We start from the raw sequence: 227,780 nt of genomic DNA, 5'->3' as shown, positions 1-227,780 counted from the left end.
CGCGGGGCGGGGTGCCCAGGGCTCCTCGCCCGCGCCTTCGGCGCGGGATGACGCTCCGGAGCGGGATGCCGGAGCCGTCGCCGCCCTCGCGTTTCCCGAGCGGGTGGCCCGGGCGGTTGGTGGCGGGACGTATCTGATGGCCAATGGGACGCGCGCCGAGCTGCGGCCGGGCTCCGCGTTGACGGGGGCCGAGTGGATCGCCGTGGCCGTGGCGGACCGTCCCGTGGGCGCCGGGCACGCGCGCGTACTGCTGGGCGCGCAGATCGACGAGGACATCGCGCGGAGCGCCGCCGCGCCGCTGCACGTGGAGCGCGACGAAGTGGCGTGGTCCGGTGGCGATCTGGTGGCGAGGCACGTCGAGAGTCTCGGGGCCGTGGAGTTGGTGGTGCGCCCTTTGAAGGACGCCGATCCCGTCCTCGTACGAGAAGGGCTGCTCACCGGGTTGCGTGAGGAAGGTACCGGGTTGCTGAAGTGGTCCCGGGGCGCGCGGGAGCTGCGCGAGCGGCTGGCGTTTCTGCACCGGCACCTGGGGGCGCCCTGGCCCGACGTATCGGAGGACGCCCTCCACGCGCGCGTGGACGAATGGCTGGAGCCGGAGCTGTCCAGGGCGCGGCGCCGGTCCGACCTGGGCCGCGTCGACGCGGGGCAGGCGCTCGCGCGGCTTCTGCCGTGGGCCACCGGCGAGGCCGTCCGCCTCGACGGGCTGGCCCCGGAACGGCTGGAGGTGCCGAGCGGGTCCAAGGTGCGGGTCGACTACTCCGATCCCGAGCAGCCCGTCCTCGCGGTGAAGCTCCAGGAGATGTTCGGCCTCGCCGAGACACCGCGGATCGCGGCCGGCGGCGTGCCCGTACTCGTCCACCTGCTGTCCCCCGCCGGACGCCCCGCCGCCGTCACCGCCGACCTCGCCTCCTTCTGGCGCGAGGGGTACCGCGCGGTGCGGGCGGAACTGCGCGGCCGCTACCCGAGGCATCCGTGGCCGGAGGACCCCGCGACCGCCGAACCGACCCGGTACACCAAGGCCCGCCCGGCGCGCCGGGACGCGGACGCCTAGACCACGGGCTAGGCGTCGACCGGTTCCGGTTCGGGGTCGTTCGTGGCCTTCGGCTCGCACTCCCCGGGCCTGCGCCCGCGGGCCTCCAGCCACAAGGAGAGGGCGAGCAGGAGCAGGCCGAGGGCGAGGAAGCCCCAGGGGAGGTAGGAGGTCAGCAGGAGCACCAGGAGCCTCTGGGACTTGACGAGGTCGACCGTGCTCTCGATGTAGTCCTCGCGCATCTTCACGTGCCCGGCGAAGACCGTGACCTTGTCGCGTCCGCCGAGGAGCGTGCCGCCGCGCAGTTCGTTCTTCTGGATCTCCTCGCCGTAGACGGGCGCTCCGGTGGTCGGCTCGACCCAGAACTTGCGGACCGTGGTGTACCAGCGGGTGGTGCCGGTCTCGGCGAGGGACTTGGGTGTGATGCCCTTGACCGGCATCGTCTTGGGGAAGGGGACCTTCGTCCAGGGGATGGTCTGCTCGAAGTAGTAGACCCGCACTCCGCGGAACGTCCGTGTGCCCTTGTAGTGGATGGGCTTGGTGACGCGGGCCTGCGCGTCGAAGTACTCGTAGTCCCGCTTCTCCGTCAGGAAGGGCCACTTGAACTCGATGCCCTCGCGCTTGACCGGGTCCCCGTCGACCGACTCGCCGGTGGCGTGCACCGGTTCCTGGCTGTGCGCGTCGAAGATGTAGCGCTCGGGGACCTTGGAGACCATCTTGCCCTCGGAGTCCTGGACGTAGGAGAGCGCGTCCCAGACGACGACGTCACGGGAAGAGTCCCCGTCGGCCTTCTCGATCTTCTCCGAGGCCTCCACGTTGCCCTTGAGGGTCTGCACGATGGTGACCTTGTCGACTTTCTCGGCCTTCATCGAGCCGTAGTCGATGAGGGTGGGGTTCTTCGCCTCCAGGACCGCTTCCTGGTACTGGCTCGGCGGGATCTTCGCGAGGCGCGGGAAGGCGTACCAGCGCATGAGCGGGGACATGGCCGTGAAGAACACGGCGAAGGCGAGCAGGACGAGGCTGGCCTTGCGGCGCATCGCGGCGACCCTCCCTACGTCTACGGGTGCTTGGGGACAGTGGTGAGCAGCGGCTTGGGAGACGTCTCGCCGGGTGGGGCGCCGATCGCCGTGACCGTCAGGACCAGGGCGAGCGCGACGGCGAGACCGGCGGCGGCGGCGATGAGGGCGCGCATGCGGGGCCTTTCGGGTCGGCTTGCGGCCGGAGCTGATAGGGCGTCAGGGCGGGCACCGTAGCAACGCGGGAGCGAGATGAGAACACGTCGCACAACACAGGACCGCCCCCGCGCCGTGGGTGGCGTGAGGGCGGTCCGGTGAGCTTTGGAGGGCAGGTCGGCCGGGCGGTCAGGCCGCCGGGGTGGTGGGGGCCGCCGGGGTGGCCGGGGCAGTGGTGGCGGGGGCGGTGGTGCCCGGGGTGGTGGTGGCCGGGGCGGTCACCTTCAGCTCGACGGTGAGGGTGGCGCCGCCGGTCGTGACGACGCGCAGCAGATACGTGCCCGCCGCGTCGTCCGCGTACAGCCGCGGCAGCTTCAACAGGCCGTTCGCGCCGGTCTTCAGGCCCTTGAGGACGCGGACCGCCTTGCCGTTCGCGTCCTTGAAGTAGGGGCCCTTGTCGTTGGCCGTGCTGTCCGCCACCGACTTGACCAGGGTGGCGGTGGCCGCGACGCCGTCGGCCGCCTCGCCCTTGTATGTCGCCTTGACCTCGACCCGGTCGGCGAACTCCTTGCCCGCTTCGCAGGTCAGCGGCTTGTCGCTGGTCCGGGCGAGGGCGTCCGCCTGGCGCTCGGCGACCTTGGCGGTGTAGTCCAGGCCCGTCAGCTTGCGGCCCACGACCGTGGCGCGCACGGTGAACGAGCCCGTCCTCTCGCCCGCCTTGAGCACCGGAGCGGTGGCCCTGCCCAAGGCGTTCGTGGTGACGACAGCGCTCCTCGCGCCGCCGTCGAAGCGGGCGTCCGTGTCACCGACGACCCTGAACTTCACCTTGACCTTGGCGACGGCCGCGCCCGACTTGGACTCCGTACGCACCTGAACGCGCCCGGCGAAGGCGTCCCCGGCCGTCGCGGCCAGCGGGCCGGTGCCGGCGTCCGCCAGGCGGGCGACCCGCTCGGCGGGCGTGGGAGGCGTGGGGTCGGGCGTATCGTCGCCGCCGTTGCCCGGCGGCCTGGTGGGCCCGGTGCCGCCGCCGTTGCCGGGATTGCCGTTGCTTCCGGGCGGCGTGTAGGTGCCGGTCATGTCGGTGTTGCCGGGCTTCTTCGAGGGCGAATCGGAGCCGCCCGGCGTCAGGCTGGGGCTCCGGAAGCGGTCGTCGCTGCGGTCGCCCGGCAGGACGCCCTTGCCGTCGGGAACCTCGTGGGTGCCCTTGCGGTAGTACTCCAGCCACGACAGGACCGTGTTCAGGTACTCCGTCGAGCGGTTGTAGCTGAGGATCGCCTTGTGCAGGTCGGCCTCGACCGACAGGTCACGGTCGTTGGCGCAGAGGTAGTGGCCCGCGGCGAGCGCCGCGTCGTAGATGTTGTTCGGGTCCTTGCGGCCGTCGTTGTTGCCGTCCTGGCCCGAGCCCGCCCACGTCGACGGGATGAACTGCATGGGCCCGACCGCGCGATCGTGCGTCGTGTCGCCGTCGTGCGCGCCCTTGTCGGTGTCGGTGATCTTCGCGAAGCCGTCGCCGTTCAGGACCGGGCCGAGGATCGGCTTGATCGTCGTGCCGTTCGCGTCGACGCGGCCGCCGCGGGCGTGGCCCGACTCGACCTTGCCGATGGCGGCCAACAGCTGCCAGGGGAGGTTGCAGCCGGGCTTGGCGTCGGCGAGAGCGGTCTCGGCCTTCTTGTACGCGTCCAGGACGGTGGCCGGCACGCCCGCCTCGGCCTCTCTGTCTCCGCCGTTGGGCGCGGTCGGCGGGACAGGGCTGTGGAGGGGCGGCAGGTCGGTGTAGTAGGGCGAGTCGCCGGTCGCGGAGTCACCCGCCGACGGGGTGTCCGCCGCTCCCGCCGTCCACTCGTCGCGTGGGACGTCCGTCACGCCCGGGGCCTGCGAAGCGGCGAGCGCCGCCACCGCCGCCGCGGCCACCGCGCTGGTCACCGCTCCCCTGCGCAGCCGCCTGCCGAATACCGGCGCCATGACCGAGCCACCCCTCCCCTTTGAAGACTGTTGTGCGCCGGCCCCGCTTCCGTACACGCCTGACTTCGTACGTGCGTGCTCCCCGGGGGGACGGCTCTGGCGACACTACGACAACTTGCCGCGCCCAGGCACCCGTTCGTGCCCGGTTCTTACCGGTTGGCCTGGACCCCGCGACAGACCTGTTACGCCACGGGGAATCCGGCCCGCTTCTGCCGCCGGTGGGCTCGCGCCCCCGAAGGGGCGCGGGGAACTGCGCGCCCAGCCACAACGAGCCCGCGCGGACACAGAGACCGGCAAGCCCCCGCACCCCACCGCCCCCCGGCCCGGGAGGGTTAGTGCGCCGCGGATTCCCAGTCCGCCCCCACCCCGACCGACACATCCAGCGGCGCGCGCAGGGACACCGCACCCGCCATCTCCCTGCGGACCAGCTCCTCCACCTTCGCCCGCTCGCCCGGAGCGATCTCCAGGACGATTTCGTCGTGGACCTGGAGCAGCATGCGGGAGTCGAGCCTCGCCTCGGTGAGCGCCCGGTGAACATTGAGCATGGCGATCTTCACGATGTCCGCGGCCGTGCCCTGGATCGGGGCGTTCAGCGCCATCCGCTCGGCCATCTCGCGGCGCTGGCGGTTGTCGCTGTTGAGGTCGGGGAGGTAGCGGCGGCGGCCCAGCATCGTCTCCGTGTAGCCCGTCGCGCGGGCCTCGTCGACCGCGCGGCGCAGATAGTCGCGCACGCCGCCGAACCGCTCGAAGTAGGTGTCCATCAGGGCTCGCGCCTCGCCCGCCTCGATGTTCAGCTGCTGGGAGAGGCCGAACGCCGACAGGCCGTACGCCAAGCCGTACGACATGGCCTTGATCTTGCGCCGCATCTCCGCGTCGACGTGCGAACGCTCCACGGAGAACACCTGCGAGGCCACGGTGGTGTGCAGGTCCTCGCCCGACATGAACGCCTCCAGGAGGCCCTCGTCCTCGGAGAGGTGCGCCATCACGCGCAGCTCGATCTGGCTGTAGTCCGCGGTCATCAGCGATTCGAAGCCTTCGCCGACGACGAAGCCGCGGCGGATCGCCCTGCCCTCGTCCGTGCGGACCGGGATGTTCTGGAGGTTCGGGTCGGTCGAGGAGAGACGGCCCGTGGCGGCCACCGTCTGGTTGAACGTGGTGTGGATGCGGCCGTCCGCGGCGATCGACTTGATCAGGCCCTCGACCGTGACGCGGAGCTTCGCCTGCTCGCGGTGGCGGAGCATGATGACCGGCAGCTCGTTCTCCGTCTGGGCGGCGAGCCAGGCCAGCGCGTCGGCGTCCGTGGTGTAACCGGTCTTCGTCTTCTTCGTCTTGGGGAGGTTCAGCTCACCGAAGAGGACTTCCTGGAGCTGCTTGGGCGAGCCGAGGTTGAACTCGTGGCCCGCCGCGGCGTGCGCCTCCTTCACGGCCTGCTGCACGGCGCCCGCGAACTGCTGCTCCATCGCCTCCAGATGGGCGCGGTCGGCCGCGATGCCGTGCCGCTCCAGGCGCGCGAGGAGCGTGGACGTCGGCAGTTCGACATCCTGCAGCAGGTCGCTCGCGCGGACCTCGCGCAGCTTCTCGCCGAAGGCCGTCCCCAGGTCCAGGACGGTGCGGGCCTGCGACATCAAATGGTCGGCCCCGGCCCGGTCGTCCTCCTCCGTACCGAAGGCGAGCTGTCCGTCGGCGGCGGAGGCGGGCGCCAGCTCACGGCCCAGATACTCCAGGGACAGGGCGTCCAGGGCGAAGGAGCGGCGGCCCGGCTTGACCAGGTAGGCGGCCAGGGCGGTGTCCATGGTGACGCCGTCCACGGCCCAGCCGTGCTCGGGGAAGACCCGCATCACGGCCTTGGCGTTATGCATCACCTTCGGCTTCTTCGGGTCGGCGATCCACGCCGCGAACGCGTTCTCGTCGGCCTCGTCGACGGCGGCCGGGTCGAACCAGGCGGCCGCTCCCCCAGCCGCGGCGAGCGCGACCTCCGTGACGGTGCCCGAGCCGAGCTGCCAGGTGTCGACCGTGGCGACGCCGAGGACCGCCTTGCCGTGCTCGGCCAGCCACGGGGCGAGCTCGCCCGCACCCAGGACCGCGCCGTCCAGCTCGACGCCCGGCGCGGCCGGGGTCTGCTCGGCCTCCTCGGCGCCCGGGTCGACGGCCAGGAGACGCTCGCGCAGCGAGGGGTTACGGATCTCCAGGGTGTCCAGGACCATGGCGAGCGCCGTCCGGTCGTACGGAGCGCGCTCCAGGTCGGCGACCGTCTTGGGCAGCTCCACGTCGCGCACCATCTCGGTGAGGCGGCGGTTGAGCTTGACCGCGTCCAGGTGGTCGCGGAAATTCTGCCCGGCCTTGCCCTTGACCTCCTCGGCACGCTCGACGAGGTCGGCGAACGAACCGAACTGGTTGATCCACTTCGCGGCGGTCTTCTCGCCGACACCGGGAATGCCGGGGAGGTTGTCCGACGGGTCGCCGCGCAGCGCCGCGAAGTCGGGGTACTGGCTGGGCGTCAGGCCGTACTTCTCCACGACCTTCTCCGGCGTGAAGCGCGTCAGCTCCGAGACGCCCTTCGTCGGATAGAGCACCGTCACATGGTCGGTGATCAGCTGGAAGGAGTCGCGGTCCCCCGTGACGATCAGCACGTCAAAACCGGCCGCCTCCGCCTGCGTGGCCAGCGTCGCGATGACGTCGTCCGCCTCGAAGCCGTCGACGGCGAAACGCACCGCGTGCATCGCGTCGAGCATCTCGCCGATCAGCTCGACCTGACCCTTGAACTCGTCCGGGGTCTTGGAGCGATTCGCCTTGTACTCCGCGAACTCCTGGGAGCGCCACGTCTTGCGCGACACGTCGAACGCCACCGCGAAGTGCGTCGGCGCCTCGTCACGCAGGGTGTTCGCCAGCATCGACGCGAAGCCGTAGATCGCGTTCGTCGGCTGCCCCGTCGCGGTCGTGAAATTCTCCGCGGGCAGCGCGAAGAACGCCCGGTACGCCAGGGAGTGCCCGTCCATGAGGAGCAGGCGCGGGCGCTGCTCGCCACCCGCCCCGCCGGCCTTGGTCGCCGCGGTCTCGGACTTCTTCTTCGCTGCTGTTTCTGCCACGTCCCCGATCCTGCCACGCCCCACTGACAGTCCCGTCCCGTCCCGCCCCTGCGCCCGGCACTGTCACCGCCGCGTGGGAGGATCGGAGACGTAGCTCACACACGTGCTCGAAGGGGAGCCGACCATGGCAAGCAAGCCGCCCAAGGGCGATCCGGTCCAGGACGCGCCGCAGGTCGACCAGGTGCAGCACGCGGCGGCGGGGCTGCCCGCCATCGGCCACACCCTGAAGATCGCACAGCGGCAGATGGGCGTGCGCCGCACCGCGCTGACCCTGCTGCGCGTCAATCAGAAGGACGGCTTCGACTGCCCCGGCTGCGCCTGGCCCGAGCCGGAGCACCGCCACAAGGCGGAGTTCTGCGAGAACGGCGCGAAGGCGGTCGCCGAAGAGGCCACGCTCCGGCGCGTCACCCCCGACTTCTTCGCCGCCCACCCCGTCGCCGACCTCGCCACCCGCAGCGGGTACTGGCTGGGCCAGCAGGGCCGCCTCACCCACCCCATGTACCTGGCGGAGGACGCCGAGCGCTACGAACGCGTCTCCTGGGAGCACGCCTTCGACATCGTCGCCGAAGAGCTCGCCGCCCTGGACTCCCCGGACGAGTCCGTCTTCTACACCTCGGGACGCACCAGCAACGAAGCGGCGTTCCTCTACCAGCTGTTCGCCCGCGAGCTGGGCACGAACAACCTCCCCGACTGCTCGAACATGTGCCATGAGTCGTCCGGCTCCGCGCTGACCGAGACCATCGGCATCGGCAAGGGCAGCGTCCTGCTCGACGACCTCTACCAGTCCGACCTGATCATCGTCGCCGGACAGAACCCCGGCACGAACCACCCGCGCATGCTCTCCGCCCTGGAGAAGGCCAAGAACAACGGCGCGAAGATCATCACGGTCAATCCGCTGCCCGAAGCGGGCATGGAGCGCTTCAAGAACCCGCAGACCCCGCAGGGCATGCTCAAGGGCACCGCCCTCACCGACCTCTTCCTCCAGATCCGCCTCGGCGGCGACCAGGCCCTCTTCCGCCTCCTCAACAAGCTCATCCTCCAGACGGACGGCGCGGTCGACGAGACGTTCGTACGCGAACACACCCACGGGTACGAGGAGTTCGCCACCGCCGCGCGGGACGCCGACTGGGACGAGACCCTGAAGGCCACGGGCCTCGACCGCGCCCGCATCGAGGAGGCGCTGCGCATGGTGCTCGCCTCCAAGCGCACCGTCGTGTGCTGGGCGATGGGCCTCACCCAGCACAAGCACTCGGTGCCGACGATCCGCGAGGTCGTCAACTTCCTGCTGCTGCGCGGCAACATCGGCCGCCCCGGCGCGGGCGTCTGCCCCGTGCGCGGCCACTCGAACGTGCAGGGTGACCGCACGATGGGCATCTTCGAGCGGCCCGCGCCCGCCTTCCTCGACGCCCTGGAGAAGGAGTTCGGCTTCGCGCCGCCCCGCCACCACGGCCTGGACGTCGTGCGCGCCATCCGCGCCCTGCGCGACGGCGAGGCGAAGGTGTTCTTCGCCATGGGCGGCAACTTCGTGGCGGCCTCCCCCGACACCGAGGTGACCGAGGCGGCGATGCGCAAGGCGCGCCTGACCGTGCACGTCTCCACGAAGCTGAACCGCTCGCACACCGTCACGGGCGCACGCGCCCTGATCCTGCCCACCCTCGGGCGCACCGAACGCGACCTCCAGGGCGGCGGTGAGCAGTTCGTGACCGTCGAGGACTCCATGGGCATGGTGCACGCCTCCCGCGGACGCCTGGAGCCCGCGAGCGACCAGCTGCTCTCCGAGCCCGCCATCGTGTGCCGCCTCGCGCGCCGCGTCCTGGGCGGCGCCTCCCGCACACCCTGGGAGGAGTTCGAGAAGGACTACGCCACCGTGCGCGACCGCATCGCGCGCGTCGTCCCCGGCTTCGAGGACTTCAACACGCGCGTGGCGCACCCCGGCGGCTTCGCCCTGCCGCACGCCCCGCGCGACGAGCGCCGCTTCCCCACCGCCACCGGCAAGGCCAACTTCACGGCCGCCCCCGTCGAGTACCCGGCCGTCCCGAAGGGACGGCTGCTGCTGCAGACCCTGCGCTCCCACGACCAGTACAACACCACCATCTACGGCCTCGACGACCGCTACCGCGGCATCAAGAACGGCCGCCGCGTCGTCCTGGTCAACCCGGACGACGCCCGCGAGCTGGGCCTGGCCGACGGGACGTACGCCGACCTGGTCAGCGAGTGGCGGGACGGCGTGGAGCGCCGCGCGCCCGGCTTCCGCGTCGTGCACTACCCGACGGCCCGGGGCTGCGCGGCCGCGTACTACCCCGAGACCAACGTCCTGGTGCCCCTGGACGCCACCGCGGACACCAGCAACACCCCTGCCAGCAAGTCCGTCGTCGTACGCCTGGAACAATCAGCGACCGACTGAGCGTTTGCTCAGCGACAGGCAGCGACAGGTGTCGACGTCGAACGAACGGAGCCGGACCCCATGGGCGAGCAGCACAGCGTGAAGTTCCCGCAAGAGGTCATCGACGAGTACGCCTCGCTCGGTGTCGATCTGCCCTCCCTCTTCTCGGCGGGCCACCTCGGCACCCGCATGGGCGTACAGATCGTGGAGGCCTCGGCGGAGCGCGTCGTCGGCACCATGCCGGTCGAGGGCAACACCCAGCCCTACGGCCTGCTGCACGGCGGCGCCTCCGCGGTGCTCGCCGAGACCCTCGGCTCCGTCGGCGCGATGCTGCACGGCGGCATCGACAAGCTGGCCGTCGGCGTCGACCTGAACTGCACGCACCACCGCGGCGCCCGCTCCGGCCTGGTCACCGGCGTGGCGACGCCCGTGCACCGGGGCCGCTCCACGGCGACGTACGAGATCGTGATCAGCGACGAGCAGGGCAAGCGGGTGTGCAGTGCGCGCCTGACGTGCATGCTGCGGGACGCCCCCACGGACGGCGCGACCGGCTGATCCCCCCGCGGGGGCGGGCGCACGCGCATTGTCGGGGCGTGCGGCTCCGGTCTAGCGTCGGCACATGAGGCACCGGATACGGCTCTGTGCGCTCGCCCTCACCCTCACCCTTCCGCCGGCCCTCGGCACGGGCTGCGGCGACCCCGCCCCGGACCCCAAGAGCGCCACCGGCACCACCACGAGCACCACCCCCTCCCCCACCACCACCTCCCCCGCCGACCTCTGCACCGCGATCATCACCAAGTGGGCGCGGCAGATCTACGAGTCGGCAGGCTCGGGAGACCCAGGCGGCTCAGGCGGCTCAGGCGGCTCAGGCGGCTCGGCCTACGGCGACTACCAGTCGATGGGCCTGTCGAACGGGCAGTACCTGATCCTGCGCGACATCCTGGACGCCGCACGCGCCGAGCGCAGACGCGAAACGGCCGCCGCCGGGCGTGAGTTGATCATGCGTCAGGCACGCGAGCGGTGCGCCGAGCGCTACCGCGACGGCGGGCCGAGCGGCGGGCCGTGGGTGTGAACGCCATCGGCCCGATCGAGCCGGGCGAGGACACCTACGACCACGAGAGCGCCACCCGCGAGCCGGTACGGCCGCCCACCCCGCGCCGGCTCCGCCACCGCCGTACGGCGATCGCCGCGGCCACGGCGGCGGTGCTGGGCGCGGCCGGTGTGACCCTCTACCTGACCCGCCCGGAGCCGCCGCCCGAGCCGCCCCCGCCCTGGCCGTCGCAGAGCGTGTCGGTGACGTACACGGGCGAGATGTCCCGCCCGCGGGCCGGGGAGCGGACGTTCACTTTCGCTGTCAGGTTCGCCCAGGAGTCGGGGCCCCCGGTGACCGTCCACCGGGTCTCCCAGCCCTCGGCGGCGCTTTCGGTGGGCACCTCCCCTGGCACCCCATTCACGTTGAAATCGGGAACACCCCGGAAGTTGATCATCATGATGCACATTCGCGAATGCGGAGAAGTGCCACGGAATGCCCGACTCCCTTTCCTCGAAGTAACACTGCGTAATGCGCGCGCAAAGGCGAGACAGAGTTACATCCTCGGTCCGGAATACGCGAATGATCTTTCCGGGGCACTGACCGCCGCATGCCCACGAACACGCGTGTCATGAGCCAAACACCATTACACTCCTGCCACTTGTCCTGGAGATTCTCAGCATGCGGATACGCCGAGACCCACCGAACAAGGTCAGATTCAGCCTCAACCGCCCCCTGCGTTCCAGCCCGGAATACTCCGTGGCATAACAAGAGCGTCACAGCCTTGGTCCGACCACTCCACCAGGCACAAAGGCGCCCTTAGAGTCACGGCCAGTCACCGCGCCCACCGGATTCCCCTCAGTTCGGTTCCGCGCTCGACTCGGCATCCCAACAAGGGACAGCCGTGCCAGGGGAAAGGACTGATCGTGCGTCAACGTTCGCTCATAGCCATCACCGCCGCACTCACCGCCGGGGCTCTCACCCTCACCGCCTGTGGCTCACGCGACGACAACAAGAAGGAAGACCCCGGCGGCGGCACCACCGTGGTCATCGGCGTCGACGCGCCACTGACCGGTGACCTCTCCGCGCTCGGCCTCGGCATCCGCAACTCCGTCGAGCTCGCCGTCAAACAGGCCAACGCCAAGAAGTACGTCGACGGCATCACCTTCAAGATGCAGTCGGCCGACGACCAGGGCCAGCCCTCCTCCGGCCAGACGAACGCCACCAAGTTCGTCGCCAACAAGGAGCTCCTCGGCGCCGTCGGCCCCCTGAACTCCTCCGTCGGCGAATCCATGCAGAAGGTCTTCGACGACGCCAAACTCGTCCAGGTCTCCCCCGCCAACACCAACCCGGCCATGACCCAGGGCCCGGACTGGAACGGCGGCAAGAAGGTCCGCCCCTACAAGGCCTACTTCCGCACCGCCACCACGGACGCCATCCAGGGCCCCTTCGCCGCGCAGTACCTGTACAACACGGCCAAGAAGAAGAAGGTCTTCGTCATCGACGACAAGAAGACCTACGGCGCCGGCCTCGCCGCCACCTTCAAGGACGAGTTCACCAAACTCGGCGGAAAAGTCGCGGGCACCGAACACGTCAACCCCGACACCAAGGACTTCGGCGCCGTCGCCACCAAGATCCGCAACTCCGACGCCGACGTCGTCTACTACGGCGGCGAATACCCCGCCGCCGGCCCCCTCAGCAAGCAGATGAAGAAGGCCGGAGCCAAGATCCCGCTCGTCGGCGGCGACGGCATCTACAGCGCCGACTACATCAAACTCGCCGGCAAGGACGGCAAAGGCGACTACGCCACCTCCGTCGGCCAGCCCGTAGAAAAGCTGCCCTCCGCCAAGGAGTTCATCGCCAACTACGAGAAAGCCGGCTACAAGGACGCCTACGAAGCCTACGGCGGCTACTCCTACGACTCCGCCTGGGCCATCATCGAAGCCGTCAAAAAGGTCGTCGACGACAACGACGGAGAACTGCCCTCCGACGCCCGCGCCAAGATCGTCGACGCCATGCAGGACGTCTCCTTCGACGGCGTGACCGGCAAGGTCTCCTTCGACGAATACGGCGACGCCACCAACAAGCAGCTCACGGTCTACCAGGTCAAGGACACCACCAACCCCGCCAAGGGCTGGAAGCCCGTCAAGTCCGGCACCTACACCGGCTGACCCACCACCCGCAGCACGACACCGCCGCGCGGGGCGCTGCCCGACAGCGCCCCGCGCGGCGTCGCATCCGACGCAGCGACGGCCCGACCGCCGCAGCGGTGCCGAATCCGTCGCTTTCGAAAGACTCGGAGGACCTGCGGTGCACGAACTGCCGCAACAGCTGGTCAACGGCCTGCTACTGGGATCCATGTACGGCCTGATCGCCATCGGCTACACAATGGTCTACGGCATCGTCCAGCTCATCAACTTCGCCCACGGCGAGATCTTCATGGTCGGCGGCTTCGGCGCCCTCACCGTCTGGCTCTGGCTCCCCGGCTCCACCACCATGTGGGTGGCCATCCCCCTCATGCTCATCGGCGCCGTCATCGTCTCCACCACCATCGCCATCGGAGCAGAACGCTTCGCCTACCGCCCCCTGCGCGGCGCCCCACGGCTCGCACCACTCATCACCGCCATCGGCCTCTCCCTCGCCCTCCAGCAAGCCGTCTGGGCCTGGTACCCCAGCGCCAAGTCGTCCCGCACCTTCCCCGAGATCCCCGGCGACTCCATCCACATCGGCAGCGTCACCATCCAACCCGGCGACCTCTTCCTCGTCGCCGCCGCACCGATCTGCATGTTCGCCCTCGGCTGGTTCGTGATGAAGACCCGCGTCGGCCGCGGCATGCAAGCCACCGCCCAAGACCCCGACACCGCCAAACTCATGGGCGTCAACACCGACCGCGTCATCGTCGTCGCCTTCGCCCTCGGCGCCGCCTTCGCCGGCATCGCCGCCGTCGCCTACGGCTTCCGCTACGGCGAAGTCAACTTCCGCATGGGCTTCCTCTGGGGCCTCAAAGCCTTCACCGCCGCCGTACTCGGCGGCATCGGCAACATCTACGGAGCCATGATCGGCGGACTCGTCCTCGGCGTCGCCGAAGCCATGGCCACCGCCTACATGAACGACATCCCCGGCATGGACAAACTCGGCGGCCAGTCCTGGGCCGATGTCTGGGCGTTCGTACTCCTCATCGTCGTCCTCCTCGTCAGGCCACAAGGCCTCCTCGGCGAGCGCGTCGCGGACAGGGCGTGACCACCATGACCACACACACCACAGCGGCCGACAACACCCGCCCGCACAAGGAAAACGCCCCCCAAGGCCTCCTCCCCATCCCCACCGGCCCCGCCCGCGCCATGGCCACCGGCGGCGGCGCACTCACCACCATCTCCGCCTTCCTCGCCTGGACCTGGACCGCCGCCTTCCCCGGCGACCTCACCGTCTACGGCTACCCCGGCGGCCTCCAATGGCTCGTCCTCATCACCGGCGCCCTCACCACACTCCTCGGCCTCGCCTCCTACGGCACCAAGGGCATACGAGCCATCGCACCCGGCAACGCCGACGCCGCCCTCAAATACGCGGCCCTCGCCGCCTTCGCCACCGCCTGGTACACAATCCTCGCGATCAGCACCAAACTCGGCGGACTCGCCAACCTCGAACCAGGCGGCTGGATCGCAGCCCTCGCCACCCTCACCGCCCTCACCGGCGCCCTCGCCCTACCCTTCCAACGGCCCCAGACCTACCCGGTCGACCCCGACGACACCGGCTGGGAACAGTACAAACACCGCCAACGCAACGCCCTCACCATCCTCAGAGGCGCCTTCACCGCCGAAGCACCCCCCACACCCCGCAAACTCCCCGACTACGCCGAAATCCTCGTCATCGTCGCCGCCCTCGCCACCGGCCTCCTCGTCTTCACCTACGGCATCGGCACCGAATACGACGAACTCTTCATCGGCTTCCTCATCTCCGTCGCCCTCGGCTTCGCCGCACTCTCCAAAGCCGGCCTCGTCGCCCAGATCTCCGTCTACACCGCACGCCACCGCAACATCACCCTCACCGGCGCCTTCCTCGCCGCAGCCGCCTTCCCCTTCACCCAGAACGACGACCAATACGCCACCATCGGCGTCTACATCCTCATCTTCGCCACCGTCGCCCTCGGCCTGAACATCGTCGTAGGACTCGCAGGACTCCTCGACCTCGGATACGTCGCCTTCCTCGGCGTCGGCGCCTACGCCGCATCCATGGTCTCCGGATCCCCCTCCTCACCCTTCGACATCCACCTCCCCTTCTGGGCCGCCATCCTCGTCGGCGCCGGAGCCTCCCTCATCTTCGGCGTCATCATCGGCGCCCCCACCCTGCGCCTGCGCGGCGACTACCTCGCCATCGTCACCCTCGGCTTCGGCGAAATCTTCCGCCTCGTCGCCATGAACAGCGACGGCGCCTCCGGACCCGACATCACCAACGGATCCAACGGCATCTCCTCCATCCCGAACCTGAAAATCTTCGGCTTCGACTTCGGGCTCGAACACAGCATCCTCGGCTTCACCATCGGCCGCTTCGCCAACTACTTCTTCCTCATGCTGCTCATCACCCTCGTCGTCGTCCTCGTCTTCCGACGCAGCGGCGACTCCCGCATCGGCCGCGCCTGGGTCGCCATCCGCGAAGACGAGACAGCAGCACTCGCCATGGGCATCAACGGCTTCCGCGTCAAACTCATCGCCTTCGCCCTCGGCGCCGCCCTCGCCGGACTCGCCGGCACCGTCCAAGCACACGTCACCTACACCGTGACACCCGAGCAGTACCAGTTCGCCAACACCGTCCCACCCAACTCCGCGTTCCTCCTCGCCGCCGTCGTCCTCGGCGGCATGGGCACCATCAGCGGACCCCTCGTCGGCGCCGCACTCCTCTACCTCATCCCCAACAAACTCGCCTTCCTCGGCGACTACCAGCTCTTCGCCTTCGGCCTCGCCCTCGTACTCCTCATGCGCTTCCGCCCCGAAGGCCTCATCCCCAACCGCCGCCGCCAACTCGAATTCCACGAAGCCGAACTCGACCCCGGCGAGACACCACCACCCACAGTCCTCAGCAAGACAGGGGCCTGACCCATGACCACCGACACCAACACAACCGGCCACGCCCCAGCCGCCCCCACAGGACAGACCGTCCTCGACGCCCGCGGCGTCACCATGCGCTTCGGCGGCCTCACCGCCGTACGATCCGTCGACCTCACCGTCAACAGCGGCGAAATCGTCGGCCTCATCGGCCCCAACGGCGCCGGCAAAACCACCTTCTTCAACTGCCTCACCGGCCTCTACAACCCCACAGAGGGCGAAGTCCGGTACAAAGGCACCATCCTGCCCGCCAAATCCTTCAAGGTCACCGCGGCCGGCATCGCCCGCACCTTCCAGAACATCCGCCTCTTCGCCAACATGACCGTCCTGGAAAACGTCCTCGTCGGCCGCCACACACGCACCAAGGAAGGCCTCTGGTCAGCCCTCCTCCGAGGCCCCGGCTTCCACAGGGCCGAAGCAGCGTCCAAAGCACGCGCCATGGAACTCCTGGAATTCGTCGGCCTCGCCGACAAAGCCGAACACCTCTCGCGGAACCTGCCCTACGGCGAACAACGCAAGCTGGAGATCGCACGCGCCCTCGCCAGCGAACCAGGACTGCTCCTCCTCGACGAACCCACCGCGGGCATGAACCCCCAAGAAACCCGCGCCACCGAAGAACTCGTCCTCGCCATCCGCGCCATGGGCATCGCCGTCCTCGTCATCGAGCACGACATGCGCTTCATCTTCAACCTCTGCGACCGCGTCGCCGTCCTCGTCCAGGGCGAGAAACTCGTCGAAGGATCCAGCGAAACGGTCCAGCAGGACGACCGCGTCATCGCCGCCTACCTCGGCGAACCCTTCGAGGAGAACAACTGATGACCGCACTCCTTGAGGTCGAGGACCTCCGCGTCGCCTACGGCAAGATCGAAGCCGTCAAAGGCATCTCCTTCACCGTCGAGGCCGGCAAAGTCGTCACCCTCATCGGCACCAACGGCGCAGGAAAAACCACCACACTCCGCACCCTGTCCGGACTGCTCAAACCAGTCGGCGGCACAATCAAATTCAACGGCAAAACCCTCCGGAAATACCGCGCCGACCAGATCGTGGCACTCGGCCTCGCCCACTCCCCCGAAGGCCGCCACATCTTCCCCCGCATGACCATCGAGAACAACCTCCGCCTCGGCGCCTACCTCCGCTCCGACAAAGCAGGCATCGAAAAAGACATCACCCGCGCCTACGAACTCTTCCCCATCCTCGGAGAACGCCGAAAGCAAGCCGCGGGCACCCTCTCCGGCGGCGAACAACAAATGCTCGCCATGGGCCGCGCCCTCATGTCCCAGCCCAAACTCCTCATGCTCGACGAACCCTCCATGGGCCTCTCACCGATCATGATGCAGAAAATCATGGCCACCATCGCCGAACTCAAAGCCGGCGGCACGACCATCCTCCTCGTCGAACAGAACGCCCAGGCCGCGCTCTCCCTCGCCGACGAAGGCCACGTCATGGAGGTCGGCAAGATCGTCCTCTCCGGCACGGGGGGTGACCTCCTCCACGACGAATCCGTGCGGAAGGCATACCTGGGCGAGGACTGACCCCGCCCTACGCGGAAGAGGCCCGCACCCCTGATCTCCGGGTGCGGGCCTCTCTGCGTACGCGTATCCGGGCTAGCCCTTCGCCGCCTTCTTCTCCTCGGCATCCTCGATGACCGCCTCCGCCACCTGCTGCATCGACAGCCGACGGTCCATCGACGTCTTCTGAATCCACCGGAACGCGGCGGGCTCCGTCAACCCGTACTCCGTCTGCAGGATCGACTTCGCGCGGTCCACCAGCTTCCGCGTCTCCAGACGCTGCGAGAGGTCCGCGACCTCCTTCTCCAGCGTCTTCAGCTCCGTGAACCGCGAGACGGCCATCTCGATCGCCGGGACGACGTCACTCTTGCTGAACGGCTTCACCAAGTACGCCATCGCGCCCGCGTCCCTCGCCCGCTCGACGAGGTCGCGCTGCGAGAACGCGGTCAGCATCAGCACCGGGGCGATGGACTCCTCGGCGATCTTCTCCGCCGCGGAGATGCCGTCCAGGACGGGCATCTTCACGTCCAGGATCACCAGGTCGGGCCGGTGCTCGCGGGCCAGCTCGACGGCCTTCTCACCGTCACCGGCCTCGCCTACGACGCTGTACCCCTCTTCTTCGAGCATCTCTTTGAGGTCGAGCCGGATCAGGGCCTCGTCCTCGGCGATGACGACGCGGGTCGTCAGCGGAGGCACGTGCGACTTGTCGTCGTCGGACACGTGGTCTGCGGGCTGGGGCGACTCGGGGGCGGTCACGGGGGCTCCTCGATCAGGGCAGGGGTACAGCTCCCAAGAGCCTACCCAGCTGCGGTATGGTGGTTGGGCAGCGGGTCGGGGGAAACCTTTGATTCGTCGGGCCCCGGTAGTCCAATTGGCAGCAGACGAAGGTCTCAAACACCTTACAGTGTGGGTTCGAGTCCCACCCGGGGCACTTTTCTTTCGATCCCAAGGTCACCGTTAGCAAGCGGATGTTCCCGTTCCCGTGAACATCCGCTTTTTGCTGCATACCGAGGCCCATTGCCCCGCAAAGTGGGGCGCATGTACGACATGGGCACGCGCAAGCGGGCACTGAACCTCATCAGCCAGGGCCGCAGCCTCAACTCCGTAAGCAAAGAAATCGGTGTCTCCAGGGCCGCCATTCGTTCCTGGAAAACCCGCATCGAACCACTCGGCTACGACCGTGCTCGTCCGTGCCCAAGGTGCCGTGACACTCCAAGCGAGCCTGACGATCCGGCCGCCTATTCGTACTTGCTGGGCCTCTATCTCGGCGACGGCTGTGTCAGCCTCCTGCGGCGGGGCGTCTACTCCCTCCGGATCGCGTGCGCCGACGACTGGCCCGGACTTATCGATGCCTGCGCCGACGCCATTCGGGCCGTACGCCCGGACAACAAGGTCTGCCGCGTCCAAAGTGTGGGCTGCCAGTACGTCACCTGCTGCAGCAAGCACTGGTCCTGCCTCTTCCCCCAGCATGGCCCTGGCAAAAAACACAACCGCAAGATCGCCCTGGACCCCTGGCAGCAAGAGATCGTCGACGCCCACCCCTGGGACTTCATCCGAGGGCTGATCCACTCCGACGGCTGCCGCGTCACCAACTGGACCACCCGCATGGTCGGCGGTGAACGCAAGCGCTACGAATACCCGAGGTACTTCTTCACCAACGTGTCCGACGACATCCGTCAGCTCTTCACCGACACCCTAGACCGGCTCGGCATCGACTGGAGGCACTGCACCCGCCACGGCAACCCCTACAACATCTCCGTCGCCCGCAAAGCCTCCGTCGCCCTCATGGACACCCACGTCGGCCCCAAGTACTGACCCCGCCCGCGCCCACGCAATAGGACGCGTCACTGCCCTCGGCCGCCCCCGCTGGGAGTCGCCCCAAATCGCGGGCGATTCATTGACCGCCCCGTACCCCGCTGCGATGTTCGGCCACGTCAGCCCACTTCATCGTCCGAAGAGGTACGTATGACTCCCCTGAACCGGCGCGGCTTCGTCGCCGCGGCCGCAGGTGCCGCCGCCGCGGCCGTCGCTCTCAGCCCCGAGACCGCTTCCGCCCTCTCCGGGGATGAGGGGAGGAACGAGGACAGGGGGGACTTCGAGAGCGCGGACCGGGGGTTCATCGCGGCGCTCGTGCCGGGTGTCGTGAGGAATGCCAAGGGGCAGGTCGTCTGGGACGCCGACGCGTACGGGTTCCTGGAGGGGGACGCTCCGAAGAGCGCCGACAAGAGCCTGTGGCGGCAGTCGCAGCTCGTGTCGAAGCAGGGGTTGTACAAGGTCGCCGACCGTATCTATCAGGTGCGCGGGCTCGATCTGTCGAACATGACCCTGGTCGAGGGCGATACCGGGGTCATCGTCATCGATCCGCTGATCTCCGCGGAGACCGCCGCTGCCGCGCTCAAGTTGTACCGCAAGCACCGGGGTCAGAGGAAAGTCACCGGGCTCGTCTATACACATCCGCACGTCGATCATTTCGGCGGTTGTCGCGGTGTTCTGCCGGATGGTGCCGGTGAGGTGCCGGTCCTGGCGCCGGACGGGTTCATGGAGCATGCCGTCTCGGAGAACGTGTACGCGGGTACGGCGATGCAGCGGCGTTCCGGGTACATGTATGGGGCGCAGTTGCCGAAGTCGCCGGTGGGGCAGATCGGTTGTGGGTTGGGGCAGACCGTGTCGTTGGGGTCGATCGGGTTGATTCCGCCGAGTCGGGACATCTCCAGGACGGGGCAGCGGGAGACGGTCGATGGTGTGGTGTTCGAGTTTCAGATGACGCCGGGGACCGAGGCGCCGGCGGAGATGAATTTTCTGCTGCCGGGTCTGCGGGCGGTCTGTATGGCGGAGAACGCGACGCACACGATGCACAACATCATTACGTTGCGTGGGGCGCAGGTGCGTGATGCGCGGCGGTGGGCGCGGTATTTGGATGAGTCGGTGGTGCTTTTCGATGGGAGGGTGGATGTGGCGTTCGCGTCGCATCATTGGCCGACGTGGGGTGGGGAGGCGATTGTCGAGTTGTTGGAGCAGCAGCGGGATCTGTATGCGTATATGCATGATCAGACGTTGCGGTTGATCAATGTGGGGTTGACGGGGCGGGAGATCGCGGAGGAGTTGGTGTTGCCGCCGGCGTTGGCGGGGGTGTGGGCGAATCGTGGGTATTACGGGTCGCTGAGCCATAATGTGAAGGGGATTTATCAGCGTTATATGGGATGGTTCGACGGGAATCCTGCGCATTTGTGGGAGCATCCGCCGGTGGCGGAGGCGAAGCGGTATGTGCGGGCGATGGGGGGCCGTTCGGCGACGATCGCGAAGGCGAAAGGCTTTGCGCGTGATGGTGATCTGCGGTTCGCGGCGACGTTGTTGAATCATGTCGTGTTCGCGGATCCGAAGTGCCGGGTCGCCAAGGCGGAGTTGGCGAGGGTTTATACGAGGTTGGGGCAGGGTTCGGAGAACGCGGTGTGGCGGAATTTCTATCTCACGGGTGCGATGGAGTTGCGTGAGGGTGTCGTCGATGCGCCGACGGCGGTGACGAGTGCGGACATGTTGGGGGCGTTGTCCGTGGATCAGTTGATTGATTCTGTGGCGGTTCGTATTGATGGGCCGAAGGCGTGGGATCTTGAGCTGCGGATGGATTGGAGTCTTCCGTCGCTCGGCAAGGTGTGGCATTTGACCGTGCGGCACGGGGTGCTGACGTATCGCAGTGACGAGAAGTCGGACCCGCGGGCTCGTCTCACGCTGACGATGACCAAGCCTCAGTTGCTGGCGATGCTGGGGGGTAAGGGGCTTGGTGGTATCGGGGTCGAGGGGGACGTGTCGCTGCTGTCGAGGCTTCTTGCTGTGGTGGGGAAGCCGGATCCGGACTTCCCCATCGTGACTCCGTAGGGCAGGAAAGCCCTGGCGTTATTGCGGGTCGTCGTCCTCGCCGATGTGGTGGATGCGTACGAGGTTGGTGGAGCCGGGGACTCCGGGGGGTGAGCCGGCGGTGATGACGACGATGTCGCCTTTTTGGCAGCGGCCGATTTTGAGGAGGAGTTCGTCGACCTGGTCGACCATGGCGTCGGTGGATTCGACGTGGGGGCCGAGGAGGGTTTCGACTCCCCAGGTGAGGTTGAGTTGTGAGCGGGTGGCGGTGTCGGGGGTGAAGGCGAGGAGGGGGATGGGTGAGCGGTAGCGGGAGAGGCGCCGTACGGTGTCGCCGGACTGGGTGAAGGCGACGAGGAATTTGGCGCCGAGGAAGTCGCCCATTTCGGCGGCGGCGCGGGCGACGGCGCCGCCTTGGGTGCGGGGTTTGCTGCGTTCGGTGAGGGGTGGGAGTCCCTTGGCGAGGATGTCTTCTTCTGCTGCTTCGACGATGCGGCCCATGGTGCGGACTGTTTCGATGGGGTATTTGCCGACGCTGGTTTCGCCGGAGAGCATGACGGCGTCGGTGCCGTCGATGACGGCGTTGGCGACGTCGGATGCTTCGGCGCGGGTGGGCCGGGAGTTGTCGATCATCGAGTCGAGCATTTGGGTGGCGACGATGACGGGTTTGGCGTTGCGTTTGGCGAGTTTGATGGCGCGCTTTTGGACGATGGGGACTTGTTCGAGGGGCATTTCGACGCCGAGGTCGCCGCGGGCGACCATGATGCCGTCGAAGGCGGCGACGATGTCTTCGATGTTGTCGACGGCTTGTGGTTTTTCGACTTTGGCGATGACGGGGAGGCGGTGGCCTTCTTCGTCCATGATGCGGTGGACGTCTTCGATGTCGCGTCCGCTGCGGACGAAGGACAGGGCGATGATGTCGCAGCCTGTGCGCAGGGCCCAGCGGAGGTCTTCTTCGTCCTTGTCGGAGAGGGCGGGGACGGAGACGGCGACGCCGGGGAGGTTGAGGCCTTTGTGGTCGGAGACCATGCCGCCTTCGACGACGGTGGTGGTGACGCGGGGGCCGTCGACGTCGGTGACTTCGAGGGTGACTTTGCCGTCGTCGACGAGGATGTGTTCGCCGGTGGTGACGTCTTGGGCGAGGCCGCTGTAGGTGGTGCCGCAGAGTTGGCGGTCGCCTTGGATGCCTTCTTCGACGGTGATGGTGAAGGTGTCGCCGCGTTCAAGGAGTACGGGGCCTTCGCTGAAGCGGCCGAGGCGGATCTTCGGGCCTTGAAGGTCGGCGAGGATGCCGACGCTGCGGCCGGTTTCTTCGGAGGCCTTGCGCACGCGCTGGTAGCGCTCCTCGTGGTCGGCGTGGGTGCCGTGGCTGAGGTTGAAGCGGGCTACGTCCATTCCGGCTTGGACCAGTGCCTTGATCTGGTCGTACGAGTCGGTGGCGGGTCCCAGGGTGCAGACGATTTTGGCTCGGCGCATGTTTCGACCCTAGGGCTTACCGGTCAGTAGAGAATTGGTCGGGCGTGACTACTCAACAACCTTTGCGTGAAGGGGGGTTGACAAGTGTTGAAGTGTGCGGGGCGCTGCTCCGATGAGCGGTTTCCGGGCCCGTCAGGTGTTCAATTCCGGGGGCACCATGGTGAATCGGGCGTTGACCTGGGCGTAGACGTGCTGGCGTTGTGGTTCGAGGTCGAGGGGGGCCGCTTCGGTGGCCATGTCGGCTGTTCCTCCGTAGGCGGCGGAGCGCATGGCGCCCGCGGGTGCGCTGTCGTAGCCGTAGGCGGGGCTGTTGTCCGCGCCGATGTCGGCGAGTTCGATGAGGGCGGCGAGGTGGGTGCCGAGTGCTTCGGCGTATTCGCGGGCGCGCTGTACGGCTTCGCGGACGGCGTGCCGGCGGGCCTGGCTGTGGGTGGGTGAGTCGGGGCGCAGGGCCCACCAGGGTCCTTCGACGCGGGTGAGGTCGTGGTCGGCGAGGCAGGTGGTGAGTTCGCCGAGTGCGGTGAAGTCGGTGAGTTCGGCGGTGACGTGGACGCGGCCGTGGTAGGCGCGGACGCGTTCGCCGCGGCCGTGTTTGGTGAGTTCGGGGCTGATGGAGAAGGTGCCGGTCTCCAGTTTCTCGACGGCGTCGCCGTAGGTCTTGATGAGGTCGAGGATGGTGGTGTTGCGGCGGGTGAGGTCGTTGAGGGCGTCGCGTCGGTCGGTGCCGCGGGCGGTGATGGTGATGCCGATGCGGGCGATCTCGGGGTCGACTTCGAGGTGTGCTTCGCCGCGGACGGCGACGCGGGGGGCGTCGGGGGTTCCGTGGGGGCTGTGCGGGGTGGGGGTGGTGTCCATGGGGCCACTCTGGCAGCAGGCGGGGGCGGCTGACAGTCATCGGATCGAAACCTGTGGGGTCTGTTGCGGGTGTGGTGTCGGGGGTCAGAATCTACGCGCGTTACTACGGTCGACCGAGGAGTACAGAAATGCCGCTGAACCGCAGGAAGTTCCTGGGCACGTCCGCCGCCACCGGCGTCGGCGTGGCCCTCACGGGTGGGGCTGTGGCGCCGGCCGCGGCCGAGGCGAAGGGCAGGCCCGGCCGGCGGGAGAAGCGGTACTCGTTCACCGTCCTCGGCACGACGGACCTGCACGGCAATGTCTTCAACTGGGACTACTTCACGGACAAGGAGTTCGACGACAAGGACCACAACGACGTGGGCCTGGCGAAGATCTCCACGCTGGTGAACGAGGTCCGTGAGGAGAAGGGCCGCCGGAACACGCTGCTCATCGACGCGGGCGACACCATTCAGGGCACGCAGCTGTCGTACTACTACGCCAAGGTGGACCCGATCACCGCCGAGCGCGGTCCGGTGCATCCGATGGCGCAGGCGATGAACGCGATCGGGTACGACGCGGCGGCGCTCGGCAATCACGAGTTCAATTACGGCATTCCGGTGCTGCGGAAGTTCGAGGAGCAGTGTGACTTCCCGCTTCTGGGGGCCAATGCGCTGGACGCGAAGACGCAGCGGCCGGCCTTTCCTCCGTACTTCATGAAGCGTCTGCGCACTCCGCACGGCCGGGATGTGAAGGTGGCGGTGCTGGGACTGACCAATCCGGGCATCGCGATATGGGACAAGGCGAATGTTCAGGGCAGGATGACGTTTCCGGGTCTTGAGGAGCAGGCCGCGAAGTGGGTGCCGAAGCTGCGTTCGATGGGTGCGGATGTCGTCATCGTGTCGGCGCACTCCGGTTCCAGTGGCACGTCGTCGTACGGTGATCAGCTGCCGTACGTGGAGAACGCGGCGGGTCTGGTGGCCGAGCAGGTGCCGGGGATCGACGCGATCCTGGTGGGGCACGCGCACACGGAGATTCCCGAGTACTTCGTGGAGAACAAGGCGACCGGCAAGAAGGTCGTGCTGTCGGAGCCGCTGAAGTGGGGGCAGCGTCTGACTCTGTTCGACTTCGACCTGGTGTGGGTGAAGGGCCGCTGGTCGGTGGAGAAGGTCGGCGCGAAGGTCCTGAACTCCAATACGGCGGTCGAGGACAAGTTGGTCACGAGGCTGCTGGCCGACGAGCACGAGAAGGTCGTCGCTTACGTCAATCAGGTCATCGGTACGTCGAAGGCGGCGATGAGCACGGCCGAAGGCCCGTACAAGGATGTCGCGATCATCGACCTGATCAACCAGGTGCAGAAGGAGACGGTGGCCGAGGCTCTGAAGGGTGGCGCGTACGCGGCGCTGCCGGTGCTGTCGCAGGCGTCGTGTTTCTCGCGGACGGCGCAGATCCCGGCGGGCGATGTGACGATCAGGGACGCGGCGGGCCTCTATCCGTTCGAGAACACGCTGGAGGCGCGGCTGCTCACGGGCGCGCAGCTGAAGGAGTACCTGGAGTTCTCGGCGCGCTACTACGTGCGGACGCCGGCGGGTGCTCCGGTGGACCCGGCGAAGCTGACGAACGCCGAGAAGATCCCGGATTACAACTACGACGCCGTGTACGGGGTGACGTACGAGATCGATATCGCGAAGCCCGTGGGGTCGCGTGTCGTGAAGCTGTCCTTCGGGGGCGCGGAGATCGATCCGAAGGCCGAGTTCGTGCTCGCGGTGAACAATTACCGGGCGAGCGGTGGCGGCAATTTCCCGCATATCGCGGGTGCCAAGCAGCTGTGGGCGAATTCGGAGGAGATCCGGAACACGATCATCGGCTGGGTGAAGGCGAAGGGGACGATCGACCCGGGTCAGTTCGCGTCGGTGGACTGGAGGCTGACCCGGGACGGTACGCCGGTGTTCTAGCTCCGGACACGGCCTACAGCTTCAGGCTCGCGAGGTCGACGGTGTCGGCGAGGGCCTGGGCGCCGGCGTCGTTGACGTGCAGGCCGTCGCCGCTGTCGTAGTCGTCGCGGATCCGGTCGGGGTCGGCGGGGTCCGCGACGGCGGCGGCGAAGTCGGCGTAGGCGTCGAAGGGGCTGTCGGTGCCGCGGATCCAGTCGTTGACCTCGCGGGCGACGGCGATGCCTTCGGGGGTGGCGTAGCCCTCGAAGACGGTGTCCTTGTAGGGGCCGACGGTGGTGCTGATCGCGGTGAGGCCCGCGGCGTGGATGCGGTCGGCGAGTGCGGTGAGGCCGGCGATGAGGTCGGCGGCGGTGGGGATGGGTGCGGGGTCGGGGTAGGCCTCCTGGCCGGGGATGCCGAGGTCGTTGAGGCCGAAGTGGATCAGTACGTGGGTGACGCCGGGTATGTCGAGGGCTTCGCGGTCCAGGCGGGCGAGGGCGTGTTCGCCGACCTCGTCGGTGAGGAGGCGGTTGGCGGACAGTCCTTGGTTGACGACCCAGCCGTTGCTGCCGGCGTCGCGCAGGCGCTGGTTGAGCAGGTCGGGGAAGCGGCGGTCGGTGTCGGTCGTGGTGCCGGTGCCCTCGAACCAGGAGTCTCCGAAGGCGACGGCGATGCGGGTGCCCGCGGGGGTGAGGACGTCGGCGCCGCTGATGAAGTGGCGGGTGGCGAGTTCCTCCAGCGCTTCGGCTCCGTCGAGGGTGGGTGCGGTGAGGGCGTTGCCGGGGACGGCGTAGCCGGTGCGCAGGGGGACGGCGGAGTAGGTGGCGAGGCCGGTGTCGTCGGGGAGCCAGAGGGTGAGGGCGAGTTCGTCGCCGGCGGCCACGGCGCGTTCGACGGGGTCGCTGATGATCTCCTCGCCGACGGGGATGGTGAAGTCTTCGGCGCCGTCGAAGCGGAGCGGGGTGTCGCTGCCGGCTTCGATGCTGCTTCCTTCGGTGCGTCTGGCGAGGCGGGCGCCGCCGATGTGGAGGGGTTCCTTGCCGTAGCGGTTGGTGAGGCGGATGCGGAGGGCGCTGCCGCCGCCGTCGAGGCGGATGATCTGGCGGAGGGTCTGGGCGGAGAAGGAGCGGAGTTCGAAGAGGTCGATGCTCTCGTGGGGGCTGACGAGGGCGGAGCGGAAGGCTGCGGTCCAGGAGGCCGTGGTTTCGGTGGTCATGATCGTCTGAACAGGGCGGGCGGGGCCGGTATTTCGTCGGGCGGCGATTTTCGGGCGGGAATATTCGGCGGCGCGGCCGCGCTTGGCGGCGGACAATTCCGTTCATGAATACCGAACTTGCCGCCGTGTTCGACCCGGTGCTCCGTGATCTGTTGGCCACGTGTGCGGTGCGCCCCGTTGTCCGGGAGGAGCGGGATGACCAGGTCGGGGAGCTGGTCATGCTGTACGGGCCGGATGGTTCGGGTGCGGGGCTCGTCGCGCGTGTCGGTGCGGGTGTGGCCGAGCGGATGGCGGACTTCGCGGATCAGGCTCAGGACTGGGCGGTCGAGGCGCTGTGTGCGGAGTCGCGGCCCGCCGTGTGGCCGGAGTGTCCCGCGCACCCCGACTCGCATCCGTTGGCGGCCGGGGTGGTGGAGGGGGTGAAGGGCGTGGAGGGGCTCGCGGTGTGGTCGTGTCCGCGGTCCGGGCGTGTGGTGGCGCCGGTCGGTGAGCTGGGCGGGCCGGTCAGTTCTTGAGGCGTACGAGGTTTGCGCGCTGTTCGCCGATGAGGCCGGTGGTGCTGGTGTGCCGTTCGGAGGTCTGGAGGCCGAAGCTGGTGAACGCGGTGCGCTGGGGCAGGACGTAAGGGGTTCTGCCGGTGAGGGAGTTGAGGATGGTGGCGCTGCGCCAGGCGGCGAGGCCGAGGTCGGGGGCGCCGACGCCGTGGGTGTGGCGTTCCGCGTTCTGTACGTAGACGTTGCTGTCGGTGGCGGCGATGGAGGGGTCGAGGACGAGGCGGTACTGCTCGTCGACGCGGGGCCGGGCGGAGGAGTCCTTGCGGATGTAGGGGTCGAGGCCGGCGAGGAGGTGGTCGACGGGCCGTTCGCGGTAGCCGGTGGCGAGGACGACGGCGTCGGTGACGAGGCGGGAGCGGGTGCCTTGCTGGAGGTGTTCGAGGTGCAGTTCGACGCGGGTGGTGGCGACGCGTCCCGCGGTGCGTACGCAGACGCCGGGGGTGAGGATGGCGTCGGGCCAGCCGCCGTGCAGGGAGCGCTGGTAGAGCTCGTCGTGGATGGCGGAGATGGTGTCGGCGTCGATGCCCTTGTGGAGCTGCCACTGCTGCGGGACGAGGCCGTCGCGGACGGCTTCGGGCAGGGCGTGGAAGTAGCGGGTGTAGTCGGGGGTGAAGTGTTCGAGGCCCAGCTTGGAGTACTCCATGGGGGCGAACGCCTCGGTGCGGGCGAGCCAGTGGATCCTCTCGTGTCCGGCGGGGCGGGCGCGCAGCAGGTCGAGGAAGATCTCGGCGCCGGACTGTCCTGAGCCGATGACGGTGATGTGTTCGGCGGTGAGCAGCGCTTCGCGGTGGTCGAGGTAGTCCGCGGAGTGGATGACGGGGACGGTGGGGGCTTCGGCGAGGGGCCTGAGGGGTCCGGGGACGTAGGGGGCGGTGCCGACGCCGAGGGCGATGTTCTTGGTGTAGGTGCGGCCGAGGGCTTCGGCTTCGCCGTCGGTGTCGAGGTGGGTGTAGTCGACTTCGAAGAGGTCGCGTTCGGGGTTCCAGCGCACGGCGTCGACCTGGTGGCCGAAGTGGAGTCCGGTGAGGTTCTCGCTGACCCAGCGGCAGTAGGCGTCGTACTCGGCGCGCTGGATGTGGAAGCGCTCGGCGAAGTAGAAGGGGAAGAGGCGCTCGCGGGCCTTGAGGTAGCTGAGGAAGGACCAGGGGCTCGCGGGGTCGGCGAGGGTGACGAGGTCGGCGAGGAAGGGCACTTGGAGGGTGGTGCCGTCGATGAGGAGGCCGGGGTGCCATTGGAACTCGCGGCGCTGTTCGAAGAAGACGGTGTCGAGTTCGCCGAGGGGCTGGGCGAGGGCGGCGAGGGAGAGGTTGAACGGGCCGATGCCGATGCCGACGAGGTCGCGGGGGTCTTCGGGGGTGGTGAGCGGCTGGGGGTGGGGGGTTGGGTGGTGGCCGGGTGTGTCGGGCATGCGGGGGTGGTCCTTCCTGGGGGTGGTGAGGGGGGCGTCCGTCGTGTCGGGGAGTCACGACGGACGTATGACGGACTTCTCCGCGATGAGTCCGAGGAGCGCGGTGAGGTCGTCGGGCCGGGTGTGCGGGTTGAGGAGGGTGACCTTGAGCCATCTGCGGCCGTCGAGGTCGGCGCGGCCGAGTACGGCGGTGCCTTCGGTGAGCAGTCGCCGTCGTACGTGGGCGATGTGGGTGTCGTCGGCGTCGGCGGGCCGGAACAGGACGGTGCTGATGGTGGGCGCGTCGTAGAGCTCGAAGCGGGGGTCGGCTTCGACCAGGCCTGCGAACCGTCCCGCCGTCTCGCAGACTTGGTCGACCAGCGCGCCGAGTCCTTGTCGGCCGAGGGCTTTGAGGGTGACGGCGATCTTGAGTACGTCGGGGCGTCGCGTGGTGCGCAGGGAGCGGCCGAGGAGGTCGGGCAGGCCGGCGTCGGTGTCGTCGTCGGCGTTGAGGTAGTCGGCGCGGTGGGTGAGGGCGGCGAGGTCGTGGGGGTCGCGGACGGCGAGGAGGCCGGCCGCGGCGGGCTGCCAGCCGAGTTTGTGCAGGTCGAGGGTGACGGTGTCGGCGCGGTCGATGCCGCGCAGGAGTTTCCTGCGTACGTCGCTGAAGAGGAGCCCCGCGCCGTATGCGGCGTCGATGTGGAGTCGGGCGCCGTGGGTGGCGCAGAGGGCGGCGATGTCGTCGAGGGGGTCGATGAGTCCGGCGTCGGTGGTTCCCGCTGTGGCGGCGACGAGCAGTGCGCCTTGGGGGCCTTGCGGGCCGCCGAGTTCGGTGAGGGCCTTGTCGAGGGCCGGGGGGTCGAGGGTGCCGGTGGGGGTGGGCACGGTGACCGGGGCGGGCAGGCCGAGGAGCCAGGCGGCGCGGGCCAGGGAGTGGTGGGCGTTCGCGCCGACGACGAGGCGGACGGGGCCTTGGGTGGTGGGGGTCTCGCGGGCGAGGAGCAGGGCGAGCTGGTTGGACTCGGTGCCGCCGGTGGTGATGAGGGCGTCCGCGTCGGCGTGGATCTCGGCGGCGATCGCGCGGGTGACGAGGGTTTCGAGCGCGGAGGCGGCGGGTGCCTGGTCCCAGGAGTCCATGGAGGGGTTGAGCGCGGAGGCGGCCAGGTCGGCGGCGGCCGCGACGGCGAGCGGCGGGCAGTGCAGATGGGCGGCGCACAGCGGGTCTGCGGGGTCGGCGGCGCCTTCGGTGAGGGTGTGGACGAGGGTGCGCAGAGCCGCTTCGGGGCCCGCGCCGCGCTCGGGCAGGACGGGCTCGGCGGCGGTGCGGACCCGGTCGGTGACGGCTTGGGGGCCGCCGGCGGGGAGGGGGCCGCCGCGGGCGGCGGCCCCCGTGCTCAGGGCGTCGAGCGTGGCCGCGAGCAACGGCCGCAGGGCGTCGGGGCCGTGGGTGCCTCCGGCGAGGGGCGGCGGGGTGCTCATGGGGTGTCCTTCGGGTGTGCGTGTACAGGGACACCAGCCTGTACGCCACATGAGCGGCGTGCCCGAATACTTCGGCGATCCGAACCCGAAAGTGGTACTGCCGTGCGGTGAAAACGTGTCGGTGCGGCGCGGGGTGCTAGGCGCCGCGTGGGCCCTGCGGTTCAGGGGCGGAAGTCGTCCTTGTGGTCGTGTGCCCACTGCGCGAACGTGCGGGCCGGTTCGCCGGTGACGTCCTGGACGGTGGTGGTGATCTCCGGTTCGACGCCGACGGCTTCGGCGAATGAGGCGAGGATGGCGGGGAGCATCTGCGGCGGGACGTGCGGGAAGAGTTCGGGGCCGACTTCCTCGGGCGGTACGTCGATGAAGCGCAGCGTGCGGCCGAGGGCGGCGCCGATGGCGTGTATCTGCTCCTCGGTGGTGGCGGCTTCGGGCCCGGTGAGGCGGTGGACGGCGCCGTCGTGTCCGTCGTCGAGGAGGGTGCGGGCGGCGACGGCGGCGATGTCGGCCTCGTGGATGGGGGCGGTGACGGCTCCGGGGAAGGGGCCGCGGACGGTGTCGCCGACGCGGATCTGGGGTGCCCACTGGAGGGAGTTGGTGGCGAAGGCGTTGGGGCGCAGGAAGGTCCGGCCGAGGCCGCTCTCCGTCACACGTGCTTCGAGCTCGGCGTGTGCGATGTGGATGGGATGGCTGGTGTCGGCGCCGTCCTCGATGATGCCGGACGAGAGGACGGTGACGTGGCGGACGCCGCCGGCGCGGGCGGCTTCGAGCAGCGCGGTGGTGTGTGCGCCGGCGGCCTGGAGGTGCAGGAAGAGACCTGTGGCGCCGTCGAACAGCGGGGTGAGGTCGGTGGGTTCGGGCCGGTCGCCGGAGAGGTCGAGGCGGGCGACCTGGGCGGTGGCGGGGAGGCCGGCTCGCTCCGGGGCGCGGGTGAGGGCGCGTACGGGGGCTTGTTCGGCGGTGAGCTGGGCGACGAGGGCGCGGCCCACGTTTCCGGTGGCTCCGGTCACGACGATCACGGGGGGCTCCTTCTGGTCCTGGTGGCGGCCGTACCGGCGGGCCCGGCCGGGCTGTTGTTCGAGCCTAGGCCGGTCGCGCCGGGTGCCGGATCGTCGTTTGGGACCAGGGGGCGTAGGCCTGGGGACCTACGCCCGCAGACCTGCGTCAGCCCTTGTCCGCTCCTTGGCGGACGCGCAAGGCCCGTGCGAGGTCGTCGAGTTGGTCGGTGAACCTGCGGCGCAGGGCGGGGATCGGGTCGGCGTCGCGCAGGCAGCGTTCGCCGAGCCGGAGCGTGTCGGCGTCGACGAAGGGGGCGGGGAAGGCCCATTGGCCCACGACGTCGGCGATGGCGGGGCCGCGTCGGGCGGCGACGGCGACGGCGTCTTCGTAGTAGCGGGGGATGTACTCCTGGACGAGGTCGGCCTGTTCGGGCTGCCAGAAGCCTTGCGCGGTGGCCTTGAGGAGGTAGTTGGACAGCTCGTCGGAGGTGAACATCGCCTCCCAGGCGCTCCTCTTGGCGGCGGCGTCGGGCAGCGCGGCCCGGCAGCGGGCGGCGCCTTCCTGGCCGGCGGCGCTGGGGTCCCTGGCCAGTTCGGCGGCGATGGTGGCTTCGTCGGTCGCGTCGAGGACGGCGAGCCGGGCGAGGACGCGCCAGCGCAGTTCCGGGTCGAGTTCGGGGCCGCCGGGCACGGTGCCTTCGGTGAGCCAGGCCTGGAGGGGCGCGGCCTGGGTGGCGACGTCGATGGCGCTGCGGACGGCGGTGAGGCGTAGGCCGGGGTGGGAGCCGTCCTCGGTGCGCCGGATCAGGTCGCGGCAGAGTTCGCCGAGGGTGGCGAGGGCGGCGGGCCGTTCCCCTGGGCCGGTGAAGCGGCCTGCGATGTGGGCGGTGGCGAAGGTGAGGACGCCTTGGACGATGGCGAGGTCGGGCTCCTCGGGGAGGTGGGCGAGGGCCGTGGCGAGGTAGGAGCCGGTGTCGAGTTCGCCGTCGCGGACCATGTCGCGCAGACTGTTCCACAGGACGGCGCGGGTCAGCGCGTCGGGGACGCCGGAGATGGCGCGCAGCGCGGTCTCCTGGGAGATGTCGTCGAGGCGGATCTTGGCGTAGGTGAGGTCCTGGTCGTTGGGGACGATCAGGGCGGGGCGGCCGCCGTCGCGTGGCGTGACGGGTTCGGGTGCGGGTGCGGGTTCGGTGGAGGGGATGTCGGTTTCGTAGCGCTCGCGCAGGACGAGGCCGCGGCCGCCGGAGGGGTCGCGGTCGTAGACGCCGACGGCGACGCGGTGGGGGCGGCCGTCTCCGTGGGTGTCCGTGTCGCGGTCGAGGGTGAGGGTCCACTCGCGTCCGGCGTGGACGACCTTCGAGGTGAGGGTGTCGACGCCGGTGGTGCGCAGCCAGGCCTCGGCCCAGGCGTGGACGTCGCGGTCGGTGGCGTGGGCGAGGGAGTCGATGAAGTCGGCGAGGGTGGCGTTGGCGAACTTGTGCCGTGCGAAGTGGGTGTTGATGCCGGCGAGGAAGTCCTTCTCGCCGAGCCAGGCGACGAGCTGGCGCAGGGCGCTGGCTCCCTTGGCGTAGGAGATGCCGTCGAAGTTGAGCATCGCGGACGCGGTGTCGGGCACGGCGTCGGGGGCGGGGGCGACGGGGTGGGTGGAGGGGCGTTGGTCGGCGTCGTATCCCCAGGATTTGCGGGCGACGGCGAAGTCGGTCCACGGGTCCTTGAAGCGGGTGGCTTCGGCGGTGGTCTGGAAGCCCATGTACTCGGCGAACGACTCGTTGAGCCAGATGTCGTCCCACCAGGTGAGGGTGACGAGGTCGCCGAACCACATGTGGGCCATCTCGTGGGCGATGACCATGGCGCGGGTCTGGCGTTCGGTGTCGGTGACGGCGGAGCGGTAGATGAACTCGTCGCGGAAGGTGACGAGGCCGGGGTTCTCCATGGCGCCCGCGTTGAACTCGGGGACGAACGCCTGGTCGTAGGAGTCGAAGGGGTAGGGCTCCTCGAACTTCTCGTGGTAGCGGTCGAAGCAGGCACGTGTGATGTCGAGGATCTCGTCGGCGTCGGCGTCCATGAAGGGCGCGAGCGAGCGGCGGCAGTGGATGCCGAAGGGCAGTCCGCGGTGTTCGGTCCGTACGGAGTGGTAGGGGCCGGCGGCGACGGCGACGAGGTAGGTGGGGATGAGCGGGGTGGCGGCGGCCCGCCAGGTGCCGCCGCCGAGGTGTTCGGTGACGCCGTTGGCGAGGACGGTCCAGGCTTTGGGGGCGGTGACGGTCAGCTCGAAGACGGCCTTGAGGTCGGGCTGGTCGAAGGCGGCGAAGACGCGCTGGACGTCTTCCATGAACAGCTGCGTGTACGTGTACGTCTCGCCGTCGCCGGGGTCGGTGAAGCGGTGCATGCCCTCGCCCGTGCGGGAGTAGCGCATCGCGGCGTCGACGCGCAGTTCGTGCTCGCCCGCGGTGAGCCCGTGGAGCGCGAGCCGGTTGTCGAGGAGGCCCGCGGGGTCGAGGGGCTGTCCGTCGAGGGTGGCGGAGCGCAGTTCGGCGGGCTTGAGCTCGACGAAGGTGGCGCCGTCGGTGCGGGCGCTGAACCGGATGACGGTACGCGAGTCGAAGGTCTCGCCGGCGGGATCGGCCGCCTGGGTCAGGTCGAGCTCGACGGTGTACCGGTGGACATCGATGAGCTGGGCTCGGGTCTGCGCTTCGTCGCGCGTCAGTACGGGCATGGGCCCATGCTGCCCGATGGCGCGGGCCGCGGTGTAGGACGCGGGTCTCCGCGCCACGTGCGCCGCCTTTCCCGGGGGGCGGCGCTAGGAGGACTTGGCGATCGTCTCGTGGTGGCGGATGACCTCGGCGATGATGAAGTTGAGCAGCTTCTCGGCGAAGGCGGGGTCGAGTTTCGCGTTCTCGGCGAGTTCGCGCAGGCGGGCGATCTGGCGGGACTCGCGGGCCGGGTCGGCGGGTGGCAGGTGGTGGTTGGCCTTGAGGTGGCCGACCTGCTGGGTGCACTTGAAGCGTTCGGCGAGCATGTGGACCACGGCGGCGTCGATGTTGTCGATGCTGTCGCGCAGACGGGACAGCTCGGCGCGCACGGCCTCGTCCGCGCCGCCGGGGGTGGGCGCGCTGTTCGCGTCACTGGTGTGGCTGGTGTTCATGGGCCACGAGCCTACGTTGCCGGTCGGGTCACGTTGCCGGACCGGTGCCGCCCGTGGTGGAGGAGCGCAGCATCGGCGGGTGGTCGGGGTCCGGTATCTGCTGTGACCAGCCGCCGGGGACGGCGCGGCCCTGCTGTTCGCGGAAGCGGACGGGGGCCGTGCCGACGCGGCGGGTGAAGAGGCGAGAGAAGTACGCCGGGTCGTCGTAGCCGACCCGGCGGGCGACGGCGGCGACGGGCAGTTCGGTGGCGGCGAGGAGTTCCTTGGCGCGGCCGAGGCGGATGCCGAGGAGGTAGTCCTTGGGGCTGCAGCCGGCGCCGCGTCGTACGGCGGTGCGCAGTTCGGCGGGTGTCATGCCGTGGCGGGCGGCGTGTTCGGCGACGGACAGGGGCTGGAAGGCGTCGCGGGCGAGGGCCTGGAGGACGGGGTCGCCGTCGGGGGCGATGTCGGCGCGGGCGCGGCGCAGGGCGACGAGGAGTTCGTGGACGGCGGCGCCGGTCTCGACTTCGAGGAGGGGGTTGCCGCGGCGGGCGGCGCGGGCGATGCGGCCGACGGCGGCGCGGGCGCCCGCCGCGTCGGAGAGCGGTACGACGGGGCGGGTGGGTTCGATGTAGCCGAGTTCGGTGTACGTGGTGGTGGCGGGGCCGGTGAAGTCGACGAAGCATTCGTCCCAGCCGGTGTCGGGGTCGGGCCCGTAGTGGTGGCGTACGCCGGGGGTGAGCCAGATCAGGGCGGGCGCGGTCACTGTCGTACGCCGTCCGTCGGGGCCACGGAACCAGCCGCCGCCCGCGCTGATGACGACGGCGACGTGGTGGTCGAGGGTGCGGGGGCCGACGGTCGGCAGGAGGCCGTGCTGGAGGCCGACGCCGAGGCAGGCCAGGCCGAGCCGGTGGTGGGCCGGGCTGGGAGTGAAATACCGCATCCACGTGTGGTACATCCGCGTGCCCCTTCCGGTGCGGGTTCCCGTGCGGGCCGGGTTCAGGACCGCTCGCTGCGTCCAACGGGACCCGATCTTTGTCCATGGACCCCGCTGCCCGCCAGAGGTGATCGTGGGCGATCGGCAGGTGAGCGGGAGGACACGATGGACGGGTTCAGGGTCGGCGAGGACGATTTCGAGGTGGGCGGGCGGCCGGTGCGGCTGCTGTCGGGCGCGCTGCACTACTTCCGGGTGCACGAGGAGCAGTGGGGGCACCGTCTGGCGATGCTGCGGGCGATGGGGCTCAACTGTGTGGAGACGTACGTCCCGTGGAATGTGCACGAGCCGCGTCCGGGTGTGTTCCGTGACGTGTCGGCGCTCGGCCGTTTCCTGGACGCGGCGCGGGAGGCGGGCCTGTGGGCGATCGTCCGCCCCGGCCCCTACATCTGTGCGGAGTGGGAGAACGGCGGGCTGCCGCACTGGCTGACGGGTGCGCTGGGGGCGCGTGTGCGGACGCGTGACGGGGAGTATCTGGCGCATGTGGAGCGCTGGTTCCGCCGTCTGCTGCGGGAGGTCGTGCCGCGCCAGCACGTTGGCGCGGACGGCGGTCCGGACAGTGGTCCGGGCGGCGGCCCGGTGATCATGGTGCAGGTCGAGAACGAGTACGGCAGTTACGGCTCGGACCAGGTGTATCTGCGCCGCCTCGCCGACCTGCTGCGCGCCGAAGGCGTACGGGTGCCGCTGTTCACGTCGGACGGGCCCGAGGACCACATGCTGACCGGCGGTTCGATCCCCGGTGTCCTGGCGACGGCGAACTTCGGCTCGGGGGCGCGGTCCGGCTTCGGGACGTTGCGCGCGCACCGGCCGAAGGGGCCGCTGATGTGCATGGAGTTCTGGTGCGGCTGGTTCGACCACTGGGGCGCGGACCATGTCGTACGGGATGCCGACGACGCCGCGGCGGCGCTCCGCGAGATCCTGGAGTGCGGGGCTTCGGTGAACGTCTACATGGCGCACGGTGGCACGAACTTCGCGGGCTGGGCGGGTGCCAACCGGGGTGGTGGCGCGCTGCACGACGGTCCGCTGGAGCCGGACGTCACGTCGTACGACTACGACGCTCCGATCGACGAGTCCGGCCGCCCCACGGCGAAGTTCTGGCGCTTCCGGGAGGTCCTGGCGGAGTACGCGTCGGGGCCCCTGCCCGAGCCGCCCCCGCCCCTCCCGGTCCTCGGCGCCCCCGCGTCGGCGTCCCTCATGGACTGGTCGCCGCTGGACACGGTCCTGGAGCACCTCGGCACCCCGGAAGCGGAACATGCCGTACCGCCCACCTTCGAAGAACTCGACGTGGACCGGGGCCTGGTGCGCTACACCGTCACGGTGCCGGGCCCGCGCGAGCCGTACCCGCTGGGCGTGCGGGGTCTGCGCGATCTGGCGGTCGTGTACGTGGACGGGGAGCGGGCCGGTGTCCTGACCGAGGAGGAACCCGTCCTGGAGACGCCCGTGGCCGGGCACGCGCGCGTGGAGCTGTGGGTGGAGTCGCTGGGCCGGGTCAACTACGGGCCGCGCACGGGCGAGCCCAAGGGGATCACGGGAGGGATCCTGCATGAGCGGCAGTACCTGCACGGGGTGCGGGCGCGGGCCCTGCGGCTCGACGCGTTCGACGCGGCGGACGCGGTGCGCGGCGTCCCCGCCGCCGGTGCGGGGCGGGGACGCCCGGGTCTGTACCGCGGCGCGCTGTACGTCCAGGGGGCGGGCGACGCCCGTCTGGAGCTGCCCGGCTGGACGCGCGGGTTCGTGTGGGTGAACGGCTTCAACCTGGGCCGCTACTGGTCGGTGGGCCCGCAGACGTCGCTGTACGTTCCCGGCCCCGTCCTGCGGGAGGGCGCGAACGAGGTGTGGGTGCTGGAGCTGGAGGGGGCGGAGAGGGCAAAGGTCGCACTGTCCTGAGGCCGCCCCCCGCCACCTCGGGGGCCGCTCAGATCTCGGTCACCTCGAACGCGTCGAGGACGAACTCCGCCGTGCCGTCGCCGCCGGTCTTGCGCAGACCGACCCAGGCCTCCCCCTCGGCGGGCGCCGTGAACTCGTAGGTGAGAGTGGTGGGCTCCGTGGCCACGGGGAGGTCCTTGCGGTCCGTCTCGCGGGGCCCGGGGGCGTCGACGGCGGTGATCCAGGCGTACTGGCCGGCCTTCTCGTTCTCGTAGCGGAAGGAGACGCGGTAGCGCCCGCCCGCGGTGAAGCGGACGGTGTGCGGCACGGTGCGGTAGACGAGGCCGGTGTTCTCGCCGCGCGACTTCAGGGAGTTGGTGCCGTCGATGACGTCGTCGACCGCCTTGCCGTTCCAGCCGCGCTGCGTGTACGGGGCGTGGCGCTGGGCGATGTGGGTGCGCGGGTCGGTGGCCCCGCCCGCGTCGCCCTTCACGAAGGGGCCCCAGCCCTGCGGGACGTGCTCGAAGTCCTCGTGGACGAGGGTGGAGCGGGGCCGCTTCACCGTCACGGGGTGGGCGGCGACGACGCGTACGTTGTCGAAGCGCACGCGCGCGTGGCCCGCTTCGGCACGCAGGGTCAGCTCGGCGGTGCCGCCGCCCTCGGGGACGGTGAAGTAGGTGAACATGCGCTGGAAGCGGGTGCCGTGCTTGCGGTCGGCGGCGACGTGGTTGACCGCGGTGGATGTCTCGGTGAAGTTGGCCGCGGTGACCCCGTCGGCGGTCCGCACCTCCAGGGAGGCCCTGCGCCGCTCCCCCGCCTTCTCGCCGACCTCGACCTGCACGGACGCGGCGTACGTACCGGCCTTGAGGCGGGCGAGCCGCTGCCCGACGGATGCCGCGCCGCCCGCGGCGATGACCAGCTCCGGGTCGCCGAGAGCGCTGAGCTTCACAGTGGCGGGCCCGCTGGCCTTCCACCCCTTGAGGGTGCCGGAGTGGAAGCCGGGGTCGTGCAGCGGAGTGCCCTGCCCCCACTTCGGGTCGGGGAGGGCGGCGGCACGCTCGCGGTAGAGGACGTAGGGCTGCTTCGGCTCGGCCTCGATGGTGACTTCTCCGCCCGCTACGGAGACGTACGACTCGAAGACGCGCCCCTGGTCGGTGAGCCGGTACAGGGCGACACGGGAGCGCCGCGCCCACGCGCGTGGGAGCCGCCAACTGCTGCTGCCGCCGGACGGGTTGTAGTGGTACAGCTTGGCGGGATCGGTGGCCTTGCGGGGCTCCCAGGGGAGCAGGTAGCGGCCGTCTTCGTAGACGACGTGTCCGTCGGTGGTGATGCGCCGCTTGCCTCCGGAGGCGTCGGAGACGGCCGTCCTCGTGGGGCCGAAGAAGGTGATCTCGTGCTCGTCCCACGTCTTGACGGGGTACGCCTGGAGGTACTTGGCGGGCAGCGAGTGCGTCCAGATCAGTTCGTAGAAGGCGTGCCAGTCCGTCTTGCCGACCCAGCCCTCGAAGTTGCCCATGCGGGCGATGCCGAGGAGCGTGGGCCACTTGTCGGCGAAGACGTCCTTCTGGTGGTTGCGGACGAAGCGGATCAGGCGCGAGTTGATGCCCCGCGAGGTGTCGCCGCCGTAGTCGGGCTCGGTGGCCCAGTGCGACCAGACGGCGGAGCGTTCGAAGCCGTGGCCCCACTCGGTGGTGACGGTCCAGCCCTGTTCGCGCAGCGCCCGCTGGAGGCGGTCGGAGGTCCAGCCGGACTCGCGGAACACGTCGATGTAGAGGGCGTTCAGGCCGGGGTCGGTCTGGGCGCGCAGATCGGCGAAGCGCTTGACGATGTCCCCGGAGACCAGGTCGCGGCGCTGGTCGATGCGGTAGCTCTGGTCGAGCCAGTCCCACTGCTCGTTGGTCTTGTCGACGAGCTTCTCGGAGAAGGCGTTGGCGACGGGGTAGGACTCGGTGGCGTTGACGTGCACGCTGAAGTCGCTGTTCCACTTCTTGCCCTCGTGGACGAGGGTGTTGAGGTCCGTCAGGCCGCCCGCGCGGGTGTTGTAGTTGTCCGCGTAGTCGGGGTGGGCGGAGTCGTGGCCCTCGGACTGGTAGCCCTTGAGGAGCGTGTACTGGCGCAGTCCGTCGGTGGCCAGGTGGATTCGCTTGACGTTGTCGAGGGTGGCCAGGAACGGGTTGGTGGCCTGCGAGGCGAAGTTGAACGGGATGTGCGGGACGACCCGCAGATGCTGCTCGTCGGCGCCGAGCGGGTCGACCATGATGTCGCGCAGCGCGATGGCGGCGTCCTGCCAGTCGACCTTGCCGTCACCGTTGCGGTCGCCGGTGATGACGACGGTGGCGTACGGGAGGGGCTCGGTGGCGCCGACGGGCGCGGTCGCGGCGCGGTGGGTCCACTGCCCGGGAGTCAACCGGGCCTCTACGTAGTCGGCGTTCTCGGTGGGTCGCACCGTCTCGCGCCACAGGCGGCCGTTCTCCCAGGTGGTGCCGGCGGCGGAGGTGGGCTTGTCGTAGACGGTGTTCGTCTCGATCGCCCCGCCGAGCCTGTCGTGCGCGACGACGGCGTACGCGCATCCGACGGGCGCCTCGGCGGGTGTGTCCTTGCCCGGCCGGACCAGGGTGTCGCCGCTCTTGGCCTTGTCGAGCTGCACCTTGGCGGCGAGGAGGGCGGCGCCGGGCTGGTCGTCGCGCACGGACAGCAGGGCGAGGCCGGGAATCCGCAGGGTGCCGACCCGCAGCGCGTCGGTGTCCGCGATCTTCGTGACGCGCCAGTGGACCTGGTGTCCCTCGACGGTGATCTCGACATCGATGCGGGTGCCGCCGTGGAAGGCGAGTACGTACGAGATGCGGGACCGGCCCGCCGACGCGGTGACCGTCGGTGTGTGCTCGGCCTCGTCGATGAGGACGGTGGTGACGGCGTCCGAGCGGCCGTGCAGGACGGCGCCGCTCGCGCGGTCGGTGTACGAGACGACGCGCGGGAAGTCGCCGGCGACGCGTACGTCCAGGTGGCGCGAGCGCAGGACCACCTCGGTGGGCGGCGGCTCGGCGGGGCCTGCCTCGGCGTACGCGCCGGAGCCCTGGGCGTACGCGCTGGAGCCCATTCCGAGGGCGGCGCCCACCCCGGCGATCGCACCGGTGGCGATGACGGCTCTGCGGCTCGGCCCGGACGTGTCTGACGGCAGCATGCGGCACCCCTCCATGGGGACGGAATTGGTGCCGATCACGATGCGCCGGGCGGGACGGACGCGCCTATGGACAAAGGAGGGACAGGTCTTGGACTTACCTGCGGAAGCGGAGCCGCAGTGGCTGCGGAAGCGGAGCCGGATGCGGGGCGCCCGCGGTGACCGCGGGCGCCCCTCACCGATGCGGCGGGGGACGTCAGAGTCCCGCCGCCGCCCTCTCTATGTCCGCGGCGAACGTCGACACCTCGGTGTAGACGCCGGGGAACTTCGGCCGCGCGCAGCCGTTGCCCCAGCTGACGATGCCGACCTGGATGTACGCGCCCGCCTCGTCCTTACGGAACATGGGGCCGCCCGAGTCGCCCTGGCAGGTGTCGATGCCGCCCTGGGCGAGGTTGCCGGCGCAGATCTCCTCGCCGGGCGTGAGGTCGCCGCCGTACGCGGCCTTGCAGTCGGCGTCGCTGACGAACGGGACGGTCGCCTTGAGGAGGTAGCGCTGCTGGGCGCCGCCTTCCCTGTTGGCGCCCCAGCCCGCGACGGTGAAGTCGCCCTTGTTGTACTTGGTGTCCTTGGCGATCTTCAGCGTGGGCAGGTCGATCGGCTTCGCCAGTTTGATGAGCGCCCAGTCCTTGCCCTTGCCGTTGTAGCCGGGGGCCTGGAGGACCTTGGTGGACTTCACCTTGATCGCGGAGGGGCTCCTCAGGTCCACGACGCCGGCGGTGGCGGTGATGCTCGTGTTGTTGCCGGAGCCGTCCACACAGTGGGCGGCGGTCAGCACGATGTCCTTGGCGTACAGAGCGCCGCCGCAGCCCATCGACAGACGGACCATGAACGGGAACTCGCCCTGCTTGGCGGGCGTGCCGCCGACGACACGCTCGCTGGGCTCCGGGCCCGGGTGAGGTGCCGCGGACGCGGCGACGGGCTGAAGGCTGATGGTGGCGAGCGCGATCGCACCGAGGGTGGCGGCTCTCTTCACTCCACGCGGCTTGGTCTTCAACTGACTTCCCTTCGCGGGGTGTTTGTGGGGGGTGGTACGACGCCCGGATGGCATGAGCCCGCCAAAGCGTTGCTGCGGATTATGGAGATCGGTGTCCGCTCAGGACAAGGGGCGGTTTCCGGCCAAGGCGTGTCGCGCGGTCCACTGCCCGCCGCCGCCAACGCCCGTACAGTGGGGTTGAGTCGGGCGTCTCGGTGGGTCTTGATGCGGCTTGCTTGGGCCTGCTTGGGCTTGCTCGGCTTGCTGGTCTCGCGGTGGGTGACGTCAGGGGGTGTGGGCGTGACGGTCGGCGGCGGTCCTGTCGTGCACGGCTACCCCCATCTGGAGACCGTGCGCGCCGCCGTCACCGCGCTCTACAAGCGCCTTTCGTACGACACGGTCCACACCTTCGACACCAGCGTCGCCCCCGTCGACGTGGCCTTCGGCGACCAGGACGACCTGTACCTCGGCGTGCAGCGGGTGGCCCGCGAAATGGTGCGGCACCTGCGTCTGCCCGACGCCCGCGTGATCGTCAGCTTCCGCGAGATGGACCACGCCGCGTACGTCGAACTCGCCGCGGGGCCCGAGTACTTCATCGAACTCAACGACCGTTTCCGCACGCACCGGCGGGACATCGGCGCGGCGCTCGCCCACGAGGTCATGCACGTGTATCTGCACCGGCTCGACCTGTCCTTCCCCGGCACCCGGGACAACGAGATCCTCACCGACACCGCCGCCGCGTACCTGGGCGCGGGCTGGCTGCTCCTGGACGCCTACCGCGAGGACGGCGCCTCCTCGCAGAAGCTCGGCTACCTCACGCCGGAGGAGTTCGGATACGTCCTCGCCAAGCGGGCGCTGGCGTTCGGCGAGGCGCCGGAGACGTGGTTCACCAGCGCGCAGGCGTACACGGCGTACACCAAGGGGCTCGCCCAGGCCCGCCGCGACGAGCAGCAGCCGCCGCTGGCGGCGGCCGGGTGGGCGGGGAAGCGGCGGTACGCGAAGGACCGGCGGTACGCGAAGGAGCGGCAGTACGCCCGGGAGCGCGGGGCGGGGCTCCCGGGCGGGGCGTACTCGTTCTCGTCCGACGGGCTCGGCGCGCTGCGGGTGACGTTCGCCTGCCCTACGTGCTTCCAGCGGATCCGCGTGCCGGCGCGGGGGCGGGTGCGGGCGCGGTGCACGCTGTGCTGGACGGTGCTGGAGTGTGACGCCTAGCGCTCTCGGGTGTCCGACCAGTGCCCGGGGCGGATGAGGGAGTCGGACAGCCGGGTGCCGTCGTCGCCCCTGGCCGCGTTCACCTGCGACTGCGTGAGGAAGAGCGCGCCGGTGAGGTCGGCGCCCCGCAGGTCCGCGTCGCGCAGGTCCGCGCCGATCAGATCGGCCGTCCGCAGGTCCGCGTCGCGCAGGTCGGCGCCTATGAGATAGGCGCCCCGCAGATTGGCTCCCTTCAGGTCGGCGCCCTTGAGCCGTGCGCCGATGAGGTCCGCCCCTCGGCGGTCCTTCTTCTTGCCGCCGCCCTTGCGTACGAGTTCACTGGTGCGCAGGAGGAGGGTGTTGACGTCCTGGCGGTGGGCGGCCACGTCGGTGTCCTTGACCGCCTCGGGGCTGCCCTGCGCGAACTGTTCGGTCTTGGCGAGGGCCTTGCGGAGGTCGGCGCGGATCGGCTTGGTCTGCGGAAGTGTGAGCGCCTCCGTCAGGTACCAGAGCAGCTCGTGGAGTTGCCGCATGATCGGGAACACCTCGAACATCTGCCGCGCGGCGGCCGGGTCCTCGCGCCAGTCGCGGCCGCGGAAGGTGTCCTGGGAGACGTGCTGGCCCGCGCCGAAGCAGTCGTACACGGTGCAGCCACGGAAGCCGTTGTCGCGCAGGTCGCGGTGGATGCCGCAGCGGAAGTCCGCCTGGAGGTTGGTGCAGGGCTTCCCGGCGTCCTTGTCGACGGCGAAGTCCGAGGACGCGGAGAAGGCGAGGGCCACGCAGCAGAGCCCGAAGCAGCTGCCGCAGTCGGCGCGCAGGGCGGCGTGGCCGTCTTCGAGCAGGTTCAACACGACGGGTTCACGCTCCGACATTGGGCGGGCTCTCCTTCTTGGTCGCGACGGGGCGGGCATCGCCCCTGGCCTCGGCTGACGCTACGCGCTCGCCGTTGTGGGGGCGGGGCGGGCGTTGCCCCTTGGCCCCGGCTGACGCTGTGCCCGGCCGTTGTGGGCACGGGGCGGGCGTCACCCCTTGGCCCCGGCTGGCGCCACGCGCCCGCCGTTGTGGGCACGGGGCGGGCATCGCCCCTTGGCTCGGCCCGTGCTGCGCCTCGCCGTTTCGGGCGCGGGGCGGGTATTGCCCCTTGGCCCCGGCTCGTGCTGCGCCTCGCCGTTGTGGGGCGGGGCCGCGGCGGTATGTCCGTCCTCGCCATCTTGGCGTGGGCGCCTTGCTGCTGGCACCGGAGCGTTACCACTGTGCTCCGGGCGGACATACCGCCACGTCCCCTCGGGTCGCGACGGCGGCTGCGGCCCGTCGCCGGTTGCGCCCCCCCCGGCTCCTACCCACACATGTCCGATGCGGGGCAAACGGGTGGGTGGGAGACCCCCCGCCGCGGAGCGGCGGGAGAGGCCCCACGGCGGGGGGCCGGGACAGATGCTCAGGCACAGCGCCCAGCGTTACGCTGCGCGGCGGCCGCCCTGCGCTCCGTTACCGGGACGTCCCCGGCGCCCGCGTGCGCCGCCGGCCGCGGGCTGGCCGCCGGCCTGGCCCTGGCGAGGGGCCCTGCGCTGGCCCTGGCCGGAACCGGAACCGGTACCGGCGCCGGAGGCGGAGGCGGAGGCGCCGCCACGGGGGCGGCGACGCCGCTGGGAAGAGGCCTGCGCGGGCTGCTGCGGCACAGGCGTCTCGATGACCACCGGCACCCCCGAGGGCTCCCGCGCCCCGGTGATCCGGACGAGCTCCTCGTCGGAGGAGGTGATCCGCGCCGTACGCGGGCTGATCTCCGCGTCGGACATCAGCCGCGTCATGTCCCGCTTCTCCTCGGGCAGTACGAGCGTGACGACGCTGCCCGACTCACCGGCCCGCGCGGTACGCCCGCCGCGGTGGAGGTAGTCCTTGTGGTCGGCGGGCGGGTCGATGTTCACGACGAGGTCGAGGTCGTCGACGTGGATGCCGCGCGCCGCCACGTTGGTGGCGACCAGCGCGGTGACCTGCCCGGTCTTGAACTGGTCGAGCGTACGGTTGCGCTGCGGCTGCGAGCGGCCGCCGTGCAGGCCGGAGGCCCGTACACCGTTGGCCAGGAGCCGCTTGGTGAAGCGGTCCACGGCACGCTTGGTGTCCAGGAACATGATCACGCGGCCCTCGCGGGCGGCGATCCGCATGGCGACGGCCTTCTTGTCCGTCTCGTCGGCGACGTAGAGGACGTGGTGCTCCATCGTGGTGACCGCGCCCGCGGACGGGTCGACGGAGTGCACGACGGGGTCGGTGAGGAACATCCGGACGAGCCGGTCGATGTTCTTGTCCAGCGTCGCCGAGAACAGCATGGTCTGGCCACCCTGCTCGACCTGCTTGAGCAGCGCCGTGACCTGCGGCATGAAGCCCATGTCGGCCATCTGGTCGGCCTCGTCGAGGACGGTCGTACGCACCCGCGAGAGGTCGCAGTCGCCGCGCTCGATCAGGTCCTTGAGGCGGCCGGGGGTCGCGACCAGGACCTCGGCGCCGCGGCGGAGCGTGCCGGACTGCTTGGTGATCGACATGCCGCCGACGACCGTGGCCATGCGGAGGTTCACCGACGTCGCGTAGGGCGTGAGGGCGTCCGTCACCTGCTGGGCCAGCTCGCGCGTGGGGACGAGGACCATGGCGAGCGGGGACTTCGACTCGGCGCGCTGTCCGGCCGTGCGGGCCAGCAGGGCGAGGCCGAAGGCGAGGGTCTTGCCGGAGCCGGTGCGTCCGCGGCCGAGGATGTCGCGGCCCGCGAGGGAGTTGGGAAGGGTGGCGGCCTGGATCGGGAAGGGCTCGGTGACGCCCTGGGCGGCCAGCGTCTTCAGGAGGGCCTCGGGCATGTCCAGGTCGCCGAAGGCCTCGACGGCGGGCAGCGCGGGCGTGACGCTCTCGGGCAGGGCGAACTCCCCGCCCTGCGCCGGCTTCGGCTTACGGCTTCCGGGCTTCTTCGCGGAGTTCGCGGAGCCCTTCGCCTGGCCGATCGGCCTGCCCTTTCCGGCTGCGTTCGCGGGCCGCTTGCGGGCGGGTCGTGCCGGTCGTTCGGAGCGGTTCATGCAGTAATGCCTTCCTGGTCGCTGGACTTTCCGGACCTCTGAGCCTCTGTGCGGCTCTGGGCCCGGTAGGGCCCGATGACAGCGCAAGCCGAGGCCCGCACCTTCCGGTGCGGGCCTCGGCTGTGAGGTTCGCGCGCTGCGACGATCAGGCAGGAACGATGTTCTCGGCCTGCAGGCCCTTCTGGCCCTGGGTCACGTCGAAGGAAACCTTCTGGCCCTCGAGGAGCTCACGGAAGCCCGAGGACGCGATGTTCGAGTAGTGGGCGAAGACGTCGGGGCCGCCGCCGTCCTGCTCGATGAAGCCGAAGCCCTTTTCTGCGTTGAACCACTTAACGGTGCCGGTTGCCATGTCAATCTCCTCAACAGGGGCAGAGTATGGAAAGCCACGGAATTGTGGTTCTCCAGCGCCGCAATGACCCCATCCGGAGAGAACCGGAAAAACAATAATGCGCCCTCGGAGCACTCCCGTCAGGCGCGCATAAAGTTCATGGGTACCAAAACTGCAACACATAACTTTAACACGGCTGGCGGAGTGGATGTTCCCCGGGCCGGGAGACCTGCACCACCTGGCCCAGGAGACGTACGCCCCCGTGCCCCTTCCTCCCTCGCGGGGACCTCGCTACCTTCTCCCGAACAATCGCTTGGTTGGTTCTGGTACCGCTCCGCTACCGATCGGAAGGCGGCCCCCCGATGCGCGTCTCACGCACCCGTACGGCAGCCGGACTCGCGATCTCCTCCCTCGTGATCGGCGCGCTGCCCGCGTGGGCGGCCCACGCCGAACCCGTCGCGCCCGGCGTCCCCCGGCACGCCTCGCACCAGTCGGCGGCGTACGGCACCGGCCGCCACATCCCGCTCCAGGGCGCCGTGAACGTACGGGACGTCGGCGGCCACCGCACCTACGACGGGGAGCGGGTCCGCCGCGGCCAGGTCTTCCGCGCCGACGCCCTCAGCAAGCTCACCGACGCCGACCTGGCCACGCTCTCCGGGCTCGGCCTGAAGAAGGCCGTCGACTTCAGGGTGCCCGCCGAGGTCCAGTACGACGGCCCTGACCGGCTGCCCGCCGGGGTCACCCCGGTCTCGCGGCCCGTCACCGACAACGGCCTGTTCACGCGGCTCATCACCGCGATCGGCTCCAGGGACCCGGTCAAGCAGGAGGAGATGCTCGGCGACGGCAGGGCGGCCGCCTTCATGCGGGACGTCTACCGCACCTTCGTCACCGACGCCGCCAACCGCGCGCAGTTCGCGACCACCCTGCGTGACATCGCGGACAGCGGCTCGCCACTCCTCTACCACTGCACCGCGGGCAAGGACCGCACCGGCTGGACGACGTATCTGCTGCTGCGGCTGCTCGGCGTACCGGACAGGACGGCCGTCGACGACTATCTGGCCTCCAACACCTACCGCTCGGCCCACGACGCGAAGCTCCGCGAGGCACTCAAGCAGAGCGGCATGATGCAGAACCCGGACCTGATCATTCCGCTTCAGGAGGTACGGACCGACTATCTCGGCACGGCCCTGGACGAGGCGACCGAGCGGTACGGCGGCCTGGGGGGCTATCTGACCGAGGGGCTCGGCCTGGACGCGCGTACCCTCCTGAAACTGCGCCACCGCATGGTCGGCTGAGCGGCGTACGCGCCTTGCGCGGGGGTGCCTCGGGGCGCTCGGCCCGTGGCACGGCCCGCCCCGGCAGCCGCCCTTGCGTCGCGGCGAGCACGGCGCCCGCCAGCAGGACCGACGCGCCCACCGCCTGCACGGCGCCGAAGGACTCCCCGAGGAACAGCGTGCCGCACACGGTGTTGACGACCGGCACCGCGAACATCATCAGGGACGCCGACGCGGGCCCCACGGCGGCCACCCCGCGGTAGTAGAGGAGGTTGGCGACGGCGGCCGCGCCCAGCGCCAGGTAGCCGACGTTCAGCCAGAGGTCCGGCGGGAGTTCGCCCCAGCGCACCTCACCGAGGTCGGGCACGGCGACCACGCCGAGGAGCAGGGCGCCCGCGCAGGTCGCGTACGTCGTGGCGCGCAGCGGGTCGACTCCCGCGAGCACCCGTGGCCCGGCCAGCGTGTAGGCGGCCCAGCACACCGCGCTGAGCAGGAACAGGGCGTCGCCCGCGAGCCGTGAGGCACCGCTTCCGGCGCTGCCGCCCGCCCCCAGGAAGAAGATCACCGCCCCTGCGAGGCCGAGTCCGAGTCCGGCGATGCGCGCGCCCGACGCCCGTTCGCGGCCCGTGACCACCAGGAAGAAGCTGGTGAGGACCGGGGTCATGACGGGTATGAGGATGCCCGCGTCGAGGGAGGGCGCGAGGGAGAGCCCCCAGAAGAACGCGCCGTTGTAGGCGAAGACGCCGAGGACACCGGCCAGAGCGGCGCGTCCCACCGCGCGCGGCGCCGGCCCGGTCCGGCGGTCGCCGAGGAGCGCCACGGCCACCAGCAGCACCAGCGCGGCGCCGCCGAAGCGGAGCAGCGCGGCCACCGTATGCGGCAGGTGCGCCACCACCGACTTGGAGCTGGAGAAGGCGCTTCCCCACAGCACCATCGTGATCGTGAGCAGGAGGTACGGGCTGCTCAGGCCCTTGTGCGTCGACATGGCGGCGACTCTGCCGTCCCTGCGGCGGCGCGTCTTGAACGCTGGTGCGGGCCATACTTGGCCTCATGGCAACGTCCGACAGCTGGGTGCGCTATTGGCGGGACGGTGACCGTCCGTTGGAGGCCATGCACGCGCGCTTCCTGGACCATGTGTATCCGCCGCACAGCCACGACACGTACTCCTTCGGCATCACCGACGCGGGCGCCCAGCGTTTCCGCTGCCGTGGCGCGAGCCACACCAGCGGTGCCGGGATGGTGATGGCCCTCAACCCCGACGAGGTCCACGACGGGCGGGCAGCCGCCGATCTGGGCTATCACTACCGCATCGTGCACATCGGCCCGGCGGTGGTGCGCGAGGTCGTCGCCGACGCGACGGACGGGCGCTCCGCGGCGCTGCCGCTGTTCGCCCGGCCCGTCCTGACCGACCCGGTGCTCGCCCGCACGCTCGCCCGGCTGCACGCCGCCCTGGCCGGTGGCGCGGATCCGCTGGTGCGCGACGAGCGCCTGACGGCCGCCGTCACCGCGATGACGCGGCGCGGCGCGACGTCCGCTCCCCCGGCGGCGGGCCGTGCGCCGACGGTGCGGGCCCTTGGTCAGGCCGCGCGCCGGGCGAGGGAGGTGCTGGACGAGGCGTATCTGGAGCCGGTGTCCGCGGAGCGCCTGGCGCTGGCCGCGGGATGCAGCCGGTTCGCCCTGTACCGGGCCTTTCGCGCCGAGTACGGTCTGGCGCCCAGCGAGTACCAGCGTCAGCTCAAGCTGAACCGGGCCCGTTCGCTGCTGCGGTCCGGCAGTTCGCCCGCCGAGGCCGCGGCCGCCGCGGGCTTCGCCGACCAGGCCCATTTCGGCCGCTGGTTCCAGCGTGTCTACGGTGTGACGCCGGGCGCTTTCCGGCGTGCCTGAGCCCTTCTGACTTGTGCGCGTGACTGCTAGACATATGCCTCTTGGTCATATGTCTCTTGGTCACCTGGACGGAGATGTGGCATGGGCTCGCGGGGCATCTCGTACGGCCTGGACGGCAGGACGGTGCTGGTCACCGGTGCGGGCCGGGGGCAGGGCGCGGCGGAGGCCCGGCTGTTCGCCGAGGCGGGGGCGCGGGTCGTGGTCACGGACGTACGGGAGGAGGAGGGCCGGGAGGTCGCCCGTTCGCTGGGGGACCAGGGGTTGTTCGTACGCCATGACGTCACCGACGCGGAGAGCTGGGCGTCGGCCGTGGCGGGGGCTCTCGGTGCCTTCGGGCGGCTCGACGCCCTGGTGAACAACGCCGCGCTGTGGCGCACGGCCTCCGTGGAGGAGGAGACGTACGAGAACTTCGAGACGCTGATCCGCGTCAATCTCCTGGGCCCTTTTCTCGGCATCCAGGCGGTGCTGCCCGCGTTGAAGGAGGCGGGTGGCGGCTCGGTGGTGAACGTGTCGTCGACGGCGGGGCTCGTCGGCATCCCGGGTCACGCGGCGTACGGCTCGACGAAGTTCGGGCTGCGGGGTCTGACGCGGTCCTCGGCGCTGGACCTGGCGAAGTACGGGGTGCGGGTGAACTCGGTGCATCCGGGGGTGATCGACACCCCGATGATCGCCGCGGCCTCCGCCGGGCGGGAGTGGTCCCATCTGCCGCTCGGCAGGATGGGCCGCCCGGAGGAGGTCGGTGAGCTGGTGCTGTTCCTGGCGTCGGACGCGTCGTCGTACATCACGGGGACGGAGTTCGCCGTGGACGGCGGGTCGACGGCAGGGTGAAGGCGTGCGTCTGTCAGTGGCGGCCCGTCAGGAACACTGAGCGCAGCTTGAGCCGGTCCGTGGTGGGGTTGCCGTGCGGGCGCAGCGTCCAGGAGTCGCCTGCGCAGTCGGGCTCGGTGAAGACCATGGCCCATTCATCGGTGTTGTTGTGCGGGGCGAAGGCGGGCTCGGACGCGCCCGGGTCCGCGACCTCGGCGAGCGTGATGCAGGCGGGGCTCGGCGGGTGGTGGAGGGTGGCCGACCGCGGCGAGCCGTCAGGGCCGACGAACTTGTACGAGAAGTCGCCGGTGGCGGCGCTCGCGGGCGCCGACTGGGTGACGACGAGGGTGAGGGCGCCGAGGGCGGCGGCGACTGCGTGGCGAAGGCGCATGGATTCCCTTTTCGTTCCGGGGACTGCCGGATCCGCCGGGAAGCGGCGGGGCCGCCTGCGCCTACCCCGATCGGCCCCCTCGGGACGCTCACTGTCACCCGTACGAGGGCCGCCGTATCGATTCTTCGTAGGCCATGTGGGTTACCGTCCGGCCTATGACCCGTCCCCGTCCTGCCCCCGGAACGCGGGGAGTTCAAAGATCCGCGTCTTGGCCGCGTCGTCCATCAACTCGACCAGCGGCATGACCAGTTCCCACAGATCCCGCTTGTCGACCTCCAGGGCGAGCGCGTCCAGGTCGGGCGCGGGCAGCGCCCCCGCGGCGTCGGCGACGAGCTTGCGTGAGTCGTCCGGCAGCGCGCCCACGAGCGGCAGGAACTCCGCCCACAGGCCGGTGGCCACCACCGCGCGCACGACCGCGCCGAGGACTTCGGCGCCCCGCAGCGAGGGCAGTGCCGCGACCCTCCCGCGCTCCTCCTCGCCCAGCTGCGCGACCAGCGGCAGCAGGGATTCCCACAGGTCCTGCTCCGCCACCGTCGCGACCAGCGAGTCGAGCCGGTCCGGTGGCTGGGCGGCGGTGAGCGAGGCGATGCGGCCGCGCTGCTCCCCCGTCACCATGCCGGCGACGGCCAGCGCCTCGGGCCACAGACCGGCGTCCGAGGCGGAGCCGATGACCGAGGCGAGGCGGTCCGCCCCCATCAGGTCGATGATGTGGCCGAGCCGTTCGGTCTCCTCGATCGCGAAGCCCGTCCTCAGGACGGCGGCGTCGTCGACGTGCGGCAGGATGCGGCGCAGCGCGGAGTCGGGCAGGTGGCCGACGAAGCGGCCCATCGTCAGGTGGTCGCCGCGCTCGGCGAGCGCCACCGCTATGCGTACGACGAGGTTCTCGTCGAGCCGGTCGACGATGCCCTGGATCCGGCGGGGGTCGAGGTGTCCGCACGCCTGGGTGGTGAAGGACACCGGCAGCTTCTCGATGATGTCGGCGGCGCGGGCGGGTTCGAGCCGTCCGGCGACGGCGGCGGCCAGGCGCGGCCCGAGGGCCTTCTGGGAGATGGCGGCGGCGATCCCGGTCGGCACCAGTTTGGTCGCGGACGCGATCCGGTCGAGCATGTCGGGCGCCCGGTCGAAGAGCGCCGCGACGCAACTGGCGCGGAAGCGGCGTACGTCTTCGGCGGGCAGCGCCTGGAGGAACGCGAGCGTGTCCGGTTCGACGTCCAGGAGGCGGGCGGTCTTGAGGCTCTCGGCCCTGCCGCGCAGCTTGTCCATGCTGACTCCTCGCTCGCCTCGGTTATCGGAAGAGGACCCGGCGGACGGGGCCGCGCGCCATCGCGGGCACCAGCTTCAGTGCCTCCTCGGCGGCCTCGTTGAGTCCGGCGGCCCGGCTCTCGCGCTCTCGCTCCAGGGCGTCGGCCAGCACCGCGAGCTGGTCGGCGGACAGCTGGTCGAACGATCGCGGTGGTTCGTCGCGCAGCTCGGCGCTCAGCCGCTCGCGCTGCTCCGGCTGCTCCCGCTGCTCCGGCGTTTCGGTGCTCACTCGACCTCCCGGGCTGGGTTCGGGAGGTCGAGAGTGACGCCGAATTGACTTTTAGTCAATAGAATCGACCGGGTCCTTGACCGCCCCGCGCCCCAGCCCTTGGCCGCCTCAGCCCTGGACTGCCTCAGCCCTTGACCGCGCCCGCCGCCAGGCCCGAGCCCAGCTTCCGGTGCACGATCACGAAGAAGAGCATCACCGGCACCGTGACCAGCGTGGAGCTGGCCATGACCGGGCCCCAGGACGTCGAGTTCTCGCCGAAGAACTGGTAGATGCCCACGGCCGCCGTGTACTTGTCGCTGCCCTTCATGAAGGTGTACGCGAAGACGAACTCGTTCCACGCCGTGATGAAGGCGAAGATCGAGGTCGCGACGAGCCCCGGCGCGACCAGCGGCAGCAGCACGGACCAGAACATCCGCGGCCAGGACGCCCCGTCGATGTACGCCGCCTCCTCGACCTCCTTGGGGACGGTGGCGACGAAGCCGCGCAGCGTCCAGATGGCGAAGGGGAGCGAGAGGGCGATGTAGACGACGCTCAGCCCCAGCAGGGAGTTGAGCATGTCGTAGTCCCTCATCTGGATGAAGAGCGGGATGACCAGCGCCTCCAGCGGCACCATCTGCACGATCAGGATCATGATCAGTACGGAGGTGCGGAAGCGGAACTTGAACCGGGCCACCGCGATGGCCGCGAAGAGCGAGAGCAGCCCGGCCGCGACGATCGTGGCGAGGCCGACGAGCGCCGAGTTCAGCAGATACGTACCGAAGTTGCCCTTGTCGAAGACGAAGTCGAAGTGTTCGAGGCTGATGCCGCTGGGCAGCACGTCCGAGCCGCGCGTGATCGCCTTCGGGTCGAGCGCGGTGGAGATCATCCAGTAGACGGGGAAGAGCGTGAAGACGAGGAGTGCGGCGACCGCGACCGGAAGGCCGACGCGACTCGCGAGAGTGGTGCGGTGGCGGGCCGTCACAGGTCCTCCTCCCCCTGTCGGAACAGCGTACGGATGTAGATGATCGTGATGGCGAGGAGCAGCACGGTCAGCAGGACCGCGGCCGCGGCGCCCGCGCCGTAGTCGTTCTTGGCGAACGCCTCGATGTACGAGTAGACGCCGAGGTTGTAGACCTCCGGGTTGGAGCCGTCGCCGCCCGGCATCAGATAGATCTGCGTGAAGACCTTGAAGTCCCAGATGGTGGAGAGGATGGTCACCACGAGGAAGACGGGCTTGATCGTCGGCACGGTGATGTTCCAGAACCGCTGCCAGGCGCCTGCGCCGTCCAGCTCCCCCGCCTCGTACAGCTCCTTGGGGATCGTCATGAGTCCCGCGAGGACGGTGATGGCGACGAAGGGGAAGCCGTGGTGGATGACGTTCAGGGTGGCGATGGCGTAGAACGGGCCGCGTTCGGTGAACCAGTTGGTGGTCTCCGGGTCGATCAGGCCCATCGAGCCCGCGATCTGGCTGACCATGCCGTCCTGCGGCTGGAAGAGCCAGATCCATACGTACGTTCCCGTCACCGCGGGCATGGCCCAGGCGGCGAGGATCGCGATCGAGCAGATCAGCCGCCAGGTGGGTCCGAGGCGGTTGAGGAGCAGCGCCACGAGCGTGCCGAGCGCGACGGTCAGGCCGACGCAGGCGACGGCGAAGAAGACGGTGTTGGGCAGGACGGTCTTCCACAGCAGCTCGCTGCTCAGCAGGGAGCTGTAGTGGTCGAGTCCGGTGAACGTCCCTACTCCGCCGCCGAATTTGACCTCGTAGTCCTGGAGGGAGAGCTTGCCGACCTGGATCAGCGGCCAGAGCAGCAGGCCCGCGAGGACCACGAGGGAGGGGGCGAGGAGGATCCAGGGGCGGGTGAGGGTGGTGAGTCTCTTGCGGCGGCGGGCGGCCTCGGCGCCGCCGTCGGGTCGCGGGGGGTCGCGGCGGACCGGGGACTCCGGTCCGCCGCCGACGAGCGTGTCCTTCACGACAGTCGCGTCCTTCACAGTGCCGAACTAGCCCTCGTTCTCAGTTGTCCTTGGCGAAGATCGCGTCCATGTCCTTGGCGGCCTTGTCCGCGGCTTCCTGGACGGACGCCTTGCCGGTGAGGATCGACTGGACCATGCCGGGGATGACCTTGGACGCCTGGATCTCGCCGTACGCCTTGGTCTTGGGCACGGTGGCGCCCGCCTCCAGCATCTGCGTGGCGAAGGGCTCGACCAGCGGGTCCTTCTTCGCGGCGATCTTCTTCAGCTCGGAGTTCTGGCCGGGGAAGTAGTTGGTCTGCTCGGCCCACTTGGCGGCGAACTCGCCGGTGGTCAGCAGCTTCACGAACTCCCAGGCGAGGTCCTTCTTGTCCGTGTTGAACGTGGACAGGTAGGAGCCGCCGAGGAAGGACTTGCTCATGCCGCCGTTCTCGCCGGGGATCGGCACGGCGCCGAGCTTGCCCTTGAGGTCCGGGTTGGCGTCGACGATCGCCTTCGGGGTCCAGTTGCCGCCGATGGCCATGGCGATCTGGCTCTTGTTCCAGGCGTCGCCGACCTCCTTCTCCGTCCAGGTGTTCACCTTGGCCGGGGAGACCTTGTCCTTGGTGGCGAGGCCGGTGTAGAACTCGATGCCCTTGACGGCCTCGGGCGAGTTGATGCCGGACTTCCACTTGCCGCCGGACTCGGTGGCGAGTTCACCGCCGGCGCCCCAGATGAAGGGGGCCGCGAACATCTCCGCGCCGCCCGCCACCGGGAAGGAGACCAGGTTCGGCTCCTTCGCCTTGAGCGTCTTGGCGGCCGCCCGCAGCTCCTTCCACGTGGTCGGGGGCTTCAGGTCGTGCTTCGCGAAGAGGTCCTTGCGGTAGACGATGGAGCGGACGCCGGCGTACCAGGGCATGCCGTACTGCTTGCCGTCGAGCGTCCCGGCGTCCTTCAGGCCCTCCACCAGGTCATCACCGAGACCCGACTTCTTCACCTCGTCGGTGACGTCGATGAGCGCGTCCGTCTCGGCGAACTGCGGCACCCAGGTGGTGCCGACCTCGGCGACGTCCGGCACCTGGTCCTCGCCGCCCTCGATGGCGGTCGTGAACTTCTTCTGGGCGGTGGCCCACTGCTGGTACTCGACCTTGATCTTGGCGCCGGTCTTCTTCTCGAAGGCCTTCTCGGCTTCCTTGAAGAAGGGCCGCGCGTCGGGGTTGGTCCCCTCCATGATCCATACGGTGAGGGTCTTGCCCTTGCCGTCGGTGGCCTTGTCGCCGCTGTCGCCCCCGTCATCGCCGCCGCACGCCGTGGCGGTCAGTCCGAGACTCATGGCGACAGCAACAGCCGCGATGACACGTCGCTTCATGCCGGCCCCCTCCAGGTTCCGATTGGTGGGAGCGATTGTGGTCACACAGGGCAGAGGCGGTCTAGACCCATTGGGATAAGCGGCCGAACCGTAATGACGGTTGCGGGTGACGCAACATACGCTCATATCATTGCGCCCCACGCAACGCAGAGGTACCGGTGCGGGGCGACGACGCGGTTCGCGTCATCGCGGCAAAGCCGCGTGGGACGCGCTGCGTTGCCGGGATTCTGCTCCGCTCAGCGGGGCTTCGCGGGCGGTGTCGACGGGGTGGTCGACGGGATCGGGCGCGACGCCCGGCGACTTCACCTCCGCCCACACGGTTTTGCCGGCCCCGCCCGCACCCGGGTCCTTGACCTCGGGCCGGCCCGCCCCGGCGTCGGTCACCTCGATGTGCAGCATGCCTTCCGCTTCGGAGCGGGCGATGCGTACGTGCACCTCTCGGTCGCCCTGTGCTTGCGCCCGCGCCCGCAGGGCGTTGGTGACCAGCTCGGAGTGGATCAACTCGGCCGTATCGAGGGTTTCTTGCTCGATGCCTCGGCCGCCGAGGACGGCTTGGAGTGCGGCGCGTGCTCGGGGGACGCTGCTGAGGTGGCGTGGCAGCCGGAAGGTGATCTCGTACGGGACGGAGTGCTGCTTTGCCGTGGCGCCCCGCACTCTCGTGGCGGCGGCGTCTCAACAGCCGTAAGCAGTGCGGCACTTGTTGAGCCGCTACCGACCCCCAGGGTCCGCGCAACGTCGCATGGCTCGTCCTTGGTCGCCAGCTCAGGGAAGAGCTCCGCAGAGCCCGTGAAATGGCGGGGGTGTCCATGGCGGAAGCCGCCGAGGCGCTCGACTGCACCATGCGTTCCTCGCGCACCTCGGCTGAGCAAGGCACGCCCAAGGCCCCCGCCCAGCACACGCCACGGCGCCCGCCCAGGTCCGGTCGGGGACGAGGCGGGCGCCGCTCAGTTCCGTACGCCGTTGTACGGGACGTGTGGAGGGGGTGGGGCTAGACCGTCAGGGAGCGGTCCGTGGGGCGGATCGGGGCCGGGAGGTCGCTCGCGCCGGTGAGGAAGCGGTCCACTCCGCGCGCCGCCGAGCGGCCCTCCGCGATCGCCCAGACGATGAGCGACTGGCCGCGGCCCGCGTCGCCGGCGACGAAGACGCCGGGGACGTTGGTCTGGAAGTCGGCGTCGCGGGCCACGTTGCCGCGCTCGTCGAGGTCCAGGGCGAACTGGTCGACCAGGCCGTTCCCGCGGTCCGTGCCCGTGAAGCCCATCGCGAGGGTGACCAGCTGCGCGGGGATCCTGCGCTCGGTGCCCGGCTTCTGGGTCAGCTTGCCGTCGATGAACTCGACCTCGACGAGGTGCAGGAACTGGACGTTGCCGTCCTCGTCGCCCTCGAAGTGCGTGGTCGAGACGGAGTAGACCCGCTCGCCGCCCTCCTCGTGCGCGGAGGTCACCTTGTACAGCATGGGGAACGTCGGCCACGGCTGGTGCGGCGCGCGGTCCTCGCCCGGCTTCGGCATGATCTCCAGCTGGGTGACCGAGGCCGCGCCCTGGCGGTGGGCCGTGCCCACGCAGTCCGCGCCCGTGTCGCCGCCGCCGATGACGACGACGTGCTTGCCCTCGGCGGTGATGGGGGGCGCCACGAAGTCGCCCTCCTGCACCTTGTTGGCGAGCGGCAGGTACTCCATCGCGAAGTGGATGCCGTTCAGGTCGCGGCCCGGGACGGGCAGGTCGCGGGAGATGGTGGCGCCGGCGGCGATGACCACGGCGTCGTACCGCTTGCGCAGCTTCATCGCGTCGATGTCCCGACCGATCTCCACGCCCGTACGGAACTTCGTGCCTTCCGCCCGCATCTGCTCGATACGGCGGTTGATGTGCCGCTTCTCCATCTTGAACTCGGGGATGCCGTAGCGCAGCAGGCCGCCGATGCGGTCGGCGCGCTCGTAGACGGCGACCGTGTGACCGGCGCGCGTCAGCTGCTGGGCGGCGGCCAGGCCCGCCGGGCCGGAGCCGATGACCGCGACCGTCTTGCCGGAGAGCCGCTCCGGGGCCTGGGGCGCGACATCGCCGCGGTCCCACGCCTGGTCGATGATCGAGACCTCGACGTTCTTGATGGTGACGGCGGGCTGGTTGATGCCGAGCACGCACGCCGACTCGCACGGGGCCGGGCACAGGCGGCCCGTGAACTCCGGGAAGTTGTTCGTGGCGTGCAGCCGCTCCTGCGCGGCCGACCAGTCCTCGCGGTACGCGTAGTCGTTCCACTCCGGGATGAGGTTCCCGAGCGGACAGCCGTTGTGGCAGAACGGGATGCCGCAGTCCATGCAGCGCGAGGCCTGCTTGGAGATGATCGGGAGGAGCGAACCGGGAACGTAGACCTCGTTCCAGTCGCGGACGCGCTCGCCGACCGGGCGGGTCTGCGCGACCTCGCGGCCGTGGTTGAGAAAGCCCTTGGGATCAGCCATTGGTCGCCGCCTCCATCATCTTCTCGGTGATCTCGGTCTCGGAGAGACCGGCTCGCTCGGCGGCGTCCTTGGCGGCGAGCACTGCCTTGTACGTGGTGGGGATGATCTTGCTGAAGCGGTCCACCGACACCGGCCACTCGGCGAGGAGCTTCTCGGCGACCGTCGAGCCTGTCTCCTCCGCGTGGCGGCGCACGACGTCGTGCAGCCACTGCTTGTCGGAGTCGGACAGCTCCTCGATCGCGCCCTGGTTGCCCGCGTTCACGTTGTCGCGGTCCAGGTCGATGACGTACGCGACGCCGCCCGACATGCCTGCCGCGAAGTTGCGCCCGGTCTCGCCGAGGATCACCGCGTGGCCGCCGGTCATGTACTCGCAGCCGTGGTCGCCCACGCCCTCGGAGACGACGGTCGCGCCGGAGTTGCGGACGCAGAAGCGCTCGCCGGTGCGGCCGCGCAGGAACAGCTCGCCGCCGGTCGCGCCGTACGCGATGGTGTTGCCCGCGATCGTCGAGTACTCGGCGAGGTGGTCGGCGCCCCGGTCCGGACGTACGACGATACGGCCGCCGGACAGGCCCTTGCCGACGTAGTCGTTGGCGTCGCCTTCGAGGCGCAGCGTGACACCGCGCGGCACGAACGCGCCGAACGACTGGCCCGCGGAGCCGGTGAAGGTGATGTCGATGGTGTCGTCGGGCAGCCCCGCCCCGCCGAACTTCTTCGTCACCTCGTGGCCGAGCATGGTGCCGACCGTGCGGTTGATGTTGCGGATGGCGACCTGCGCGCGGACCGGGTGGGCGTCCGTCGCGCTGGGCGCGGCGAGCGCGTCGGCGGCGAGCTTGATCAGCTCGTTGTCGAGCGCCTTCTCCAGGCCGTGGTCCTGCGTGGTGATCTGGTGGCGCACGGCGCCGGACGGCAGCGCGGGCACGTGGAAGAGCGGCTCCAGGTCGAGGCCCTGCGCCTTCCAGTGCTTGACGGCCTTCTCCGTGTCGAGCAGCTCGGCGTGGCCGACGGCCTCCTCGATGGAGCGGAAGCCCAGCTCGGCGAGGATCTCGCGGACCTCCTCGGCGATGAACTCGAAGAAGTTCACGACGTACTCGGCCTTGCCGGAGAAGCGCTCGCGCAGCGCCGGGTTCTGCGTGGCGATGCCCACCGGGCAGGTGTCCAGGTGGCAGACGCGCATCATGACGCAGCCGGAGACGACGAGCGGCGCGGTCGCGAAACCGAACTCCTCGGCGCCGAGCAGCGCGGCGATGATCACGTCGCGGCCGGTCTTCAGCTGGCCGTCGGTCTGGACGACGATGCGGTCGCGCAGGCCGTTGAGCAGCAGCGTCTGCTGGGTCTCGGCGAGGCCCAGCTCCCAGGGGCCGCCCGCGTGCTTGAGCGAGGTCAGCGGGGAGGCGCCGGTGCCGCCGTCGTGGCCGGAGATGAGGACGACGTCCGCGTGGGCCTTGGAGACGCCCGCGGCGACCGTGCCGACGCCGACCTCGGAGACCAGCTTCACGTGGATGCGGGCCGTCGGGTTGGCGTTCTTGAGGTCGTGGATGAGCTGGGCGAGGTCTTCGATGGAGTAGATGTCGTGGTGCGGCGGCGGCGAGATGAGGCCGACGCCGGGCGTCGAGTGACGCGTCCTGGCGACCCACGGGTAGACCTTGTGGCCGGGCAGCTGGCCGCCCTCGCCGGGCTTGGCGCCCTGCGCCATCTTGATCTGGATGTCGTCGGCGTTGACCAGGTACTCGGAGGTCACGCCGAAGCGGCCGGAGGCGACCTGCTTGATGGCGGAGCGGCGGGCCGGGTCGTAGAGGCGGTCCGGGTCCTCGCCGCCCTCACCGGTGTTGGACTTGCCGCCCAGCTGGTTCATGGCGATGGCGAGGGTCTCGTGCGCCTCGCGGGAGATCGAGCCGTACGACATGGCGCCGGTGGAGAAGCGCTTGACGATCTCGGAGGCGGGCTCGACCTCGTCGATGGAGATCGCTTGCCGCCCGCTCTTGAAGCCGAACAGGCCGCGCAGCGTCATGAGCCGCTCGGACTGCTCGTTCACGCGGCCCGTGTACTGCTTGAAGATGTCGTAGCGGCGGCTGCGCGTGGAGTGCTGGAGGCGGAAGACCGTGTCGGGGTCGAACAGGTGCGGCTCGCCCTCGCGGCGCCACTGGTACTCGCCGCCGATGTCGAGGGCGCGGTGCGCGGAGGGGACGCCGGAGGCCGGGTAGGCCTTGGCGTGCCGGGCGGCGACCTCCTGGGCGATGACGTCGAGACCGGCGCCGCCGATCTTCGTCGTCGTACCGCTGAAGTACCGCTCGACGAAGGCCGCGTCGAGACCGATGGCCTCGAAGACCTGGGCGCCCCGGTAGGAGGCGACGGTCGAGATGCCCATCTTGGACATGACCTTCAGTACGCCCTTGCCCAGCGCGTAGATCAGGTTGCGGATGGCCTGCTCGGCTTCGATGCCGGGCAGGAAGGTGCCCGCGCGGACGAGGTCCTCGACGGACTCCATCGCCAGGTACGGGTTGACGGCCGCGGCGCCGTAGCCGATGAGGAGGGCCACGTGGTGGACCTCGCGGACGTCGCCCGCCTCGACGAGCAGGCCCACCTGGGTGCGCTGCTTGGTGCGGATGAGGTGATGGTGGACGGCCGAGGTGAGCAGCAGCGAGGGAATCGGCGCGTGCTCGGCGTCGGAGTGCCGGTCGGAGAGCACGATCAGACGCGCGCCGGCCTCGATGGCGGCGTCGGCCTCGGCGCAGATCTCGTCGATGCGGGCTGCGAGCGCGTCGCCGCCGTCGCTGACGCGGTAGAGGCCGGAGAGGGTCGCGGCCTTCATGCCGGGCATGTCGCCGTCGGCGTTGATGTGGATGAGCTTGGCCAGCTCGTCGTTGTCGATCACCGGGAAGGGCAGGGTGACACTGCGGCAGGACGCGGCGGTCGGCTCAAGGAGGTTGCCCTGGGGGCCCAGGCTGCTGCGCAGCGAGGTGACCAGCTCTTCGCGGATGGCGTCCAGCGGCGGGTTGGTGACCTGCGCGAACAGCTGCGTGAAGTAGTCGAAGATGAGGCGCGGGCGCTCGGACAGGGCCGCGATCGGCGTGTCCGTGCCCATGGAGCCGAGCGGCTCGCCGCCGGTCTTGGCCATCGGCGCGAGGATGATCCGCAGCTCTTCCTCGGTGTAGCCGAAGGTCTGCTGGCGGCGCGTGACGGAGGCGTGCGTGTGCACGATGTGCTCGCGCTCGGGCAGGTCGGAGAGCTCGATCTCGCCGGTCTCCAGCCACTCCTGGTACGGGGCCTCGGCGGCGAGGGCGGCCTTGATCTCGTCGTCCTCGACGATGCGGTGCTCGGCGGTGTCGACGAGGAACATCCTGCCGGGCTGGAGGCGGCCCTTGCGGACGACCTTCGCCGGGTCGATGTCGAGGACTCCGACCTCGGAGCCGAGGACGACGAGGCCGTCGTCGGTGACCCAGTAGCGGCCCGGGCGCAGACCGTTGCGGTCGAGGACCGCGCCCACCTGCGTGCCGTCGGTGAAGGTGACGCAGGCCGGGCCGTCCCAGGGCTCCATCTGCGTGGAGTGGTACTGGTAGAAGGCGCGCCGGGCCGGGTCCATGGAGGCGTGGTTCTCCCAGGCCTCCGGGATCATCATCAGCACGGAGTGCGGCAGGGAGCGTCCGCCGAGGTGGAGGAGTTCGAGGACCTCGTCGAAGGACGCGGAGTCGGAGGCGTCGGGCGTACAGATCGGGAAGATCCGGTCCAGCTTCTCCGCTCCGAAGAGGTGGGAGGCGAGCTGGGACTCACGGGCGCGCATCCAGTTGCGGTTGCCCTTGACCGTGTTGATCTCGCCGTTGTGCGCGACGAAGCGGTAGGGGTGCGCGAGCGGCCAGCTCGGGAAGGTGTTCGTCGAGAAGCGGGAGTGGACGAGCGCGACGGCCGTGGCGAAGCGGCGGTCGGACAGGTCGGGGAAGAACGGCTCCAGCTGGCCGGTGGTCAGCATGCCCTTGTAGACGATGGTGCGGGCGGAGAGCGAGGGGAAGTACGTCGCGGCCTCACGCTCGGCGCGCTTGCGCAGCAGGAACGCCTTGCGGTCCAGCTCAAGGCCGGTGTGCTCGCCGTCGGCGACGAAGATCTGCCGGAAGACCGGCATCGTCGAGCGCGCGGTGGCGCCGAGCAGCTCGGGGGCGACGGGGACGTCGCGCCAGCCGAGGACGGTCAGGCCCTCCTCGGAGGCGATCGTCTCGATCTGTGAGACGGCCGCGTCGGTGGTGCCGGCGGTGTCGACGGGCAGGAAGGCGATGCCGACGGCGTAGGCGCCGGCCGCGGGCAGCTGGAATCCGGCCACCTCGCGCAGGAACGCGTCCGGGACCTGGAGCAGGATGCCGGCGCCGTCGCCCGAGTCGGGCTCGGAGCCGGTGGCGCCGCGGTGTTCGAGGTTGCGCAGTACCGTCAGCGCCTGTTCGACCAGCTCGTGGCTGGCAACACCGGTCAGGGTGGCCACGAACCCGACACCGCAGGCGTCGTGTTCGTTACGGGGGTCGTACATCCCCTGGGGGGCGGGGCGACCGTCCATGGGCGACCAGGCGTGGGTACGCATCGGCACTCCCGTCGTCGTCGAGGCAACTACAAATGGCAAGGGACGACGTTGGCCCTGGCGAAATTTCGTGCAGGTTACATGATGGAACGCTTCTCGAAAAGCGGATAGCTCATTCCACTATGTGGACACCGCTCGCGGAGTGGGGAGCGGTACGGAGGGGACCCCTGCGGGCAGATCCATGACCGAAGGCCCGGCGCGACACAGGCCTCATTGCCCGCAGCGCTTACGGCTCATGCCCCCTGTCCAAGGGTTCGAAACCGCCGAGTAACGACTACTTATGCAAGGTCTCGCATAGACCTGCACCGCCTCATCCTACGGCCGTTCCGAACAGGCTGCCCAGGGCGTACGTCACACCCGCCGCCGCCCCGCCGAGCGCGAGCTGCCGCAGACCGCTGAACCACCAGGACCGCGCGGTCACCTTGGCGACCACCGCGCCGCAGACGAAGAGCCCGATCATCGCGAGCAGCAGCGCGGGCCACAGCACGGTGGCACCGAGCAGGTACGGCAGTACGGGGAGCAGGGCGCCCAGCGCGAACGAGCCGAAGGACGACACCGCGGCGACGGTCGGCGAGGGCAGGTCGCCCGGGTCGATGCCGAGCTCCTCGCGGGCGTGGATCTCCAGGGCCTGCTCGGGGTCCTTGGAGAGCTGACGGGCGACCTCGCGGGCCAGCCCCGGCTCGACGCCGCGCGACTCGTACAGCTCGGCGAGCTCCCGCTCCTCGTCCTTGGGGTGCTTGCGCAACTCCCGCCGCTCCACGTCCAGTTCGGCCTGGACCAGCTCGCGCTGCGAGGCGACGGAGGTGTACTCGCCCGCCGCCATGGAGAAGGCGCCCGCGGCGAGCCCCGCGAGGCCGGTGATGACGATGGTCTCCTGCGCGACCGAGCCGCCGGCGACGCCCGTCATCAGCGCCAGGTTGGACACGAGTCCGTCCATCGCGCCGAAGACGGCCGGACGCAGCCAGCCGCCGTTGACATCACGGTGGGTGTGGTTGTCGCGGTGCGCCTCGTGCAGCGTCGCTTCGGTCTCGATGATCGCCATGGTGTGGACCCCCTCAGTGCTTGGACGCTGTCGAAAGTACGCCCGAAAAAAATCTCCCGCCAGCAAGGAAGGCCGTACTTACCTGCGAAAACGCGCCTCGGCGGGGCCTCGCGAGGGCCTCTCTCGAACCGGTCCGCCGGAGGCGCGAAGGGGTGATCTGAGCCCCGGCATGCTCGTGTGAGCGCCCCACGTGGCAGGGATGCATCAAGCACCGCGTCCAGCGGTCCGCGCAACAGGGAGGCACGGCATGGCATCCATCGCATGCGTTCCCTCGGTCCCGGCGCCCGGCGACGCCGCGGACCTCCGCGAACGGGCGCGCGGCGCGCTGCTCGGCCTGGCGGTCGGCGACGCGCTCGGCGCACCCGCGGAGAACATGAAACCGTCCGAGATCCGGGCCCGTTGGGGCCGCATCACCGGATACGTCACCGAACATCCGGCGGGCACGGACGACACCGAGTACGCGATCTTCTCGGGGCTGCTGCTCGCCCGGCACGGCTCGGCGCTGACCGTCGCGCACGTCGAGGCCGCCTGGCACCAGTGGATCGCCGACCTGGACGAGGGCCCGTTCCGGGGCGCCGGCTTCAGCGAGCGCGGCACGCTGGAGAACCTGCGCCGCGGTCTTGCCGCACCCATCTCGGCCCAGCACCGGCACGCCTGGAGCGACGGCCTGGCGATGCGGGCCGCGCCCTTCGGCGTCTTCGCCTCGGGACGGCCCGCCGAGGCGGCCCGGCTGATCGCCGTCGACGGCTCCGTCAGCCATGACGGCGAGGGCATCTACGGCGGGCAGGCGGTCGCGGCGGGGGTCGCGGCGGCGATGGCGGGAGCGCGGGTGGACGCCGTCGTGACGGCGGCTCTCTCCGTCATCCCGGACGACTGCTGGACGTCCCGCTCGCTGCGGCGGGCCGTCGCGGTCGCCCATCGCGGCGAGCGCGCGGTCCGCTCCGCGGTGGTCATCGGCGGCTATCCGTGGACGGACCTCGCACCGGAGGCGGTGGGGCTCGCCTTCGGGGCGTACGCGGCGGCGCGGGGCGACTTTCGCTGCGCGGTGCTCTCGGCGGTGAACATGGGGCGGGACGCGGATACCACCGCGGCGGTGGCGGGGGCGTTGGCGGGCGCCACGTGTGGCGTCTCTTCGATTCCCGAGCCCTGGGCCCTGGCCATCGGGCCCGCCCGGGGGAGCTGCCTGCCGTCCATGCGGGGGCATCACGTGCTGGACGTGGCGGAGCTGCTGATCCCTGACGGGGAGGCGCCGTGAGCGTCGACAAGCCCGCCGCTGTCTCCGCTGCGCCCGGTTCCGAACCACGGGACGTATACGAAGGCTCAGCTCAAGGGCCGCGGAACGAAGACCCCGCCCAAGCCCCCCGCATCGAAGGGCTGCTGCTGGGCCTCGCCGCAGGGGACGCCGCCGGATGGCCCGCCGCCCGGCACAGGGCCAGCCGGATGCCCGAGTGGACCCGGCGCCTCACCCGGGAGCTGGACACCTTCGCCGAGCAGAACGCGACAACCACCCTGCCCGTCCCCATCGCCCTGAACCAGCCCCCCGAGCCCCTGCGGCTCGGCCCCTCCGACGACGCCGAATGGGCCGCCTTCACCGCCGAGTCCCTGCTCCGCGCGGCGGACGGCACCCTGGACCCCGGGCTGCCCCCGGACCGCCGGGTCCGCGCGGCGCTCGACCTCGCCTGGTCGACGCTGGCCGCCGAGGTCGCCGCCGCCGCGGCCCGCGCCCCCGAGGTGGAGTCCGCGGTCCTGCCGCTGCGCGCCCGCATCTCCGTCCGCGCGGGCCTCGGCAACCTCGCCGCGGGCCTGCGCCCGCCCGCCACCGGCCACGACAACCCGCACTTCTTCGACGACGCCGCCTGCGTACGCGCCTGCGTGCTCGCCCTCGTCCACCCCGGTGACCCCGAACAGGCCGCCGCTCTCGCGGAGTTCGACGCCCGTTACACCCAGGACGGCGACGGCACCCACGGCGCCCGTGCGATGGCCGCGGCGATCGCGGCGGCCCTCGGTGGGGCCGGCGTCGACCAGGCGGTGGACGCCGCCCTCGCCCAGCTCCCCGAGGACACGGAGATCGGCCGCAACGCCCACCACGCCGTGAAGCTGGCCCACGACGCCGAGCGCGCCTTCGACCTCGTACCGCTCCTTGAACATCAGATCGTCGACCACGTGTACAGCTACGGCATCGCCGCCGCCGAGACCGTCCCGGTGGCCCTCGCCCTGGCCACCGCCGCGCGCGGCCGCATCCGCGAGGCCGTGCCCGCCGCCGCGTGCCTGTCCCGCGTCGCGGACTCGGCGCCCGCCCTCGCCGGGGCGCTGACCGGCGCGTTCGGCACGGCGGCGGCGATCCCCGAGGCCTGGCGCCAGGCCTGCCGGACCCTCTCCGGCTGTACGCTCCCCCGCCTCGCCGGCACCGATCTGGTGGAACTCGCCGGGCACCTGGCACACACAGAACTGGCCGTCCCGGGTGGACAATTCCGGACATGAAGCGCATGAAGCCCACACCTGGCACGGTAGGCACCGGCGCGGTCGGCCTGGCGGACCGCATCACCGGCAGCCTCGTCGGCGCGGCCGTCGGCGACGCCCTCGGCGGACCCGTCGAGGGGTACGCGCCCGAGCAGATCGCCGAGCGGCACGGCGGCCGCGTCCAGGGCATCGTCGGCCCCTGGAACGGCGACCGCTGGCGCACCGCCCGCCCCATCGCGCCATACCACAAGGGCGACGGCCACGTCACCGACGACACCTTGCTGACGCACGCGCTCGTACGGGTCTACGGCACCGTCCGCGACCACCTCGACGCCTACACCGTCGCCGACCACCTCGTACCCGACCTGATGACGACGCCCCGCTGGATCCCGGAGCTGGAGGCCGAGGCCCTCCCCCTCCACCGGATCTTCCTCGCCGAGAAGTGGCTCGTCGCCCGCCTCCACTACGGCCACGTCGACCCGCGCGAGGCGGGCGTCGGCAACATCGTCAACTGCGGCGCCGCGATGTACATGGCGCCGGTCGGCCTGGTCAACGCCGCCCATCCGGAAGCCGCGTACGCCGAGGCCCTCGACATCGCGGGCGCCCACCAGTCCTCGTACGGCCGCGAGGCGGCGGGCGTCTTCGCGGCGGCGGTGGCGGCGGCGTGCGCGCCCGGCGCCACGGCGGAGTCGGTGGTCGAGACGTGCCTCGCCCTGGCGAAGGACGGTACGCGCGCGGCGATCGAGGCGGTGGCGGAGGTGGCTGCGCGCCACCGGGGCGGGGACCGGGACCGGGGTTTCGAGACGGTCATGGCCTCCATCCGCGCCGCCGTCGCCCCCTTCGACACGGTCGGCCCCGACTACCGCGCCCCGTCCCTGGGCGCCCGCCGGCCCTCCCGGCTGCACGCCATCGAGGAGCTGCCGGTGGCCCTCGGCATGCTCCTGGTCGGCGAGGCCGACTACCGCCGTACGGTCCTCGGCTCGGTCAACTACGGCCGTGACTGCGACTCCATCGCGACGATGAGCGGCGCGATCGTGGGCGCGCTGCGCGGGGAGGCCGCGATCCCGGACGAATGGGCCAGGACGGTGTCCAAGGCGAGCCGCCTCGACCTGCGCGCCCCGGCGACGGCCCTCACGGAGGTCGCCGAGGAGATCTTCGCCCGGGACGTCACCCGCCGCCGCGCCCACGAGTCGGCCTTCAGGGCATTGACGGCCACGTACTCCATGGCAGCCTCGCACGCCTCTGACACCACCATGGCCGCCCCATGATCCGCCTCAGCTGGGTCCAGCCGGAGGATCTGATCGGACACGAACTCCACCAGGCCGAGCACGAGGGACGTGACGTCTCCTCGGTCCGTGCCCGCTGGCTCGCGGCGGGCGGTCACCTGGCGCCCCCGCGCGCCGGCGCCTCCCCGGCCCCGGCCCCGCCCCGCCTCCGCGCGCTGGCCGAACAGCTCCTGGACGAGCTGGCGCCCGCCCCGGCGGAGCCGCCGCCCCCGCCCGCGCCGGGGCCCGCGGTGGCCGCCCCCGGCGACCTCCGCGAGCGGCTCCACGCCGCCTGGCTCGGCAGAGCCGTGGGTTGCCTCCTCGGCAAACCGGTCGAGAAGCTCCCGCTCGACGGCATCCGCGGCCTCGCCAAGGCGACCGGGAACTGGCCGCTCACCACCTGGTTCACGGAGCGGGGCCTCCCGCCCGCCCTCAAGGAGAGGTACCCGTGGAACAGGCGCTCCGCGGCGACCTCCCTCGCCGAGAACATCGACGGCATGCCCGAGGACGACGACCTCAACTACCCCCTCCTGAACCTCGTCCTCCTCCAGCGCCACGGAAAGTCCTTCACCACCGCGGACGTGGCAAGGCTCTGGCTGGACGAGCTGCCCGCGGGCCGCACCTTCACCGCCGAACGCGTCGCCTACCGCAACCTCCTCCAGGGCATCGAACCCCCGCTCACCGCCACCCACCGCAACCCCTTCCGCGAGTGGATCGGCGCACTGATCCGGGCCGACATCCACGGCTGGACCAACCCCGGCGCCCCCGGGGCGGCGGCCGAACAGGCATGGCGCGACGCGGTGTTGACCCATACGGCGGACGGCGTCCACGGCGCCGTGTTCGTGGCGGCCGCCATCGCCGAAGCGGCGACCGGCGGCGCGGACGTCCACCACTGCCTCCGCACCGGCCTGGCCGCCGTACCCCCGGACTCCCGCCTCGCCAAGGCCGTCCGTGACAGCGTCCGACTCGCCGCCGGCGCACACGACTTCGACGACGTCGTGGACCGTCTGCACGCCACCTACGCCGCCACCCACCACTGGGTCCACGTCGTCCCCAACTCCGCCCTCCTCGCCGCCGCCCTCACCCACGCCGACGGGGACTTCACCGGCTCCATCACCCGCGCCGTCTCCGGCGGCTGGGACACCGACTCGAACGGCGCGACCGCGGGTTCCATCGCGGGCCTCCTCGCGGGCCACCCGGACGCGCTCCCCGCCCGCTGGACGGCACCGCTCAAGAACCGGCTCGCCACGTCCGTGGGCGACCTCGACGGCATCGGCTTCGACACCCTCGCAGAACTCACCGCCCGGGAGGCACACCGCTCATGACCCCGACGCCCCACATCGCCATCCTCGGCAGCGCCAACATGGACCTCGTCGCGTACGTCGCCAAGGCCCCCCGGCGCGGTGAGACCGTGACGGGCCGCGAGTTCCGCACGGTCCCCGGCGGCAAGGGCGCCAACCAGGCCGTCGCGGCGGCCCGCGCCGGAGCCACCGTCTCGATGATCGGCGCGGTCGGCTCCGACACCTTCGGCGCGCAGCTCCGCTCCTCCCTCGAACACTCCGGAGTCGACACGGACCTGCTGCGCACCGTCGAGACACCGACCGGCACCGCGCACATCGTCGTCGACGACGAGGGCGGCAACGCGATCGTCGTCGTCCCCGGCGCCAACGGCACCGTCAAGGGACTCACCCCCGGCGACGAGGCCCTGATCGCCTCCGCCAACGCCCTGCTGCTCCAGCTGGAGATCCCGGTCAAGGGAGTCGTCGCCGCCGCGCGCGCCGCCCGCCGGCACGGCGTCCGCACCGTCCTGACCCCGGCCCCCGCACAGCACCTGCCCGACGAACTCCTCGCCGCCACCGACCTGTTGCTGCCCAACGAACACGAGGCCGCCACGCTCACCGGCATCACGGACGACCCGCGGGCCGCCGCCCGCTCGCTCCTCGCCCGGGTCCCCGAGATCGTCATCACTCTCGGGTCGCGCGGCAGCCTGTACGCGGCGCGCGGCGCCGAACCGGTCACGGTCCCCGCCCCGCGGGTCACGGCGGTCGACACGACCGGCGCGGGCGACACCTTCGCGGGGACCCTCGCCGTGGCGCTCGCCGAGGGCAGGTCCGTGCCGGACGCGCTCACCTGGGCGTCCTCGGCGGCCGCGCTCTCCGTACAGCGCCCCGGGGCATCCGCCTCCATGCCGTACCGCAAAGAGATCGACACCCAGGCGAACGACGCGACGAACGGCAGCCCCTCATGACACCCCCGACCACGACACCCCCGACCGCGACACCGTCCACCGGCCCCGCCCCCGCCCCGCCCCTCACCGGCCTGCGCGTCCTCGACCTGGCCACCCTCTTCGCCGGGCCCCTCGCCGCCACGATGCTCGGCGACTTCGGCGCCGAGGTCATCAAGGTCGAGCACCCGACCCGCCCCGACCCCTCCCGCGGCCACGGCCCGTCGAAGGACGGCGTCGGCCTCTGGTGGAAGCTGCTCGGCCGCAACAAGCGCACGACGACCCTGGACCTGTCCACGCCCGGCGGCCGCGACACGCTCCTGCGCCTCGCCGCCACCGCCGACGTGATCGTCGAGAACTTCCGCCCCGGCACCCTGGAGAAGTGGGACCTCGGCTGGGAGGAGCTGAGCGGGGCCAACCCCCGCCTGGTGCTGGCCCGCGTCACGGGCTTCGGCCAGTTCGGCCCGTACGCCCGCCGCCCCGGCTTCGGCACGCTCGCCGAGGCGATGAGCGGTTTCGCCGCGATCACCGGCGACCCGGACGGGCCCCCGACGCTCCCGCCCTTCGGCCTCGCGGACTCCATCGCCGGGCTGGCGACGGCGTACGCGGTGATGACGGCCCTCACGGCACGTGAACGCACGGGCCGCGGGCAGGTGGTCGACATGGCGATCATCGAGCCGATCCTCACGGTCCTCGGCCCCCAGCCCCTCTGGTACGACCAGCTGGGCCACGTCCAGCCCCGCACCGGCAACCGCTCCGCGAACAACGCGCCCCGCAACACCTACCGCACCGCGGACGGCGGCTGGGTCGCGGTCTCCACCTCCGCCCAGTCGATCGCGGAACGCCTGATGCGCCTGGTCGGCCGCCCGGAGCTGATCGCGGAGCCGTGGTTCGCCTCGGGCGCGGAGCGGGCCCGGCACGCCGACGTCCTCGACGAGGCGGTCGGCGGCTGGATCGCCCGCCACACCCGCACCGAGGTGATCGAGGCCTTCGAGAAGGCGGAGGCGGCGGTCGCCCCCATCCAGGACGTGCGCGACGTCATGACGGACCCTCAGTACGAGGCGCTGTCCACGCTCACCACGGTCGACGACCCGGAACTCGGCCCGCTGCGCATGCAGAACGTGCTCTTCCGCCTCTCCGAGACCCCGGGCGCGATCAGCTGGGCGGGCCGTCCGCACGGCGCGGACACCGACGCGGTCCTCACCGAACTCGGCCTGTCGGAGAGGGAGATCGCCCGCCTCCGCAAGGAAGGCGCCCTATGACCACCTGCTCCCCCCTGACCTGGCTCTACGTCCCCGGCGACCGGCCCGAGGTGGTGGCCAAGGCCCTCCACGCGGGCGCCGACGCGGTGATCGTCGACCTGGAGGACGCGGTCGCCCCCGACCGCAAGGAGTACGCGAGAGCGGCGACGGCGGAACTCCTCGCGGCGCCGCATGCGCACCCCGTACCCGTCCATGTCCGCGTGAACGCCCTGGGCAGCCCGCTCGCCGACGCCGATCTCCACGCGATCGCGCCGCTCCCCGGCGTGGCGGGGCTGCGCCTGCCCAAGGTCACCTCCCGCGCCGACGTCATCCACGTCGCGGAACGCGCGGCCCCCGCCGACGGCGGCTCCCCCACCCTGCACGCCCTCGTCGAGTCGGCGCTCGGCCTGGAACACGCCTTCGCCATCGCCACCGCGCACCCGGCGCTGCGCGGCCTCTCCCTCGGCGAGGCGGACCTCCGCGCCGACCTCGGCGTACGCGAGGACGCGGGCCTGGACTGGGCGCGCTCCCGCGTGGTGGTGGCCGCCCGGGCGGCGGGCCTCGCCCCGCCCAGCCAGTCGGTCCACCCGGACATCCGCGACCTCGAGGGCCTGGCCGCGTCCTGCGCCCGGGGGCGCGTCCTCGGCTTCCTCGGCCGCGCGGCGATCCACCCCCGCCAGCTCCCCGTGATCGAACAGGCCTACCTCCCCACTCCTGAGGAGATCGAACGGGCGGAGGAGATCACCAAGGCGGCGTCGACGGACGAGGGCGCCCTGGCCCTCCCCGACGGCCGCTTCGTCGACAGGGCGGTGGTGGAGGGCGCGGAAAGGGTCCTGGCCTTGGCGCGACGCCTGCGCTGAGCGCCTGCGGCCTAAGCCTCAGCCCTTCTCGGCGGGCTTGGCATCGTCCTTGACCTCGTCCTTGGTGGCGTTCTTGGTGGCGTCCTTGGTGGCGTCCTCCGAGGACGAGGTCTTGCCGTCAGCCTTCAAAAGCTCCACAGAGGTACCGTCACTGTCACCCTCGCCGGAGGCACCCGGCTCCACGGTCTCCTCCCGCCCGGGGCGGGTCCTCGCCGACACCACGAGGTAGACCACCGCCAGCAGGAAGACCACGATCGCGGTCCACACGTTCAGGCGCAGACCGAGGACGTGGTGCGCGTCGTCGACCCGCATGTACTCGATCCAGCCGCGCCCGGCGCAGTACGACGCGACGTACAGCGCGAACGCCCGCCCGTGCCCGAGCTTGAAGCGGCGGTCGGCCCAGATGACGAGGACGGCGACGCCGACGCACCACAGGGACTCGTACAGGAAGGTCGGGTGGTACGTGCCGGGGATCCGGCCGTCCTCCGCCGAGGTGATCTTCAGCGCCCAGGGGAGATCCGTGGGCTTGCCGTACAGCTCCTGGTTGAACCAGTTGCCCCAGCGGCCGATGGCCTGGGCGAGGGCGATGCCGGGGGCCAGCGCGTCGGCCCAGGCCGGCAGCGGGATGCCCCGGCGGCGGCAGCCGATCCACGCGCCGACCGCACCGAGCGCGATCGCGCCCCAGATACCGAGGCCGCCCTCCCAGATCTTGAAGGCGTCCACCCAGTCACGGCCCTCGCTGAAGTACAGCTGGTAGTCCGTGATCACGTGGTAGAGGCGCCCGCCGACGAGGCCGAACGGAACGGCCCACACGGCGATGTCGGCCACGGTGCCGGGCCGGCCCCCGCGGGCGATCCACCGCTTGTTGCCGAGCCAGACGGCCACGAAGACGCCGATGATGATGCAGAACGCGTAGCCGCGCAGCGGAATGGGTCCGAGTTCGACCACACCGCGCGAGGGACTGGGAATGAAGGCAAGGTCCATGGCAGGTCCGACGCTACCGTGCCGGGCGGCGGGGGCGGCAACCAGCCCGGCTACGGGTCCATAACGGGCGCCCCCGGCTGCGGACTGCGGCCCTTGTCGGCGTTCTCCACCCGCTGCTTCAGCTTCTGCGGGGTCAGTGGGTTCTTCTCGTCCCCGAAGATGCTCTTGCCGTCGAGCAGCACGGTCGGGGTGCCCTGGAGCTTCGCGTCCTGGAAGGCCTTGTTCGACTTGGCGACCCAGCTGTCGTGCGTACCGTCCTCGACGCACTTCTTGAAGGAGTCCGTGTCGAGGCCGTCGACCTCTGCGGCCAGCTCGATCAGCCTGCTGTTCTTGCTGTACGCGTCCTCGGTCTCCGGAGGCTGGTTCTTGAAGAGCACGTCGTGGTACGGCGGGAACTTTCCGGCGTCCTGGGCGCACGCCGCCGCGTTGGCCGCGCGCAGGGAGCCGCTGCCGCCCATGTTCCCGTCGATGAGGGTCGCCAGGTGGTACTCGACCTTCAGCAGGCCCTTGCCGGCGAGTTCGTTGATCACCGTGCGGTAGGTGTCCTCGAACTGCTTGCAGGCGGGGCAGCGGAAGTCCTCCCAGATGGTGAGGGTCGACTTGGCGCTGTCCTTGCCGAGCGGGAGCGACAGCCGGTCCTTGCCGTTCGCCCCCTCCGGGACGGCCACCGGGCCCGAGGTGTCGCTCTTGTCGTCGCCGGACTTGGCGGCGAGCAGTCCCACCACGGTGGCGAGGCCGAGGACGCCGACCACCGCGGCGCCCACGATCAGCGCCCGGCGCCGCTTGTCGCGGCCCTTCTGCCGCTCTCGCTCCTCCGCCAGCCGCTCGCGGGCCGAACGCTTTCCCTCACGGTTCTTCTCACTCACACTCCGCCAACGAACCGGGGAGGCACGAGCGTGCCTCCCCGGTCCAGGTCCACCCGTACGAGTTACGCCTTGCCGCGAACCCCGTCGGCCAGCTCACCGGCGAGCGCGCGTACGGCGGCGAGCCCGGCGGCCTCGTCCGGCGCGTCCAGCATCCGCTGCACGAAGGCGGAGCCGACGATCACGCCGTCGGCGAAGCCCGCGACCTCGGCGGCCTGGCGGGCGTTGGAGACGCCGAGGCCGACGCAGACCGGCAGGTCGGTGGTGGCCTTGGTGCGCCGCACCAGGTCCCGCGCCTGCTCTCCGACGGACTCGCGGGTGCCGGTGACGCCCATCAGCGACGCCGCGTACACGAAGCCGGAGCCCGCCGCCGTGATCGTGGCGAGCCGCTCGTCCTTGCTGCTCGGCGCGACCACGAACACCGTGGCGAGGCCGTGCTTCGCGGCGTGCTCGCGCCACAGCTCGGACTCCTGCACGGGCAGGTCGGGCAGGATGCACCCGGCGCCGCCCGCCTCGGCCAGCTCGGCGGTGAAGCGTTCCACGCCGTAGCGGTCGATCGGGTTCCAGTACGTCATGATGAGCACCGGCTTGCCGGTCGCCTCATGGGCCTCGCGGACGGTCCGCATCACGTCGCGGATCTTGAGGCCGCCGCGCAGGGCGATGTCGTCGGCCGTCTGGATGACCGGGCCGTCGAGCACCGGGTCGCTGTGCGGCAGACCGACCTCGACCACGTCCGCGCCGCCGTCGAAGGCCGCCTTGACCGCCGCGATGCCGCCGTCGACGGTGGGGAAACCGGCGGGCAGGTACGCGATGAGCGCCGAACGCCCCTCAGCCTTGGCGGCCGCGAGGGTGTCGTCCAACAGCTGCTTGTTGCCGCTCACTTGGCGTCCCCCTTGATCTCCGCGCCGGTGGCGGACGCGTCCGCCTCGACGGCGGCGTCCGTGTCGTACAGGCCGAAGTAGCGCGCGGCCGTGTCCATGTCCTTGTCGCCGCGCCCGGAGAGGTTGATGACGATCAGCCCGTCCTTGCCCAGCTCCTTGCCGACGTCGAGCGCCCCGGCGAGCGCGTGGGCGCTCTCGATGGCCGGGATGATGCCCTCGGTGCGGGAGAGGAGCCGCAGGGCCCGCATGGCGGCGTCGTCGGTGACCGCGCGGTACTCGCCGCGGCCACTGTCCTTGAGGTAGGCGTGCTCGGGGCCGATGCCGGGGTAGTCGAGTCCGGCCGAGATCGAGTAGGGCTCGGTGATCTGGCCCTCCTCGTCCTGGAGGACGTAACTGCGGGAGCCGTGCAGGATGCCCGGCTCGCCCGCCGTCAGCGTGGCCGCGTGCTCGCCGGTCTCGACGCCGTGCCCGGCGGGCTCGCAGCCGATGAGGCGTACGTCCGCGTCGGGGATGAAGGCGTGGAAGAGGCCGATGGCGTTGGAGCCGCCGCCGACGCAGGCGACGGCGGCGTCGGGCAGCCGTCCGGCGCGCTCCAGGATCTGCCGCCTGGCCTCGACGCCGATGACGCGGTGGAAGTCGCGGACCATGGCGGGGAACGGGTGCGGTCCGGCGACGGTCCCGAAGAGGTAGTGAGTGCGGTCGACGTTGGCGACCCAGTCGCGGAACGCCTCGTTGATGGCGTCCTTGAGGGTGCGGCTGCCGGACTTCACGGCGATGACCTCGGCGCCGAGCATGCGCATGCGGGCCACGTTCAGGGCCTGGCGCTCGGTGTCGATCTCACCCATGTAGATGGTGCATTCGAGGCCGAAGAGCGCGCACGCGGTGGCCGTGGCGACGCCGTGCTGGCCGGCGCCGGTCTCCGCGATGACGCGGGTCTTGCCCATGCGCTTGGTGAGCAGGGCCTGGCCGAGCACGTTGTTGATCTTGTGCGAGCCGGTGTGGTTCAGGTCCTCGCGCTTGAGGAAGACGCGGGCGCCGCCGGCGTGTTCCGCGAAGCGGGGCACCTCGGTGAGGCTGCTGGGCCTTCCCGTGTAGTGGACGAGCAGGTCGTCCAGCTCGGCGGCGAAGGCGGGGTCGCTCTTCGCCTTGTCGTACTCGACGGCGACCTCGTCCACGGCGGCGACGAGGGCCTCCGGGATGAATTTTCCGCCGAAGGCGCCGAAGTAGCCTTCGGTGCTGGGTACTTGGCCCTCGGGGTCCGGGATGAAGAACTGGCTGGGCATGGCTGATACCTCGCTGGGGCGCTGGGCTGACGTCTGTCGAAAACACGCCTTGGCGCCGTGGCCGATCAAGGTCTCGGCGCGACCGCGGCCCCTATCGGGCTGGTCGCGCAGTTCCCCGCGCCCCTTTCAGGGGCGCTTCAGCTCAGGCGGCGCTCAAGCGCCGTCGCCATCGCATCCCGGGGATCTGGCCCGGTTCCGAACCGATGTGGTACCGCACCCGCCTGCCCCGCACGCGCCGCGCGGGCGCCCGGCAGCCGCGGGGGCGGCAGCCGGGGGCGAGGCGGGCGGCGATAGGCATGGCGGTGGGGTCAGCTCCGTCCGTGCCGGAGGGCCGGGTGCGTGCCCGCGGCGACCAGGTCGGAGACCGCGGCCTTCGGGTCGCGGCCGGTCACCAGGGACTCGCCCACGAGCACCGCGTCGGCGCCCGCGTTGGCGTACGCGATCAGGTCGTGCGGGCCGCGCACACCGGACTCGGCGATCTTGACGACGCTGTCCGGCAGCTCGGGGGCGATCCGCTCGAACACGGTGCGGTCGACCTTGAGGGTCTTGAGGTCGCGGGCGTTGACGCCGATGACGCGGGCGCCCGCGTCCACGGCGCGCTCGGCCTCGTCCTCGTCGTGCACCTCGACGATCGGCGTGAGGCCGATCGACTGGGCGCGCTCGATGAGGGACTCCAGGGCGGGCTGGTCCAGGGCGGCCACGATCAGCAGGGCGAGGTCGGCGCCGTACGCCCGCGCCTCCCACAGCTGGTACGAGGTGACGATGAAGTCCTTGCGCAGGACCGGGATGTCGACCTTGGCGCGGACGGCCTCCAGGTCGGCGAGCGAGCCGCCGAAGCGGCGCTCCTCGGTGAGCACGGAGATGACGGAGGCGCCGCCCGCCTCGTAGTCGGCGGCGAGCCCGGCGGGGTCGGCGATCGCGGCGAGCGCGCCCTTGGAGGGGCTGGAGCGCTTGACCTCACAGATGACCTTCACGCCGTCGCCACGCAGGGCGGCCACGCCGTCCTTGGCCGCGGGAGCCTTGGCCGCGCGTTCCTTGAGCTCGTCGAGGCTGACGCGCGCCTGCCGCTCCGCGAGGTCGGCACGGACTCCGTCGATGATCTCGTCGAGCACACTCACGCGAGCGGTCCCCTTCCCTGACGGTTGAAGCTGACGTTCAAGCTGGTCACTGCGATGGTATCCGCAGCAGGGCGAAGGCCCCGCATCCGGTTGACGCCCATCCCACGACCTGGACATTCACCACCCGTGCGGCCTCCGCGTTCAGGGGTGCAGCCAGGCCCCGAACGGCAGATTGCGTACGAGGGTGAAGACCGCGACCAGCACGCCGACGCCCCACAGTCGCGCCGTGCCCAACGCGATCCGCAACGGCCGCCCGCGCACCGCCTTGACCACCCAGACGGCCCACACCGCCGCGAAGAGGCCGTATCCGATGACGGCGAGCGCGTTGGCGCCGAGGGCCGCGGCGAGGTCGCCGTGGACGAAGGCGTGGGCGCTGCGCAGGCCGCCGCAGCCGGGGCAGTGGACGCCGGTGAGGCGCAGGAGCGGGCAGGCGGGGTAGTGGCCGGGCTCGTTCGGGTCGACGGCGCCGACGTACGCGAAGGCCCCGGCGACGGCGGCGAGCGCACCGGTCGGCACGGCCAGACGGGCCAGGATGGCGGGCGTGCCCTTCCGGGCGGTCTCGGCGGTCACCCGTGCATTCTGCCCCGCGCGGGGGGGACGACGCCCGGTGGGCGCACGCGGAAGGAGGCGGCTCCGGCTGCTGCCGGGACCGCCTCTTCTGGTACGGCGAATTCTCTACGGCGAACCGTACGGTGCGCGTCAGCTCTCGGAGTGTGCGGCCTCGCGCTGCGGGCGGGGCTTGTTCTGGCCGAGGCCCGCGGCGCGCATGGCGACGCCCACGACGCCGCCGATCGCGATGATCGCCATGCCGGCCCAGAACCCGGGCACGTTGGCCATCACCATGAAGGCACCCGCGACGCAGAAACCGATGAAGGCGATGATGACACCGGTCCAGGCGGCCGGGGTGTGTCCGTGGCTGCTGCCCGCCATGACTTGCTCCTCGTTGCTGTTTTCGTGGTGGTGGGTCGGACGCCCACCGCGAGTCGGACGCTCGCGGCCATTGTCCCGTACCCGCGCGTATGTGGTGAGCGCGGGGTCACGCTTCGCGCGTCGGGTCCTCGCCGCGGTCGAGGGCCTTCCACAGTTCCTCGGGCCGTTCGGGGTCCGGGGCGCGGCGGGCCCTGCGGGGGCTGGGCGAGCCGTCGCGTTCGTACCGTCCGGACATCGCGGGCCACGAGCGGCCGTACGTGAGTGCGAGGAGCCCGGCGAGCAGGAGCAGGACGCCCGCGGCGGCCGCGGCGTACGGCCAGCCGGTGTGGCTGAGGTCGCCGATGGTGGCGGCGGCGTCGCCGGACGCGGTGGCGGCCTTCTCGTCGAGCGCGGCGCTGTCGTCCGCGCCGAGCAGGGCCGCGGCCACGGTGCCGGCGCCGCTGAGCGCGAGCAGCAGGGAGACCAGGGCGCGTCCGGTGCGGCGGACCGCGAAGACCGCGACGAGGGCGGCGAGGCCCACTATCGCGAGGGCCGCGGGCACGCCCGTGACGTCGCTGCCCTTGGCGGTCAGGGGCAGGTCGCCGCCGGCCACCGACGCGGTCCCGTGGGCCCAGGCCTGGCGGGAGGCGAGCAGGGCGAGGGCCGCGCCGACGGCGCCGAGGAGCAGCGCGGCGGCGATGCTGCGCCTGCTGCCGCGCTGCTCCCGGGTCTCGGGCTGGGCGTCGGTACGGGGCGGTGGTACAGCGGAAGTCACCTCTCCACTATCCCTCACGGCTTCCCGGGGCGTGCAGGCGGTTGGCCGTGTGGATGGCGCGGAGCACGGCGGCGGCCTTGTTGCGGCACTCGGTGTCCTCGGCGACGGGGTCGGAGTCGGCGACGACCCCGGCGCCCGCCTGCACATACGCCGTGCCGTCGCGGAGCAGGGCGGTGCGGATGGCGATGGCGGTGTCGGAGTCGCCCGCGAAGTCGAGGTAGCCGACGCAGCCGCCGTACAGCCCGCGCCGGGACGGTTCCAGTTCGTCGATGATCTGCATCGCGCGGGGCTTGGGGGCGCCGGAGAGGGTGCCTGCGGGGAAGCAGGCGGTGAGCACGTCGAAGGCGGTGCGGCCCTGGGCGACCTGTCCGGTGACGGTCGAGACGATGTGCATGACGTGGGAGTACTTCTCGATGGACATGAAGTCGACGACCTCGACGGAGCCGGGCTCGCAGACCCGGCCGAGGTCGTTGCGGCCGAGGTCGACGAGCATCAGGTGCTCGGCGCGTTCCTTGGGGTCGGCGAGGAGTTCGTCGGCGAGGGCCTGGTCCTCCCGCGGGGTGGCGCCGCGGTGCCGGGTGCCGGCGATGGGGTGGACCATGGCGCGTCCGTCCTCGACCTTGACGAGGGCTTCGGGGCTTGAGCCGACGACGTCGAATCCGTCGAGGCGCAGGAGGTACATGTACGGCGACGGGTTGGTGGCCCGCAGCACCCTGTACACGTCCAACGCGCTTGCGTCGCACGGGGTTTCGAAGCGCTGCGAGGGCACGACCTGGAAGGCCTCGCCGGCCCGGATGCGCTCCTTGATGTCCTCGACGGCGTCCTGGTACTGCTCGCCGCCCCACAGCGCGGTGTACTCCGGCAGCTCGGAGGGCGGGAGGGCGGCCGGGGGCTGGGCGACGGGGCGCGAGAGGTCGGCCTCCATGGCGTCGAGCCGGGCGGTCGCGTCGGCGTACGCCTCGTCGACGCCGGTGTCCAGGTCGTTGTGGTTGATCGCGTTGGCGATCAGCAGGACGGAGCCGTCCCAGTGGTCCAGGACGGCGAGGTCGCTGGTGAGCAGCATGGTCAGCTCGGGGAGTCTCAGGTCGTCCCGCTCGCCGGGGCCGATCTTCTCCAGGCGGCGCACGATGTCGTAGCCGAGGTAGCCGACCATGCCGCCGGTGAAGGGCGGCAGCTGGCCGGCCAGGTCACGTGGGGTGTGCAGGAGGTCGACGGTGGCGCGCAGCGCGGCGAGCGGGTCGCCGGAGGTGGGGACGCCGACGGGCGGGGTGCCCAGCCAGTGGGCCTCGCCGTCACGGACGGTGAGGGTGGCGGCGCTGCGGACGCCGACGAAGGAGTAGCGGGACCAGGTACGGCCGTTCTCCGCCGACTCCAGGAGGAAGGTGCCGGGGCGTTCGGCGGCGAGCTTGCGGTACAGCCCGACGGGGGTGTCGCCGTCCGCGAGGAGCTTGCGGCTGACGGGGATCACTCGGCGGTCGGCCGCGAGCTTGCGGAAGGTCTCCAGGTCCATGGCAGCGACCCTACTGACCGGGTGCCGGTTCGCCGGACAGCGGCAGCACGTCGGAGTCGAAGCAGGTGCGCGTGCCCGTGTGGCAGGCGGCGCCGACCTGGTCGACCTGGACGAGGACGGTGTCCGCGTCGCAGTCCAGGGCGACTTCCTTGACGTACTGGAAGTGCCCGGAGGTGTCGCCCTTGACCCAGTACTCCTGGCGGCTGCGGGACCAGTAGGTGCAGCGCCCGGTGGTGAGGGTGCGGTGCAGCGCCTCGTCGTCCATCCAGCCGAGCATGAGCACCTCACCGGTGTCGTACTGCTGGGCGATGGCGGGGAGGAGGCCGTCGGCGCTGCGCTTGAGGCGCGCGGCGATCTCCGGGTCGAGGCCGCTGCTGGGCGGGGGCACGCTGGTCATGCGCCCATTGTGCCGCGATCCGGCCGCCCGCCCGGCGTGCGTCCACTGTCCGGACCGGGCGGGTGGTCGTAGGCTTGCTCACATGTCGACCCATGCCAAGCGTGAACGCCTTCTCCTCGCCGACCTGTTGGAGGCGGAGGGGCCCGAGGCCCCCACCCTGTGCGAGGGCTGGAGGACCCGCGATCTCGCGGCCCACGTGGTGGTGCGCGAGCGCCGCGCGGACGCCGCGGGCGGGATCCTGATCAAGCAGCTCGCGGGGCGCCTGGAGCGGGTGCAGGCGGAGTTCGCCGCGAAGCCGTACGAAGAGCTGATCCAGCTGATCAGGACCGGGCCACCGCGCTTCTCGCCCTTCAGCCTCAAGCAGGTGGACGAGGCGTCGAACGCCGTCGAGTTCTACATCCACACCGAGGACGTGCGCCGCGCGCGGCCCGACTGGACCCCGCGCGACCTAGACCCGGTCTTCTCCGACGCCCTGTGGTCCCGCCTGGAACGGACGGCCCGCCTGGTCGGCCGCAAGGCCCCGGTGGGCCTGGTCCTGCGCCGCCCGAACGGCCAGACGGCGGTGGCGCACCGGGGCACCCCGGTGGTGACGGCGACGGGCGAGCCTCCCGAGCTGCTGCTGTTCGCCTACGGCAGGCAGGACGTCGCGGACGTGGCCCTGGAGGGGGACAAGGCCGCGATCGCCGCCCTGCACGAGACGAAGCAGCTGGGGCTGTAGAGAGGACGACCTACCGCACCGGGTGCCCGGCCTCTCGTAGCGTCTCCTTCACCTCGCCGATCCGCAGATCACCGAAGTGGAAGACCGACGCCGCGAGGACCGCGTCCGCGCCCGCCGCGATCGCCGGGGGGAAGTGGGCCAGGCGGCCCGCGCCGCCGGAGGCGATGACGGGGACCGTGACGTGCTTGCGTACGGCCGCGATCATCTCGATGTCGTAGCCGTCCTTGGTGCCGTCGGCGTCCATCGAGTTGAGCAGGATCTCGCCCGCGCCAAGATCGGCGGCCTGGTGCGCCCATTCGACGGCGTCGATCCCGGCGGACTCGCGGCCGCCGTGGGTCGTCACCTCGAAGGAGCCGGACGGCGTGCGCCGCGCGTCCACCGAGAGGACGAGGACCTGGCGGCCGAAGCGCTCGGCGATCTCGCGGATCAGGTCGGGGCGGGCGATCGCCGCCGTGTTCACGCCGACCTTGTCCGCGCCCGCGCGCAGCAGCTTGTCGACGTCCTCGGCGGCGCGTACACCACCGCCGACCGTGAGCGGGATGAAGACCTGCTCGGCGGTGCGGCGGACCACGTCGTACGTCGTCTCGCGGTTGCCGGACGACGCGGTGATGTCCAGGAAGGTCAGCTCGTCGGCGCCCTCGGCGTCGTACACCTTGGCCATCTCGACGGGGTCGCCCGCGTCGCGCAGGTTCTGGAAGTTGACGCCCTTGACGACGCGGCCGTTGTCCACGTCGAGGCAGGGGATCACGCGTACGGAGAGGGTCATGCGGGGGCTCCTCGGAAGGCTTCCAGCTCCACTTCGACGAGGAGGCGCGAGTCGACGAAGCCGGAGACGACCACCAGGGTCATCACCGGGCGCACGGCGTCGAAGACCTCCTTGTGCGCACGTCCCACCGCGTCGACGTCCCGCGCGTGGGTGATGAGGAGGCGCACGGCGATCACGGACTCGGGGCCGAGCCCGAACTGGGCGATCGCCTCCAGCGCGTTGGCCATGGCGACCCGCGTCTGCTCGTAGGGGTCGCCCTCGCCGTACAGGATGTCGCCCTTGAAGGACGTGGTGCCGCCGACCACGACCCGGTCGCCCGCCTCGACGGCCCGGGCGAAGCCGAAGGCCTCCTCCCACGGGCTGCCGCTCTGCACTCGTCGTACGCCACTCATCGCGACACGGCCTCCAGTGCTTCCTCCAGCGTGAACGCCTTCGCGTACAGCGCCTTGCCGACGATGGCGCCCTCGACGCCGAGCGGGACGAGCTCGGCGATGGCGCGCAGGTCGTCGAGGCTGCTCACCCCGCCGGAGGCGACCACCGGGCGGTCCGTCGCCGCGCACACGTTGCGCAGCAGCTCCAGGTTCGGGCCCTGGAGTGTGCCGTCCTTGGCGATGTCCGTGACCACGTAGCGCGCGCAGCCCTCGGAGTCGAGGCGCTCCAGGGTCTCGTAGAGGTCGCCGCCGTCGCGGGTCCAGCCGCGGCCGCGCAGCGTCGTGCCGCGTACGTCGAGACCGACCGCGATCTTGTCGCCGTGCTCGGCGATGACCTTGGCGACCCACTCGGGGGTCTCCAGGGCGGCCGTGCCGAGGTTGACGCGGGTGCAGCCGGTGGCGAGCGCGGCGGCCAGCGTGGCGTCGTCGCGGATGCCGCCGGACAGCTCGACCTTGATGTCCATGGCCCCCGCGACCTGGGCGATCAGCTCGCGGTTGTCACCGGTGCCGAACGCCGCGTCCAGGTCCACCAGGTGCAGCCACTCGGCGCCCGACCGCTGCCAGGCGAGGGCGGCCTCCAGCGGGGAGCCGTAGGAGGTCTCCGAGCCGGACTCGCCGTGGACGAGGCGTACGGCCTGGCCGTCGCGGACGTCGACGGCGGGGAGGAGTTCGAGGGTGCTCACAGGGTTCCGATCCAGTTGGTGAGGAGCTGGGCGCCGGCGTCGCCGGACTTCTCGGGGTGGAACTGCGTGGCGCTCAGGGCGCCGTTCTCGACGGCCGCGACGAAGGGCTCGCCGTGCGTGGACCAGGTGACGTGCGGGGCGCGCATCGCCGGGTTCGCGACTTCGAGGGACCAGTGGTGCACGGCGTAGGAGTGCACGAAGTAGAAGCGGGCGTCGTCGTCCAGGCCCTTGAAGAGCGTGGACCCCGCCGAGGCCTGGACGGTGTTCCAGCCCATGTGCGGGACGATCTCGGCCTTCAGCGGCTCGACCGTGCCTGGCCACTCGTCCAGGCCCTCGGTCTCGACGCCGTGCTCGATGCCGCGCGCGAAGAGGATCTGCATGCCCACGCAGATGCCCATCACCGGGCGGCCACCGGCGAGGCGGCGTCCGACGATCCAGTCGCCGCGCGCTTCCTTCAGGCCCCGCATGCAGGCGGCGAAGGCGCCGACGCCGGGCACGAGCAGGCCGTCGGCGTTCATGGCCTTGTCGTAGTCGCGCGTTATCTCGACGTCGGCTCCCGCGCGCGCGAGGGCGCGCTCGGCGGAGCGGACGTTGCCGAAGCCGTAGTCGAAGACGACGACCTTCTTCTGGGGAGCCTTCTTCTGGGGAGTGCTCATGTCGCGTACGCCTCCCGTCAGTTCCAGTAGTCGAGCCGCAGGATGCCCGCCGCCAGACACATCACCGCGCCGATGGAGAGCAGCGTGATCAGGCTCTTGGGCATCCCCTGCTTGACGAAGGAGATGATGCCGCCGATCAGGAAGAGACCGACGACGATGAGGATGGTGTTGAGGCCCGTCATGGGTTACAGCGCGCCCTTCGTGGAGGGAAGGATTCCGGCCGCGCGCGTGTCGCGCTCCGAGGCGTAGCGCAGCGCGCGGGCCAGGGCCTTGAACTGGCACTCCACGATGTGGTGGGCGTTGCGCCCGTACGGCACGTGGACGTGCAGGGCGATCTGCGCCTGCGCGACGAAGGACTCCAGGATGTGCCGGGTCATCGTCGTGTCGTACGAGCCGATCATGGGCGCCATGTTCTCGGGCTCGGTGTGCACGAGGTACGGGCGGCCGCTCAGGTCGACGGTCACCTGGGCCAGCGACTCGTCGAGCGGGACCGTGCAGTTGCCGAAGCGGTAGATGCCGACCTTGTCGCCGAGGGCCTGCTTGAAGGCGGCGCCGAGCGCGAGCGCGGTGTCCTCGATGGTGTGGTGCGTGTCGATGTGCAGGTCGCCCTCGGTCTTGACCGTGAGGTCGAACATGCCGTGGCGGCCGAGCTGGTCGAGCATGTGGTCGTAGAAGCCGACCCCGGTCGACACATCGACCTTTCCGGTGCCGTCGAGATCGATCTCGACGACGACCGACGTCTCCTTCGTGGTCCGTTCGACCCGTCCTACGCGGCTCATGCGCCCTGCTCCTTCTTGAGTTCGCGTACCGCATCGAGGAACGCGTCGTTTTCGTCGGGGGTTCCCGCGGAGACCCGCAGCCACCCCGGTACGCCGTTGTCCCGGACCAGGACGCCCCGGTCGAGGATCCGCTGCCACATCTGGTGGGAGTCCGGGAACCTGCCGAACTGCACGAAGTTCGCGTCGGAGTCCGTCACCTCGTAGCCCATCGCGCGCAGCTCGGTGACGAGGCGGTCGCGCTCGGCCTTGAGCTGCTCCACGTACTTCAGGAGCGTGTCGGTGTGCTCCAGGGCGGCGAGCGCCGTGGCCTGGGTGACGGCCGACAGGTGGTACGGCAGGCGCACCAGCTGCACGGCGTCGACGACCGCCGGGTGGGCGGCGAGATAGCCGAGGCGCAGACCGGCCGCGCCGAAGGCCTTGGACATGGTCCGCGATATGACGAGGTTCGGCCGCCCCTCGATCAGCGGGAGCAGCGAGTCGCCGTGGCTGAACTCGACGTACGCCTCGTCCACGACCACCATCGACGGCTTGGCGGCCTGCGCGGCTTCGTGGAGCGCGAGGACCGTCTCGGCCGGGACGGCGTTGCCCGTGGGGTTGTTGGGTGTCGTGATGAAGACGACGTCCGGCTGGTTGTCGGCGATGGCCTTCGTCGCCGCCTCCACGTCGATCGTGAAGTCGTCGTGGCGCGGCCCCGAGATCCAGGCCGTGCCCGTGCCGCGCGCGATCAGACCGTGCATCGAGTACGAGGGCTCGAAGCCGATGGCCGTCCTGCCGGGGCCGCCGAAGGTCTGCAGGAGCTGCTGGATGACCTCGTTCGAACCGTTGGCCGCCCAGACGTTGGCGCGGGTGACCTCGTGGCCGGTGGTGCGCGTGAGGTAGCGGGCCAGTTCGGTGCGCAGCTCGACCGCGTCCCGGTCGGGGTAGCGGTTGAGGTCGCGGGCGGCCTCGCGGACCCGCTCGGCGATGCGCTCGACGAGCGGCTCGGGGAGCGGGTAGGGGTTCTCGTTGGTGTTCAGGCGTACGGGTACGTCGAGCTGGGGGGCGCCGTAGGGGGACTTGCCGCGCAGCTCGTCGCGGACGGGAAGGTCGTCAATGTCGGTCACTTGCTCTCCGGTACCTTCCATCCGAACCTCGCCTTGATCGCCGCGCCGTGCGCCGGCAGGTCCTCCGCCTCGGCGAGCGTCACCACGTGGTGGGCGACGTCGGCGAGCGCCTCGCGCGAGTAGTCGACGATGTGGATGCCGCGCAGGAACGACTGGACGGACAGGCCCGAGGAGTGGCAGGCGCAGCCGCCGGTCGGCAGGACGTGGTTGGAGCCCGCGCAGTAGTCGCCGAGGGAGACCGGCGCCCAGGGGCCGACGAAGATCGCGCCCGCGTTCCTGACGCGCTCCGCGAGGGCGGCGGCGTCGGCGGTCTGGATCTCCAGGTGCTCGGCGCCGTACGCGTCGACGACCCGCAGCCCCTCCTCCAGGCCGTCGACCAGGACGATCGCGGACTGGCGGCCTTCGAGCGCGGGCACGATCCGGTCCTCGACGTGCTTGGTCGCGGCGACCTGCGGCTCCAGCTCCTTGGCGACCGCGTCCGCGAGCGCCGCGGAGTCGGTGACGAGGACGGCGGCCGCGAGCGGGTCGTGCTCGGCCTGGCTGATCAGGTCGGACGCGACGTGCGCCGGGTCGGCGGTGTCGTCGGCGAGGACGGCGATCTCGGTCGGTCCTGCCTCGGCGTCGATGCCGATCCTGCCGGTGAAGTAGCGCTTGGCGGCGGCGACCCAGATGTTGCCGGGGCCGGTCACCATGTTGGCGGGCGGGCAGGACTCGGTGCCGTACGCGAACATCGCGACGGCGGTGGCGCCGCCCGCCGCGTACACCTCGTCGATACCGAGCAGGGCGCACGCGGCGAGGATCGTCGGGTGCGGCAGACCGCCGAACTCGGCCTGCGCCGGGGAGGCGAGGGCGATCGACTCCACGCCGGCCTCCTGGGCCGGGACGACGTTCATGATCACGGAGGACGGATACACGGACCGGCCGCCGGGCGCGTACAGCCCGACCCGGTCGACCGGCACCCACTTCTCGGTCACCGATCCGCCGGGCACGACCTGGGTCGTGTGCGTCGTACGGCGCTGCGCGCGGTGGACGAGACGGGCCCGGCGGATCGACTCCTCCAGGGCCTCGCGCACGGCGGGGTCGAGACCGGTCAGCGCCTCGGCCAGCGCCGCCGCGGGCACCCGGACCTGGTCCAGGCGTACGCCGTCGAATTTCTCCGCGTACTCGATCAGCGCCGCGTCGCCGCGATGATGCACGTCCTCGCAGATCGGCCGCACCTTCTCCAGGGCGGCAGCGACGTCGAAGTCGGCACGGGGCAGCAGAGCGCGCAGGGCGGGGCCCTCGGGGAGGGCGTCGCCGCGCAGATCGATTCGAGAGATCACATGGCCAATTCTCTCAGACCTTCTTTCGGCGCCGGTCGCCGTATCACTGGCTGATATGAACCCCGGAACACCGCGTTCACCATTAGCGTTCAGCCGGTCACACAGCGGGCATGAAACGGGTGTACGACGCATCAGTACACCGCGACGAGGAGGACGGAAGCAGTGGTCGACGACTCCGCCGCCGGTGACCCGCCGGACGGGCTGACCGCCGCGGAGATCGGCATGTGGCAGGCCTTCCGCAACGGCAGCGTCTACGACCTCAGGTCGGGCGACGCCGCGGCGGACGATCCGCACGGCGGGCATCCCTGGGGTCCCGAGCGCAGTGTGCGGGGGCGCATCGTGTGCTGGCTGCTGCTCGACGGGCCGCCCGCGCTGGCGGGCCGCGTCTCCTCGCTGAAGCTGGCGGGCGTACAGATCACCGACGTGCTCGATCTCGCGGGCGGGACCGTCGTCCCGTACACCGAGATGAAGCACTGCCGCTTCGAGAAGGAAGTCCTGCTGCCCGAGTCCCGCTTCGCCACGCTGCGGCTCGTCGACTGCTCGATCCCGCGCCTGGAAGCGGCCCGGCTGCACACGGAGGGCGATCTGCACCTGCCGCGCTGCCGGGTCCACAACGGCATCCGCCTCACCGACGCCCAGATCGGCACCGACCTGCTCCTGAACCAGGCGGTGGTCTACCGCGACCGGCGCGGCCGCTCGATCACCGGCGACGGCCTCGCCGTCGGGCAGGACCTCCAGGCCGAGATGATGGAGTCGCACGGCGAGCTGAGCCTGCGCGGCGCGAAGGTCGGCGTCTCGCTGAGCCTGCGCGGCAGCAGGCTGATCAACCAGTACGGGCGGTACGCGCTCAACGCCCCGCAGCTCACCGTCGAGCGCACGCTGTATCTGACCCCGGCCGCCGTCGGCAATCCGCCGCAGACCAGCGGCACGACGCCGGCGCGCGGCACCCGTGTGCAGCGCTTCGAGTGCGAGGGCGGCATCCGTCTCGACGACGGCCGCTTCGGTGACGCCATCGACTTCGCGCAGGCCCGCTTCACGCTCCGACACGACCAGGAGATCTCGCTGCGCCGCGTCCAGACGCCCGAGCTGCGCTTCCTCGGCGAGGCGCCGCGGCTCGGCAAGGTCGTCCTGTCCGGCGCCAAGGTCGTCAACCTGATCGACAGGGCGGCCAGCTGGCCCGGCCCCGGCAGCCTCCAGATGGGCGGTTTCAGCTACGAGAACCTCGTCCCGCAAGGCAGTTTCCCGCTCTCCCGGCGGCTGAGCTGGGTGGCGGCGGCGACCGCCGAGTACAACCCCGAGCCGTACGAGAAGCTGGCCGCCGTGCTCCGTGAGGGCGGCGAGGACGCCGACGCCCGGGAGGTACTCCTCGCCAAGCAGCGCAGACGCCGCGAGACGCTGCCGCTGGCGGCGAAGCTGTGGGGGTACGCGCAGGACTGGACGGTCGCGTACGGCTACCGGCCGGGCCGCGCGGCGGTCTGGATGGCGGTGCTGTGGGCGATCAGCGCGGTGGCGTTCTCGCACGCGGAACACCCGGCGATCAAACCGGGCGAGCACCCCAACTGGAACCCGGCGCTCTTCTCCCTCGACCTGCTGCTGCCCGTGATCAACCTCGGCCAGGACAGCTACTGGCAGCTGGGCGGCGGCTGGCAGTGGTTCTCGACCGCGCTGATCCTGCTCGGCTGGGTCCTGGCGACGACGGTGGCGGCGGGCGCGACGCGGCTGCTGCGGCGCAACTGACGTCCGCCGCGTTCCGGGCGGGGCCCGCGGCCGAACCGTTATCCGGCCACGGGCAACCTTCGCCCCCCTTTGACCGTCCTCCCTGCGCGACCAACAATTGAGCAACCACGACGGTGACCGGCACCCGCGCGAGCGCGACGCCGGTTGAGGCCCAAAGGAGGGCACGGTGCTGCGTGCCTTCATCCGTACCGCCCGCATGGTCCGGCACACCCCCCGGCTCGCCGCCGGGCTGCCGCCGGACGACGAGGTACTCCTCGACGTGCCCGACGAGCGGCTCGCCCCCGCGCTCGTCGCCGCCGGGCGCGGCGACCACGGCCCGGCGGCCAAGCTGCTCGCCACCACCCGCGAGGCCGCCGAGTGGGAGAACCGCGACCGCTACACCACCCGGCTCGCCGCCTTCGCCCGCTCCCGCCCCGAGTGGTTCGACGACTGGCTCGGCGCGTCACCGCACGACCCGGACGCCCTGCTCGTCAAGGCCGAGCTGGCGGTCGTCCGCGGCTGGGAGTCACCGGCCCGCGCCGAGCTGCTGCGCGAGATGAGCCCGCTGCTCACCGCCGCCGCCGAGGCCGACCCGCGCGACCCGGTGCCCTGGCGGATCGCCCTGGACCACGCCCGCGGCACCCACGCTTCGCACACCGTCTTCGAACAGCTGTGGGAAGAGGCGGTGCGCCGCTCCTCGTACCACTACGGCTGCCACGCCTCCGCCCTCCAGTACCTGTCGGCCGCCTGGTACGGCTCGCACCGCGAGTGCTTCGACTTCGCCGAGCGCGCCGCCTCGGACGCGCTGCCCGGCTCGCTGATACAGGTGCTTCCCGCGCGGGCCGCGTTCGCCTGCCTCACCAGTCCGTCGGGGAGTGTGCCGCGCGAGCGTCTGGACGCGGCGGCCGACCTCGCGATCGGCCTCTCCCGGGAGTACGGGCCCTGCGACCCGTGGCCCGCCGAGGTCCGCAACCTCCTCACGTACGTCCTGGTCCGCCTGGAACGCTGGGACGACGCCCTCGAACAGCTGCGCCTCATCGGCCCGTACGCGACGTCCTTCCCCTGGGACCGGATGGCCGACGATCCACTGGGCCAGTTCCTGGAACTGCGTGACGGCATACGCATCGAAGTGGCGTCGATGACCCCGCTGCGGCCGCCGCGCGGACGCGTGCGCTCCGACGAGCATTAGGCTTGCCGGTCGTGACCATCCGGCTTCCGCTCTTTCCGCTCAACTCGGTGCTGTTCCCCGGCCTCGTCCTGCCGCTGAACGTCTTCGAGGAGCGATATCGCGCCATGATGCGCGAACTGCTCAAGACCCCCGAGGAGGAGCAGCGCCAGTTCGCCGTCGTCGCCATCCGCGACGGCTCCGAGGTGGCGCCGAGCGCGCCCGGCCTCCCCGACCCGACGGCGCCGCCCGAGCAGGGCCCCGCCGCGGGCTTCGGCGACGACCCGCTGAAGGCCTTCCACGCCATGGGCTGCGTGGCGGACGCGGCGACGATCAGGGAGCGCGCCGACGGCGGCTTCGAGGTCCTCGCCACCGGCACGGCTCGGGTGCGGATCCGCTCCGTCGACGCCTCGGGCGCCTTCCTCACCGCGGAGGTCGATGAGGTGCCGGAGGAGCCGGGCGAGGGCGCGGGCGCGCTCGCCGAAGGTGTCCTGCGCGCCTTCCGCGCCTACCAGAAGCGGCTGGCCGGGGCGCGGGAGCGCTCACTGGCGACGGGGGCGGAGCTGCCGGACGAGCCGTCCGTGGTGTCGTACCTGGTCGCCGCGGCGGCCGTCCTGGACACCCCGACGAAGCAGCGGCTCCTGGAGGCGCCGGACACCGCGTCGCGGCTGCGGGACGAGCTGAAATTGCTGCGCGCCGAGACCGCGATCATCCGTAATCTGCCGTCGCTGCCCGCGACGGACCTGACGCGCGGGACGACCAGCCTCAACTGACGTATGGCCCTGAGCACGTATGCCCTGAGCACATACGCCCCGAGCACGTAAGGCGAGCACCTTGGCGAAGAAGCAGAGGAAGCAGCAGGCGGCCGGGACCCCGGCGACGGTGGCGCTCACCGCGGCGGGCGCCGCCTTCACGGTCCACGCCTACGAGCACGACCCCGCCCATCCCTCGTACGGCGAGGAGGCCGCGCAGGCCATGGGCGTCTCCCCCGGCCGGGTCTTCAAGACGCTGGTCGCCGAGGTCGACGGCGAGCTGACCGTCGCCGTCGTGCCGGTCGCGGGCTCCCTGGACCTGAAGGCGCTGGCCGCCGCCGTCTCAGGAAAGCGCGCCGCGATGGCCGACCCGGCGGCCGCCGAGCGCACCACGGGCTATGTGCGGGGCGGCATCTCCCCGCTCGGCCAGCGCAAGAAGCTGCGTACGGTCCTGGACGACTCGGCGTCGGCGTACGCCACGATCTGTGTCTCGGCGGGCCGCCGGGGCCTGGAGGTGGAGCTGGCGCCGGGCGACTTGGCGGAGCTGACGGGGGCGGTGCTGGCGCCGATCGCCAGGACGTGACCGTGCTCCGCGCCCTCGCCCTCGTTCTCGTTCTCGTTCTCGTACGACGTGAAAGTGCCCTCGACACCTGCGCGGGGCGGCACTAATAACCCAAGGCATGTCGAAGAAGACGCGCATGCGGAAGTGGCGGGCGAAGAAGCGCAAGGCCAACCACGGAAAGCGCCCCGCCTAAACGTCGCGGGGCTCCCCGTGCGGCCCCCCGTAGGGCTCGCCGTAGGCCATCGGGTACGGCTCGGGGTCGCGCGGACCGAACAGCGCGGTGAGGCCGAGGTGCACGGCCAGCGCGGCCACCGGCCAGGCGAGGAGTGTGCCCTTGGCCTTGAGTTCCAGCGGTGCGTTGAAGACCACGCCCTTGCCGACGGCCTTGGCGTGCGCGACGACGTCCGTGTCGGGGCCGAGCATGCCCCCCGCCTTCCAGGCCAGCAGGGCGCCCAGCAGGCTGCCGAGCGCGAGCCCGGCGACCAGCGCGATGCCGCCGCTCCTGCGCACCAGGAAGGCGACCACGCCGCTGACGGCGCCGAAGCCGAGCGCGAGCAGAGTGAACGTTCCGTCGACACCGATCGCCTGTTCGCCCTCGGTGTCCTTGAGGTACACCGCCTCGCCGTCCGAGATGAGCGGGATGCGCGGCGCCAGCCAGATCCACAGCGCACCGAGCACCAAGCCGCTGAGAGCCACCACGACCATGATCGCTGCGGCCTGCAGCAGTTCCTTCTTCATGCCGGGCCCGTCCTCCTCGTGGCCGTGCGGAGGCATCGCTCCGGACGGCTGCGCGGGTACCTGCCAGGGGTCGTTCGAGGATCGGTCGTGCGGCGGTTGGGAGGGTGTCAGCGGTGCGGTCACCCACACATCGTGCCAGTACCGCCTGTGCGGCGCGTCACCGGACGGCCGCGCGGCGGTACGCCCAGGTGGCGACGGTGAGCGAGGCGACGCCGACCCCCGCGCAGACCGCGAGGTCGAGGGCGACGACGGCCCAGTCGGGGTCCGGCCCGAACGTATGCGCGAACGCCTCCACTCCGTACGTGGACGGCAGCAGGTCACGCGCGTACTGCAACAGGGGCGGCATACGGTCGGCCGGGAGCACGCCGAGCAACAGCGCCGCCGACATGCCCATCTGGCCGAGCAGCGTGGCCAGTTCGGGCCGCGGCGCGAGCAGCCCGAGCGCGGCACCGAGCCCCGCGAGGGCGGCGCCGGCCAGCGGGATCACCGCGAGGAGCACCCACAGGTGGGTGAGCGGAAGCCCGAAGAGCCCGCATCCGACGATCGCCGTCACGACGGTGCCGGGCACCGTGAAGGAGGCGTACGCGGCGGCGGCGCCCAGCACCACGGCGGCGGGCGGCACGGGCAGCGTGGCGTAGTGGTCGAGGCCGCCGTCGGCGCGGAGCTGCCCGAAGTACTGCGCGAGCAGATTGAGCGCGACGAACGCGACAACGAGCACGGACGACCCGGCGACGACCGCCCGCGCCTCCCCGCCCCCGTCGACGACACCACGCATCAGGATCATGATCCCGACGGACTGGAAGGTCGCCACGAAGAGCAGCGGTATCCGGGCGACCCGCGCGCGGGAGAGCTGGGCGCGGTATACGGCCGCGAGCGCGGGAAACAGCCGGGCACGCGCACCGAGCGGCGCGGGCCCACTGAGGACCGGCTCGTCCCGGTCTTCGACCCGCACCACGGCTTCAAGCGGAACGGCACTCACCGACGAACCCCTCTGTCACTGTTCCTACGTCGTTCCTACGTCCATGGCTCGATGCGGGGCAAACGGGTGGGTGAGTGGGAGACATCCGCCGCGAAGCGGCGGCGCAGGGCCCCCACCACAAGCCCTCAGCAAGAGTCACGCCTTCACCAGCCCCCGCCCACTCCCGCCCAACGCGAGATAAACGTCCTCCAGACTGGGCGTGGCCAGCGTGAAGTCGTCCAGCGCGGCAAAGGCGGCCCCGCCAGTAACCGCCGCGACGGCCGCACGCGCCTCATCGGGCGCGAGCCGCAGAGACCACCGCCGCCCCGACTCGACGGCAAGGGAGCGGAGCGCGGCCACTTCAGGGACGCCGAGCGGCGCCCGTTCCCGCCACACCAGCTCCACCCGCACCTCGTCCGCCACCTGCTCCTTGAGCCCGGCCGGACTGTCACAGGCGATGACCCGCCCCTGGTCGAGCACGGCGACCCGGTCGAGCACGGTCTCCGCCTCGATGACGTTGTGCGTGACGAGCAGCACGGTCGTCCCGCGCTCGGCCCGGCGCCAGTCGATCGCCGCCCACACGGCACGCCGCGCGACGGGGTCCATCCCGGTGGTGGGTTCGTCCAGGACGAGCAGCGGCCGCTCCCCCACCAGCGCGGTGGCGAAGCAGGCGAGCCTGCGCTGCCCCCCGGAGAGCTTCTTCAGCGGCCGCGAGGCCAGCGCCGTAAGTCCCAGTTCCTCAAGGACCGCGTCCCGCTCCCCTCGCGCCCGGCGCAGGTCGAGCCCGCGCAGCCGTCCGGTCGTCTCGACGGCGAGCGACACGGTCAGCTCGTCGAGCGCGGTGGACTCCTGCCCGAGGTAGGCGAGAATCCGCGCGGCCCGCTCGGGGTGGCGCACGATGTCGTGCCCGAGGATGTCGACGCCGCCGCTGTCGGGCCGCATCAGCCCGGTCAGCTGGCGTACGAGGGTGGATTTGCCGGCGCCGTTGGGGCCGAGCAGCCCGAAGATCTCCCCGCGCCGGACCGTCAGGCAGATGCCGTCGGTGGCGCGGATCTCGGGCGTCGCGGGCCTGCCGCGTCTGCCGCGGGCCGCGGGGTAGGTCTTGACCAGGTCGCGCACCGCGCAGACGGCGTCGCTGCCGTGTTCCTGACGGAGTCCCTGTCGGACTGCCGGTGCCGGGCGCGTACTCACGAAGGACGAGCCTACGGGGTCCACGGGCGCGGACGACGCCCGGGGCGCCCCGTACGCCCCGTATCAGTCACCTGCCCGGTCTCCCGCGGGCACGTGCTCGGCGGCCGTCCGCACGTCGACCTCCCGCCAGAAGCCGGCCCGGATCGCGTACCGGTCGTGCTCGTCGATCTGGTCGTCCTTGTGGGCGAGCAGACCGAAGCGTGCCGCGTAGCGCAGCAGCTCGCCGTCGATGCGGTGCGGGATGCGGGGGTACATCGTCGACAGCTTCTGCAGGTTGTGCTGCTCGGGAAGGCGCGCCATCCAGCGCCGGGCGAACACCTGCCCGACCTCAAAAGGGTCACCGCCGACGGTGGTGATGTCCTCCTCCCGGTCCGCCCAGCGCTGCTCGGCCGTCGTCAGCTGGGCGAGGGTGGGCAGGGCGGCGGCCTCGGGGCTCTCGGGCGCGCCGCCGGGCCGTTCGACCCAGCCCTTGTCGGAGGACCAGCGCAGCGTCGCGTTCGTGGGGTGATGGGTGGTCTGGGTGCCGGGGCCGCGCAGCGCGGCGAGGTCCTTGGGGGTCGGCACGCCCTTGTTCGCGGCGCCGCGGTGCTCGCCGGCCTCGCGGCCGTTGGTCGTGGCGTCGGCGTGCCGGGCGGGGGCGGCCTCCTCCTCGGCGCGCTGGGCGGCGGCGGCGAGCGCGGACTCCGGGAGCGGCGCGGAGAGGATCGCGGCGATCTCTGGGCGCGGCACGGGCGGCGGCGCGCAGATGCCGGTGAGTTCCTTGGGGCGTACGGCCTTGGTGATCCACGCCCGGTCGAGCACGCGCCGCTCGTCGGCCTCGGCGACGAGGTCCTCCGACTGGTTGTAATCGCCGTCGGCGGCCTGCACGGCCCAGAGGTGGACGGCGACGCCGTGTTCCTTGGCGGCCATCATTCCGGGCAGCAGATCCCCGTCGCCGGTGACGAGCACGATGTCGGAGCAGGCGCGGTTGCGGGCCAGCTCGGTCAGCTCGGCGTGCATCGCGGCGTCCACGCCCTTCTGCGCCCACCGCCCGTCGCTGCGGGTCAGGGCGCCGAGGCGGACCGTGACGCGCGGCATGACGCGCAGCCGCCGGTGCTCGGGCTGCGGTACGCGGTCGGGGGCCCCGTCGAACCAGTAGATGCGCAGCAGGGGCCGCTCGGTGTCGGATTCCGCGCGCTCGCGCAGGCCCTGGATCAGGGCGGTGTGATCGACGGTGATCCGGGATCTGGACGGTTCGCCCGCGAGGAGACTCGCGGCGGCACCCAGCAGATACCCGGCATCTACCAGGACGATGCAGCGGTCCACGCGATCCACCCTCTTTCCCTGGAGGTTCTCCGGCCTTCGGCGGACGTTCCTGAAAAGTGCCCGGAGGTTCCTGGACGTTCCCTCGAAGGCCCGCGAACACACCCTGTGACGGATACGAATCAGGGGTGCGGGTGCGGGGCCGCGTCGGGTTTGCTTCGAGTCTGCCCGACCTGGCGGAGGTTAACGGCCGGAACTCGATCTTCGGCGTGGCGCATCGGCGCATCACTCGCGTACAGGTCCTATCACGCACGGTAATTGCCCGAAATGCGCTCTTTGTCGGCTTATGTGAATCTGGTCGCGTCATGGCCCCCAGATCCCCCTCAGGAGGAAGATCACCATGGCCAAGAACAAGAATCGCAGGCAGGGCAGCCAGGAGAACCGCGCCTCGGCGGCCGAACGGGCATCGGAGCAGGCCAAGCAGGCCGCCACCGAGGCCCAGTCGCCGATGGAGTCGCACGCTCAGGGCAGCCCCGCCGATGTTGCCCGTAAGCAGCAGCGTCGCTTCGGTCACAACTGACGCACATTGAGGCACATATGAGGGGCGCACCCGAATCGGGTGCGCCCCTCTGTGCCTTGCTTACTTCAGCTCCATGCCTTCCTTGGTTCAGCCCGCCAGGCAGGACGGGCCGAGCAGCACCTTCAGATCACCGAAGAGCGCCGGGTCCGGCTTCACGCGGTGCCGGTCGAGCCGCAGCACCGTGGTCTTCTGCGCCCCCTGGAGCTTGATCCGCACCTCGCTGTTGCCCCGGTGGTGGCTGAGGACCTCGCCGAGGCGGGTGACCATCGGCGGGCTCACCTTGACGGTCGGGATCGTGATCACCACGGGCGCGTTGGTGCCCGCGTTCGACAGGTCGGGGACCTGGAGCTCCATGGCGACGAGCCGCGGCACGTCCTCGCGCTTGTCGAGCCGTCCCTTGACGAAGACCACCGCGTCCTCGACGAGTTGGGTCGACACCAGTTGGTACGTCGCGGGGAAGAACATGCACTCGATGGAACCGGCGAGGTCCTCGACGGTGGCGATGGCCCAGGCGTTGCCCTGCTTGGTCATCTTGCGCTGGAGGCCCGAGATGATGCCGCCGATGGTGACGACCGAGCCGTCGGAGAAGTCACCGCCGGTGAGCTGCCCGATGCCCGCGTCCGCCTTGTCCGAGAGCACGTGCTCCAGGCCGAAGAGCGGGTGGTCGGAGACGTACAGACCGAGCATCTCCCGCTCCTGGGCGAGCAGATAGGTCTTCTCCCACTCGTCCTCGGAGAACTCCACGTCGAGCCCGAAGCCCGGCTCGTCGCCACCGCTCTCGTCGCCCATCCCGCCGAAGAGGTCGAACTGGCCCTCGGCTTCCTTCCGCTTGACCGCGACGACGTTGTCGATCATCGGCTCGTACTGCGCGGTCAGTCCCTTGCGGGTGTGGCCCATCGTGTCGAAGGCGCCCGCCTTGATGAGCGATTCGGTGGTGCGCTTGTTGCAGGCGGTCGCCTCGACCTTGTCGAGGTAGTCGGGGAAGGAGGTGAACTTCCCCTTCGCCTTCCGCGACCTGATGATCGACTCCACCACGTTCGTGCCGACGTTGCGGACGGCCTCCAGGCCGAAGAGGATCACGTCGTCGCCCTGGGCGGCGAAGTTGTGCACGGACTCGTTCACGTTCGGCGGGAGCACCTTGATGCCCATGCGCCGGCACTCGTTGAGGTAGACGGCCGACTTGTCCTTGTCGTCCTTCACCGAGGTGAGCAGCGCGGCCATGTACTCGGCCGGGTAGTTCGCCTTCAGGTAGGCGGTCCAGTAGGTGACCAGGCCGTACGCGGAGGAGTGCGCCTTGTTGAACGCGTACCCGGCGAAGGGGACCAGGACGTCCCACAGGGCCTGGATCGCCGCGTCGGAGTAGCCGTTCTTCCGGGCGCCCGCCTGGAAGAGGACGAAGTTCTTCTCCAGCTCCTCGGGCTTCTTCTTGCCCATCACGCGGCGCAGGATGTCGGCTTCGCCCAGGCTGTAGCCCGCGACGATCTGCGCGGCCTTCTGCACCTGCTCCTGGTACACGATCAGGCCGTAGGTGAGACCCAGCGTCTCCTTCAGGGGCTCTTCGAGCTCCGGGTGGATCGGCGTGATCTCCTGGCGGCCGTTCTTGCGCTCGGCGTAGTTCGTGTGCGAGTTCATGCCCATCGGGCCCGGCCGGTAGAGGGCCGAGACGGCGGAGATGTCCTCGAAGTTGTCGGGCTGCATCTGGCGAAGCAGCGAGCGCATCGGGCCGCCGTCGAACTGGAAGACGCCGAGCGTCTCACCGCGGCAGAGCAGTTCGAAGGTCTTCGGGTCGTCCAGCGGGAGCGAGAGCATCTCCAGGTCGATGCCCTTGTTGGCCTTCACCATCTTGACGGCGTCGTCCATGATGGTCAGGTTGCGCAGGCCCAGGAAGTCCATCTTGAGCAGGCCGAGCGACTCGCACTGGGGGTAGTCCCACTGCGTGATCGTCACGCCGTCCGTGTGCCGCGTCCAGAGCGGCGCGTGGTCGACGATCGGCTCGCTGGACATGATCACGCCGGCCGCGTGCACACCCATCTGCCGGACCAGGCCCTCCACACCCTTGGCGGTGTCGATGACCTTCTTCACGTCCGGCTCGTTCTCGTACATCCCCCGGATCTCGCCCGCCTCGCTGTAGCGCGGATGCTTGGGGTCGGTGATGCCGGAGAGGTCGATGCCCTTGCCGAGGACGTCGGCGGGCATCGCCTTGGTGAGGCGGTCGCCCATCGCGTACGGATATCCGAGCACGCGCGCGGAGTCCTTGATGGCGTTCTTCGCCTTGATCTTTCCGTACGTCCCGATCATGGCGACCTTGTCGGCGCCGTACTTCTCCGTCACATACCGGATGACCTCCACGCGCCTGCGCTCGTCGAAGTCGATGTCGACGTCGGGCATGGAGACGCGCTCGGGGTTGAGGAACCGCTCGAAGATCAGTCCGTGCGTGATCGGGTCGAGGTCGGTGATGCCCATGGCGTACGCCACGATCGAACCGGCCGCGGAGCCTCGGCCGGGGCCGACCGCGATGCCGTTGTTCTTGGCCCACATGATGAAGTCCGCGACGACCAGGAAGTACCCGGGGAACCCCATCTGGATGATGATGTCCATCTCGTACTCGGCCTGCTTCTGGCGGTCCTCGGGGACGCCGGCCGGGTAGCGGCGCTCCATGCCGCGACGGACCTCCTCCTGGAACCAGGTGACCTCGGTGAAGCCCTCCGGGATGTCGAACTTCGGCATCAGGTCGCGCTTCTCGAACATCCCCGTGGTGTCGATCTGCTCCGCGACGAGCAGCGTGTTGCGGCAGCCCTCCTGCCACGCGTCCGAGGAGTCGATCGCGTACATCTCATCGGTCGACTTCAGGTAATAGCCCGTCCCGTCGAAGCGGAAGCGGTCCGGGTCCGAGAGGTTCTTGCCGGTCTGGATGCACAGCAGCGCGTCATGGGCGGTCGACTCATGCGCGTACGTGTAATGCGAGTCATTCGTCACCAGCGGCGGAATACCCAGCTTCTTGCCGACCCGCAGCAGATCCTCACGGACCCGGCGCTCGATGTCGATGCCGTGATCCATCAGCTCCAGGAAATACCGGTCCTTGCCGAAGATGTCCTGGTACTCGGCTGCCGCCTTCACCGCCTCGTCGAACTGCCCGAGCCGAAGCCTGGTCTGCAGCTCACCCGAGGGACAGCCGGTGGAGGCGATCAGCCCCTCCGACCACTGCGAGATCGTCTCCTTGTCCATACGCGGCCACTTCTGCAGCCAGCCCTCCGCATACGCGTCCGAGGAGAGCCGGAACAGATTGTGCAGCCCCGTGCTGTTCGCCGCCCAGATCGTCTTGTGGGTATAACCACCCGAACCCGACACGTCATCACGCTTCTGATGCGGCTGGCCCCACTGGATCTTCCGCTTGTTCCTGCGCGACTCCGGCGCCACATACGCCTCGATCCCGATGATCGGCGTCACGCCCGCCTTCTGCGCCGAATGGAAGAAGTCGTACGCGCCGTGCAGGTTCCCGTGATCGGACATCGCGATATGCGTCATGCCCATCTCATTGCACGCGTTGAACATGTCCTTGAGCCGCGCGGCACCGTCCAGAAGCGAGTACTGCGTGTGGACGTGCAGGTGCGTGAAGGGCGGCTTGGTCACGGCGGGAGGCCTCCGGATGAGTGCTGCGGCGCGAAGCGCCTCGGTCAGGGGTGGTGGTCGGGCGACGGGTGGAAGACAGGTGGCGGGCAGTCCGGGGGGACAGCGACGAAGTCTAATCCGGGCCACTGACAGCGGGCGGGCACTCGGGAGTACGGTCGTGCGTTGGAAGGGACGGAGCGCCTGTCCCATACGGGCGGAATCTCCGGCCCCACATCACCACCACTGTCACGTACGACCCCGTACCAGGAGGCACCCAGCGATGTCGGTCCCGCAGCCCACGGCCGATGAGCGCGGCGAGCAGATCCTCGCCGTCTTCGGCACCGCGTTCGGCGAGCTGCTTGCCGCGGACCCCGCCGCGTTCCGGGTGAAGTTCCGGAAGATGGCCTCCTCCGCCTTCGCGTTCTACCGCGGCACGGCCTGTCTGTTCTACGCCGACCTGGAGCGCGAGCAGCACGGCGGGCCGTACCTGGACGACCGCACGGGCCGGGTGTGGATCCACGGCGACCTGCACGCCGAGAACTTCGGCACGTACATGGACGCCCAGGGCCGCCTGATCTTCAACGTCAACGACTTCGACGAGGCGTACGTCGGCCCCTTCACCTGGGACCTGAAGCGCTTCGCCGCCTCCGTGGCCCTCATCGGCTACTCCAAGGCGCTCAGCGACGGGCAGATCTCCGACCTGGTGCGGATCTACGCCGCGGCGTACCGCGAGCGGATCCACGACCTGGCGACGGGCGCCAAGAGCGACGAGGTGCCGCCCTTCACGCTGGACACCGCCCAGGGCCCCCTCCTGGACGCGCTGCGCGACGCGCGCTCCCTGACCCGCTTCGGGCTGCTCGACTCGATGACCGAGATCCGCGACTTCGAGCGCCGCTTCGCGCCGGGCGGCGGCTCCATCGAGCTCGACGCCGCCACGCGCTACAAGGTCCTCGCGGCCTTCGACGGCTATCTGGAGACGCTGCCGGAGTCCTCCCTCACCCGCCCCGACTCCTACCGCGTGAAGGACGTCGTGGGCCGGCGCGGCATCGGCATCGGCTCCGCGGGCCTGCCCTCGTACAACATCCTCCTGGAGGGCAACAGCGACGCGTTGGAGAACGACGTCGTGATCTACCTCAAGCAGGCGCAGACCCCGGCGGTCTCGCGTCACCTCACGGACCCGGCGGTGCGGGGCTACTTCCAGCACGAGGGGCACCGCACGGTCATCTCGCAACGCGCGCTCCAGGCGCACGCCGACCCGTGGCTGGGCTGGACGGAGCTGGGCGGCGCGGGGCAGCTGGTCGCCGAGGTGTCGCCGTACGCGGTGGACCTGGACTGGTCGGACATCGACGACCTGGAGGAGATCTCCTCGGTCGTCGCGGACCTCGGCCGTGCCACCGCCACGATGCACGCCGCGGCGGACGACGAGAGCGGGCACTCGGACCTGGTGCCGTTCTCCACGGAGCGCGCCATCGACGCCGCGATCGCGGCCGACGAGGCCGGCTTCGGGGACCTGCTCGTGGAGTTCGCGCACACCTACGGGGCACGCGCGCGCGGCGACCACCAGATCTTCGTCGACCTCTTCCGTAACGGCCGGATTCCGGGTCTGTGAGCGTCCGCCGCCCGATATGAGCCCCCATGAGTTCCACGCGGAACTCTTGCGGAACTCTTAGGGACCCTTTAGGGACCGCCTACAGGAACACATGGCACACTCCTCCGCGATGGACATATCCGGGACCCAGCTCAGAGCCGTGCGCGCGGCGCTCTTCACGGCGCTCGTCGTGACGCTCTCCGCCGCGTCGCACGTGCTGCTCTCCCGGGTCCCCCTGCCGCTGACCACCGTCGCGGCGATCGCCGCCGCCGTCTTCGTCATCGCGTACGCGCTGGCGGGGCGCGAGCGCGGCTACGGACGGATCGCCGCCCTGCTGATCCCGCTGGAGCTGGCCGCCGACACGGTGTTCACCGCCGGGCAGCACGTCTGTTACGGCGAGGCGGGCGGCCCGGTGGCGGGCCCGCTGCGCTCCGTCGGCTTCGACGTGCTGTGCGGCGGGACGCCCGTCGGGACCCCGCTGGCCCGGATGACCGCCGAGGGCCACGGTGGCGCCGCGGCGCTGCTCGCGGACGCCGACCCGGGCGCCGCCTGGCTGCTGCTCGGCGCGCACGTCGGCGTGGGCCTCCTCGCGGCGGCGTGGCTGCGGCGCGGCGAGCGGGCACTGGCCCAGCTGCTGCGCGCGGTCACCGCGGCCACGTTCCGTCCGCTGCTGATCGCGGTCGCCTCGGTGACCACCTGGCGTACGCCCGTACGGCGCCCGCCGCGTCCCGAGCGCCGGGAGCGGGTCGCGCGCACGCGGCTGCTCGTGCACTTCGTGGGGCGGCGTGGACCGCCGTGCTCGGCCGTCCCCGCCTGAGCACGAAGCCCCCACGCAGTCACCCACACGGAGAAAAAAGATCATGAGCCAGCGCAACAGCCAGGCCGCCAAGTCCGCCGCCCGCGAGCGGATCCGCGCCCAGCAGGAGGCCGAGCGCAAGCGCGAGAAGCGCAAGCGCGCGGTGATCGTCGGCATCTCGATCGTCGGCGTCCTCGCGATCGCCGGCGGCGTCGGCTACGCCGTGATGCAGTCCAACAAGCCCGACTACTGGGACGCCGCCAAGGACGACAAGCTCGTCAAGCCCGCGAACACCTCGGGCGCCAACGGCACGACGGTCGTCCTCGGCAAGGACTCCGCGAAGAAGACCCTCAAGGTCTACGAGGACCCGCGCTGCCCGATCTGCGCGAGCTTCGAGCAGACCGTCGGCCCGACCGTCGAGAAGGACCTGAAGGACGGCAAGTACAAGGTCCAGTTCATCGGCGCCACCTTCCTCGACCGGAACATCCCGGGCGAAGGCTCCAGGAACGCGCTCAGCGCGATGGGAGCGGCGCTGGACGTCAGCGACGACGCGTTCCTCGCGTACAAGAAGGCGCTCTTCTCGGCGAAGAACCACCCCGCGGAGCAGGACGACAAGTTCAAGAACGACTCGTACCTCCTGAAGGTCGCCGACGAGGTGCCCGCGCTCAAGAAGAGCGCGGCCTTCAAGAAGGCCGTCAAGGCGGGGACCTACGACCGGTGGGCCCTGGAGATGTCGAAGAAGTTCGACGACAACAAGGACGGCGTCGAGGGCACGCCCTCCTTCGTCATGGACGGCAAGCAGCTGACCGCTCCGGGCTCGAAGAACGCGCCCAGCACGGTCGAGGACTACAAGACCGCGATCGACAAGGCACTCAAGGGCTGACATAACACCGCGGACCGACGAGGCGAGTGGCGAAAGAGCGGGCGAACTCACGGAGTTCGTCCGTTCTTCGCTTTTACCGATCAGTAGGGTGATCGCCCGTGACCAGTCGAAATCAAGATCATCAGCCGCTCGTCCCCCACGCCCCGAGCCGCCGTACCGTCGTCAAGGCGGCGGCCGCGACCGCCGCTCTCGGCACCTCGCTCGCCGCCGCCCCCGCTCACGCCACCGAGGGGCCCGCCTTCCACCACGGCGTCGCCTCGGGGGACCCGCTGCCCGACGGCGTCCTGCTGTGGACCCGCGTGACACCCACGCCGGACGCCGTGCCCGGGTCGGGCAAGGGCCCCGACACCGAGGTGAGTTGGGAGATCGCCGAGGACGAGGGCTTCACCCGGGTCGTCGGCCGTGGCAGCACCACCGCGCGGGCGGCGTCCGATCACACCGTCAAAGCCGACGTAAGGGGCTTGAACCCTGCGACCGCCTATTACTTCCGCTTCTCCGTAGGGGACGCATCGCCGGTGCGCTCCCCCGTGGGCCGCACCCGCACCACCCCCGCGCACGACGCCTCCGCCGCCGGCGTCCGCCTCGGCGTGGTGTCCTGCGCCAACTGGGAGGCGGGCTACTTCTCGGCGTACCGCCATCTCGCGGCCCGCACCGAACTCGACGCGGTACTGCACATCGGGGACTACCTCTACGAGTACAAGAGCGGCGAGTACCCGGCCGCCGCGAACGTCATACGTCAGCACGAACCCCGGCACGAGATCGTCACGCTCGCCGACTACCGCACCCGGCACGGCGTCCACAAGACCGACCCCGACGCGCGGGCGATGCACGCCGCGCACCCGGTCATCGCGATCTGGGACGACCACGAGTTCGCCGACAACGCCTGGTCGGACGGCGCGGTGAACCACTCCCCCGAGACCGAGGGCCCCTGGGCGGGGCGCATGGCGGCGGCCAAGCAGGCGTACTTCGAATGGATGCCGGTGCGCCCCTCCACCGAGGGCACCGTGTACCGCCGCGTCCGCTTCGGCAAGCTGGCCGATCTGCACCTGCTCGACCTGCGGTCCTTCCGCTCCCAGCAGGCGGGCACCGGCAGCGGCGCGGTGGACGACCCGGACCGTACGCTCACGGGCCGCGCGCAGCTCGACTGGCTGAAGTCGGGCCTCGCGTCCTCGGACGCCGCCTGGAAGCTGGTCGGCACCTCCGTGATGATCTCGCCGGTCGCCTTCGGCGCCCTGCCCGCCCACCTCCTGGAGCCGCTCGCGGAGTTGCTGGGCCTGCCCAAGGAGGGCCTCGCCATCAACGTCGACCAGTGGGACGGCTACACGGACGACCGCAAGGAGCTCATCTCCCACCTGCGTGACAACAGCATCCGGAACACCGTCTTCCTGACCGGTGACATCCACATGGCGTGGGCGAACGACGTACCGGCCAAGGCGGCCACGTACCCCCTCTCACCCTCCGTCGCCACGGAGTTCGTCGTCACCTCGGTGAACTCCGACAACATCGACGACATGCTCGACGTCGCCCCGCACACGGTCTCCCTGGTGGCCGCGGGCGCCATCAAGGCCGCCAACCGCCATGTGAAGTGGCTGGACATGGACTCGCACGGCTACGGCGTACTCGATGTCACGGCCGAGCGGTCGCAGATGGACTACTACGCCCTCTCCGACCGGACCGACCCCGGGGCGACCTCGTCCTGGGTCCGCTCGTACCGCACGCGCAGCGGCACACAGAAGGTCGAGCGGGTGCACGAACCGGTGCGCTAGAGGGTTTCGGTGCGCTACAGGGTTTCGGTGCGCTAGAGGGTCTCCAGGAAGCCCATCGCCGTGCGCCACGTCGTCTCCGCGGCCTCGGCGTCGTAGTCGTCGAGGTCCGGGTCGGTGTAGAGGTGCCCCGCGCCCGCGTACCGGTAGATCTCCACGTCGGCCCCGGCCCGGCCCATCCGCAGATACCAGGCGCTCAGCCAGTCGTCGGTCTCGAACGGGTCGGGCTCCGCCACGTGCAGCTGCACCGGCAGCTCGTCCACGGACACGTTCTCCGCGATGTCGGACGTGCCGTGCAGGAGCAGCAGGCCGCGCGCCTTGTCGTCGCCGAGCGCGAGGGTCTGCGCGGTCGCGGCGCCGAGGGAGAAGCCCGCGTAGACGAGGCCCCGCTCGGAGTAGGGGGCGGCGGCGAGGATCGCCCGCTTCAGGAGCTCGTCCTTGCCCAGCTCGGCCTGGAAGGCCCTTCCGTCCTCGACGTCGTCGAACGTGCGCCCGTCGAAGAGATCGGGCGTCCACACCTCGTGCCCCGCGGCACGCAGCCGGTCCGCCGCCGCGTGCACCGCAGGTCGCAGGCCGTACGTCGAGTGGAAAAGCATGATGTTCATGGGGCCATCGTGCCATCCACCGCGGTGCCCCTACCCTCGGAGGCATGGAGAACGTACTGCGTCCGTTGATCGTGATCGGCGGCTCGGTCGTGCTCACGGTGGTGGTCGGCTGGCTGGTCGACTTCGCTATGCGCCGGACCGACGAACGGCACCACGAGACCCCGCTGTGGGGTCTGCTGCGCCGCTGCCGGGTCCCCTTCCACCTCGTCATGTGCACCGCTCTGCTGAGAGGCTCCTACGGGCACGCGGAGCTGGCCAAGGACCACTCGGCGGCGATCGGGCGGATCCTGTCCCTCGTGCTCATCGGCTCCACGGCCTGGCTGGTGGTACGGATCGCCGCGGCGATAGTGGAGTCCTCGTACGCCCGTTACGCCACGGTCCACCGTGATCCGGCCCGCGTCCGCAGGGTCCGTACACAGGTGACGCTCATCCAGCGGGTGGTCACCGCGATCGTCGCTGTGGTGGCGGTCGCCGCGATGCTGCTGACCTTCCCCGCCATGCAGGCGGCCGGCACCTCGCTGCTGGCCTCCGCCGGCATCCTCGGCATCGTCGCCGGTGTCGCGGCCCAGTCCACGCTCGGCAACCTCTTCGCGGGCCTGCAGATCGCCTTCGGCGACATGGTGCGCATAGGGGACACCGTCGTGGTGGAGGGCGAGTGGGGCACCGTCGAGGAGATCACCCTGACGTTCCTGGCGGTGCGCACCTGGGACGAACGCCGGATCACGATGCCCGTGTCGTACTTCACGTCGAAACCCTTCGAGAACTGGTCCCGGGGCGGCGCCCAGATGACCGGCACGGTCTTCTTCCACCTGGACCACTCGGCGCCGGTCCACCAGATGCGCGACAAGCTCCGGGACATCCTGCGCGAGTGCGCGGCGTGGGACGGCAGGGACTGGGGCCTCGCGGTCACGGACACGACGCCGAACACGATGCAGGTCCGCGCCCTGGTCACCGCCAAGGACGCGGACGACGTCTGGACGGTCCGGGTCACGGTGCGCGAACAGCTGATCCAATGGCTGACGGAACAGCATCCGTACGCGCTGCCGCGGATCAACACGGCCTGGGTGGAGCCCACGCCGAACGGCCACCGCCCGAGCCACCTCGAACCGGAGGCGCCCCGGACCGGCCGCGGCTGACCGGCCGGGGCCGGCCCGGCGCCGCCCGCCTCAGCGCAGACTGCGCACGTCGAGGTGGTGCAGGACCCGGTCGACGACCTCCGGGTCGGCGCCGGCCTCGCTGCGCGCGGCGAGAACCTCGTGGCGGGCGGCCGACATCATCTCGCGCTGGATGCGCTGGACGGCCTTGAGCCGGTCCACGCGCTTGGCGTACCGCTCGCGCCGCTCCTCGTCGACGATGTCCGGGCTGATCCTGGCCCCGATGTCGTACGCGCCGCGCTGCAGCCGCTCCGCGACCTCCTGCGGAAGCTCCTCGACCTCCTGGATCTCCCTGAGGCGGCGTTTGGCGGCCCTGGCGGCGCGCACCGCGAGCGCGCGCTCCAGCTCCCGCTCCGCGTCGGTGTCGGCCCGCACCCCGAGCCTGCGCACCAGCCAGGGCAGGGTGAGCCCCTGGACGACGAGGGTCGCCATGATCACGCAGAACGCGATGAAGATGATCTCGTCGCGGGCCGGGAACGGCGCGCCGTCGTCCGTCTTCAGCGGGATGGCGAGCGCGAGGGCCACGGACGCCACGCCGCGCATTCCGGCCCACCACATGACGACGGTCTCGCGCCAGCTCGTCGGAATGTCCTCTTCGTAGTCCCGGCGCTTGTGCAGCCGCTTGGCGAGCCAGGTCGCGGGCAGCAGCCACAGCAGCCGTACGCCGACGACGACCCCGACGATCGCCGCGCCCCAGCCGGCCATCTCCCACTCGCGGCCGCTCGCGATGCCGAAGACGTTGTGCAGCTCCAGGCCGATGAGGCCGAACGCGGCGCCGGTCACCAGGGTGTCGACGATCTGCCAGAACGTCTGTCCGGTGATGCGACCGAGCACGTCGTCGGCGTCGACCGCGTTCTCCGCGAGGTAGAGCGCCGTGGTGAGGACCGCGAGCACGCCGGAGCCGAGCAGCTCCTCGGCCAGCACATAGCTGACGAACGGCACGAGCAGCGTCAGGCCGGTCTGCAGGATGGCGTCACCGAGCAGCCCCATGAGTTTGTTCGTCACCCAGCCGAGCGCGAGCCCGACGAGCACGGCCACCACGGCGGACAGCACCAGCTGGCCCGCCGCGGACGGCCAGGAGAAGGTGCCGCTCACCGCCGCCGCGATCGCCACGTGGTAGAGCACGATCGCCGTGACGTCGTTGAAGAGCCCCTCGCCCTCCAGGATCGACACGAGCCTGCGGGGCAGCCCGAGCGAGCCGGCGACGGCGGTCGCGGCCACGGGGTCGGGTGGGGCGACGAGCGCGCCGAGCGCGACGGCAGCGGCGAGCGGCAGCCCGGGGACGACGGCGTTGGCCATCGCGGCGACCGCCGCCGTCGTCACGAAGACCAGCGCGACGGCGAGCAGGAAGATGGGGCGCCTGTTGGCCGCGAACTGCCGCCACGACGTGCGCTGCACGGACGCGTAGAGCAGCGGCGGCAGGACCAGCGGAAGGATGAAGTCCGGCGGGATCTCGACGTTGGGCACGAACGGCAGCAGGGCCATGCCGATGCCCGCGAGCGTCATCAGGACGGGCGCGGGCAGCCCGAGCCGGTCCCCCAGCGGCACCGAGACGACGGCTCCGAGCAGCAGGACGAGCAGCAGCGCCAGTTGATCCACGGTGCGGCCTCCGGGCGGTCGAGACTCGAACGATCAAGACTCAACACTGCCACGCATTCCCCTCGGGCCAGGGAGCGACGTTCCTGAGCGGTACAGCTAGGGCAGCGGCTTCCGCATCGCCCGGTGCGGGATGCCCGCGTCAGGGAACTCCGGCCCGTACGCCTCGTACCCCAGGCGCTCGTAGAACCCCAGGGCGTGGGTCTGCGCGTGCAGGTCGACCGCCGTCAGGCCACGCGCGCGTGCCGCGTCCTCGATGGCACCGACCAGGGCCGCCCCGACGCCGAGGCCGCGTGCGGTCCCCGTCACCGCGAGCCGCCCGAGCGCGCCCATGCCCGCGCCCCCGCCGTTCTTGGCGGCGGCCGCGGCACCGGTGAGGAGCCGTCCCGTGCCCAGCGGAACGCCCTCTTCGCTCATGGCCAGGACGTGCACCGCCCCGGCGTCGTACGGGTCGTACTCAAGCTCTTCGGGCACCTGCTGCTCGGCCACGAAGACGTCCTTGCGGACAGCGAAACAGGCCGCCAGGTCGTCCGCGTCACGGGCGACGCGGATCGTCGCACCGGTCACGAACTCTCCGCCCGGACGCGGTCGAGCGCCGTCTGGAGGTCGTCCGGGTAGCCGCTCCCGTACTCCACCCACTGCCCGTCGCCCGGGTGCTCGAAGCCGAGCCGGACGGCGTGCAGCCACTGACGGGTGAGACCGAGCCGCTTGCCGAGGGTCGGGTCCGCGCCGTACGTCAGGTCGCCCACGCACGGGTGGCGGTGGGCCGCCATGTGCACGCGGATCTGGTGCGTGCGGCCCGTCTCCAGCTTGATGTCGAGCAGCGAGGCGGCCCGGAACGCCTCGATGAGGTCGTAGTGCGTGACGGAGGGCTTGCCCTCCGCCGTGACCGCCCACTTGTAGTCGTGGTTCGGGTGCCGGCCGATGGGGGCGTCGATCGTGCCGCTCATCGGGTCGGGGTGGCCCTGCACCAGCGCGTTGTAGCGCTTGTCGACCGTGCGCTCCTTGAACTGGCGCTTCAGCGAGGTGTAGGCGCGCTCCGACTTGGCGACCACCATGAGGCCGGACGTGCCCACGTCCAGGCGGTGCACGATGCCCTGGCGCTCGGCGGCACCGGAGGTCGAGATGCGGTAACCGGCCGCCGCGAGGCCGCCGATCACGGTCGTCCCGGTCCAGCCGGGGCTCGGGTGCGCGGCCACGCCGACCGGCTTGACGATCACGACGATGTCGTCGTCGTCATGCACGATCTCCATGCCCTCGACGGGCTCGGCCACGATCTGCACCGGAGCGGGCGCCTGCGGCATCTCCACTTCCAGCCAGGCGCCGCCGTGCACCCGCTCGGATTTGCCGACCACCGAGCCGTCGACCGAGACCTTCCCCGCCGCGGCGAGCTCGGCGGCCTTCGTACGGGAGAAACCGAACATGCGAGAGATGGCGGCGTCGACGCGCTCGCCCTCCAGGCCGTCCGGCACGGGCAGGGTACGGATCTCGGGAATCGTGCTCACCCATTGAGTATGCAGGAGCCCACCGACACTCCCGCACCACGCGGTGCCGTCAGTCCTTGTGGACGGTGCCGTCCGGGTCCAGCCCCCGGAAGGACAGCAGCACGATCAGGATGCCGCCGCAGACGATCGCCGAGTCCGCGAGGTTGAAGACCGCGAACCCCTTGGGGGCGATGAAGTCGACCACCGCGCCCTCGAAGACGCCAGGCGTGCGGAAGATCCGGTCGGTGAGGTTGCCGAGCGCGCCGCCGAGCAGCAGACCGAGCGCGATCGCCCACGGCAGACTGTAGAGCTTGCGGGCGAGCCGGGCGATCACCACGATGACCGCCGCCGCGATGCACGTGAAGATGATCGTGAAGGCCTCGCCGAACCCGAAGGCGGCGCCCGCGTTGCGGATCGCGTTGAACCGGAGCCAGTCGCCGACGATCTCGATCGGCTCGTGGTGCTCCAGCTTCGCGACCACGATCATCTTGCTGATCAGGTCGAAGGCGTACGCGACAGTGGCCACGGCGAACAGCACGGCGATCTTGCGCCGGCCCTTGGGCTTCCGCCCGCCCTCGCCCTCGCCCTCGCCCACGACGCCGCCGGACTCCTCCGGCTCGCCCCCGGCCGTCTCAGGGATGTCCGGCGTACCGATGATGCGCTCCGCCTCTGCCACGTGAGTCCCTCAACCTAGGTACCTGACTGTGGACGAGGGTACGGCACACGCGTACGGGCCCAGGCGTCCAGGCCGTGCTCAGGAGCGCCGTTCCTGCTTCTGCTTGCACTCCACGCACAGGGTCGCTCGTGGGAAGGCCTGCATCCGCGCCTTACCGATGGCATTGCCGCAGTTCTCGCAGAGGCCGTATGTCCCCGCGTCCAGGCGCTCCAGGGCGCGCTCGGTCTGTACGAGCATCTCGCGCGCGTTGGCGGCCAGGGACATCTCGTGCTCACGCGTGATGTTCTTCGTGCCGGTGTCCGCCTCGTCGTCGCCCGCGCCGTCACCGGAGTCCCGCATCAGTCCCGCCAGGGCCTCCTCGGAGGACGCGATCTCACTGGTCAGCCGCAGCGCCTCGCTCTGGAGCTCCGCGCGGGCCTCCCCGACCTCTTCCGGGGTCCAGGGATCCTCGCCCGGCCTGACCGCCAGCTCACCGGGCCGCACCGCGGCGGCACGCGCCTTGGGCACCGCCGTCGGCTGGGTCGCTGCGGTCGCCGTGCCCGGAGTCTTCTTCGCAACCACTGTCGTGGCTCCCGTCGTCTCCGCGGCCTCAGCCGCACCTTCGGCCGCGGACGCGGCCGTCTCGTTGTCCGTTCTCCGCCCGGCCGCGCTCTGTGCGGCCGGACCTTTCGCGCCCGTACTCTTCTTGGCCGCGCTCTTCGCGGCGGGGCTCTTCTTGGCGGGGTTCTTGGCCGCGCTCTTCTTGATGGGGTGGCTCTGCGCGGCCGGGCTCTCGGCGACCGCGCCCTTCTCGGCCGGGGGCCGCTCTTTGGCAGCGCCCTCAGAGCCCGCGTCGTGCCCTACCTCGTGCGCCTCCTCGTGCACCCCCTCGTGCCCCGTCTCCTCGTGCCCCGCCCGGTGAGCGTCACTCTTCTTGGACGCGGCCTTCTTCGCCGGAGCCTTCTTGGCGGCGGTCTTCTTGGTAACGGCCGCTTTGACCGGCGCCTTCTCCCCCGCGGCCGTCGTCGCCACGGCCTTCTCCCCCGCGACCTTCTTCGCCACGGCCTTCTTCGCCACGGCCTTCTTGGCGGCAGCCTTCTTCGGGACCGCCTTCTTCGGGACCGCCTTCTGGGACGCACCCTTCTCCACGGCCTTCTCCACGGCCTTTTTCGCGGCCTTCTCCACGGCGTCAGGCGCCGCCCCCGCGCCTGTGGATCTGCCGGACGCCGACTGCTGTACGGCGGTCTTCTTCGCCACCATGGCCGCGGCCCCTTCACATATTGTGATCTTGCTCGCGAATCGTGCTGGGACGATAAATCGACTCCAGGCCCGCGGCAACGGGGCACGCCGCCCGATCCCCCCTCCCCGCGGATCCCGCGCGGCGAGTCTGCAAGCGTTGTGCCCAACTCCCTGCCGGGTAATCCGTCGGCCGGCGCCCGCCGGGATCCACTCGCCCCCCATGTCGCCATTCGGGTCAGTCCGCACCCCCGCGCCCGCGCCCCTCGGGCGTCGCGGAAAAACCGGTCGGCCGCCCCTGCCGGGGCGCCGTACACTGGACGGCAGCGATAAGCGTGGATGGGGACGAGTAGCGGCGTACGCGGCCATGAGCGACCCGGGGACGGTGTGAGCCCGGGGGCGAGCGCGACGTGAAGATCACCCCGGAGCCGCCGGAAGAAAGCCGAAGCCCCCAGCGGAGGCGAGTAGACCCGGTATCGCGACCCCAATGAGGGGGCTCACCGGCACGGACCCCGTTCCGGAGAGCCAAGGAGGGTGGTACCGCGGGAGCGCGCCGCACCAGGCGCACACGGCTCTCGTCCCTCCGACGGAAGGCAGCACATCCGCCGGAGGACTCGTTGAATACGCCGCCGCAGTACCGCCAGGTGCCCGCCCAGGTCGACCTGCCCGCCCTCGAACACGCCGTGCTCGACTTCTGGCACGAGCAGAAGATCTTCGCCAAGAGCCTGGAGCAGTCCGAGGGCCGCCCCGAGTGGGTGTTCTACGAAGGCCCGCCCACCGCCAACGGCATGCCGGGCGCCCACCACATCGAGGCCCGCGTCTTCAAGGACGTCTTTCCGCGCTTCCGCACCATGCGGGGCCACCACGTGGGCCGCAAGGCCGGCTGGGACTGCCACGGCCTCCCCGTGGAGCTCGCGGTCGAGAAGGAGCTCGGGTTCAACGGCAAGAAGGACATCGAGGCGTACGGCATCGCCGAGTTCAACGCCAAGTGCCGCGAGTCCGTCACCCGGCACACCGACGCCTTCGCCGAGCTGACGACGCGCATGGGCTACTGGGTCGACCTCGACGACGCGTACCGGACGATGGACCCGGAGTACGTCGACTCGGTCTGGTGGTCCCTGAAGGAGATCTTCAACAAGGAGCTCCTCGTCCAGGACCACCGCGTCGCCCCTTGGTGCCCGCGCTGCGGCACGGGTCTGTCCGACCACGAGCTGGCGCAGGGCTATGAGACGGTCGTCGACCCGTCCGTCTACGTCCGCTTCCCGCTCACCTCCGGTCCCCTCGCGGGCGAGGCCGCCCTCCTGGTCTGGACGACGACCCCCTGGACCCTCGTCTCCAACACCGCCGTCGCCGCGCACCCCGACGTCACGTACGTCGTCGCGACGGACGGCAAGGAGAAGCTCGTCGTCGCCCAGCCGCTCGTCGAGAAGGCTCTCGGCGAGGAGTGGGAGACGACCGGCGAGACCTTCACCGGCGCCGAGATGGAGCGCTGGAACTACCAACGTCCCTTCGACCTCGTGGAGTTCCCGGCTCCGGCCCACTTCGTGGTCAACGCCGAGTACGTCACCACGGAGGACGGCACCGGTCTGGTCCACCAGTCCCCCGCCTTCGGTGAGGACGACCTCAAGGTCTGCCGCGCCTACGGCCTCCCGGTCGTGAACCCGGTCCTCCCCGACGGCACCTTCGAGGAGGACGTCCCCCTCGTAGGCGGAGTCTTCTTCAAGAAGGCCGACGAGAAGCTGACCGAGGACCTCAAGGACCGCGGCCTGCTCTTCCGCCACACCCCGTACGAGCACAGCTACCCGCACTGCTGGCGCTGCCACACGGCGCTCCTTTACTACGCGCAGCCGTCCTGGTACATCCGCACCACGGCCATCAAGGACCGCCTCCTCCAGGAGAACGAGAAGACCAACTGGTTCCCGGACTCGGTCAAGCACGGCCGCTTCGGTGACTGGCTGAACAACAACGTCGACTGGGCGCTCTCCCGCAACCGCTACTGGGGCACCCCGCTGCCCATCTGGCGCTGTGAGGAGGGCCACCTCACCTGCGTGGGCTCACGCGCGGAGCTCTCCGACCTGACCGGCACCGACCAGTCGGCCCTGGACCCGCACCGCCCGTTCATCGACGAGATCACCTTCGCCTGCCCCCAGTGCGAGAGCACGGCCACGCGCGTGCCGGAGGTCATCGACGCCTGGTACGACTCGGGCTCGATGCCGTTCGCGCAGTGGGGCTACCCGCACAGGAACAAGGAGCTGTTCGAGAGCCGCTACCCGGCGCAGTTCATCTCGGAGGCCATCGACCAGACCCGCGGCTGGTTCTACACGCTGATGGCCATCGGCACCCTGGTCTTCGACAAGTCGTCCTACGAGAACGTGGTCTGCCTCGGCCACATCCTCGCCGAGGACGGCCGCAAGATGTCCAAGCACCTGGGCAACACCCTGGAGCCGATCCAGCTGATGGACCAGCACGGCGCCGACGCGGTGCGCTGGTTCATGGCGGCCGGCGGCTCCCCGTGGGCGGCCCGCCGCGTCGGCCACGGCACCATCCAGGAAGTCGTCCGCAAGACGCTCCTCACGTACTGGAACACGGTCGCCTTCCAGGCCCTGTACGCCCGTACGTCGAAGTGGGCCCCCAGCGACGCCGACCCGGCGCCCGCCGACCGCCCGCTCCTGGACCGCTGGCTGCTCAGCGAGCTGCACGCGCTCACCGACCAGGCCACGCAGGCCCTGGAGAGCTACGACACCCAGCGCGCGGGCAAGCTCCTGTCCGTCTTCGTCGACAACCTCTCCAACTGGTACGTACGCCGTTCCCGCCGCCGCTTCTGGCAGGGCGACAAGGCGGCCCTGCGCACCCTGCACGAGGTCGTCGAGACGGTCACGCGCCTCATGGCCCCGCTGACGCCGTTCATCACCGAGCGTGTCTGGCAGGACCTCGTCGTGCCCGTCACCCCGGGTGCCCCGGAGTCGGTCCACCTGTCCTCCTGGCCCGAGGCCGACCTGTCGATGATCGACCCGGAGCTGTCCCGGCAGATGGTTCTCGTGCGTCGCCTGGTCGAGCTCGGCCGCGCCACGCGCGCGGAGTCGGGCGTCAAGACGCGTCAGCCGCTGTCGCGCGCGCTCGTCGCGGCGTCGGGCTTCGACGCGCTGGGCGCCGAGCTGCGCGCCCAGATCACGGAGGAGCTGAACGTCTCCTCCCTGGCCTCGCTCACTGATTCCTCCACTGGTCCAGCGGGCGGCGGCTCCCTGGTCGACACCACCGCGAAGGCCAACTTCCGGGCCCTCGGCAAGCGCTTCGGCAAGGGCGTCCAGGCGGTCGCCAAGGCCGTCGCCGATGCCGACGCGGCCGCGCTGTCGCTGGCGCTGCGCGAGGGCACGGCCTCCGTGCAGGTCGACGGCGAGACGGTGACGCTCGCCCCGGACGAGGTCATCATCACGGAGACCCCGCGCGAGGGCTGGTCGGTGGCGTCCGAATCCGGTGCCACGGTCGCCCTGGACCTGGAGATCACCGAGGAGCTGCGTCGGGCGGGCCTGGCCCGGGACGCGATCCGGCTGATCCAGGAGGCCCGCAAGAACAGCGGCCTGGACGTCGCGGACCGGATCGCCCTGCGCTGGGCCTCCACGGACCCGGCGGTGGGGACGGCCCTGTCCGAGCACGCCGGGCTCATCTCGGACGAGGTGCTCGCCACGGACTTCGCCGAAGGTGAGGCCGACGACACATTCGGGCAGCCGTTCACGGACGACTCCCTGAAGCTGACGTTCCGCCTCCGCAAGGTGTAACGCTCGTACGAAGGCCCGGTTCCGCCGCAGATCTCGGCGGAACCGGGCCTTTCTCGTACACGCTCTGTACACGTGCGGAGACGGGGACGGAAAAGGGCCGGGCCCCCGGAAATCCGGGGGCCCGGCCCTGAACGCTGCCGACGCCTAAGGCGTGGTCACGCCCGTCAGTTGTCGTCCTCGTCGATGAGGAAGCCACGCATCGGCGACGGAGCCTGCTGCATGGGCTGCTGGCCCTGCGGCCGCACCGGCGCCATCGGCTGGGTCATCGCCGGGGACATCTGCTGCTGGCCGCCGTAGGACGGACCACCGGCACCCTGGTTGCCACCCATCGACTGGTTGCCGCCGTAGGACGGGGCACCCGCGCCGGCCGGAGCCATCGACGGCGCCGGGGACGGCGGCAGCGAGGCGGTGGCCGGAGTGCGCGGCGGGGCCAGCGAGTCGTCGGCCTGGGTCTCCAGCTGGCGCAGCTGCGACTCCAGGTACGACTTCAGACGCGTGCGGTACTCGCGCTCGAAGCCGCGCAGGTCCTCGACCTTGCGCTCCAGCGTGGCGCGGGCGGACTCCAGGGAGCCCATCGCGACACGGTGCTTCTCCTGCGCGTCCCGCTCCAGGGCGTCGGCCTTGGCACGGGCGTCACGCTCCAGGCCCTCGGCGCGCGAGCGGGCCTCGCCGACGATCTTGTTGGCCTCGGAACGGGCCTCCGCGATCGCCTGGTCGGCGGTCTGCTGCGCGAGGGACAGCACACGAGCGGCGCTGTCGCCACCGGGGCCCTGACCGGGCTGCGGCATCTGCGGGCCGCCCATGGGACCGCCGCCCATGGGACCACCCATGGGGCCGCCCATCGGACCCTGACCCATCGGGCCGGATCCCTGCGGACCGCCCTGCGGTCCATGCCCCTGTCCATGTCCACTGGGGCCTGCGGGCAGCTGCGGAGCGCCACCGGGCAGCTGCGGAGGGCCGCCCATGGGGCCACCCATCTGCTGCTGGGGCGGGACCGGCTGCGGGCCCGATATAGCGGCGGGTACCGGAGCACCCGGACCGCGCTGGTGCTGGTGCTGGTCCTGCGGCCCGTCGGGACCCTTGCGCATACCGCCCTGCTGCTGGTTCTGAGCAGCGGCGCGGGTGGCGGCGGCCAGCTTGGCGCGCAGGTCCTCGTTCTCGCGGAGCAGGCGGGTCAGTTCGGCTTCGACCTCATCGAGGAAGGCATCGACCTCGTCCTCGTCATAGCCTTCTCGGAGGCGGACGGTCGTGAACTGCTTGTTCCGCACGTCCTCGGGGGTCAACGGCATCTCTTCACCTCAACGTAGTCGTCGGCATTCGGCAAGACCGTATCGTTCACAGCCGGCTCACGACGGAGATCAGGATGTAGACGATGATCATCAGTACGAAGAAGGACAGGTCGAGCGCCACGCCCCCGAGACGCAGCGGCGGAATGAACCGCCGCAGAAGCTTGAGCGGTGGATCAGTGACAGTGTAGGTGGCCTCCAGAACGACCACCATCGCCTTGCCGGGTTGCCATGAGCGGGCGAACTGGAAGACGTAGTCCATGACCAACCGGAAAATCAGCACGATGAGGAAGCACATCAGCGCGATGTAAAGCACCTGCAAGACCACGCTCATGTCCGCGTTTCCCTCTCCCCTGATACTCGTACGTCTCAGCTCTGGTTGAAGAACCCGCCCTCTGCGATGCGAGCCTTGTCCTCCGCCGTTACATCGACGTTAGCAGGCGACAACAGGAACACCTTCTGCGTCACTCGTTCAATGCTGCCATGCAGACCGAAGACCAGACCGGCGGCAAAGTCGACAAGTCGCTTCGCGTCGGTGTCGTCCATCTCGGTCAGATTCATGATCACCGGAGTGCCCTCGCGGAAGTGTTCCCCGATGGTACGGGCCTCGTTGTAGGTCCGCGGGTGCAATGTGGTGATGCGGTAGGGCTCCCGCTCGGACACGACCTTGGGCATGATCACCGGTGCGTTCTTCTCCAGGCTCTGGCGTTCAGGTGTGATGGATGCCACGGGGGCGATTCGTGCTGGACGTCCGGATTCCGCGGCTAGCGAAGCGGAATGGACCGCCGGTTCGCGGGGGGCGGGCGGCTGCACCACTCGTACCGATTCGTCCCGTTGAGACTGATGGGACTGGTGCGACTGATGCGGCGGTTCATGCCGCCTGCGGTCGCGCTCGGGCTCCGGCTCGGGTTCGAACTCGTCATCGGGGTCGAACCCCGGACCGTCGTACCCATCGTCCTCCACGAGGCCGAGGTAGACCGCCATCTTGCGCATCGCGCCGGCCATGCTCTGAGTCCTCCGCTCTGTGGTGGATCGGCTGTCGTCACCAACTGCCCGCGATCCACGAGGCATCCCCGCTCAACAGCGGGAATGACCATATTTTCTGCTGTGGTCCGACTTCTTGGCGACGTTACCCGAGCCCGGGTCGGACTCCGAGTACCGCCGTACCGACGCGCACATGTGTCGCCCCGGCCGCGACGGCCTGTTCGAGGTCCGCACTCATCCCTGCTGACACCATGTTCGCAGCCGGATGGGTCGCGCGCATGAGGGTTGCGAATTCCATCAACCGCTCGAACGCCGCCTGTTGCCGTCCCGCGTACGGTCCGGTGAGCGGGGCGACCGTCATCAGACCGTCGAGCCGCAGCCCCGGCGCCCGGGCGACGAGGTCGGCCAACTCTTCGATTCCGCCCGGACCCACGCCCCCGCGCTCCCCGCGTCCGTTCTCCTCGGCGTCGAGCGCGACCTGGATCAGACAGCCGAGCTCACGCTCCGCGCGCACCGCCGCGGTCGAGAGGGCCGTGACGAGCTTGGGCCGGTCCACGGACTGCACCAGACCGGCATAACTCACCACGGACCGGACTTTATTGGTCTGCAATTGACCGACGAAGTGCCAGGTAAGGGGGAGATCCGCGCACTCGGCGGCCTTCGGTGCCGCGTCCTGGTCGCGGTTCTCCGCGACATGGCGCACACCGAGTTCCGACAGGATCCGCACATCGCTCGCCGGGTAGGTCTTGGTGACCACGATGAGGGTCACTTCCTCACGCTTGCGCCCGGCCGCCGCGCACGCCGCGGCGATGCGCTCCTCGACCTCCGCCAGATTCGCCGCGAGTTGACTCTTACGTTCCGTCATGTCCTATCAGTCCAGCCAGACATAGCCCGCGAGACGACCGGTCGTGCGGTCGCGGCGGTACGAGAAGTGGTCACCGGATTCCAGCGTGCACACCGGCGACTGCTCCCGGTCGTGCACCCCGAGCCGCTCCAGCTGGGCGTGCACCCCAGCGGTCACATCGACCGCCGGCGTACCCCAGCTCGTCACGGCGTGCGCCCCGGGCTCGACGGCGGCGACGCCGGCGCGCATCGCCTCGGGTACTTCGTAGCAACGCCCGCAGACGGCGGGCCCGGTGCGGGCGATGACGCGCCCCGGGTCGGCGCCGAGCCGCACCATGGCCTCGACGGCGGCCGGGACGACGCCCGCCACCATGCCGGGGCGCCCGGCGTGCGCCGCCGCCGCGACCTTGGCGACCGGATCGGCGAGCAGGACGGGCGTGCAGTCGGCGGTCAGGACGGCGAGCGCGAGTCCCCTGCGGGCGGTCACCACCGCGTCGACGGCCGGGATCTCGGCCTCGGAGCCCCAGGGGCCGTCGACCACGGCGACGTCGCGGCCGTGCACCTGGTTCATCCAGACGACCCGGCCCGGGTCGACGCCGAGGGACTTGGCGGCCAGCGCCCGGTTCTCCCGTACGGCTTGGGTGTCGTCGCCGACCGCGCCGCCGAGATTGAGCTCCTCGTACGGAACGGCGCTCACCCCGCCCCACCTGTCGGTGAAGGCGAAGTGCGCGCCGCTCACAGTGCTGTGCTCGCTTATCACTTCAAGAAGTCCGGCACGTCCAGCTCTTCGGCCTGGCTGTCCTGGTACGGACGGGCCGGCGGGACCTGCGGCGGGGTCGCGGGCACGGCCGGGGCCTCGCTCGCCGGGGCCGCCTCCACGGGCTCCGGGGTCGAGGGCTCGTCGCGCGACGTGACGCTGCCGAGGCCGCCGAAGGCCGGGCGGGACGATTCGGCGGGACGCGAGGGCGAGGACGGTGCGGGCTCGTCACGCTTGGCGGACGCGGACGCCGACGCGGACGCCGAACCAAGGACGTTGTCCCGCTTGGACGGCGGCTGCCCGCCGTCGAAGCCCGCCGCGATGACGGTGACCCTGACCTCGTCGCCGAGCGCGTCGTCGATGACCGCGCCGAAGATGATGTTGGCCTCGGGGTGCGCTGCCTCGCTGACCAGCTGGGCCGCTTCGTTGATCTCGAAGAGGCCGAGGTCCGAGCCGCCGGAGATGGAGAGCAGCACGCCGCGCGCTCCGTCGATGGACGCTTCGAGCAGCGGCGAGGAGATCGCCATCTCGGCGGCGGCCACCGCGCGGTCGTCGCCGCGGGCCGAGCCGATGCCCATGAGCGCCGAACCGGCCTCGGACATGACCGACTTGACGTCGGCGAAGTCGAGGTTGATCAGGCCGGGCGTGGTGATGAGGTCGGTGATGCCCTGGACACCGGAGAGCAGGACCTGGTCCGCCGACTTGAAGGCGTCGAGGACGGAGACCTGACGGTCCGAGATGGACAGGAGCCGGTCGTTGGGGATGACGATGAGGGTGTCGACCTCTTCGCGAAGCTCCGCGATGCCGTCCTCGGCCTGGTTGGCCCGGCGGCGGCCCTCGAAGGTGAACGGCCGGGTGACCACGCCGATGGTGAGGGCGCCGAGCGAGCGCGCGATGTTGGCGACGACGGGTGCGCCGCCGGTGCCGGTGCCACCGCCTTCGCCGGCGGTGACGAAGACCATGTCGGCCCCCTTGAGGACCTCCTCGATCTCCTCGCGGTGGTCCTCTGCGGCCTTGCGGCCGACGGCCGGGTTGGCGCCGGCGCCGAGTCCACGGGTGAGTTCACGGCCGACGTCGAGCTTGACGTCGGCGTCGCTCATCAACAGGGCTTGCGCGTCGGTGTTGATGGCGATGAACTCGACGCCCTTGAGACCGACCTCGATCATCCGGTTGATGGCATTGACACCACCGCCGCCGACACCGATGACTTTGATGACTGCGAGGTAGTTCTGCGGTGCTGCCACGTCGAAGGCCTCTCGCCTCGAGTTACGTGTCGCCGTTTCGCATCGATGCGAAGCGGCGACTGATGCCGAATGGGACGGTCCGAACGCCGACCCGAACCCTAACGCTGAAGTTTAGGGTTACCAGTGTGTCTGTTCCCTGGACTCTTCCGAACAGGACACTAAGTCGACAAGTGGCGCACGTTCAACGAACACGCCGAACCTCCCGTTTTTCTTTTCACCCTATGTGATCAGCCGTAGCGATGCCGAACCAGGGTGCTGGCCTGCGGCGATACGCGTCAACTCCCTGACGAGGCAGGGGCCGTGGGGACACTCACATCGAAGTGCCTTGCCTCGGGCGCCGCTTTCATCAGCGCGGTGAGAGTAGTGGCTTTCGCACGCCCCTTCTCGCCACTGCCCCAGACGACCGTGCGGCCGTGGCTCAACTCCACCGAGATGGAGTCGTACGAACGGACCTTGACGTTCCAGGTATCGCGGGCGACAGCTTTGGGCAGGTCACCGGCGACCCGGACCGCCTCGCGCACCAGCCGGTCGGTGCCGAACCGGCGCAGGCTCGCCGCCCCCTTCTCCCGGTCCGGCGCCAATTGAAGACGCGGAACGCCCTTGGGCGCGTGACCCACCGTGGCGAATCGCACTCCCTTGGCGTCCACTTCGATGAACTTTCCGCCCTTTTTGATGACGAGAACCGGCTTGCGTTCCGTCACTTCGAGGCTGATTCCGTGCGGCCATGACGGGACGGCCTCAACCGAGTCAATCCGGGGCAATTTCGAGCGGACCCGACTCTCAAGAGCTTCCGTGTCGACCGAAATCAGTGGCTCCCCGACGGGCGCCTGTGCCGCTTCGAGCACCTCTTCGGGCGTGAGCACCCGGGTGCCCGAAGTCTCCACGCGCTCCAGACGCAGCCACTGCGAGCCGTAGAGCACCCAGGCGGCCCCGGCCGCGAGGAGCACGGCGAGGGCCACGCGGGCGACCCGGGCGCGTGAACGCGGCGCCCTGGGGCGGCGGGTGCGGGGGCGCCGCGGGCGGGGCGGGCCGGACTTCTGTCGCTGCCGTACGGCGGTGGTCGGTCCGGCCACGGTCCCCTGCCTTCTCACGCGTTGCGGCGTGACGCAATCGCCTCGTACACCATGCCGACAAGCAGCTCGTCGGCGTCCCGGCGGCCGAACTCGGAGGCGGCGCGGGACATCTCGTACAGCCGGTGCGGGTCGGCCAGCACGGGCAGGACGTTGCCCTGGACCCACTCGGGCGTCAGTTCCGCGTCGTCGACCAGCAGTCCACCGCCGGCCTTGACCACCGGCTGGGCGTTCAGCCGCTGTTCGCCGTTGCCGATCGGCAGCGGGACGTACGCGGCGGGGAGCCCGACGGCGGAGAGTTCGGCGACGGTCATCGCGCCCGCGCGGCAGAGCATCATGTCGGCCGCGGCGTACGCGAGGTCCATCCGGTCCACGTACGGTACCGGGATGTACGGGGGCATTCCCGGCATCTGCTGTACATGCGGCAATTCGTTCTTCGGGCCGACCGCGTGCAGGATCTGGATGCCCGCGCGCTGGAGCACCGGGGCGGCCTGCTGGACGACCTCGTTGAGGCGCCGGGCGCCCTGTGAGCCGCCGGAGACGAGCAGGGTCGGCAGGTTGGGGTCGAGGCCGAAGGCGGCGCGCGCCTCCGGGCGGACCCGGGCCCGGTCGAGTGTGGCGATGGTGTGGCGCAGCGGGATCCCGATGTAGCGGGAGTTGCGCAGCTTGCTGTCGGGGGTGGCGACGGCCACCGCCGTGGCGTACCGCGAACCGATCTTGTTGGCGAGCCCGGGCCGCGCGTTGGCCTCGTGCACGACGATCGGCACCCCGGCCCGTTTGGCCGCGAGATAGCCGGGCAGGGCGACGTAGCCGCCGAAGCCGACGACGCAGTCCGCCTTGGTGCGCTCCAGGATCTGCTCGGCCGCCTTGATGGTGCCGCGCAGCCTTCCCGGGACGGTGATCAGCTCAGGGGTGGGCTTGCGGGGCAACGGCACGGCCGGGATCAGCGCGAGCTCGTAGCCCCGATCCGGTACGAGCCGGGTCTCGAGTCCACGCTCCGTGCCCAGGGCCGTGATGCCCACGGTCGGGTCCTGCCTCCGCAGGGCGTCCGCGAGGGCGAGCGCGGGCTCGATGTGGCCGGCGGTCCCCCCACCGGCGAGTACGACATGCACCGAAATTCACCGCTCTCCGGACGAACGCGCCTTGACGCGCCGTCGCATCGTGTTCCATCTCACCCGAGGTTGCCGCATGGCCAGGGCCGCCTTCGCAGCGGGGTCCGATCGCGCGAAGGCGATGAGGAGCCCGATGGCGAACATGGTCGGCAGCAGGGCCGAACCCCCGTAGGAGAACAGCGGGAGCGGGACACCGGCGATCGGCAGCAGACCGAGCACCGCACCGACGTTGATCACGGCCTGCGCCGTGATCCAGGTGGTCACGCCTCCCGCGGCATACCTCACGAAGGGGTCCTCCGTGCGTCCGGCCACGCGGATACCCGCATAGCCTAGAGCCGCGAACAGGGCGAGCACCGACAGTGTCCCCGCCAGACCGAGTTCCTCCCCGGTGATGGCGAAGATGAAGTCGGTGTGAGGTTCAGGAAGTTGACCCCATTTTTCCACACTCGCGCCGAGTCCGGAACCGAAGAATCCGCCAGAGGCCAGAGCGTAGATGCCGTGCACCGCCTGCCAGCACTGGTCGCCCGGGCCCGGATCGGTGGCACCGATGCAGGCGAGCCGCGCCATGCGGTTGGGGCTCGTCTTGATGAGGATCACACCGAGCAGGACCGCGACGCCGAGCACACCGGCGAACAGCCGGGTGGGGGCGCCCGCGAGCCACAGCAGGCCGAAAAGGATCGCGGTGAGAATGATCGCGGTGCCCATGTCCCCGCCGAGCATGATGAGCCCGAGCAGCATGAAAGTGACCGGGACCAGCGGCACAAGCATGTGTTTCCACTGGGTCAAAAGCCGCTTGTCATGTTTACGTGCAAGCAGATCGGCGCCCCACAGGACCAGGGCGAGCTTGCCGAACTCACTGGGCTGGAGCTGGAACGGGCCGCCCAGATAGATCCAGTTCTGGTTGCCGTTGACGCTGCGCCCTATCCCCGGGATCTGCACGAGGACCATCAGGAAGACGGTCGCCGCGAGCATCGGATAGGCCAGCGCCCGGTGGAGTTTGAGGGGCATCCGCATCGCGATCAGCAGCAGGATCGCGCCGATCACGGCGGCGACGAACTGCTTGCGGAAGAAGTACGAGGCGGGCAGGTCGAGCTGCAGCGCCTGGATCATCGACGCCGAGTAGACCATCACCAGGCCGAGCACGGTGATCAGGAGGCTGCTGCCGAAGATGAGGTAGTACGCGGTCAGCGGCCGGTCCCAGGCCCGGCGGAGCTGGTTGTAGAGCCGCCGGGGCCCGTTCTCGCCCGGAGGGTGGGAGGCACCTCTGGCGCGTACCGGAGCCGGTCGTTTGGCGTCTCGCACGGAAGACCTGGCCACGTTCCCCTCCCAAGGGTGTGCCCGGCGCCGGCCGGACGGAAGACCCGGTCAGGCGCGCGTGGAGCCGAGTGCGCGGACGGCGTCCGCGAACGCCTCACCACGCTTGTTGTAGTTGGTGAACATGTCCATCGAGGCACAGGCCGGGGCCATCAGCACGGTGTCCCCCGGCTGAGCCAGCTCGGCCGCACGTTGTACGGCCTCGGACATCGCCCCAGTGTCGGTCCGGTCGAGGTCGACGACCGGGACCTCGGGCGCGTGTCGCGCGAGGGCTTCACGGATCAGCGCGCGGTCGGCGCCGATGAGGACGGCTCCGCGCAGCCGCTTCGCGGCGCCCGCGACGAGCTCGTCGAAGGTGGCGCCCTTGGCGAGCCCGCCCGCGATCCAGACGATCGACTCGTACGCCGCCAACGACGCCTGCGTGGCGTGGGTGTTGGTGGCCTTGGAGTCGTCGACGTACGCGACGCCCTCGACCTCGGCGACGTGCTCGATGCGGTGGGCGTCCGGGCGGAAGGCGCGCAGGCCGTCGCGTACGGCCGTCGCCTGGACGCCGAAGGCGCGGGCGAGGGCCGCGGCGGCCAGCGCGTTGGCGATGTTGTGCGGCGCGGGCGGCTGGACGTCGGAGATCTCGGCGAGCTCCTGGGCCTGCTTCTGGCGGTCCGGCACGAACGCACGGTCGACCAGGATGCCGTCGACGACGCCCAGTTGCGAGGGCGCGGGCGCGTTCAGCGTGAAACCGATGGCGCGGCAGCCCTCTTCGACGTCGGCCTCGCGGACCAGGTCCTCGGTGGACGGTCTGTCGGAGGCATCGACGTTGTAGACGCAGGCGATCTGATTGCCCTCGTAGACGCGGCCCTTGTCGGCCGCGTACGCCTCCATGGAGCCGTGCCAGTCGAGGTGGTCGGGCGCGAGGTTCAGGACCGCCGCCGAGTGGGCGCGCAAGGAGGGCGCCCAGTGCAGCTGGTAGGACGACAGCTCGACGGCCAGCACGTCGTACGCGTCGTCGCCTTCGAGGATCACGTCCACGATCGGGGTGCCGATGTTGCCGACGGCGGCCGTGCGCAGGCCCGCCGCCGACAGGATCGAGGCGAGCATCCGCGTGGTCGTCGTCTTGCCGTTGGTGCCCGTGATCGCGAGCCAGGGCGCCGCGCCCGGACCGCGCAGCCGCCAGGCGACCTCGACGTCCCCGACGACGTCCACGCCCGCCTCCGCGGCCGCGGCGAACAGCGGCGACGACGGCTTCCAGCCCGGCGAGGTGACGACCAGGTCGGTGCCCTCGGGGAGCGTCTCGGCGTCCCCCAGGCGTACGGAGATGCCCTCGCCCCGGAGCGAGGCGGCGCGCTCCTGGTGCGCCGCCCCCGAGCCGCCGTCCACGACGGTCACCGACGCGCCGAGGCCGGCCAGGGCGCGGGCGGCGCTGATGCCGCTCACGCCGAGACCGGCGACGGTGATGTTCTTGCCCTGCCAGTCGGACGCAGAGGTCACTTTTCGGCTGCCCATCCCGCGTAGAAGAGACCGAGGCCGACGATCACGCACATGCCCTGGATGATCCAGAAGCGGACCACCACAAGGACCTCGGACCACCCCTTGAGTTCGAAGTGGTGCTGGAGTGGCGCCATCCGGAAGACGCGCTTTCCGGTCATCTTGAACGAGCCGACCTGGATGACCACCGACATGGTGATCATCACGAAGAGACCGCCGAGGAGCGCGAGCAGCAGCTCCGTGCGGGAGCAGATCGCGAGGCCGGCGAGCGCGCCGCCGAGGGCGAGCGAGCCGGTGTCACCCATGAAGATCTTGGCGGGCGAGGTGTTCCACCACAGGAAGCCGAAGCAGGCGCCCATCAGCGCGGAGGCCACGACCGCGAGGTCGAGCGGGTCTCTGACCTCGAAGCAGGCCTGCGGGTTGGTCAGCGTCGTCGCGTTGGCGCAGGACTCCTGGTACTGCCAGACACCGATGAAGGTGTACGCGCCGAAGACCATCACGGAGGCACCGGTGGCGAGGCCGTCCAGACCGTCGGTGAGGTTCACGCCGTTCGACATCGCGAGGATCATGAACAGCGCCCAGACCACGAACAGGACCGGGCCGATCGACCAGCCGAAGTCCGTGACGAACGACAGCTTGGTGGAGGCGGGCGTCTGGTTGCGGTTGTCCGGCCAGTTCAGCGCCAGCACGGCGAAGCCGATGCCGACGATCAGCTGGCCGGCCATCTTCGCCTTGGCGCGCAGACCGAGCGATCGCTGCTTGACGATCTTGATGTAGTCGTCGAGGAAGCCGACGAGGCCCATGCCCGCCATCAGGAAGAGCACCAGGAGGCCGGAGAGCGTGGTCTCCGTGCCGGTGATGATCTTCGTGAGGAAGTACGCGATGAGCGTGGCCAGGATGAAGGCGATGCCACCCATGGTCGGCGTACCGCGCTTGCTGTGGTGCTCGCGCGGGCCGTCGTCCCGGATGAACTGGCCGTAACCCTTGCGGGCCAGGAGTTTGATCAGCAGCGGGGTGCCGACCAGGGTCAGGAAGAGCCCGATCACACCCGCGAAGAGGATCTGCCTCATCGGCCGGAGACCTGCCCCTCAGAAGACACCGCGGCGTCGTCGAGCAGCGCCGTGGCGACCCGCTCCAACCCGACCGACCTGGACGCCTTCACCAGCACGACGTCTCCTGGGCGCAGCTCGCTGCGCAGCAGGTCGATCGCCGCCTGTGCGTCGGACACGTGCACCGACTCCTCACCCCACGAACCCTCGTTGTATGCGCCCAGTTGGAGCCAGGACGCTTCCCTGCCCCCGACTGCCACGAGCTTGCTCACGTTGAGCCGGACGGCAAGGCGTCCGACCGCGTCGTGCTCGGTGAGACCCTCGTCCCCGAGCTCGGCCATCTGACCGAGCACCGCCCACGTACGGCGCCCCTGGCCCATGGCCGCGAGCGCGCGCAGGGCCGCTCGCATGGACTCGGGGTTCGCGTTGTAGGCGTCGTTGACGACTGTCACACCGTCCGGGCGCTCGGTGACCTCCATCCGCCAGCGGGACAGCGTGCCCGCCTCGGAGAGCGCGAGGGCGATCTCGTCGACGGACATGCCCAGCTCATGGGCGACGGCGGCCGCGGCAAGCGCGTTCGACACGTGGTGCTCACCGTACAGCCGCATGGTCACGTCGCTGCACCCGGAGGGTGTGTGCAGCGTAAAAGCAGGCTGTCCGTTCTCCATGAGACGGACATTCTCGGCACGTACGTCGGCGTCGTCGGCCTCGCCGAAGAGGACGATCCGCGCCTTCGTGCGCGAAGCCATGGCGCGGACGAGCGGGTCGTCGGCGTTGAGGATCGCGGCCCCGTCCGCGGGCAGCGCCTCCACCATCTCGCCCTTCGCTTCCGCGATCTGCTCACGTCCGCCGAACTCGCCGATGTGGGCGGTGCCGACGTTCAGGACGAGGCCGATCTTCGGCGGCGTGAGGCCGGCGAGATAGCGAATATGGCCGATTCCGCGCGCCCCCATCTCCAGGACGAGGAAGCGCGTCCCCTCGGTGGCGCTGAGCGCGGTCAGCGGCAAGCCGATCTCGTTGTTGAGGGAGCCCGGCGTGAAGACCGTGGGCGCCTTGCGCCGCAGCACCTGGGCGAGCAGGTCCTTGGAGGTGGTCTTGCCGACCGAGCCGGTCAGCGCGACCAGGGTCGCGCCGAGCCGCTCCACGACATGGCGTGCGAGGGCGCCGAGCGCCGCCTGTACGTCGTCCACGACGACGGCGGGCACGCCGACCGGCCGCGAGGCGAGCACGGCGACCGCGCCCGCCGCGACCACGTCGGCCGCGTAGTCGTGGCCGTCGACGCGCTCGCCGACGAAGGCGACGAAGAGGCTGCCGGGCTCCACTTCACGGGAGTCCCGGACGACGGGTCCGGTCACCTGGATGGCCGGATCCGGTATGTCGTACGTCTGCCCGCCGACGACAGTGGCGATCTCGGCGAGGGAGAGGGCGATCACAACTTCATCCCTGGGTTTGCTGGATAGCTTCGCGAAGTACCTGGCGGTCGTCGAAGGGACGCACCACCCCGGCGATGTCCTGTCCCTGCTCGTGGCCCTTGCCCGCGACCAGCACGGTGTCACCGGGTTCGGCGCGGGCGACGGCCGCGGCGACGGCGGCGGCGCGGTCCTCGAAGACGGCGACGTCGCCGCGTTCATGGGCCGGCACCTCGGCGGCGCCGGCGAGCATCGTGGCGAGGATCGCGAGGGGGTCCTCGCCACGGGGGTTGTCGGAGGTCAGTACGGCGGTGTCGGCGAGGCGGGCCGCGGCCGCGCCCATCGGCATCCGCTTGGTCTTGTCGCGGTCGCCGCCGCAGCCGAGCACGATGTGCAGCTTGCCCTCGGTGACCTTGCGCAGGGCGCGCAGGACCGATTCGACGGCGTCCGTCTTGTGGGCGTAGTCGACGACCGCGAGGTAGGGCTGGCCCGCGTCGACGCGCTCCAGGCGGCCCGGCACGCCGGGCACCGCGGCGACGCCGTCGGCGGCCTGCTGCGGGTCGATCCCCGCGACGGCCAGCGAGACGATCGCGGCGAGGGTGTTGGCGACGTTGAAGGGGCCCGCCAGCGGGGATTTCGCCGTGACGCGCTCGCCCTTGGGGCCGACCGCGACGAACGTCGAGTCGAGCGGCCCGACCTCGACGCCCTCGGCGCGCCAGTCGGCGTCGGGGTGCCCCTCGGCGGAGAAGGTGGTGACGGGCACCTCGGACTCGGTGATGAGCCGACGCCCGTACTCGTCGTCGAAGTTGACCACGCCGAGCCGCGCGCGCCGCTCGGTGAAGAGCTGCGCCTTGGCCTGGAAGTAGTCCTCCATCCCGGAGTGGAACTCCATGTGCTCCGGGCTGAGGTTGTTGAAGACGGCGACGTCGAAGACGCAGCCGTCGACCCGCCCGAGCACCAGAGCGTGGCTGGAGACCTCCATGGCGACCGCCTCGACGCCGCGCTCGCGCATCACCGCGAACAGCGCCTGGAGGTCGGTGGCTTCGGGGGTCGTACGTTCCGACTTCATGCGCTCGTCGCCGATGCGCGTCTCGACCGTGCCGATGAGGCCCGTCGCGCGCAGGCCCTTGAGCCCGCCCTCGATGAGGTAGGCGGTGGTGGTCTTGCCGGACGTACCGGTGATGCCGATCTGCAGGAGGCCGCGGCCGGGGTGGCCGTAGACCGCCGCCGCCAGCTCGCCCATCCGGTCGCGCGGACTGTCGACGACCAGGACCGGAAGGCCGGTCGCGGCCGCGCGCTCGGCGCCCGTCGGGTCGGTGAGGATGGCCGCGGCGCCGAGGTCGGCGGCCTGCGCGACGAAGTCGGCGCCGTGCATGCGGGCACCGGGCAGCGCGGCGTAGATGTCACCGGGGCGCACCGCGCGCGAGTCGTGCGTGATGCCCGTGATCTCCGTGCTGTCTGCGTTCCCCTCGACGGCGACGCCCAGCCGGCCCGCTAGCTCCGTCAGCGAGGTCGCGGAGACCTGGTCCGGCCGCGGCGGTCCCGGATATGTCACGGGAGCGCCCTTCTGGGTGGTTTGGGACTGATCAGCGTGTGGCACGGCGGTGAGCGTACCGGGCGCACCCCCCGTGGGGCCAAAAGGGAGGGGCCTGCGCGTAGCGCCGTCGGGCAGGGGTGGTGGCGGGAGACGGGTGGGCGGGCGGTGCGGCGAGGGGTGGTTCCCCGGGTCGGGGGTGATCGTTGTCACGGGCGGTTCCTGGTCGGTCTGCGGGCTAGAAGGTGACGGGAAGGCGGGCCGGACCGCTCCCCGTGGGCGGGACTTGGAGCGTCTTCAGGGCGAACTCCATGACTTCCTTGTAGATGGGTCCGCAGATCTGACCGCCGAAGTAGCTGCCCTTGGTCGCGTTCTGGATCGCGCAGTAGACCGTGACGCGCGGCTTGTCGGCGGGCGCGAAGCCGGCGAAGGACGAGGTGTAGCCCTTGTAGCGGCCGGTCGCCGGGTCGACCCGGTTGGCCGTACCGGTCTTGCCCGCGACGCGGTAGCCGGGGATGCGGGCCTTGGTGCCGGTGCCCTCTTCGTCGTCGACGACGGATTCGAGCATCTGCGACAGGGTCTTCGCCGTCTTCTCGCTCACCACGCGGGTCTTCTTGGGTTTCGGCGCGGGCTTGAAGGCGCCGTCGGGGCCCTTCGCGCCGCGTACCAGCGTGGGCTCGACGCGTACGCCGCCGTTGGCGATCGTCGAGTAGACCGAGGCCGCCTGCATGGCGTTGATCGAGACGCCCTGGCCGAACGGGATCGTGAACTGCTGGGAGGTGGACCACTTGCCTGCGGGCGCGAGGATGCCGGACGTCTCGCCGGGGAAGCCGAGCCCGGTCTCCTTGCCGAGGCCGAACTTCCGCAGGTACGCGTAGAGGACCTCGTTGGCCTCTCGCTGCGTCTTGCCCAGCTGCCCGGTGGCGAGGATCGTGCCGATGTTGGAGGACTTGGCGAGCACGCCGTTGAGCGTCAGGCTCCAGGTGGGGTGGTCGATGTCGTCCTGGAAGAGGCGGTCGCCGCGGTGCAGCCGGTTGGGCACCGTCACATGGGTGCCGGGCGTGGCCACGTTCTCCTCGAGGACCGCCGCCATCGACATGACCTTGGCGGTGGAGCCGGGCTCGAAGGCGTCCTGGAGGGCGGCGTTGCCGAGCGCCGCGCCACTGGCCTTCGAGAGGTCGTTGGGGTCGAAGCTGGGGGCGTTGGCCATCGCGAGGACCTCACCGGTGCGGGTGTCCTGCACTATCACGTAGCCGCGGTCGGCCTTGGACCTCTCGACCTGCTTGCTGATGGCGTTCTGCGCGGCCCACTGGATGTCGCGGTCGATGGTGAGTTCGATGTCGGAGCCGGGCACCGCGGGCGTCTCCGTGGAGCCCGCGGTCGGCACACGGCGGCCGCCGGACTGGGCGTAGCGGATCTTGCCGTCCTCGCCCGCCAGCTGCTTGTCGAGCTGCCGCTCCAGACCGCCGCCGCCCTTGCCGTTGGTGCTGACCCAGCCCAGTATCCCGGCGGCCAGGGCGCGGTTGGGATAGACCCGCTTGCTGCTCGGGTCGGCGAGGACACCGGCCAGCACGTTCGGGGAGTCGGGGTCGGCGTCCGCCTTCTCGGCGAGCGCGCCGCGCAGGTCCTTGATCTGCTTCCACACCTTGGGGGTCTGGCGCTGCGCGAGCAGGACGTAGCGGGTGTCGCGGGTCTTGAGCTTCTTGGTGAGCTCGGCGGCGCTCTTGCCGAGGATGGGCGCCAGGAGCGCGGCGGCCTGCTCGGGCGCGTCCTTGGTCTTCATCTCCTTCCGCGTGAACAGCGTGGGGTCCGCCGTGATGTCGTACGCGTCCACGCTGGCGGCCAGTTCGACGCCGCCGCGGTCGGTGATGCGCCCGCGCTCGGCCGCCAGGGTGTGCGTGAAGTAGCGGTTCTTCTCGGCCTTGGCCGCGTACACGCCGGCGTCGACGGCCTGCACCTGGAGCAGCCGTACGACGAAGGCCAGCATCACCAGCGTCAGGCCCAGGCTGACCATGCGCAGCCGGGGGCGGGGGCTGCCCAGGCGGATGGTGCGGGGCTTGGCCTTCTGTCCGGGGCGGCGGGCGGCGGAGCGCCCTGCGGAGACCGGGCGGCGGGGCGCGGCGGAGCGCGCGGGCTTGGCGGGCCCTGGCACCCGGCGCCGCGGGGGTTCCCTGTCGGACACTTAACGTCACCTGCCGGGGGTCGTCGTGGGGCCGGGCTTCATGGGCCGGGGAGCCGCGGCTCGGGGGGCCACCGGCTGAGGGGCCGTCGGCCGCGAGGTCACGGTCGCCGGGGCGGGTGCCGGGGGCGGGACGGGGATCGGGACGGAGACCGCCGGGGGCGCCGCTTCCTGCGGGCGCGGCGCGGGCGGGGCGGCGCCGGGCACGCCGCGCACGGTGCCGTCGGGGTCGAGGAAGGCCGGGTCGCCGCCGGGGACCATGCCGAGCTTTTCGGCGCGCCGCTGGAGGGCGTCGGGGGCCGCGTAGCCGTCCACGTCGCGCTGGAGCTGCTGCTCCTCCTCGGTGAAATCCTTTATCTCCTTCTTGAGCTCGCTCACCTGGAACGAGCCTTCGTTGAGCGAGGAGTTCAGGACGAGCAGCATGATCAGGCCGCCGCCGAGGAGCAGTACGACGAGGAGGACGAAGGGCGTGCGCGCGGCCTGGTTCGGCCCTTGTGGCAGCAGTCGCGCGAGGCGGGCGGCCCTCCCCCTCAGCTCGGGCTTCTTGCTCATGGAGCCTCCTCGCGGACTCTGATCAGCGGACTCTGATCAGCGGGTGCTGCTCAGCGGACGTCTTCCCGTACGCGCTGCGCGCCCCGCAGCCGCGCCGGGGCCGCCCTGCGGTTCTCGGCGACCTCTTCCTCGGTGGGCAGTTCGGCACCGCGGGTCAGAAGCTTGAGCCGCGGCTGGTAGCGCTCGGGGACGACCGGCAGGCCGGGCGGGGCCGTGTTCGCGGCACCGGCCGCGAATACCTGCTTGACCAGGCGGTCTTCGAGCGAGTGGTACGACAGGACGGCGATCCGGCCACCGACGGCGAGCGTCTTCACGGCCGCGGGCACGGCCCGCTCCAGGACGCTCAGTTCGCCGTTGACCTCGATGCGCAGGGCCTGGAAGGTGCGCTTGGCGGGATTGCCGCCGGTGCGCTTGGCGGCCTGCGGCAGGGAGTCGCGGATGAGTTCGACGAGCCGCGCGCTGTTGCTGAACGGCTCCTTCTCACGCTCGCGCACGACGGCGCTGACGATGCGCTTGGCCTGCTTCTCCTCGCCGTACTGGCGCAGGATCCGCACCAGTTCACCCGGTGCGTACGTGTTGAGGACCTCGGCCGCGCTGATGCCGGTCGTCTGGTCCATGCGCATGTCCAGGGGCGCGTCCTGGGCGTACGCGAATCCCCGGTCCGCCTCGTCCAGCTGCATGGAGGAGACGCCGAGGTCGAAGAGGACACCCTGGACGCGCGGGACGTCCAGGCGGTCGAGCACCTCGGGGAGTTCGTCGTAGACGGCGTGCACCAGGGTGGCCCGGTCGCCGTAGGGGGCGAGCCGCTCACCGGACAGGCGCAGCGCCTCCTTGTCCCGGTCCAGGGCGATGAGGCGCGCCGACGGGAAGGTGGCCAGGAGGGCCTCGCTGTGGCCGCCGAGGCCCAGGGTGCAGTCGACGACGACCGAGCCCGGCTCGGCGAGGGCGGGGGCCAACATGTCCAGGCACCGCTGGAGCATCACCGGGACGTGTCGGCTGTTGTCGGTCAAGGGGCCCTCTCAGGTCCGGCGCGGCGTCCGTACGCACTGCCGGGTCCCCGCCCGCTCCGTGAAGGGGAATGGTCCGCCGGCGCCGGGGAAGTGGCGTCAGCCGACCGGGAGCGGGAGGAGGCCGAGCCGTACGTACGCGCCGCGCACGTGGGGATTCAGGGAATCTCCGGGATGTGCGGTCCAGTGGGGAGCAGGTCACGCCTCCCGCTTCGCGTCACTTTAGTCCACGGTGTCGCCCGGTCAATCAACCGGCCTGCGCGTCGCGGGCCGGTCGAGAACAGACGTGCAAATCGGTCGAAACAACCCATTCGGGTGCAGCCGCCGCACTGCTGTGGGTTACCTCACAACAAGAGTCTTTGGCGTTCTTTGTCCCTTCTCACAGCGGGCCGAGTCGATCACTGACCACTAACGTCAGAACCATGTCGACTTCCGCATCCCCTCTGGGCCGCACCCCCGCAGAGCCGATCGGCGACACAGCCGTCGGCACGGTCACCGACCGCCTGGTCGAGGCGAACGAGAGATACGCCGCCGACTTCACCGACCCGGGCATGGACGCCCGTCCCGTCCTGCGCGTCGCCGTCGTCGCCTGCATGGACGCCCGCCTCGACCTGCACGCCGCGCTCGGCCTCGAACTGGGCGACTGCCACACCATCCGCAACGCGGGCGGCGTGGTCACCGACGACGTCATCCGCTCCCTGACCATCAGCCAGCGCGCCCTGGGCACCCGCAGCGTGGTCCTCATCCACCACACCGGCTGCGGCCTGGAGTCCCTCACCGAGGAGTTCCGGCAGGACCTGGAGAACGAGGTCGGCCAGCGGCCGACCTGGGCGGTGGAGTCCTTCCGCGACGTCGAGCAGGACGTACGCCAGTCGATGCAGCGCGTGCGGACCTCGCCGTTCCTGCCGCACACCGACGACATCCGCGGATTCGTGTTCGACGTGACGACGGGTCTGCTGCGGGAGATCGATCCCGCATGACGCTCCCATGCCCGCTGCATGACTGACAAAAGGTCGTAAGACCCGACAAATCGGCGCCAGTTATCCACAGGCGAGTGACACGACCCGGTATGCCCAACAACAATGCGGGAGGTGACACCACGCGGACCATTCACGCGTGGTGTCGGTGAATTCGTGTGGACCGGGTCGTGCGCGTGAGCGGCGGCCCGGCAATGGGGTATCCCCTGCTCCTCGAGAGCGCGGGGAAGGGCCGAGGAGGGCCGGGTGACGACCTATGACGATCGAGCGAGCCTTACAGATCTGACCACCACAGCGGAGCGTGTCCGCAGGTCGGTGGAGAGTGTGATCGAGGGCAAGCCGGAGGTCGTACGGCTCTCGCTGACCGTGCTCCTCGCCGAGGGGCACCTGCTCATCGAGGACGTGCCGGGCGTGGGCAAGACCATGCTCGCCAAGGCGCTCGCGCGGTCCATCGACTGCTCGGTGCGGCGGATCCAGTTCACGCCGGACCTGCTGCCCTCGGACATCACCGGGGTGTCCATCTTCGACCAGCAGCGCAGGGACTTCGAGTTCAAGCCGGGCGCCATCTTCGCGCAGATCGTGATCGGCGACGAGATCAACCGCGCCTCTCCGAAGACGCAGTCCGCGCTCCTGGAGTCCATGGAGGAGCGGCAGGTCACCATCGACGGGCAGACGTACGAACTGCCCAGCCCGTTCATGGTGGTGGCCACCCAGAACCCCGTGGAGATGGAGGGCACCTACCCCCTGCCCGAGGCGCAGCGCGACCGCTTCATGGCGCGCGTCTCGATCGGCTATCCGTCCCCGGAGGCCGAGTTGCAGATGCTCGACGTGCACGGCGGCGTCTCGCCCCTGGACGACCTCCAGCCGGTGGCGCACGCGCACGACATGGTGAAGCTCATCGACGCGGTCCGCACGGTCCACGTGGCCGACACCGTCCGGCGGTACGCCGTGGACCTGGTCGCCGCCACCCGCAACCACCCGGATCTCAGACTCGGGGCCTCCCCGCGCGCCACGCTGCACCTGCTGCGCGCCGCCAAGGCCTCCGCCGCGCTCAGCGGCCGGGAGTTCGCCCTGCCGGACGACGTGCAGGCCCTAGCCGTCGCGGTCCTCGCGCACCGCCTGCTGCCCACCGCGCAGGCCCAGCTGAACCGCCGTACGGCCGAATCGGTCGTCCTCGAAATCCTCCAGCACACCCCGGTCCCCGCCGCCGCGCAGCCGGGCAACGGCGGCTTCTTCGACCAGCATCCGCCCAACCGGCCTCCGCCCGGCGCTCGGGGGCTGTGATGACGGCCGGGGGGAGGCCGTCGGGTCCCGCCGATGACGAAAAGGGCGGGCTGCGCACGGCCCTCGCGGGCCTGACCACCCGCGGACGTTCCTTCCTGGCGGCCGGCATCGCCGCCGCCATCTGCGCCTACGTGCTCGGCCAGAGCGACCTGCTGCGCGTCGGGCTGCTGCTCGCCGTGCTGCCGCTGGTCTGCGCCGTCGTCCTCTTCCGCACCCGCTACCGCGTCGCGGGCAGCCGCAGGCTCTCTCCCGCGCGCGTGCCGGCCGGTTCCGAGGCCCGCGTCCATCTGCGCATGGACAACGTCTCCCGGCTGCCCACCGGACTGCTGATGCTCCAGGACCGGGTGCCGTACGTCCTTGGGCCCCGGCCCCGGTTCGTGCTCGACCGCGTGGAGGCGGGCGGGCGCCGCGAGGTCTCCTACCGGGTCCGCTCCGACCTGCGTGGACGCTATCCGCTGGGGCCGCTGCAACTGCGTCTGACGGACCCGTTCGGGATGTGCGAGCTGACCCGCTCCTTCTCGACGTACGACACCTTGACGGTCATCCCGCGCGTGGAGGCGCTGCCCCCGGTGCGGCTCACGGGCGAGGCCAAGGGGTACGGCGACGGGCGCAACCGCTCGCTGGCGCTCGCCGGTGAGGACGACGTCATCCCGCGCGGGTACCGCCACGGCGACGACCTGCGCCGGGTCCACTGGCGCTCCACCGCGCGCTACGGCGAGCTGATGGTCCGCCGCGAGGAGCAGCCGCAGCGGGCCCGCTGCACGGTGCTCCTGGACACCCGGGGCGCCGGCTTCCGGGGCGCGGGGCCCGACTCGGCCTTCGAGTGGGCGGTCTCCGGCACGGCGTCCACACTGGTGCACATGCTCGAACGGGGCTTCTCCGTCCGGCTCCTGACCGATACGGGCACCTCGGTGCCGGGCGAGGGTTCCGACGGCTTCGCGGGCGCGAGCCAGGAGTCCGCGGACGCGGCCGGGCTGATGATGGACACCCTCGCGGTCGTCGACCACTCCGACGGAGCCGGGCTCTCGCGCGCGTACGACGTGCTGCGCGGCGGCAACGAAGGCCTTCTCGTCGCCTTCCTCGGCGACCTCGACGAGCAGCAGGCGGCGATCGTCGCCAAGATGCGCCGGCGCAGTGGCGCCGCGGTCGCCTTCGTCCTGGACAGCGCGGCCTGGGCGCAGGGCCCCGGCGGTGTGCCTTCCGAGGCCGGTGACGCGCGGGTGCGGATGCTGCGCGCGGCAGGCTGGACGGCGCTGGCGGCGCCCCCGGGGTCGAGCCTGACGGACCTGTGGCGCCAGGCGGACCACGCCCGCACGAGCGCGGGCGCCGCGCCCTCCGCGGGGACGACGACGAGCGGGGGCTGGGGATGACGACCGGGGGCCGGGGATGAGGGCGCCGCACGGATCGCCGGGTGGCCCGCGCGCGGGTGGCCCGGCCGCACGGCAGGGACGTACGACAGTGGGGGGACGCTCATGAGTGGACGCGCGCGGCTCGCGCTGTGCGCCACCGCGGCCACGGTGATGGCCTCGGGGGCGCTGCTGCCGCTCGTCGATCCGGCGACGTGGTTCCTGCAGGCGGTGATCCTGCTCGCGATGCAGAGCGGGGTGGGCGCGCTGGCCCGGCGGGTGCCGCTGGCCAGGCCGCTCACCGTGGTGGTGCAGGCGCTGGTGACGCTGCTGCTGCTCACCCTGGTCTTCGCCCGCGAGCAGGCCCTCGCGGGGATCGTGCCGGGGCCCGAGGTGTTCCGGCGCTTCGGGCTGCTCCTGGAGGCGGGCGGTGACGACGTCGGGCGGTACGCGATCCCGGCGCCGCTCAGCGACGGCATCCGGCTGATGCTGGTCGGCGGCGTCCTGGTGATCGGCCTCGCGGTGGACGCCCTCGCGGTGACGTTCCGTACGGCGGCCCCCGCCGGGCTGCCGCTGCTCGCGCTGTACTCGGTCGCGGCGGGCCTGTCCGGGGACGGCGCCGGGTGGCTGTGGTTCCTGCTCGCCGCCTCCGGCTATCTGCTGCTGCTCCTGGCCGAGGGCCGGGACCGGCTCTCCCAGTGGGGCCGCGTCTTCGGTGGCGCGGCGCGCGCTCCGGGGCGGATCTCCGGGGGCCTGGAGAGCAGTTCCGGAGCGGTCGCCCCGGTCCGCACGGGGCGGCGCATCGGCGCCCTGGCCCTGGGCATCGCCCTGGTGGTGCCGGTCGTGCTGCCGGCCCTGGACGGTGGCCTCCTGGACGGCTCCGGCGGCCCGGGCGGGGGCGGCTCGGGCGGCGGCGGGACGATCTCCGCCGTGAATCCGCTGGTCGCGCTCCAGGACAGCCTGAACCAGCCGGAGGACCGCGAGGTCATCTCGTACCGCACGAACGCCGAGCGGTCCGACGAGCTGTATCTGCGGATCGTCTCGCTCGACCAGTTCGACGGCACCACCTGGAAGACCACCGTCCGGCGCATCCAGGACGTGCCGTCACCCCTGCCGGCCCCCCAGGGGCTGTTCCCCGACGTCCGCAGGACCGAGATCCGGACGAACATCGAGGCCGCCGACGGCTACGCGCAGAACTGGCTGCCCATGCCCTTCCCGGCCAGTCAGGTGAAGATCGACGGCCGCTGGCGGTACGAGCCGGTGGGCCGTGCCCTCGTCGGCGACCGGGGCCAGACCACGCGAGGCTCCGAGTACCAGGTCACGAGCCTGGTCGTGGAGCCCACGGCCGAGCAGCTGGCGAACGCGTCCCCGCCCCCGGCGGATCTGCGGCGCGAGTTCACGAAGGTGCCGGACTCCCTGCCGGACATGGTCGCGGACACGGCCCGCCGGGTCACCAAGGATGCCGCGAACCCGTACGAGCAGGCGGTCAGGCTCCAGGACTACTTCGCTTCGGACGGCGGGTTCACGTACAACACCCAGGTGCGGGCGGGCAGCGGTCCCGCCGCGATCGAGAAGTTCCTGAAGCAGAAGGAAGGCTTCTGCGTCCACTTCTCCTTCGCGATGGCCTCCATGGCGCGGACGCTGGGCATACCGGCCCGGGTCGCCGTGGGCTTCACTCCGGGCTCCGCGCAGGCCGACGGCTCGATGTCGGTCGGGCTGCGAGACGCGCACGCCTGGCCCGAGCTGTACTTCGAGGGCGTGGGCTGGACCCGTTTCGAGCCGACGCCGAACCGCGGCTCGGTGCCCGAGTACACGCGCTCCGACGTCCCCTCCGGCGGCGTGAGCGACCCGGACACCCCGGAGCCGTCCCGCTCCTCGGAGCCGTCCACGGCGCCCTCGGCGTCGGACAGCTGCCCGCCCGACATGAGGAAGGAGGGTGGCTGCGCGAGCGCCGCCCCGCAGGTCGCGGCCGGGTCGGGGGGTGACGGGCCGCCCATCGGGATGATCGTCCTGGTGGCCCTGGCGGCGCTGCTCCTCATCCTGGTGCCGCTGCTGCCCCTGCTGTGGCGCTCCCGCGTGCAGACGGTGCGGCTGGGCCCTGTCGTCGGTGGGCCGACGGTCACCATGGCGCCCGCGGTCTCCACGGCGCGGACCCTGTCCGCCTGGCTCGAAGTGACCGATACGGCCTGGGACCACGGCATTGAGCCGGACGAGTCACAGACCCCCCGGAAGGCCGCCGCGCGGATCGTCCGCGTCGGGCAGCTGACCACAGGGCCCGCGGAGGCCGCCCACCGGGTGGCGACCGCCGTGGAGCAGGCGCTCTACGCGCCGAACCCGCGGCTTCCCGTGACGGGGCTCTCCGAGGATGTGCGGCGCGTACGTGAGGGGCTGCGGGCCTCGGCGAGCCGGTCCGCCCGGCTGCGGGCGACGCTCGCGCCGCGTTCGGCCGCACGGGTGGTGTGGGCCGCCTCGGACCGCTGGGCGGCGTTCAGCGCGCACTGGAGCAAGCGGGCCGCCAAGCGGTGGGCGGCGCTGACCCGGAGGCTGCCGCGGCGGCTGCTGCGGCGGGCTTCACCGGAGAGCTGAGGCGGGGGATTGCCTGCCGGCCGGGGCATGTATGAGCGCCCCGGCCGGGACACCCGTGAGCCGGGACATGCGTGAGGGGTGACCGCCCTTGGGTGGTCACCCCTCACGCACACTCAAGTCCGTCCGGTCAGCCTCGCGGGGCCGAGCTCACTGACCACCCTGCTGTTCGTCGCGGCGGCGCTGCCACCGCTGCTCGATGCGGTCCATGACCGAACGGCGCTGCCTTGTCTGCCGACGAGCCTGGGGCCCACCTTGCGCGGCCGCGCCCGCGGGCTGTTCGCCCGGCTTCGGGGCCTTGCGCCAACCGGTGACGGCGAGCACCGCGCAGCCCAGCATGACGAGGAACCCCACCACGCTGATCCAGATCTGCTGGGCGACCATTCCGGCCATGAGAAGGGCGATGCCCACCAGGAAGCCGACGACCGCTTGGTAGACCCGCTTCCGGGTGTACGTACGCAGCCCGCTTCCCTCAAGCGCTGTCGCGAATTTGGGATCTTCGGCGTACAGCGCTCGCTCCATCTGCTCGAGCATGCGCTGCTCGTGCTCCGAGAGCGGCACGGAGTCCTCCTCATCGTGCAGTCGCCGGGGCGACCGGGGGTCCCCTTCAGGATAGGCAGGGAATCGCCCCCGTGAAACCCGCCCCTCTGCGCCAACTTCGCCAAACCGGACCTTCACATCGCTCCGGCTCGCTGAAGCGTGCATTCCCCAGCGGCCGGGCCGTCATGCAGGACGGTGTCCCTCGATCATACGGCGCCGGTAGCCCGTTCGGGGGTCCTGTGGCGTACTCCATGTGCGGCTGCGTCGCTGATCAGCGGGGCGGCCGCAGGCGCACCTCACGCTTCGGCGGTACCGCGCGCCTCACCGAGCACATGCAGCTGGGTGGCCACGGAGTGGAAGGCGGGCAGTTCGGCGGCGGCGGCCTCCAGCTTGAGGAGGGCCTCCAGAGCGCCCGGCTCGGTGTCGACGAGGACGCCGGGGACCAGGTCGGCGAAGACCCGCACGCCGTGCACCGCGTCGACGCGCACGCCCGCGGCCTCGACCAGTTCGGTGAGCTGCTCGGCGGTGAAGCGGCGCGGCACGGGGTCGCCCGCGCCCCAGCGGCCCGCCGGGTCGGTGAGCGCGGTCTGCGCCTCCTTGAAGTGACCGGCGAGGGCCCGCGCCAGCACGGCCCCGCCGAGGCCGGCGCCGAGCAGGCTCAGGACTCCGGAGGGGCGCAGCGCGTCGACGGCGAGGCGCACGCCCTCGGCCGGGTCGTCCACGTACTCCAGGACGCCGTGGCACAGGACGGCGTCGAAGCCGCCGCGCTCCACCACGTCGAAGAGGCCGAGGATGTCGCCCTGGACGCCACGCACGCGCTCCGCGACACCGGCCTCGGCGGCCCGGCGCTCCAGTGCGAACAGGGCGTTGGGGCTGGGGTCGACGACCGTGACACGGTGACCGAGGCGGGCGACGGGCACCGCGAAGTTGCCGCTGCCGCCTCCGGTGTCGAGCACGTCGAGTTCGGTGCGCGGCTGTGGGCCCGTGGCCTTGAGGCGGCGGTCAAGGGCGTCGCTCAGGACGTCCCAGACCACGGCGGTACGCAGAGAGGCGCGGGGACGAGGGGGGTCGGAGCGCGGCGACGCCGTTTGAGGGCGGTGGTGGGAGACGGGCGGGCGCATCGGGTCCGACACGGCAGTTGACTCCTCGGCGCGTGGGGTTGCGATCGTGCCCACCCTATTGCCTGCCGTGCAGTGCCCCGGTCATCCGTCCCGGGGTGTGGACGTGCCGGTCAGCCCGCGTCCGGCTGCCGCTCCTCTCCCGTGTCCCGCGCTTCCTGCCTCGGCTGGGGCAGCACCGGCTGGAGGACCAGCATCCGCTCGACGAGGCGCAGGAACATCGCCACGTCACGGATCAGGTCGTCGGCGTCGCGGGCGGTGGCGGCGCCCTGGATGCCCGCCTCGGCGCGGGCCCGGCGTGCGGCGCCGGAGGCGAACAGGGCGCTCCACTCCGTCAGTTCGGGGGCTATCTCGGGGAGGACTTCCCAGGCGCTGCGGATGCGCTGCCTGCGGCGCGGGGACGTCTCGGGCCGCCCGCGCGCGGCCAGGACGGCGGCGGCGGTGCGCAGGGCGGCGAGGTGGGCGGTGGCGTAGCGCTCGTTCGGCGGGTCCAGGCGGGTGGCCTCGTCGATTCCGGCGTGGGCCTGGGCGAGCAGTTCGAGGGCGGCGGGTGGGGCGGTCGCGCGGCGCAGGACGGGGTGGACATCGCTCGCCGGGCCGGTCAGTGAGGGCGCGGGGCGCACGGCGCTGTGCCGGTGTGCGGCTGCTGCGGAAGTGCTGGCCATGACGAACCTCCTGTCGTCGTGTGACGGCGCGGTGGCCGTATGTGCCCATCGTGGGGTACGCCACTGACAATCGGGTCTGACCTGGCCCTTTGCCTCGATCGGCGGTTCGGGCTTACTTTTGAACTGACCAGTCAGTTCAAAAGGGGGCAGGGGGGACTGTGGACGGTCCGACCGACGACGTGCGGGGCGCCGCCGTCACCGCCGAGGGACTCGGGCTCAGGGGGCCGCGGGGCTGGGTGTTCCGCGGCATCGGCGTCGACGCGGAGCCCGGGTCGCTGATCGCGCTGGAGGGCCCGTCGGGGTCGGGCCGCACCTGTCTGCTGCTCGCTCTGACGGGACGTATGCGCGCCACCGAGGGGCACGCGTGCGTGGACCGCTTCCGGCTGCCCAAGCAGCTGGCCGCGGTGCGCCGGATCAGCGCTCTGGGGCCCGTGCCCGGCGTCACCGATCTCGACCCGGCCCTGACCGTCGCCGAGCACTTGCGCGAACGAGCCCTCCTGGAGCGGCGGTACGGCGGACCGCTGCGGGGGCTGCTGCGGGGGCTGCTGCGGCCGCGCGCCGAGCGGCGGAACGAGTCCCGGCTGCGCGTCGACACCGCGCTGGCCGCCGCCGGGCTCGACACGGAGTCGCTGCCCAAGGGCCGGCGGACCTCCGTACGCGATCTGGAGCGGCTCGAAGCCCTGCGCCTTTCCGTGGCCCTCGCACTGATCGGCCGACCGCGCCTGCTCGGCGTCGACGACACCGACCTGAAGCTCTCGGACGCCGAACGAGCCGAGGCCTGGGGCCTGTTGAAGTCCCTCGCCGAGAGCGGGACGACCGTCCTGGCGGTGTGCAGCGAGGCCCCCGAGGGCGCGGTCGTGATCCGTACCGACGACGACAAGGAGACGGCGGATGCGCTCGCCGAAGCTGGCCGCGCTTGAGCTGAGGCGGTTCGGCAGGGGGAAGCTGCCACGCCTCGCGCTCGTCGCGCTCCTGCTGCTGCCCCTGCTGTACGGCGCGCTGTACCTGTGCTCCTTCTGGGACCCGTACGGCCGCCTCGACCGCATCCCCGTGGCGCTCGTCAACGACGACAAGGGGGCCACCGCGCAGGGCAAGAAGCTCCAGGCGGGCGACTCCATCGTCGAGGGGCTGCACGACAGCAAGACCTTCGAGTGGCACGAGGTGGGTGACGCCGAGGCACGCGAGGGCGTCGAGGACGGGACGTACTACCTGTCGCTGACCATGCCGTCGGACTTCAGCAAACGCGTCGCGTCGAGTTCGGGGGACTCTCCGGAGACGGGCGCTCTGCGGGTCCGTACGAACGACGCCAACAACTACATCGTCGGGCAGATCTCGCGGACGGTCTTCTCCGAGGTGCGCAGGGCCGCGTCCACCAAGGCCTCGCGCTCCTTCCTCGACAGGATATTCATCTCGTTCTCCGACATCCACGGCGCGACGCAGAAGGCCGCCGAGGGCGCCGACAGGCTCGACGGCGGCATCGGCAAGGCGAAGAAGGGCTCGACGGACCTCGCGAAGGGCCTCGGGGACGCCAAGGACGGCAGCGGCGAGCTGGCCGCGGGCGTCAAGAAGCTCCACACGAAGGCGGGCGACCTGAAGAGCGGCGCGAGGCGGGTCGCGGACGGGACGCACAAGCTGGCCGGCAAGGTCAACGGCGCCGCGGGCAAGGTGCGGCCCTTCCTGAAGGACAACGGCAAGACCATCGGGGACACGGCCCAGCTGGTCGCCGACTCCTCCAAGGCGATGCGCCGCAACCTCGACACCTGGGTCAAGCTCGCGCCCGGGGCGGCCAAGGGCGCCGAGGAGGGCTCCAGGATCATCGGCGCCTTCTACACCGAGCACTGCGAGAAGGCCCCGGTTCCCGACCCCTCCTGCTCCGAGACCAAGAAGGCCAAGAAGGCGGCCGAGAAGGTGTCGACCATCGCGGACGACATGAACACATTGATCAGGGACCAGCACAGCGACGTCAAGAAGCTCGACAAGCACCTGGCCGACCTCCAGAAGAAGTCGCAGGCGCTCGCCGACCGTGCCCCGCACCTCGACGAGGACCTGGAGAAGGCCGTCACCCGGATCAACGGCCTCGACAAGGGCGCCGGCAAGGTCGCCGACGGCGCCGGGAAGCTGCACACGGGCCTCGGCACGGCCGAGACCGGGGCGAACGACCTGGACGCGGGCATCGGCGAGCTGGAGAGGGGCGCGAGCGACCTCAAGGGCGGCATGTTCAAGCTGGCCGACGGCTCCGCGAAGCTCTCCGGCGGGCTGCACGACGGCGTCAAGAAGATCCCCGACTACGACAAGAAGGACCGTGACGAGCGCACCGACGTCATGGCCGACCCCGTACAACTCGCCTCTCAGTCGATGCACAAGGCGCCCAACTACGGCACCGGCTTCGCGCCCTACTTCATCCCGCTGTCCCTGTGGGTCGGCGCGATGGTGGCGTACATGTTGATCCAGCCGCTCAACCGGCGCGCGCTCGCCGCGGGCGCCTCCGCGTGGCGCATCGCGCTGGCCGGCTGGCTGCCGGTGGCGGCCCTCGGGGTGCTGCAGACGGCGGCACTCATGTCCGTGCTGCACTGGGGGCTCGGCCTCCAGATGACCAGGGCGGCCGGCACGATCGGCTTCCTGTGCCTGGTGACGGCGTGCTTCGCGGCCATCGTGCAGTGGCTCAACGCCCGCTTCGGGGCGGCCGGGCGCATCCTCGTCCTCGCCGCCCTCATGCTCCAGCTGACGTCGGCGGGCGGCACCTACCCGGTGCAGACGAGTCCCGGCTTCTTCGGCGCGATCCATCCCTTCCTGCCGATGAGTCACGTCGTCGACGCTCTACGGAGGCTCATCACGGGCGGCGGCCTCGGTCCCGTCTGGCAGGCGTGCGCGGTCCTGACGGCGTTCACGGTGGGCGCCCTCGCGCTCACCGCGCTCTCCGCGCACCGCAAGCAGGTGTGGACGATGGACCGGCTGCACCCGGAGCTGACCCTGTGAGCACGCCGGAGCAGGGGCGCCCAGCGAGACCTGTGAGAATCAAGGTCATGGACAGCAGTGCAGGCGGCACCCGCCGCGAGGCCACCCGGCAGAAGCTCTACGAGGCAGCCGTCACCCTCATCGCGGAGCAGGGCTTCTCCGCCACGACGGTCGACGAGATCGCCGAACGGGCCGGGGTAGCGAAGGGCACCGTCTACTACAACTTCGCGAGCAAGTCGGTCCTCTTCGAAGAGCTGCTGCGGCACGGCGTCGGCCTGTTGACCGCCTCCCTGAAGGAGGCGGCCGAGGAGACGGAGAAGAGCGGCGGCAGCAAGGTCGACGCCCTGGACGCGATGATCCGGGCCGGCCTCGTCTTCATCAACCGCTATCCGGCCTTCACCCAGCTGTACGTCGCCGAGCTCTGGCGCACCAACCGGGCCTGGCAGTCCACTCTGCTGGTGGTCAGGCAGCAGGCGGTCGCGGTGGTGGAGGACGTACTGCGCGCGGGCGTCGACAACGGCGAACTCAGCGAGGAGATCGACATCCCGCTGACGGCCGCCGCGCTCGTCGGCATGGTGCTGGTCGCCGCGCTCGACTGGCAGGCCTTCCAGCCGGAGCGCTCCCTGGACGACGTACACGCGGCGCTGTCACGGCTGCTGCAGGGCCGGGTCGCCGGCACGCGCGCGTAGCGGCTCGGAAGCGGACACGACGGCGCCGGTCCGGTGCCCCCTGTTCTCCAGGCGGCACCGGACCGGCGCTTTCTTCGTGTCCCCCCGAACCCCCGTTCGGCCCCCGTGTGGTCGCCCCCGAGTCACCCCCGTACCTCCTTCCACCTCACGGCGGAAGGAGCGGCCAAGGGCGCGGCGCCGTTCCGCCGCCCCGTGTCGGCGGTACTGGCGCCGCGCCCCTCTCCGTGCCCCTCACTCTTCCGTCTTCCCAGGTGGGGGCCCATCCGCGCGCGTACTCATCTCACTGACTAGGTACGGATACTCAGGCGTGCGCGCTCATCCCCAGGCCGACCCGTTCCGGAGTGGTTACGATCACGTCCGTGTCCGTACTCCCCCTGGTGTTCACCAGCGGCTGGGCGAGCGGGATCAACGCGTACGCCGTTGTCCTGCTGCTCGGCGTCTTCGGCGCGACCGGGATCAGCGACGAGGTGCCCGAGGCGCTCCAGCGGCCCGATGTGCTGATCGCCGCCGGGGTGCTCTTCGTCTGTGAGGCCGTCGCCGACAAGATCCCGTACGTCGACTCCGTCTGGGACACGGCGCACACGGTGATCCGGCCGGTGTCGGGAGCCGTGGTGGGGGCGCTCCTCGCGGGGCAGAGCGGGTCACTGCCGGATCTGGCCGCGGGGGCCGTGGGCGGGACGACGGCACTGGCCAGCCATGCGGTGAAGGCCGGGACGCGGATGGCGGTCAACACCTCGCCCGAGCCGTTCAGCAACGTCGTGCTGAGCACGGCCGAGGACCTCGGGGTCGGCGGGATCATCTCCTTCGCGATGTTCCATCCGGAGGCCGCCGCGATCATCGCGGCGGTGCTTCTGCTGCTCGGCCTGTTCCTGCTGTTCTTCCTCCTCTCGCGCATCCGCCGGTTCCTGCGGCGCAGGGCGCAGCGGCGCGAGGAGAGGCTGCTCGCGGGACGGACGGGGCCGCCGCCCTGAGACCGGGGCCGCGGGGTGACTGTCAGTGGCGGCCGATAAAGTCCCTGGCATGGCACGGATTGTGGTGATCGGCGCCGGGATGGGCGCGATGACGGCCGCCGCCCGGCTGGCCGTCGCGGGCCACCGGGTGGTGGTGTACGAACGCGGGCGGACGTACGGCGGTGCGCTCGGCCGCGTGGAGCGGGACGGCTTCGCGTTCGACACCGGACCGGGGCTGCTCCGGCTCCCCGCGGTCTATCGCGACGTCTTCGTCAAGACCGGCAAGCAGTCCCTGGAGGAGTGCGTCGAGCTCTCCCAGGTCGAGCCGGCCGTGCGCCATGTCTTCGCGGACGGCACCACGACGGACCTGCCGAACGCCTCGCGCGCGGGCGTCGGCGCGGCCCTGGACGCGGCCCTCGGTGACGGCGCCGGGGACCGCTGGGCGGCGTTCATGAACCGCGCCAGAGAGGCCTGGGACCGCACCCGCCGCCCTCTCCTGGAGGAGCCTCTCTTCCCGAACTGGCAGGTGCTGGGCGCCCGCGAGCCGTACCCCGCGGTGCCCCACAAGCGTCTGCTGCGCCGCGAGCGCCGCGCGGCCACGCTCAGTGAGATCGGCGAGCAGGAGCTGGGGGGCGATGCCCGCCTGGTCGCGCTCCTGGAGCAGTTCGCCCTCGCGCAGGGCCTGGACCCGCGGGCGACCCCGGCGAGTGCGGCCGTCCTGCCGTACCTGGAGCAGACTTTCGGCATCTGGTCGGTGCGGGGCGGTCTGCGTGCGCTGGCCACGGCGGTGTACGAGCGGTGTCTCGCCCGCCGGGTCGAGTTCGTGTTCGACGCGACGGTCGTCCGGATCGTCGAGAAGGACGGCCGGGCCGCGGGCGTGGAGCTCGCGGACGGCACGACGGCCGACGCGGACTTCGTGGTCGCCGGTGCGGCACCCGCCGCCCTGGACAAGATGCTGTCCGGTGTGAACATACGAGCGGAGGGTGACGTCCCCGCACGCTCGGGGATGCTCAGCCGTCTGACGGTCCTGCTGGCCCTGTCCGGCGCCCGCCCCCAGGGCGTCCCGCACCGGACGGTGCTGCACTCCGCCGACCGTCAGGACGAGCTGGACCGTCTCTTCGGAGAGCGGCCCGGACTCCCCGCCTCCCCCACCGTCACGGTGCTGCGCCCCGACGACCCGGACCTCACGCCCGACGGCGCGCACGAGGCGGTGACGCTCACGGTGACGGTGCCCGCACGCCTGGAGGTCGCGTCGGCCGACGTGGAGCGGGTGATCTCCCGCGCGGAGTCCGTGATCCCCGGGCTGCGCGAGCGCCTCCTGTGGCACGAGGCGCGCACCCCGGCCGACATCGCGGAGGCCACCGGTGCCGAAGGCGGCGCGGTCCCGGCCCTGACGCTCGCCGCGGGCGGCGGAAAGCTGCTGCACCCGTCGAACACCACCCGCCTGCCGGGCCTGTTCACGGTCGGCGGCTGGTCGCACCCCGGCGGCGGCCTGCCTCACGCGGGCATGTCGGGCGCGCTGGTCGCGGGGCTGATCGTCGAGGGCCCGGAGTTCCGCGGCTCGCAGTGACGCGGAGGGGCTCAGTGCCTCCGGAGAGGGTCAGTAGCGGTACTGCTGCTCGTTGTGGCCCGGGTTGTGCCCGGGGTCGTCGAAGCCCCCGGCGTGCCCGCCCTGGTACGGATACCCCTGCTCCGGCGGGAGTTCACCGCCGTACGGCTCGTCGGTGGTGCGCTGCTGGGGCACCCAGACGCCGCCGGGCGGGGTGTCGTTGTAGACCTCGCCGAGCCCGCCGTAGGTGTCGCCGCCGTACGGGGCGTACTGCTGCTGGTCGCCGTAGCTTTCGTAGCCCTGCCCGGCGCCGTAGGTCTGGGTGCCGACGTACGGGTCGGAGTACGCGGCGTACTGCTGGTGCCCGGTCTCGTCGTATCCGTAGCTCTGCTGGTCGTAGCCGGTGTAGGCCGCGGCGTCATAGCCCTGCGCGTCGCCCTGGTGGGCATCGCCCGCGGCGGGCGGGGCGTACGGCGCGTCGCTGTAGACGCCGTACTGCCCGGTGTCGTCGGGCAGCGGCTGAGGCTCATAGACCCCCGGGCCGTGGTCGGGCGGCGGCGGCACCTGCTCGTACTCCAGGTCGGAGACCTCAAGCGTCGGTTCCGGCGCGGGCGCCTGGGACGGCTTCCTGCGGCGCTTGCTCAGACCCGGCTGCCCGCCGAGCGCCCAGCCGGTGGAGAAGCCCCGGCGGAACGACAGCGTCACGTACGTCTGGCCCGTGGCGAAGGCGATGGCCCCGATCCCGATGACCCAGACCGACGGCATCAGCACACCGACGACGACCCCCAGGAAGCCCACGAACGCCAGCAGACGCCAGCGCAGCCTGGCCTTGTACTGCAACAGCACCTCGCCGAGCAGCCACAGCGCGACGAATCCGAACGCGATGTAGAGGACCGTCCAGCCCATGTACGCCCCACTCCCCTACGGCCGCCGCCCGTGGGTACGGGGGTACTGCCGTTCAGGCCTGCTGGTGCAGACCGAGATTTTCGTAGATTTCCAGCGTCGCCGTGGAGTTGTTGAGCGTGATGAAGTGCAATCCCGGCACGCCTTCGGCCAGCAATCGCGCGCAGAACTCCGTCGCGAACTCGATGCCAATGGAGCGTACAGCGGCGGAATCGTCTTTGACCGCGAGGATCCTCTCTTTCAGCTCGGCCGGGAACACGGCGTTGCTGAGCTGCGGCAGCCGGTCGAGCTGGCGGACGTTGGTGACCGGCATCATCTCGGGGATGATCGGCGTCCGGCAGCCCGCCGCCTCGACGCGGTCGCGCAGCCGCAGATACTCCTCCGGGTCGAAGAACATCTGCGTGATCGCGTAGTCCGCGCCGGCCCGGCACTTGTCGATGAAGTGCCGGGTGTCGGACTCCCAGGCGGCCGAGCGCGGGTGCATCGCGGGGAAGGCGGCGACGCCCACGCAGAAGTCGCCGGACTCCTTGATCAGCTCGACCAGCTCGGCGGCGTAGGTGAGGCCCTGCGGGTGCGCGATCCAGTCACCGAGCGGGTCGCCCGGCGGGTCGCCGCGGACCGCGAGCATGTTGCGGATGCCGGCGTCCGCGTACTGCCCGATGATGTTGCGCAGTTCGGCCACGGAGTGGTCGACCGCGGTCAGGTGCGCGACGGGCGTCAGCGTGGTGTCGGCGACGATCTGCTGGGTCTCCTTGACCGTGCCGGTGCGCGTCGAACCGCCCGCCCCATAGGTCACGGAGACGAAGTCCGGGGCGATCGCCTCGACCCGGCGCAGGGCGTTCCAGAGGTTCCGCTCCCCCTTCGGGGTTTTCGGCGCGGAGAACTCGAACGAGAACGTCGTCTTACCGGTCGCGAGCATGTCGCGCACCGTGCGCGCACGGTCAGTCCTGGTCGAAGCTGTGCCTAGGGCCATATGGGCAGGTTAGCCAGGCCCGGGCGGTCCCCCAACCGGGCCTGGTTGTTTCGCCGCATTTGCCGGGTTCTTGTCCACGGACCGGACATGGACCGGACATGGACCGGACACGGACCCGACCCCGGGCGGACATCGCTGAACCGCTGCTCAGTCGGCCGTACGCAGCCGCTTCGCGAACTCCGCGGCGGCGGCGCCCGGGTCGTCGGCCTCGCTGATCGCCCGTACGACGACCACGCGGCGCGCGCCGGCTTCGAGCACCTCGTCGAGGTTGCCCGCGTCGATGCCGCCGATGGCGAACCAGGCGCGGTCCGTGCCGAGGGAGGCCGTGTAGCGGACCAGGTCGAGGCCCGGGGCGTGGCGGCCCGGCTTGGTGGGCGTGGGCCAGCAGGGGCCCGTGCAGAAGTAGTCGACGCCGTCCTGGACCGCGGCCGCGGCGGCCTCGGATTCGGCGTGCGTGGAGCGGCCGACGAGCACGTCGTCGCCGAGGACGGCGCGGGCCGCGGGGACCGGCAGATCGCCCTGGCCGAGGTGCAGTACGTCGGCGCCGATGGCGTGCGCGACATCCGCGCGGTCGTTCACCGCGAGGAGCTTGCCGTGCCGCCGGGCGGCGTCGGCGAAGACCTGGAGGTGCTCCAGCTCCTCGCCGGCCTCCATGCCCTTGTCGCGCAGCTGCACGATGTCGACGCCGCCCGCGAGGACGGCGTCGAGGAACTCGGGGAGGTCTCCCTGGCGCTTGCGGGCGTCCACGCACAGATAGAGCCGGGCGTCGGCGAGCTGGGCGCGCGGATGGTCGGCGGCCATGGAGAAGTCCCCCCGGTGTCGATGGGCGTGCGGGCCGCGCGTCACGCGGCCCGCAGCCCGTACGGTGTTGTTCGGTCAGACGACGAGCACCTGCTCAGACGGCGAGCGCCTGGGCGCGGCGCTTCACCTCCGTGCCGCGATTCTCACTCAGTGCCTGCGCGGGCGTGCCGGGCAGGGTCGGGTCGGAGGTGAAGAGCCACTCAAGCATCTCTTCGTCGGAGAAGCCGTCGTCCCTCAGGAGCGTCAGAGTGCCTGCCAGGCCCTTGACGACCTTGTCGCCGTCGATGAAGGCGGCCGGCACCTGAAGCGTCCGGTTCTCACCACGCCGTACGGCGATCAGCTGGCCTTCCTTGACCAGCTGGCGCACACGCGTCACCTCGACGTCGAGCATTTCGGCGATGTCGGGGAGGTGGAGCCAGGCGGGGACGAGAGCGTCGGTCTTTGCGTCAATCTCGGTCACGGACCAAGGGTAACTCTGGGCGCCCCCGCAAGGGGCGCGGGGAACCGCGCTACAGCGCGGCCTTCTTCAAAGGCACCGAGGGGTCCGCCGTCAGGGTCGGGTCCAGGTGGGTGCCCGACTCGATCAGTTTCCGGCCCTGGGCCAGGTCTCTGGGGCGGCCCACCGCGAGGACCGCCGCCAGGGCGCCGGCCCTGAGCCAGCAGGCCGACCAGGCCACGCCCGTGGGGTCGCCGCGCCAGACCAGTTCGTCGGAGTCCGTGTGGTGGCCCGCGTACTGCACGAAACGGCCGAACTGTTCCGACCAGAAGTACGGCACCGGGTCGTACGGCGCGGGGCTCTCGCCGATGATGTCCGCCGCCACCGTGCGCGGGCCCTGGAGGGCGTTGTCCCAGTGGTGGACGAGCAGGCGCTCGCCATACCTGCCCGAAGGGAAGGAGGCGCAGTCGCCGACCGCGTACACGTCGGGCACCGAGGCGCGCAGGTGGTCGTCGGCCGCGACCTCCCGGTGGGTGCCCAGCTCGATGCCCGAGCCGGTCAGCCAGTCCGTCGCGGGCCGCGCGCCGATGCCGACGACGACGGCGCCCGCGGGCAGCCGGGTCCCGTCGGAGAGGATCACGGCGCCGGGCTCGACGCGCTCCACGCGCGCGTGGGTGCGCAGGTCGGCTCCGCAGTCCGCGTACCAGCCCGCCATGGGGGCGGCGACCTCCTCGGGCAGCGCCCCGGCCAGCGGCCGGCCCGCGGCCTCCACCACGGTGACGGCGCAGCCCGCCTCGCGGGCGGCCGTGGCGAACTCGGCGCCGATCCAGCCCGCGCCCACCACCACGATGTCGTGCTGCTCGGCGAGGACCGGCCGCAGCCGCTCGGCGTCGTCCAGGGTGCGCAGGAGGTGGACCCCGGGGACGCCTTCGGTGCCCGGCAGCCGGATCGGTTCGGCGCCGGTCGCCAGGACCAGGACGTCGTACGCGACCGGGCCCTCGGCGGTGTCCAGTTCGTGCTCGGCGGGCCGCACCCCGGTGACCTCGCGAGCCAGGCTCAGCCCGATGTCGAGCGCCTCGAAGTCGATGTCGAAGGCGGAGCCCTCCGCCTTGCCGAGCAGTACCGCCTTGGACAGCGGCGGTCTGTCGTACGGCTGGTGCGGTTCCGCCCCGATGAGGGTGACCGGGCCGGTGAACCCCTGCTCGCGCAGGGCCACGGCGGTCTGCACCCCGGCCATCCCGGCGCCGACGATGACGACGTGCCGCTCCGCCCGCTCCTGCTGCTCGCTCTGCCTCTGCTGCTCGCTCACCCGATCACTGTAGGGCGGCGGACCGGGGCGCCCTCAGAAGCCGGTGAGGAGATCTCTGACACACCATCACCGCCCGTACTCGGACAGCTCCCCTACTGCCGCGCGGGGCGACGGGCTAGGGTGGCCGGTGCAGAGCACTCGCGGGAGCCCGGACGCACCGGGCTGAGAGGGAGGCTGGGACGGCCTCCGACCGTACGAACCTGATCCGGGTCATGCCGGCGAAGGGAGGGGCTGGACGCCCATGCAGCCATGTACACCACCGGCGGAATCGAAGACTCCGACGGACGTCCTCGTCGTGGGGGGCGGCATCATCGGCCTGGTCACGGCCTGGCGGACCGCGCAGCGCGGGCTCTCCGTCACCGTCGTCGACCCCGAGCCCGGCGGCGGCGCCGCGCAGGTCGCGGCCGGCATGCTGGCCGCCGTCACCGAACTGCACCACGGCGAGCAGACACTTCTCGGGATCAACCTCGCGTCCGCGCGGCGCTACCCCGACTTCGCCGCCGAACTGACGGAGGCGAGCGGCCAGGACCTCGGCTACCGCGCGTGCGGCACGCTCGCCGTCGCTCTCGACTCCGACGACCGCGCCCACCTGCGCGAACTGCACGCCCTCCAGCGCCGCTCCGGCCTGGAGTCGGAGTGGCTGAGCGGCCGCGAGTGCCGCCGCCTGGAGCCGATGCTCGCCCCGGGCGTGCGCGGCGGGCTGCGGGTCGACGGCGACCACCAGGTCGACCCGCGCAGACTCGCGGCGGCGCTCCTGACCGCCTGCGAGCGGGCGGGCGTGACGCTCCACCGCACCTGGGCCGAGCGGCTCTCCGTCGTACGTGTCCGGGCCCGGGGAGTGGTCCTCGCGGACGGCACCGAGCTGCACGCGGGCCAGGTCGTGCTGGCGGCGGGCAGCCTCAGCGGGCGCCTCGCGGGCGTCCCCGACGACGTCCTGCCGCCCGTACGGCCGGTGAAGGGGCAGGTGCTGCGGCTGACGGTCCCGAAGCCGTACGCGCCGTTCCTGAGCCGCACCGTGCGCGCGGTCGTGCGCGGCAGCCACGTCTACCTCGTGCCGCGCGAGAACGGCGAGCTGGTCGTCGGCGCCACCAGCGAGGAGCTCGGCTGGGACACCACGGTCACCGCGGGCGGCGTCTACGAACTTCTGCGCGACGCCCACGAACTCGTACCCGGCATCACGGAACTGCCGCTGACCGAGACCCGCGCGGGCCTGCGCCCCGGCTCCCCGGACAACGCGCCGCTGCTCGGCCCGACGCGGCTGCCCGGACTCCAGCTGGCCACCGGGCACTACCGCAACGGCGTCCTGCTGACGCCCCTGACGGGCGACGTCATGGCGCACTCCCTGACCACCGGTGAACTCCCGGACGAGGCGCTGCCGTTCAGCCCTCGCCGCTTCACCAAGCCGTCCTTCGTCCCCCCATCCCCTACGCAGTCGTTCACGGAGCAACCCGCATGAGTACGCCCTTGTCTGTTTCCGTCAATGGAGAGGTACGCGATGTGGCCTCGGGCACCACGCTCGACGCCCTCGTCGCCGGCCTCACCGCGGCCCCGTCCGGCGTCGCCGCCGCTCTCAACGAAACCGTCGTCCCGCGCGCGCGGTGGGCCGACACGGCGCTGGCCGCCGGCGACCGCGTCGAAGTACTCACCGCCGTCCAGGGAGGCTGATCCGGCCATGGCAGACGACCCCTTCGTCCTCGGCGGGCTCACCCTCTCCTCGCGCCTGATCATGGGCACGGGCGGGGCGCCCAGCCTCGACGTCCTGGAGCGGTCCCTGATCGCGTCCGGCACCGAGCTGACCACGGTCGCGATGCGCCGCCTCGACCCGGGCGTCCAGGGCTCGGTGCTCTCCGTCCTCGACCGGCTCGGCATCCGCGTCCTGCCGAACACGGCGGGCTGCTTCACCGCGGGCGAGGCCGTCCTCACCGCCCGCCTCGCGCGCGAGGCGCTCGGCACGGACCTGGTGAAGCTGGAGGTGATCGCGGACGAGCGCACGCTGCTCCCCGATCCGATCGAGCTCCTGGACGCCGCGGAGATCCTGGTCGACGACGGCTTCACGGTCCTTCCGTACACGAATGACGACCCGGTGCTCGCGCGGAAGCTGGAGGACGTGGGGTGCGCGGCGATCATGCCGCTCGGCTCGCCCATCGGCTCGGGGCTCGGCATCCGCAACCCGCACAACTTCCAGCTGATCGTCGAGCACGCGCGTGTGCCGGTGATCCTCGACGCGGGCGCGGGCACGGCGTCCGACGTGGTGCTCGCGATGGAACTGGGGTGCGCGGGTGTGATGCTCGCCTCGGCGGTCACGCGGGCGCAGGAGCCGGTCCTGATGGCGGAGGCCATGCGGCACGGCGTCGAGGCGGGGCGCCTCGCGCACCGGGCCGGGCGCATCCCGCGGCGGCACTTCGCGGAGGCGTCCTCTCCCGCGGAGGGCCTGGCGCGGCTGGATCCGGAGCGGCCCGCCTTCTGAGGGGCCCCGGGGACCCGTGGCCTGTTACAGCTCGGCTGCAGTACCGCCCTGAATACGCCCGCGCGGGACGGGCTGTCGGTGCCGGCTCGTAGACTCCCCTGCGTGGACACGACCCTTCAGGACCCCCTCGTCGGGCAGCTGCTCGACAGCCGTTACCGGATCGAGGGGCGCATCGCGGTCGGCGGGATGGCCACGGTTTACCGGGCCGTGGACACCCGCCTCGACCGCGTGCTCGCGCTCAAGGTGATGCACCCCACGCTGGCGGCCGACGCCTCCTTCGTGGACCGCTTCATCCGCGAGGCCAAGTCGGTCGCCCGCCTCTCGCACCCGAACGTGGTCGGCGTCTTCGACCAGGGCGCCGACGCCGGTTACGTCTATCTGGCGATGGAGTACATCGCGGGCTGCACGCTGCGCGACGTCCTGCGCGAGCGCGGCGCCCTGCAGCCGCGGGCCGCGCTCGACATCCTGGAACCGGTCCTCGCCGCGCTCGGCGCCGCGCACCGCGCCGGGTTCGTGCACCGCGACATGAAGCCCGAGAACGTCCTCATAGGGGACGACGGCCGGGTCAAGGTCGCCGACTTCGGGCTCGTCCGCGCGGTGGACACCGTCACGAACACCACCGGCACCGTCCTCGGGACCGTCTCCTATCTCGCCCCGGAGCAGATCGAGCACGGCACGGCGGACACCCGCGTGGACGTGTACGCGTGCGGGGTCGTGCTCTACGAAATGCTGACCGGCGCCAAGCCGCACTCCGGGGACTCCCCGGCCCAGGTGCTCTACCAGCACCTCAACGAGGACGTGCCGCCCGCCTCGGCGGCCGTCCCGGGGCTCGCCTTCCAGCTCGACGAGCTGGTCGCCTCCGCCACGGCCCGCACCCCGGACGTGCGTCCGTACGACGCGGTGGCGCTCCTCGCCCTCCTCAGGGAGGCGCGGGCCGCCCTCAGCGAGGAGCAGCTGGACGCGGTGCCGCCGCAGGCCCGCGCGGCGGGGCACGACAACGCCGAGGACCGCACCAGCGTGATCCCGCGCGCGGCGCGCTCCGTGCGGCTGCCGCTCCCGGCCGACGGCGAAGAGGGCGAGCAGCAGGGTGACCAGGACCGGCAGGACCCGCTCAACCGCACCAGCGTCCTGACGACACCGCCGCCCGCACCCCCCGCCCCCGCGCGGTCCGGTCGCCGGCGGCTCGACCCGCGCCGCCGCACGATCGCGGTGGTCGCCGCGGTGCTGCTCGTGCTCGGTCTCGGGGCGGGCGTCTGGTACATCAACTCCGGCCAGTTCACGGAGGTCCCGCCGCTCCTGGCGAAGACCGAGGCGCAGGCGAAGCAGCGCCTCGAAGACGCCGGGCTCGAAGTGAAGGACGTCGAGCGCGAGTACAGCGAGACCGACAAGCGCGGCACGGTCATGGACACCGACCCCGCGGTCGGCGACCGCATCCGGCAGAACGGCCAGGTGACGCTGACCGTCTCGCGGGGCCCGGAGACCGTCAAGGTGCCGAACGTGAAGGACATCCCGCTGGCCTCGGCGAAGAAGGAGCTGAAGAACTCCGGCCTCGCCCCGGGCATGGTCACCAAGGCCTTCAGCAGCACCATCGAGAAGGGCTCCGTGATCAGCACGGATCCGCGCGCCGGTTTCACCCGCAAGGCGGATTCCGCCGTCGCCCTGGTCGTCAGCAAGGGCCGCGAGATCAAGGCCCCCGACGTGACGGGCGACTCCGAGGCGGACGCCACCGCCGAGCTGGAGGACGCCGGGCTCAAGGTGGAGATCGCCACGGCCCGGGTCTACTCCGACGAGGACGAGGGCGACGTCGCCGAGCAGTCCCCCCGGGAAGGCAAGTCGCTCGCCGAGGGCGACACGGTCGAGCTGACGATCTCCAAGGGCCAGCCGCTGGTCGAGGTCCCGGACGTGACCGGGATGAAGGTCGACGACGCCGTGGACGAGCTGGAGGAGGCGGGCTTCGAGGTGGAGAAGGACCGCGGTCTGTTCGGCCTCTTCGGGGACACGGTGAAGGAGCAGTCGGTGGACGGCGGTGACGAGGCCCGCAAGGGCTCGACGATCACCATCGAGATTCGCTGAACCCTGGCTTCCGCAGGCCCGGGGACCATGACCGGGCAATGACCAATCACACCCCGCACCGATGCCCGCGCGCCCCCGCGCGCATGCCACCCTTGACGGCGTGAGCAGCAAAAAGTCCTCCCGTACGGCGTCCCCGGGTGCCGCGTCCCGCAACCCCGTCGGCGGCCATGTCCCCGTCGCCGGCGGTCTCGCCTCCGTAGGGCTCTCGTACGCCCGTGACATCCGTGCCGAGGCCGTCCAGGTCTTCGTCGCCAATCCGCGCGGCTGGGCTACCCCGTCCGGCAACCCCGAGCAGGACGAGGAGTTCCGCGCGGCCTGCGCCGCCGAGGGCGTCCCGGCGTACGTCCACGCGCCCTACCTCATCAACTTCGGCTCGCACACCGAGGCGACCGCCGAGAAGTCCGTGGAGTCCCTTCGGCACTCGCTGCGCCGGGGCCGTGAGATCGGCGCGCTCGGCGTCGTCGTGCACACCGGCTCGGCGACCGGCGGACGGGACCGGGAGGTCGCCCTGAAGCAGGTGCGCGAGCTCGCGCTGCCGCTGCTCGACGAGCTGACGCACGACGACGACCCGTTCCTGCTCCTGGAGTCGACGGCCGGCCAGGGCGCCTCGCTCTGCTCCCGCACCTGGGACTTCGGGCCGTACTTCGAGGCGCTGGACTCCCACCCCAAGCTGGGCGTCTGCCTGGACACCTGCCACATCTTCGCCGCGGGCCACGACCTGACGGGGCCGAGCGGCATGAAGCAGACCCTGGACCTCCTCGTGGACACGGTCGGCGAGGGCCGTCTGAAGCTCGTGCACGCCAACGACTCCAAGGACGTCGTCGGCGCCCACAAGGACCGTCACGAGAACATCGGCACCGGCCACATCGGCGAGGACCCGTTCCGCGAGCTGATGCTCCACCCCGCCACCGAGGGCGTACCGCTGATCATCGAGACGCCCGGCGGCAAGGAGGGGCACGCGGCGGACGTGGCGCGGCTGAAGGGGCTCAGGAGCACCCGGTGACCGCCGGGCGGGACTCCGAGGCCACGGCCTAGAGTTCGGGGCCGTCCCCGGGCTCCTCCTGGTAGGAGTAGCGCTGCTCCCGCCAGGGGTCGCCGACGTTGTGGTAGCCGCGCTCCTCCCAGAAGCCTCGGCGGTCGGCGGTCATGTACTCGATGCCGCGGACCCACTTGGGGCCCTTCCAGGCGTACAGATGGGGCACCACGAGCCGCAGCGGGAAACCGTGCTCCGCGGTGAGCAGTTCGCCGCCCTTGTGGGTGGCGAAGATCGTGCCGTCGGAGGCGAAGTCCGCCATCCGCAGATTGGAGCTGAAGCCGTACTCGGCCCAGACCATGACGTGGGTGGCGTCGGCCGCGGGCGGGGCGAGCTCCAGGAGCGTGCGGGCCGGCACGCCGCCCCACTCGGCGCCCAGCATGCTGTACTTCGTGACGCAGTGCAGGTCGGCGACGACCGTCGCGTACGGCAGGGCCGAGAAGTCCTCGTGGGTCCAGCAGTGCTTCTCGCCGTCGGCGGTGGCCCCGAAGACCCTGAACTCCCAGCGCTCCGGGCGGAACTTCGGCACCGGGCCGTAGTGCGTGACCGGCCAGCCGCGCTGCAGCCGCTGACCCGGCGGAAGCTCCGGATCCGCTGCCTGTCGAGATGCGCGTTCCGTCGGCTGACCCATGACTCCATCCTGACAGACCGGGGACAGTGGGCGTGACCAGACGAAGCCGGACAGATGCGGATTCGGGCAACTCCTACTAAGCGTGCACTTACTGGACGGCTTCCGAACACCGGTGCAAAGATGCGCGCTACCTGCCCAGTCACCGTGTGGAAGGAGCCTCTGCGATGCAGGGCGACCCCGAGGTCATCGAATTTCTCAATGAGCAGCTGACCGCCGAGCTGACGGCGATCAACCAGTACTTTCTCCACGCCAAGATGCAGGAGAACTTCGGCTGGACCAAGCTCGCCAAGTACACCCGGTCCGAGTCCTTCGACGAGATGAAGCACGCGGAGGTGCTGACCGACCGGATCCTGTTCCTCGACGGCCTGCCCAACTACCAGCGGCTCTTCCACGTGCGGGTGGGCCAGACGGTCACCGAGATGTTCCACGCGGACCGGCAGGTCGAGGCGGAGGCGATCGACCGCCTCAAGCGCGGGATCGAGGTGATGCGGGCCAAGGGCGACATCACGTCCGCCAACATCTTCGAGTCGATCCTCGCGGACGAGGAGCACCACATCGACTATCTCGACACCCAGCTGGAGCTGGTGGAGAAGCTGGGCGAACCGCTCTACCTCGCACAGCTCATCGAGCAGCCGGAGAGCTAGAGCCCTGGAGCCACAGGACTAAGCGGCCTCGTCCAGGGCCGAGAGCACCGGCTCACCCTGGTCGGCCAGCTCGCGGCGCGGGCACGCGCCCCGGCCGAGCAGCGCCTGGATGCGTCGTACGCACGAACCACAGTCCGTGCCCGCCTTGCAGGCCGACGCTATCTGGCGGGGGGTGCAGGCGCCGTCCGCCGCGTGTTTCTTCACCTGCGCCTCGGTGACCCCGAAGCAGTTGCAGACGTACACGCGGTTCACCTCCCGGACAGGACTCATCGGTAGCGCCGTCCCGATTGATCGGTGAGGCTAACCTAACCTTACCCACGACCCCTGGCACACAAAAGCCCCGGTACGCCGGTGGGGCGCGGATCACATGGATCCGCGCCCCACCACCGCGTACTTCCGGGAATTTACTGGTCGCGGTACATCTCGGCGACCAGGAACGCCAGGTCGAGCGACTGGCTGCGGTTGAGCCGCGGGTCGCAGGCCGTCTCGTAGCGCTGGTGCAGGTCGTCGACGAAGATCTCGTCGCCGCCGCCCACGCACTCGGTGACGTCGTCACCGGTCAGCTCGACGTGGATGCCGCCCGGGTGCGTGCCCAGCGCCTTGTGGACCTCGAAGAAGCCCTTCACCTCGTCGAGCACGTCGTCGAAGCGGCGCGTCTTGTGGCCGGAGGCCGCCTCGTAGGTGTTGCCGTGCATCGGGTCGGTGATCCAGACGACGGTCGCGCCGGACGCGGTGACCTTGTCGACCAGCTCGGGCAGCTTGTCGCGGACCTTGTCGGCGCCCATGCGGACGATGAAGGTCAGCCGGCCGGGCTCGCGGTCGGGGTCGAGGCGCTCGATGTACTGGAGCGCCTCCTCGGCCGTGGTGGTCGGGCCGAGCTTGACGCCGATCGGGTTGCGGATCTGCGAGGCGAACTCGATGTGCGCGTGGTCCAGCTGACGGGTGCGCTCACCGATCCAGACCATGTGGCCCGAGGTGTCGTACAGCCGGCCAGTGCGGGAGTCGACGCGGGTCAGCGCCGCTTCGTAGTCGAGCAGCAGCGCCTCGTGGGAGGCGTAGAACTCGACGGTCTTGAACTCCTCCGGGTCGGTGCCGCAGGCCCGCATGAAGTTGAGCGCGTTGTCGATCTCGCGGGCCAGCTGTTCGTAGCGCTGGCCGGAGGGGGACGACTTCACGAAGTCCTGGTTCCAGGCGTGCACCTGGCGCAGGTCGGCGTAGCCGCCGGTGGTGAAGGCGCGCACCAGATTGAGCGTGGAGGCGGACGCGTTGTACATCCGCTTCAGGCGCTCGGGGTCCGGGATGCGGGCCTCTTCGGTGAAGTCGAAGCCGTTGACGGAGTCGCCCCGGTAGGTCGGGAGCGTCAGGCCGTCGCGGGTCTCGACCGGCTTGGAGCGCGGCTTGGAGTACTGCCCCGCGATACGGCCGATCTTCACGACGGGCACGGACGCCGCGTACGTGAGGACGGCGCCCATCTGGAGGAGGGTCTTCAGCTTGTTCCGGATGTGGTCGGCCGACACGGCGTCGAAGGCCTCGGCGCAGTCGCCGCCCTGGAGCAGGAACGCCTCTCCCTTGGCTACAGAGGCCAGTCGGGCGCGCAGCTGGTCGCACTCGCCCGCGAAGACGAGCGGCGGATACGACTCGAGGTCCGCGATCACATCGCGCAGAGCCTCGGCATCGGGGTACTCGGGCTGCTGCGCCGCGGGCAGGTTTCGCCAGGTGTTGCCGCCGGTGGCGGTGGTCTTAGCGTTCACGGTCACCTCGTCAACATTACGGGGTACGGGCCGCCGTCCATTCACCCGCTCACCAAGTGAGACGGACCCGACACGGAGGAGCGTCCGGCCTCCTCCACCCGATCGGCCTCCTTGGCCCGTTCGGCCGCGCTCGGGGCCGCGAGGGCGAGTCGGCGGTGGACGCGGCGGAGCATCATGCGGGCCATGACGGGGTGCGCCAGCCTGACGGGGCCCCAGTAGAGCCGGGAGCGCCGGGTGTCCGCCCGGACGGCCGTGCTGAGGGTGATGTGCCGCTCGTCGACCAGGATCGAGGCGCGGGCCGTCAGACCTGCCGTGTCCACGTCCATCAACAGCTCGCCGCCCTCGCGGGCGACGACCGGGAAGGCGTCGCGCAGGACGCCGGTCCAGGCCGCGGGGTCGCACGGCAGACCGGGGAGCAGGTCCATGCGGTACGCGTCGCGGTAGTGGGGGTTCTCGACGGCGCCGCGGATGAGGTGGGCCGCCTCGGGGGTCTCGACGGTCTCGGGGCGGGCCCAGGAGAGACGGTTCAGGAGCCGTACGCGGCGGGTCCAGCGGACGGGGCGGGCGACTGCGCCCGTGGCCGCCCGCTCGATGTTGTCGAGCACCTCTTCGACCATCGTCTCGTGCACGGGCCGGATGACGGTGGGCCACAGCAGCCGGTCCGCGCCGCGCAGCCGGCATTCGAGGACGTGGCGCACGCGGCAGTGGCCCTGGCCCTGGCCCTGGCCGAGTGGCTCCACCGTCATCTCGTGGAAGCCCTCGTCGGGCGCGGTGAGGTCGAAGCGGACGCGGCGGCCGGGCTCGTACTCCGTCACTCGGTACCGGAGCGCGCCGTGGCCGCCGCTCGCGCCGACGGCGAGCGGGCCGTCGAAGGTCATCGCGGGCCAGGCCGGCGTGGGGAAGACCGGGTCGTCCTCGGCGGAGAGGCGGTCGAGCAGGGCTCCGACCGTCGCCGCCGGGGCGGCGATCACGCGCTCGTGTTCGTTGCGGACCGTGCTCATCGCGTACCTCCATACGCTGGCGTATGGTCAGTGACCATACGGTACCGTACGGTCATGGTGCAACGGCAGCGGAGGACGACCCCGGCGAAGCCCCGGCTGACCGCCGACGACTGGGCGGACGCCGCGCTGACGGCGATCGGCGAGGGCGGCCTCGCGGCCGTCGCGGTGGAGCCGCTCGCGGTCCGCCTCGGCACCACCAAGGGCAGCTTCTACTGGCACTTCGCGAACCGTGACGCGCTCATCGAGGCCGCCCTTGAGCGATGGGCGAAGCTCCACACCGAGGGCATGATCAGCCACGTGGAGGCCGAGCCGGACCTCCGCAAGCGGATCCGGCTGCTCTTCGCCGAGGCGATCACCTCCGCCGCGTCCGGCCCCCTGGAGGTCTCCCTGCTGGCGACCGCCGGGCACCCCCAGGTCGCCGCGGCCCTGCGGAAGGTGACCGAGCGCCGGGTGGCGTACGTCGCCGAGCTGTTCACGGGCCTCGGCTTCCCCGAGGCGCAGGCCCGCCGGCGCGGTCTGCTCGCGTACAGCGTCTACCTGGGCCACACCCAGCTCGGCCACGCGGTGCCCTCGGTGGTGCCCGCCGACGAGGAGCTCGGGCCGTATCTCGACGAAGGCCTCGACGTCCTGATGATGCGCTAAGGTGCCGGACATGCACGCGCAGACGACGACTCGAAACTGGTGGTGGCCCGCTCATCCGGCGGCCCACTGACTGCGCGTATCCACAGACTCGCGAAGGCCGCCCGAGGGGCGGCCTTCAGTGTTTCCCGGGACTGCCGGGGCCGGGCCGTTCCTCTCCGAGTGAGAAGGAACAGACCCCATGCAGACGACAGAACCTGCGCAGCAGCCGACGGTCCTTTCGGACCTCCTGTCCGACGACCGCCCGTTCGCCCTGCTGCGCCGCCGCACGCCCGGCCGCGACCACGACACGGTCGAGGTGCTCGTCGGCCCGACGGGCACATACGACCGCCTCGCGGACATCCCCGAGGGCCTCGCGCTCGTGCCCTTCCGGCAGATCAGGGAGCGCGGCTTCGACGTCCGCGACGACGGCACGCCCCTGACCGTCCTCACCCCCGAGGAGACGTACGAGATCCCGCTCGACGCGGCCCTGTCGGCGCTGCCCGCCCACGAGGTGCGGGTCGAGGGCGGTGCCTTCGACGTGGACGACGCGGCGTACGCGGACATCGTGGGGCGGGTCCTGCGCGAGGAGATCGGGCGGGGCGAGGGGGCCAACTTCGTGATCCGTCGTACGTACGAGGGTGAGATCCCCGGCTTCGGCAGGGCGGACGCCCTCGCCCTCTTCCGACGGCTCCTGGTGGGCGAGCGGGGCGCGTACTGGACGTACGTCGTGCATACCGGAAATCAGCAGGGGCCCGAAGGGCCTTCCTTGGAAGGGCGGGGGCGGGAGACGGGCGGGCGGACGCTCGTCGGGGCGAGTCCCGAGGTGCACGTGCGGATGTCCGGCGGGACGGTCGTCATGAACCCGATCAGCGGCACCTACCGCTACCCGGCCGACGGACCGACCCCCGACGGCCTGCTCGCCTTCCTCGCCGACGGCAAGGAGATCGAGGAGCTGTCGATGGTCGTCGACGAGGAGCTCAAGATGATGTGCACCGTCGGTGACATGGGCGGCGTCGTGGTCGGGCCGCGCCTGAAGGAGATGGCGCACCTCGCGCACACGGAGTACGAGCTGCGCGGCAAGTCGTCGCTCGACGTGCGCGAGGTGCTCAAGGAGACGATGTTCGCGGCGACCGTCACCGGCTCGCCCGTGCAGAACGCCTGCCGGGTCATCGAGCGGCACGAGGCGGGCGGGCGCGGCTACTACGCGGGCGCCCTCGCGCTCATCGGCCGCGACGCGGGCGGCGCGCAGACCCTGGACTCCCCCATCCTGATCCGCACCGCCGACATCTCACCCTCCGGGAGGCTGCGGGTGCCGGTCGGCGCGACGCTCGTGCGCGGCTCCGACCCGGCGGGCGAGGTCGCGGAGACCCATGCGAAGGCGGCGGGGGTGCTGGCCGCCCTCGGGGTGCGTCCCGGGCGGCCCCGCCACGAGGAGGTGCGCCCCGCCCTCGCCGACGATCCGCGCGTGCGGGCGGCCCTGGACGGGCGGCGGGACCGTCTCGCGCCGTTCTGGCTGCGGATGCGGGAGCCGAGCGGCCTGCTCTGCGGCCACGCCCTGGTCGTCGACGGCGAGGACACCTTCACGGCGATGCTCGCGCACCTGCTGCGCTCCTCGGGCCTGACGGTCACCGTGCGGCGCTACGACGAGCCGGGGCTGCGCGACGCCGTGCTCGCGCACGAGGGGCCCGTCGTGCTCGGCCCCGGGCCCGGCGACCCCTCGGACACCGCCGACCCGAAGATGCGGTTCCTGCGCTCGCTGGCCGCCGACGTCGTGCGCGACCACCGGTACGGCGTGCTCGGCGTCTGCCTGGGCCATGAGCTGCTCGCCGCCGAGCTGGGCCTGGAGATCGTCCGCAAGGAGGTCCCCTACCAGGGTGCGCAGACGCCGGTCGAGCTCTTCGGGCGGACGGAGACCGTCGGCTTCTACAACAGCTTCGTGGCGCGCTGCGACGACGAGGCCTCGGTGGAGCTCGCGGCGCACGGCGTGGAGGTCAGCAGGGACGCGGCGACCGGCGAGGTGCACGCGCTGCGCGGACCTGGCTTCGCCGGGGTGCAGTTCCACCCGGAGTCGGTGCTGACGCTGCGCGGGACGGCGATCGTGCGGGAGCTGCTGTCCGGGGTGCTCGTCTAGCCATGGCGGCTATGGGGTGGGGGCCGCCGGAACCAGGACGTTCTCGTTGTGGCGGCCCTCCGTGTAGTCCAGGACGTTGCGCAGGGTGGTGTCGACGATCTGGCCGACGGCGTCCTCGGTGTAGTACGCCTGGTGGGACGTGACCAGCACGTTCGGGAAGGTCACGAGGCGGGCGAGGGTGTCGTCCGCCATGGCCTCAAGGGACTTGTCGAGAAAGAAGAGGCCCGCCTCCGCCTCGTACACGTCAAGGCCCACGCCCGCGAAGCGCCCGGCGCGCAGCTCCGCGACGAGGGCCTCGGTGTCGATGAGGCCGCCTCGGCTGGAGTTCACCAGGATCGCGTCGTCCTTCATCAGGCGCAGCGCGTCGGCGCCGATGAGGTGCTGCGTCGAGGGGAGCAGCGGGACGTGCAGGCTGATCAGGTCGGCCTCGGCGAAGAGCGTGTGCTTCTCGACGTACCGCATGCCCAGCCCGGCGCAGGCGGGGTTCTCCACGGCGTCCCAGCCGAGCAGTCTCATGCCGAAGCCGTGCGCGATCCGGGTGAACGCCTCGCCGATCCTGCCGGTGCCCAGTACGCCGACGGTGCGGCCGCGCAGGTCGCGGCCCATCAGCCCGTCGAGGCGGAAGTCGAAGTCGCGGGTGCGGTTGCCGGCGCGGACGATGCGGCGGTTGACGGCCGTCGCGAGCGTCCAGGCGAACTCGGCCACGGAGTACGGCGAGTAGGACGAGACGCGGGCGACGGTCAGACCGAGGCGCTCGGCGACCCGGAGGTCGATGTTGTTGAACCCGGTGGAGCGCTGGGCGATCATCCGCGTCCCGCCGGCGGCGAGGGTCTGCAGGACGCGGTTGTCGAGGGTCGCGTTGACGCTGGAGGAGATGATCTCGTAGCCCGCGGCGATGGGGGCGGTGTCCTCGTTGAGGAAGACGTCGAGGCAGCGGATGTCGTGGTGCCCCTCGAAGGCCTTCTCGATCAGCGGCTTCTCGTCGGACTGCACGCCGAAGGCGAGGATCTCCATGGGCGTGAGTCTAGGTACCGCCTGCCGGGACGGCACCCGGAGCCGGAGCCGGGTCCGGGGCCGTCCCTACGTGGCGCGCCTCAGCCGAAGAACACGCCGACCTCCTCGTACAGCGCCGGGTCCACCGTCTTCAGGCAGGCCGTCGCCTCCGCGATCGGGACCCGCACGATGTCCGTGCCCTGGAGTGCGACCATCTTGCCGAAGTCGCCGTCGCGCACCGCCTCGATCGCGTGCAGCCCGAAGCGGGTGGCGAGCCAGCGGTCGAAGGCGCTGGGGGTGCCGCCGCGCTGGACGTGCCCGAGGACGGTGGTCCTCGCCTCCTTGCCGGTGCGCCCCTCGATCTCCTTGGCGAGCCACTCGCCGACGCCGGAGAGCCGGACGTGCCCGAAGGAGTCCTGCGTACCGTCCTTGAGGACCATCTCGCCGTCCTTGGGCATCGCCCCTTCCGCGACGACGACGATCGGCGCGTACGACGCCTTGAAGCGCGAGGTCACCCAGGCGCAGACCTGGTCGACGTCGAAGCGCTGCTCGGGGATGAGGATGACGTTCGCGCCGCCCGCGAGGCCCGAGTGCAGGGCGATCCAGCCCGCGTGGCGGCCCATGACCTCCACGACGAGGACGCGCATGTGGGACTCGGCGGTGGTGTGCAGGCGGTCGATCGCCTCGGTCGCGATGCCGACGGCGGTGTCGAAGCCGAAGGTGTAGTCGGTGGCGGAGAGGTCGTTGTCGATGGTCTTCGGGACGCCGACGACCGGGACGCCGTACTCGTCGGTGAGGCGCGCGGCGACGCCGAGCGTGTCCTCGCCGCCGATCGCGACGAGGGAGTCGACCTCGTACTTGGCGAGGTTCTCCTTGATGCGGCGCACGCCGTTCTCCGCCTTGAACGGATTGGTGCGCGAGGAGCCGAGGATGGTGCCGCCGCGCGGCAGGATGCCGCGGACCGCGGGGATGTCGAGCCGGACGGTGTCGCCCTCCAGTGGACCGCGCCAGCCGTCCCGGAAACCGACGAAGCCGTAGCCGTACTCCTGCACGCCCTTGCGGACGATGCCCCGGATGACGGCGTTGAGCCCGGGGCAGTCGCCGCCTCCGGTCAGTACGCCAATTTTCTTGGCCCCCATGGAACAGTCCCTTCGCCTCAGTGACCTGATACGGGTCACGCTAATGGTGATCCAGGTCACTCAGGGATGGGGCGAACGGTCAATTCCCTTACGGGGTACGGGGATTGATCATGTGCGTTCACTCGTACGAGGGGTCAGGCGTCGTCGGCCTTGTCGATACCGCGCTCTATCGCGTACCGCACGAGTTCCACCCTGTTGTGCAGCTGGAGCTTGCCCAGGGTGTTCTGGACGTGGTTCTGCACGGTGCGGTGGGAGATGACCAGGCGCTCGGCGATCTGCTTGTAGCTCAGGCCCTTGGCGACCAGTCGAAGGACCTCCGTCTCGCGGTCGGTGAGCCGCGGGGCCTTCGGGTCGTCCGGGGTGCCGGCCGCGGGCTCGGTGGCCAGGCGGCGGTACTCGCCGAGGACCAGTCCCGCAAGCCCTGGGGTGAAGACCGCGTCGCCGACGGCCGTGCGGCGCACCGCGTCGATCAGCTCCTCAGTGGACGCCGACTTCAGGAGATAGCCGGTGGCGCCGGACTTGACCGCCTCCAGGACGTCGGCGTGCTCGCCGCTCGCGGAGAGGACGAGGACACGCAGCGCGGGATTGGCGCCGACCAGCTCCTTGCAGACCTGGACGCCGGGCTTCAGCGGGAGGTTCAGGTCGAGGACGAGGACGTCGGGGGCGGCGGCCTGCGCGCGGCGGACGGCCTGCTCGCCGTCCCCGGCGGTGGCGATCACGTCGAGTCCGGCCTCCGCGAGGTCACGGGCGACCGCGTCACGCCACATCGGGTGGTCGTCGACGACCATGACCTTGATGGCCGGTTCCGGGCGCTGGTCCTGTCGCTGGTCCGGGCGCCGACCCTGTCGCTGGTCCTGTCGCTGGTCGCTCATCGTGCCTTTCCTGCCTTCCCCCGTGCGTCCCGCGCCGCTTCGCGCGGGACTTTCAGTTCCACTTCTGTGCCCTGGCCCGGCACCGAGATCAGCTCGGCCGTGCCGCCGATGTCCCGCAGCCGTCCCCGGATCGACAGGGCGACGCCGAGGCGTCCCTCCCCCTCGGCCTCGGCGAGCCGGCCCTCCGGGATGCCCGGACCGTCGTCCCTGACCGTCACGATCACCTCGCCCGGCTCGTCCTCGACCAGGATCCAGGCGTGCGCGTCCGCTCCGGCATGTCTTCGGACATTGTCCAGTGCGGCACTGACAGCGGCCGCCAGCTCCCTCGCGGCGGGCGGTGCGAGGAGCACCGGGGCGCCCGGTTCGGAGAGGGTCACCTGCGATCCGGCGTGCGGGGCGAGCAGCGGGCGCAGATCGCGGGGCTCCGCGTCGTCGGGCTCCTCGTCCGGCTCCTCGACGGCACGTACGAGCGCGCCCTGCGAGGCGTCCTCCGAGGCCCGCGAGGCGGGCACCAGGCCCCCGGCGACCAGCGTGCGCAGGGCCACCTCCTGTTCGCCCGCCATCCGGCCCAGCTCCGCCGCCTCGCCGCCGATGGCGGTGCCGCGCCGCTGCACCATGGCGAGGACCTGCAGCACGCTGTCGTGGATGTCGCGGGCGAGGCGTTCGCGCTCGCGGGTCGTGGCCTCGATCTCCAGCGCGCGGGCGAGGGTGCGCTCGGAGGCGCGGGCCACCTCCACGACGTATCCGATGGCGATGGAGGCGATGCAGACGAGCAGGACGTTGTGGACGGTGTCGCGGCTGAACGCCCCGCGCTGCACCACGTTGGCGACGCCCACCAGCAGGGACGCGAAGGCCGCCCAGCGCCAGCCGCCCTTGATGGCGTACGCGAGGACGGCGCCGGCGGTCCAGATGGTGGGCAGCGTCGGACCGCCGTCGACGATCCGCTGGTGGGAGTCGGCGAGAGGGGTGAGCAGAATGCCCACGAGGGCCACGGTCAGGTCGATGACGAGGAACCGCTTGGTGCAGCTCGCGGCGTTCGCCACGCTGCGCAGCGTGCCGAGCGTCCAGCCGGCCAGCACCGCGTAGTAGACGACGGCCAGCCAGGGGCGGTCGAGTTCCTCGTGCGCCGTCGCGAAGAGGCCGATCGCGTACAGCATCGTCAGGACGCGGTAGCCGGCGAGCGCGCGCCAGAGCGGCTGCTCGACCGACATCCTCATGACGCGCTCGCGCTTGGCCATGCCCCCCACCGCCCTGTCCCCCGCTGCCGTCTTTCCACCGCCGTCTGCCCGCCCCCGGACGGACGCGGCTAGGAGCCGGACCGTTCCTTGTCCCCCGACTGCCCGACCGACTTCTCGACCGATTTCTCGACCGCCTTGGCGGCCCTGGCGGCCTCGGTGATCTGGCGCTTCGCGGCCGTCGCGTACACGTCGACGTACTCCTGGCCGGAGAGCTTCATGATCTCGTACATGACCTCGTCGGTCAGCGCCCGCAACACGAAGCGGTCCTGCTCCATGCCCTGGTAGCGGCGGAAGTCGAGCGGCTTGCCGATGCGGATACCGGGGCGCATCAGCTTCGGCATCAGCTTGCCGGGCGGCTGGATCTTCTCCGTGTCGATCATGGCCACGGGAAGCACCGGCGCGCCCGTGGCGAGCGCCACGCGCGCGAGGCCGCCGGGCTTGCCTCGGTAGAGGCGCCCGTCGGGCGAGCGCGTGCCCTCGGGGTAGATGCCGAAGAGCTCGCCGCGCTCCAGGACCTCGATGCCGCTCTTGATGGCCGCCTCGCCCGCGCCGCGCGCGCCGGAGCGGTCCACGGGGAGCTGGCCGACGCCCTTGAAGAAGGCGGCGGTGAGCTTGCCCTTCACACCGGGTGAGGTGAAGTACTCCGCCTTGGCGATGAAGGTGACCTTGCGGTCGAGGACCGCGGGGAGGAAGAAGGAGTCCGAGAACGAGAGGTGGTTGCTCGCCAGAATCGCGGGGCCCTCGGCGGGGACGTTCTCAAGGCCCTCCACCCAGGGCCTGAAGCCGAGCTTCAGCGGCCCTCCGATGGCAACCTTCATTGCGCCGTAGATCAAACCGAGTGCCTCCTGTTGGTGTGGATCAGACCTTAACCCGGGGTACGGCCAATGGGCCCGACGACCCTGGTCGGTGTCAGCCCGGTCGCGTACGGTGAAGTACTCCTCCCATCCCCTTGAACCCCCCTTCCACCTCTCACGAAGGAGACCGAAGGTGCCGGTCCTCCCCGGAGCCGAGCCGTACCGCCACGATGGCGGCGAGGTCGGCGTCCTGCTCTGCCACGGCTTCACCGGATCCCCGCAGTCGCTGCGCCCCTGGGCCGAGTATCTGGCGGAGCGCGGCCTGACCGTCTCGCTGCCGCTCCTTCCGGGGCACGGCACCCGCTGGGAGGACATGCAGATCACCGGCTGGCAGGACTGGTACGCGGAGGTGGAGCGCGAGCTGCGCGGCCTCCTGGAGCGGTGCTCGCAGGTCTTCGTCCTCGGCCTCTCCATGGGCGGCACGCTGACGCTGCGCCTGGCGGCGAAGTACGGCGACGCGATCAGCGGCATCGTCCTGGTCAACCCGGCGAACAAGCTGCACGGCCTGGCGCCCTACGCGCTGCCGGTCGTCCGTCACCTCGTACGGACGACGAAGGGCATCGTCAGCGACATCGCCAAGGACGGCTCGGTGGAGATCGGGTACGACCGCGTACCGCTGCACGCCGCGCACTCCATGCGTCTCTTCTTCCGCATGGTCGACGGTCAACTGCCGCAGGTGACGCAGCCGTTGCTGCTGCTCCACAGCCCGCGCGACCATGTGGTGTCGCCCGCCGACTCGGCCCGCGTCCTCAGCCGCGTCTCGTCCACGGACGTCAGGGAGATCCTGCTGGAACAGAGTTACCACGTGGCGACGTTGGACCACGACGCGGACCGGATCTTCGAGGAGAGCTACGCGTTCATCGGCCGGCTCGCTCCCAGTGTGGGTAAGGAAGGGACGGCCACAGGTGGCTGAGCATGAGGCGGACCGCGACGAGAGCCGCGACCCGGAGAAGAGCGAGGCGTCCGGCGACGACGGGCTGCCGGTGGACGAGGACGCCGCCTGGCAGGCGATCGTCGCGGGGTACGGCGAGGAGCCCGCGGACCCGCCGGGCGCGAAGCCCTTCAAATCGGTGGAGGACCTGGCACTCCTGGAGTCCGAGACGAACGGCCCGGCGGGCGGCCCCACGCAGGGCGGCCTCACGAAGGACGCGCCCGGGAAGGACTCCACCGGCCCGGACCGCGACGCCGGCTCGGATGCCGAGTCCGATGCCAAGAACGCCAAGCCCGACGCCAAGAACGCCGAGCGCGACGCCAAGCCCGGCGGAGAGCCCGGCGCCGGCAAGCCGCTCGGCAGCTCCGTCTCCTTCGCGCCCGGCGTCGGCGGCCCGCGCGACTACACCACCCCCGAGCCGTCCGAGGACGACTTCGACGCGGACGACGAGGGTCACTTCGTGCCTCCGGAGCCGCCGCCGCTGCCCGAGGCCGACGTGACGGCCAAGTTCGCCTGGCTCGCCGTGCTCGGCGGCCCGCTGCTCATCCTGCTCGCCGTGCTGTTCGGCTGGCAGATGACATGGTGGCTGACCACGCTCGGCGTCGGCGGCTTCCTCGGCGGCTTCGCCACGCTCGTGACGCGGATGCACAGCGGGGACGACGACGAGGACGACGACCCGGGACGCGGCGCGGTCGTCTGAGCCCGGCGCCCCAGCGCACCCTGAACCTCACGGAGCAGGGGGAACCCTGAGAGCGGCCAGGACCGGAAGGTGGTCCGTGGCCGCCCTCAGGTCCGTCTCGCGCACGCCGGGCAGGTCCAAGGGCACGCCGCAGCCGAGGACTTCGATGCCCGGCGTGACGAACAGCGCGTCGATGCGCTGACGCGGATCGACCGGCGTCGAGGTGTTCTCGCCGCCCCAGGGCCTCGCCGTCCAGCAGTCCCGCAGCTCGGCCGCGAGCCTGCGGAACGTCCGCCCGTGGGGCCGTTCGTTGAGGTCGCCGCCCGCGACCGCGTGCTCCACGCCCATCCCGGCGAGCCGGTCGAGCAGCATCCCGCCCTGCTCGTACCGCTCGTCGGCCCGCAGGCTCAGGTGGCAGCTCAGGACGCCGAGCCGGGCGCCGCCGAAGCGGACGACGGCGGTGGCGAAGCCGCGCCGGTGCAGCCCCGGGGTGAGCGGGAGCAGCACGTCCTCGGTCCGCTCGACGGTCGCCCGCAGGGAGCAGAGCAGCGCGGGCCCGGCCGCCGAGCCGCCGCCGGAGAGGATCACCAGATCGGCGGCGCGCGCGAGGCGTGCCAGCTTCTTGCGCCAGCGGAAGAACCGCGGCGCCTCCTGGATCAGGACGAGGTCGGGGGCGCAGGCGGCGATGGTCCGGGCGAGCGCGGCGGTGTCGTCGCGCATCGAGCGGATGTTGTAGCTGAGTACCCGGATGACGGCCGAACCGTCCGGTTCGGTGCGGGAGTTGGGGAGCGTACCCATGGGACTCGTCGACATGGCGATCAAGATACGACAGTGCCCGCCGCTCCTCTGCGGGGCGCGGCGGGCACGGTCGTACGGACTGGCCGGTCACACCGGACCGGCCGGTCGGTCACATGACGGGGTCGGGCTCCCGCGCCAGGTCCGCCGCGCCGACCAGACCCGCCTTGTTGCCCAGCTGGGCGGCGATGACCTGGGCCTCGGGGCGCCAGGCGGCGCCGACGAGCCAGCGCTTGAAGGATTTGCGGATCGGGTCGAGCACCAGCTCGCCCTCGTCCGAGAGGCCGCCGCCGACGATGAACGCGGACGGGTCGAAGAGCGACGCCAGGTCGGCGAGGCCGGCGCCCGCCCAGCGGGCCAGCTCGCGGTAGGAGTCGATGGCCACGGCGTCGCCCTGCCGGGCGGCCATCGAGATGTGCTTGCCCTCGATGCCCTCGGGGGTGCCGTCGCCCAGCGAGAGGAGGTACTCGGCGTTCTCGGGCGTCGCGTTGGCCCGCTGGCGCGCGTACCGCACGAGGGCGCGCCCTGAGGCGTACTGCTCCCAGCAGCCCTGGCTGCCGCAGCCGCAGAGCAGGCCGTCCGGGACCATCCGGATGTGGCCGAACTCGGCGGCCACGCCGAAGTGGCCGCGGCGCAGCTTGTTGCCGATGATGATGCCGCCGCCGAGGCCGGTGCCGAGCGTGATGCAGATGACGTTGCGGTGGCCCTTGCCGCCGCCGAACTTGTACTCGCCCCAGGCCGCGGCGTTGGCGTCGTTCTCCACGACGACCGGCAGCCCGACGCGCTTCTCGACCTCTTCCTTCAGCGGCTCCTGCCGCCAGTCGATGTTCGGCGCGAAGTAGACCGTGGAGCGCTGGCGGTTGACGTAGCCGGCGGCGCCGATGCCCACGCCGACGATGTCGTGACCCGCTCGTGCGCCTTCCACGGCGGAGGCGATCGCGTCGACGATGGCCTCGGAAGTACCAGGGGTCGGCACCTTGAAGGTCGAGAGGATGTTGCCGTCCTCGTCGACCACTCCGGCCGCGATCTTGGTGCCGCCGATGTCGACGCCGATGGTGAGTCCCATGAATCCCTCAGTTCGATCGAGCCCCGCTACGGCCCACCGTACCCGAGGGGGGTCAGTCGAGATCGATGTGTTCCCCGGCCGGAGGCCCGTCGTCGCCGCGGTCCGTGCCGCGCGCCGGGCCGTCCGCGGTGTCGCCGCGCGTCCAGCGGCTCTCCTGGCCCTCGACCGCCGAGCGGTAGGCGGCGAGCAGCTCGGAGCCGGCCGCCGCCAGGTGGTCGAAGACGTCGGGGTTGCGCTCGATGACCGGCTCGACCGCGGCCTTGGCCTGCTGGACGACCTGCCTCACGGTCTGCTCGACGACGCCCTGCCCGACCGCGCCGAGCAGCGGCGACTGGAGCCCGGAGAGCTTCTCGGAGACGGCGTCGACGAGCTTGCGCAGCTCTTCGGCGGCCGATCCGGGCTGCGGCCCGTACTGGGCACGGCGGCGGGCCTGCTCCGCCGCGAGATCCTCGGCGCACGCCTTCTCCCAGGCGTCGGCGTCGGCTTCGGGGGCTTCGCGCTCGCTGGCATCGCTCATACCACTCGACGTTACCCGAATGGCCGTAGTCCGTTCACCGTCCGCGCGGCCGAACAGTCACCGTCCGCGCGGCCACAGGTCGGGGTCCGGCGTGAACCGCACCCTCAGTTCGCCCTCGCGCAGCCCGGCCCCGGCGACGGTGCAGCGGCGCAGCGCGGACGGCAGGGTGACGATGCGGCGGTGGGCGCCGGCGGTGACGACGAGTTCGTCGCCGCGCCGGATGAGGCCTAGCTCCTCGCGTACGGCGCCGGGGAGCGGGATGTGCCAGATGTAGGAGTGGCTCTCCTCGCCGGCGGGCGCTTCGGTGACGGGCCACTCGACGGGGCCGGGGGCGGCGGTGGGGGCGGGCACGCCGAGGGCGGCGAGGTCGTCGGTGCCGCGCGGGTCGTGGCCGAGGTGGCGGACCCTGCCGACGTGGTCGTACGCCGTCTCCCACACGTCCAGCGTCTTGTGCTGCTGGGCCGAGAGCGCCGCGAGCCAGGTGTCCGGGGACGCGTCGGGCAGCAGGCGGTTGGCGATGAGGAGGTCGGTGCGCAGACCTTGCAGGGCGAGGCCGGTGGCGGCGGAGCCGAGGGCGTCGGCGCCCGCGGGACCGGGCTCGGCGACCAGGCGCACGGTGGTGGCGGGGGCCTCGACCACGGCTTGGGCGGCGGCGAGTTCGTCCTCCCAGCGGGCGGCGGTCTCGTACAGCCAGGCGGCGGGCATCGGGACGCCCGCGAGGCGGCCGAGCATGGGGCGCAGGGCGCGGGCGGCCTGCCGCTCGGGCGGCAGCAGCCTGCGCAGATAGCGGCGCAGCTGCTCGGGGAGGGCGAGCAGCGCGAGGGCTCTGGGGGCGGGCGGCAGGTCGACGACGACGGTGTCGTACGCGGGGTCGTGGGCGGCGTCGCGCAGCGCGCGCAGCAGGGCCAGCTCCTCGGCTCCGGGCAGCGGGGTCAGCTCCTCGCCGTCGAGCCGCTCGGCGCCGAGCAGGTCGAGACCGGAGGAGGCACGTTCCTGCAGGGCGATCAGGTCGTCCCGGAAGCGGTCGTCGGGGGCCAGGCGCCGCACGGTGAGCCCGGGGTGCGCGTCCGGGCCGCCGAGCACCGCGCCGAGGGTGTCGGTGCGGTCGGCGCTGATCACGAGGGCCCGCCGGCCGGAGCGCGCGGCGGCGAGCGCCGTGGCGGCGGCGACGGTGGTCCGCCCGGAGCCGCCGGGGCCGGTGACGAGGAGGGTGCGCATAAGGGTGAACGCTACGTCAGCGGCCTTTCCGGGCCGCCGGGGGCGTCACGCCTCTTTGGACTCCACCCGCTTCTTCAGCCCCGCCAGCGCCCGGTCGATGATGACCTTCTCGGCCTTGCGCTTGATCATGCCGAGCATGGGGATCTTGACGTCCACGGTCAGCTTGTATGTGACCTGGGTGCCGGAACCGACGGGCTTCAGGAGGTACGAGCCGTCCAGGGAGCGCAGCATCTGGGACTTGACGAGGGTCCAGCTGACCTCGTCGTCGCCGGTCCAGGTGTAGCCGAGCGTCTGGTCGTCCTTGATCGCGCCCGCGTCCATGACGAGGCGGACCTGCTGGGCGCGGCCCTGCTCGTCGGTGGCGAGGACCTCGGCCTCCTTCACCTCGCCCGTCCAGTCCGGGTAGCGGGCGAAGTCGGCGATCACTCCCATGACCTCGGCCGGAGCCGCCTCGATCGTGATGCTCGAGCTGGTGTGTTCGGCCATGGCCGTGGCTCCTCCAGATGCGGTCCGGAACGGGGTCTCCTACCGCGTGAAGGCTACCGCGCGCCGCGCGCTCACCACTCCAGGGCCCAGGGCCTTCCGGACCCGGCGAAGTGGCCCACGTTCACGCACTCCGTCGCGCCGACGCGCATGCGCCGGACCAGGGGCTGGTGGACGTGGCCGAAGAGCGCGTACCTGGGGCGGGTCCCGCGGATCGCGTCGAGCAGGGCCCGGCTGCCGCGCTCGAAGCGGCGCGCCACGGTGTCGTAGAGGAGCTCGGGGACGTCCGGCGGGATGTGGGTGCACAGGACGTCGACCTCGCCGACGGCCTCGATCTTGGCGGCGTACTCCTCGTCGCTGATCTCGTAGGGCGTCCGCATCGGGGTGCGCAGACCGCCGCCGACGAAGCCGAAGACGCGTCCGCCGATCTCTACGCGCTCGCCGTCCAGGACGGTGGTGCCGGGACCGGCGAATTCGCGCCACAGGTTCGGCATGTCGACATTTCCGTAGGTGGCGTACGTCGGGGTGGGGAAGGCGGCGAAGAGTTCGGCGTACTGCTTGCGGACCGCGCGCTCGATCGCCGGGACGCGGTCCACGCCCGCCCACAGCTCCCTGCCGAACGCGCGGGCCTCCTCGAAGCGGCGGGCGGTGCGCAGCTCCACCAGCCGGGTCGCGTTTCCCTCCCCGAAGAGGTCGGGGAAGATGCCGCGCGAGTGGTCGGCGTAGTCGAGGAACAGCACGAGATCGCCCAGGCAGACGAGCGCGTCGGCGCCGTCGCCCGCGCGGGCGAGGTCCGCCGCGTTGCCGTGCACGTCACTGACCACATTGACCCGGAAAGCTGGCATGCCGATCACCCTAGGACGGCCGCCGGACGGGCGGAAGGGGCCATGGTCACCGGCCGGACCTGCGGTTACTTCCGAGTCGGGAAGGCGGTGGCGTACTGTGCGATGCAGACCACGACGATGTGTGACGCACCGAACATCTGGCCCCGCCCCCCTACCGAACAAGCCATACCGGTGGGTAACGTCCGGGCAGTCCAGTAGTGCTCGGCCCCCCATCTCGACTGAGCACCTGCCCGATCTTGGACCGCACCGTCGCAGCACACAACGTCGTGGCGCCGGCGCCCTATGTAGGAGCAGCAGTCTTGCGCGAGTTCAGCCTTCCGGCCCTGTACGAGGTCCCTGCGGACGGCAACCTGACCGACATCGTCCGTAGAAATGCCGCACAGCACCCGGATGTCGCCGTCATCGGCCGCAAGGTCGACGGCAGCTGGCAGGACGTCGACGCCACTACGTTCCTCGCGGAGGTGCGCGCCACCGCCAAGGGTCTGATCGCCGCCGGTGTGCGGCCCGGCGACCGCGTCGGCCTGATGTCCCGCACCCGCTACGAGTGGACGCTTCTCGACTTCGCCATCTGGAGCGCGGGCGCGGTGTCCGTGCCGGTGTACGAGACGAGTTCGGCCGAGCAGATCCAGTGGATCCTGGGCGACTCCGGCGCCGTGGCCTGCGTCGTCGAGCTGGACGCGCACGCCGCCGCCGTGGAGTCCGTACGCGACCGGCTGCCCGCCCTCGCGCACGTCTGGCAGATCGACAAGGGCGGCGTCGAGGAGCTGAACCGCGCGGGCGCCGATGTCACGGACCGGACCGTCGACGAGCGCAGCGCGGTCGCCGGCGCCGACGATCCGGCCACCATCGTCTACACCTCGGGCACGACGGGCCGCCCCAAGGGCTGCGTCCTCACGCACCGCAGCTTCTTCGCCGAGTGCGGCAACGTGGTGGAGCGCCTGAAGCCGCTCTTCCGCACGGGCGAGTGCTCGGTGCTGCTCTTCCTGCCCGTCGCGCACGTCTTCGGCCGCCTCGTCGAGGTCGCCGCGCTGATGGCGCCGATCAAGCTGGGCCACGCGCCGGACATCAAGCACCTCACCGATGAGCTGGCCGCGTTCCGGCCGACGCTGATCCTCGGCGTCCCGCGCGTCTTCGAGAAGGTCTACAACGCGGCGCGCGCCAAGGCGCAGGCCGACGGCAAGGGCAAGATCTTCGACAGGGCCGCGGACACGGCGATCGCTTACAGCCGCGCGCTCGACGCCCCCTCGGGACCGTCCCTCGGCCTGAGGATCAAGTACAAGATCTTCGACAAGCTGGTCTTCAGCAAGCTGCGCGCGGTCCTCGGCGGCCGCGGCGAGCACGCGATCTCCGGCGGCGCACCGCTCGGCGAGCGCCTCGGCCACTTCTTCCGCGGCATCGGCTTCACTGTCCTCGAGGGGTACGGCCTGACCGAGTCCTGCGCGGCCACCGCCTTCAACCCGTGGGACCGCCAGAAGATCGGCACGGTCGGCCAGCCGCTGCCGGGCTCCGTCGTGCGCATCGCCGACGACGGTGAGGTCCTGCTCCACGGCGAGCACCTGTTCTCGCGCTACTGGAACAACGAGGGCGCCACCGAAGAGGCCCTCGCCGACGGCTGGTTCCACACCGGCGACATCGGCACCCTCGACGAGGACGGCTATCTGCGCATCACCGGCCGCAAGAAGGAGATCATCGTCACCGCCGGCGGCAAGAACGTCGCCCCGGCCGTGATCGAGGACCGCATCCGGGCGCACGCGCTGGTCGCCGAGTGCATGGTCGTCGGCGACGGCCGCCCCTTCGTGGGCGCGCTCGTCACGGTCGACGACGAGTTCCTCGGCCGGTGGGCCGCGGAGCGGGGCAAGCCCGCCGGGTCGACGGCTGCTTCCCTGCGTGACGACGCGGATCTGCTGGCGGCGATCCAGAGCGCGGTGGACGACGGGAACGCGGCGGTCTCCAAGGCGGAGTCCGTACGGAAGTTCCGGGTGCTTGCTTCTCAGTTCACGGAGGAGTCGGGGCATCTGACGCCGTCGCTGAAGCTGAAGCGGAATGTTGTGGCCAAGGACTACGCGGACGAAATCGAGGCGATTTACCGCGGGTAGCGTTGCCGGGGCGCCCACTCGCCGTGGGGGGCCTGCTTTGTTCGCGGTCCTCGGTCTCGTCGTGGTTGCTCGCGCCGTTCCTCGCGCCCCTAAAGCCGCCCACTCGCCGTGGGGGCCTCCTTTGTTCGCGGCTCTCCGTTTCGTCTTGGTTGCTCGCGCCGTTCCCCGCGCCCCTGAAGCGGGGGCTTTGCCCCGCTTCAGGGGCCCTGGAAGCGGGCGCAGCCCGGCTTTCAGGGGCGCGGGGAACTGCGCGAGCAACCCATGGCGGCCGTCAGTCGCACGACGGCCCCCGGCGGGCAGCCCCTTGGGCGCTACAGAAGCTCCCTCAGCCGCTCCGCCAGCAGGTCCCAGCGCCACTTCTCCTCGACCCAGGAGCGGCCCCGCTCTCCCATGCGGGCCCGCAGCTCCCCGTCCGCCAGCAGCGCAGCGATCCGCTCCGCCGCCTCCTCGGGGGCGCCGCCCCGGACGACCCACCCCGTCTCCCCGTCAAGCACCGCGTCCGGCGCCCCGCCGGAGTCGCCCGCGACGACGGGAAGCCCGGTCGCGGACGCCTCCAGATAGACGATGCCGAGTCCCTCCACGTCCAGGCCTCCGCGCCGCGTCCGGCACGGCATGGCGAAGACATCACCGGCGCCGTAGTGCGCGGGCAGTTCCCCCCAGGGCACCGCCCCCGTGAACCGCACGGAGTCCGCGACGCCGGTCTCGGCGGCCAGCTTGCGCAAGTCGTTCTCGTAGGGCCCGCCTCCGACCACGAGAAGCACCGCCTCCGGCTCCCGGGCCAGAATCCCCGGCATGGCGAGGATCAACGTGTCCTGCCCCTTCCGCGGCACCAGCCGCGAGACGCAGACGACCACGGGCCGGTCGGTCAGACCGAGCCGCGCCCGCACGGCGTCACCGCCCGAGCCGGGGTGGAATGTTTTCTCGTCCACACCCGGGGGCAGTTGGACCATGCGTCCCGCCGCGGCGGGCGTCAGGGCGGCGGCGATGCGCGAGCGCGTGTACTCGCCGAGATAGGTGATCGTGTCCGTCGACTCGCCGATCCTGCGCAGGAGTTGACGCGACGCGGGCAGCTGGGCCCAGCCCGCCTCGTGGCCATGCGTGGTGGCGACGAGCCGCGTCGCCCCCGCCTTGCGCAGCGCGGGCGCCATGAGCCCCAGCGGCGCCGCCGCCCCGAACCACACCGACGTACAGCCGTGTTCACGCAGGAGCGAGACCGCGCGGCGGGTGACGCGCGGAGTGGGGAGCAGCATCGTCGTCGGGTCGCGTACGACCTCGAAGGGCTGCTCGGCGTCGAAGGCGGCCGTCGCCTCGGCACCCTCGCGGCCGCGCTTCCAGGTGGAGGCGTAGACGACGAGCCGCTCGGGGTCCAGGCGCAACGCCATGTTGTGCAGGAACGCCTGGATGCCACCGGGCCTGGGCGGGAAGTCGTTCGTGACGATCAGGGTCTTGTGCATCGCGCCCGACAGTACCGAAAGCGGCCGACAGTGACCGAATGGCCCAGCCTCTTCGCCCTCGCCCGGCCCCGCCCGGCATCATGACACCCCGAATCACAATGAAGTGTGCGAAAAGGGGCGAGGCGCGCGCATGGCAGACACAGCACGCAGAGAGTGCGGAGTACGCGGAGTGCGCGGAGTGCGCGGAGTGCGCAGGGCCGATATCGCGCGTGTCCTCGTCGTATGGGTGCTCACCAGGACACTCCTCCTGCTCTGCGTCTTCCATGTGCTCACCGCCCCTGGCCCCGACGTCACCAGCGACGTCTCCGTCATCTACCAGGGCTGGTACGAGATCCTGCGCACCGGCACCTTCCCGCTCGACGACGTCACCTGGCAGTACCCGCCCGCCGCCGCCCTCGCCGTCCTCTCCCCCGCCGTCCTGCCCTTCCTCGGCTACGCCCCGGCCTTCTTCGTCCTCGCCCTCCTCGCCGACGCCACCGTCTCCGGGCTGCTCCTGTACGCGGGGCGGCGGCCCGGCAAGTCGGCGCGGGGGCTGTGGGTGTGGGTCGTGGGCGTGCCTCTGCTCGGGCCGACCGCGTACGCGCGCTACGACATGACGGTGACCGCCGTCGCGGTCGCCGCGCTGCTCGCGGGGGCCCGGCATCCGCGCACCATGGGGACGCTCGCCGGGTTCGGGGCGCTGCTCAAGGTGTGGCCGGTGCTGCTGCTCGTCGGCGTCCCGCGCGGGCGTGCGACCCGGCGGTCGTGGGCGGCGGCGGTGGGCACGGCTCTCGGTGCCACGCTGGCGTTCCTGGTGGCGATGCCGGGCGCGCTCGCGTTCCTCACCTTCCAGCGGGACCGCGGCACGGAGGTGGAGTCGCTCGGCGCGCTGGTCTTCCACGTCGGGCGGCACCTCGGCTGGCGGGGCGAGGTCCGGCTGAACTACGGCTCGGTGGAGTTCCTCGGCCCCTGCGTCCCGCTGGTGAGCGCGGCGGCGCAGCTCCTGTCGGCGGCGGCCTGCTGCTGGCTCCTGGCGTGGCGGCTGCGCGCCCGTGCCCGCTCGGCGAGCACGCTCGCGGACGCGGCCTTCGTGGCCGTGCTGCTCTTCACCGCGACGAGCCGGGTGATCAGCCCGCAGTACATGCTGTGGCTGGTCGGCGCCGCCGCCGTCTGTCTGGCGTTCCGCGCGAGCCGCATGGAGCTCCCGGCCCGTCTGGTCCTCGCGGCCACGTTCGTGACGTTCCTGGAGTTCCCGGTCTGGTTCTCGCACGTGGTGGCCAGCGATCCGCTGGGCGTGGCCCTGCTGCTCGTACGCAACGGCCTCCTGGTCGCGGCGGCGCTGCTGGCCTGCCGGAACCTGTGGCGGCAGACGGTGTCCGAGCCGCGCGGCAGGGCCGCCCGGCCGGTGCCGGGGCAGGTCAGCCAAGCTCCGAGCGCAGATACGTACGCCAGCGCGCCGTGAACTCCTCCGGCGTCGTGTCCAGGACGTCCCGCAGCTCGTCCTCGAGCGCGCCCGCCCGCTTCTCATGGTCGCCCACGGCACGGTAGAAGTCCGTCAGCTTCCGCTCGCCCCACCGGTCCGCGATCATCCGGCAGGCCAGCCAGGCGCCCTCGTACGACTCGGCGAGCCGCCCCGCGTCCTCGCCGAAGCCGAAGTCCTCGTCCTCGGGGAGCGCGCCGGGCGGCCGCCCGGCCTCCACCGCCCGCCGCAGCTCGGGCGCGGCCTGCGCCGCGGTGCGGCCCGTGCCGCGGTAGCCCACCCAGTCCGCGAAGCCCTCGGAGAGCCACAGCGGGGTGGCCCCGGAGGTCTGTGTGCGGGTCGCCACATGGGCCGTCTCGTGGGTGAGGACGACCTGCTTTCCGAAGTCCCCGAGTACGCCGTACGCCTCGGGGTTGACGATGATCCGGTCCGCCGGGGCCCGCCCCGAGCCGCCCGCCTCGCCCGTGGTGACCGCCGCTATCCCCCGGTACCCGGAGGCGGGCGCCCCGAGGAGGCCCGCCATGCCCTTCAGGGAACGGGGCACGATGACGACGGCCTTCTCCGGCCACTTCCCCGGCCAGGCGTCCCGCACCGCGGGCACCGCCCGGTCGGCGAGCTCGCGGTAGGCGCGCAGCTCCTCGGCGCTCTGTCCGACGCCGAGGACGAGGCTGCGCTCGCCCCGCTCGGCCCGCACCCGCCCCTGGTCCCACAGCTGCTGGCTCGCCTTCTTCGCGGGCCGCTCGGAGGTGACGTACCACTGCCCGCCGTGCCGCTCCAGGGAGAGCGTGCGCGCGGCGGTGAGCGGGGCGCGGTCGTGGCCCTTGACGCGGTAGCGGAGTTCGACGCCGGCCGTGGCCCGGGAGCCGGAGCGCTCCAGGCCGTTCAGGTGGTACTCCCAGGACTCCAGCGGGACGGCGCGGACGTTCGCGAAGAGGTCCGACGGGCCTGCCCCGGCCGTGCCCGCTGCCGCCCGCTCGGATCTCTCGGGCCTCTCCGTTCGCTCGTACGCCTTCTCGTCGCCGTCGAGGACCGCGTGCGCCCTGCGTTCCAGGAGCCTGCGGACGTCGCCCGCGGCGGTGTCCGGGACCGGGTCGGCGCCGCATCCGGTGAGTACGCCGAGGCAGAGCGCGAGGAACAGCGCCACCGCCCACGACCCACGCCTGTGCCCAGCCACCTCCCGATCGTACGGGGCGGGGGCGGCCGGTCGCCGGTCAGATCCGCGTCACGGACGAGACCGGCATCATGCCGACGGGGTCGTAGCGGACCGGCGCCCCGGGGTAGGGGGCGTGCACCACCTGGCCGTTGCCCATGTACATCCCGATGTGGCTGGCGTCGTCGCGGTAGGTCACCAGGTCGCCGGGCTGTGCCTGGGCCAGGGGCACCTGGCGCCCCGCGTGCCGCTGGGCCTGCGAGGTGCGCGGCAGGCCGACCCCGGCCTGGGCGTACGACCACTGCATGAGGCCCGAGCAGTCGAAGCCCGAGGGGCCGTTGGCGCCCCACACGTAGGGGCGGCCGACCGCCGAGCGGGCGGCGGCGATGGCGGCGGCGGCCCGCGAGGAGGACGGGGCGGCGCCTTCGAGGTCCGGCGGCGGCTCCGCGTGCCCGCCGGAGCGCGAGGACTTGTCGTACGCGTCGCGCTCCTCGCTCGGCAGCGAGTTGAGCAGCCGCCTGGCCTTGGCGAGCTTGTGCTCGACGGCGCGCTTGTGGCGGGCGACGGTGGTGCGGCTCTTCTCCAGCTCGGCGAGTCTGCGCCCGGCCTCGGCGCGCTGCTGTGCGAGGCCGTGCTGGGCCTTCTGGAGATCGGCGAGCTGTCCCGCGTGCCGGGCGCTGACGCGGTTCAGGGCCGTGGCCCGGTCGAGGTAGCCGCCGGGGTCGGAGGAGAGCAGCAGCTGGAGCGAGGGGTCGATGCCGCCCTCGCGGTACTGCGCCTCGGCGAGCGCGCCGAGCGCGCCGCGCATCTGGTTGATCCGCTCCTGGCCGCGCGCGACGCTGTCCCTGGCCCGCTCGACCTGCCCGCGCAGCTTGTCCGTGCGCTCGTCGGCCTTGTTGTACGCCTCTGTCGCGTGCTCGGCCTCTTCGTACAGCCGGTCCACCTCGGCCCGGGTGTCGGACGGCTTGTCCTGCGGTGCGGCGCCGGCCGGCGCGGCGGCGAGGGCCGCGGCGGCGGTGGCCACGGCCGCCGACAGGACGGTGACGCGCGTGCCCCGGTCGAGGCCGGGCTGTGCGGGACGGCGATGGGACCCCACGGGAAGCCGCTCTCCCTTCTGCTGACGGTCCCCCGGCTGTCCGGGGGAATGCGCGCCGACAGTAACCGTGTGACTACGCGGAGGCCAACGGCCGGATGGGTGCGGACAGGCCGAAGCCCCGTTCAGACGCAGGTCATGAACGGGGCGTGGGGTCAGCGGCGGTTGCCGGAATTCGCCCGTTCGGGCGGTGTCGGCGAGACGTTGACGTCAGGCGGGGTGGCGCGCCGGGGTCAGACGCGGACGCCGAACTGGAAGTCGCCCAGGTACTCCATGGACTCGTAGCGCACCACGGCGCCCGGCTTCGGGGCGTGCAGCACCTGGCCGTTGCCCGCGTAGAGGCCGACGTGCGCGAGGTTGTTGAAGAACACGAGGTCGCCGGGCTTCAGTTCGCCGCGGCCTATCTTCGTACCGTCGTTCTGCTGCGTGTACGTGGTCCGGGTGAGGGAGACTCCGGCCTGGGAGTACGCCCACTGGGTCAGCCCGGAGCAGTCGAAGGAGTTGGGGCCGGTGCCTCCGGAGACGTACGGCTTGCCGAGCTGGGTGGCGGCGGCGTTCAGGGCGGCGGCACCGCGGCCCGACGCGGGGGTCTCCTTGCCGAGGTCCGCGCGCTTGTCGGCGGCGCGGCTCGCACGCTTCTCCTCCTTGGCGGCCATGTCCGCCTTCTCGTCGGCGGTCAGCGTGTTGAGGAGCTTCTGCGCCTCGCCGAGCTTGCCCTGGACTTCCCGCTTCTTCTTGCCCAGCTCCGTACGGGTGTCCGCGAGGTCGTCGAGCTTGCCCGCGGCCTCCTTGCGCTGCTGCGCGAGGTCCCGCTGCTTCTTCTGGATCTTCTTGAGCTCGTCGACCTGCTGGCTGCTCAACTGGTCCAGGGTGGACGCCTTGTCGAGGTAGTCGTCCGGGTCGGCGGAGAGGAAGAGCTGGAGGGAGGGGTCTATGCCACCGGAGCGGTACTGGGCGCTGGCCATCGAACCGAGGCCGTCGCGCAGGTCGTTGAGCTCGCCCTGGCCCTTGGCGACCTTGTCCTGGAGAGCGTCGATCTGCTTCTCCAGCTTCTCCTGCTTCTCCTTGGCCCCGTTGTACTTGTCGGTGGCCCGCTCCGCGTCTTCGTAGAGCTTGTCGACCTTGGACTTGACCTCGTCCTTGCCCGGCTTCGGCGCGGCCTGGGCGGCGCCCTGCGAGGTGAGGGCAACGGCAGCGGCGGCGGTCGCGGTGAGCACGGTCACGCGGGTGCGGCTCGGCTGCTTGGGTCGACGGTGGGACGCCACGCGGGCGGCTCCTTCTTCCTCCGGCCGCCTACCGGGACGCGGCGGGCGGGTACCACCGCCGCCACCCCGGATGGGTGATCAACCGAGCGGGGGTTCGAGGCGAGACCCTAGTGACCTTCTTGTGATCAGTTCAAATCCCGTCGGCAAAAAACGGGTCGCCAAGCGCATTCTTTACCGATAACGCACAGCCAGTGATGATCTTCTGACGCTACGTCGCATGCGTGGGGGGCTCAATTCGGGCATAGGGCCCAGGAGTTACGCGAGGCCCCTTAGCCCCGCGAAAGCCTCTTCAAGAGCACCACCGAGGCCACCGGCCGCGCCCCCGCCTTCGCGATCCCGTCGGCCACTTCACGGTCGGTCGACACGACGACCACGGGCCTGCCCGGCGGCTCCGCGCGCACCAGCTGACGGATCAGCTCATCGGCGGTCACACCCGGCTTGGAGAAGAGCACCCGCACCCCGCGCGGCGGCGCGAGCAGCACCGGAGCGGCCAGCTCCGCGCCGTCGAAGACGCAGGTGACCTCGGCGCCCGACTGGAGGGCGAGCTGCGAGAGCGAGCCGAGCAGACGCAGCCGCTGCTTCTCCAGCGGCATGGTCGGATAGCCGGTCTTGGTGACGTTGTAGCCGTCGACGACCAGGTGCGCCTGGGGCAGGGCGAGCAGCTGGTCCAGGATCGCCGGGTCGTTCTCGGAGAGCGCGCGGGCGGCGATGTCCTTGGGGGACATCCGGCCGGGCTCGACGGCGTCCACGGTCTCGGCGGGCCGCACGGAGACGGGCGGCAGAGCCAGTTCGCGCCGCAGCCCCTGGGCCGCCTCCAGGACCGTGTCGAGCAGCAGCCGCACCCGCATGTCCTCGACGCTGCGCCCCTCGCGCGCCGCCCTGCGGCTGGCCTCCAGGGCGGCCTCGCTCTCGCCGAGCCGCGCCTTGAGCCGCCGCGTCTCGCTCTCGGCGGCGGACACCTGGGCCTGGCCCTCGGCGCGGATCGCCTCGGTCTCGGCGGTGGCCTTGCGCAGCGCCGCCTCGCCGCGCTTGACGTCGCTGAGCGCGCCGCGCAGTTTGCGATGCATCGATTCGGCTTCCCTGCGCGCCGCTTCCAGCTCCGCGCGCAGCCGCTCGGTCTCCGCCCTGGTCTGGTCCCGGGCCGCGGCGAGTTCCTCGCGCAGCCGCTCCAGCTCGGCCCGCGTCTCCTCGTCGGCGCGCTCGGCGTCGGCCCGCTGGGCCTCCTCGCCGGCGGCGGTCACCAGCTTCACCCAGCCGGCGGGGCGCAGCACATAGGCCGCGGCGGCCACGTCCAGGGGGTCGGCCGCCGGGGGCGGGGAGCCCGCGTCCAGGGCACCGGCCAGCTCCGCCTGCGCCTCTCTGAGGCGTTCGCCGATGCGCTGGCGGAAGAGGGTGTCGTTCTCCAGCGCCGCCGCCATGGCGTTGCCCGCGAACTTCGCGCGCCGGGTGGGGGTGAAGCGGGCGTACTGCCGCAGCTGTGCGGGCAGTTCGGCCAGGGTCAGTCCGCCGAAGCCGTCCGAGACGAGCCGGACGACCCGTCGGCGCACCCCGTCGGGCAGCGGACGGTCGAGCACCTCAGCGGTGCCGTCGTCCGGCTCCCCGCCTGCGCTCTCCACCATCCGTCACCCCACTAGCTGTGCGGGCCCCGCTCCCTCAGGAGTCGGTGCCCGGCCTGTCCACGAGTTCCACCTGGTCCACGGCGTTGCACCAGCGGCAGCGCACCGACTCGATGGTCTCACTGACCACCTCGCGTTCCTCGACGTTCGACTCACCGGCCAGGTCGAGGTGCACATACTCGACGACCTTCGACGTGCGGGTCACGTCGAAACGCGTGAGATTGCCGCACAGCGTGCAGCGCCACCGGGTGGTGGCGGTCGGCAGGGGAACCGTCATCGTGGCTGTTCGCTTTCCTCGGTGGCCGTGGTGCGTCCGCGCTGTTCCGTGGTGCGCATTGCCCGTAACCCTAAGGCCTGTAAGGGGCGCCATGCGGCGGCCTCCGTCGCGGCATGGCGGTCTATGCGGGTAGCGACCGTTACGTCATGCTCTGTCCATGTTCAAAGCATGGGGCCCCCAGACGGCCGGGCTGCTCAGGGGGCGGTCCGCCCCGGTGACATACGGACTGATCGCCGTCTGCTGTCTGGTCTTCGTGGTCTCCCCGGTCTCCGGGCTCAACCACGCCTACGGCACCGGCGACCGGCTGCTCGCCGCGCAGCAGGCCTACTTCGAACGCTGGGGCGTGGTGCCCGCCGAGCTGTTCAGCGGCGTCCCGCGCGCCGCGCTCGGCCCGTTCACCGCCCTGTTCGTACACGGCAGCTGGGTGCATCTGCTCGGGAACCTGCTCTTCCTGTACGTCTTCGGGGCGATGGTCGAGGAACGCATGGGGCACCTCCAGTACGCGCTCTTCTACGTCAGCTGCGGCTACCTCGCCCTGCTCGCCTACGCGGCGGCGCACGCGGCCTCCGGCCAGACGCTCGTCGGCGCCTCGGGGGCGATCTCCGCCGTCCTCGGCGCCTTCCTCTATCTCTTCCCGAAGGCGCGCGTCACCAGCCTCTTCCCGTTCCTCTTCTTCCTGCCGCTGCGCTTTCCCGCATGGGTGGTGCTGCCGTTCTGGGTGGCGCTGCAGTGGCTGGCGGCGGGGCAGGGCGGCAAGGGGACGGGAGTGGCGTATCTGGCGCACCTGGTGGGCTTCTCGCTCGGGTTCCTGTACGCGTGGGGGTGGTGTGCGCGACGGAGGAGGGTGGCGCCCAGCGCGTCCTCGCCGGGGCGGGGGCCGGAGACGGGAGGGCTAGAGTGAAAGGCACAGCACCGGCCACCGAGGGAGACAGTCAGCCGTGATCACCGCGATCGTGCTCATCAAGACCAGCGTGGACCGGATTCCGGAGATCGCCGAGTCGATCGCCGCGCTCGACTCGGTCAGCGAGGTCTTCTCCGTGACCGGTACGTACGACCTGATCGCGATGGTCCGGGTGCCGCGCCACGACGACCTCGCGGACGTCATCCCCGGGCGGATCAGCAAGATCCCCGGCGTGGAGGCGACGGACACGCACGTCGCGTTCCGTACGTACTCGCAGCACGACCTGGAGGCGGCGTTCGCGATCGGCCTCGACTCGTAGCCGGTCAAGGGGCGTCACCCGGGCTCCATGAGGGTTTCTTCATCTGCGGCTCATCCTGACGAAGCGGTACGCCGTCCACCCTCCTCTCATGGCCTTCTCCCACCGCATGGCCGCCCTGGCCGCCGTCGTGGCGATCCCGCTCGGCATCGCCACGACCAGCTACCTCCTGACCGACGACCCCGCGCCGCCCAAGGCCCCGCCGAAGGTGGAACTGGAGAGCCGCTCGCCGTCCGCGAAGCCCACCACCCCCCGGCCCACCCCGAGCGACGAGAAGGTCCACCCGCCGCCGGTCAGCGACGAGAAGGCCACCCCGCCGCCCGTCAGCGACAAGAGGGGCACCCCGCCCCCCGTCAACGACGAGAAGGCCACCCCACCGCCGGCCAACGGGAGTTCCTCGGGCGATGACAGCGACGACGACGGCAGCGCGGGCGGGGACGACAGCGACGACGACGGCGCAGGTGACGACGGCTGAACCGCCGCGCCACCGGATCTCCGCCCGCGTCCGCATCCTGCTGTGGCTGCTCGTGGTGATGGCCACCGCGCTCACCGCCGTCGCGGCCACCACCCGCTCGGTGCTGCTGCGCGAGGTCGACCACCGGATCGACCGCCTCCTGGCCCAGGAGACCGGGGAGTTCACCAACTTCGTACACGAAGGTGTCGATCCGCACACGGGCGAGAAGTTCACCGACGCCGACCCGCTGCTGCGGCTCTTCCTGTCACGGCAGTACGCCGATCCCGACGAGGAGCTGCTCGGCCTGATCGGCCGCGCCGGCACGGTGCCCGCCAAGAAGCAGCAGGCCCGTGAGCCGCGCATCGACCACCCGCTCGCCGAGGACCCCGCCTCGCTGACGGCCGTCTTCGACTCCCCCGACGCCACCGGCACGCTGCGCCGCCCCGAGGGCGAGGTCCGCTGGTCGAAGGTGGTGGTCAAGGCGAGCGGCACGCATCCGGAGGCGGCCTTCGTCGTCGCCTTCCACCCGGCCGGCGAACAGGCCAAGGCCAGTGACGTGTTCACCATGCTGCTCGCCATCTCCGGGGTCGCGCTCCTGATGACGACCGGCATCGGCTGGGCGGTCGCGGGCCGCATCCTCAAGCCCGTGCGGCTGGTGCGGACGACCGCCGCGCACCTCACCGAGCAGGATCTGACGCAGCGCATCCCCGTGCAGGGGCGGGACGACATCGCGGCCCTCGCCGAGACCTTCAACGGCATGCTGGACCGCCTGGAGCGGGCCTTCGCGGCGCAGCGCGAGTTCGTCGACGACGCCGGGCACGAACTGCGCACGCCCATCACCATCGTCCGCGGCCACCTGGAGCTGATGGGCGACGACCCGGTGGAGCGCGAGGAGACCGTCCGTATCGTCACCGAGGAGCTGGACCGGATGAGCCGCATAGTCGAGGACCTGCTGCTGCTCGCCAAGGCCGAGCGCCCCGACTTCGTCACCCCCGGGCCGGTGCAGCTCGCCGAGCTGACCGCGGACGTCTTCGTCAAGGCACGGGCGCTCGGCGAGCGCGACTGGCACCTCGCCGAAGTCGCCGACGCCGAGGCCGACCTGGATGCCCAGCGCATCACCCAGGCGATGGTGCAGCTGGCCCAGAACGCCGTCCAGCACACCGTTCCCGGGCAGCGCGTCAGCATAGGGTCGCGGCTGCACGGGCGGCAGATCGAGCTGTACGTCGCCGACAGCGGGCCCGGCGTACAGCCGCAGGACGCCGGGGTGATCTTCGAGCGGTTCCGCCGCGGCACCGCGCGGCGCGGCGCGCGCGCCACCGGGGCGGGGCTCGGCCTCGCCATCGTCAAGGCCATCGCCGAGAGCCACGGCGGGCGCGTCGAGCTGCGCCCCACGGTCGGCGGCGGCGCCACCTTCGTACTCGTGCAGGCCCAGCCGGAAGGGGCGGCCCACCCATGAACCGCATTCTGATCGTCGAGGACGAGGAGCGCATCGCCTCCTTCGTCGAGAAGGGCCTGCGCGCCAACGGCTTCACGACCACCGTGGTCGGCGACGGCGAGTCCGCCCACGACTACGGCCTGACCGGTGGCTTCGACCTGATCGTCCTGGACATCGGGCTGCCCGGCATGGACGGCTTCACGGTGCTGCGGCAGCTGCGCGAGGCCCGGGTGACCACGCCCGTCATCGTGCTGACCGCGAGCGACTCGGTGCGGGACACGGTGGCGGGCCTGGAGGGCGGCGCCGACGACTGGATGACCAAGCCCTTCCGCTTCGAGGAGCTGCTCGCGCGGGTGCGACTGCGGCTGCGCACGGCGGCGCGGGCGCCCGAGGTGACGGTGCTGCGCAGCGGCGAGCTGTCCCTGGACCTGCGCACGCGCAGGGCGCGTTCGGACCGGCGGACGGTGGATCTGACGGCACGCGAGTTCGTACTTCTTGAGCTGTTCCTGCGCCATCCCGGGCAGGTGCTCTCGCGCGAGCAGATCCTCTCCCATGTGTGGGGCTACGACTTCGACCCCGGCTCCAACATCGTGGACGTGTACGTCCGCGCGCTGCGCAAGAAGCTGGGCTCGCAGCGGGTGGAGACGGTACGCGGCATGGGGTACCGCCTCCCGGCCTGACCGCCCGGACACGAGTCCGGTCCGACGGCCGGTGAACTTTCTTTCATGAACGGCTCATCGGGGGCTCACCGCGGCACACCACGCTGAACAGCGTGACCTCGAACCCGCGCCAAGCCGTGACTCTCTGCACAGTGCTCAGCGTCTGCGCGCTGCTCCTGGTCCCCGGCAACTTCCCCGGCCTGAGCGGCGACGCCCGCCTCACGGTGGGCGTCTTCGCGCTGGCGACCTGCGCCTGGATCGGCACGCCGATCGACGACACGTACATCGCGCTGGGCGCGGGCCTCGCCCTCACCGCGACCGGCGTGATCAGCAGCGAGACGCTCTTCGGCACCCTCGGCGACGAGACGGTGTGGCTGCTGATCTGCGCCTTCGTGCTCGCCGCGGCCGTGGCGCGCAGCGGACTCTCGGGGCGGGCCGCGGCCTTCCTCGTCACCGGGGCGCGCAGCGTACGGCAGCTGACGCATCTGACGACCGCCGCCCTGGTGGTGACGGCCTTCGCGGTGCCCGCCACCTCGGGGCGGGCCGCGCTCGCCCTGCCCGTCTTCCTCGCGCTCGCCGAGGTCCTCGCCGAACGCGTACGGCTCGTGGTGATGCTCGCGCTGCTCTTCCCCACCGTCATCCTGCTCTCCGCCGTCGCGACCCTGATCGGCGCGGGCGCGCATCTGATCACCGTGTCGGTGCTGTGGGAGGCGACCGGTGAGCGGATCGGGTTCACCCAGTGGCTGCTGCTCGGGTTCCCGCTCGCCATAGCCTCCTCCCATCTGGCGGCGGAAGTCGTCCTGTTGACGACCACGCGGCGCGCGGACCGCAAGGGCCCGGTCCACATCACCCTCGACCAGCTCCAGGAGCACAGCGAGCGGCCGGTGACCGGCCCCTGGGAGCCCGCGGAGGCGCGCTGCGCCCTGCTGCTCGCCACGGTCGTCGCGCTCTGGTGCAGTGAGCCGCTGCACCAAGTGCCGCCCGCCGTCGTCGCGTTGATCGGCGCGGTCGTGGCCTCCTCCCCCGCTCTGGGCACCGTACGGCTCAAGGACGCCCTGCGGACCGTGCCCTGGTCGCTGCTCCTGTTCATGGCGGCCACGATGGCGATGGGCGTCGCGCTCGCCGACTCCGGGGCGGCGAAGTGGCTGGTCGGCGGGTTGCCGCTGGATCTGCCGCCGTGGCTGTTCCTCACCGTCGTCGTCCTGGTCAGCACGGCCGCGCATCTGGTCCTGCAGTCCCGCTCGGCGCGCTCCTCGGTCCTCGTCCCGCTGGTCGTCGCGGCGGCCGCCGGCGCGGGCGTCAACCCGGTGGCCGCCGCCCTCGCCTCCACGGCGGCCGCCGGCTTCTGCCACACGCTGCCCGCCTCCGCGAAGCCGGTCACGCTCTTCGCCGACATCCCAGGCACCCCCACCTACACCCCTCGTGACCTGCTGCGCCTCTCCGCGGTCCTCGCACCGCTGACCGCCGCGCTCGTCCTGCTGTGCGCCGTCACGCTGTGGCCGCTGCTCGGCGTCCCCCTTCGCTGAACCACCGAGGAGACCCTCATGCTGACCCGTTTCGCCATCGCCCCCAGCGGCTTCAAGGAGTCCCTGTCCGCGCCCGCCGCCGCCGAGGCCATCGCCACGGGGGTACGCCGTGTCGTCCCGCACGCCGAGACCGACCTGATCCCGCTGGTGGACGGCGGCGAGGGCACGGCCCGCGCGATGGCCGCGGCGGACGGCGGCCGCCTCGTCGCGCTGCCCGCCACCGGCCCCGTCGGCCAGCCGATCGGCACCCACTTCGCGCTGCTGCCCGACGGCACGGCGGTCGTCGAGATGGCGGCCGTGGCCGGGCTGTCCCTGGTCCCCCGCGATCTGCGCGACCCGGGCTCCACCACGACGTACGGCGTCGGCGAGCTGATCCGCGCCGCCCTCGACACGGGCGCCCGCCGCGTCCTGGTCGGCTGCGGCGACTCCGGCACCTCCGACGGCGGCGCGGGCGCCCTACAGGCGCTCGGCGCCCGACTCCTGGACGCGGACGGCTGGGAACTGCCGCGCGGCGGGCGCGAGTTGACGCGGCTGAGCCGCATCGACGCGAGCGGCCTCGACCCCCGCCTCGCGGAGACCGAGATCCACGTGGCCTGCAACCCGTTCAACGTCCTGTGCGGCGAGCGCGGCGTGGCCCGCGTCTTCGGCCCCCAGAAGGGCGCCACACCCCGGCAGGCCGAGGAGCTGGCGGCGGCCCTGGAGCACTGGGCGTACGTCCTCACGCGCGACCTGCGCGTCGAGGCGGACCTCTTCGACGGCCCCGGCACCGGCGCGTCGGGCGGCCTCGGCGCCGGTCTCGCCGCGCTCGGCGCCCTGCTCCTGCCCCGCTTCGACGTGCTGCTCGGCCGACTCGACCTGGACGCCCGCCTTGCCCGCGCCGACCTGGTCGTCACCGCCGAGGGCGCCCTGGACCACCAGACCTCGCACGGCAAGATCCCCGCCGAGGTGGCCCGCCGCGCCAAGCGGTCCCACCGCCCGGTCCTGGTGCTCGCCGGCACCATCGGGGACGGCGCGCACACCGTCCGCGCGCTGGGCGTGGACGCCTACAGCGCGATCCTGCCCGCCCCGATGTCGCTGACCGAGGCGCTCGGCCGGGGCGGCGAGTTCCTCACCGACGCGACCGAGCGGGCCCTGCGGATGATCCGGCTCGGGACACGGCTGGCCGGAGGCCGGCTGCCCGTGGGTCAGGCGGCGGCGCTGGTGTCCGGCACGCAGCGGCCGTCCTCGGTGCGGTAGTTCCACCGCGCGCCGTCCGCCACCAGCTCCTTGACGGCGCGTACGAAACGCTCGACGTGCTCGTCCGGGGTGCCCGCGCCGAAGCTCACACGGATCGCGTTCAGCGACTTCTCGCCGGGCGCCGCCTCGGGGGCGCCGCACTCGCCGGGCTCGTCGGCCTCGCTGCCGAGGAGGGTGCGCACCAGCGGGTGGGCGCAGAACAGGCCGTCCCGTACGCCGATCCCGTACTCGGCGGAGAGCGCGGCGGCGAAGTGCGAGCTGTTCCAGCCGTCCACGACGAAGGAGATGACGCCCACGCGCGGCGCGTCGTCACCGAAGAGCGAGAGCACCCGCACGGCGGGCACCTCGGCGAGCCCCTCGCGCACCGTGCGGATCAGGTGCCGCTCGCGGGCCACGAGCTCCTCGAAGCCGGCCTCGGTGAGGGCCTTGCAGGCGGAGGCGATGGAGTAGACGCCGATGACGTTCGGCGACCCGGCCTCGTGACGGGCCGCGGTGTCGTGCCACTCCACGTCCACGCCGCCGCCCGCTTCCTTGGGGCGTCGCGCCACCTTCCGCGAGGCTCCGCCGCCCGCGAGGTAGGGCTCGGCGGCGCGCAGCCAGTCGGAGCGGCCCGCGAGCACGCCCGAGCCGAAGGGCGCGTACAGCTTGTGCCCGGAGAACGCGACCCAGTCGACGTCCAACTCCCTCACGGACACGGGGTGGTGAGGGGCGAGCTGCGCGGCGTCGAGCACGATCCGGGCGCCGTGCGCGTGCGCGGCGGCGGCCAGCTCCCGCACCGGCCACAGCTCCCCGGTGACGTTGGAGGCGCCGGTCACGCAGACCAGGGCGGGCCCGTAGGGGTCACGGTCGGCAAGCGCCCGCTCCAGCGTCTGCACGGCCTCGTCGGGGGTGCGCGGCGCGTTGAGGTACGTCACTCGGGCGTCCCGCCACGGCAGGAGCGAGGCGTGGTGCTCGGTCTCGAAGACGAAGACCTGGCAGTTGGCGGGCAGGGCGGCGGCGAGAAGGTTCAGCGAGTCGGTGGTGGACCGGGTGAAGACGACCTGGTCGTCCCCGCGGCAGTCGAGGAACTCGGCGACGGCCGTACGGGAGTTCTCGAACAGGTCGGTGGAGAGCTGCGAGAGGTATCCGGCACCGCGGTGCACGCTGCCGTAGTACGGCGCGTACGCGGCCACGTCGTCCCACACCCGCTGCAGCGCGGGCGCGCTCGCCGCGTAGTCGAGCGCGGCGTACGTCACCTCGCCGCCGGTGACCAGCGGCACGGTGACGTCCCGGCCGAGCACGGCCAGCGGGGCACAGACGGAGGAGTCGGTGGCGACGGCGGAAACAGACATGGCGGTATCTCCCTGCGGACAAGGCGGAACAGCGGCGAAAGATCCCGTGCGGCAGCGCGAAAGCTGTCCGGCGTACGGGTGTTGCCTCGACGCGCGGCGCTCTTCGCCGGGCGGAGGGTGTGCAGAACGGGGCCGACAGGCCCTATCGCATTCGCTTGCTCACGAGACTGCTCCCTTGAGGACCAGGACCCCAGGGCTGTGACATTCACCGATGTCCAGGGGTCCGCGCTTGCCATACGCCTTGCTGCGTACGACCTGGTCTTCACCCGGGGCACCCCGCCACGGACGGAGGGTTGCCGGACAGCGGGCCGGGGCCGTAGTCGCTGTCACTCATGACCTGTTCTGCATCTTGCCACAAGATCTTCGACACGCAAGGCGCGGTCCAGGATCCGGACCGCGCCTCGCGTCACATGTGCCGGCCTCAGGCCCGGTGATCAGCGGCTGCTGGCCGTCACCCACCGCTCCAGGGACTTCTTCGCGGCCCCGGAGTCGATGGCCCGAGCCGCCTTCGCCATGCCGGCGCGGATCTGCTCCACCAGCGGCTCGTCGGTCGGCGCGAGGGCGACCAGCGCCGCCGCCGCGTTCAGCAGCACCGCCTCCCGCACCGGCCCGCTCTCGCCGTCGAGCAGCCGCAGGGCGACCTCCGCGTTGTACGAGGCGTCGGCGCCCCGCAACGCCTCGACGGGCACGAGGTCGATCCCGACGTCACGGGGGTCGAAGGACTCCTCGCGCACCGCCCCGTCCCGCACGACCCACACCCGCGAGGTGGCCGTGGTCGTCAGCTCGTCGAGCCCGTCGTCGCCCCGGAAGACCAGGGCCGACGAGCCGCGCTCGGCGAGCACTCCGGCGACGATCGGCGCCACGCGGGCGTCGGCCACACCGGTGGCCTGGGCCCGCACCTTGGCGGGGTTGGTGAGCGGACCGAGGAAGTTGAAGGTCGTACGGATCCCCAGCTCCCTGCGGGCGGGCGCCACATGGCGCAGCGCCGGGTGGAACTTCACCGCGAAGCAGAACGTGATCCCGGCCTCCTCGGCCACCTCGGCCACCCGCTGGGGCGTGAGGTCCAGGTTGACGCCCAGCTTCTCCAGTACGTCGGAGGCGCCGGACGCGCTGGAGGCGGCGCGGTTGCCGTGCTTGACGACCTTCGCGCCCGCGCCCGCGACGACGATCGCGGACATGGTCGAGATGTTGACGGTCTTGGCGCCGTCGCCGCCCGTGCCGACGATGTCGACGCTCGGCCCCGGCACGTCGATGACGCGTGCGTGCGCGTACATGGCGCGCACCAGACCGGAGATCTCCTCGACGGTCTCCCCCTTGGCCCGCAGCGCGACCGCGAACCCCGCGATCTGCGCGTCGGTGGCCTCGCCGCGCATGATGCGGTCCATGGCCCAGGCCGTGTCGTCGGCGCTCTGGTCGCGCCCGTCGAGCAGGCCGTTCAGTACGTCGGGCCAGGAACGGCCCGCCGCGGTAGTGCCTCCTGCGGGGGTCACAGCGTTCATAGCCGCTCCTGGTCTTCGTCTGTGGGAAGGAGACCCCGACACGTCGGGGTGGGACCACCCTATCCAGCCTCCGGGACGGCAAAGAGCCCCGTCCATGCACTGGACGGGGCTCTTGCCGTGGCGACGGTGATCAGTGGTGGCCGTGGCCGCTGGTGATCTCCTTGTACTCCTCGGCGGTGGGCTTGGGGATCTGACTGTCCTCCCCGTAGTAGCCCTTGGAGAGCTTGGCCCGGAGCTTCTGCGAACCGGACACCTTGCGCTCGACACCGTTCTCGTCGACCGTCGGGCCGATCTCGACCGGCGCGTACTGCTCGTGCGCGGTGAGCGTGTGCAGCTGCCCCTGGTCGAGCGGCTCGTGGATCTCGATGAACTCACCGTGCGGCAGGCGCTTGATGATGCCCGACTCGCGGCCGTGCAGCACCTTGTCCTTGTCGCGACGCTGCAGACCCAGGCAGATCCGCTTGGTGACGATGAAGGCGATGACCGGTGCGACGAAGAAGGCGATCCGGACGAACCAGGTGATCGCGTTCAGCGACAGGTGGAAGTGCGTGGCCACGAGGTCGTTGCCGCCACCGATCAGCATGACCATGTACCAGGTGATCCAGGCGACGCCGAACGCGGTCCGGGTCGGGGCGTTGCGCGGGCGGTCCAGGATGTGGTGCTCGCGCTTGTCGCCGGTGACCCAGGACTCGATGAACGGGTAGACCGCGATCACGACCAGGACCAGCGGGAAGATGATCATCAGCGGGATGAACACACCCAGGACGAGCGTGTGGCCCCACAGGTTGATCTCCCAGCCCGGCATGACACGGATCAGGCCTTCGGAGAAGCCCATGTACCAGTCGGGCTGGGCGCCGGTGGACACCTGGTCCGGACGGTAGGGGCCAAGAGCCCAGATCGGGTTGATCGAGGCGATCGCCGAGATGACCGCGATGACACCGAAGACCAGGAAGAAGAAGCCTCCGGCCTTGGCCATGTACACGGGCAGCAGCGGCATGCCGACGACGTTCTTGTTGGTCTTGCCGGGACCCGCGTACTGCGTGTGCTTGTGGTAGAAGACCAGGATCAGGTGGGCCACCACCAGGCCCAGCATGATGCCCGGCAGCAACAGGATGTGGATCGAGTAGAACCGGGCCACGAAGTCGCCGCCGGGGAACTCCCCGCCGAACAGGAACATCGACAGGTACGTGCCGACGATCGGGACGGACAGGATCGCGCCCTGCATGAAGCGGACACCGGTGCCGGAGAGCAGGTCGTCCGGGAGCGAGTAACCGGTGAAGCCGGTGAACATGCCGAGGACGAGCAGCAGGAAGCCGAAGAGCCAGTTGACCTCGCGCGGCTTGCGGAAGGCGCCCGTGAAGAACACGCGCATCATGTGCACGAACATCGCCGCGATGAAGATCAGCGCCGCCCAGTGGTGGATCTGCCGGATCAGCAGACCACCGCGCACATCGAAGGAGATGTGCATGGTCGAGTTGAACGCCTCGGACATCAGCTGTCCCTGCAGCGGGACGTAGCTGCCGTGGTACTCCACCTCGTTCATCGACGGGTGGAAGAACAGCGTCAGATACACACCCGTGAGGATGATGATGATGAAGCTGTACAGGCAGATCTCACCGAGCATGAAGGACCAGTGGTCCGGGAAGATCTTGCGCATGTTGGCCTTGGCCAGGGAGTAGATCCCAAGACGGCCGTCGGCCCAGTCGGCCACCCGCTCGCCGGCGGGTGCCTTCTTGTTCGAGTTGTTCGGGGGTGTGGTACTCATCCGCGCTCCCAGAAGGCAGGACCGACGGGCTCTTCGAAGTCGCCGAGCGCCTCGAGGTAGCCCTCCTCGTTCACACCGATGCGCAGCTGCGGCAGGGCGTGACCGGCCGGGCCGAAGATGACTCGGGCACCGTCGGAGAGGTCGAAGGTGGACTGGTGGCACGGGCACAGGACGTGGTGCGTCTGCTGCTCGTACAGGGAGATCGGGCAGCCCACGTGGGTGCAGATCTTGGAGTACGCCACGACGCCCTCGTGCGACCACTCGAGCTCGCGCTTGTCCTTGATGTTCTCCGGCTGGATCCGGACGATCATCAGGGCGGCCTTGGCGATCTGGGTCTGGAAGTCGTGGTCGTGCTCCGACATGCCCTCGGGCATGGCGAACGTCAGGGAACCGACCTGCACGTCCGAGGGGCGCAGCGGCTCGTGCGTGTTCATGTTGACGAGCTTCTTGCCCTTGGCCCACTTGGTGTGCCGGAGCTTGTCCTCGGGCAGCGGACCGAGGTCGCGCAGGAGGACGACACCGGAGAGCGGGACCAGGGCGAGCGCGCCGAACATCGTGTTGCGGATCAGCTTGCGCCGGCCGAACTGCGACTCCTCGGCACCGGCCTTGAAGTCGGCCATGACCTTGGCCCTGACCTCGGGCTCGGCCTCGATCGGGTGACGGTCGTCGGCGACCTCCACATCGGACATCAGGGTGCGGGCCCAGTGGACCGCGCCCGCGCCGATGCAGAAGAGGGCGACGCCGAGGGTCAGACCCAGGGCGAAGTTGAGACCGCTGATGTGCCCGATCGGCCAGACGTAGATGTTCTTGTCCGCCGGGATGGTCACGAACGAGGCGATGAAGCCGACGGTCGCCAGCATGGACAGCGTGAACATGAACGCGATCGCACGCTCGGAGCGCTTCGCGGCCTGCTCGTCGATGTCCTGGATGCGGTGCTGGTGGGGCGGGAGCCCCGGGTCGGCGAACGGGTGCTCGTCCGCGACGGCCACCGAGCCGTGCTCGGGCTCGGTCACCTGCTTGCTGGGCAGGTTCTCTTCTGGAATCTCTTGGCTACTCATGACTTCTTGGCCTTTGCGGTCCGAGCGGCGACCCACACGGCGACCGCGATCAGCGAGCCGAGACCGAAGATCCAGCCGAAGAGGCCTTCACTGACCGGACCGAGACCGCCCAGCTTGAGACCGCCGGGGCTCTGGGTCTTCTCGCCGTTGACCGCGTCGAGGTACGCGATGATGTCCTTCTTCTCCTTCTCCGGCATGGTCGTGTCGGGGAAGGACGGCATGTTCTGCGGGCCCGTCTGCATGGCCTCGTAGATGTGCTTCGGGGAGACACCTTCGAGCGACGGCGCGAACTTGCCGTGCGTCAACGCACCACCTTCACCGGTGAAGTTGTGGCACTGGGCACAGTTGGTGCGGAACAGCTCGCCACCCTTGGCGATGTCCGCCCCGTCCGGGCTGTACTGCTTCTCGGTCGGGACCGAGGGACCGGCGCCGAGCGACGAGATGTACGCCGCCAGCTGGTCGATCTGGGCCTGGTTGTAAATGACCTTCTTCTTGGGCGCCTGGGCGCCCTGCTGCTGGAGCGGCATGCGCCCGGTGCCGACCTGGAAGTCGACCGCCGCGGCGCCCACGCCCACCAGGCTCGGACCGTCGGAGGAGCCCTGACCGCCGGTTCCGTGGCAGCTGGAGCAGCCCACGGCGTAGAGCTTCTTGCCCTCGTCGATGGCGAGGGACTGGGCGGTGTCATCGGCTTGCGCCTTGTCCGCCGGCGCGAACGCGGCGTACAGCCCCCCGGTGGCCGCCAGCGCGAGGAGTAGGACGACGACCGCCGCCAGCGGATGGCGTCGTCGTGCGGAGAGCTTTTTCACGGATTACCCCGGTGTCAGGATCTTCTGCGTCGATGCTTCAGGAATGTGTCGGTACGTCGCGTGAGCGACCCCGCCGATTACTTGATCATGTAGATCGTGGCGAAGAGGCCGATCCAGACCACATCGACGAAGTGCCAGTAGTAGGACACGACGATGGCTGCGGTCGCCTGTTCATGGGTGAACTTCCTGGCCGCGTAGGTGCGCCCGAGGACCAGCAGGAAGGCGATCAGGCCGCCTGTCACATGCAGTCCGTGGAAGCCGGTGGTCAGGTAGAAGACCGAGCCGTACGGGTCGGAGGAGAGCGAGAGCCCGTCCTTCTTGACCAGCTCGGTGTACTCGAAGACCTGACCGCCGATGAAGACCGCACCCATGATGAAGGTGACGATGAACCACATCCGGAGCTTCTTCACGTCGCCACGCTCAGCGGCGAACACGCCGAGCTGACACGTGAGAGAGGAGAGCACCAGGATGGTGGTGTTCGTCGCCGAGAACGGGAAGTTGAGGGCCGAGGCCATTTCCTTCCAGTGATCAGGGCCTGTCACCGATCGCAGGGTGAAGTACATCGCGAAGAGGGCCGCGAAGAACATCAGCTCGGAACTCAGCCAGATGATGGTTCCGACGCTGGTGAGGTTCGGTCGATTGACCGGCGGGTGCGCGTGCCCTGTATCTACTGTCGTTGCTGTCGCCACGACCGACATTATGTCGGTCGCTTATCCCGCCCTCACCCCGGGGGGTGCCGTTCGGAGTGTCTGCGGGGTGTGTCCTGCCCGTATGGCCCATCGCGGGCCTGTCCGAACCGCTGTTGACGGGGTGTCGGGAGGAGTAGCATCCGCGAGCACTGCTCGACGTACTCACGTACTGGAGGAACAATGCAGCCGACCGCCACGGTGCTGGTCTACAGCGACAACGCGAGCACCCGCGAGCAAGTCCGGTCGGCCACCGGGCGCAGGCCGGCGACGGACGTTCCCGAGGTCGAGTTCATCGAGTGCGCGACGCTGCCCGCGGTCCTCAAGGAGCTCGACCGGGGTGGCGTCGACGTCTGTGTGCTGGACGGCGAGGCGAAGCCCGCGGGCGGCATGGGGGTGTGCCGCCAGATCAAGGACGAGATCTTCCAGGCGCCGCCCGTGCTGCTGCTCATCGGACGCCCTCAGGACGCCTGGCTGGCCACCTGGAGCCGCGCGGAAGCGGCGGTGACCCTTCCGGTCGATCCCGTGGAGTTCGCGGACGCACTGGCCGCCCTGCTGCGCAGCAGCCGGGCCGTGCGCGCCTGACGGGGTCCGGCTCCGCCGCGGCCCTCTGTGCGGGCTTCCGCGGCCCCGCTAGACCCGCGGCCGCAGTCGGGCCGCGTCGGCCGCCGTGGGGCCTTCCCTGGTGCCGGAGAGCAGCGCGCTGCCCTGGCGCCAGCTCTTCCAGCCCATGTTCCAGTCGCCGAGGCCGTTGCCGAACGTCGGCATGTCCTCACCGGAGCTGTTGACGACCTTCACGAGGTCGCCCTGGCGCACGGTCTCGTAGAACCAGGCGGCGTTCCCGGTGCTCATGCCGGTGCAGCCGTGGCTGGTGTTGGCATAGCCCTGCGAACCGACCGACCAGGGCGCGGCGTGCACGTACTCGCCGGAGTCGGTGACCCGCGTCGCGTAGTAGACCTGCTTGTCGTAGAAGTCCGCCGCGCCGATGCTGGCACTGGTCATACGTACGGAGTACTCCTTGCCCAGTACGACCTTGACGCCGTTGCGGGTGGAGTAGCCGGGCTTGCCCGTGGTCACCGGGATCGAGTTGATCTCCTCGCCGTTGCGGTAGACCGTCATCCAGTGGGACGAGGCGTCCGTCACGGCCTCGATCCGGTCGCCGGTGGTGAACTTCAGGGGCTTGGCGTCGGCGCCCCACAGCTTGTCGTCGACCTTGATGCCCTCCAGGTTGCTCGACACGCTGATCGTCGCCTGGGTGGGCCAGTACTCCTTGGGGCGGTAGTGCAGCGTCTTGTCGTCCACCCAGTGCCAGGCGCCCTCGACCGCGGGCACCGACCTCACCTTCAGGGCGCGCTCGACGGTGGCCCTGGCCTTCTTGCCCTTCACCTCGGCGTCGAGCGAGGCGATGACGGGCTGCCCGACGCCGTACTTGCCCGCCTCGGGGCCGAAGGTGACCTTCAGCCGCTTCTTCTCGGCGGGCGTGTCGGTGTCGAAAGTCATGACCTTGCGGCCCGGCGAGCCCTCCTCGTCCTCGGTGCTCACCCGCACCGTGTAGTGGGCGCCGGCCGCCAGCGGTGTGGTGCTGTGCCACCGGGAGCCGTCCGCGGAGAGTTCACCCGCCACGTACCGGCCCGTCGCGTCGGTGGCCGTCACATCGGTGATGCGTCCGTCCTCGCCCTGGGCGGTGACCTCCAACGGCTTGTCCGGGTCCGCCTTCTCGCTGCCCACCGGGCCGTTGAAGTCGATCTGGCCGGCCGCGTCGTACGGCTTCGCCGAGAGCGGGTGGCCGTCGGAGCTGCCGCATGCCGTGGTCCCCGCACCGAGGGCGGCCACCAGCGTCGTGCAGCTCAGTACCGTGCGGATTCGCGGTGAGTGGCTCATAAACACACGGTAGGGACGTTCATCGGGTCCGGCGCGGTGAGTGACCCGTCCGAGGGCCGGGCGCGACACGCCGAGGGGCCCGGACGCTCCTGACGGAGTGTCCGGGCCCCTCGGTGCGGCTCGTGAACTACGGACTCACTGAGTCTGGTTCTCGCCGCGGTAGTACTCGAAGACCCAGCCCCACAGGCCGATGAGCAGGAGGGGGGCCGAGAAGTACAGCAGCCACCAGCCGATGGCGATGCCCAGGAAGGCGAGCGCGCCACCGATGGCCAGGGAGAGCGGCTGCCAGCTGTGCGGGCTGAAGAAGCCCACCTCGCCGGCCTCGTCCGCGACGTCCGCGTCCTTGTTGTCCTGTGCGGAGGCGTCAACCCGCCGGGCCGTGAAGGCCAGGTAGTAGCCGATCATGATGCACAGGCCGAAGGCCAGGAAGAGCGCCGTGGTACCGGCGGGCTCCTTCGACCACACGCCATAGACGATCGCCATGGCGAGGACGAAGACGCTCAGCCAGATGAACAGCTTGCCCTGGATCTTCACTTCGCGGCCTCCTTGTCGCCACCGAACAGCGCGGTGTCCTTCTGCCCGGCGTTCTCGATCTGGCCGAGGGCGGCGATGTCCGGGTGGTGCAGGTCGAAGGCCGGCGATTCACTGCGGATGCGCGGCAGCGTGATGAAGTTGTGCCGCGGCGGCGGGCAGGACGTCGCCCACTCCAGCGAACGGCCGTAACCCCACGGGTCGTCGACCTCGATCTTCTTGCCGTACTTGGCCGTCTTCCAGATGTTGTAGAAGAACGGCAGGATCGACAGACCGAGCAGGAACGAGCTGATCGTCGAGATCGTGTTCAGCGCGGTGAAGCCGTCGGCGTCGAGGTAGTCGGCGTAGCGGCGCGGCATGCCCTCGGCGCCCAGCCAGTGCTGGACGAGGAACGTGCCGTGGAAGCCCACGAACAGCGTCCAGAAGGTGATCTTGCCGAGGCGCTCGTCCAGCATCTTGCCGGTGAACTTCGGCCACCAGAAGTGGAAGCCGGAGAACATCGCGAAGACCACGGTGCCGAAGACCACGTAGTGGAAGTGCGCCACCACGAAGTACGAGTCCGAGACGTGGAAGTCCATCGGCGGCGAGGCCAGGATGACGCCCGTCAGACCGCCGAAGGTGAAGGTGATCAGGAAGCCGACCGCCCACAGCATCGGGGTCTCGAAACTCAGTGACCCCTTCCACATGGTGCCGATCCAGTTGAAGAACTTCACACCGGTCGGCACCGCGATGAGGAACGTCATGAATGAGAAGAACGGCAACAGCACGCCGCCTGTGACGTACATGTGGTGCGCCCACACCGTCACGGACAGACCCGCGATGGCGATCGTCGCGGCGATCAGACCCATGTAGCCGAACATCGGCTTGCGGGAGAAGACCGGGATGACCTCGGAAATGATTCCGAAGAATGGCAACGCGATGATGTACACCTCTGGATGGCCGAAGAACCAGAAGAGGTGTTGCCAGAGCAAGGCGCCGCCATTGGCCGCGTCGAAGATATGGGCACCGAATTTGCGGTCCGCCTCCAGGGCGAACAGCGCGGCGGCCAGGACCGGGAAGGCCAGCAGCACCAGCACGGCGGTGAGCAGCACGTTCCACACGAAGATCGGCATGCGGAACATGGTCATGCCGGGCGCGCGCATGCAGATGATGGTGGTGATGAAGTTGACCGAGCCGAGGATCGTGCCGAAGCCGGAGAAGGCCAGACCCATGATCCACATGTCGGCGCCGATGCCCGGGGAGCGGACGGCGTCCGAGAGCGGGCTGTAGGCGAACCAGCCGAAGTCGGCCGCGCCGTTCGGCGTGAGGAAACCGCCGACCGCGATGAGCGAGCCGAACAGGTAGAGCCAGTAGGCGAACATGTTCAGCCGCGGGAAGGCGACGTCGGGCGCGCCGATCTGCAGCGGCATGATCCAGTTCGCGAAGCCGGCGAACAGCGGCGTCGCGAACATCAGCAGCATGATCGTGCCGTGCATCGTGAACGCCTGGTTGAACTGCTCGTTCGTCATGATCTGCGTACCCGGGCGGGCGAGTTCGGCGCGCATGAAGAGCGCCATCACTCCGCCGATGCAGAAGAACGCGAACGACGTGACCAGATAGAGCGTGCCGATCGTCTTGTGGTCAGTGGTGGTCAGCCACTTGATGACGACGTTGCCCGGCCGCCTGCGCCTGACCGGCAGCTCGTTCTCGTACGAGTCTGTTGGTGCTGCCGCGGCACCCTGGGGTTCGTTGAGGATGCTCACAGGTTGTTCGTCTCCCGGTTCTTCTCGTGGGGCGTCTGCTCGATGCCGGCCGGGATGTAACCGGTCTGGTTCTTCTTCGCCAGGTCCTCGAGGTGCTGCTTGTAGCGCTCGGGAGAGACGACCTTGACGTTGAAGAGCATCCGGGAGTGGTCGACGCCGCACAGCTCGGCGCACTTGCCCATGAAGGTGCCCTCCTTGTTCGGAGTCACCTCGAAGGCGTTGGTGTGGCCCGGGATGACGTCCTGCTTCATGAGGAACGGCACCACCCAGAAGGAGTGGATGACGTCACGCGAGGTGAGCACGAAGCGGACCTTCTCGCCCTTGGGGAGCCAGAGGGTCGGGCCGGGGTTGCCGTTCTGGGGGTTCCGCTCGCCGGGCGTGCCGACTTCGTAGACGCCGTTGGCCTTGGCCGGGAAGTCCTTGCGGAACCTCTCCGGGATGGCCTCCAGGTCCTTGGACGTCTTGGCGTTCTCCTTGCCGGCGCCCGGAACGTTCTCTACGTAGTTGAAGCCCCAGCTCCACTGGTAGCCGACCACGTTGATCGTGTGGGCCGGCTTCTCCTCGAGCTTCAGGAGCTTCGACTCGTCACGTGCCGTGAAGTAGAAGAGCACGGAGACGATGATGAGGGGGACGACCGTGTACAGCGCCTCGATGGGCATGTTGTAACGGGTCTGAACAGGAACTTCCACCTTGGTGCGGCTGCGCCGGTGGAAGATGACGCTCCACAGGATCAGGCCCCAGACCAGCACGCCCGTGGCGAGCGCTGCCGCCCACGAGCCCTGCCAGAGGGAGAGAATCCGCGGAGCCTCTTCCGTTACCGGGGTGGGCATTCCAAGGCGGGGGAAATCCTTGTATGTGCAACCGGTGGCGGTCGCCAGGATCAGGCCCGCAGTCAGCACCTGCGGCAGCTTCCGCCGCATCGGGCGCCGCGACGAGCGGTCGGAGCCGTTGGGACTCACGTAGCGCCTTCCCGAGAGTCTCGCCCGCGCGGTCGGCTGCGGCCTTCTCTCTGGTAGGTCGCCGCCCTCTGCGTCGGGCAGGGGTTTGGATGTTTATGCGGACCAAACCCTACTGGACGCTATTTGGGGTCGCGCGGGGAGGGTGCCTAACGCGCCGCGGGTCACTCCGAAGGGTGGGACGGCGCGCCGTCGGGGCTTTCTGACGGCGGGTCGGGCGCCCAGGAGCTCGGCGGAATCTGTGGGTCCGCGGGCGCGGGCTCGGTGGGGCTGGTCGCGCCGTTCCTCGCGCCCCTAGGGGAGCGGCCCCTGCGGGGCGCTCCCCTAGGGGCGCTTCTCAGGAAGCGCACGGTCTAGCGTTGCCGTGTGTCCTACTTCGATGTCGCCTCCTCCGCTCCCCTTCATCCCGTTGCCCGGCAGGCCCTGCTGGCCTCGCTCGATGAGGGGTGGGCCGATCCGGGGCGGCTCTATCGCGAGGGGCGGCGGGCCCGGCTGTTGCTCGACGCGGCGCGGGAGGCGGCCGCCGATGCCGTGGGGTGCCGGGCCGACGAGCTGGTCTTCACCTCGTCCGGCACCCGTGCCGTGCACTCCGGGATCGCGGGGGCGCTGGCAGGGCGCCGCCGCGCCGGAAGCCACCTGATCGTGTCGGCCGTCGAACACTCGTCGGTGCTCCATTCGGCGGAGGCCCACGAGACCGGCGGCGCGGCGGTCACCCGGGTGCCGGTGGACCGGGGCGGCGCGGTCGACCCGGAGGTGTACGCCGCCGCGCTGCGCGAGGACACCGCGCTCGCCTGTCTGCAGTCGGCCAACCATGAGGTGGGCACCGAGCAGCCGGTGGCGGAGGTGGCGGCGGCCTGTCGCGCGGCCGGGGTGCCGCTCCTCGTGGACGCGGCGCAGTCGCTGGCCTGGGGCCGCGTCGAAGGGGACTGGTCGCTGCTGACCGGCAGTGCTCATAAATGGGGCGGACCGGCCGGTGTCGGACTTCTCGCCGTACGGAAAGGGGTGCGCTTCGCCGCGCAAGGGCCCGTCGACGAGCGGGAGTCGGGGCGCGCCGCCGGGTTCGAGAACATCCCGGCGGTCGTCGCGGCGGCCGCCTCGCTGCGGGCGGTGCGGGCCGAGGCCGCGGCGGAGGGCTCGCGGCTGCGGGAGCTGACGGAGCGGATCAGGGCGCGGGTGCCCGGGCTCGTGCCGGATGTGGAGGTGGTGGGCGATCCGGTGCGGCGCCTTCCGCACCTGGTCACCTTCTCCTGTCTCTATGTCGACGGGGAGACCGTGCTGCATGAGCTGGACCGGGCGGGCTTCTCCGTGTCGTCCGGTTCGTCGTGCACCAGCTCCACGCTGACGCCGAGCCATGTGCTCCGGGCGATGGGGGTGCTGAGCGAGGGCAACATCCGGGTCTCGCTGCCCGTCGGGACCGATGCCGCGGAGGTGGAACGGTTCCTGGAGGTGCTGCCCGGCGTCGTCGCCGGAGTGCGGGAGAAGCTGGGCGCCCCGGTCGCAGTGGAGGCCCGTACAGAAGGGGCGTCGCTCGTCGTCGACGCGCTCGGCAAGCGGTGCCCGATCCCCGTCATCGAACTCGCCAAGGTCATCGGGGACGTCCCGGTCGGCGGAACGGTGACCGTGCTCGCGGACGACGAGGCGGCGCGGCTCGACATCCCGGCGTGGTGCGAGATGCGCGGGCAGGAGTACATGGGTGAGCGGTCGGCGGACCACGGCGCCGCGTATGTGGTCCGCCGGAGCTCGTGACTAGGCGAGGTGCGCCCGGACCTCACCGGCGGCCTGATGGCCGTACGCCTTGGTGAAGCGGTCCATGAAGTCGGTGCGGCGCAGCTCGTACTCCTGGGTGCCCACGTTCTCGATGACCAGGGTGGCGAGCATGCAGCCGAGCTGGGCGGCGCGTTCGTGGGAGACGCCCCAGGACAGGCCCGAGAGGAAGCCCGCGCGGAACGCGTCGCCGACGCCGGTCGGCTCGACCTTGGCCTTCTCCTCCGGCACGCCGACCTCGATCGGGTCCTGGCCGACGGCCTCGATGCGTACGCCGCGCGAGCCGAGGGTCGTCACGCGGTGGCCCACCTTCGAGAGGATCTCGGCGTCGGTCCAGCCCGTCTTGGACTCGATGAGGCCCTTCTCGTACTCGTTGGAGAAGAGGTACGTGGCGCCGTCGAGGAGGGTGCGGATCTCCTCGCCGTCCATGCGGGCGATCTGCTGCGAGAAGTCCGCGGCGAAGGGGATCGCGCGGGCGCGGCACTCCTCGGTGTGGCGGAGCATCGCCTCGGGGTCGTCGGCGCCGATCAGGACCAGGTCGAGCCCGCCGACGCGGTCGGCGACGGTCTTCAGCTCGATGAGGCGCGCCTCGCTCATGGCGCCCGTGTAGAAGGAGCCGATCTGGTTGTGGTCGGCGTCCGTGGTGCAGACGAAGCGGGCGGTGTGCAGCGTCTCGGAGATCCGGACCGAGGCGGTGTCCACGCCGTGCCGGTCGAGCCAGGCGCGGTACTCGTCGAAGTCGGAGCCCGCGGCGCCGACCAGGATCGGGTGGGTGCCGAGCTGCCCCATGCCGAAGGTGATGTTGGCGGCCACACCTCCCCTGCGGACGTCGAGGGCGTCGACCAGGAAGGAGAGGGAGACCGTGTGCAGCTGATCGGCGACCAGCTGGTCGGCGAAGCGGCCGGGGAAGGTCATCAGGTGGTCGGTGGCGATGGAGCCGGTGACTGCGATACGCACGGCTGGGTGCTCCTGTGGAGGAGAGGAGGGGTTGACAGTTCACGCTACCGGGTCGAGACACCCACTCTGAAGAGGCAAAACTACCCAATAGTAGGGCTTTTTTCCTGGGCGGCCAGATGCTTACGGTGCCGTTATGGCCGTTATCTCGAAGGATGTCGTCATGAAGCGTTCCTCCGTCGCGCTCCCCGCCGAGACCGGCGGAACCCGCGGGACCCACGAGACGCACGAGACCCGCGAGACCCGCGAGGCCCCGGAGAGCATGGAGACGCTGCGCGGCGACTGCGCCCGCATGGCTCCGCACTGGGCGGCGCCCGCCGAGGCCGCGACCGCCTCCGTGCCGCCGTCCCTGATCCACGGCGTCACCGTGCCGCCGTCCTCCGCCCGGCTCATCGACGGGATGTCCGAGTACGGCGACTGAGGGAGACTGGTCCCGGGGCCCGGTACGCGTACAGGGAACCGTGCGCTCCCCCGCTGCGTCCCATCGCCGTCCCCCGTAAAGGGGAACTGGGATACGACGAAACCCGCCCGTGGGTTTCCAGGGACAGCAGTGCAGTCGAAGGAGCGATGCGGTGAGCACCGAGCGATCCGTTCATGAGGCGGCCGAGCCGCGGCGGCGGCGTGCCCGTCTCGCCGTCGCCTCGGTCGCGGCCACGGTACTGCTGGTCGGCGGCGGTGGCGCGTACTTCGCCGCGACCGCGTCCGGCGGTGGTGGCGGTGGCGGCCAGGGCAGCGACGGGGCCCCCGCGGGGGACGGCGGTGATCCGCCGCCGCTCGCGCTTGACGGCTACCCGGGCGACGACCGGCAGAGCGGCGGCACCGGGAGCGCCACCGGAGACGGCACCGGCGGCATCGCGCCGGGCGAGCCGGACCCGAGCGGCGTCACGTACAGGGCGACCGGCAAGCTGCCCAAGGGCCCGGAGTCGGCCGCCGTCCATCACGCGCGCGGCGAGGTCACCCGCGCCGAAGTGGCCGCGCTGGCCAAGGCGCTCGGCGTCTTCGGCACGCCGACGGTACGGGACGGCGCCTGGCGGGTGGGGCAGGACAAGGACGGTTCGGGCCCCTCGCTCCAGGTGAACAAGCAGGCGCCCGGCACCTGGACGTACGCCCGGCACGGCATGAGCGGCACGGACAACTGCCCCAGGAACAAGCCCTGTTCAGGCACCTCCACCGCGCCGAACGGCGACGCGGACGACGCGGCCGGCGCCGTCGGCGAGCAGGCCGCCAAGGACGCCGCGGCCCCGGTCCTCAAGGCGCTCGGCCAGGACGACGCGAAGCTGGACGCCCGCCAACTGATGGGCGCCGTACGGGTGGTGAACGCCGACCCGAGGATCGGCGGCCTGCCGACCTACGGCTGGTCGACCGGCATCCAGGTCAGCGCGGACGGCCAAGTGGTGGGCGGCAGCGGTCAGTTGAAGGAGCCCGTCAAGGGCGCCACATACCCGGTGATCAGCGCCCAGGAGAGCCTGGACCGGCTGAACTCGATCGGCGGCGGCGGCCGCGTCGGCATCGGCGGCTGTGCGACTCCGGTGCCGCACGTCGACGACAGCACCAAGACGGAGGGCGGCGGCGGCTCGAAGCAGGCGCCCTGCGACCCGTCGTCCGCGCCCCCGAAGCCGCGGCCGGTGGCCGTCAGCGGCGCCACGTTCGGGCTCGCCACGCACTTCGTGGACGGCCGGCAGGCCCTCGTACCGTCGTGGCTGTTCGAGATGAAGCCGCAGGGGGCGCGCGACACCTTCACGGTGACGCACCCGGCGGTCGCACCCAGGTATCTGACCTCGCCCAGCAGCCCCGGCACCCCCTCGCCCACTGAGAAGCCCGGTGGCGGAGAGAGCACGCGCAAGGCGGCCATCGAGTCCTACACCGCCGACGGCACGTCCCTGACCGTGCACTTCTGGGGCAGCGCGTGCGCCGACTACGCCGCTTCGGCGAGCGAGGACGGTGACCGCGTGAAGGTCACGGTCACGGAGACCAAGCAGAAGGACGAGGTCTGCATCATGGTCGCCAAGGAACTCTCGCGGACGGTCACGCTGGACAAGCCGCTGGGCGATCGCAAGGTCGTGACCGGCTCGGGCGAGACCGTGCGGCGGAAGTAGACGCGTCCGCTGGAGCGGTAGCCGTACGCATGACTGCGGCGGCCCCCTGAGGCTCAGGGGGCCGCCGCAGTCGTACGCGTGGGTCTATGCGTCTTCAGGCTCAGCTGAAGGAGTCGCCGCAGGCGCAGGAGCCCGTGGCGTTGGGGTTGTCGATCGTGAAGCCCTGCTTCTCGATGGTGTCGACGAAGTCGATGGAGGCGCCGCCCAGGTAGGGAGCGCTCATCCGGTCGGTGACGACCTTGACGCCGTCGAAGTCCTTGACGACGTCGCCGTCGAGCGTGCGCTCGTCGAAGAACAGCTGGTAGCGCAGGCCCGAGCAGCCGCCGGGCTGGACGGCGACGCGCAGCGCCAGGTCGTCCCGGCCCTCCTGCTCCAGCAGGCCCTTCACCTTGGCGGCGGCGGCGTCCGACAGGAGGATGCCGTCGTTCACGGTGGTGGTCTCGTCCGATACGGACATCTGCTTCTCTCCCGGGTTGTACGGAGACTGCTTGCCGACGGTTGCAACCGGCGGGGCCCCGGATTCATTCCGGGCCGAGCGCTTACGTCTTACCCCTTCATGCTCGCACATGGTTTCCCTTGGGGCACCGGTCCATGGACCGGCGAATGCGTCACATCGACACTATGGGCATCGTCAAACTGACGTGAAGCGGCTATGATAGATAACGTCAATTAGACGAAAAGTCGTCTGCAGAAGAGAAAGGGTAGGTGTCGTCGTGACCACCGCCCAGTCCCCCGTGGACCTCGACGTCCAGCCCACGCCCCTCGCGCTGCTGCTACTCGGCCGCGAGGCCGACCCGAAGAGCGAGCGCGGCGTCGAGTGCCCCGGTGACCTGCCGTCCCCCTCCGACCCGGACCTGGTGGAGCGCGCACGGGCCGCCAAGGAGAAGCTCGGCGACAAGGTCTTCGTCCTCGGCCACCACTACCAGCGCGACGAGGTCATCCAGTTCGCGGATGTGACCGGTGACTCCTTCAAGCTGGCACGCGACGCCGCCGCTCGGCCCGCCGCCGAGTACATCGTCTTCTGCGGTGTGCACTTCATGGCCGAGTCCGCGGACATCCTGACGACGGACGACCAGAAGGTCGTACTGCCCGACCTGGCCGCCGGCTGCTCGATGGCCGACATGGCCACCGCCGAGCAGGTCGCCGAGTGCTGGGACGTGCTGACCGAGGCCGGCGTCGCCGAGCAGGTGGTTCCCGTCTCGTACATGAACTCCTCGGCCGACATCAAGGCGTTCACCGGCAAGCACGGCGGCACCATCTGCACGTCGTCGAACGCCAAGCGCGCCCTGGAGTGGGCGTACGACCAGGGCGAGAAGGTGCTCTTCCTGCCCGACCAGCACCTGGGCCGCAACACCGCCGTGCGCGACATGGGCTTCTCGCTCGACGACTGCGTGCTCTACAACCCGCACAAGCCGAACGGCGGCCTGACCACCGAGCAGCTGCGCGACGCGAAGATGATCCTGTGGCGCGGGCACTGCTCCGTGCACGGCCGCTTCTCGCTGGAGTCGGTCGAGGACGTCCGCGCGCGGATACCGGGCGTGAACGTCCTGGTGCACCCGGAGTGCAAGCACGAGGTCGTGGCCGCCGCCGACTACGTGGGCTCCACGGAGCACATCATCAAGACCCTGGAGGCCGCGCCCGCCGGGTCGAAGTGGGCCATCGGGACCGAGCTGAATCTCGTACGCCGCCTGGCGAACCGTTTCGCCGCCGAGGGCAAGGAGATCGTCTTCCTCGACAAGACGGTCTGCTTCTGCTCGACCATGAACCGGATCGACCTGCCGCACCTGGTCTGGACACTGGAGTCGCTGGCCGAGGGCAACCTCGTCAACCAGATCGAGGTGGACCGGGAGACCGAGCAGTTCGCGAAGCTGGCGCTGGAGCGGATGCTGGCGCTGCCGTAACGGACGTACGGATTCCGTAGCCGACGCACGGCTTCCGTAGCCGACGTACGCAACGCGAAGGGGCGCCCCTCCGGCTGAGGGGCGCCCCTTCGCGTACCCGGCAGGCCGTCCCTCGCGTCACTCCACCCTTGGTCGTACCAGACCGGACTCGTAGGCGATGACGACCAGTTGGGCCCGGTCGCGTGCCCCGAGCTTCGCCATCGCCCGGTTCACATGGGTCTTCACGGTGAGCGGGCTGACTTCGAGGCGCTCGGCGATCTCGTCGTTCGAGTGGCCGCCGGCGACCTGTACGAGCACCTCCCGCTCCCGGGTGGTGAGCGCGTCGAGCCGCTCGGCCCGCGCCGGCGCGTCCCCGTCCGGACCGTCGCCCTGGGCAAGGAACTTGGCGATCAGTCCCTTGGTGGCCACCGGCGAGAGCAGTGCCTCGCCCGCCGCAGCGATGCGGATGGCGCCGAGGAGTTCGTCGGGCTCCGCGCCCTTGCCGAGGAACCCGGAGGCGCCCGCGCGCAGCGACTGCACCACGTACTCGTCGACCTCGAAGGTCGTCAGCATCACCACGCGTACGTGGGTCAGGGCCGGGTCGGCGCTGATCTCGCGGGTGGCGGCGAGACCGTCCGTGCCGGGCATGCGGATGTCCATCAGGACCACGTCGGCCCGCTCCGACCTGGCGAGCCGCACCGCCTCGGCGCCGTCGGACGCCTCGCCGACCACCTCCATGTCGGGCTCGGAGTCGACGAGCACCTTGAACGCGCTGCGCAGCAGCGCCTGGTCGTCGGCGAGCAGTACGCGGATCGTCACGCGGTCCCTCCCTTTGCCGTGGTGACGGGGGTGACGGGCAGGATCGCATGGACGCGGAAGCCGCCGCCGTAGCGGGGGCCCGCGGAGCAGCTGCCGCCGAGGGCCGTGACGCGTTCGCGCATGCCGAGCAGGCCGTGGCCGCCGCCGTCGGTGTTGTGCTTCTTCTCGCCGTCACCGCCCTTGCCGTGGCCGGGGCCGTCGTCGATGACGGTGACCTCGACGTTCGGGCCCACGCGGACGACGCTGACCTCGGCCTTGGCGTCGCGCCCCGCGTGCTTCTGTACGTTGGTGAGCGCCTCCTGGATGATCCTGAACGCGGCGAGGTCGACGGCCGCGGGCAGGTCGAGGCCGACCTGGCCGAGGGCGACCTCCACGGGCAGGCCGGCGTTGCGGAACGTCTCGACGAGCTCGTCGAGCCGGTGCAGGCCGGGGGCGGGTTCGGTGGGCGCCTCGGGGTCGCCGGTCTGCCGCAACAGGCCGACGGTGGCGCGGAGTTCGTTGAGCGCGGAGCGGCTGGCGTCGCGTACGTGCGAGAGGGCTTCCTTCGCCTGGTCGGGCCGCTTGTCCATGACGTGCGCGGCGACGCCCGCCTGCACGTTGACCAGGGCGATGTGGTGGGCGACCACGTCGTGCAGATCGCGGGCGATGCGCAGCCGCTCCTCGGCGACGCGGCGCCTGGCCTCTTCCTCCCGGGTGCGCTCGGCCCGCTCGGCGCGCTCCCTGATGGCGTCCACGAAGGCGCGGCGGCTGCGCACCGCGTCGCCCGCGGCGGCGGCCATGCCGGTCCAGGCGAAGATGCCGAGGTTCTCCTGGGCGTACCAGGGCAGCGGTCCCGAGAGCATCGCGACGCCGGTGAGGCCCGCCATGGTGACCAGGCCGATCCGCCAGGTCGTGGAGCGGTCGGTGGTGGCGGCCACGGTGAACAGCGCGATGACCGCGCACATCACGACGGGGGCGCGGGGATCGCCCGTGAGCAGCTCCGTGATGGAGGCGGCGCAGGTCACGGCGAGCACTGCCCAGGGGGCGCGGCGGCGGAAGACCAGCGCGAGGGCGCCGAGGGCCATCAGGAGCAGGCTGGGGGCGTCGGGGGTGCGGGTGCCCCAGGTGGGGCCGTGCTCTCCGTAGGGCTCGGCGAAGGAGCCGACCACCATGCAGACAAGGACGACGGTGGCCAGCGCCGCGTCCACTGCCAGCGGGTGCGTCCGGGCCCAGCAGCGGCCTTTACCTAGCGTGGTCACTTCCCGCTCTTCTGTGTGTCTCCCGCTGCGGGTCCGCCGCGCCTGTGGAGCCGCGCCTGTGGATCAGCCGGGGATCAGGCCGTCGTCGCTCAGCATCTGCCGGACCTCGTCGATCGTGGCGTCCGGGGCGGGAAGGATCAGTTCGGACGGTTCGAGGGCGTCGTCCGGGAGGGGTTCGCCGAGCTCCCGGACCTTGTCCAGGAGCGCGTGCAGGGTGCGACGGAAGCCGACGGAGTCGCCGCCCTCCATCTCCTCGAGCAGTTCGTCGTCCAGCTTGTTCAGCTCGGCGAAGTGGCTGTCGGCCAGCTTCACCTGCCCCTCCCCCATGATCCGTACGATCATGTCGCCCTCCTCGGCTCCTGCTCGCTCCTGCTCGCTCCTGCTCGCTACTGCTTGTCGAAGCGCGGGGTGTCCTGCGGCTGCTGCTGCGACTGCGGCTGGCCCTGGCCACCCTCGATCGCCTGCTGTCCGCTGCTGGAGCCCCCCGCGAGCTCCGCCTTCATGCGCTGCAGTTCCAGCTCTACATCAGTACCACCGGAGAGGCGATCCAGCTCGGACTGGATGTCGTCCTTGGCGAGGCCGGAGGAGTCGTCGAGGGCACCGGAGGCGAGCAGCTCGTCGATCGCGCCGGCCCGCGCCTGGAGCTGCGCGGTCTTGTCCTCGGCGCGCTGGATGGCCATGCCGACGTCGCCCATCTCCTCGGAGATGCCGGAGAAGGCCTCACCGATGCGGGTCTGCGCCTGGGCGGCGGTGTACGTGGCCTTGATCGTCTCCTTCTTCGTACGGAAGGCGTCGACCTTGGCCTGGAGTCGCTGCGCCGCGAGGGTGAGCTTCTCCTCCTCGCCCTGGAGCGTCTGGTGCTGCGTCTCCAGGTCGGTGACCTGCTGCTGGAGCGCGGCCCGCCGGGAGAGGGCTTCGCGGGCCAGGTCCTCACGGCCGAGGGCGAGGGCCTTGCGGCCCTGGTCCTCAAGGGTGGAGGACTGCTTGTTGAGCTGGGCCAGCTGCAGTTCGAGGCGCTTGCGGGAGGTCGCCACGTCGGCGACGCCGCGGCGGACCTTCTGCAGCAGCTCCAGCTGCTTCTGGTACGAGTAATCGAGGGTTTCGCGCGGGTCCTCGGCCCGGTCAAGGGCTTTGTTCGCCTTCGCGCGGAAGATCATCCCCATACGCTTCATGACACCGCTCATGGGCTTCGCGCGCCCCCTTCTGACGGACTTCCAGCTCCAGGTACTGCTCAGAACCCACAGTACGGGCCCTGCATCCATTACCGCACTGTTCGCGTGCGGATGCGCTCATCCCCAAGGACGACTGCGTACGACCCTGATCCGGCGTAAGGAGTAGGTGCACCCCCGAACCGGCTGGATACCGCCTGCTACGTCCCCTTAGGCACGTAAATCAAGACGCCCGGCGTTGCCGGATCGTTCCCCGTGCGGCTGGGGTCCATGCCGCCGCACCCCGTACCCTTGGATTTTGTGTTCCGTAGCCGATCCAAGGAAGAGAAGGCCCCGACCGCCCAGGCGCCGGTGACCGACTCCACGCAGCCCCGTGACCCGCAGGCCCCCAAGGGCCGCCCCACCCCCAAGCGCGCCATGGCGCAGTCGCAGCGCCGCAGCGTGACCAATACGCCGACGACGCGCAAGGAGGCGGCGAAGCGGCAGCGCGACGAGCGCCGCACCCAGATGGCGAAGCAGCGCGAGGCGCTGGCCAGCGGTGACGAGCGGTTCCTGCCCGCCCGTGACAAGGGCCCCGTGCGCAAGTTCGCGCGCGACTTCGTCGACTCGCGCTTCTGCATCGCGGAGTTCTTCCTGCCGCTCGCGGTGATCATCCTCGTCCTGAGCATGGTCCGCGTGCCCCAGTTGCAGAACGTCGCGCTGCTGCTCTGGCTCTTCGTGATCGTGCTGATCATCGCCGACTCCGTCGCCACCGCGTTCCGCCTCAAGAAGCGCCTGGCCGAGCGCTTCCCGAACGAGAACAGGAAGGGCGCCGTCGCCTACGCCCTGATGCGTACGCTCCAGATGCGCCGACTGAGGCTTCCCAAGCCGCAGGTCAAGCGCGGAGAGCGGCCCTGAGCGGAGTCACCGGCGGGGCCGCCGACCGGCCGGCGCAGCCGGGCGGTCTGCGCGACGCCGTACGCCAGGAGCTCGTGGCCCGGCAGCTCGACGAGCAGATAGCGGCGCGCTTCCCCGTGGGGCAGCGGCTGCGGGTGCTCGACGTCGGCATGGGCCGGGGCACGCAGGCGCTGCGGCTCGCCCGTGCCGGGCACAAGGTGACGGGGGTCGAGCAGGACCCCGCGATGATCGCCGCCGCGCGCGAGGCGCTCGCCGGGGAGCCCGAGGGCATCCAGGGGCGGGTGCGGCTCGTCCAGGGCGACGGCCACCAGACCGGCGTGCACTTCCTGCCGGGCAGCTTCGACGTGGTGCTCTGCCACGGCGTCCTGATGTACGCCGATGAGCCCGACGCCCTGCTGGCGGGTCTCGCCCGGATGCTGGCCCCCGGGGGGCTGCTCTCGCTCCTCGTGCGGAACGCGGACGCGCTGGCCATGCGGCCGGGGCTCGGCGGTGACTGGAGCGGGGCGATGGCCGCCTTCGACTCCGCCACGTACCGCGACGGGCTCGGCCTCGACGTGCGGGCCGACCGGCTCGACGCGCTGTCGGCGACGCTGGCGGGGATCGCCGCGCCGCTCCAGGTCTGGTACGGCGTACGAGTCTTCACGGACACCGTCCGTGACGAGGAACCGCTTCCCGCCGAGGGGGAGCTGGAGGCGCTGCTGACCGCCGAGGAACGGGCCGGGCGCACCGAGCCCTATCGGCGGGTCGCCGCGCTGCTGCATCTGTGCGGGGTGCGGGACTAAAGCCTCTGCGTAAGCGCGTAAACGCGTAAACGCGCGAGGGAGGCGGTGGCCGGGGTCCGGCCACCGCCTCCCTGCGTACCGGCTACCGGCTAGCCCTGTGCTTCCTCCTGCATGTGCAGGCTCATCGGGCCGTAGATCTCGCTCGCGTCCTCGAAGAGGGTCACCTGGTCGGCGCCGCCCTCGGCCAGCTCCTTCCAGTACTCACCGACCCAGGACTCGGCGTCGCCCTGCGTGGTGAACTCCTCGGGCTCCACGGCGGGCTGGACCTCCGTCCCGTCCGCCTTCTCGAACCGCCACGTCCATGCCGCCATGTCAGCCTCCCGAAGGTCCGTAGCGGTCTCGTGGGACCGCCTGAATCCGCTTGAAGCGTAGCCGGGCGCGCGGCGCCGGACCCGACGCGGGAGGATCTTCGTGTGGAACTGACTCTGCTCGGCACCGGCGCCCCCGAAGGGCTGCCCCTTCCCGGCTGCCCCTGCGCGGCCTGCGCGACCGCCCTCGGTGACGCGGCGCGCGCCGCCACCGCGCTCCTGGTGGACGGCGTCCTGCTGCTCGACCTCACTCCCGGCGCCGCCTTCGCGGCCGCCCGCGCGGGGCACTCGCTCGGCGGCGTGCGGCAGGTGCTGCTCTCCCATCCGCACGACGGGCCCGCCGTGGAGGTCCCGGCCGGCCTCCCGCGGCCCGTACGGGGCGCCGACGGGCGGGAGTTGACGCTCCTGACCGGCCACCGGGTGCGCACGGTGGCGCTGGACGCGCCCGGCTCCGGGTACGAGGTGACGGGGCCCGACGGGGAACGGCTGCTGTATCTGCCGCCGGGCGGCGCGCCCGCGGGGCTCGCCGACGGGAACGGCCTCGGCGAGACGAAGGACGGGCGCGGCGCGTACGAGATGGTCGTCGCCGATGTCCTCGGGCGTCCCGACGGGCTCGCCCGGCTGCGCGCGGCCGGGGCCGTGGCACCGACCACCGATGTGATCGCCGTCCACATCGGCCACGAGGTGCCCCAGGGCGGGGAGCTGACGCGCCGTCTCGCGGCCGTGGGCGCGCGGGCCGTGCCGGACGGGACGACGCTCGCCGTCGGCGCCTACGAGGACGTGCCGGACGTGCCGCGCCGCACCCTCGTCCTCGGCGGCGCCCGCTCGGGCAAGTCCGTGGAGGCCGAGCGGCGCCTGGAGGGCTTCCCCGACGTGCTGTACGTCGCGACGGGCGGGACCAGGAACGGCGACGCCGAGTGGGCGGACCGGGTGAGCCTGCACCGCGAGCGGCGCCCCGGTTCATGGCGGACCGCGGAGACCTGCGATCTGGTGCCGCTGCTCGCGCAGGACGGGCCGCCGCTGCTCATCGACTGCCTGTCGCTGTGGCTTACCCATGTGATGGACGAGGTGGGCGCGTGGGACGACGCCGAGTGGGCGGGCGGCGGCGAGCGGGCGCTGCGGGGGCGGGTCGCCGGGCTCGCGGACGCGGTGCGCGCCACCCGGCGCACGGTCGTCGCCGTCTCGAACGAGGTCGGCTCCGGCATCGTCCCGGCGACCGCGTCGGGCCGCCGCTACCGTGACGAACTGGGCCGCCTGAACGCGGCGTTCGCCGCCGAGTGCGAGCACGTCCTGCTCGTCGTGGCGGGCCAGGCGCTCCCGCTGCGCGGCTGACCCGGCGCTCTTGAGCACTTCGTACGTCAGTCGCCCTCGCCCCTGCGCGCGACGATCCGGTAGGTGTTGGAGAAGCCGGTACGGGTGAGCAGCGGGGCCAGCAGCCTGTCGAGGGCCTGGGCGAGGGTCAGCGCCGGCGCGCAGGCCCACCACCCGGCCCGGCGGAGCTTCAGCCGGAGCGGGGGCACGGGTCCGGCGCGCCAGGGGACGTCGGCCTTGGGCAGGCAGCGGTTGAGGACGAGCGCGAGCGCCCCGCCGAGGTCGGCGGGCACGTGGGCGGCGCGGCGCTCGATACCGACGACGGTGAAGCCTAGCTCCTCCAGCTCCTGGCGGAGGTTGGCGAGCGGGATGAAGTGCAGGTGGCGGGGCTGGGAGTACGAGAGCCACCACTTGCCGAGCAGTCGGGCGTAGCGGCAGCCGGGGTCCGGGGCCTCGATCATCAGGTGGCCGCCGGGGCGCAGCACGGTCTTCGCGGCTCTCAGCTCCGCGCGCGGATCGGCGCCGCGGCCCAGCTGGTGGAACATGCTCAGGGCGTCGTAGCGGCCGGCGAGGGAGTCGGCGAGCCCGGTGAGGGTGCCGCGATGGCCCTCCTCGACGCGGCCGCGGCGTACGGCGTCCTCGACGCCCCTGCCCGGGTCGAGCCCGTCGAAGGACGTGTAGGGCAGGACCTGCCTGGCCAGGGCCGGGAAGTACGCCCGCCCGGTGCCGACGTCCAGCCAGCACTCGGGCTCGTCGAACGCGCGCATGGCGCGGGCGCGGGCGAGGTGGCGCCTGTCGGTGGACCGGACGCCGGAGAGCTGGTGGTGGAAGTCCCGGTGGTAGAAGTCCAGGCCTTCGGAGGTGAGGCGGGGGTTCTGGAAGCAGTGGGCGCAGTCGCGGCAGCTGTCGAGCGTGAACGTCCCCGGCTTGTGCTGGACCAGGTCGGTGGTGCGCAGCCAGGCCCGCAGCCGCGGGGAGCCGCACCAGGGGCAGTCGGCGCGGCGGGGCTCGTGGAAGCGCCCGGTGCCCTGGGCCAGCGCGGCGAGATAGGCGGGTCGCCGTGCGGCGACCCGCTGGGAGACGTCCATGGTCGTGCTCCTGATGTGGGGGCTTTGGCACGATCGGTCCGGCAATGTCGATATGTGCCCCATGCGATACATGTCGTAACCGCCCGAGGACCGTTCGAACACCGGCGCCGCGCCTGCCGGTACTGTTCGGCGAATGAGCTCGCTGAATCTCGACGACTTCACCGACCTGATCGAGCGGCCCGACGGCGGGGTGCGCCGCGACGCCGAGGAGCGCAGGGAGCGGCAGACCGTGCCGCCCGGTGCCCTCGGCCGCCTCGACGAGCTGGGCGAGTGGCTGTCGGCGGCCCAGTCCTCGGTGCCGGTCCGGCCGGTCGAGCGGCCGCGCGTGGTGCTGTTCGCGGGCGACCACGGGGTCTCCGAGCTGGGCGTCTCGGCGCGGCCCGCGGGCGGCGCCGCCGATCTCGTCCGCTCCGTACTGGCCGGTGAGAGCCCCGTGGCCGTGCTCGCCCGCCGCCTCGACGTGCCCGTACGCGTCATCGACATGGCGCTCGACTGCGATCCGGCCGAGCTGCCCGCCGGGGTCGCCGGGCACCGGGTGCGGCGCGGCTCCGGACGTATCGACATCGAGGACGCGCTCAGTGCCGAGGAGGCCGAGCGGGCGGTGCGGGCGGGCATGGCCGTCGCCGACGAGGAGGCGGACTCCGGCACCGATCTGGTCGTGCTCGGCGATGTGAGCGTGGGCGGCACGACGCCCGCGGCGACGCTGATCGCCGCGCTCTGCGGCACCGACGCGTCCGTGGTGACCGGGCGGGGCGGCGAGGCCATCGACGACCTGGCGTGGATGCGCAAGTGCGCGGCGGTGCGGGACGCGCTGCGGCGGGCCCGGCCCGTGCTCGGCGACCAGCTTGAGCTGCTCCAGGCGGTCGGCGGCGCCGATCTGGCCGCGATGACCGGCTTCCTGCTGCAGTGCGCGGTGCGGCGTACGCCGGTGATCCTCGACGGCGTCGTGGCGTCGGCGGCGGCGCTGGTGGCCCAGCGGGTCGCCTTCCGGGCGCCGGACTGGTGGCTGGCGGGGCACGACAGCGGGGAGCCGGCGCAGGCCAAGGCGCTGGACCGGATGGCCCTTGAACCGCTTCTGAACCACGGCGTGAAGGTCGGCGAGGGCGCCGGGGCGCTGCTGGCGCTGCCGCTCGTACGGGCCGCCGCGGCGCTGTCGGCGGAGCTGCCCGAGCGGGCCGCCGCCGCGGAGGACGAAGCGGGGGACAGAGCGGCGGGTGACGCGGAGGCCGGCACGGACGGAGAAGCGGAGTCCGCGGTACCGCACGCCGAGTAGGCACCCGGCGGCGCGGGCCGACGGCGTCGATCTTGCCCATATGATCCCTTTTCATGGGAGATGAGCAGATCGTCGCCGGACGACAGAGACCACGCACCGTCACACAGCGCCGCGCCGCGGGTTTCACCGTCTGGTATCTCCGCGCCGTCACGTTCATCAACTTCCTCAGCGCTGTCTGGGTCTCCCTCGGACAGGACGTGCGGCAGCACAACACGGAGAACTACTTCACCCCGTACCTGCTGACCGCCGGCTTCGCCTCCGGGGCGTTCACCCTCTTCCTGGCGATCACCATGCGGCGCCGCAAACGCGCCGCGTGGATCCTCAACCTCGTCCTCAGCGGGCTCTTCCTGCTGCTCTTCGCCTTCGCCATGGTCTTCCCGGAGATCCGCGGATACGCGCAGAACTGGATCTCCCTCGTCCTGACCGCCGCCTTCGTCGCGGCGCTGGTCGTCGGGCGCCGCGAGTTCTACGCCAAGGGCGACCGCTCCAACCCGAAGCTGGCGTCGGCCGTCGCGGTCGGCGGGCTCCTGGTGACCTCGCTGATCGCGGCGCTGCTCGTCACCGTCACCAACCGCGCCGACGACGACTACCGTTCGACCTTCCTCGACCGCTGGCGCTACGGCACCATGCGCCTGGTCTCGCTCGCCGCCGACGACAGGCGCTTCGAGGGCATCACCACGCCCGGCTGGGTCAACGTCGCCATCAACGTCCTGAGCGCGCTGCTGCTCTGCGCCGTCCTGTACGCGGCGTTCCGCTCCCGCAGGGCCGTCGACCCGCTCACCGAGGAGGACGAGGAGCGGCTGCGCGCGCTCCTCGACCAGCACGGCGAGCGTGACTCGCTCGGCTACTTCGCGCTGCGCCGCGAGAAGAGCGTCGTATGGTCGCCGACCGGCAAGGCCGCGGTCGTCTACCGCGTCGTCAGCGGGGTCTCACTGGCCTCCGGCGACCCGATCGGTGACCCGGAGGCCTGGCCCGGGGCGATCGAGCCCTGGCTCGCCGAGGCCCGCGAGCACGGCTGGCTCCCCGCCGTGATGGGCGCGAGCGAGGAGGCCGGCACGATCTACGCCCGGCACGGCCTCGACGCCCTGGAACTGGGCGACGAGGCCATCGTGGAGGTCGCCGCCCGAGGCGGAGCCTCTCAAGAGCACTTCACCCTTCAGGGGCGGGCCATGCGCACCGTCCGCCAGGCGTACAACCGCGTGAAGCGCGCCGGGTACACCGTCCGCATCCGCCGCCACGAGGACATCCCCGCCGACGAGATGGCGTACCTCCTCGAACGCGCCGACGACTGGCGCGACGGCGCGACCGAGCGCGGCTTCTCCATGGCGCTCGGACGGCTCGGCGACCCCGCGGACGGACGGTGCGTGATGCTGGAGTGCACGGACGGCGACGGGGAGCTGCGGGCGGTGCTCTCCTTCGTGCCGTGGGGGCCGCGCGGGCTCTCCCTGGACCTGATGCGGCGGGACCGCGACTCCGAGAACGGCCTGATGGAGTTCATGGTCATCGAACTCCTCCAGCGCGCCCCCGAGATCCAGATCACTCAGGTATCGCTCAACTTCGCGATGTTCCGTTCGGTCTTCGAACGTGGCTCGCGGCTCGGCGCGGGTCCGGTCCTTCGCCTGTGGCGGTCGCTGCTCAGCTTCTTCTCCCGGTGGTGGCAGATCGAGTCCCTCTACCGGGCCAACGCGAAGTACCGGCCGATCTGGGAGCCCCGCTTCCTCCTCTTCGAGAAGAGCGGTCACCTGCCACGCATCGGCATCGCCGCGGCCCGCGCGGAGGGCTTCCTGGAAGCGCCGGGCCTGCCGAAGTGGCTGCACCGCAAACATCTGGAGTCGAGACGATGAGCACCCTGGCCCGCCGCGCCCGCGCCGAGTGGAGACCGCTGTTCTCCGCCGTGCGGGACGGGCTCCTCGCCCGGCGGTGGCGGGCCGCGCCCATGACACTGGCGGCGGTCTGCCTCACCGCGTGCTTCCAGTACGTCCAGAACCAGCCCTGGGGCTACCAGTTCGTACAGGACATCGGCTCCGTACGCGCCGAGGAACCGCTCTGGCTCGCGCTGCTGCGCACCCCGCTCTCCCTCTTCGTACCCGCCCTGGACCTGCCGGTGTGGGGCGCGCTCGCGCAGCTCCTGATCGTCTTCGGGATCGCCGAGATCTGCCTCGGCTGGTGGCGCACGCTCCTCATCGGCTACGTGGCCACGCTCGCCGGCACGCTCTACGCGCGCGTGGGCATCGAGCTGGGCCCCGGCCATCCCCTCGGGCTGCCCGCCTCCGACGCGCGGGTCGTCGACACGGGCCCGTCGGCCGCCGTCGTCGGCCTCGCCGTGTACGTGTGCTGGCGCCACCGGGCGTACTTCACCGCGGCCTTGGTCACCGTCCTGATGGTCGTCGAGGTGGCCGTCAAGAACAACCTCGCGGGCAAGGAGCACCTGGCGGCGATCGCGGCCGTGCTCGTGCTCTGCGCGGCCTCGGCGTCGCGTCACCGTCGCCGTCGCCGGGGCGGCGGTGTGCGCTCCGGTTCCGACGTGCGCCCGGAGTCGGGCGAGAAGCCGCCGATCCAGTCCTGAAGCCTGCGGCGGGGACCCGACCAGCGACGGTCGTGCCGGCCCGTCGAGCGGCAGAACCGCGCCCTGCTCGCGCTGAACGCCGTCGTCAACTGCGGCTTCACCCTGAGCGCGCCCACCGCCTCCACACTCTTGCGGCCCTGCTCGCTCCAGTGGTGGACGTGCACCTACCCCGAACTGATGTTCCGGAACGGCCCCTTGCCCGCCCGGATGAGCCGCGCGATGGTCCGGGTGACCAGGAACGCCCCCGCGAAGGAGAGCAGCGCGAGCAGCGGCCCGAAGAGTGATCCGCAGGGCGGACATCCTGCCGGGGTAGCCTTCCGCGGTGTCCAGAACCTCCCCCGCCGACGGCATACGTTTCGCCTTCGGCACCCTCACCGCGCTCCCCGTCCGAGTCACGAAGTGGGACCGCGCCGCGGCCCGCGCGGGCATGCAGTGGGCGCCCCTGGCCGGGCTGTCCGTCGGCCTCGTCGCCGCGGGGCTCGGCGGCCTGCTGACGCTCCTCGGCGCCGGGCCCCTCCTCACCGCCACCGCCACCGCCGCGGCCCCCGCCGCGCTCACCCGCGGCCTGCACCTGGACGGCCTCGCGGACACCGCCGACGGCCTCGGCAGCGCCAGGCCCGCCGACGACGCGCTGCGCGTCATGAAGCAGTCCGACATCGGCCCCTTCGGCGTCATCACCCTGCTCTTCGTCCTGCTCGCCCAGGTCGCCGTGCTGTACCAGCTGTACGAGAGGTCGTGGGCACACGGCGCCGTCGCCGCCGTCGTCTCGGCCACCGCCGCCCGCCTCGCCCTCACCCTGGCCGCCCGCGCCGGAGTGCCGCCCGCCCGCCCCGAGGGGCTCGGCGCCGCCGTCGCCGGGGTCGTGCCGCGCGGCCGTGCCCTGCTGGTCACGGCGGTCGTCGTGTGCGGGGCGGCGGCAGTGGGCGCGCCGCTCGGGACGTACGACATGGCGCGGGCAGCGGCGGCCGTCGTCCTCGCGCTCGGCGCCGCCGAACTGCTGCTCCGGCACTGCGTACGACGGTTCGGCGGGGTCACCGGGGACGTCTTCGGCGGCCTCGCGGAGACGGCGGCGACCGCCGCTCTCGTGGTGCTCGCGCTCGGCTGACGCACGGCCCCGCCGAAACCCCGGCGTTCGCGACATCCCATCGAACACACTCAGTGAGGCGCACCGCAGCGTTCACGGGCGTAGGCTCGCGACGGGCTCACCACCCCACAGCCCGTCGAAACCCAACCGAAAGAGGACCTCACCACCGTGACTGCTCTGACTCTCAGCACCGCCGCCGCGTCCGGCCTGCGTGCCGACGCGATCGTCGTCGGTGTCGCGAAGGGCTCTGGCTCCAAGGGGGCTCTGGTCGTCGCGCCCGGCGCCGAGTCCGTGGACAAGGCGTACGACGGCAGGCTCGCGTCCGTCCTGGAGACCCTCGGCGCCTCGGGCGGCGAGGGCGAGGTGACCAAGCTGCCCGCGCCCTCCGGTTTCAAGGCGCCGGTCGTCGTCGCGGTCGGCCTCGGCGAGGTCCCGGAGAAGGACGAGACGTACGGCACGGACGCGCTGCGCCGCGCCGCGGGTGTCGCCGCGCGCGCCCTGACCGGCTCGAAGAAGGCCGCGTTCGCGCTGCCCGTCGAGGACGCGGACGACATCTGCGCCCTCGCCGAGGGCGCGCTGCTCGGCGCGTACTCCTTCGTCGCGTACAAGGACCAGGGCGACGCCGACGCCAAGGGCGGGAAGAAGAACGGCAAGGACGCCAAGGCGCCGCTCGCCGAGGTCGCCCTGCTCGGCGGCAAGCCCCGCGACAAGGCGTACAAGGCCGCGCTGGAACGCGCCACCGCCGTGGCCGAAGAGCTGAACCGCGCCCGCGACCTCGTCAACACCCCGCCGAACGACCTCGACCCCGAGGCCTTCGCGGCGGTCGCCACCGCGGCCGCCAAGGAGCACGGCATCAAGATCCAGGTGCTCGACGAGAAGGCGCTCTCCAAGGGCGGCTTCGGCGGCATCCTCGGCGTCGGCGCGGGCTCCGACGCCCCGCCGCGCCTGGTGAAGCTCTCGTACACGCACTCCAAGGCCAAGAAGCACCTCGCCTTCGTCGGCAAGGGCATCACGTACGACTCGGGCGGCATCTCGCTGAAGCCCGCCGGTCACAACGAGACCATGAAGTGCGACATGGCCGGCGCCGCGGCCGTCTTCGCCGCCGTCGTCGCCGCCGCGCGCCTGGGCCTCGAAGTGAACGTCACCGGCTGGCTGGCGCTCGCCGAGAACATGCCGTCCGGCTCCGCCACCCGCCCCGGCGACGTCCTGCGCATGTACAGCGGAAAGACCGTCGAGGTCCTGAACACCGACGCCGAGGGCCGCCTGGTCCTGGCCGACGCGATCGCCAAGGCCTCCGAGGACGGGCCCGACGCGATCGTCGACGTGGCGACCCTGACCGGCGCCATGATGGTGGCGCTCGGCAACCGCACCTTCGGCATCATGGCCAACGACGACGCGTTCCGTACGTCGATCCACGAGATCGCCGAGGAGGTCGGCGAGCCGTCCTGGCCGATGCCGCTCCCCGCCGACCTGCGCAAGGGCATGGACTCCGCCACCGCCGACATCGCCAACATGGGCGAGCGCATGGGCGGCGGCCTGGTGGCCGGCCTCTTCCTGAAGGAGTTCGTCGGCGAGGGCATCACCTGGGCCCACCTGGACGTCGCGGGCCCCGCCTTCCACGAGGGCGCGCCGTTCGGCTACACCCCCAAGGGCGGCACCGGCAGCGCCGTGCGCACCCTGGTCCGTCTCGCCGAGCGCACCGCCGCGGGCGACCTGGGCTGATCCGCGTACACCGCTTCGGGGCTCCGGACGATCCCACGTCCGGAGCCCCGTACGTTGCCGCGCGCGTCCGGAGCCGTCCGGTTTCGCCCTCGACGAAATCCGTACGTTCGTATGCGGTAGAACCGCTGGAGACGGTCCATGAGACGTCTCACAGCCTGGCCCGGCGTCCCGTCTCCCGTCGACAAGTGCGAAGATGGGTTCTCGGCAGGACAGGGCCCCCACCAAAGGGCCGAAACAAGAGCGGCCGAATACCAGCCGACCGACCGGTCGTCCCCCGCGCAAAGGGGTCCGGCGTACGGCGCACATGCATGGAGGACGTGACGTGGCGAACGACGCCAGCACCGTTTTCGACCTAGTGATCCTCGGCGGCGGTAGCGGCGGTTACGCCGCGGCCCTGCGCGGAGCGCAGCTGGGCCTGGACGTCGCCCTGATCGAGAAGAACAAGCTCGGCGGCACCTGCCTGCACAACGGCTGCATCCCCACGAAGGCGCTGCTGCACGCCGGCGAGATCGCCGACCAGGCGCGCGAGGCCGACCAGTTCGGCGTGAAGGCCACCTTCGAGGGCATCGACATGGCGGCCGTCCACAAGTACAAGGACGACGTGATCTCCGGCCTCTACAAGGGCCTCCAGGGACTCGTCGCCTCCCGCAAGGTGACGTACATCGAGGGCGAGGGCAAGCTCTCTTCCCCGACCTCGGTGGATGTGAACGGTCAGCGCGTCCAGGGCCGCCACGTGCTCCTCGCGACCGGCTCCGTGCCGAAGTCGCTGCCGGGCCTGGAGATCGACGGCAACCGCGTCATCTCCTCGGACCACGGCCTGACCCTGGACCGCGTGCCGAAGTCCGCGATCATCCTGGGCGGCGGCGTCATCGGCGTCGAGTTCGCCTCGGCGTGGAAGTCGTTCGGGGCCGACGTCACGGTCATCGAGGGCCTCAAGCACCTCGTGCCCGTCGAGGACGAGAACAGCTCCAAGCTCCTTGAGCGCGCGTTCCGCAAGCGCGGCATCAAGTTCAACCTCGGCACGTTCTTCGAGAAGGCCGAGTACACGCAGGACGGCGTCCGCGTGACCCTCGCCGACGGCAAGACCTTCGAGGCCGAGGTCCTCCTGGTCGCCATCGGCCGCGGCCCGGTCTCGGCCGGTCTCGGCTACGAGGAGCAGGGCCTCGCCATGGACCGCGGCTACGTCCTGGTCGACGAGTACATGCAGACCAACGTCCCGACCGTCTCGGCCGTGGGCGACCTGGTGCCGACCCTCCAGCTCGCGCACGTCGGCTTCGCCGAGGGCATGCTGGTGGCGGAGCGCCTGGCCGGTCTCAAGACCGTCCCGGTCGACTACGACGGCGTGCCCCGGGTGACGTACTGCCACCCCGAGGTCGCCTCCGTGGGCATCACCGAGGCCAAGGCCAAGGAGATCTACGGCGCGGACAAGGTCGTCGCCCTCAAGTACAACCTCGCGGGCAACGGCAAGAGCAAGATCCTCAAGACCGCGGGCGAGATCAAGCTCGTCCAGGTCAAGGACGGTGCCGTGGTCGGCGTCCACATGGTCGGCGACCGCATGGGCGAGCAGGTCGGCGAAGCCCAGCTGATCTACAACTGGGAGGCGCTGCCGGCCGAGGTCGCCCAGCTCATCCACGCCCACCCGACGCAGAACGAAGCGCTCGGCGAGGCCCACCTGGCCCTGGCGGGCAAGCCGCTGCACTCCCACGACTGACCCTTCAGTTTCGGGCGCGACGACCTAGACTTCCTTCCCTGGGCTCTCGACTTCGCTCGAGCAGGGGAGGCCCCAATTTTTCGTAAGGAGCAACTGAAACCATGGCGGTTTCCGTATCCCTTCCGGCGCTCGGCGAGAGCGTCACCGAGGGCACTGTCACCCGTTGGCTGAAGGCCGAAGGCGAGCGCGTCGAGGCCGACGAGCCGCTGCTCGAGGTCTCGACCGACAAGGTCGACACCGAGATCCCCTCCCCGGCCGCCGGCATCCTGGCCTCCATCAAGGTCGCCGAGGACGAGACCGTCGAGGTCGGCGCCGAGCTGGCCGTCATCGACGACGGCTCCGGCGCCCCCGCCGAGGCCCCGGCCCCGGCCGCCGCCGAGGCCCCCGCCGAGGCCCCCGCCGCCCCCGCTGCCGAGGCCCCCGCGGCTCCGGCCCCCGAGGCTCCCGCCGCTCCGGCCGCGCCGTCCGGTGGCGCCGCCGAGGGCACCGCGGTCACGCTGCCCGCGCTCGGTGAGTCCGTCACCGAGGGCACCGTCACCCGTTGGCTGAAGGAGGTCGGCGAGGAGGTCGCGGCCGACGAGCCCCTCCTCGAGGTCTCGACGGACAAGGTCGACACCGAGATCCCCTCGCCGGTCGCGGGCGTACTGCTCGAGATCGTCGTCGGCGAGGACGAGACCGCCGAGGTCGGCGCCAAGCTCGCCGTCGTCGGTGCGCCGGGTGCCGCTCCCGCGGCTGCCGCTCCGGCCGCCCCGGCCCCCGCGGCCGAGGCTCCGGCTCCGGCCCAGCCCGCGGCCCCGGCCCAGCCCGCCGCTCCGGCGGCCCCCGCTGCTCCGGC

General features: G+C 71.1%; 204 protein-coding genes, 1 tRNA gene, 1 pseudogene and 2 riboswitches (1 of these 208 running past the window's edge). Of the genes and pseudogenes, 82 read left to right on the top strand and 124 right to left on the bottom strand.

Going from position 1 to position 227,780, the window contains the following annotated elements; translation table 11 throughout:
- A protein-coding gene (gene hrpB, locus ACWDZ7_RS11285; protein WP_451796426.1) for an ATP-dependent helicase HrpB crosses the window boundary here: on the top strand, positions 1-1,051 show its 3' portion. Its footprint begins 1,520 nt before the window's first position; only the last 1,051 of its 2,571 coding nucleotides appear in the window; its start codon lies beyond the left edge, outside the window; it ends in the stop codon at positions 1,049-1,051.
- A gap of 8 nt (positions 1,052-1,059) precedes the next feature.
- Here the strand turns inward: hrpB and ACWDZ7_RS11280 are convergent, their stop codons facing one another.
- From ACWDZ7_RS11280 to polA, 4 genes are all read right to left on the bottom strand, one after another.
- The gene (locus ACWDZ7_RS11280; RefSeq protein ID WP_451796425.1) at positions 1,060-2,067 is read right to left on the bottom strand and encodes a DUF3068 domain-containing protein; all 1,008 of its coding nucleotides are present in this window, start codon (positions 2,065-2,067) and stop codon (positions 1,060-1,062) included.
- Positions 2,068-2,087: 20 nt separating this feature from the next.
- The gene (locus tag ACWDZ7_RS11275) at positions 2,088-2,222 is read right to left on the bottom strand and encodes an SPW_0924 family protein (RefSeq protein ID WP_451796424.1); all 135 of its coding nucleotides are present in this window, start codon (positions 2,220-2,222) and stop codon (positions 2,088-2,090) included.
- Between the two features lie 169 nt (positions 2,223-2,391).
- On the bottom strand, positions 2,392-4,164 hold the full coding sequence (locus ACWDZ7_RS11270) for a lytic transglycosylase domain-containing protein (protein ID WP_451796423.1): 1,773 nt from the start codon (positions 4,162-4,164) through the stop codon (positions 2,392-2,394).
- A 332-nt stretch (positions 4,165-4,496) separates the two neighbouring features.
- A complete protein-coding gene (polA, locus tag ACWDZ7_RS11265; RefSeq protein WP_451796527.1) occupies positions 4,497-7,160 on the bottom strand; it encodes a DNA polymerase I in 2,664 nt (887 codons plus the stop codon).
- Positions 7,161-7,374: 214 nt separating this feature from the next.
- Between polA and ACWDZ7_RS11260 the strand changes: the two genes are divergently transcribed.
- The 3 genes from ACWDZ7_RS11260 to ACWDZ7_RS11250 all read left to right on the top strand — a co-directional run bounded on the left by ACWDZ7_RS11260 (position 7,375) and on the right by ACWDZ7_RS11250 (position 10,705).
- Entirely contained in the window at positions 7,375-9,654 is a 2,280-nt protein-coding gene (locus ACWDZ7_RS11260) for an FdhF/YdeP family oxidoreductase (RefSeq protein WP_451796422.1), read from the top strand.
- A 60-nt stretch (positions 9,655-9,714) separates the two neighbouring features.
- Positions 9,715-10,188: a PaaI family thioesterase gene (locus tag ACWDZ7_RS11255; protein WP_451796421.1), complete on the top strand. Its 474-nt coding sequence runs from the start codon at positions 9,715-9,717 to the stop codon at positions 10,186-10,188.
- Between the two features lie 64 nt (positions 10,189-10,252).
- The gene (locus tag ACWDZ7_RS11250; RefSeq protein WP_451796420.1) at positions 10,253-10,705 is read left to right on the top strand and encodes a hypothetical protein; all 453 of its coding nucleotides are present in this window, start codon (positions 10,253-10,255) and stop codon (positions 10,703-10,705) included.
- Between the two features lie 157 nt (positions 10,706-10,862).
- Here the strand turns inward: ACWDZ7_RS11250 and ACWDZ7_RS11245 are convergent, their stop codons facing one another.
- On the bottom strand, positions 10,863-11,066 hold the full coding sequence (locus ACWDZ7_RS11245) for a hypothetical protein (protein WP_451796419.1): 204 nt from the start codon (positions 11,064-11,066) through the stop codon (positions 10,863-10,865).
- 523 nt (positions 11,067-11,589) lie between these two features.
- Here ACWDZ7_RS11245 and ACWDZ7_RS11240 point away from each other — a divergent pair.
- From ACWDZ7_RS11240 to ACWDZ7_RS11220, 5 genes are all read left to right on the top strand, one after another.
- Entirely contained in the window at positions 11,590-12,834 is a 1,245-nt protein-coding gene (locus tag ACWDZ7_RS11240; RefSeq protein ID WP_451796418.1) for a branched-chain amino acid ABC transporter substrate-binding protein, read from the top strand.
- Between the two features lie 139 nt (positions 12,835-12,973).
- Positions 12,974-13,903 (top strand): branched-chain amino acid ABC transporter permease, encoded by a 930-nt coding sequence (locus ACWDZ7_RS11235; protein ID WP_451796417.1) that lies wholly within the window; start codon positions 12,974-12,976, stop codon positions 13,901-13,903.
- Positions 13,904-13,908: 5 nt separating this feature from the next.
- Complete coding sequence (locus ACWDZ7_RS11230; protein ID WP_451796416.1) at positions 13,909-15,753, top strand: branched-chain amino acid ABC transporter permease; 1,845 nt, start codon at positions 13,909-13,911, stop codon at positions 15,751-15,753.
- A gap of 3 nt (positions 15,754-15,756) precedes the next feature.
- Positions 15,757-16,578: an ABC transporter ATP-binding protein gene (locus tag ACWDZ7_RS11225; RefSeq protein ID WP_451519310.1), complete on the top strand. Its 822-nt coding sequence runs from the start codon at positions 15,757-15,759 to the stop codon at positions 16,576-16,578.
- Positions 16,578-17,294, top strand: coding sequence for an ABC transporter ATP-binding protein (locus tag ACWDZ7_RS11220; protein ID WP_451796415.1), 717 nt, complete (start codon positions 16,578-16,580; stop codon positions 17,292-17,294). The genes ACWDZ7_RS11225 and ACWDZ7_RS11220 overlap by 1 nt, the downstream gene beginning before the upstream one ends.
- A gap of 72 nt (positions 17,295-17,366) precedes the next feature.
- On the opposite strand, the gene ACWDZ7_RS11215 is transcribed toward ACWDZ7_RS11220, so the two are convergent.
- Complete coding sequence (locus ACWDZ7_RS11215) at positions 17,367-18,026, bottom strand: ANTAR domain-containing response regulator (RefSeq protein WP_451519308.1); 660 nt, start codon at positions 18,024-18,026, stop codon at positions 17,367-17,369.
- 100 nt (positions 18,027-18,126) lie between these two features.
- Between ACWDZ7_RS11215 and ACWDZ7_RS11210 the strand changes: the two genes are divergently transcribed.
- The 3 genes from ACWDZ7_RS11210 to ACWDZ7_RS11200 all read left to right on the top strand — a co-directional run bounded on the left by ACWDZ7_RS11210 (position 18,127) and on the right by ACWDZ7_RS11200 (position 21,143).
- Positions 18,127-18,201: transfer RNA gene (locus ACWDZ7_RS11210), tRNA-Leu, on the top strand.
- 107 nt (positions 18,202-18,308) lie between these two features.
- Complete coding sequence (locus tag ACWDZ7_RS11205; RefSeq protein WP_451796414.1) at positions 18,309-19,085, top strand: transcriptional regulator; 777 nt, start codon at positions 18,309-18,311, stop codon at positions 19,083-19,085.
- A gap of 150 nt (positions 19,086-19,235) precedes the next feature.
- A complete protein-coding gene (locus ACWDZ7_RS11200) occupies positions 19,236-21,143 on the top strand; it encodes an alkyl/aryl-sulfatase (RefSeq protein ID WP_451796413.1) in 1,908 nt (635 codons plus the stop codon).
- 18 nt (positions 21,144-21,161) lie between these two features.
- On the opposite strand, the gene pyk is transcribed toward ACWDZ7_RS11200, so the two are convergent.
- The gene (gene pyk / locus ACWDZ7_RS11195; RefSeq protein WP_451796412.1) at positions 21,162-22,598 is read right to left on the bottom strand and encodes a pyruvate kinase; all 1,437 of its coding nucleotides are present in this window, start codon (positions 22,596-22,598) and stop codon (positions 21,162-21,164) included.
- 132 nt (positions 22,599-22,730) lie between these two features.
- Positions 22,731-23,453, bottom strand: coding sequence for an SIMPL domain-containing protein (locus ACWDZ7_RS11190; RefSeq protein WP_451796411.1), 723 nt, complete (start codon positions 23,451-23,453; stop codon positions 22,731-22,733).
- A 128-nt stretch (positions 23,454-23,581) separates the two neighbouring features.
- On the opposite strand from ACWDZ7_RS11190, the gene ACWDZ7_RS11185 reads away from it, so the two are divergent.
- Positions 23,582-25,384 (top strand): bifunctional metallophosphatase/5'-nucleotidase, encoded by a 1,803-nt coding sequence (locus ACWDZ7_RS11185; protein WP_451796410.1) that lies wholly within the window; start codon positions 23,582-23,584, stop codon positions 25,382-25,384.
- Positions 25,385-25,397: 13 nt separating this feature from the next.
- Here ACWDZ7_RS11185 and ACWDZ7_RS11180 read toward each other — a convergent pair whose 3' ends face one another.
- On the bottom strand, positions 25,398-26,579 hold the full coding sequence (locus ACWDZ7_RS11180; protein ID WP_451796409.1) for a GDSL-type esterase/lipase family protein: 1,182 nt from the start codon (positions 26,577-26,579) through the stop codon (positions 25,398-25,400).
- Positions 26,580-26,683: 104 nt separating this feature from the next.
- On the opposite strand from ACWDZ7_RS11180, the gene ACWDZ7_RS11175 reads away from it, so the two are divergent.
- Positions 26,684-27,094, top strand: coding sequence for a hypothetical protein (locus tag ACWDZ7_RS11175; RefSeq protein ID WP_451796408.1), 411 nt, complete (start codon positions 26,684-26,686; stop codon positions 27,092-27,094).
- On the opposite strand, the gene ACWDZ7_RS11170 is transcribed toward ACWDZ7_RS11175, so the two are convergent.
- The 6 genes from ACWDZ7_RS11170 to ACWDZ7_RS11145 form a co-directional block, all read right to left on the bottom strand.
- Positions 27,084-28,541, bottom strand: coding sequence for a lysine N(6)-hydroxylase/L-ornithine N(5)-oxygenase family protein (locus tag ACWDZ7_RS11170; protein ID WP_451796407.1), 1,458 nt, complete (start codon positions 28,539-28,541; stop codon positions 27,084-27,086). The genes ACWDZ7_RS11175 and ACWDZ7_RS11170 overlap by 11 nt on opposite strands.
- A 54-nt stretch (positions 28,542-28,595) precedes the next feature.
- A complete protein-coding gene (locus tag ACWDZ7_RS11165; protein WP_451796406.1) occupies positions 28,596-29,999 on the bottom strand; it encodes a pyridoxal phosphate-dependent decarboxylase family protein in 1,404 nt (467 codons plus the stop codon).
- 161 nt (positions 30,000-30,160) lie between these two features.
- Positions 30,161-31,015 carry an NAD(P)H-binding protein gene (locus tag ACWDZ7_RS11160; protein ID WP_451796405.1) on the bottom strand — a complete coding sequence of 285 codons (855 nt, stop codon included), beginning with the start codon at positions 31,013-31,015 and terminating at the stop codon, positions 30,161-30,163.
- A gap of 145 nt (positions 31,016-31,160) precedes the next feature.
- Positions 31,161-33,710, bottom strand: a complete 2,550-nt coding sequence (gene pepN / locus ACWDZ7_RS11155) for an aminopeptidase N (protein ID WP_451796404.1) — start codon at positions 33,708-33,710, stop codon at positions 31,161-31,163.
- Positions 33,711-33,794: 84 nt separating this feature from the next.
- Complete coding sequence (locus ACWDZ7_RS11150) at positions 33,795-34,139, bottom strand: chorismate mutase (protein WP_451796403.1); 345 nt, start codon at positions 34,137-34,139, stop codon at positions 33,795-33,797.
- A gap of 28 nt (positions 34,140-34,167) precedes the next feature.
- Complete coding sequence (locus ACWDZ7_RS11145) at positions 34,168-35,076, bottom strand: helix-turn-helix domain-containing protein (RefSeq protein WP_451796402.1); 909 nt, start codon at positions 35,074-35,076, stop codon at positions 34,168-34,170.
- A 144-nt stretch (positions 35,077-35,220) separates the two neighbouring features.
- On the opposite strand from ACWDZ7_RS11145, the gene ACWDZ7_RS11140 reads away from it, so the two are divergent.
- A complete protein-coding gene (locus ACWDZ7_RS11140; RefSeq protein ID WP_451796401.1) occupies positions 35,221-36,999 on the top strand; it encodes a glycoside hydrolase family 35 protein in 1,779 nt (592 codons plus the stop codon).
- Between the two features lie 28 nt (positions 37,000-37,027).
- Here ACWDZ7_RS11140 and ACWDZ7_RS11135 read toward each other — a convergent pair whose 3' ends face one another.
- Positions 37,028-40,159 (bottom strand): endo-alpha-N-acetylgalactosaminidase family protein, encoded by a 3,132-nt coding sequence (locus ACWDZ7_RS11135; protein WP_451796400.1) that lies wholly within the window; start codon positions 40,157-40,159, stop codon positions 37,028-37,030.
- 193 nt (positions 40,160-40,352) lie between these two features.
- Positions 40,353-41,204, bottom strand: a complete 852-nt coding sequence (locus ACWDZ7_RS11130) for a S1 family peptidase (protein WP_451796399.1) — start codon at positions 41,202-41,204, stop codon at positions 40,353-40,355.
- A gap of 225 nt (positions 41,205-41,429) precedes the next feature.
- On the opposite strand from ACWDZ7_RS11130, the gene ACWDZ7_RS11125 reads away from it, so the two are divergent.
- Positions 41,430-42,341, top strand: coding sequence for a hypothetical protein (locus ACWDZ7_RS11125; RefSeq protein ID WP_451796398.1), 912 nt, complete (start codon positions 41,430-41,432; stop codon positions 42,339-42,341).
- Here ACWDZ7_RS11125 and ACWDZ7_RS11120 read toward each other — a convergent pair.
- The 3 genes from ACWDZ7_RS11120 to ACWDZ7_RS11110 all read right to left on the bottom strand — a co-directional run bounded on the left by ACWDZ7_RS11120 (position 42,338) and on the right by ACWDZ7_RS11110 (position 45,722).
- Complete coding sequence (locus ACWDZ7_RS11120) at positions 42,338-43,192, bottom strand: pentapeptide repeat-containing protein (RefSeq protein WP_451796397.1); 855 nt, start codon at positions 43,190-43,192, stop codon at positions 42,338-42,340. The genes ACWDZ7_RS11125 and ACWDZ7_RS11120 overlap by 4 nt on opposite strands.
- 582 nt (positions 43,193-43,774) lie before the next feature.
- Positions 43,775-45,373, bottom strand: a complete 1,599-nt coding sequence (locus ACWDZ7_RS11115) for a DEAD/DEAH box helicase (protein WP_451796396.1) — start codon at positions 45,371-45,373, stop codon at positions 43,775-43,777.
- A 145-nt stretch (positions 45,374-45,518) separates the two neighbouring features.
- The gene (locus tag ACWDZ7_RS11110; RefSeq protein WP_160504463.1) at positions 45,519-45,722 is read right to left on the bottom strand and encodes a cold-shock protein; all 204 of its coding nucleotides are present in this window, start codon (positions 45,720-45,722) and stop codon (positions 45,519-45,521) included.
- A gap of 341 nt (positions 45,723-46,063) precedes the next feature.
- Between ACWDZ7_RS11110 and ACWDZ7_RS11105 the strand changes: the two genes are divergently transcribed.
- Positions 46,064-46,996 carry a tyrosine-protein phosphatase gene (locus tag ACWDZ7_RS11105; protein WP_451796395.1) on the top strand — a complete coding sequence of 311 codons (933 nt, stop codon included), beginning with the start codon at positions 46,064-46,066 and terminating at the stop codon, positions 46,994-46,996.
- A 94-nt stretch (positions 46,997-47,090) separates the two neighbouring features.
- Here ACWDZ7_RS11105 and ACWDZ7_RS11100 read toward each other — a convergent pair.
- A pseudogene (locus ACWDZ7_RS11100) lies at positions 47,091-47,960 on the bottom strand (DMT family transporter); the annotation flags it as partial.
- 65 nt (positions 47,961-48,025) lie between these two features.
- On the opposite strand from ACWDZ7_RS11100, the gene ACWDZ7_RS11095 reads away from it, so the two are divergent.
- Both ACWDZ7_RS11095 and ACWDZ7_RS11090 read left to right on the top strand, forming a co-directional pair.
- Positions 48,026-48,859: an AraC family transcriptional regulator gene (locus tag ACWDZ7_RS11095; protein ID WP_451796394.1), complete on the top strand. Its 834-nt coding sequence runs from the start codon at positions 48,026-48,028 to the stop codon at positions 48,857-48,859.
- An 81-nt stretch (positions 48,860-48,940) separates the two neighbouring features.
- Positions 48,941-49,687, top strand: a complete 747-nt coding sequence (locus ACWDZ7_RS11090; RefSeq protein WP_451796393.1) for an SDR family NAD(P)-dependent oxidoreductase — start codon at positions 48,941-48,943, stop codon at positions 49,685-49,687.
- Positions 49,688-49,700: 13 nt separating this feature from the next.
- On the opposite strand, the gene ACWDZ7_RS11085 is transcribed toward ACWDZ7_RS11090, so the two are convergent.
- The 10 genes from ACWDZ7_RS11085 to ACWDZ7_RS11040 all read right to left on the bottom strand — a co-directional run bounded on the left by ACWDZ7_RS11085 (position 49,701) and on the right by ACWDZ7_RS11040 (position 62,932).
- Positions 49,701-50,057, bottom strand: coding sequence for a hypothetical protein (locus ACWDZ7_RS11085; RefSeq protein WP_451796392.1), 357 nt, complete (start codon positions 50,055-50,057; stop codon positions 49,701-49,703).
- Between the two features lie 153 nt (positions 50,058-50,210).
- Positions 50,211-51,320, bottom strand: coding sequence for a hypothetical protein (locus tag ACWDZ7_RS11080; protein ID WP_451796391.1), 1,110 nt, complete (start codon positions 51,318-51,320; stop codon positions 50,211-50,213).
- Between the two features lie 22 nt (positions 51,321-51,342).
- Positions 51,343-51,588 (bottom strand): hypothetical protein, encoded by a 246-nt coding sequence (locus ACWDZ7_RS11075; protein WP_451796390.1) that lies wholly within the window; start codon positions 51,586-51,588, stop codon positions 51,343-51,345.
- Between the two features lie 124 nt (positions 51,589-51,712).
- On the bottom strand, positions 51,713-52,549 hold the full coding sequence (locus tag ACWDZ7_RS11070; protein WP_451796389.1) for a carbohydrate ABC transporter permease: 837 nt from the start codon (positions 52,547-52,549) through the stop codon (positions 51,713-51,715).
- Positions 52,546-53,538, bottom strand: a complete 993-nt coding sequence (locus tag ACWDZ7_RS11065; RefSeq protein ID WP_451796388.1) for a carbohydrate ABC transporter permease — start codon at positions 53,536-53,538, stop codon at positions 52,546-52,548. The genes ACWDZ7_RS11070 and ACWDZ7_RS11065 overlap by 4 nt, the downstream gene beginning before the upstream one ends.
- A 40-nt stretch (positions 53,539-53,578) precedes the next feature.
- The gene (locus ACWDZ7_RS11060; RefSeq protein ID WP_451796387.1) at positions 53,579-54,883 is read right to left on the bottom strand and encodes a sugar ABC transporter substrate-binding protein; all 1,305 of its coding nucleotides are present in this window, start codon (positions 54,881-54,883) and stop codon (positions 53,579-53,581) included.
- Positions 54,884-55,066: 183 nt separating this feature from the next.
- A complete protein-coding gene (locus ACWDZ7_RS11055; protein WP_451796386.1) occupies positions 55,067-55,537 on the bottom strand; it encodes an ATP-binding protein in 471 nt (156 codons plus the stop codon).
- Between the two features lie 334 nt (positions 55,538-55,871).
- A complete protein-coding gene (locus tag ACWDZ7_RS11050) occupies positions 55,872-57,332 on the bottom strand; it encodes a glutamate synthase subunit beta (RefSeq protein ID WP_451796385.1) in 1,461 nt (486 codons plus the stop codon).
- The gene (gene gltB / locus ACWDZ7_RS11045; RefSeq protein ID WP_451796384.1) at positions 57,325-61,893 is read right to left on the bottom strand and encodes a glutamate synthase large subunit; all 4,569 of its coding nucleotides are present in this window, start codon (positions 61,891-61,893) and stop codon (positions 57,325-57,327) included. Before gltB ends, ACWDZ7_RS11050 begins: the two co-directional genes overlap by 8 nt.
- A 307-nt stretch (positions 61,894-62,200) precedes the next feature.
- Positions 62,201-62,932, bottom strand: coding sequence for a VIT1/CCC1 transporter family protein (locus ACWDZ7_RS11040; RefSeq protein WP_451796383.1), 732 nt, complete (start codon positions 62,930-62,932; stop codon positions 62,201-62,203).
- 247 nt (positions 62,933-63,179) lie between these two features.
- Between ACWDZ7_RS11040 and ACWDZ7_RS11035 the strand changes: the two genes are divergently transcribed.
- The 7 genes from ACWDZ7_RS11035 to ACWDZ7_RS11005 are packed head-to-tail and all read left to right on the top strand — an operon-like array spanning position 63,180 to position 70,982.
- Positions 63,180-64,187 (top strand): ADP-ribosylglycohydrolase family protein, encoded by a 1,008-nt coding sequence (locus ACWDZ7_RS11035; protein WP_451796382.1) that lies wholly within the window; start codon positions 63,180-63,182, stop codon positions 64,185-64,187.
- On the top strand, positions 64,184-65,413 hold the full coding sequence (locus ACWDZ7_RS11030; protein ID WP_451796381.1) for an ADP-ribosylglycohydrolase family protein: 1,230 nt from the start codon (positions 64,184-64,186) through the stop codon (positions 65,411-65,413). Before ACWDZ7_RS11035 ends, ACWDZ7_RS11030 begins: the two co-directional genes overlap by 4 nt.
- Positions 65,410-66,660, top strand: coding sequence for an ADP-ribosylglycohydrolase family protein (locus ACWDZ7_RS11025; RefSeq protein WP_451796380.1), 1,251 nt, complete (start codon positions 65,410-65,412; stop codon positions 66,658-66,660). Before ACWDZ7_RS11030 ends, ACWDZ7_RS11025 begins: the two co-directional genes overlap by 4 nt.
- Positions 66,657-67,982 carry an ADP-ribosylglycohydrolase family protein gene (locus ACWDZ7_RS11020; RefSeq protein WP_451796379.1) on the top strand — a complete coding sequence of 442 codons (1,326 nt, stop codon included), beginning with the start codon at positions 66,657-66,659 and terminating at the stop codon, positions 67,980-67,982. Before ACWDZ7_RS11025 ends, ACWDZ7_RS11020 begins: the two co-directional genes overlap by 4 nt.
- Entirely contained in the window at positions 67,979-68,905 is a 927-nt protein-coding gene (gene rbsK, locus ACWDZ7_RS11015) for a ribokinase (protein ID WP_451796378.1), read from the top strand. The genes ACWDZ7_RS11020 and rbsK overlap by 4 nt, the downstream gene beginning before the upstream one ends.
- A complete protein-coding gene (locus tag ACWDZ7_RS11010; protein WP_451796377.1) occupies positions 68,902-70,143 on the top strand; it encodes a CaiB/BaiF CoA transferase family protein in 1,242 nt (413 codons plus the stop codon). Before rbsK ends, ACWDZ7_RS11010 begins: the two co-directional genes overlap by 4 nt.
- On the top strand, positions 70,140-70,982 hold the full coding sequence (locus ACWDZ7_RS11005) for an HpcH/HpaI aldolase/citrate lyase family protein (protein ID WP_451796376.1): 843 nt from the start codon (positions 70,140-70,142) through the stop codon (positions 70,980-70,982). The genes ACWDZ7_RS11010 and ACWDZ7_RS11005 overlap by 4 nt, the downstream gene beginning before the upstream one ends.
- An 18-nt stretch (positions 70,983-71,000) precedes the next feature.
- On the opposite strand, the gene lgt is transcribed toward ACWDZ7_RS11005, so the two are convergent.
- The 11 genes from lgt to hisI form a co-directional block, all read right to left on the bottom strand.
- Positions 71,001-71,966, bottom strand: coding sequence for a prolipoprotein diacylglyceryl transferase (lgt, locus tag ACWDZ7_RS11000; RefSeq protein WP_451796375.1), 966 nt, complete (start codon positions 71,964-71,966; stop codon positions 71,001-71,003).
- Between the two features lie 50 nt (positions 71,967-72,016).
- Positions 72,017-72,832: a DsbA family protein gene (locus tag ACWDZ7_RS10995; RefSeq protein ID WP_451796374.1), complete on the bottom strand. Its 816-nt coding sequence runs from the start codon at positions 72,830-72,832 to the stop codon at positions 72,017-72,019.
- 62 nt (positions 72,833-72,894) lie between these two features.
- Positions 72,895-73,710: a tryptophan synthase subunit alpha gene (trpA, locus tag ACWDZ7_RS10990; protein ID WP_451796373.1), complete on the bottom strand. Its 816-nt coding sequence runs from the start codon at positions 73,708-73,710 to the stop codon at positions 72,895-72,897.
- Complete coding sequence (trpB, locus tag ACWDZ7_RS10985) at positions 73,707-74,993, bottom strand: tryptophan synthase subunit beta (protein ID WP_451796372.1); 1,287 nt, start codon at positions 74,991-74,993, stop codon at positions 73,707-73,709. Before trpB ends, trpA begins: the two co-directional genes overlap by 4 nt.
- A 142-nt stretch (positions 74,994-75,135) precedes the next feature.
- The gene (gene trpM, locus ACWDZ7_RS10980) at positions 75,136-75,291 is read right to left on the bottom strand and encodes a tryptophan biosynthesis modulator TrpM (protein WP_451796371.1); all 156 of its coding nucleotides are present in this window, start codon (positions 75,289-75,291) and stop codon (positions 75,136-75,138) included.
- Between the two features lie 10 nt (positions 75,292-75,301).
- On the bottom strand, positions 75,302-76,111 hold the full coding sequence (gene trpC / locus ACWDZ7_RS10975; RefSeq protein ID WP_451796370.1) for an indole-3-glycerol phosphate synthase TrpC: 810 nt from the start codon (positions 76,109-76,111) through the stop codon (positions 75,302-75,304).
- A 141-nt stretch (positions 76,112-76,252) separates the two neighbouring features.
- Complete coding sequence (locus ACWDZ7_RS10970) at positions 76,253-76,681, bottom strand: DUF2752 domain-containing protein (protein WP_451796369.1); 429 nt, start codon at positions 76,679-76,681, stop codon at positions 76,253-76,255.
- Between the two features lie 129 nt (positions 76,682-76,810).
- Positions 76,811-77,041 (bottom strand): HGxxPAAW family protein, encoded by a 231-nt coding sequence (locus tag ACWDZ7_RS10965; protein WP_451796368.1) that lies wholly within the window; start codon positions 77,039-77,041, stop codon positions 76,811-76,813.
- A gap of 106 nt (positions 77,042-77,147) precedes the next feature.
- Complete coding sequence (locus tag ACWDZ7_RS10960) at positions 77,148-77,795, bottom strand: TIGR02234 family membrane protein (RefSeq protein WP_451796367.1); 648 nt, start codon at positions 77,793-77,795, stop codon at positions 77,148-77,150.
- 7 nt (positions 77,796-77,802) lie between these two features.
- A complete protein-coding gene (locus ACWDZ7_RS10955) occupies positions 77,803-79,305 on the bottom strand; it encodes an anthranilate synthase component I (RefSeq protein ID WP_451796366.1) in 1,503 nt (500 codons plus the stop codon).
- 10 nt (positions 79,306-79,315) lie between these two features.
- Positions 79,316-79,702: a phosphoribosyl-AMP cyclohydrolase gene (gene hisI / locus ACWDZ7_RS10950; RefSeq protein WP_399924210.1), complete on the bottom strand. Its 387-nt coding sequence runs from the start codon at positions 79,700-79,702 to the stop codon at positions 79,316-79,318.
- An 82-nt stretch (positions 79,703-79,784) separates the two neighbouring features.
- Between hisI and ACWDZ7_RS10945 the strand changes: the two genes are divergently transcribed.
- Entirely contained in the window at positions 79,785-80,420 is a 636-nt protein-coding gene (locus tag ACWDZ7_RS10945; RefSeq protein WP_451796365.1) for a TIGR03085 family metal-binding protein, read from the top strand.
- 10 nt (positions 80,421-80,430) lie between these two features.
- Here ACWDZ7_RS10945 and hisF read toward each other — a convergent pair whose 3' ends face one another.
- Genes hisF through hisD form a run of 8 tightly spaced genes read right to left on the bottom strand, consistent with a single transcriptional unit; the run spans position 80,431 to position 86,160 of the window.
- On the bottom strand, positions 80,431-81,186 hold the full coding sequence (gene hisF, locus ACWDZ7_RS10940; RefSeq protein WP_451796364.1) for an imidazole glycerol phosphate synthase subunit HisF: 756 nt from the start codon (positions 81,184-81,186) through the stop codon (positions 80,431-80,433).
- Entirely contained in the window at positions 81,183-81,578 is a 396-nt protein-coding gene (locus tag ACWDZ7_RS10935) for a RidA family protein (RefSeq protein WP_451796363.1), read from the bottom strand. The genes hisF and ACWDZ7_RS10935 overlap by 4 nt, the downstream gene beginning before the upstream one ends.
- Positions 81,575-82,300, bottom strand: a complete 726-nt coding sequence (priA, locus tag ACWDZ7_RS10930) for a bifunctional 1-(5-phosphoribosyl)-5-((5-phosphoribosylamino)methylideneamino)imidazole-4-carboxamide isomerase/phosphoribosylanthranilate isomerase PriA (protein ID WP_451517949.1) — start codon at positions 82,298-82,300, stop codon at positions 81,575-81,577. Before priA ends, ACWDZ7_RS10935 begins: the two co-directional genes overlap by 4 nt.
- Positions 82,297-82,956: an imidazole glycerol phosphate synthase subunit HisH gene (hisH, locus tag ACWDZ7_RS10925; RefSeq protein WP_451796362.1), complete on the bottom strand. Its 660-nt coding sequence runs from the start codon at positions 82,954-82,956 to the stop codon at positions 82,297-82,299. Before hisH ends, priA begins: the two co-directional genes overlap by 4 nt.
- Before the next feature lie 17 nt (positions 82,957-82,973).
- On the bottom strand, positions 82,974-83,138 hold the full coding sequence (locus ACWDZ7_RS10920; RefSeq protein WP_055550328.1) for a hypothetical protein: 165 nt from the start codon (positions 83,136-83,138) through the stop codon (positions 82,974-82,976).
- 3 nt (positions 83,139-83,141) lie between these two features.
- Positions 83,142-83,735 carry an imidazoleglycerol-phosphate dehydratase HisB gene (gene hisB, locus ACWDZ7_RS10915; RefSeq protein ID WP_451517952.1) on the bottom strand — a complete coding sequence of 198 codons (594 nt, stop codon included), beginning with the start codon at positions 83,733-83,735 and terminating at the stop codon, positions 83,142-83,144.
- On the bottom strand, positions 83,732-84,859 hold the full coding sequence (locus tag ACWDZ7_RS10910; protein WP_451796361.1) for a histidinol-phosphate transaminase: 1,128 nt from the start codon (positions 84,857-84,859) through the stop codon (positions 83,732-83,734). The genes hisB and ACWDZ7_RS10910 overlap by 4 nt, the downstream gene beginning before the upstream one ends.
- Positions 84,835-86,160: a histidinol dehydrogenase gene (gene hisD / locus ACWDZ7_RS10905; protein WP_451796360.1), complete on the bottom strand. Its 1,326-nt coding sequence runs from the start codon at positions 86,158-86,160 to the stop codon at positions 84,835-84,837. The genes ACWDZ7_RS10910 and hisD overlap by 25 nt, the downstream gene beginning before the upstream one ends.
- A 222-nt stretch (positions 86,161-86,382) precedes the next feature.
- Between hisD and ACWDZ7_RS10900 the strand changes: the two genes are divergently transcribed.
- The 4 genes from ACWDZ7_RS10900 (at position 86,383) to ybaK (ending at position 90,376) form a co-directional block, all read left to right on the top strand.
- Complete coding sequence (locus tag ACWDZ7_RS10900; protein ID WP_451796526.1) at positions 86,383-87,897, top strand: oxidoreductase; 1,515 nt, start codon at positions 86,383-86,385, stop codon at positions 87,895-87,897.
- A 196-nt stretch (positions 87,898-88,093) separates the two neighbouring features.
- Positions 88,094-89,065, top strand: coding sequence for a hypothetical protein (locus tag ACWDZ7_RS10895; protein ID WP_451796525.1), 972 nt, complete (start codon positions 88,094-88,096; stop codon positions 89,063-89,065).
- Between the two features lie 2 nt (positions 89,066-89,067).
- Positions 89,068-89,814, top strand: a complete 747-nt coding sequence (locus tag ACWDZ7_RS10890; protein ID WP_451796359.1) for an LON peptidase substrate-binding domain-containing protein — start codon at positions 89,068-89,070, stop codon at positions 89,812-89,814.
- 61 nt (positions 89,815-89,875) lie between these two features.
- Complete coding sequence (gene ybaK / locus ACWDZ7_RS10885) at positions 89,876-90,376, top strand: Cys-tRNA(Pro) deacylase (RefSeq protein ID WP_451796358.1); 501 nt, start codon at positions 89,876-89,878, stop codon at positions 90,374-90,376.
- A gap of 168 nt (positions 90,377-90,544) precedes the next feature.
- Here ybaK and ACWDZ7_RS10880 read toward each other — a convergent pair whose 3' ends face one another.
- The 4 genes from ACWDZ7_RS10880 to ACWDZ7_RS10865 all read right to left on the bottom strand — a co-directional run bounded on the left by ACWDZ7_RS10880 (position 90,545) and on the right by ACWDZ7_RS10865 (position 94,547).
- The gene (locus tag ACWDZ7_RS10880) at positions 90,545-91,216 is read right to left on the bottom strand and encodes a DUF2567 domain-containing protein (RefSeq protein WP_451796357.1); all 672 of its coding nucleotides are present in this window, start codon (positions 91,214-91,216) and stop codon (positions 90,545-90,547) included.
- Between the two features lie 34 nt (positions 91,217-91,250).
- The gene (locus ACWDZ7_RS10875; RefSeq protein ID WP_451796356.1) at positions 91,251-92,072 is read right to left on the bottom strand and encodes an ABC transporter permease; all 822 of its coding nucleotides are present in this window, start codon (positions 92,070-92,072) and stop codon (positions 91,251-91,253) included.
- Positions 92,073-92,207: 135 nt separating this feature from the next.
- Positions 92,208-93,242, bottom strand: coding sequence for an ABC transporter ATP-binding protein (locus ACWDZ7_RS10870; protein WP_451517959.1), 1,035 nt, complete (start codon positions 93,240-93,242; stop codon positions 92,208-92,210).
- Positions 93,243-93,305: 63 nt separating this feature from the next.
- Positions 93,306-94,547, bottom strand: a complete 1,242-nt coding sequence (locus ACWDZ7_RS10865) for an NYN domain-containing protein (protein ID WP_451796355.1) — start codon at positions 94,545-94,547, stop codon at positions 93,306-93,308.
- Between the two features lie 337 nt (positions 94,548-94,884).
- Here ACWDZ7_RS10865 and ACWDZ7_RS10860 point away from each other — a divergent pair, with 337 nt between their 5' ends.
- Entirely contained in the window at positions 94,885-95,064 is a 180-nt protein-coding gene (locus ACWDZ7_RS10860) for a hypothetical protein (RefSeq protein WP_451517961.1), read from the top strand.
- Positions 95,065-95,151: 87 nt separating this feature from the next.
- Here the strand turns inward: ACWDZ7_RS10860 and dnaE are convergent, their stop codons facing one another.
- Positions 95,152-98,694, bottom strand: coding sequence for a DNA polymerase III subunit alpha (dnaE, locus tag ACWDZ7_RS10855; protein ID WP_451796354.1), 3,543 nt, complete (start codon positions 98,692-98,694; stop codon positions 95,152-95,154).
- A 259-nt stretch (positions 98,695-98,953) separates the two neighbouring features.
- Between dnaE and ACWDZ7_RS10850 the strand changes: the two genes are divergently transcribed.
- The 4 genes from ACWDZ7_RS10850 (at position 98,954) to ACWDZ7_RS10835 (ending at position 103,706) form a co-directional block, all read left to right on the top strand.
- A complete protein-coding gene (locus ACWDZ7_RS10850; RefSeq protein ID WP_451517963.1) occupies positions 98,954-100,282 on the top strand; it encodes a DUF2252 domain-containing protein in 1,329 nt (442 codons plus the stop codon).
- Between the two features lie 109 nt (positions 100,283-100,391).
- Positions 100,392-101,078, top strand: coding sequence for a hypothetical protein (locus ACWDZ7_RS10845; protein WP_451796524.1), 687 nt, complete (start codon positions 100,392-100,394; stop codon positions 101,076-101,078).
- Positions 101,079-101,121: 43 nt separating this feature from the next.
- Positions 101,122-101,940 (top strand): thioredoxin domain-containing protein, encoded by an 819-nt coding sequence (locus ACWDZ7_RS10840; protein ID WP_451796353.1) that lies wholly within the window; start codon positions 101,122-101,124, stop codon positions 101,938-101,940.
- A 98-nt stretch (positions 101,941-102,038) separates the two neighbouring features.
- Positions 102,039-103,706: an alkaline phosphatase D family protein gene (locus ACWDZ7_RS10835; protein ID WP_451796352.1), complete on the top strand. Its 1,668-nt coding sequence runs from the start codon at positions 102,039-102,041 to the stop codon at positions 103,704-103,706.
- A 32-nt stretch (positions 103,707-103,738) separates the two neighbouring features.
- On the opposite strand, the gene ACWDZ7_RS10830 is transcribed toward ACWDZ7_RS10835, so the two are convergent.
- Positions 103,739-104,308, bottom strand: coding sequence for a dienelactone hydrolase family protein (locus ACWDZ7_RS10830; RefSeq protein ID WP_451796351.1), 570 nt, complete (start codon positions 104,306-104,308; stop codon positions 103,739-103,741).
- A 44-nt stretch (positions 104,309-104,352) separates the two neighbouring features.
- Here ACWDZ7_RS10830 and ACWDZ7_RS10825 point away from each other — a divergent pair, with 44 nt between their 5' ends.
- Positions 104,353-105,444 carry a mechanosensitive ion channel family protein gene (locus ACWDZ7_RS10825; RefSeq protein WP_451796350.1) on the top strand — a complete coding sequence of 364 codons (1,092 nt, stop codon included), beginning with the start codon at positions 104,353-104,355 and terminating at the stop codon, positions 105,442-105,444.
- 30 nt (positions 105,445-105,474) lie between these two features.
- Here ACWDZ7_RS10825 and ACWDZ7_RS10820 read toward each other — a convergent pair whose 3' ends face one another.
- The 5 genes from ACWDZ7_RS10820 to ACWDZ7_RS10800 form a co-directional block, all read right to left on the bottom strand.
- A complete protein-coding gene (locus ACWDZ7_RS10820) occupies positions 105,475-107,061 on the bottom strand; it encodes a Na+/H+ antiporter (RefSeq protein ID WP_451796349.1) in 1,587 nt (528 codons plus the stop codon).
- Positions 107,062-107,157: 96 nt separating this feature from the next.
- Positions 107,158-107,625, bottom strand: coding sequence for a GNAT family N-acetyltransferase (locus tag ACWDZ7_RS10815; protein WP_451796348.1), 468 nt, complete (start codon positions 107,623-107,625; stop codon positions 107,158-107,160).
- Positions 107,622-108,563: an RluA family pseudouridine synthase gene (locus ACWDZ7_RS10810; protein WP_451796347.1), complete on the bottom strand. Its 942-nt coding sequence runs from the start codon at positions 108,561-108,563 to the stop codon at positions 107,622-107,624. Before ACWDZ7_RS10810 ends, ACWDZ7_RS10815 begins: the two co-directional genes overlap by 4 nt.
- Positions 108,564-108,612: 49 nt before the next feature.
- On the bottom strand, positions 108,613-109,218 hold the full coding sequence (gene lspA / locus ACWDZ7_RS10805; RefSeq protein ID WP_451796346.1) for a signal peptidase II: 606 nt from the start codon (positions 109,216-109,218) through the stop codon (positions 108,613-108,615).
- Between the two features lie 78 nt (positions 109,219-109,296).
- Positions 109,297-110,457, bottom strand: coding sequence for a TraR/DksA C4-type zinc finger protein (locus tag ACWDZ7_RS10800; RefSeq protein WP_451796345.1), 1,161 nt, complete (start codon positions 110,455-110,457; stop codon positions 109,297-109,299).
- Between the two features lie 593 nt (positions 110,458-111,050).
- Here ACWDZ7_RS10800 and ileS point away from each other — a divergent pair.
- Positions 111,051-114,209, top strand: a complete 3,159-nt coding sequence (gene ileS / locus ACWDZ7_RS10795; protein ID WP_451796344.1) for an isoleucine--tRNA ligase — start codon at positions 111,051-111,053, stop codon at positions 114,207-114,209.
- Positions 114,210-114,373: 164 nt separating this feature from the next.
- Here the strand turns inward: ileS and ACWDZ7_RS10790 are convergent, their stop codons facing one another.
- The 16 genes from ACWDZ7_RS10790 to rsmH all read right to left on the bottom strand — a co-directional run bounded on the left by ACWDZ7_RS10790 (position 114,374) and on the right by rsmH (position 132,034).
- Positions 114,374-115,498, bottom strand: coding sequence for a DivIVA domain-containing protein (locus tag ACWDZ7_RS10790; protein WP_451796343.1), 1,125 nt, complete (start codon positions 115,496-115,498; stop codon positions 114,374-114,376).
- A 46-nt stretch (positions 115,499-115,544) separates the two neighbouring features.
- The gene (locus ACWDZ7_RS10785; RefSeq protein WP_055528652.1) at positions 115,545-115,829 is read right to left on the bottom strand and encodes a YggT family protein; all 285 of its coding nucleotides are present in this window, start codon (positions 115,827-115,829) and stop codon (positions 115,545-115,547) included.
- Positions 115,830-115,864: 35 nt separating this feature from the next.
- The gene (locus tag ACWDZ7_RS10780; RefSeq protein ID WP_451796342.1) at positions 115,865-116,500 is read right to left on the bottom strand and encodes a cell division protein SepF; all 636 of its coding nucleotides are present in this window, start codon (positions 116,498-116,500) and stop codon (positions 115,865-115,867) included.
- Positions 116,501-116,624: 124 nt separating this feature from the next.
- Positions 116,625-117,344, bottom strand: a complete 720-nt coding sequence (locus ACWDZ7_RS10775; RefSeq protein WP_451796341.1) for a YggS family pyridoxal phosphate-dependent enzyme — start codon at positions 117,342-117,344, stop codon at positions 116,625-116,627.
- Between the two features lie 6 nt (positions 117,345-117,350).
- Positions 117,351-118,061 carry a peptidoglycan editing factor PgeF gene (pgeF, locus tag ACWDZ7_RS10770; protein ID WP_451796340.1) on the bottom strand — a complete coding sequence of 237 codons (711 nt, stop codon included), beginning with the start codon at positions 118,059-118,061 and terminating at the stop codon, positions 117,351-117,353.
- A gap of 17 nt (positions 118,062-118,078) precedes the next feature.
- Positions 118,079-119,323: a cell division protein FtsZ gene (ftsZ, locus tag ACWDZ7_RS10765; protein WP_451796339.1), complete on the bottom strand. Its 1,245-nt coding sequence runs from the start codon at positions 119,321-119,323 to the stop codon at positions 118,079-118,081.
- 275 nt (positions 119,324-119,598) lie between these two features.
- The gene (locus ACWDZ7_RS10760) at positions 119,599-120,396 is read right to left on the bottom strand and encodes a cell division protein FtsQ/DivIB (protein ID WP_451796338.1); all 798 of its coding nucleotides are present in this window, start codon (positions 120,394-120,396) and stop codon (positions 119,599-119,601) included.
- A gap of 14 nt (positions 120,397-120,410) precedes the next feature.
- Positions 120,411-121,505: an undecaprenyldiphospho-muramoylpentapeptide beta-N-acetylglucosaminyltransferase gene (gene murG / locus ACWDZ7_RS10755; protein WP_451796337.1), complete on the bottom strand. Its 1,095-nt coding sequence runs from the start codon at positions 121,503-121,505 to the stop codon at positions 120,411-120,413.
- A 6-nt stretch (positions 121,506-121,511) separates the two neighbouring features.
- Entirely contained in the window at positions 121,512-122,822 is a 1,311-nt protein-coding gene (gene ftsW, locus ACWDZ7_RS10750) for a putative lipid II flippase FtsW (protein ID WP_451796336.1), read from the bottom strand.
- A 48-nt stretch (positions 122,823-122,870) separates the two neighbouring features.
- On the bottom strand, positions 122,871-124,304 hold the full coding sequence (gene murD / locus ACWDZ7_RS10745; protein WP_451796335.1) for a UDP-N-acetylmuramoyl-L-alanine--D-glutamate ligase: 1,434 nt from the start codon (positions 124,302-124,304) through the stop codon (positions 122,871-122,873).
- Positions 124,301-125,371, bottom strand: coding sequence for a phospho-N-acetylmuramoyl-pentapeptide-transferase (gene mraY / locus ACWDZ7_RS10740; RefSeq protein WP_358584294.1), 1,071 nt, complete (start codon positions 125,369-125,371; stop codon positions 124,301-124,303). The genes murD and mraY overlap by 4 nt, the downstream gene beginning before the upstream one ends.
- Complete coding sequence (locus ACWDZ7_RS10735) at positions 125,368-126,783, bottom strand: UDP-N-acetylmuramoyl-tripeptide--D-alanyl-D-alanine ligase (protein WP_451796334.1); 1,416 nt, start codon at positions 126,781-126,783, stop codon at positions 125,368-125,370. Before ACWDZ7_RS10735 ends, mraY begins: the two co-directional genes overlap by 4 nt.
- Before the next feature lie 4 nt (positions 126,784-126,787).
- Positions 126,788-128,506 (bottom strand): UDP-N-acetylmuramoyl-L-alanyl-D-glutamate--2,6-diaminopimelate ligase, encoded by a 1,719-nt coding sequence (locus ACWDZ7_RS10730; protein ID WP_451796333.1) that lies wholly within the window; start codon positions 128,504-128,506, stop codon positions 126,788-126,790.
- 25 nt (positions 128,507-128,531) lie between these two features.
- Entirely contained in the window at positions 128,532-130,475 is a 1,944-nt protein-coding gene (locus ACWDZ7_RS10725) for a peptidoglycan D,D-transpeptidase FtsI family protein (protein WP_451796332.1), read from the bottom strand.
- Positions 130,476-130,481: 6 nt separating this feature from the next.
- A complete protein-coding gene (locus tag ACWDZ7_RS10720) occupies positions 130,482-131,024 on the bottom strand; it encodes a septum formation initiator family protein (RefSeq protein WP_451796331.1) in 543 nt (180 codons plus the stop codon).
- A 50-nt stretch (positions 131,025-131,074) separates the two neighbouring features.
- Entirely contained in the window at positions 131,075-132,034 is a 960-nt protein-coding gene (gene rsmH / locus ACWDZ7_RS10715; protein ID WP_451796330.1) for a 16S rRNA (cytosine(1402)-N(4))-methyltransferase RsmH, read from the bottom strand.
- Between the two features lie 356 nt (positions 132,035-132,390).
- Between rsmH and ACWDZ7_RS10710 the strand changes: the two genes are divergently transcribed.
- The 4 genes from ACWDZ7_RS10710 (at position 132,391) to ACWDZ7_RS10695 (ending at position 138,224) form a co-directional block, all read left to right on the top strand.
- Positions 132,391-133,011, top strand: a complete 621-nt coding sequence (locus tag ACWDZ7_RS10710; RefSeq protein WP_451796329.1) for a beta-class carbonic anhydrase — start codon at positions 132,391-132,393, stop codon at positions 133,009-133,011.
- 243 nt (positions 133,012-133,254) lie between these two features.
- Positions 133,255-134,292 carry an AAA family ATPase gene (locus ACWDZ7_RS10705; protein ID WP_451796328.1) on the top strand — a complete coding sequence of 346 codons (1,038 nt, stop codon included), beginning with the start codon at positions 133,255-133,257 and terminating at the stop codon, positions 134,290-134,292.
- On the top strand, positions 134,292-135,662 hold the full coding sequence (locus ACWDZ7_RS10700) for a DUF58 domain-containing protein (protein ID WP_451796327.1): 1,371 nt from the start codon (positions 134,292-134,294) through the stop codon (positions 135,660-135,662). The genes ACWDZ7_RS10705 and ACWDZ7_RS10700 overlap by 1 nt, the downstream gene beginning before the upstream one ends.
- A 102-nt stretch (positions 135,663-135,764) precedes the next feature.
- Positions 135,765-138,224 carry a transglutaminase TgpA family protein gene (locus ACWDZ7_RS10695; RefSeq protein ID WP_451796326.1) on the top strand — a complete coding sequence of 820 codons (2,460 nt, stop codon included), beginning with the start codon at positions 135,765-135,767 and terminating at the stop codon, positions 138,222-138,224.
- 147 nt (positions 138,225-138,371) lie between these two features.
- Here ACWDZ7_RS10695 and ACWDZ7_RS10690 read toward each other — a convergent pair whose 3' ends face one another.
- The 3 genes from ACWDZ7_RS10690 to ACWDZ7_RS10680 form a co-directional block, all read right to left on the bottom strand.
- On the bottom strand, positions 138,372-138,782 hold the full coding sequence (locus tag ACWDZ7_RS10690) for a DUF3040 domain-containing protein (protein WP_451518286.1): 411 nt from the start codon (positions 138,780-138,782) through the stop codon (positions 138,372-138,374).
- A gap of 275 nt (positions 138,783-139,057) precedes the next feature.
- Positions 139,058-139,894: a class I SAM-dependent methyltransferase gene (locus tag ACWDZ7_RS10685; protein WP_451796325.1), complete on the bottom strand. Its 837-nt coding sequence runs from the start codon at positions 139,892-139,894 to the stop codon at positions 139,058-139,060.
- A gap of 98 nt (positions 139,895-139,992) precedes the next feature.
- Positions 139,993-140,544 carry an SAV_6107 family HEPN domain-containing protein gene (locus ACWDZ7_RS10680; protein ID WP_451796324.1) on the bottom strand — a complete coding sequence of 184 codons (552 nt, stop codon included), beginning with the start codon at positions 140,542-140,544 and terminating at the stop codon, positions 139,993-139,995.
- Positions 140,545-140,702: 158 nt separating this feature from the next.
- Between ACWDZ7_RS10680 and ACWDZ7_RS10675 the strand changes: the two genes are divergently transcribed.
- From ACWDZ7_RS10675 to ACWDZ7_RS10655, 5 genes are all read left to right on the top strand, one after another.
- Positions 140,703-141,464, top strand: coding sequence for an ATP-binding cassette domain-containing protein (locus tag ACWDZ7_RS10675; RefSeq protein ID WP_451796323.1), 762 nt, complete (start codon positions 140,703-140,705; stop codon positions 141,462-141,464).
- Complete coding sequence (locus ACWDZ7_RS10670) at positions 141,436-143,520, top strand: YhgE/Pip family protein (protein ID WP_451796322.1); 2,085 nt, start codon at positions 141,436-141,438, stop codon at positions 143,518-143,520. Before ACWDZ7_RS10675 ends, ACWDZ7_RS10670 begins: the two co-directional genes overlap by 29 nt.
- A 47-nt stretch (positions 143,521-143,567) precedes the next feature.
- Positions 143,568-144,188, top strand: coding sequence for a TetR/AcrR family transcriptional regulator (locus tag ACWDZ7_RS10665; RefSeq protein WP_451796321.1), 621 nt, complete (start codon positions 143,568-143,570; stop codon positions 144,186-144,188).
- 359 nt (positions 144,189-144,547) lie between these two features.
- Positions 144,548-145,159, top strand: coding sequence for a DUF4126 domain-containing protein (locus tag ACWDZ7_RS10660; RefSeq protein ID WP_451796320.1), 612 nt, complete (start codon positions 144,548-144,550; stop codon positions 145,157-145,159).
- Between the two features lie 49 nt (positions 145,160-145,208).
- The gene (locus ACWDZ7_RS10655; RefSeq protein WP_451796319.1) at positions 145,209-146,708 is read left to right on the top strand and encodes a phytoene desaturase family protein; all 1,500 of its coding nucleotides are present in this window, start codon (positions 145,209-145,211) and stop codon (positions 146,706-146,708) included.
- A 30-nt stretch (positions 146,709-146,738) separates the two neighbouring features.
- Here ACWDZ7_RS10655 and ACWDZ7_RS10650 read toward each other — a convergent pair whose 3' ends face one another.
- The 5 genes from ACWDZ7_RS10650 to ACWDZ7_RS10630 form a co-directional block, all read right to left on the bottom strand.
- The gene (locus ACWDZ7_RS10650; protein WP_451796318.1) at positions 146,739-147,593 is read right to left on the bottom strand and encodes a hypothetical protein; all 855 of its coding nucleotides are present in this window, start codon (positions 147,591-147,593) and stop codon (positions 146,739-146,741) included.
- Positions 147,594-147,645: 52 nt separating this feature from the next.
- Positions 147,646-148,563, bottom strand: coding sequence for a methylenetetrahydrofolate reductase [NAD(P)H] (metF, locus tag ACWDZ7_RS10645; RefSeq protein WP_451796317.1), 918 nt, complete (start codon positions 148,561-148,563; stop codon positions 147,646-147,648).
- Between the two features lie 147 nt (positions 148,564-148,710).
- Positions 148,711-149,364, bottom strand: coding sequence for a thiamine phosphate synthase (gene thiE, locus ACWDZ7_RS10640; protein WP_451796316.1), 654 nt, complete (start codon positions 149,362-149,364; stop codon positions 148,711-148,713).
- 94 nt (positions 149,365-149,458) lie between these two features.
- Entirely contained in the window at positions 149,459-149,824 is a 366-nt protein-coding gene (locus ACWDZ7_RS10635; RefSeq protein ID WP_451796315.1) for an Rv2175c family DNA-binding protein, read from the bottom strand.
- 49 nt (positions 149,825-149,873) lie between these two features.
- Complete coding sequence (locus ACWDZ7_RS10630) at positions 149,874-151,037, bottom strand: NAD(P)/FAD-dependent oxidoreductase (RefSeq protein WP_451796523.1); 1,164 nt, start codon at positions 151,035-151,037, stop codon at positions 149,874-149,876.
- Between the two features lie 202 nt (positions 151,038-151,239).
- Positions 151,240-151,353, top strand: a riboswitch (TPP riboswitch).
- On the opposite strand from ACWDZ7_RS10630, the gene thiO reads away from it, so the two are divergent.
- The 5 genes from thiO to ACWDZ7_RS10605 all read left to right on the top strand — a co-directional run bounded on the left by thiO (position 151,351) and on the right by ACWDZ7_RS10605 (position 156,652).
- Complete coding sequence (gene thiO / locus ACWDZ7_RS10625) at positions 151,351-152,565, top strand: glycine oxidase ThiO (protein WP_451796314.1); 1,215 nt, start codon at positions 151,351-151,353, stop codon at positions 152,563-152,565. It overlaps the preceding riboswitch by 3 nt.
- An 8-nt stretch (positions 152,566-152,573) precedes the next feature.
- The gene (thiS, locus tag ACWDZ7_RS10620; protein WP_451796522.1) at positions 152,574-152,774 is read left to right on the top strand and encodes a sulfur carrier protein ThiS; all 201 of its coding nucleotides are present in this window, start codon (positions 152,574-152,576) and stop codon (positions 152,772-152,774) included.
- Positions 152,775-152,781: 7 nt separating this feature from the next.
- Positions 152,782-153,576, top strand: coding sequence for a thiazole synthase (locus ACWDZ7_RS10615; RefSeq protein WP_451796313.1), 795 nt, complete (start codon positions 152,782-152,784; stop codon positions 153,574-153,576).
- A gap of 102 nt (positions 153,577-153,678) precedes the next feature.
- Positions 153,679-155,649, top strand: coding sequence for a Stk1 family PASTA domain-containing Ser/Thr kinase (gene pknB, locus ACWDZ7_RS10610; RefSeq protein ID WP_451796312.1), 1,971 nt, complete (start codon positions 153,679-153,681; stop codon positions 155,647-155,649).
- 61 nt (positions 155,650-155,710) lie between these two features.
- Positions 155,711-156,652, top strand: coding sequence for a deoxyribonuclease IV (locus ACWDZ7_RS10605; protein WP_451796311.1), 942 nt, complete (start codon positions 155,711-155,713; stop codon positions 156,650-156,652).
- A gap of 28 nt (positions 156,653-156,680) precedes the next feature.
- Here ACWDZ7_RS10605 and ACWDZ7_RS10600 read toward each other — a convergent pair whose 3' ends face one another.
- On the bottom strand, positions 156,681-157,313 hold the full coding sequence (locus tag ACWDZ7_RS10600; protein ID WP_451796310.1) for a sulfite oxidase-like oxidoreductase: 633 nt from the start codon (positions 157,311-157,313) through the stop codon (positions 156,681-156,683).
- Between the two features lie 164 nt (positions 157,314-157,477).
- On the opposite strand from ACWDZ7_RS10600, the gene bfr reads away from it, so the two are divergent.
- Positions 157,478-157,957 (top strand): bacterioferritin, encoded by a 480-nt coding sequence (gene bfr / locus ACWDZ7_RS10595; protein ID WP_451518268.1) that lies wholly within the window; start codon positions 157,478-157,480, stop codon positions 157,955-157,957.
- Positions 157,958-157,975: 18 nt separating this feature from the next.
- On the opposite strand, the gene ACWDZ7_RS10590 is transcribed toward bfr, so the two are convergent.
- The 3 genes from ACWDZ7_RS10590 to ACWDZ7_RS10580 form a co-directional block, all read right to left on the bottom strand.
- Positions 157,976-158,227: a (2Fe-2S)-binding protein gene (locus ACWDZ7_RS10590; RefSeq protein WP_451796309.1), complete on the bottom strand. Its 252-nt coding sequence runs from the start codon at positions 158,225-158,227 to the stop codon at positions 157,976-157,978.
- Positions 158,228-158,361: 134 nt separating this feature from the next.
- Positions 158,362-159,714 (bottom strand): class II 3-deoxy-7-phosphoheptulonate synthase, encoded by a 1,353-nt coding sequence (locus ACWDZ7_RS10585; RefSeq protein ID WP_451796308.1) that lies wholly within the window; start codon positions 159,712-159,714, stop codon positions 158,362-158,364.
- 35 nt (positions 159,715-159,749) lie between these two features.
- Positions 159,750-160,709, bottom strand: a complete 960-nt coding sequence (locus tag ACWDZ7_RS10580; RefSeq protein ID WP_451796307.1) for an SRPBCC family protein — start codon at positions 160,707-160,709, stop codon at positions 159,750-159,752.
- Positions 160,710-160,763: 54 nt separating this feature from the next.
- Here ACWDZ7_RS10580 and ACWDZ7_RS10575 point away from each other — a divergent pair, with 54 nt between their 5' ends.
- The 3 genes from ACWDZ7_RS10575 (at position 160,764) to ACWDZ7_RS10565 (ending at position 163,461) form a co-directional block, all read left to right on the top strand.
- Positions 160,764-161,351 carry a TetR/AcrR family transcriptional regulator gene (locus tag ACWDZ7_RS10575; RefSeq protein ID WP_451796306.1) on the top strand — a complete coding sequence of 196 codons (588 nt, stop codon included), beginning with the start codon at positions 160,764-160,766 and terminating at the stop codon, positions 161,349-161,351.
- A 10-nt stretch (positions 161,352-161,361) separates the two neighbouring features.
- Positions 161,362-161,421: a trp operon leader peptide gene (locus ACWDZ7_RS10570; protein ID WP_106977022.1), complete on the top strand. Its 60-nt coding sequence runs from the start codon at positions 161,362-161,364 to the stop codon at positions 161,419-161,421.
- 108 nt (positions 161,422-161,529) lie between these two features.
- A complete protein-coding gene (locus ACWDZ7_RS10565) occupies positions 161,530-163,461 on the top strand; it encodes an anthranilate synthase family protein (RefSeq protein WP_451796305.1) in 1,932 nt (643 codons plus the stop codon).
- 9 nt (positions 163,462-163,470) lie between these two features.
- Here ACWDZ7_RS10565 and ACWDZ7_RS10560 read toward each other — a convergent pair whose 3' ends face one another.
- From ACWDZ7_RS10560 to ACWDZ7_RS10540, 5 genes are all read right to left on the bottom strand, one after another.
- Positions 163,471-164,475, bottom strand: coding sequence for a 2-hydroxyacid dehydrogenase (locus ACWDZ7_RS10560; RefSeq protein ID WP_451796304.1), 1,005 nt, complete (start codon positions 164,473-164,475; stop codon positions 163,471-163,473).
- 80 nt (positions 164,476-164,555) lie between these two features.
- Positions 164,556-165,593 carry a 6-phosphofructokinase gene (locus ACWDZ7_RS10555; RefSeq protein ID WP_451796303.1) on the bottom strand — a complete coding sequence of 346 codons (1,038 nt, stop codon included), beginning with the start codon at positions 165,591-165,593 and terminating at the stop codon, positions 164,556-164,558.
- A 134-nt stretch (positions 165,594-165,727) separates the two neighbouring features.
- Positions 165,728-166,381, bottom strand: coding sequence for a response regulator (locus ACWDZ7_RS10550; RefSeq protein WP_451796521.1), 654 nt, complete (start codon positions 166,379-166,381; stop codon positions 165,728-165,730).
- 80 nt (positions 166,382-166,461) lie between these two features.
- On the bottom strand, positions 166,462-167,703 hold the full coding sequence (macS, locus tag ACWDZ7_RS10545; protein ID WP_451796302.1) for a MacS family sensor histidine kinase: 1,242 nt from the start codon (positions 167,701-167,703) through the stop codon (positions 166,462-166,464).
- A 68-nt stretch (positions 167,704-167,771) separates the two neighbouring features.
- The gene (locus tag ACWDZ7_RS10540; protein WP_451796301.1) at positions 167,772-168,536 is read right to left on the bottom strand and encodes a lysophospholipid acyltransferase family protein; all 765 of its coding nucleotides are present in this window, start codon (positions 168,534-168,536) and stop codon (positions 167,772-167,774) included.
- A gap of 154 nt (positions 168,537-168,690) precedes the next feature.
- On the opposite strand from ACWDZ7_RS10540, the gene ACWDZ7_RS10535 reads away from it, so the two are divergent.
- Both ACWDZ7_RS10535 and ACWDZ7_RS10530 read left to right on the top strand, forming a co-directional pair.
- On the top strand, positions 168,691-169,470 hold the full coding sequence (locus ACWDZ7_RS10535; RefSeq protein ID WP_451796300.1) for an alpha/beta hydrolase: 780 nt from the start codon (positions 168,691-168,693) through the stop codon (positions 169,468-169,470).
- On the top strand, positions 169,463-170,188 hold the full coding sequence (locus ACWDZ7_RS10530) for a hypothetical protein (RefSeq protein ID WP_451796299.1): 726 nt from the start codon (positions 169,463-169,465) through the stop codon (positions 170,186-170,188). Before ACWDZ7_RS10535 ends, ACWDZ7_RS10530 begins: the two co-directional genes overlap by 8 nt.
- Positions 170,189-170,215: 27 nt before the next feature.
- On the opposite strand, the gene ACWDZ7_RS10525 is transcribed toward ACWDZ7_RS10530, so the two are convergent.
- From ACWDZ7_RS10525 to ACWDZ7_RS10500, 6 genes are all read right to left on the bottom strand, one after another.
- Complete coding sequence (locus ACWDZ7_RS10525) at positions 170,216-170,965, bottom strand: endonuclease/exonuclease/phosphatase family protein (RefSeq protein ID WP_451796520.1); 750 nt, start codon at positions 170,963-170,965, stop codon at positions 170,216-170,218.
- A 109-nt stretch (positions 170,966-171,074) separates the two neighbouring features.
- The gene (locus tag ACWDZ7_RS10520) at positions 171,075-172,028 is read right to left on the bottom strand and encodes an ROK family glucokinase (RefSeq protein ID WP_451796298.1); all 954 of its coding nucleotides are present in this window, start codon (positions 172,026-172,028) and stop codon (positions 171,075-171,077) included.
- 52 nt (positions 172,029-172,080) lie between these two features.
- Positions 172,081-172,545 carry a DUF5304 domain-containing protein gene (locus ACWDZ7_RS10515; protein ID WP_451796297.1) on the bottom strand — a complete coding sequence of 155 codons (465 nt, stop codon included), beginning with the start codon at positions 172,543-172,545 and terminating at the stop codon, positions 172,081-172,083.
- A 57-nt stretch (positions 172,546-172,602) separates the two neighbouring features.
- A complete protein-coding gene (locus ACWDZ7_RS10510) occupies positions 172,603-173,763 on the bottom strand; it encodes an ArsA family ATPase (RefSeq protein WP_451796296.1) in 1,161 nt (386 codons plus the stop codon).
- 45 nt (positions 173,764-173,808) lie between these two features.
- On the bottom strand, positions 173,809-174,249 hold the full coding sequence (locus ACWDZ7_RS10505) for an SRPBCC family protein (protein ID WP_451796295.1): 441 nt from the start codon (positions 174,247-174,249) through the stop codon (positions 173,809-173,811).
- 71 nt (positions 174,250-174,320) lie between these two features.
- Positions 174,321-175,091, bottom strand: coding sequence for a metallophosphoesterase family protein (locus ACWDZ7_RS10500; RefSeq protein WP_451796294.1), 771 nt, complete (start codon positions 175,089-175,091; stop codon positions 174,321-174,323).
- A 299-nt stretch (positions 175,092-175,390) separates the two neighbouring features.
- Between ACWDZ7_RS10500 and ACWDZ7_RS10495 the strand changes: the two genes are divergently transcribed.
- On the top strand, positions 175,391-177,187 hold the full coding sequence (locus tag ACWDZ7_RS10495) for an AMP-dependent synthetase/ligase (RefSeq protein WP_451796293.1): 1,797 nt from the start codon (positions 175,391-175,393) through the stop codon (positions 177,185-177,187).
- Positions 177,188-177,498: 311 nt separating this feature from the next.
- Here ACWDZ7_RS10495 and ACWDZ7_RS10490 read toward each other — a convergent pair whose 3' ends face one another.
- The gene (locus ACWDZ7_RS10490; RefSeq protein WP_451796292.1) at positions 177,499-178,641 is read right to left on the bottom strand and encodes a glycosyltransferase family 4 protein; all 1,143 of its coding nucleotides are present in this window, start codon (positions 178,639-178,641) and stop codon (positions 177,499-177,501) included.
- Between the two features lie 130 nt (positions 178,642-178,771).
- On the opposite strand from ACWDZ7_RS10490, the gene ACWDZ7_RS10485 reads away from it, so the two are divergent.
- Positions 178,772-180,082 carry a glycosyltransferase 87 family protein gene (locus tag ACWDZ7_RS10485; protein ID WP_451796291.1) on the top strand — a complete coding sequence of 437 codons (1,311 nt, stop codon included), beginning with the start codon at positions 178,772-178,774 and terminating at the stop codon, positions 180,080-180,082.
- Here the strand turns inward: ACWDZ7_RS10485 and ACWDZ7_RS10480 are convergent.
- The 5 genes from ACWDZ7_RS10480 to ACWDZ7_RS10460 form a co-directional block, all read right to left on the bottom strand.
- Positions 180,039-181,274: a hypothetical protein gene (locus ACWDZ7_RS10480; RefSeq protein WP_451796290.1), complete on the bottom strand. Its 1,236-nt coding sequence runs from the start codon at positions 181,272-181,274 to the stop codon at positions 180,039-180,041. The two genes, ACWDZ7_RS10485 and ACWDZ7_RS10480, sit on opposite strands and share 44 nt — an antisense overlap.
- 37 nt (positions 181,275-181,311) lie before the next feature.
- Complete coding sequence (locus tag ACWDZ7_RS10475) at positions 181,312-182,346, bottom strand: NlpC/P60 family protein (protein WP_451796289.1); 1,035 nt, start codon at positions 182,344-182,346, stop codon at positions 181,312-181,314.
- A gap of 230 nt (positions 182,347-182,576) precedes the next feature.
- Entirely contained in the window at positions 182,577-183,608 is a 1,032-nt protein-coding gene (locus ACWDZ7_RS10470; RefSeq protein WP_451796288.1) for an NlpC/P60 family protein, read from the bottom strand.
- A gap of 269 nt (positions 183,609-183,877) precedes the next feature.
- Positions 183,878-185,227 carry an NYN domain-containing protein gene (locus ACWDZ7_RS10465; RefSeq protein ID WP_451796287.1) on the bottom strand — a complete coding sequence of 450 codons (1,350 nt, stop codon included), beginning with the start codon at positions 185,225-185,227 and terminating at the stop codon, positions 183,878-183,880.
- A 34-nt stretch (positions 185,228-185,261) separates the two neighbouring features.
- A complete protein-coding gene (locus ACWDZ7_RS10460) occupies positions 185,262-185,501 on the bottom strand; it encodes a hypothetical protein (RefSeq protein WP_358584052.1) in 240 nt (79 codons plus the stop codon).
- 157 nt (positions 185,502-185,658) lie between these two features.
- Between ACWDZ7_RS10460 and ACWDZ7_RS10455 the strand changes: the two genes are divergently transcribed.
- From ACWDZ7_RS10455 to ACWDZ7_RS10425, 7 genes are all read left to right on the top strand, one after another.
- Positions 185,659-186,402 carry a rhomboid family intramembrane serine protease gene (locus ACWDZ7_RS10455; protein ID WP_451796286.1) on the top strand — a complete coding sequence of 248 codons (744 nt, stop codon included), beginning with the start codon at positions 185,659-185,661 and terminating at the stop codon, positions 186,400-186,402.
- Positions 186,403-186,439: 37 nt separating this feature from the next.
- Positions 186,440-186,721: an Lrp/AsnC family transcriptional regulator gene (locus ACWDZ7_RS10450; RefSeq protein ID WP_125512351.1), complete on the top strand. Its 282-nt coding sequence runs from the start codon at positions 186,440-186,442 to the stop codon at positions 186,719-186,721.
- An 88-nt stretch (positions 186,722-186,809) separates the two neighbouring features.
- Positions 186,810-187,193, top strand: coding sequence for a small secreted hydrophilic protein (locus ACWDZ7_RS10445; RefSeq protein WP_451796285.1), 384 nt, complete (start codon positions 186,810-186,812; stop codon positions 187,191-187,193).
- A complete protein-coding gene (locus ACWDZ7_RS10440; protein WP_451796284.1) occupies positions 187,180-188,628 on the top strand; it encodes an ATP-binding protein in 1,449 nt (482 codons plus the stop codon). The genes ACWDZ7_RS10445 and ACWDZ7_RS10440 overlap by 14 nt, the downstream gene beginning before the upstream one ends.
- Positions 188,625-189,287: a response regulator transcription factor gene (locus tag ACWDZ7_RS10435; protein WP_451796283.1), complete on the top strand. Its 663-nt coding sequence runs from the start codon at positions 188,625-188,627 to the stop codon at positions 189,285-189,287. Before ACWDZ7_RS10440 ends, ACWDZ7_RS10435 begins: the two co-directional genes overlap by 4 nt.
- Positions 189,288-189,379: 92 nt before the next feature.
- A complete protein-coding gene (locus ACWDZ7_RS10430) occupies positions 189,380-190,792 on the top strand; it encodes an SLC13 family permease (RefSeq protein WP_451796282.1) in 1,413 nt (470 codons plus the stop codon).
- 18 nt (positions 190,793-190,810) lie between these two features.
- The gene (locus ACWDZ7_RS10425; protein WP_451796281.1) at positions 190,811-192,028 is read left to right on the top strand and encodes a glycerate kinase family protein; all 1,218 of its coding nucleotides are present in this window, start codon (positions 190,811-190,813) and stop codon (positions 192,026-192,028) included.
- Here ACWDZ7_RS10425 and ACWDZ7_RS10420 read toward each other — a convergent pair.
- The 6 genes from ACWDZ7_RS10420 to ctaE form a co-directional block, all read right to left on the bottom strand.
- A complete protein-coding gene (locus ACWDZ7_RS10420; protein ID WP_451796280.1) occupies positions 191,977-193,359 on the bottom strand; it encodes an aminotransferase class V-fold PLP-dependent enzyme in 1,383 nt (460 codons plus the stop codon). The two genes, ACWDZ7_RS10425 and ACWDZ7_RS10420, sit on opposite strands and share 52 nt — an antisense overlap.
- 220 nt (positions 193,360-193,579) lie before the next feature.
- Positions 193,580-193,697: riboswitch (SAM riboswitch) on the bottom strand.
- Between the two features lie 96 nt (positions 193,698-193,793).
- Positions 193,794-194,858 (bottom strand): anthranilate phosphoribosyltransferase, encoded by a 1,065-nt coding sequence (gene trpD, locus ACWDZ7_RS10415; RefSeq protein ID WP_451796279.1) that lies wholly within the window; start codon positions 194,856-194,858, stop codon positions 193,794-193,796.
- Positions 194,859-194,988: 130 nt separating this feature from the next.
- A complete protein-coding gene (gene qcrB, locus ACWDZ7_RS10410; protein ID WP_451796278.1) occupies positions 194,989-196,623 on the bottom strand; it encodes a cytochrome bc1 complex cytochrome b subunit in 1,635 nt (544 codons plus the stop codon).
- Positions 196,620-197,681, bottom strand: a complete 1,062-nt coding sequence (qcrA, locus tag ACWDZ7_RS10405) for a cytochrome bc1 complex Rieske iron-sulfur subunit (protein ID WP_451796277.1) — start codon at positions 197,679-197,681, stop codon at positions 196,620-196,622. The genes qcrB and qcrA overlap by 4 nt, the downstream gene beginning before the upstream one ends.
- The gene (qcrC, locus tag ACWDZ7_RS10400) at positions 197,678-198,487 is read right to left on the bottom strand and encodes a cytochrome bc1 complex diheme cytochrome c subunit (RefSeq protein WP_223774186.1); all 810 of its coding nucleotides are present in this window, start codon (positions 198,485-198,487) and stop codon (positions 197,678-197,680) included. The genes qcrA and qcrC overlap by 4 nt, the downstream gene beginning before the upstream one ends.
- A gap of 77 nt (positions 198,488-198,564) precedes the next feature.
- Positions 198,565-199,185 (bottom strand): aa3-type cytochrome oxidase subunit III, encoded by a 621-nt coding sequence (ctaE, locus tag ACWDZ7_RS10395; protein ID WP_451519011.1) that lies wholly within the window; start codon positions 199,183-199,185, stop codon positions 198,565-198,567.
- Positions 199,186-199,356: 171 nt separating this feature from the next.
- Between ctaE and ACWDZ7_RS10390 the strand changes: the two genes are divergently transcribed.
- On the top strand, positions 199,357-199,758 hold the full coding sequence (locus ACWDZ7_RS10390; protein ID WP_451796276.1) for a hypothetical protein: 402 nt from the start codon (positions 199,357-199,359) through the stop codon (positions 199,756-199,758).
- Positions 199,759-199,806: 48 nt separating this feature from the next.
- On the opposite strand, the gene ACWDZ7_RS10385 is transcribed toward ACWDZ7_RS10390, so the two are convergent.
- The 4 genes from ACWDZ7_RS10385 to ctaC all read right to left on the bottom strand — a co-directional run bounded on the left by ACWDZ7_RS10385 (position 199,807) and on the right by ctaC (position 204,286).
- Positions 199,807-201,054: an Ig-like domain-containing protein gene (locus ACWDZ7_RS10385; RefSeq protein WP_451796275.1), complete on the bottom strand. Its 1,248-nt coding sequence runs from the start codon at positions 201,052-201,054 to the stop codon at positions 199,807-199,809.
- A 135-nt stretch (positions 201,055-201,189) separates the two neighbouring features.
- Positions 201,190-201,588 (bottom strand): cytochrome c oxidase subunit 4, encoded by a 399-nt coding sequence (locus ACWDZ7_RS10380; protein WP_451796274.1) that lies wholly within the window; start codon positions 201,586-201,588, stop codon positions 201,190-201,192.
- Positions 201,585-203,327, bottom strand: a complete 1,743-nt coding sequence (gene ctaD, locus ACWDZ7_RS10375) for an aa3-type cytochrome oxidase subunit I (RefSeq protein ID WP_451519007.1) — start codon at positions 203,325-203,327, stop codon at positions 201,585-201,587. Before ctaD ends, ACWDZ7_RS10380 begins: the two co-directional genes overlap by 4 nt.
- Positions 203,324-204,286: an aa3-type cytochrome oxidase subunit II gene (gene ctaC / locus ACWDZ7_RS10370; protein ID WP_451796273.1), complete on the bottom strand. Its 963-nt coding sequence runs from the start codon at positions 204,284-204,286 to the stop codon at positions 203,324-203,326. Before ctaC ends, ctaD begins: the two co-directional genes overlap by 4 nt.
- A 363-nt stretch (positions 204,287-204,649) precedes the next feature.
- Here ctaC and ACWDZ7_RS10365 point away from each other — a divergent pair, with 363 nt between their 5' ends.
- A complete protein-coding gene (locus tag ACWDZ7_RS10365; protein WP_451796272.1) occupies positions 204,650-206,029 on the top strand; it encodes an aminotransferase class V-fold PLP-dependent enzyme in 1,380 nt (459 codons plus the stop codon).
- Here ACWDZ7_RS10365 and ACWDZ7_RS10360 read toward each other — a convergent pair whose 3' ends face one another.
- Positions 206,030-207,004, bottom strand: coding sequence for a carbohydrate kinase family protein (locus tag ACWDZ7_RS10360; protein WP_451796271.1), 975 nt, complete (start codon positions 207,002-207,004; stop codon positions 206,030-206,032). It lies immediately after the preceding gene.
- 160 nt (positions 207,005-207,164) lie between these two features.
- Between ACWDZ7_RS10360 and ACWDZ7_RS10355 the strand changes: the two genes are divergently transcribed.
- Together ACWDZ7_RS10355 and ACWDZ7_RS10350 are read left to right on the top strand one after the other, a co-directional pair.
- Complete coding sequence (locus tag ACWDZ7_RS10355; RefSeq protein ID WP_451796535.1) at positions 207,165-207,422, top strand: hypothetical protein; 258 nt, start codon at positions 207,165-207,167, stop codon at positions 207,420-207,422.
- A gap of 151 nt (positions 207,423-207,573) precedes the next feature.
- Positions 207,574-209,097 carry a hypothetical protein gene (locus ACWDZ7_RS10350; RefSeq protein WP_451796270.1) on the top strand — a complete coding sequence of 508 codons (1,524 nt, stop codon included), beginning with the start codon at positions 207,574-207,576 and terminating at the stop codon, positions 209,095-209,097.
- 100 nt (positions 209,098-209,197) lie between these two features.
- Here the strand turns inward: ACWDZ7_RS10350 and ACWDZ7_RS10345 are convergent, their stop codons facing one another.
- Positions 209,198-209,554, bottom strand: coding sequence for a HesB/IscA family protein (locus ACWDZ7_RS10345; RefSeq protein WP_451796269.1), 357 nt, complete (start codon positions 209,552-209,554; stop codon positions 209,198-209,200).
- Positions 209,555-209,810: 256 nt separating this feature from the next.
- On the opposite strand from ACWDZ7_RS10345, the gene nadA reads away from it, so the two are divergent.
- Complete coding sequence (nadA, locus tag ACWDZ7_RS10340) at positions 209,811-210,998, top strand: quinolinate synthase NadA (protein ID WP_451796268.1); 1,188 nt, start codon at positions 209,811-209,813, stop codon at positions 210,996-210,998.
- Between the two features lie 117 nt (positions 210,999-211,115).
- Here nadA and ACWDZ7_RS10335 read toward each other — a convergent pair whose 3' ends face one another.
- From ACWDZ7_RS10335 to ACWDZ7_RS10320, 4 genes are all read right to left on the bottom strand, one after another.
- Positions 211,116-211,796 (bottom strand): response regulator, encoded by a 681-nt coding sequence (locus ACWDZ7_RS10335; protein WP_451796267.1) that lies wholly within the window; start codon positions 211,794-211,796, stop codon positions 211,116-211,118.
- Positions 211,793-213,034, bottom strand: coding sequence for a sensor histidine kinase (locus ACWDZ7_RS10330; RefSeq protein ID WP_451796266.1), 1,242 nt, complete (start codon positions 213,032-213,034; stop codon positions 211,793-211,795). Before ACWDZ7_RS10330 ends, ACWDZ7_RS10335 begins: the two co-directional genes overlap by 4 nt.
- 63 nt (positions 213,035-213,097) lie before the next feature.
- Complete coding sequence (gene pspAA, locus ACWDZ7_RS10325; RefSeq protein ID WP_451518997.1) at positions 213,098-213,376, bottom strand: PspA-associated protein PspAA; 279 nt, start codon at positions 213,374-213,376, stop codon at positions 213,098-213,100.
- 44 nt (positions 213,377-213,420) lie between these two features.
- Positions 213,421-214,218: a PspA/IM30 family protein gene (locus tag ACWDZ7_RS10320; RefSeq protein WP_451796265.1), complete on the bottom strand. Its 798-nt coding sequence runs from the start codon at positions 214,216-214,218 to the stop codon at positions 213,421-213,423.
- Positions 214,219-214,473: 255 nt separating this feature from the next.
- On the opposite strand from ACWDZ7_RS10320, the gene ACWDZ7_RS10315 reads away from it, so the two are divergent.
- The gene (locus ACWDZ7_RS10315) at positions 214,474-215,100 is read left to right on the top strand and encodes a DUF3043 domain-containing protein (protein ID WP_451796264.1); all 627 of its coding nucleotides are present in this window, start codon (positions 214,474-214,476) and stop codon (positions 215,098-215,100) included.
- A gap of 47 nt (positions 215,101-215,147) precedes the next feature.
- Positions 215,148-215,882, top strand: coding sequence for a class I SAM-dependent methyltransferase (locus tag ACWDZ7_RS10310; RefSeq protein ID WP_451796519.1), 735 nt, complete (start codon positions 215,148-215,150; stop codon positions 215,880-215,882).
- Positions 215,883-215,971: 89 nt separating this feature from the next.
- Here ACWDZ7_RS10310 and ACWDZ7_RS10305 read toward each other — a convergent pair whose 3' ends face one another.
- A complete protein-coding gene (locus ACWDZ7_RS10305) occupies positions 215,972-216,193 on the bottom strand; it encodes a hypothetical protein (RefSeq protein WP_451796263.1) in 222 nt (73 codons plus the stop codon).
- 102 nt (positions 216,194-216,295) lie between these two features.
- Here ACWDZ7_RS10305 and ACWDZ7_RS10300 point away from each other — a divergent pair, with 102 nt between their 5' ends.
- Positions 216,296-217,522, top strand: a complete 1,227-nt coding sequence (locus ACWDZ7_RS10300; protein ID WP_451796262.1) for a bifunctional adenosylcobinamide kinase/adenosylcobinamide-phosphate guanylyltransferase — start codon at positions 216,296-216,298, stop codon at positions 217,520-217,522.
- Positions 217,523-217,548: 26 nt separating this feature from the next.
- On the opposite strand, the gene ACWDZ7_RS10295 is transcribed toward ACWDZ7_RS10300, so the two are convergent.
- Positions 217,549-218,589, bottom strand: a complete 1,041-nt coding sequence (locus ACWDZ7_RS10295) for a class I SAM-dependent methyltransferase (protein WP_451796261.1) — start codon at positions 218,587-218,589, stop codon at positions 217,549-217,551.
- Between the two features lie 133 nt (positions 218,590-218,722).
- On the opposite strand from ACWDZ7_RS10295, the gene cobT reads away from it, so the two are divergent.
- From cobT to ACWDZ7_RS10260, 7 genes are all read left to right on the top strand, one after another.
- On the top strand, positions 218,723-219,862 hold the full coding sequence (cobT, locus tag ACWDZ7_RS10290; RefSeq protein WP_451796260.1) for a nicotinate-nucleotide--dimethylbenzimidazole phosphoribosyltransferase: 1,140 nt from the start codon (positions 218,723-218,725) through the stop codon (positions 219,860-219,862).
- A gap of 53 nt (positions 219,863-219,915) precedes the next feature.
- The gene (locus tag ACWDZ7_RS10285) at positions 219,916-221,706 is read left to right on the top strand and encodes a phosphatidylglycerol lysyltransferase domain-containing protein (RefSeq protein WP_451796259.1); all 1,791 of its coding nucleotides are present in this window, start codon (positions 219,916-219,918) and stop codon (positions 221,704-221,706) included.
- On the top strand, positions 221,703-222,428 hold the full coding sequence (locus tag ACWDZ7_RS10280) for a hypothetical protein (protein WP_451796258.1): 726 nt from the start codon (positions 221,703-221,705) through the stop codon (positions 222,426-222,428). Before ACWDZ7_RS10285 ends, ACWDZ7_RS10280 begins: the two co-directional genes overlap by 4 nt.
- Positions 222,429-222,750: 322 nt before the next feature.
- Positions 222,751-223,533, top strand: coding sequence for an adenosylcobinamide-GDP ribazoletransferase (locus tag ACWDZ7_RS10275; RefSeq protein WP_451796257.1), 783 nt, complete (start codon positions 222,751-222,753; stop codon positions 223,531-223,533).
- Positions 223,534-223,680: 147 nt separating this feature from the next.
- Positions 223,681-225,234: a leucyl aminopeptidase gene (locus tag ACWDZ7_RS10270; RefSeq protein WP_451796256.1), complete on the top strand. Its 1,554-nt coding sequence runs from the start codon at positions 223,681-223,683 to the stop codon at positions 225,232-225,234.
- A gap of 322 nt (positions 225,235-225,556) precedes the next feature.
- Entirely contained in the window at positions 225,557-226,945 is a 1,389-nt protein-coding gene (gene lpdA / locus ACWDZ7_RS10265) for a dihydrolipoyl dehydrogenase (RefSeq protein ID WP_451796255.1), read from the top strand.
- A 101-nt stretch (positions 226,946-227,046) separates the two neighbouring features.
- A partial coding sequence (locus tag ACWDZ7_RS10260) for a biotin/lipoyl-containing protein (protein WP_451796254.1) occupies positions 227,047-227,780 on the top strand: 734 nt, incomplete at its 3' end.

Source organism: Streptomyces sp. NPDC003032 (assembly GCF_053591415.1).
Note: the sequence above shows the minus strand (reverse complement) of the source record. Positions and strands in the feature narration are given on the sequence as shown.

What these genes read in the sequence shown, in the direction of transcription:
- ACWDZ7_RS11280 (WP_451796425.1), bottom strand. Translation starts at nt 2,067, where the DNA reads ATGCGCCGCAAGGCCAGCCTCGTCCTGCTCGCCTTCGCCGTGTTCTTC.
- ACWDZ7_RS11275 (WP_451796424.1), bottom strand. Translation starts at nt 2,222, where the DNA reads ATGCGCGCCCTCATCGCCGCCGCCGCCGGTCTCGCCGTCGCGCTCGCC.
- ACWDZ7_RS11270 (WP_451796423.1), bottom strand. Translation starts at nt 4,164, where the DNA reads ATGGCGCCGGTATTCGGCAGGCGGCTGCGCAGGGGAGCGGTGACCAGC.
- polA (WP_451796527.1), bottom strand. Translation starts at nt 7,160, where the DNA reads ATGGACGGGCACTCCCTGGCGTACCGGGCGTTCTTCGCGCTGCCCGCG.
- ACWDZ7_RS11260 (WP_451796422.1), top strand. Translation starts at nt 7,375, where the DNA reads ATGGCAAGCAAGCCGCCCAAGGGCGATCCGGTCCAGGACGCGCCGCAG.
- ACWDZ7_RS11255 (WP_451796421.1), top strand. Translation starts at nt 9,715, where the DNA reads ATGGGCGAGCAGCACAGCGTGAAGTTCCCGCAAGAGGTCATCGACGAG.
- ACWDZ7_RS11250 (WP_451796420.1), top strand. Translation starts at nt 10,253, where the DNA reads ATGAGGCACCGGATACGGCTCTGTGCGCTCGCCCTCACCCTCACCCTT.
- ACWDZ7_RS11230 (WP_451796416.1), top strand. Translation starts at nt 13,909, where the DNA reads ATGACCACACACACCACAGCGGCCGACAACACCCGCCCGCACAAGGAA.
- ACWDZ7_RS11225 (WP_451519310.1), top strand. Translation starts at nt 15,757, where the DNA reads ATGACCACCGACACCAACACAACCGGCCACGCCCCAGCCGCCCCCACA.
- ACWDZ7_RS11220 (WP_451796415.1), top strand. Translation starts at nt 16,578, where the DNA reads ATGACCGCACTCCTTGAGGTCGAGGACCTCCGCGTCGCCTACGGCAAG.
- ACWDZ7_RS11205 (WP_451796414.1), top strand. Translation starts at nt 18,309, where the DNA reads ATGTACGACATGGGCACGCGCAAGCGGGCACTGAACCTCATCAGCCAG.
- ACWDZ7_RS11200 (WP_451796413.1), top strand. Translation starts at nt 19,236, where the DNA reads ATGACTCCCCTGAACCGGCGCGGCTTCGTCGCCGCGGCCGCAGGTGCC.
- pyk (WP_451796412.1), bottom strand. Translation starts at nt 22,598, where the DNA reads ATGCGCCGAGCCAAAATCGTCTGCACCCTGGGACCCGCCACCGACTCG.
- ACWDZ7_RS11190 (WP_451796411.1), bottom strand. Translation starts at nt 23,453, where the DNA reads ATGGACACCACCCCCACCCCGCACAGCCCCCACGGAACCCCCGACGCC.
- ACWDZ7_RS11185 (WP_451796410.1), top strand. Translation starts at nt 23,582, where the DNA reads ATGCCGCTGAACCGCAGGAAGTTCCTGGGCACGTCCGCCGCCACCGGC.
- ACWDZ7_RS11180 (WP_451796409.1), bottom strand. Translation starts at nt 26,579, where the DNA reads ATGACCACCGAAACCACGGCCTCCTGGACCGCAGCCTTCCGCTCCGCC.
- ACWDZ7_RS11175 (WP_451796408.1), top strand. Translation starts at nt 26,684, where the DNA reads ATGAATACCGAACTTGCCGCCGTGTTCGACCCGGTGCTCCGTGATCTG.
- ACWDZ7_RS11170 (WP_451796407.1), bottom strand. Translation starts at nt 28,541, where the DNA reads ATGCCCGACACACCCGGCCACCACCCAACCCCCCACCCCCAGCCGCTC.
- ACWDZ7_RS11165 (WP_451796406.1), bottom strand. Translation starts at nt 29,999, where the DNA reads ATGAGCACCCCGCCGCCCCTCGCCGGAGGCACCCACGGCCCCGACGCC.
- pepN (WP_451796404.1), bottom strand. Translation starts at nt 33,710, where the DNA reads ATGCCCGTACTGACGCGCGACGAAGCGCAGACCCGAGCCCAGCTCATC.
- ACWDZ7_RS11150 (WP_451796403.1), bottom strand. Translation starts at nt 34,139, where the DNA reads ATGAACACCAGCCACACCAGTGACGCGAACAGCGCGCCCACCCCCGGC.
- ACWDZ7_RS11145 (WP_451796402.1), bottom strand. Translation starts at nt 35,076, where the DNA reads ATGTACCACACGTGGATGCGGTATTTCACTCCCAGCCCGGCCCACCAC.
- ACWDZ7_RS11140 (WP_451796401.1), top strand. Translation starts at nt 35,221, where the DNA reads ATGGACGGGTTCAGGGTCGGCGAGGACGATTTCGAGGTGGGCGGGCGG.
- ACWDZ7_RS11135 (WP_451796400.1), bottom strand. Translation starts at nt 40,159, where the DNA reads ATGCTGCCGTCAGACACGTCCGGGCCGAGCCGCAGAGCCGTCATCGCC.
- ACWDZ7_RS11130 (WP_451796399.1), bottom strand. Translation starts at nt 41,204, where the DNA reads ATGCCATCCGGGCGTCGTACCACCCCCCACAAACACCCCGCGAAGGGA.
- ACWDZ7_RS11120 (WP_451796397.1), bottom strand. Translation starts at nt 43,192, where the DNA reads ATGTCGGAGCGTGAACCCGTCGTGTTGAACCTGCTCGAAGACGGCCAC.
- ACWDZ7_RS11115 (WP_451796396.1), bottom strand. Translation starts at nt 45,373, where the DNA reads ATGAACCGCTCCGAACGACCGGCACGACCCGCCCGCAAGCGGCCCGCG.
- ACWDZ7_RS11110 (WP_160504463.1), bottom strand. Translation starts at nt 45,722, where the DNA reads ATGGCAACCGGCACCGTTAAGTGGTTCAACGCAGAAAAGGGCTTCGGC.
- ACWDZ7_RS11105 (WP_451796395.1), top strand. Translation starts at nt 46,064, where the DNA reads ATGCGCGTCTCACGCACCCGTACGGCAGCCGGACTCGCGATCTCCTCC.
- ACWDZ7_RS11095 (WP_451796394.1), top strand. Translation starts at nt 48,026, where the DNA reads ATGGCAACGTCCGACAGCTGGGTGCGCTATTGGCGGGACGGTGACCGT.
- ACWDZ7_RS11090 (WP_451796393.1), top strand. Translation starts at nt 48,941, where the DNA reads ATGGGCTCGCGGGGCATCTCGTACGGCCTGGACGGCAGGACGGTGCTG.
- ACWDZ7_RS11085 (WP_451796392.1), bottom strand. Translation starts at nt 50,057, where the DNA reads ATGCGCCTTCGCCACGCAGTCGCCGCCGCCCTCGGCGCCCTCACCCTC.
- ACWDZ7_RS11080 (WP_451796391.1), bottom strand. Translation starts at nt 51,320, where the DNA reads ATGGACAAGCTGCGCGGCAGGGCCGAGAGCCTCAAGACCGCCCGCCTC.
- ACWDZ7_RS11060 (WP_451796387.1), bottom strand. Translation starts at nt 54,883, where the DNA reads ATGAAGCGACGTGTCATCGCGGCTGTTGCTGTCGCCATGAGTCTCGGA.
- ACWDZ7_RS11050 (WP_451796385.1), bottom strand. Translation starts at nt 57,332, where the DNA reads ATGGCTGATCCCAAGGGCTTTCTCAACCACGGCCGCGAGGTCGCGCAG.
- gltB (WP_451796384.1), bottom strand. Translation starts at nt 61,893, where the DNA reads ATGCGTACCCACGCCTGGTCGCCCATGGACGGTCGCCCCGCCCCCCAG.
- ACWDZ7_RS11040 (WP_451796383.1), bottom strand. Translation starts at nt 62,932, where the DNA reads ATGGCGATCATCGAGACCGAAGCGACGCTGCACGAGGCGCACCGCGAC.
- ACWDZ7_RS11035 (WP_451796382.1), top strand. Translation starts at nt 63,180, where the DNA reads ATGGCATCCATCGCATGCGTTCCCTCGGTCCCGGCGCCCGGCGACGCC.
- ACWDZ7_RS11025 (WP_451796380.1), top strand. Translation starts at nt 65,410, where the DNA reads ATGAAGCGCATGAAGCCCACACCTGGCACGGTAGGCACCGGCGCGGTC.
- ACWDZ7_RS11020 (WP_451796379.1), top strand. Translation starts at nt 66,657, where the DNA reads ATGATCCGCCTCAGCTGGGTCCAGCCGGAGGATCTGATCGGACACGAA.
- rbsK (WP_451796378.1), top strand. Translation starts at nt 67,979, where the DNA reads ATGACCCCGACGCCCCACATCGCCATCCTCGGCAGCGCCAACATGGAC.
- ACWDZ7_RS11010 (WP_451796377.1), top strand. Translation starts at nt 68,902, where the DNA reads ATGACACCCCCGACCACGACACCCCCGACCGCGACACCGTCCACCGGC.
- ACWDZ7_RS11005 (WP_451796376.1), top strand. Translation starts at nt 70,140, where the DNA reads ATGACCACCTGCTCCCCCCTGACCTGGCTCTACGTCCCCGGCGACCGG.
- lgt (WP_451796375.1), bottom strand. Translation starts at nt 71,966, where the DNA reads ATGGACCTTGCCTTCATTCCCAGTCCCTCGCGCGGTGTGGTCGAACTC.
- trpB (WP_451796372.1), bottom strand. Translation starts at nt 74,993, where the DNA reads ATGCCCAGCCAGTTCTTCATCCCGGACCCCGAGGGCCAAGTACCCAGC.
- trpM (WP_451796371.1), bottom strand. Translation starts at nt 75,291, where the DNA reads ATGCCTATCGCCGCCCGCCTCGCCCCCGGCTGCCGCCCCCGCGGCTGC.
- ACWDZ7_RS10965 (WP_451796368.1), bottom strand. Translation starts at nt 77,041, where the DNA reads ATGGCGGGCAGCAGCCACGGACACACCCCGGCCGCCTGGACCGGTGTC.
- ACWDZ7_RS10955 (WP_451796366.1), bottom strand. Translation starts at nt 79,305, where the DNA reads ATGGACCTGGAGACCTTCCGCAAGCTCGCGGCCGACCGCCGAGTGATC.
- hisI (WP_399924210.1), bottom strand. Translation starts at nt 79,702, where the DNA reads ATGACCAGCGTGCCCCCGCCCAGCAGCGGCCTCGACCCGGAGATCGCC.
- ACWDZ7_RS10945 (WP_451796365.1), top strand. Translation starts at nt 79,785, where the DNA reads ATGTCGACCCATGCCAAGCGTGAACGCCTTCTCCTCGCCGACCTGTTG.
- hisF (WP_451796364.1), bottom strand. Translation starts at nt 81,186, where the DNA reads ATGACCCTCTCCGTACGCGTGATCCCCTGCCTCGACGTGGACAACGGC.
- ACWDZ7_RS10935 (WP_451796363.1), bottom strand. Translation starts at nt 81,578, where the DNA reads ATGAGTGGCGTACGACGAGTGCAGAGCGGCAGCCCGTGGGAGGAGGCC.
- hisH (WP_451796362.1), bottom strand. Translation starts at nt 82,956, where the DNA reads ATGAGCACTCCCCAGAAGAAGGCTCCCCAGAAGAAGGTCGTCGTCTTC.
- ACWDZ7_RS10920 (WP_055550328.1), bottom strand. Translation starts at nt 83,138, where the DNA reads ATGACGGGCCTCAACACCATCCTCATCGTCGTCGGTCTCTTCCTGATC.
- hisB (WP_451517952.1), bottom strand. Translation starts at nt 83,735, where the DNA reads ATGAGCCGCGTAGGACGGGTCGAACGGACCACGAAGGAGACGTCGGTC.
- ACWDZ7_RS10910 (WP_451796361.1), bottom strand. Translation starts at nt 84,859, where the DNA reads ATGGAAGGTACCGGAGAGCAAGTGACCGACATTGACGACCTTCCCGTC.
- ACWDZ7_RS10900 (WP_451796526.1), top strand. Translation starts at nt 86,383, where the DNA reads ATGTGGCAGGCCTTCCGCAACGGCAGCGTCTACGACCTCAGGTCGGGC.
- ACWDZ7_RS10895 (WP_451796525.1), top strand. Translation starts at nt 88,094, where the DNA reads ATGGTCCGGCACACCCCCCGGCTCGCCGCCGGGCTGCCGCCGGACGAC.
- ACWDZ7_RS10860 (WP_451517961.1), top strand. Translation starts at nt 94,885, where the DNA reads ATGGCCAAGAACAAGAATCGCAGGCAGGGCAGCCAGGAGAACCGCGCC.
- ACWDZ7_RS10850 (WP_451517963.1), top strand. Translation starts at nt 98,954, where the DNA reads ATGTCGGTCCCGCAGCCCACGGCCGATGAGCGCGGCGAGCAGATCCTC.
- ACWDZ7_RS10845 (WP_451796524.1), top strand. Translation starts at nt 100,392, where the DNA reads ATGGACATATCCGGGACCCAGCTCAGAGCCGTGCGCGCGGCGCTCTTC.
- ACWDZ7_RS10840 (WP_451796353.1), top strand. Translation starts at nt 101,122, where the DNA reads ATGAGCCAGCGCAACAGCCAGGCCGCCAAGTCCGCCGCCCGCGAGCGG.
- ACWDZ7_RS10830 (WP_451796351.1), bottom strand. Translation starts at nt 104,308, where the DNA reads ATGAACATCATGCTTTTCCACTCGACGTACGGCCTGCGACCTGCGGTG.
- ACWDZ7_RS10825 (WP_451796350.1), top strand. Translation starts at nt 104,353, where the DNA reads ATGGAGAACGTACTGCGTCCGTTGATCGTGATCGGCGGCTCGGTCGTG.
- ACWDZ7_RS10800 (WP_451796345.1), bottom strand. Translation starts at nt 110,457, where the DNA reads ATGGTGGCGAAGAAGACCGCCGTACAGCAGTCGGCGTCCGGCAGATCC.
- ACWDZ7_RS10790 (WP_451796343.1), bottom strand. Translation starts at nt 115,498, where the DNA reads ATGCCGTTGACCCCCGAGGACGTGCGGAACAAGCAGTTCACGACCGTC.
- ACWDZ7_RS10785 (WP_055528652.1), bottom strand. Translation starts at nt 115,829, where the DNA reads ATGAGCGTGGTCTTGCAGGTGCTTTACATCGCGCTGATGTGCTTCCTC.
- ACWDZ7_RS10780 (WP_451796342.1), bottom strand. Translation starts at nt 116,500, where the DNA reads ATGGCCGGCGCGATGCGCAAGATGGCGGTCTACCTCGGCCTCGTGGAG.
- ACWDZ7_RS10775 (WP_451796341.1), bottom strand. Translation starts at nt 117,344, where the DNA reads ATGACGGAACGTAAGAGTCAACTCGCGGCGAATCTGGCGGAGGTCGAG.
- mraY (WP_358584294.1), bottom strand. Translation starts at nt 125,371, where the DNA reads ATGAGGCAGATCCTCTTCGCGGGTGTGATCGGGCTCTTCCTGACCCTG.
- ACWDZ7_RS10720 (WP_451796331.1), bottom strand. Translation starts at nt 131,024, where the DNA reads ATGAGCAAGAAGCCCGAGCTGAGGGGGAGGGCCGCCCGCCTCGCGCGA.
- ACWDZ7_RS10700 (WP_451796327.1), top strand. Translation starts at nt 134,292, where the DNA reads ATGACGGCCGGGGGGAGGCCGTCGGGTCCCGCCGATGACGAAAAGGGC.
- ACWDZ7_RS10695 (WP_451796326.1), top strand. Translation starts at nt 135,765, where the DNA reads ATGAGTGGACGCGCGCGGCTCGCGCTGTGCGCCACCGCGGCCACGGTG.
- ACWDZ7_RS10680 (WP_451796324.1), bottom strand. Translation starts at nt 140,544, where the DNA reads ATGGCCAGCACTTCCGCAGCAGCCGCACACCGGCACAGCGCCGTGCGC.
- ACWDZ7_RS10670 (WP_451796322.1), top strand. Translation starts at nt 141,436, where the DNA reads ATGCGCTCGCCGAAGCTGGCCGCGCTTGAGCTGAGGCGGTTCGGCAGG.
- ACWDZ7_RS10665 (WP_451796321.1), top strand. Translation starts at nt 143,568, where the DNA reads ATGGACAGCAGTGCAGGCGGCACCCGCCGCGAGGCCACCCGGCAGAAG.
- ACWDZ7_RS10655 (WP_451796319.1), top strand. Translation starts at nt 145,209, where the DNA reads ATGGCACGGATTGTGGTGATCGGCGCCGGGATGGGCGCGATGACGGCC.
- ACWDZ7_RS10650 (WP_451796318.1), bottom strand. Translation starts at nt 147,593, where the DNA reads ATGGGCTGGACGGTCCTCTACATCGCGTTCGGATTCGTCGCGCTGTGG.
- metF (WP_451796317.1), bottom strand. Translation starts at nt 148,563, where the DNA reads ATGGCCCTAGGCACAGCTTCGACCAGGACTGACCGTGCGCGCACGGTG.
- thiE (WP_451796316.1), bottom strand. Translation starts at nt 149,364, where the DNA reads ATGGCCGCCGACCATCCGCGCGCCCAGCTCGCCGACGCCCGGCTCTAT.
- ACWDZ7_RS10630 (WP_451796523.1), bottom strand. Translation starts at nt 151,037, where the DNA reads ATGGCCGGGGTGCAGACCGCCGTGGCCCTGCGCGAGCAGGGGTTCACC.
- thiO (WP_451796314.1), top strand. Translation starts at nt 151,351, where the DNA reads ATGCAGCCATGTACACCACCGGCGGAATCGAAGACTCCGACGGACGTC.
- ACWDZ7_RS10615 (WP_451796313.1), top strand. Translation starts at nt 152,782, where the DNA reads ATGGCAGACGACCCCTTCGTCCTCGGCGGGCTCACCCTCTCCTCGCGC.
- ACWDZ7_RS10605 (WP_451796311.1), top strand. Translation starts at nt 155,711, where the DNA reads ATGCCCGCGCGCCCCCGCGCGCATGCCACCCTTGACGGCGTGAGCAGC.
- ACWDZ7_RS10600 (WP_451796310.1), bottom strand. Translation starts at nt 157,313, where the DNA reads ATGGGTCAGCCGACGGAACGCGCATCTCGACAGGCAGCGGATCCGGAG.
- bfr (WP_451518268.1), top strand. Translation starts at nt 157,478, where the DNA reads ATGCAGGGCGACCCCGAGGTCATCGAATTTCTCAATGAGCAGCTGACC.
- ACWDZ7_RS10590 (WP_451796309.1), bottom strand. Translation starts at nt 158,227, where the DNA reads ATGAGTCCTGTCCGGGAGGTGAACCGCGTGTACGTCTGCAACTGCTTC.
- ACWDZ7_RS10580 (WP_451796307.1), bottom strand. Translation starts at nt 160,709, where the DNA reads ATGAGCACGGTCCGCAACGAACACGAGCGCGTGATCGCCGCCCCGGCG.
- ACWDZ7_RS10575 (WP_451796306.1), top strand. Translation starts at nt 160,764, where the DNA reads ATGGTGCAACGGCAGCGGAGGACGACCCCGGCGAAGCCCCGGCTGACC.
- ACWDZ7_RS10565 (WP_451796305.1), top strand. Translation starts at nt 161,530, where the DNA reads ATGCAGACGACAGAACCTGCGCAGCAGCCGACGGTCCTTTCGGACCTC.
- ACWDZ7_RS10560 (WP_451796304.1), bottom strand. Translation starts at nt 164,475, where the DNA reads ATGGAGATCCTCGCCTTCGGCGTGCAGTCCGACGAGAAGCCGCTGATC.
- ACWDZ7_RS10555 (WP_451796303.1), bottom strand. Translation starts at nt 165,593, where the DNA reads ATGGGGGCCAAGAAAATTGGCGTACTGACCGGAGGCGGCGACTGCCCC.
- ACWDZ7_RS10550 (WP_451796521.1), bottom strand. Translation starts at nt 166,381, where the DNA reads ATGGTCGTCGACGACCACCCGATGTGGCGTGACGCGGTCGCCCGTGAC.
- macS (WP_451796302.1), bottom strand. Translation starts at nt 167,703, where the DNA reads ATGGCCAAGCGCGAGCGCGTCATGAGGATGTCGGTCGAGCAGCCGCTC.
- ACWDZ7_RS10525 (WP_451796520.1), bottom strand. Translation starts at nt 170,965, where the DNA reads ATGGGTACGCTCCCCAACTCCCGCACCGAACCGGACGGTTCGGCCGTC.
- ACWDZ7_RS10520 (WP_451796298.1), bottom strand. Translation starts at nt 172,028, where the DNA reads ATGGGACTCACCATCGGCGTCGACATCGGCGGCACCAAGATCGCGGCC.
- ACWDZ7_RS10515 (WP_451796297.1), bottom strand. Translation starts at nt 172,545, where the DNA reads ATGAGCGATGCCAGCGAGCGCGAAGCCCCCGAAGCCGACGCCGACGCC.
- ACWDZ7_RS10510 (WP_451796296.1), bottom strand. Translation starts at nt 173,763, where the DNA reads ATGCGCACCCTCCTCGTCACCGGCCCCGGCGGCTCCGGGCGGACCACC.
- ACWDZ7_RS10505 (WP_451796295.1), bottom strand. Translation starts at nt 174,249, where the DNA reads ATGGCCGAACACACCAGCTCGAGCATCACGATCGAGGCGGCTCCGGCC.
- ACWDZ7_RS10500 (WP_451796294.1), bottom strand. Translation starts at nt 175,091, where the DNA reads ATGCCAGCTTTCCGGGTCAATGTGGTCAGTGACGTGCACGGCAACGCG.
- ACWDZ7_RS10490 (WP_451796292.1), bottom strand. Translation starts at nt 178,641, where the DNA reads ATGCACAAGACCCTGATCGTCACGAACGACTTCCCGCCCAGGCCCGGT.
- ACWDZ7_RS10485 (WP_451796291.1), top strand. Translation starts at nt 178,772, where the DNA reads ATGGCAGACACAGCACGCAGAGAGTGCGGAGTACGCGGAGTGCGCGGA.
- ACWDZ7_RS10465 (WP_451796287.1), bottom strand. Translation starts at nt 185,227, where the DNA reads ATGGTGGAGAGCGCAGGCGGGGAGCCGGACGACGGCACCGCTGAGGTG.
- ACWDZ7_RS10460 (WP_358584052.1), bottom strand. Translation starts at nt 185,501, where the DNA reads ATGACGGTTCCCCTGCCGACCGCCACCACCCGGTGGCGCTGCACGCTG.
- ACWDZ7_RS10455 (WP_451796286.1), top strand. Translation starts at nt 185,659, where the DNA reads ATGTTCAAAGCATGGGGCCCCCAGACGGCCGGGCTGCTCAGGGGGCGG.
- ACWDZ7_RS10445 (WP_451796285.1), top strand. Translation starts at nt 186,810, where the DNA reads ATGGCCTTCTCCCACCGCATGGCCGCCCTGGCCGCCGTCGTGGCGATC.
- ACWDZ7_RS10435 (WP_451796283.1), top strand. Translation starts at nt 188,625, where the DNA reads ATGAACCGCATTCTGATCGTCGAGGACGAGGAGCGCATCGCCTCCTTC.
- ACWDZ7_RS10425 (WP_451796281.1), top strand. Translation starts at nt 190,811, where the DNA reads ATGCTGACCCGTTTCGCCATCGCCCCCAGCGGCTTCAAGGAGTCCCTG.
- ACWDZ7_RS10420 (WP_451796280.1), bottom strand. Translation starts at nt 193,359, where the DNA reads ATGTCTGTTTCCGCCGTCGCCACCGACTCCTCCGTCTGTGCCCCGCTG.
- trpD (WP_451796279.1), bottom strand. Translation starts at nt 194,858, where the DNA reads ATGAACGCTGTGACCCCCGCAGGAGGCACTACCGCGGCGGGCCGTTCC.
- qcrB (WP_451796278.1), bottom strand. Translation starts at nt 196,623, where the DNA reads ATGAGTACCACACCCCCGAACAACTCGAACAAGAAGGCACCCGCCGGC.
- qcrA (WP_451796277.1), bottom strand. Translation starts at nt 197,681, where the DNA reads ATGAGTAGCCAAGAGATTCCAGAAGAGAACCTGCCCAGCAAGCAGGTG.
- ctaE (WP_451519011.1), bottom strand. Translation starts at nt 199,185, where the DNA reads ATGTCGGTCGTGGCGACAGCAACGACAGTAGATACAGGGCACGCGCAC.
- ACWDZ7_RS10390 (WP_451796276.1), top strand. Translation starts at nt 199,357, where the DNA reads ATGCAGCCGACCGCCACGGTGCTGGTCTACAGCGACAACGCGAGCACC.
- ACWDZ7_RS10385 (WP_451796275.1), bottom strand. Translation starts at nt 201,054, where the DNA reads ATGAGCCACTCACCGCGAATCCGCACGGTACTGAGCTGCACGACGCTG.
- ACWDZ7_RS10355 (WP_451796535.1), top strand. Translation starts at nt 207,165, where the DNA reads ATGAAGCGTTCCTCCGTCGCGCTCCCCGCCGAGACCGGCGGAACCCGC.
- ACWDZ7_RS10345 (WP_451796269.1), bottom strand. Translation starts at nt 209,554, where the DNA reads ATGTCCGTATCGGACGAGACCACCACCGTGAACGACGGCATCCTCCTG.
- pspAA (WP_451518997.1), bottom strand. Translation starts at nt 213,376, where the DNA reads ATGATCGTACGGATCATGGGGGAGGGGCAGGTGAAGCTGGCCGACAGC.
- ACWDZ7_RS10320 (WP_451796265.1), bottom strand. Translation starts at nt 214,218, where the DNA reads ATGAGCGGTGTCATGAAGCGTATGGGGATGATCTTCCGCGCGAAGGCG.
- ACWDZ7_RS10315 (WP_451796264.1), top strand. Translation starts at nt 214,474, where the DNA reads ATGCCGCCGCACCCCGTACCCTTGGATTTTGTGTTCCGTAGCCGATCC.
- ACWDZ7_RS10305 (WP_451796263.1), bottom strand. Translation starts at nt 216,193, where the DNA reads ATGGCGGCATGGACGTGGCGGTTCGAGAAGGCGGACGGGACGGAGGTC.
- ACWDZ7_RS10295 (WP_451796261.1), bottom strand. Translation starts at nt 218,589, where the DNA reads ATGGACGTCTCCCAGCGGGTCGCCGCACGGCGACCCGCCTATCTCGCC.
- cobT (WP_451796260.1), top strand. Translation starts at nt 218,723, where the DNA reads ATGAGCTCGCTGAATCTCGACGACTTCACCGACCTGATCGAGCGGCCC.
- ACWDZ7_RS10285 (WP_451796259.1), top strand. Translation starts at nt 219,916, where the DNA reads ATGGGAGATGAGCAGATCGTCGCCGGACGACAGAGACCACGCACCGTC.
- ACWDZ7_RS10280 (WP_451796258.1), top strand. Translation starts at nt 221,703, where the DNA reads ATGAGCACCCTGGCCCGCCGCGCCCGCGCCGAGTGGAGACCGCTGTTC.